At 71.5% G+C, this 230,686-nt stretch carries 197 protein-coding genes and 1 pseudogene (1 of these 198 cut by a window edge); 114 read left to right on the plus strand and 84 right to left on the minus strand.

Going from position 1 to position 230,686, the window contains the following annotated elements:
* From Drose_RS08445 to dapB, 3 genes are all read left to right on the plus strand, one after another.
* Nucleotides 1-33 carry the end of a polyribonucleotide nucleotidyltransferase gene (locus tag Drose_RS08445; RefSeq protein ID WP_260727614.1) on the plus strand. Its footprint begins 2,364 nt before the window's first position, so only the last 33 of its 2,397 coding nucleotides appear in the window; its start codon lies beyond the left edge, outside the window; its stop codon occupies nucleotides 31-33.
* A gap of 3 nt (nucleotides 34-36) precedes the next feature.
* The gene (locus tag Drose_RS08450; protein WP_260727615.1) at nucleotides 37-1,356 is read left to right on the plus strand and encodes a M16 family metallopeptidase; all 1,320 of its coding nucleotides are present in this window, start codon (nucleotides 37-39) and stop codon (nucleotides 1,354-1,356) included.
* 86 nt (nucleotides 1,357-1,442) lie between these two features.
* Nucleotides 1,443-2,147: a 4-hydroxy-tetrahydrodipicolinate reductase gene (gene dapB, locus Drose_RS08455; RefSeq protein ID WP_260729655.1), complete on the plus strand. Its 705-nt coding sequence runs from the start codon at nucleotides 1,443-1,445 to the stop codon at nucleotides 2,145-2,147.
* Between the two features lie 721 nt (nucleotides 2,148-2,868).
* Here the strand turns inward: dapB and Drose_RS08460 are convergent.
* Entirely contained in the window at nucleotides 2,869-3,489 is a 621-nt protein-coding gene (locus Drose_RS08460) for a GNAT family N-acetyltransferase (RefSeq protein WP_260727616.1), read from the minus strand.
* A 150-nt stretch (nucleotides 3,490-3,639) separates the two neighbouring features.
* On the opposite strand from Drose_RS08460, the gene Drose_RS08465 reads away from it, so the two are divergent.
* From Drose_RS08465 to pspM, 18 genes are all read left to right on the plus strand, one after another.
* Nucleotides 3,640-5,004: a glycosyltransferase 87 family protein gene (locus Drose_RS08465; protein WP_260727617.1), complete on the plus strand. Its 1,365-nt coding sequence runs from the start codon at nucleotides 3,640-3,642 to the stop codon at nucleotides 5,002-5,004.
* Nucleotides 5,005-5,164: 160 nt separating this feature from the next.
* Nucleotides 5,165-6,415, plus strand: a complete 1,251-nt coding sequence (locus Drose_RS08470; RefSeq protein ID WP_260727618.1) for a winged helix-turn-helix domain-containing protein — start codon at nucleotides 5,165-5,167, stop codon at nucleotides 6,413-6,415.
* Nucleotides 6,415-6,969 (plus strand): DUF2752 domain-containing protein, encoded by a 555-nt coding sequence (locus Drose_RS08475; RefSeq protein WP_390891342.1) that lies wholly within the window; start codon nucleotides 6,415-6,417, stop codon nucleotides 6,967-6,969. Before Drose_RS08470 ends, Drose_RS08475 begins: the two co-directional genes overlap by 1 nt.
* A gap of 9 nt (nucleotides 6,970-6,978) precedes the next feature.
* On the plus strand, nucleotides 6,979-7,716 hold the full coding sequence (gene thyX, locus Drose_RS08480) for an FAD-dependent thymidylate synthase (RefSeq protein ID WP_260727620.1): 738 nt from the start codon (nucleotides 6,979-6,981) through the stop codon (nucleotides 7,714-7,716).
* 36 nt (nucleotides 7,717-7,752) lie between these two features.
* Nucleotides 7,753-8,706 carry a 4-hydroxy-tetrahydrodipicolinate synthase gene (gene dapA, locus Drose_RS08485; protein ID WP_260727621.1) on the plus strand — a complete coding sequence of 318 codons (954 nt, stop codon included), beginning with the start codon at nucleotides 7,753-7,755 and terminating at the stop codon, nucleotides 8,704-8,706.
* Nucleotides 8,703-10,391, plus strand: a complete 1,689-nt coding sequence (locus Drose_RS08490) for a ribonuclease J (RefSeq protein ID WP_260727622.1) — start codon at nucleotides 8,703-8,705, stop codon at nucleotides 10,389-10,391. The genes dapA and Drose_RS08490 overlap by 4 nt, the downstream gene beginning before the upstream one ends.
* 10 nt (nucleotides 10,392-10,401) lie before the next feature.
* On the plus strand, nucleotides 10,402-10,803 hold the full coding sequence (locus Drose_RS08495; protein ID WP_260727623.1) for a DUF2784 domain-containing protein: 402 nt from the start codon (nucleotides 10,402-10,404) through the stop codon (nucleotides 10,801-10,803).
* Between the two features lie 2 nt (nucleotides 10,804-10,805).
* Complete coding sequence (locus Drose_RS08500) at nucleotides 10,806-13,403, plus strand: FtsK/SpoIIIE family DNA translocase (protein ID WP_260727624.1); 2,598 nt, start codon at nucleotides 10,806-10,808, stop codon at nucleotides 13,401-13,403.
* 7 nt (nucleotides 13,404-13,410) lie between these two features.
* On the plus strand, nucleotides 13,411-14,331 hold the full coding sequence (locus tag Drose_RS08505) for an AEC family transporter (RefSeq protein ID WP_260727625.1): 921 nt from the start codon (nucleotides 13,411-13,413) through the stop codon (nucleotides 14,329-14,331).
* A 160-nt stretch (nucleotides 14,332-14,491) separates the two neighbouring features.
* Nucleotides 14,492-14,749 (plus strand): DUF3291 domain-containing protein, encoded by a 258-nt coding sequence (locus Drose_RS08510; RefSeq protein ID WP_260727626.1) that lies wholly within the window; start codon nucleotides 14,492-14,494, stop codon nucleotides 14,747-14,749.
* Nucleotides 14,722-16,149, plus strand: a complete 1,428-nt coding sequence (gene rimO, locus Drose_RS08515) for a 30S ribosomal protein S12 methylthiotransferase RimO (protein WP_260727627.1) — start codon at nucleotides 14,722-14,724, stop codon at nucleotides 16,147-16,149. Before Drose_RS08510 ends, rimO begins: the two co-directional genes overlap by 28 nt.
* The gene (gene pgsA / locus Drose_RS08520) at nucleotides 16,146-16,763 is read left to right on the plus strand and encodes a CDP-diacylglycerol--glycerol-3-phosphate 3-phosphatidyltransferase (protein ID WP_260727628.1); all 618 of its coding nucleotides are present in this window, start codon (nucleotides 16,146-16,148) and stop codon (nucleotides 16,761-16,763) included. The genes rimO and pgsA overlap by 4 nt, the downstream gene beginning before the upstream one ends.
* Nucleotides 16,760-17,284: a CinA family protein gene (locus Drose_RS08525; protein ID WP_260727629.1), complete on the plus strand. Its 525-nt coding sequence runs from the start codon at nucleotides 16,760-16,762 to the stop codon at nucleotides 17,282-17,284. Before pgsA ends, Drose_RS08525 begins: the two co-directional genes overlap by 4 nt.
* Before the next feature lie 93 nt (nucleotides 17,285-17,377).
* On the plus strand, nucleotides 17,378-17,908 hold the full coding sequence (locus Drose_RS08530) for a helix-turn-helix domain-containing protein (RefSeq protein ID WP_260727630.1): 531 nt from the start codon (nucleotides 17,378-17,380) through the stop codon (nucleotides 17,906-17,908).
* Nucleotides 17,909-18,066: 158 nt separating this feature from the next.
* Nucleotides 18,067-19,890: a substrate-binding and VWA domain-containing protein gene (locus tag Drose_RS08535; protein WP_260727631.1), complete on the plus strand. Its 1,824-nt coding sequence runs from the start codon at nucleotides 18,067-18,069 to the stop codon at nucleotides 19,888-19,890.
* A 21-nt stretch (nucleotides 19,891-19,911) separates the two neighbouring features.
* Nucleotides 19,912-20,712 carry a hypothetical protein gene (locus Drose_RS08540; protein ID WP_260727632.1) on the plus strand — a complete coding sequence of 267 codons (801 nt, stop codon included), beginning with the start codon at nucleotides 19,912-19,914 and terminating at the stop codon, nucleotides 20,710-20,712.
* Nucleotides 20,713-20,870: 158 nt separating this feature from the next.
* On the plus strand, nucleotides 20,871-21,731 hold the full coding sequence (locus tag Drose_RS08545) for a PspA/IM30 family protein (RefSeq protein ID WP_260727633.1): 861 nt from the start codon (nucleotides 20,871-20,873) through the stop codon (nucleotides 21,729-21,731).
* A 19-nt stretch (nucleotides 21,732-21,750) separates the two neighbouring features.
* Entirely contained in the window at nucleotides 21,751-22,509 is a 759-nt protein-coding gene (gene pspM, locus Drose_RS08550; protein WP_260727634.1) for a phage shock envelope stress response protein PspM, read from the plus strand.
* A 1-nt stretch (nucleotide 22,510) separates the two neighbouring features.
* Here the strand turns inward: pspM and Drose_RS08555 are convergent, their stop codons facing one another.
* The 7 genes from Drose_RS08555 to Drose_RS08585 form a co-directional block, all read right to left on the minus strand.
* Nucleotides 22,511-23,206, minus strand: coding sequence for a hypothetical protein (locus Drose_RS08555; protein WP_260727635.1), 696 nt, complete (start codon nucleotides 23,204-23,206; stop codon nucleotides 22,511-22,513).
* Nucleotides 23,207-23,390: 184 nt separating this feature from the next.
* Nucleotides 23,391-23,573, minus strand: a complete 183-nt coding sequence (locus Drose_RS08560) for a hypothetical protein (protein WP_260727636.1) — start codon at nucleotides 23,571-23,573, stop codon at nucleotides 23,391-23,393.
* A gap of 284 nt (nucleotides 23,574-23,857) precedes the next feature.
* Complete coding sequence (locus Drose_RS08565; RefSeq protein WP_260727637.1) at nucleotides 23,858-24,667, minus strand: DNA-formamidopyrimidine glycosylase family protein; 810 nt, start codon at nucleotides 24,665-24,667, stop codon at nucleotides 23,858-23,860.
* Nucleotides 24,668-24,671: 4 nt separating this feature from the next.
* Nucleotides 24,672-26,105: an MFS transporter gene (locus Drose_RS08570; RefSeq protein ID WP_260727638.1), complete on the minus strand. Its 1,434-nt coding sequence runs from the start codon at nucleotides 26,103-26,105 to the stop codon at nucleotides 24,672-24,674.
* Nucleotides 26,098-27,300, minus strand: coding sequence for a glycoside hydrolase family 5 protein (locus Drose_RS08575; protein ID WP_260727639.1), 1,203 nt, complete (start codon nucleotides 27,298-27,300; stop codon nucleotides 26,098-26,100). Before Drose_RS08575 ends, Drose_RS08570 begins: the two co-directional genes overlap by 8 nt.
* A gap of 39 nt (nucleotides 27,301-27,339) precedes the next feature.
* Nucleotides 27,340-28,182: an SAM-dependent methyltransferase gene (locus Drose_RS08580; protein WP_260727640.1), complete on the minus strand. Its 843-nt coding sequence runs from the start codon at nucleotides 28,180-28,182 to the stop codon at nucleotides 27,340-27,342.
* 76 nt (nucleotides 28,183-28,258) lie between these two features.
* Nucleotides 28,259-29,059, minus strand: coding sequence for an SAM hydrolase/SAM-dependent halogenase family protein (locus Drose_RS08585; protein WP_260727641.1), 801 nt, complete (start codon nucleotides 29,057-29,059; stop codon nucleotides 28,259-28,261).
* Between the two features lie 15 nt (nucleotides 29,060-29,074).
* Between Drose_RS08585 and Drose_RS08590 the strand changes: the two genes are divergently transcribed.
* A complete protein-coding gene (locus Drose_RS08590) occupies nucleotides 29,075-30,013 on the plus strand; it encodes an LLM class F420-dependent oxidoreductase (RefSeq protein ID WP_260727642.1) in 939 nt (312 codons plus the stop codon).
* A 60-nt stretch (nucleotides 30,014-30,073) separates the two neighbouring features.
* Here the strand turns inward: Drose_RS08590 and Drose_RS08595 are convergent, their stop codons facing one another.
* Nucleotides 30,074-34,603 (minus strand): ATP-dependent helicase, encoded by a 4,530-nt coding sequence (locus tag Drose_RS08595; protein WP_390891343.1) that lies wholly within the window; start codon nucleotides 34,601-34,603, stop codon nucleotides 30,074-30,076.
* 157 nt (nucleotides 34,604-34,760) lie between these two features.
* Between Drose_RS08595 and Drose_RS08600 the strand changes: the two genes are divergently transcribed.
* Entirely contained in the window at nucleotides 34,761-35,132 is a 372-nt protein-coding gene (locus Drose_RS08600) for a hypothetical protein (RefSeq protein WP_260727644.1), read from the plus strand.
* A gap of 204 nt (nucleotides 35,133-35,336) precedes the next feature.
* Here the strand turns inward: Drose_RS08600 and Drose_RS08605 are convergent, their stop codons facing one another.
* Nucleotides 35,337-36,566 (minus strand): bifunctional pyridoxamine 5'-phosphate oxidase family protein/GNAT family N-acetyltransferase, encoded by a 1,230-nt coding sequence (locus Drose_RS08605; protein ID WP_260727645.1) that lies wholly within the window; start codon nucleotides 36,564-36,566, stop codon nucleotides 35,337-35,339.
* A gap of 35 nt (nucleotides 36,567-36,601) precedes the next feature.
* On the opposite strand from Drose_RS08605, the gene Drose_RS08610 reads away from it, so the two are divergent.
* From Drose_RS08610 to Drose_RS08625, 4 genes are all read left to right on the plus strand, one after another.
* Nucleotides 36,602-37,948 (plus strand): aminotransferase class I/II-fold pyridoxal phosphate-dependent enzyme, encoded by a 1,347-nt coding sequence (locus tag Drose_RS08610; protein WP_260727646.1) that lies wholly within the window; start codon nucleotides 36,602-36,604, stop codon nucleotides 37,946-37,948.
* A gap of 126 nt (nucleotides 37,949-38,074) precedes the next feature.
* Entirely contained in the window at nucleotides 38,075-38,878 is an 804-nt protein-coding gene (locus Drose_RS08615) for a hypothetical protein (RefSeq protein ID WP_260727647.1), read from the plus strand.
* 77 nt (nucleotides 38,879-38,955) lie between these two features.
* Nucleotides 38,956-39,741, plus strand: coding sequence for a cystatin family protein (locus tag Drose_RS08620; protein ID WP_260727648.1), 786 nt, complete (start codon nucleotides 38,956-38,958; stop codon nucleotides 39,739-39,741).
* Nucleotides 39,742-39,985: 244 nt separating this feature from the next.
* Nucleotides 39,986-41,128: an acyl-CoA dehydrogenase family protein gene (locus Drose_RS08625; RefSeq protein ID WP_260727649.1), complete on the plus strand. Its 1,143-nt coding sequence runs from the start codon at nucleotides 39,986-39,988 to the stop codon at nucleotides 41,126-41,128.
* On the opposite strand, the gene dhaL is transcribed toward Drose_RS08625, so the two are convergent.
* Together dhaL and dhaK are read right to left on the minus strand one after the other, a co-directional pair.
* Nucleotides 41,103-41,717, minus strand: coding sequence for a dihydroxyacetone kinase subunit DhaL (gene dhaL / locus Drose_RS08630; protein WP_260727650.1), 615 nt, complete (start codon nucleotides 41,715-41,717; stop codon nucleotides 41,103-41,105). The genes Drose_RS08625 and dhaL overlap by 26 nt on opposite strands.
* 1 nt (nucleotide 41,718) lies before the next feature.
* Nucleotides 41,719-42,717, minus strand: a complete 999-nt coding sequence (gene dhaK / locus Drose_RS08635) for a dihydroxyacetone kinase subunit DhaK (protein ID WP_260727651.1) — start codon at nucleotides 42,715-42,717, stop codon at nucleotides 41,719-41,721.
* A 44-nt stretch (nucleotides 42,718-42,761) separates the two neighbouring features.
* Between dhaK and dhaM the strand changes: the two genes are divergently transcribed.
* The 7 genes from dhaM to rny all read left to right on the plus strand — a co-directional run bounded on the left by dhaM (nucleotide 42,762) and on the right by rny (nucleotide 50,231).
* Nucleotides 42,762-43,154: a dihydroxyacetone kinase phosphoryl donor subunit DhaM gene (dhaM, locus tag Drose_RS08640; RefSeq protein WP_260727652.1), complete on the plus strand. Its 393-nt coding sequence runs from the start codon at nucleotides 42,762-42,764 to the stop codon at nucleotides 43,152-43,154.
* Nucleotides 43,138-43,398: an HPr family phosphocarrier protein gene (locus Drose_RS08645; protein WP_260727653.1), complete on the plus strand. Its 261-nt coding sequence runs from the start codon at nucleotides 43,138-43,140 to the stop codon at nucleotides 43,396-43,398. Before dhaM ends, Drose_RS08645 begins: the two co-directional genes overlap by 17 nt.
* Nucleotides 43,399-43,430: 32 nt before the next feature.
* Nucleotides 43,431-44,717, plus strand: coding sequence for an MFS transporter (locus Drose_RS08650; RefSeq protein WP_260727654.1), 1,287 nt, complete (start codon nucleotides 43,431-43,433; stop codon nucleotides 44,715-44,717).
* A 9-nt stretch (nucleotides 44,718-44,726) separates the two neighbouring features.
* Nucleotides 44,727-44,927 (plus strand): DUF3046 domain-containing protein, encoded by a 201-nt coding sequence (locus tag Drose_RS08655; protein ID WP_260727655.1) that lies wholly within the window; start codon nucleotides 44,727-44,729, stop codon nucleotides 44,925-44,927.
* Nucleotides 44,928-45,083: 156 nt separating this feature from the next.
* Complete coding sequence (gene recA / locus Drose_RS08660) at nucleotides 45,084-46,133, plus strand: recombinase RecA (RefSeq protein WP_260727656.1); 1,050 nt, start codon at nucleotides 45,084-45,086, stop codon at nucleotides 46,131-46,133.
* 143 nt (nucleotides 46,134-46,276) lie between these two features.
* Entirely contained in the window at nucleotides 46,277-46,933 is a 657-nt protein-coding gene (locus Drose_RS08665) for a regulatory protein RecX (protein WP_390891344.1), read from the plus strand.
* A gap of 1,516 nt (nucleotides 46,934-48,449) precedes the next feature.
* Nucleotides 48,450-50,231: a ribonuclease Y gene (gene rny, locus Drose_RS08670; protein WP_260727657.1), complete on the plus strand. Its 1,782-nt coding sequence runs from the start codon at nucleotides 48,450-48,452 to the stop codon at nucleotides 50,229-50,231.
* Between the two features lie 112 nt (nucleotides 50,232-50,343).
* Here rny and Drose_RS08675 read toward each other — a convergent pair whose 3' ends face one another.
* The 5 genes from Drose_RS08675 to Drose_RS08695 all read right to left on the minus strand — a co-directional run bounded on the left by Drose_RS08675 (nucleotide 50,344) and on the right by Drose_RS08695 (nucleotide 56,600).
* Nucleotides 50,344-53,202, minus strand: coding sequence for an ABC transporter substrate-binding protein (locus Drose_RS08675; RefSeq protein ID WP_260727658.1), 2,859 nt, complete (start codon nucleotides 53,200-53,202; stop codon nucleotides 50,344-50,346).
* Between the two features lie 40 nt (nucleotides 53,203-53,242).
* Entirely contained in the window at nucleotides 53,243-54,115 is an 873-nt protein-coding gene (locus Drose_RS08680) for an amino acid ABC transporter permease (RefSeq protein WP_260727659.1), read from the minus strand.
* Nucleotides 54,112-54,768 carry an amino acid ABC transporter permease gene (locus tag Drose_RS08685; RefSeq protein WP_260727660.1) on the minus strand — a complete coding sequence of 219 codons (657 nt, stop codon included), beginning with the start codon at nucleotides 54,766-54,768 and terminating at the stop codon, nucleotides 54,112-54,114. The genes Drose_RS08680 and Drose_RS08685 overlap by 4 nt, the downstream gene beginning before the upstream one ends.
* A 58-nt stretch (nucleotides 54,769-54,826) precedes the next feature.
* Nucleotides 54,827-55,792, minus strand: coding sequence for a glutamate ABC transporter substrate-binding protein (locus tag Drose_RS08690; protein ID WP_260727661.1), 966 nt, complete (start codon nucleotides 55,790-55,792; stop codon nucleotides 54,827-54,829).
* Between the two features lie 64 nt (nucleotides 55,793-55,856).
* Nucleotides 55,857-56,600 (minus strand): amino acid ABC transporter ATP-binding protein, encoded by a 744-nt coding sequence (locus Drose_RS08695; protein ID WP_313900038.1) that lies wholly within the window; start codon nucleotides 56,598-56,600, stop codon nucleotides 55,857-55,859.
* Nucleotides 56,601-56,716: 116 nt separating this feature from the next.
* Between Drose_RS08695 and surE the strand changes: the two genes are divergently transcribed.
* Both surE and miaB read left to right on the plus strand, forming a co-directional pair.
* Nucleotides 56,717-57,502 carry a 5'/3'-nucleotidase SurE gene (gene surE / locus Drose_RS08700; RefSeq protein WP_260727662.1) on the plus strand — a complete coding sequence of 262 codons (786 nt, stop codon included), beginning with the start codon at nucleotides 56,717-56,719 and terminating at the stop codon, nucleotides 57,500-57,502.
* 13 nt (nucleotides 57,503-57,515) lie between these two features.
* Nucleotides 57,516-58,994: a tRNA (N6-isopentenyl adenosine(37)-C2)-methylthiotransferase MiaB gene (miaB, locus tag Drose_RS08705; protein ID WP_260727663.1), complete on the plus strand. Its 1,479-nt coding sequence runs from the start codon at nucleotides 57,516-57,518 to the stop codon at nucleotides 58,992-58,994.
* Between the two features lie 414 nt (nucleotides 58,995-59,408).
* On the opposite strand, the gene Drose_RS08710 is transcribed toward miaB, so the two are convergent.
* A complete protein-coding gene (locus tag Drose_RS08710; protein WP_260727664.1) occupies nucleotides 59,409-60,617 on the minus strand; it encodes a DUF349 domain-containing protein in 1,209 nt (402 codons plus the stop codon).
* Nucleotides 60,618-60,812: 195 nt separating this feature from the next.
* Between Drose_RS08710 and Drose_RS08715 the strand changes: the two genes are divergently transcribed.
* The 3 genes from Drose_RS08715 to dapF are packed head-to-tail and all read left to right on the plus strand — an operon-like array spanning nucleotide 60,813 to nucleotide 63,245.
* Complete coding sequence (locus tag Drose_RS08715; RefSeq protein ID WP_260727665.1) at nucleotides 60,813-61,487, plus strand: class III extradiol dioxygenase subunit B-like domain-containing protein; 675 nt, start codon at nucleotides 60,813-60,815, stop codon at nucleotides 61,485-61,487.
* Nucleotides 61,484-62,386 (plus strand): tRNA (adenosine(37)-N6)-dimethylallyltransferase MiaA, encoded by a 903-nt coding sequence (gene miaA / locus Drose_RS08720; protein WP_260727666.1) that lies wholly within the window; start codon nucleotides 61,484-61,486, stop codon nucleotides 62,384-62,386. The genes Drose_RS08715 and miaA overlap by 4 nt, the downstream gene beginning before the upstream one ends.
* A gap of 4 nt (nucleotides 62,387-62,390) precedes the next feature.
* Nucleotides 62,391-63,245 carry a diaminopimelate epimerase gene (dapF, locus tag Drose_RS08725; RefSeq protein ID WP_260727667.1) on the plus strand — a complete coding sequence of 285 codons (855 nt, stop codon included), beginning with the start codon at nucleotides 62,391-62,393 and terminating at the stop codon, nucleotides 63,243-63,245.
* 113 nt (nucleotides 63,246-63,358) lie between these two features.
* On the opposite strand, the gene Drose_RS08730 is transcribed toward dapF, so the two are convergent.
* On the minus strand, nucleotides 63,359-64,792 hold the full coding sequence (locus Drose_RS08730; RefSeq protein WP_390891345.1) for an NAD-dependent malic enzyme: 1,434 nt from the start codon (nucleotides 64,790-64,792) through the stop codon (nucleotides 63,359-63,361).
* A gap of 159 nt (nucleotides 64,793-64,951) precedes the next feature.
* Between Drose_RS08730 and hflX the strand changes: the two genes are divergently transcribed.
* Nucleotides 64,952-66,370, plus strand: a complete 1,419-nt coding sequence (gene hflX, locus Drose_RS08735) for a GTPase HflX (protein WP_260727668.1) — start codon at nucleotides 64,952-64,954, stop codon at nucleotides 66,368-66,370.
* 75 nt (nucleotides 66,371-66,445) lie between these two features.
* Nucleotides 66,446-68,050, plus strand: a complete 1,605-nt coding sequence (locus Drose_RS08740) for an esterase-like activity of phytase family protein (RefSeq protein WP_260727669.1) — start codon at nucleotides 66,446-66,448, stop codon at nucleotides 68,048-68,050.
* 314 nt (nucleotides 68,051-68,364) lie between these two features.
* Here the strand turns inward: Drose_RS08740 and lexA are convergent, their stop codons facing one another.
* Nucleotides 68,365-69,045 (minus strand): transcriptional repressor LexA, encoded by a 681-nt coding sequence (gene lexA, locus Drose_RS08745; protein WP_260729658.1) that lies wholly within the window; start codon nucleotides 69,043-69,045, stop codon nucleotides 68,365-68,367.
* A 413-nt stretch (nucleotides 69,046-69,458) separates the two neighbouring features.
* Between lexA and Drose_RS08750 the strand changes: the two genes are divergently transcribed.
* The 3 genes and pseudogenes from Drose_RS08750 (at nucleotide 69,459) to Drose_RS08760 (ending at nucleotide 73,575) form a co-directional block, all read left to right on the plus strand.
* Entirely contained in the window at nucleotides 69,459-69,746 is a 288-nt protein-coding gene (locus tag Drose_RS08750; RefSeq protein WP_260727670.1) for a LysM peptidoglycan-binding domain-containing protein, read from the plus strand.
* Nucleotides 69,747-70,024: 278 nt separating this feature from the next.
* A pseudogene (gene nrdR, locus Drose_RS08755) lies at nucleotides 70,025-70,459 on the plus strand (transcriptional regulator NrdR); the annotation flags it as partial.
* 281 nt (nucleotides 70,460-70,740) lie between these two features.
* Nucleotides 70,741-73,575 (plus strand): vitamin B12-dependent ribonucleotide reductase, encoded by a 2,835-nt coding sequence (locus Drose_RS08760; protein WP_260727671.1) that lies wholly within the window; start codon nucleotides 70,741-70,743, stop codon nucleotides 73,573-73,575.
* Nucleotides 73,576-73,648: 73 nt separating this feature from the next.
* Here Drose_RS08760 and Drose_RS08765 read toward each other — a convergent pair whose 3' ends face one another.
* The gene (locus Drose_RS08765) at nucleotides 73,649-75,535 is read right to left on the minus strand and encodes a DUF1616 domain-containing protein (protein ID WP_260727672.1); all 1,887 of its coding nucleotides are present in this window, start codon (nucleotides 75,533-75,535) and stop codon (nucleotides 73,649-73,651) included.
* Nucleotides 75,536-75,651: 116 nt separating this feature from the next.
* Between Drose_RS08765 and Drose_RS08770 the strand changes: the two genes are divergently transcribed.
* Entirely contained in the window at nucleotides 75,652-76,863 is a 1,212-nt protein-coding gene (locus tag Drose_RS08770; RefSeq protein WP_260727673.1) for an acyltransferase family protein, read from the plus strand.
* 175 nt (nucleotides 76,864-77,038) lie between these two features.
* Nucleotides 77,039-78,037 (plus strand): ADP-ribosylglycohydrolase family protein, encoded by a 999-nt coding sequence (locus tag Drose_RS08775; RefSeq protein WP_260727674.1) that lies wholly within the window; start codon nucleotides 77,039-77,041, stop codon nucleotides 78,035-78,037.
* A 116-nt stretch (nucleotides 78,038-78,153) separates the two neighbouring features.
* Here the strand turns inward: Drose_RS08775 and Drose_RS08780 are convergent, their stop codons facing one another.
* Nucleotides 78,154-79,173: a lysylphosphatidylglycerol synthase transmembrane domain-containing protein gene (locus tag Drose_RS08780; RefSeq protein ID WP_260727675.1), complete on the minus strand. Its 1,020-nt coding sequence runs from the start codon at nucleotides 79,171-79,173 to the stop codon at nucleotides 78,154-78,156.
* Nucleotides 79,174-79,227: 54 nt separating this feature from the next.
* Between Drose_RS08780 and lhgO the strand changes: the two genes are divergently transcribed.
* Together lhgO and Drose_RS08790 are read left to right on the plus strand one after the other, a co-directional pair.
* The gene (gene lhgO / locus Drose_RS08785) at nucleotides 79,228-80,412 is read left to right on the plus strand and encodes an L-2-hydroxyglutarate oxidase (protein WP_260727676.1); all 1,185 of its coding nucleotides are present in this window, start codon (nucleotides 79,228-79,230) and stop codon (nucleotides 80,410-80,412) included.
* A gap of 40 nt (nucleotides 80,413-80,452) precedes the next feature.
* Nucleotides 80,453-80,986 carry a hypothetical protein gene (locus Drose_RS08790; RefSeq protein ID WP_260727677.1) on the plus strand — a complete coding sequence of 178 codons (534 nt, stop codon included), beginning with the start codon at nucleotides 80,453-80,455 and terminating at the stop codon, nucleotides 80,984-80,986.
* Between the two features lie 17 nt (nucleotides 80,987-81,003).
* Here Drose_RS08790 and Drose_RS08795 read toward each other — a convergent pair whose 3' ends face one another.
* Genes Drose_RS08795 through Drose_RS08805 form a run of 3 tightly spaced genes read right to left on the minus strand, consistent with a single transcriptional unit; the run spans nucleotide 81,004 to nucleotide 83,034 of the window.
* Nucleotides 81,004-81,948, minus strand: coding sequence for a hypothetical protein (locus tag Drose_RS08795; RefSeq protein WP_260727678.1), 945 nt, complete (start codon nucleotides 81,946-81,948; stop codon nucleotides 81,004-81,006).
* 27 nt (nucleotides 81,949-81,975) lie between these two features.
* Complete coding sequence (locus Drose_RS08800; RefSeq protein ID WP_260727679.1) at nucleotides 81,976-82,374, minus strand: winged helix-turn-helix transcriptional regulator; 399 nt, start codon at nucleotides 82,372-82,374, stop codon at nucleotides 81,976-81,978.
* A 6-nt stretch (nucleotides 82,375-82,380) separates the two neighbouring features.
* Nucleotides 82,381-83,034 (minus strand): metal-dependent transcriptional regulator, encoded by a 654-nt coding sequence (locus Drose_RS08805; protein ID WP_313900039.1) that lies wholly within the window; start codon nucleotides 83,032-83,034, stop codon nucleotides 82,381-82,383.
* Nucleotides 83,035-83,115: 81 nt separating this feature from the next.
* Between Drose_RS08805 and Drose_RS08810 the strand changes: the two genes are divergently transcribed.
* On the plus strand, nucleotides 83,116-83,925 hold the full coding sequence (locus Drose_RS08810; RefSeq protein ID WP_390891346.1) for a sulfurtransferase: 810 nt from the start codon (nucleotides 83,116-83,118) through the stop codon (nucleotides 83,923-83,925).
* 41 nt (nucleotides 83,926-83,966) lie between these two features.
* Nucleotides 83,967-85,097 carry an acetoin utilization protein AcuC gene (locus tag Drose_RS08815; protein WP_390891421.1) on the plus strand — a complete coding sequence of 377 codons (1,131 nt, stop codon included), beginning with the start codon at nucleotides 83,967-83,969 and terminating at the stop codon, nucleotides 85,095-85,097.
* Between the two features lie 127 nt (nucleotides 85,098-85,224).
* Here Drose_RS08815 and Drose_RS38730 read toward each other — a convergent pair whose 3' ends face one another.
* On the minus strand, nucleotides 85,225-85,494 hold the full coding sequence (locus Drose_RS38730) for a DivIVA domain-containing protein (protein WP_313900006.1): 270 nt from the start codon (nucleotides 85,492-85,494) through the stop codon (nucleotides 85,225-85,227).
* 32 nt (nucleotides 85,495-85,526) lie between these two features.
* Here Drose_RS38730 and Drose_RS08825 point away from each other — a divergent pair, with 32 nt between their 5' ends.
* A complete protein-coding gene (locus tag Drose_RS08825; protein ID WP_260727680.1) occupies nucleotides 85,527-88,148 on the plus strand; it encodes a bifunctional acetate--CoA ligase family protein/GNAT family N-acetyltransferase in 2,622 nt (873 codons plus the stop codon).
* 77 nt (nucleotides 88,149-88,225) lie between these two features.
* Here Drose_RS08825 and sigB read toward each other — a convergent pair whose 3' ends face one another.
* The 6 genes from sigB to Drose_RS08855 all read right to left on the minus strand — a co-directional run bounded on the left by sigB (nucleotide 88,226) and on the right by Drose_RS08855 (nucleotide 93,798).
* A complete protein-coding gene (sigB, locus tag Drose_RS08830; RefSeq protein WP_390891422.1) occupies nucleotides 88,226-89,203 on the minus strand; it encodes an RNA polymerase sigma factor SigB in 978 nt (325 codons plus the stop codon).
* Nucleotides 89,204-89,350: 147 nt separating this feature from the next.
* Entirely contained in the window at nucleotides 89,351-89,773 is a 423-nt protein-coding gene (gene dtd / locus Drose_RS08835; RefSeq protein ID WP_260727682.1) for a D-aminoacyl-tRNA deacylase, read from the minus strand.
* A 1-nt stretch (nucleotide 89,774) separates the two neighbouring features.
* Nucleotides 89,775-91,253 carry a DUF7782 domain-containing protein gene (locus Drose_RS08840; protein WP_260727683.1) on the minus strand — a complete coding sequence of 493 codons (1,479 nt, stop codon included), beginning with the start codon at nucleotides 91,251-91,253 and terminating at the stop codon, nucleotides 89,775-89,777.
* A 9-nt stretch (nucleotides 91,254-91,262) separates the two neighbouring features.
* Complete coding sequence (locus Drose_RS08845; RefSeq protein ID WP_260727684.1) at nucleotides 91,263-91,604, minus strand: hypothetical protein; 342 nt, start codon at nucleotides 91,602-91,604, stop codon at nucleotides 91,263-91,265.
* 31 nt (nucleotides 91,605-91,635) lie between these two features.
* Nucleotides 91,636-92,079, minus strand: coding sequence for a hypothetical protein (locus Drose_RS08850; protein ID WP_260727685.1), 444 nt, complete (start codon nucleotides 92,077-92,079; stop codon nucleotides 91,636-91,638).
* A gap of 180 nt (nucleotides 92,080-92,259) precedes the next feature.
* Nucleotides 92,260-93,798, minus strand: coding sequence for a glycosyltransferase 87 family protein (locus Drose_RS08855; protein WP_260727686.1), 1,539 nt, complete (start codon nucleotides 93,796-93,798; stop codon nucleotides 92,260-92,262).
* 113 nt (nucleotides 93,799-93,911) lie between these two features.
* Between Drose_RS08855 and Drose_RS08860 the strand changes: the two genes are divergently transcribed.
* The 3 genes from Drose_RS08860 to Drose_RS08870 are packed head-to-tail and all read left to right on the plus strand — an operon-like array spanning nucleotide 93,912 to nucleotide 95,395.
* The gene (locus Drose_RS08860; RefSeq protein WP_260727687.1) at nucleotides 93,912-94,484 is read left to right on the plus strand and encodes an HhH-GPD-type base excision DNA repair protein; all 573 of its coding nucleotides are present in this window, start codon (nucleotides 93,912-93,914) and stop codon (nucleotides 94,482-94,484) included.
* 51 nt (nucleotides 94,485-94,535) lie between these two features.
* Nucleotides 94,536-94,997, plus strand: coding sequence for a large conductance mechanosensitive channel protein MscL (mscL, locus tag Drose_RS08865; protein ID WP_260727688.1), 462 nt, complete (start codon nucleotides 94,536-94,538; stop codon nucleotides 94,995-94,997).
* A 47-nt stretch (nucleotides 94,998-95,044) separates the two neighbouring features.
* Complete coding sequence (locus tag Drose_RS08870; RefSeq protein ID WP_260727689.1) at nucleotides 95,045-95,395, plus strand: DUF3099 domain-containing protein; 351 nt, start codon at nucleotides 95,045-95,047, stop codon at nucleotides 95,393-95,395.
* 15 nt (nucleotides 95,396-95,410) lie between these two features.
* On the opposite strand, the gene Drose_RS08875 is transcribed toward Drose_RS08870, so the two are convergent.
* Both Drose_RS08875 and Drose_RS08880 read right to left on the minus strand, forming a co-directional pair.
* The gene (locus tag Drose_RS08875; protein ID WP_260727690.1) at nucleotides 95,411-96,286 is read right to left on the minus strand and encodes a carbohydrate kinase family protein; all 876 of its coding nucleotides are present in this window, start codon (nucleotides 96,284-96,286) and stop codon (nucleotides 95,411-95,413) included.
* On the minus strand, nucleotides 96,283-97,191 hold the full coding sequence (locus Drose_RS08880) for a pseudouridine-5'-phosphate glycosidase (protein ID WP_260727691.1): 909 nt from the start codon (nucleotides 97,189-97,191) through the stop codon (nucleotides 96,283-96,285). Before Drose_RS08880 ends, Drose_RS08875 begins: the two co-directional genes overlap by 4 nt.
* Before the next feature lie 61 nt (nucleotides 97,192-97,252).
* Here Drose_RS08880 and Drose_RS08885 point away from each other — a divergent pair, with 61 nt between their 5' ends.
* Together Drose_RS08885 and Drose_RS08890 are read left to right on the plus strand one after the other, a co-directional pair.
* Nucleotides 97,253-97,522, plus strand: a complete 270-nt coding sequence (locus Drose_RS08885) for a DUF3039 domain-containing protein (protein ID WP_260727692.1) — start codon at nucleotides 97,253-97,255, stop codon at nucleotides 97,520-97,522.
* Nucleotides 97,523-97,635: 113 nt separating this feature from the next.
* Nucleotides 97,636-99,351, plus strand: coding sequence for a DEAD/DEAH box helicase (locus tag Drose_RS08890; protein ID WP_260727693.1), 1,716 nt, complete (start codon nucleotides 97,636-97,638; stop codon nucleotides 99,349-99,351).
* Nucleotides 99,352-99,604: 253 nt separating this feature from the next.
* Here Drose_RS08890 and Drose_RS08895 read toward each other — a convergent pair whose 3' ends face one another.
* Together Drose_RS08895 and Drose_RS08900 are read right to left on the minus strand one after the other, a co-directional pair.
* Nucleotides 99,605-99,838 (minus strand): DUF7455 domain-containing protein, encoded by a 234-nt coding sequence (locus tag Drose_RS08895; RefSeq protein WP_260727694.1) that lies wholly within the window; start codon nucleotides 99,836-99,838, stop codon nucleotides 99,605-99,607.
* A gap of 286 nt (nucleotides 99,839-100,124) precedes the next feature.
* Entirely contained in the window at nucleotides 100,125-101,777 is a 1,653-nt protein-coding gene (locus Drose_RS08900) for an RNA polymerase sigma factor (RefSeq protein ID WP_260727695.1), read from the minus strand.
* Nucleotides 101,778-102,039: 262 nt separating this feature from the next.
* On the opposite strand from Drose_RS08900, the gene Drose_RS08905 reads away from it, so the two are divergent.
* Nucleotides 102,040-102,825 (plus strand): inositol monophosphatase family protein, encoded by a 786-nt coding sequence (locus Drose_RS08905; protein WP_260727696.1) that lies wholly within the window; start codon nucleotides 102,040-102,042, stop codon nucleotides 102,823-102,825.
* Between the two features lie 3 nt (nucleotides 102,826-102,828).
* Here Drose_RS08905 and Drose_RS08910 read toward each other — a convergent pair whose 3' ends face one another.
* The gene (locus tag Drose_RS08910; protein ID WP_260727697.1) at nucleotides 102,829-103,371 is read right to left on the minus strand and encodes a LytR C-terminal domain-containing protein; all 543 of its coding nucleotides are present in this window, start codon (nucleotides 103,369-103,371) and stop codon (nucleotides 102,829-102,831) included.
* Nucleotides 103,372-103,727: 356 nt separating this feature from the next.
* On the opposite strand from Drose_RS08910, the gene Drose_RS08915 reads away from it, so the two are divergent.
* Together Drose_RS08915 and Drose_RS08920 are read left to right on the plus strand one after the other, a co-directional pair.
* Nucleotides 103,728-104,024, plus strand: coding sequence for a DUF4193 domain-containing protein (locus tag Drose_RS08915; RefSeq protein ID WP_260727698.1), 297 nt, complete (start codon nucleotides 103,728-103,730; stop codon nucleotides 104,022-104,024).
* Between the two features lie 81 nt (nucleotides 104,025-104,105).
* Nucleotides 104,106-104,894, plus strand: a complete 789-nt coding sequence (locus Drose_RS08920; RefSeq protein WP_260727699.1) for a hypothetical protein — start codon at nucleotides 104,106-104,108, stop codon at nucleotides 104,892-104,894.
* Here the strand turns inward: Drose_RS08920 and Drose_RS08925 are convergent.
* Nucleotides 104,865-105,323 carry a DUF3093 domain-containing protein gene (locus Drose_RS08925; RefSeq protein WP_260727700.1) on the minus strand — a complete coding sequence of 153 codons (459 nt, stop codon included), beginning with the start codon at nucleotides 105,321-105,323 and terminating at the stop codon, nucleotides 104,865-104,867. The genes Drose_RS08920 and Drose_RS08925 overlap by 30 nt on opposite strands.
* A 51-nt stretch (nucleotides 105,324-105,374) precedes the next feature.
* Between Drose_RS08925 and dut the strand changes: the two genes are divergently transcribed.
* The 4 genes from dut (at nucleotide 105,375) to Drose_RS08945 (ending at nucleotide 107,787) form a co-directional block, all read left to right on the plus strand.
* A complete protein-coding gene (dut, locus tag Drose_RS08930; RefSeq protein WP_390891347.1) occupies nucleotides 105,375-105,854 on the plus strand; it encodes a dUTP diphosphatase in 480 nt (159 codons plus the stop codon).
* A complete protein-coding gene (locus tag Drose_RS08935; protein WP_260727701.1) occupies nucleotides 105,851-106,621 on the plus strand; it encodes a DUF3710 domain-containing protein in 771 nt (256 codons plus the stop codon). The genes dut and Drose_RS08935 overlap by 4 nt, the downstream gene beginning before the upstream one ends.
* A 63-nt stretch (nucleotides 106,622-106,684) precedes the next feature.
* A complete protein-coding gene (locus Drose_RS08940) occupies nucleotides 106,685-107,077 on the plus strand; it encodes an OB-fold nucleic acid binding domain-containing protein (RefSeq protein ID WP_260729663.1) in 393 nt (130 codons plus the stop codon).
* Nucleotides 107,078-107,097: 20 nt separating this feature from the next.
* Nucleotides 107,098-107,787: a DUF3159 domain-containing protein gene (locus tag Drose_RS08945; protein ID WP_260727702.1), complete on the plus strand. Its 690-nt coding sequence runs from the start codon at nucleotides 107,098-107,100 to the stop codon at nucleotides 107,785-107,787.
* 30 nt (nucleotides 107,788-107,817) lie between these two features.
* On the opposite strand, the gene Drose_RS08950 is transcribed toward Drose_RS08945, so the two are convergent.
* Complete coding sequence (locus Drose_RS08950) at nucleotides 107,818-108,510, minus strand: potassium channel family protein (RefSeq protein WP_260727703.1); 693 nt, start codon at nucleotides 108,508-108,510, stop codon at nucleotides 107,818-107,820.
* Nucleotides 108,511-108,513: 3 nt separating this feature from the next.
* The gene (locus tag Drose_RS08955; protein WP_260727704.1) at nucleotides 108,514-109,179 is read right to left on the minus strand and encodes a potassium channel family protein; all 666 of its coding nucleotides are present in this window, start codon (nucleotides 109,177-109,179) and stop codon (nucleotides 108,514-108,516) included.
* Between the two features lie 100 nt (nucleotides 109,180-109,279).
* On the opposite strand from Drose_RS08955, the gene Drose_RS08960 reads away from it, so the two are divergent.
* The 11 genes from Drose_RS08960 (at nucleotide 109,280) to Drose_RS09010 (ending at nucleotide 122,901) form a co-directional block, all read left to right on the plus strand.
* A complete protein-coding gene (locus Drose_RS08960) occupies nucleotides 109,280-111,337 on the plus strand; it encodes an APC family permease (RefSeq protein WP_260727705.1) in 2,058 nt (685 codons plus the stop codon).
* Entirely contained in the window at nucleotides 111,327-112,487 is a 1,161-nt protein-coding gene (locus Drose_RS08965; protein WP_260727706.1) for a class I SAM-dependent RNA methyltransferase, read from the plus strand. The genes Drose_RS08960 and Drose_RS08965 overlap by 11 nt, the downstream gene beginning before the upstream one ends.
* Nucleotides 112,488-112,637: 150 nt before the next feature.
* Nucleotides 112,638-113,363 carry a type I 3-dehydroquinate dehydratase gene (aroD, locus tag Drose_RS08970; protein ID WP_260727707.1) on the plus strand — a complete coding sequence of 242 codons (726 nt, stop codon included), beginning with the start codon at nucleotides 112,638-112,640 and terminating at the stop codon, nucleotides 113,361-113,363.
* Nucleotides 113,356-113,691, plus strand: coding sequence for a hypothetical protein (locus Drose_RS08975; RefSeq protein WP_260727708.1), 336 nt, complete (start codon nucleotides 113,356-113,358; stop codon nucleotides 113,689-113,691). Before aroD ends, Drose_RS08975 begins: the two co-directional genes overlap by 8 nt.
* A gap of 116 nt (nucleotides 113,692-113,807) precedes the next feature.
* Entirely contained in the window at nucleotides 113,808-114,983 is a 1,176-nt protein-coding gene (locus Drose_RS08980) for a hypothetical protein (RefSeq protein WP_260727709.1), read from the plus strand.
* A gap of 421 nt (nucleotides 114,984-115,404) precedes the next feature.
* On the plus strand, nucleotides 115,405-117,360 hold the full coding sequence (gene dxs / locus Drose_RS08985) for a 1-deoxy-D-xylulose-5-phosphate synthase (RefSeq protein WP_260727710.1): 1,956 nt from the start codon (nucleotides 115,405-115,407) through the stop codon (nucleotides 117,358-117,360).
* Nucleotides 117,361-117,444: 84 nt separating this feature from the next.
* On the plus strand, nucleotides 117,445-118,839 hold the full coding sequence (locus Drose_RS08990; RefSeq protein ID WP_260727711.1) for an outer membrane protein assembly factor BamB family protein: 1,395 nt from the start codon (nucleotides 117,445-117,447) through the stop codon (nucleotides 118,837-118,839).
* A 202-nt stretch (nucleotides 118,840-119,041) separates the two neighbouring features.
* Entirely contained in the window at nucleotides 119,042-120,346 is a 1,305-nt protein-coding gene (locus Drose_RS08995; RefSeq protein WP_260727712.1) for a PQQ-binding-like beta-propeller repeat protein, read from the plus strand.
* A gap of 195 nt (nucleotides 120,347-120,541) precedes the next feature.
* On the plus strand, nucleotides 120,542-121,207 hold the full coding sequence (locus tag Drose_RS09000) for a response regulator transcription factor (RefSeq protein ID WP_260727713.1): 666 nt from the start codon (nucleotides 120,542-120,544) through the stop codon (nucleotides 121,205-121,207).
* The gene (locus tag Drose_RS09005) at nucleotides 121,204-122,424 is read left to right on the plus strand and encodes a sensor histidine kinase (protein ID WP_260727714.1); all 1,221 of its coding nucleotides are present in this window, start codon (nucleotides 121,204-121,206) and stop codon (nucleotides 122,422-122,424) included. Before Drose_RS09000 ends, Drose_RS09005 begins: the two co-directional genes overlap by 4 nt.
* Nucleotides 122,425-122,601: 177 nt before the next feature.
* Nucleotides 122,602-122,901: a hypothetical protein gene (locus Drose_RS09010; RefSeq protein ID WP_260727715.1), complete on the plus strand. Its 300-nt coding sequence runs from the start codon at nucleotides 122,602-122,604 to the stop codon at nucleotides 122,899-122,901.
* On the opposite strand, the gene Drose_RS09015 is transcribed toward Drose_RS09010, so the two are convergent.
* The 4 genes from Drose_RS09015 to Drose_RS09030 all read right to left on the minus strand — a co-directional run bounded on the left by Drose_RS09015 (nucleotide 122,870) and on the right by Drose_RS09030 (nucleotide 128,771).
* Nucleotides 122,870-123,967 (minus strand): peptidoglycan DD-metalloendopeptidase family protein, encoded by a 1,098-nt coding sequence (locus tag Drose_RS09015; protein WP_260727716.1) that lies wholly within the window; start codon nucleotides 123,965-123,967, stop codon nucleotides 122,870-122,872. The two genes, Drose_RS09010 and Drose_RS09015, sit on opposite strands and share 32 nt — an antisense overlap.
* A gap of 122 nt (nucleotides 123,968-124,089) precedes the next feature.
* On the minus strand, nucleotides 124,090-126,159 hold the full coding sequence (locus Drose_RS09020) for a 3-hydroxyacyl-CoA dehydrogenase NAD-binding domain-containing protein (protein WP_260727717.1): 2,070 nt from the start codon (nucleotides 126,157-126,159) through the stop codon (nucleotides 124,090-124,092).
* Nucleotides 126,156-127,349: a thiolase family protein gene (locus Drose_RS09025; RefSeq protein WP_260727718.1), complete on the minus strand. Its 1,194-nt coding sequence runs from the start codon at nucleotides 127,347-127,349 to the stop codon at nucleotides 126,156-126,158. Before Drose_RS09025 ends, Drose_RS09020 begins: the two co-directional genes overlap by 4 nt.
* A gap of 150 nt (nucleotides 127,350-127,499) precedes the next feature.
* Nucleotides 127,500-128,771 carry an HRDC domain-containing protein gene (locus Drose_RS09030; protein WP_260727719.1) on the minus strand — a complete coding sequence of 424 codons (1,272 nt, stop codon included), beginning with the start codon at nucleotides 128,769-128,771 and terminating at the stop codon, nucleotides 127,500-127,502.
* A 427-nt stretch (nucleotides 128,772-129,198) separates the two neighbouring features.
* On the opposite strand from Drose_RS09030, the gene Drose_RS09035 reads away from it, so the two are divergent.
* On the plus strand, nucleotides 129,199-130,122 hold the full coding sequence (locus Drose_RS09035; protein ID WP_313900007.1) for a S1C family serine protease: 924 nt from the start codon (nucleotides 129,199-129,201) through the stop codon (nucleotides 130,120-130,122).
* Between the two features lie 123 nt (nucleotides 130,123-130,245).
* A complete protein-coding gene (locus tag Drose_RS09040) occupies nucleotides 130,246-131,043 on the plus strand; it encodes a hypothetical protein (protein WP_260727720.1) in 798 nt (265 codons plus the stop codon).
* Nucleotides 131,044-131,104: 61 nt separating this feature from the next.
* Here Drose_RS09040 and Drose_RS09045 read toward each other — a convergent pair whose 3' ends face one another.
* The gene (locus tag Drose_RS09045; RefSeq protein WP_260727721.1) at nucleotides 131,105-131,656 is read right to left on the minus strand and encodes a DUF3000 domain-containing protein; all 552 of its coding nucleotides are present in this window, start codon (nucleotides 131,654-131,656) and stop codon (nucleotides 131,105-131,107) included.
* An 80-nt stretch (nucleotides 131,657-131,736) separates the two neighbouring features.
* On the opposite strand from Drose_RS09045, the gene hemE reads away from it, so the two are divergent.
* A complete protein-coding gene (gene hemE / locus Drose_RS09050) occupies nucleotides 131,737-132,756 on the plus strand; it encodes a uroporphyrinogen decarboxylase (RefSeq protein WP_260727722.1) in 1,020 nt (339 codons plus the stop codon).
* A 4-nt stretch (nucleotides 132,757-132,760) separates the two neighbouring features.
* Here hemE and Drose_RS09055 read toward each other — a convergent pair whose 3' ends face one another.
* Both Drose_RS09055 and Drose_RS09060 read right to left on the minus strand, forming a co-directional pair.
* Nucleotides 132,761-133,762 carry a HEAT repeat domain-containing protein gene (locus tag Drose_RS09055; RefSeq protein WP_260727723.1) on the minus strand — a complete coding sequence of 334 codons (1,002 nt, stop codon included), beginning with the start codon at nucleotides 133,760-133,762 and terminating at the stop codon, nucleotides 132,761-132,763.
* 747 nt (nucleotides 133,763-134,509) lie between these two features.
* Nucleotides 134,510-135,268, minus strand: a complete 759-nt coding sequence (locus Drose_RS09060; protein ID WP_260727724.1) for an SDR family NAD(P)-dependent oxidoreductase — start codon at nucleotides 135,266-135,268, stop codon at nucleotides 134,510-134,512.
* 22 nt (nucleotides 135,269-135,290) lie between these two features.
* Between Drose_RS09060 and hemG the strand changes: the two genes are divergently transcribed.
* Nucleotides 135,291-136,637 (plus strand): protoporphyrinogen oxidase, encoded by a 1,347-nt coding sequence (gene hemG, locus Drose_RS09065; protein WP_260727725.1) that lies wholly within the window; start codon nucleotides 135,291-135,293, stop codon nucleotides 136,635-136,637.
* A 4-nt stretch (nucleotides 136,638-136,641) separates the two neighbouring features.
* Nucleotides 136,642-137,340, plus strand: coding sequence for a hydrogen peroxide-dependent heme synthase (hemQ, locus tag Drose_RS09070; RefSeq protein WP_260727726.1), 699 nt, complete (start codon nucleotides 136,642-136,644; stop codon nucleotides 137,338-137,340).
* A gap of 131 nt (nucleotides 137,341-137,471) precedes the next feature.
* Here the strand turns inward: hemQ and Drose_RS09075 are convergent, their stop codons facing one another.
* The 6 genes from Drose_RS09075 to Drose_RS09100 all read right to left on the minus strand — a co-directional run bounded on the left by Drose_RS09075 (nucleotide 137,472) and on the right by Drose_RS09100 (nucleotide 145,110).
* A complete protein-coding gene (locus tag Drose_RS09075; RefSeq protein WP_260727727.1) occupies nucleotides 137,472-137,906 on the minus strand; it encodes a GNAT family N-acetyltransferase in 435 nt (144 codons plus the stop codon).
* A gap of 103 nt (nucleotides 137,907-138,009) precedes the next feature.
* Nucleotides 138,010-139,371 (minus strand): FAD-dependent oxidoreductase, encoded by a 1,362-nt coding sequence (locus tag Drose_RS09080; RefSeq protein ID WP_260727728.1) that lies wholly within the window; start codon nucleotides 139,369-139,371, stop codon nucleotides 138,010-138,012.
* A gap of 55 nt (nucleotides 139,372-139,426) precedes the next feature.
* Entirely contained in the window at nucleotides 139,427-140,938 is a 1,512-nt protein-coding gene (dgt, locus tag Drose_RS09085; protein WP_260727729.1) for a dGTP triphosphohydrolase, read from the minus strand.
* Between the two features lie 26 nt (nucleotides 140,939-140,964).
* Nucleotides 140,965-141,867: a methyltransferase domain-containing protein gene (locus Drose_RS09090; RefSeq protein WP_260727730.1), complete on the minus strand. Its 903-nt coding sequence runs from the start codon at nucleotides 141,865-141,867 to the stop codon at nucleotides 140,965-140,967.
* Between the two features lie 5 nt (nucleotides 141,868-141,872).
* Nucleotides 141,873-144,236: a hypothetical protein gene (locus tag Drose_RS09095; protein WP_260727731.1), complete on the minus strand. Its 2,364-nt coding sequence runs from the start codon at nucleotides 144,234-144,236 to the stop codon at nucleotides 141,873-141,875.
* 58 nt (nucleotides 144,237-144,294) lie between these two features.
* Entirely contained in the window at nucleotides 144,295-145,110 is an 816-nt protein-coding gene (locus Drose_RS09100; protein WP_260727732.1) for a TetR/AcrR family transcriptional regulator, read from the minus strand.
* A gap of 95 nt (nucleotides 145,111-145,205) precedes the next feature.
* Here Drose_RS09100 and Drose_RS09105 point away from each other — a divergent pair, with 95 nt between their 5' ends.
* Nucleotides 145,206-146,156, plus strand: a complete 951-nt coding sequence (locus Drose_RS09105) for an ATP-binding cassette domain-containing protein (RefSeq protein ID WP_260727733.1) — start codon at nucleotides 145,206-145,208, stop codon at nucleotides 146,154-146,156.
* Nucleotides 146,149-146,913 carry an ABC transporter permease gene (locus Drose_RS09110; RefSeq protein ID WP_260727734.1) on the plus strand — a complete coding sequence of 255 codons (765 nt, stop codon included), beginning with the start codon at nucleotides 146,149-146,151 and terminating at the stop codon, nucleotides 146,911-146,913. Before Drose_RS09105 ends, Drose_RS09110 begins: the two co-directional genes overlap by 8 nt.
* A gap of 49 nt (nucleotides 146,914-146,962) precedes the next feature.
* On the opposite strand, the gene msrB is transcribed toward Drose_RS09110, so the two are convergent.
* Nucleotides 146,963-147,370, minus strand: coding sequence for a peptide-methionine (R)-S-oxide reductase MsrB (msrB, locus tag Drose_RS09115; protein ID WP_260727735.1), 408 nt, complete (start codon nucleotides 147,368-147,370; stop codon nucleotides 146,963-146,965).
* Nucleotides 147,371-147,610: 240 nt separating this feature from the next.
* On the opposite strand from msrB, the gene Drose_RS09120 reads away from it, so the two are divergent.
* Together Drose_RS09120 and ligD are read left to right on the plus strand one after the other, a co-directional pair.
* On the plus strand, nucleotides 147,611-148,429 hold the full coding sequence (locus Drose_RS09120; protein WP_260727736.1) for a hypothetical protein: 819 nt from the start codon (nucleotides 147,611-147,613) through the stop codon (nucleotides 148,427-148,429).
* A gap of 39 nt (nucleotides 148,430-148,468) precedes the next feature.
* On the plus strand, nucleotides 148,469-149,488 hold the full coding sequence (ligD, locus tag Drose_RS09125; protein WP_260727737.1) for a non-homologous end-joining DNA ligase: 1,020 nt from the start codon (nucleotides 148,469-148,471) through the stop codon (nucleotides 149,486-149,488).
* Nucleotides 149,489-150,039: 551 nt separating this feature from the next.
* Here ligD and Drose_RS09130 read toward each other — a convergent pair.
* The 8 genes from Drose_RS09130 to Drose_RS09165 all read right to left on the minus strand — a co-directional run bounded on the left by Drose_RS09130 (nucleotide 150,040) and on the right by Drose_RS09165 (nucleotide 160,898).
* Nucleotides 150,040-151,602 (minus strand): alpha/beta hydrolase, encoded by a 1,563-nt coding sequence (locus Drose_RS09130; RefSeq protein WP_390891349.1) that lies wholly within the window; start codon nucleotides 151,600-151,602, stop codon nucleotides 150,040-150,042.
* Nucleotides 151,599-152,717, minus strand: coding sequence for an ATP-dependent DNA ligase (locus tag Drose_RS09135; RefSeq protein ID WP_260727738.1), 1,119 nt, complete (start codon nucleotides 152,715-152,717; stop codon nucleotides 151,599-151,601). Before Drose_RS09135 ends, Drose_RS09130 begins: the two co-directional genes overlap by 4 nt.
* 33 nt (nucleotides 152,718-152,750) lie before the next feature.
* Entirely contained in the window at nucleotides 152,751-153,647 is an 897-nt protein-coding gene (locus tag Drose_RS09140) for a DNA-3-methyladenine glycosylase family protein (protein ID WP_390891350.1), read from the minus strand.
* Nucleotides 153,644-154,588 carry a hypothetical protein gene (locus tag Drose_RS09145; protein WP_260727739.1) on the minus strand — a complete coding sequence of 315 codons (945 nt, stop codon included), beginning with the start codon at nucleotides 154,586-154,588 and terminating at the stop codon, nucleotides 153,644-153,646. Before Drose_RS09145 ends, Drose_RS09140 begins: the two co-directional genes overlap by 4 nt.
* Complete coding sequence (locus tag Drose_RS09150) at nucleotides 154,585-157,062, minus strand: AAA family ATPase (RefSeq protein ID WP_260727740.1); 2,478 nt, start codon at nucleotides 157,060-157,062, stop codon at nucleotides 154,585-154,587. The genes Drose_RS09145 and Drose_RS09150 overlap by 4 nt, the downstream gene beginning before the upstream one ends.
* Complete coding sequence (locus Drose_RS09155; RefSeq protein ID WP_260727741.1) at nucleotides 157,059-158,207, minus strand: exonuclease SbcCD subunit D; 1,149 nt, start codon at nucleotides 158,205-158,207, stop codon at nucleotides 157,059-157,061. The genes Drose_RS09150 and Drose_RS09155 overlap by 4 nt, the downstream gene beginning before the upstream one ends.
* A gap of 14 nt (nucleotides 158,208-158,221) precedes the next feature.
* The gene (locus Drose_RS09160; protein ID WP_390891351.1) at nucleotides 158,222-160,033 is read right to left on the minus strand and encodes an ATP-binding protein; all 1,812 of its coding nucleotides are present in this window, start codon (nucleotides 160,031-160,033) and stop codon (nucleotides 158,222-158,224) included.
* A gap of 142 nt (nucleotides 160,034-160,175) precedes the next feature.
* Nucleotides 160,176-160,898 (minus strand): pyrimidine reductase family protein, encoded by a 723-nt coding sequence (locus Drose_RS09165; protein WP_390891424.1) that lies wholly within the window; start codon nucleotides 160,896-160,898, stop codon nucleotides 160,176-160,178.
* A 168-nt stretch (nucleotides 160,899-161,066) separates the two neighbouring features.
* On the opposite strand from Drose_RS09165, the gene Drose_RS09170 reads away from it, so the two are divergent.
* The 8 genes from Drose_RS09170 (at nucleotide 161,067) to Drose_RS09205 (ending at nucleotide 169,999) form a co-directional block, all read left to right on the plus strand.
* Nucleotides 161,067-161,612: a plasmid pRiA4b ORF-3 family protein gene (locus tag Drose_RS09170; protein WP_260727742.1), complete on the plus strand. Its 546-nt coding sequence runs from the start codon at nucleotides 161,067-161,069 to the stop codon at nucleotides 161,610-161,612.
* Nucleotides 161,613-162,389: 777 nt separating this feature from the next.
* On the plus strand, nucleotides 162,390-163,697 hold the full coding sequence (locus Drose_RS09175; RefSeq protein ID WP_260727743.1) for an extracellular solute-binding protein: 1,308 nt from the start codon (nucleotides 162,390-162,392) through the stop codon (nucleotides 163,695-163,697).
* Between the two features lie 131 nt (nucleotides 163,698-163,828).
* Nucleotides 163,829-164,809 carry a carbohydrate ABC transporter permease gene (locus Drose_RS09180; protein ID WP_260727744.1) on the plus strand — a complete coding sequence of 327 codons (981 nt, stop codon included), beginning with the start codon at nucleotides 163,829-163,831 and terminating at the stop codon, nucleotides 164,807-164,809.
* Complete coding sequence (locus Drose_RS09185; RefSeq protein ID WP_260727745.1) at nucleotides 164,806-165,729, plus strand: carbohydrate ABC transporter permease; 924 nt, start codon at nucleotides 164,806-164,808, stop codon at nucleotides 165,727-165,729. Before Drose_RS09180 ends, Drose_RS09185 begins: the two co-directional genes overlap by 4 nt.
* A 14-nt stretch (nucleotides 165,730-165,743) precedes the next feature.
* A complete protein-coding gene (locus tag Drose_RS09190) occupies nucleotides 165,744-167,171 on the plus strand; it encodes a GH1 family beta-glucosidase (RefSeq protein ID WP_390891425.1) in 1,428 nt (475 codons plus the stop codon).
* A gap of 1 nt (nucleotide 167,172) precedes the next feature.
* Nucleotides 167,173-168,198: a LacI family DNA-binding transcriptional regulator gene (locus Drose_RS09195; protein WP_260727746.1), complete on the plus strand. Its 1,026-nt coding sequence runs from the start codon at nucleotides 167,173-167,175 to the stop codon at nucleotides 168,196-168,198.
* A 141-nt stretch (nucleotides 168,199-168,339) separates the two neighbouring features.
* Nucleotides 168,340-169,416 carry a LacI family DNA-binding transcriptional regulator gene (locus Drose_RS09200; RefSeq protein ID WP_260729670.1) on the plus strand — a complete coding sequence of 359 codons (1,077 nt, stop codon included), beginning with the start codon at nucleotides 168,340-168,342 and terminating at the stop codon, nucleotides 169,414-169,416.
* Nucleotides 169,417-169,612: 196 nt separating this feature from the next.
* Nucleotides 169,613-169,999 carry a hypothetical protein gene (locus tag Drose_RS09205; RefSeq protein WP_260727747.1) on the plus strand — a complete coding sequence of 129 codons (387 nt, stop codon included), beginning with the start codon at nucleotides 169,613-169,615 and terminating at the stop codon, nucleotides 169,997-169,999.
* Nucleotides 170,000-170,129: 130 nt separating this feature from the next.
* On the opposite strand, the gene Drose_RS09210 is transcribed toward Drose_RS09205, so the two are convergent.
* Nucleotides 170,130-171,341, minus strand: a complete 1,212-nt coding sequence (locus tag Drose_RS09210) for an acyl-CoA dehydrogenase family protein (protein WP_260727748.1) — start codon at nucleotides 171,339-171,341, stop codon at nucleotides 170,130-170,132.
* Nucleotides 171,341-172,363, minus strand: a complete 1,023-nt coding sequence (locus tag Drose_RS09215; RefSeq protein ID WP_260727749.1) for a phosphotransferase family protein — start codon at nucleotides 172,361-172,363, stop codon at nucleotides 171,341-171,343. The genes Drose_RS09210 and Drose_RS09215 overlap by 1 nt, the downstream gene beginning before the upstream one ends.
* 11 nt (nucleotides 172,364-172,374) lie before the next feature.
* Here Drose_RS09215 and Drose_RS09220 point away from each other — a divergent pair, with 11 nt between their 5' ends.
* From Drose_RS09220 to Drose_RS09245, 6 genes are all read left to right on the plus strand, one after another.
* Nucleotides 172,375-173,355, plus strand: coding sequence for an ACT domain-containing protein (locus Drose_RS09220; RefSeq protein WP_313900008.1), 981 nt, complete (start codon nucleotides 172,375-172,377; stop codon nucleotides 173,353-173,355).
* A gap of 187 nt (nucleotides 173,356-173,542) precedes the next feature.
* The gene (locus Drose_RS09225) at nucleotides 173,543-174,796 is read left to right on the plus strand and encodes a cytochrome ubiquinol oxidase subunit I (protein WP_260727750.1); all 1,254 of its coding nucleotides are present in this window, start codon (nucleotides 173,543-173,545) and stop codon (nucleotides 174,794-174,796) included.
* Nucleotides 174,793-175,773 carry a cytochrome d ubiquinol oxidase subunit II gene (locus Drose_RS09230; RefSeq protein WP_260727751.1) on the plus strand — a complete coding sequence of 327 codons (981 nt, stop codon included), beginning with the start codon at nucleotides 174,793-174,795 and terminating at the stop codon, nucleotides 175,771-175,773. The genes Drose_RS09225 and Drose_RS09230 overlap by 4 nt, the downstream gene beginning before the upstream one ends.
* A gap of 5 nt (nucleotides 175,774-175,778) precedes the next feature.
* Nucleotides 175,779-177,434 (plus strand): thiol reductant ABC exporter subunit CydD, encoded by a 1,656-nt coding sequence (gene cydD, locus Drose_RS09235; RefSeq protein ID WP_260727752.1) that lies wholly within the window; start codon nucleotides 175,779-175,781, stop codon nucleotides 177,432-177,434.
* Nucleotides 177,431-179,338: an amino acid ABC transporter ATP-binding/permease protein gene (locus tag Drose_RS09240; RefSeq protein WP_260727753.1), complete on the plus strand. Its 1,908-nt coding sequence runs from the start codon at nucleotides 177,431-177,433 to the stop codon at nucleotides 179,336-179,338. Before cydD ends, Drose_RS09240 begins: the two co-directional genes overlap by 4 nt.
* 34 nt (nucleotides 179,339-179,372) lie before the next feature.
* Nucleotides 179,373-180,113 carry a permease prefix domain 1-containing protein gene (locus Drose_RS09245; RefSeq protein ID WP_260727754.1) on the plus strand — a complete coding sequence of 247 codons (741 nt, stop codon included), beginning with the start codon at nucleotides 179,373-179,375 and terminating at the stop codon, nucleotides 180,111-180,113.
* Here Drose_RS09245 and Drose_RS09250 read toward each other — a convergent pair.
* Nucleotides 180,088-180,420, minus strand: a complete 333-nt coding sequence (locus Drose_RS09250; protein ID WP_238009774.1) for a PadR family transcriptional regulator — start codon at nucleotides 180,418-180,420, stop codon at nucleotides 180,088-180,090. The genes Drose_RS09245 and Drose_RS09250 overlap by 26 nt on opposite strands.
* A gap of 99 nt (nucleotides 180,421-180,519) precedes the next feature.
* On the opposite strand from Drose_RS09250, the gene Drose_RS09255 reads away from it, so the two are divergent.
* Nucleotides 180,520-181,794 carry a hypothetical protein gene (locus Drose_RS09255; protein WP_260727755.1) on the plus strand — a complete coding sequence of 425 codons (1,275 nt, stop codon included), beginning with the start codon at nucleotides 180,520-180,522 and terminating at the stop codon, nucleotides 181,792-181,794.
* Nucleotides 181,795-181,855: 61 nt separating this feature from the next.
* Here Drose_RS09255 and Drose_RS09260 read toward each other — a convergent pair whose 3' ends face one another.
* On the minus strand, nucleotides 181,856-183,091 hold the full coding sequence (locus Drose_RS09260) for a L,D-transpeptidase (protein WP_260727756.1): 1,236 nt from the start codon (nucleotides 183,089-183,091) through the stop codon (nucleotides 181,856-181,858).
* Between the two features lie 446 nt (nucleotides 183,092-183,537).
* Here Drose_RS09260 and gltB point away from each other — a divergent pair, with 446 nt between their 5' ends.
* The 7 genes from gltB to Drose_RS09295 all read left to right on the plus strand — a co-directional run bounded on the left by gltB (nucleotide 183,538) and on the right by Drose_RS09295 (nucleotide 194,395).
* Complete coding sequence (gene gltB / locus Drose_RS09265) at nucleotides 183,538-188,079, plus strand: glutamate synthase large subunit (RefSeq protein WP_390891352.1); 4,542 nt, start codon at nucleotides 183,538-183,540, stop codon at nucleotides 188,077-188,079.
* Nucleotides 188,072-189,547, plus strand: a complete 1,476-nt coding sequence (locus tag Drose_RS09270; RefSeq protein WP_260727758.1) for a glutamate synthase subunit beta — start codon at nucleotides 188,072-188,074, stop codon at nucleotides 189,545-189,547. The genes gltB and Drose_RS09270 overlap by 8 nt, the downstream gene beginning before the upstream one ends.
* A 60-nt stretch (nucleotides 189,548-189,607) precedes the next feature.
* Nucleotides 189,608-190,258 (plus strand): neutral zinc metallopeptidase, encoded by a 651-nt coding sequence (locus Drose_RS09275; protein WP_260727759.1) that lies wholly within the window; start codon nucleotides 189,608-189,610, stop codon nucleotides 190,256-190,258.
* 79 nt (nucleotides 190,259-190,337) lie between these two features.
* Nucleotides 190,338-191,492 (plus strand): mechanosensitive ion channel family protein, encoded by a 1,155-nt coding sequence (locus Drose_RS09280; protein ID WP_260727760.1) that lies wholly within the window; start codon nucleotides 190,338-190,340, stop codon nucleotides 191,490-191,492.
* Nucleotides 191,493-191,598: 106 nt separating this feature from the next.
* Nucleotides 191,599-193,020 carry a pyruvate kinase gene (gene pyk, locus Drose_RS09285; RefSeq protein WP_260727761.1) on the plus strand — a complete coding sequence of 474 codons (1,422 nt, stop codon included), beginning with the start codon at nucleotides 191,599-191,601 and terminating at the stop codon, nucleotides 193,018-193,020.
* 28 nt (nucleotides 193,021-193,048) lie between these two features.
* Nucleotides 193,049-193,927 (plus strand): acyl-CoA thioesterase, encoded by an 879-nt coding sequence (locus Drose_RS09290; RefSeq protein WP_390891354.1) that lies wholly within the window; start codon nucleotides 193,049-193,051, stop codon nucleotides 193,925-193,927.
* A gap of 3 nt (nucleotides 193,928-193,930) precedes the next feature.
* Entirely contained in the window at nucleotides 193,931-194,395 is a 465-nt protein-coding gene (locus tag Drose_RS09295) for an RrF2 family transcriptional regulator (protein ID WP_260727763.1), read from the plus strand.
* A gap of 150 nt (nucleotides 194,396-194,545) precedes the next feature.
* Here the strand turns inward: Drose_RS09295 and Drose_RS09300 are convergent, their stop codons facing one another.
* The 7 genes from Drose_RS09300 to Drose_RS09330 all read right to left on the minus strand — a co-directional run bounded on the left by Drose_RS09300 (nucleotide 194,546) and on the right by Drose_RS09330 (nucleotide 199,140).
* Nucleotides 194,546-194,764, minus strand: coding sequence for a hypothetical protein (locus tag Drose_RS09300; RefSeq protein ID WP_260727764.1), 219 nt, complete (start codon nucleotides 194,762-194,764; stop codon nucleotides 194,546-194,548).
* A gap of 58 nt (nucleotides 194,765-194,822) precedes the next feature.
* Nucleotides 194,823-195,278, minus strand: a complete 456-nt coding sequence (locus Drose_RS09305; RefSeq protein ID WP_260727765.1) for an RrF2 family transcriptional regulator — start codon at nucleotides 195,276-195,278, stop codon at nucleotides 194,823-194,825.
* A gap of 611 nt (nucleotides 195,279-195,889) precedes the next feature.
* On the minus strand, nucleotides 195,890-196,087 hold the full coding sequence (locus tag Drose_RS09310; RefSeq protein ID WP_260727766.1) for a hypothetical protein: 198 nt from the start codon (nucleotides 196,085-196,087) through the stop codon (nucleotides 195,890-195,892).
* A 352-nt stretch (nucleotides 196,088-196,439) separates the two neighbouring features.
* The gene (locus Drose_RS09315) at nucleotides 196,440-196,700 is read right to left on the minus strand and encodes a DUF4235 domain-containing protein (RefSeq protein WP_260727767.1); all 261 of its coding nucleotides are present in this window, start codon (nucleotides 196,698-196,700) and stop codon (nucleotides 196,440-196,442) included.
* On the minus strand, nucleotides 196,697-197,086 hold the full coding sequence (locus Drose_RS09320; protein WP_260727768.1) for a DUF3618 domain-containing protein: 390 nt from the start codon (nucleotides 197,084-197,086) through the stop codon (nucleotides 196,697-196,699). The genes Drose_RS09315 and Drose_RS09320 overlap by 4 nt, the downstream gene beginning before the upstream one ends.
* Nucleotides 197,083-197,574, minus strand: coding sequence for a phage holin family protein (locus Drose_RS09325; RefSeq protein WP_260727769.1), 492 nt, complete (start codon nucleotides 197,572-197,574; stop codon nucleotides 197,083-197,085). Before Drose_RS09325 ends, Drose_RS09320 begins: the two co-directional genes overlap by 4 nt.
* A 60-nt stretch (nucleotides 197,575-197,634) precedes the next feature.
* Entirely contained in the window at nucleotides 197,635-199,140 is a 1,506-nt protein-coding gene (locus tag Drose_RS09330; protein WP_260727770.1) for an MFS transporter, read from the minus strand.
* 49 nt (nucleotides 199,141-199,189) lie between these two features.
* Here Drose_RS09330 and Drose_RS09335 point away from each other — a divergent pair, with 49 nt between their 5' ends.
* The 3 genes from Drose_RS09335 to Drose_RS09345 all read left to right on the plus strand — a co-directional run bounded on the left by Drose_RS09335 (nucleotide 199,190) and on the right by Drose_RS09345 (nucleotide 201,415).
* Complete coding sequence (locus Drose_RS09335) at nucleotides 199,190-199,942, plus strand: TetR/AcrR family transcriptional regulator (protein ID WP_260727771.1); 753 nt, start codon at nucleotides 199,190-199,192, stop codon at nucleotides 199,940-199,942.
* Entirely contained in the window at nucleotides 199,939-200,493 is a 555-nt protein-coding gene (locus Drose_RS09340; protein WP_260727772.1) for a hypothetical protein, read from the plus strand. Before Drose_RS09335 ends, Drose_RS09340 begins: the two co-directional genes overlap by 4 nt.
* 82 nt (nucleotides 200,494-200,575) lie before the next feature.
* Nucleotides 200,576-201,415 carry a DUF1028 domain-containing protein gene (locus tag Drose_RS09345; RefSeq protein ID WP_260727773.1) on the plus strand — a complete coding sequence of 280 codons (840 nt, stop codon included), beginning with the start codon at nucleotides 200,576-200,578 and terminating at the stop codon, nucleotides 201,413-201,415.
* Between the two features lie 25 nt (nucleotides 201,416-201,440).
* On the opposite strand, the gene Drose_RS09350 is transcribed toward Drose_RS09345, so the two are convergent.
* Complete coding sequence (locus Drose_RS09350; RefSeq protein WP_260727774.1) at nucleotides 201,441-202,187, minus strand: class I SAM-dependent methyltransferase; 747 nt, start codon at nucleotides 202,185-202,187, stop codon at nucleotides 201,441-201,443.
* 181 nt (nucleotides 202,188-202,368) lie between these two features.
* Between Drose_RS09350 and Drose_RS09355 the strand changes: the two genes are divergently transcribed.
* Genes Drose_RS09355 through Drose_RS09365 form a run of 3 tightly spaced genes read left to right on the plus strand, consistent with a single transcriptional unit; the run spans nucleotide 202,369 to nucleotide 215,115 of the window.
* Nucleotides 202,369-207,276, plus strand: a complete 4,908-nt coding sequence (locus tag Drose_RS09355; RefSeq protein ID WP_260727775.1) for a LamG-like jellyroll fold domain-containing protein — start codon at nucleotides 202,369-202,371, stop codon at nucleotides 207,274-207,276.
* 59 nt (nucleotides 207,277-207,335) lie between these two features.
* Nucleotides 207,336-214,391 (plus strand): RHS repeat-associated core domain-containing protein, encoded by a 7,056-nt coding sequence (locus Drose_RS09360; protein ID WP_260727776.1) that lies wholly within the window; start codon nucleotides 207,336-207,338, stop codon nucleotides 214,389-214,391.
* 46 nt (nucleotides 214,392-214,437) lie between these two features.
* Complete coding sequence (locus Drose_RS09365; protein WP_260727777.1) at nucleotides 214,438-215,115, plus strand: hypothetical protein; 678 nt, start codon at nucleotides 214,438-214,440, stop codon at nucleotides 215,113-215,115.
* Between the two features lie 420 nt (nucleotides 215,116-215,535).
* On the opposite strand, the gene mug is transcribed toward Drose_RS09365, so the two are convergent.
* Nucleotides 215,536-216,132 (minus strand): G/U mismatch-specific DNA glycosylase, encoded by a 597-nt coding sequence (mug, locus tag Drose_RS09370; protein WP_260727778.1) that lies wholly within the window; start codon nucleotides 216,130-216,132, stop codon nucleotides 215,536-215,538.
* A 176-nt stretch (nucleotides 216,133-216,308) separates the two neighbouring features.
* On the opposite strand from mug, the gene Drose_RS09375 reads away from it, so the two are divergent.
* Nucleotides 216,309-216,728, plus strand: coding sequence for a RidA family protein (locus Drose_RS09375; RefSeq protein ID WP_260727779.1), 420 nt, complete (start codon nucleotides 216,309-216,311; stop codon nucleotides 216,726-216,728).
* Nucleotides 216,729-216,767: 39 nt separating this feature from the next.
* Here the strand turns inward: Drose_RS09375 and Drose_RS09380 are convergent, their stop codons facing one another.
* Nucleotides 216,768-217,151: a histone-like nucleoid-structuring protein Lsr2 gene (locus Drose_RS09380; RefSeq protein WP_260727780.1), complete on the minus strand. Its 384-nt coding sequence runs from the start codon at nucleotides 217,149-217,151 to the stop codon at nucleotides 216,768-216,770.
* A gap of 191 nt (nucleotides 217,152-217,342) precedes the next feature.
* Complete coding sequence (locus Drose_RS09385) at nucleotides 217,343-218,023, minus strand: pentapeptide repeat-containing protein (RefSeq protein WP_260727781.1); 681 nt, start codon at nucleotides 218,021-218,023, stop codon at nucleotides 217,343-217,345.
* A gap of 329 nt (nucleotides 218,024-218,352) precedes the next feature.
* Here Drose_RS09385 and hrpA point away from each other — a divergent pair, with 329 nt between their 5' ends.
* Nucleotides 218,353-222,258, plus strand: coding sequence for an ATP-dependent RNA helicase HrpA (gene hrpA / locus Drose_RS09390; RefSeq protein ID WP_390891426.1), 3,906 nt, complete (start codon nucleotides 218,353-218,355; stop codon nucleotides 222,256-222,258).
* Here the strand turns inward: hrpA and Drose_RS09395 are convergent.
* The 5 genes from Drose_RS09395 to Drose_RS09415 all read right to left on the minus strand — a co-directional run bounded on the left by Drose_RS09395 (nucleotide 222,228) and on the right by Drose_RS09415 (nucleotide 227,476).
* Nucleotides 222,228-223,523, minus strand: a complete 1,296-nt coding sequence (locus Drose_RS09395) for an MFS transporter (RefSeq protein ID WP_260727783.1) — start codon at nucleotides 223,521-223,523, stop codon at nucleotides 222,228-222,230. The two genes, hrpA and Drose_RS09395, sit on opposite strands and share 31 nt — an antisense overlap.
* A 95-nt stretch (nucleotides 223,524-223,618) precedes the next feature.
* The gene (locus Drose_RS09400) at nucleotides 223,619-224,653 is read right to left on the minus strand and encodes a hypothetical protein (protein ID WP_260727784.1); all 1,035 of its coding nucleotides are present in this window, start codon (nucleotides 224,651-224,653) and stop codon (nucleotides 223,619-223,621) included.
* Nucleotides 224,654-224,698: 45 nt separating this feature from the next.
* Complete coding sequence (locus Drose_RS09405; protein WP_260727785.1) at nucleotides 224,699-225,754, minus strand: cytochrome d ubiquinol oxidase subunit II; 1,056 nt, start codon at nucleotides 225,752-225,754, stop codon at nucleotides 224,699-224,701.
* 1 nt (nucleotide 225,755) lies between these two features.
* Complete coding sequence (locus Drose_RS09410) at nucleotides 225,756-227,171, minus strand: cytochrome ubiquinol oxidase subunit I (RefSeq protein WP_260727786.1); 1,416 nt, start codon at nucleotides 227,169-227,171, stop codon at nucleotides 225,756-225,758.
* A gap of 164 nt (nucleotides 227,172-227,335) precedes the next feature.
* Nucleotides 227,336-227,476 carry a hypothetical protein gene (locus Drose_RS09415; RefSeq protein WP_260727787.1) on the minus strand — a complete coding sequence of 47 codons (141 nt, stop codon included), beginning with the start codon at nucleotides 227,474-227,476 and terminating at the stop codon, nucleotides 227,336-227,338.
* A gap of 116 nt (nucleotides 227,477-227,592) precedes the next feature.
* On the opposite strand from Drose_RS09415, the gene Drose_RS09420 reads away from it, so the two are divergent.
* Complete coding sequence (locus Drose_RS09420) at nucleotides 227,593-228,930, plus strand: hypothetical protein (RefSeq protein WP_260727788.1); 1,338 nt, start codon at nucleotides 227,593-227,595, stop codon at nucleotides 228,928-228,930.
* Between the two features lie 12 nt (nucleotides 228,931-228,942).
* On the opposite strand, the gene Drose_RS09425 is transcribed toward Drose_RS09420, so the two are convergent.
* Together Drose_RS09425 and Drose_RS09430 are read right to left on the minus strand one after the other, a co-directional pair.
* Nucleotides 228,943-229,506 carry a GNAT family N-acetyltransferase gene (locus Drose_RS09425; protein ID WP_260727789.1) on the minus strand — a complete coding sequence of 188 codons (564 nt, stop codon included), beginning with the start codon at nucleotides 229,504-229,506 and terminating at the stop codon, nucleotides 228,943-228,945.
* Nucleotides 229,507-229,555: 49 nt separating this feature from the next.
* On the minus strand, nucleotides 229,556-230,581 hold the full coding sequence (locus Drose_RS09430; protein ID WP_390891427.1) for an NADP-dependent oxidoreductase: 1,026 nt from the start codon (nucleotides 230,579-230,581) through the stop codon (nucleotides 229,556-229,558).
* Nucleotides 230,582-230,686 lie beyond the last annotated feature (105 nt).

Consider the following 230,686-nt stretch of genomic DNA (forward strand, 5'->3'; position numbering starts at 1 on the left):
GAGTTCCGTCGTCGGCGGAACCGGCACAGCTAACCCATGGCGAGCCGGGCGCTGACCCAGACGTTGGCTGACGACCCGTTGGGCGGCACGGTACGGCGTACCGTGCTGCCCAACGGGCTGCGCATCCTGACCGAATCCATTCCGGCGATGCGCAGCGTGTCGTTCGGCGTCTGGGTCGGCATCGGTTCGCGGGACGAGACGCCCGCACTGTCGGGCGTCTCGCACTTCCTGGAGCACCTGCTCTTCAAGGGCACCAAACGGCGCTCGGCGCTGGACATCTCCGCGCAGATCGAGGCCGTCGGCGGCGAGACCAACGCGTTCACCGCCAAGGAGTACACGTGCTACTACGCGCGTGTGCTCGACGCCGACCTGCCCCTGGCGATCGACGTGGTGTGCGACCTGGTGACCGAGTCGGTGCTGGCCGAGGCCGACGTCGAGACCGAGCGCGGCGTGATCCTCGAAGAGATCGCCATGCACGACGACGAGCCGGGTGACGAGGTCCACGACGTCTTCACCGAGGCCGTCTACGGCCAACACCCGCTCGGCCGGCAGATCTCCGGCACCGTCGCCAGTATCTCCGCCCTGAGCCGCAAGCAGATCGACGGCTTCTACCACCGGCGATACCTGCCCTCCGCGATGGTCGTGGCCGCGGCCGGCAACCTCGACCACGCCAAGGTCGTCAGGGACGTGCGCGCCGCCTTCGACCGGGCCGGGCTGTCCGACCCGGCGGACCCGATGGCGCGCCGTGCCCGCACGACCCGGGTGCCGTCCCGCTTCGGCCAGGTCGTGGTGCGCACCAAAGACACCGAGCAGGCGCACCTCGTGCTCGGCTGCCTGGGCTATCCGCGCCAGCACGACAACCGCTGGGCCGTCGGCGCGCTCAACAACGTGCTCGGCGGCGGCATGTCCAGCCGGCTGTTCCAGCAGATCCGCGAGCAGCGCGGCCTCGCCTACTCGGTCTACTCCTTCACCTCGCAGTACAGCGACACCGGTCTCTTCGGCGTCTACGCCGGTTGCGCGCCGGGCAAGGTCGAGGAGGTCCTCGACATCACCCGGGAAGAGCTCGCCCGCGTCGCCGCCGCCGGCGTCACCGACGCCGAGGTCGAGCGGGGCAAAGGCATGCTCAAGGGCGCCGTGGTCCTCGGTCTCGAGGACACCGGCTCCCGGATGAGCCGCCTGGGCAAGGGTGAGCTGCTGTACGACGAACTGCTGTCGGTCGACGAGATCCTGCGCCGGGTCGACGAGGTCACCCCAGAGATGGTCCGGCAGGTGGCGGCGGACCTGCTGGCGCGGCCCATGTCACTGGCCGTGATCGGCGAGTTCGACGGTCAGGACCTCGCCGGGGCACTCGGCTAGCGGGTTCGTGGGCGTGGGATAGGTTGTGCCGCGTGAGCGATGAGGTTGAGCCGATCCGGGTCGGCGTGCTGGGCGCACGCGGCCGTATGGGCACCGAGGCGTGCCGTGCCGTCAATGCCAGCGAGGACCTGGAACTGGTCGCGATGGTCGACGACGGCGACTGGCTGTTCAACGTGTCGGACGCCGGCGCCGACGTGGTTGTCGACTTCACCACCCCCGACGCGGTGATGGACAACCTGCACTGGTGCATCGACCAGAACATCAACGTGGTCGTGGGCACCTCGGGCTTCACCGCCGCGCGGCTCGACCGGGTGCGGAGCTGGCTGAGCCACAAGCCCGGCCTCGGGGTCATCATCGTGCCCAATTTCGCCATCGGCGCGGTGCTCATGATGGAATTCGCCGCCCGGGCGGCACGCTTCTTCGAGTCGGCCGAGATCGTCGAGATGCATCACCCGCAGAAGGTCGACGCGCCGAGCGGCACGGCCATGCGCACGGCCCAGATGATCGCGGAGGCCCGCGCGGCCGCCGGCCTGGGCCCGGTCCCCGACGCGACGAAGGACGAGATGGCGGGTGCCCGCGGCGGCGACGTCGACGGCATCAAGGTCCACTCACTGCGCGCCACCGGGCTCGTCGCCCACCAGGAGGTCCTTTTCGGCGCAGTCGGCGAGACGCTGACCATCCGCCACGACTCCTACGACCGCAAGTCCTTCATGCCAGGGGTGCTCCTGGCGGTCCGTGAGGTTGTGAAGCGCCCCGGCCTGACGGTCGGCCTGGGAGCGTTGCTCGGCTGAGTTCGCTGGTTTGTCAGGGCCCGCCCGTGGTTCAGGCGGGTCTTTGCTCACTCCGGTTTGTCAGGGCCCGCGCCCGTGGTTCAGGCGGGCCTTTGCTCACTCCGGCGACCTCCGCGGCCGCCGTCCGGCTCCCGCCTCGTCGCCCGCCACGTCCGCGGCGTGGCGGGCGACGGGCTGCGGCTCACAGGTCAGGGAGCCCCGGCGGCGCGTTCCGTGCCGCTCGATCTCATGATCATGGGAAAGATGTGGCTGTCGGGGTAGCCACATCTTTCCCATGATCATGAGATCGAGCGGTGTGGCGGCGGATTGCGCCGGAATGCGCGCCGATCGGCACGCCTCGGCGGCGAAACCTCCGACCGATTCACCCGAATTGTCGGCCTTGGCCGGGTTGGCTAGGGGCTGTTGGGCTTGGCTCGCGGCCTTGTATCGGGGGTGGCTGGATGTTTCCCACGATCAAGAAGCCCTGCCGGGCCGGTCGCGGAGCGCGGCCCGGCGTTGTGGCCCGGCGTTGTGGCCCGGCGTTGTGGCCCGGCCGGCGCTGCGGTCCCGGCACCGCTTGACCTGTCTTGAGTGCCGTCGATGTCCCGCAGAACCGCCGCGGTCGAGCCGGTATGCGCGGGAGTGGGTTATCCTGTGACGGACACGCTGTGTGACGGCGTTATGTCCGATTGGTGGTGTCCACATACTGGGATCCGAAGGACCCGATTGGGGCGCAACAGGGTTACACCCCGGTAACGACAGGGGGTTCCAAGGGATCCAGGGCGACGTGCCAACGGATCTGCGGAACGAGCAGATCGTCAACGTCGAGTGACCGGCTGACTCCGTCCGGGGCCCATCCGGCACCCTCGAGAAACCGACGCGTAACAGAGTCGTCGGCAAACGTCCAGGCGAGAGCTGTCGTAAACCCGTCAGTACGCCATAAATCGACACTAGCCGCCAACAATCGACTGCCGTGTCCGCGCCGGCCCCACCGCGGCTCGACCAGCAGGTCAGTGATCGCCGCCGTGTCCTCCAACGCCTTGTCAAGGCCTCTGTGATCTTCGTCTGGCGCGAGTGCGGTGTCATCAGCCGGACCTGACGCCACGAAACCGACGACATATGATGACGCAGGTCCGGCGTCGGGCGACTCGCGTTGTTCGCTCGCGACCAGGACCCGGTGTTGCGGTGACGGTGGTTCGGCGATTGCCTCCCGCCACCTTCGGGTAATCCAGTCCTCGTCCAACTGGTCGAGGATGTGTTTGGGCAGCAGTCGTCGATAGGCGACCCGCCAGGTCGTGAGTTGGATGCGCGTGATCTCGACGACGTCGTCGAGTCGCGCCGGTCGGACGAACCCGAGCGTCATGTGTCAGCAGCCTACGGTTTTTGTGTGAAGGGCCACGTGGCGGGGTAGCGCCGGGACGTCACAGTTGAACCCGGGCCACCGTTGAGACAGCAGGTTTAGCCAGCGAGTGAGTGGAGGGCAGCACAAGTGGCGGAGCGAGGACGAGTCGCCGTGTTGACGGCCGTCCGGCCCAAGCTCCGGCCCGCCGTCAAGAAGGTGCTCATCGTCGCGGCCTTCTGGGCCGTGGTCGGGGCCTTCCTGTCGGTGGCAGCCGCGAGAAACGGGTATTTCGACCTCAAGGTCTATTACGGCGCGATGGACTACTGGGTCAACCGCGGTGGCGACATCTACGACTACCTGGTTCCCGGCACGCCGTACGGCTTCACATATCCGCCGTTCGCGGCGGCGCTCATGACGCCGATGGCCTACATCGGCTGGCATACCGCCATCACCGTCAGCGTCGTGATGAATGTGCTCGCCCTGCTGGCGATCCTCACCTGGATCGTCGGCCCGGTCATCAAGCGCCAGGGCTGGCAGTTCTGGTTCGCGATGGCGCTCGCCTTCGGCCTCGTCGCCGCGTTCGAGCCGGTCCGTGAGACCGTCAACTTCGGCCAGGTCAACATCCTGCTGCTCTTCCTGGTCGTCGGCGACGTGCTCCTGCTGGTCCGCGGCGGCAGCCGCCTGGGCGGCATCGGCATCGGCCTGGCGACCGCCATCAAGCTCACCCCCGGCGTCTTCATCATCTACCTGCTGGTCACCCGTCGCTGGCGCGCCGCCGCGGTCTCGGCCGCGACCGCCGCGGCGGCCACCTGGGTCGCCGCGACGTTCGCCCCTGACGCCTCGCGTGTGTTCTGGACCGACGCGATGTGGAACACCGACCGCGTCGGCTCGCCGAGCTTCGTGTCCAACCAGGCGCTCAGCGGCCTGGTGTCCCGACTGTTCAACCCCGACCCGATGAAGCCGCTGTGGCTGCTGCTCGTCCTCATCACGCTCGTGGTGTGGGCGTGGCGGGCGCGTCGCGCGATCAAGGCTCGGGACGAGCTCGCCGGCTTGGCGCTGACCGGTCTGATGGGCTGCATGGTGAGCCCGATTAGCTGGATCCACCACCTGGTCTGGGTGCTGCCTTCGATGGCGGTCCTGTTCGACTACGCGACCGACAAGTCGATCGACCCGCGGCGCCGCCGCAACCTCGCGATCTTCGGCGGCTTCGCGTACCTGCTGCTGTGCAGCCGCACGCCGTGGGCGTTCCACGAGAAGTTCGACGGGCTCGGCCTCATCGGCGGCAACGCGTACATCCTGCTGATGATCGGCCTGCTGATCGGCCTGCCGATCCGGGAGCCCGCCGACGCGAGCACCGGCCCGGCCCGTTCAGCGGACCCCGGCCACTCCACCGGCCCGGCCGTCGAGGACGTGCCGGACCTCGTCGAGATCGACCGGCGGGTCCGTGCGGCGTTCGACGCGAAGGACGCCGGAGCGGCCGTCGGGGGCAAGCCCGGCGACGGCGTAGCACCGTCGCGCCCACTCGTCGGCGCTTAGCGCCTGTTGCCTAGCTGGGGCGGGCCCCAGCTAGGCAACAGCTCACCGGGTCATCGGCGGAGGCCGTGGCCGGCATCCCGGCGGCGCTCGCCGGTCCGGGGGATACGGGCAGCGTCGCTGTCCCATTTTTTGTCGTACCCCCGGGCTAGCCTCCATGTCGATGACCCAGACCATGACCGAGACACTGTCGCTCACCCAGGCCCGGCGAGTCGCCCTCGCCGCGCAAGGCTTCACCGACCGCGTCCCCGCAGGGGTGCCGGAGCGCCGGCACGTGCGGCGCGTGCTGGCCCGCACCGGCCTGCTGCAGATCGACTCGGTCAACGTGGTCCAGCGCGCCCACTACCTGCCGGCCTACAGTCGCCTGGGCCCCTATGCCACCGACCTGCTCGACCGGATGGCCTACCGACGGCCGCGGGAGCTGTTCGAGTACTGGGCGCACGAGGCGTCCCTGGTTCCGGTGCACCTCCACCCGGCGCTGCGCTGGCGTATGCGGTCCGGCGCGGCCTGGGGACGGATGGTCCGCATCTCCCGCGAGCAGCCCGACCTCGTGCGATGGGTGCTCGACGAGATCCGGGCCAAGGGGCCGATGACCGCCGGTGAGGTCGAGGGCGATCTGGTCCAGCCGCGCCGGAAGGACCACTGGGGCTGGAACTGGTCGGACACCAAGACCGCGATCGAGTGGCTGTTCTACTCGGGTGAGGTCAGTGTGGCCCGGCGCAACTCGTCGTTCGCCCGGGTCTACGACGTTCCCGAGCGGATCTTCCCGGCCGAGGTGCTGGCGGCCCCGACGCCGGAGCCGGCCGACGCCTTCCGCGAGCTGGTCCGGGTGGCGGCCCGCGCGCTCGGTGTCGCCGCCGAGGCCGAGCTGCGTGACTACTTCCGGCTCCCGCTCGACGGCGCCCGCACGGCCATCGCGGAGCTGGTCGAGGCGGGGGAGCTGGTGCCGGTCCGGGTCGAGGGCTGGATCCCGCGGGGTTACCTCCACGCCGAGGCGCGGGTGCCGCGGCGGGTGAGCGCGGCGACGCTGGTCAGCCCGTTCGACCCGCTCATGTGGGAGCGGGCACGGGTGCAGCGGCTGTTCGGCTTCAACTACCGCATCGAGATCTACGTCCCGCCGCTCCAGCGCTTGTATGGGTATTACGTGCTTCCGTTCCTGCTCGGTGACCGGCTGGTGGCGCGGGTGGACCTCAAGGCCGACCGGAAGGCGGGCGTGCTCCAGGTGCCGGCCGCGTGGGTCGAGACGCCGGCGGGACGCGGCGCGCCGGGGCCCGGCGCGGTCGCTGAGGCACTCGCCGCCGAGCTGCACCGGTTCGCGGGCTGGCTCGGCCTGGCAGCGGTCGAGGCACCCCAACGGGGCGACTTCGCCGACCAGCTCGCCAAGGCGCTGGCGAGCGCCGGCGGTGTAGCGTGATGAGCGTGACGTCATCCCTGCCGGCTGCCCTCACGGTCGCCCAGCCGGCGGCGCCCGCGGCCGACGAGACGGTCCCGCCGCCGCCCGTCTACCACTATGCCTATCAGCCGCTACCCAAGGGGCGGTTCCAGCGGCTCGTCGACCGGCTGCCGGCCTGGTCCGGACCGGCCGGGGTGGGCGCGCTGATCGGCGGTGGCGTGGCCTACACGCTGCTCATGAACCCCACGCGGGCGGGCGCCACCGACACGCCGACGTGCATCGTCAAGCTGCTGACGGGCTTCGACTGCCCGGGCTGCGGCGGCACGCGCGCCGCGTGGTACATGCTGCACGGCGACATCCCGGCCGCCGCGCACCACCATGCGCCGCTGCTGTTCGCGGCGCCCTTCCTCGCGTATCTCTACGTGAGCTGGACGGTCAACCGGCTCAACCTGCCGTTCAAGCTGCCGGTGCTGCGGATCTCCAACAAGGCGCTGGTCGGCTTCCTCGTGGCGTGGCTCGCATTCTCGGTGTTGCGCAACCTCCCATGGGCGCCCTTCACCTGGTTCTTCGTCTAGGGTCTGGGCATGCTCTCCGTCAAAGCGATCGCGTGGACCCACTTCGAGCCCCCGGCCGACGTGCCGTGGGAGACCGACGCGGAGGGCGGTGAGGCGCTCGCCGAGTTCGCCGGCCGCGCGTGCTACCAGTCGTGGAGCAAGCCCAACCCGGCCACCGCCACCAACGCGGGTTACCTGCGGCACATCCTGGAGGTCGGCCACCTGTCGGTTCTGGAGCACGGCTCGGTCACGTTCTACCTGACCGGCGTGTCGCGCTCGTTCACCCACGAGCTCATCCGGCACCGCCACTTCTCCTATTCGCAGCTCTCCCAGCGCTACGTGCCGGGCCGCGACGCCGCGATGATCGAGCCGGCCGTGATCGCCGAGGACCCAGCCCTGCACAAGACCTTCGTCGAGGCGAGTGAGGCCGCACTGCGGGCCTACAACGAGCTTCTGGAGGGGCTCGAGGCCAAGTTCAGCGACGTGGCCAACGGCACCCTGCGGCGCAAGCAGGCCCGGCAGGCCGCCCGTGCGGTGCTGCCCAACGCCGCCGAGACGCGGATCGTCGTCACCGGCAACTACCGGGCTTGGCGGCACTTCGTGACGATGCGCGCCACCGAAACGGCCGACGTCGAGATCCGCGAGGTCGCCGTCGCCTGCCTGCGTGAACTCCAGCGCATCGCGCCCAGCGTGTTCGGCGACTTCACCATCAGCACGCTCCCGGACGGCACCGAAGTCGCCACCGGTAAGTACAGCCAGGAATCTTGAGAAGAGCGAAGGAAAGGCGTCCGCTAGGTTGTGCGTATGACACGCACCGGTTCCGTCCCAGGCCGGCCCTTTGGCCGACTGCTCAGCGCGATGGTCACGCCGTTTCGGCGTGACGGCTCGCTCGATGTCGACGGTGCGGCACGATTGGCGACCCACCTGGTCGACGAGCAGGAGCACGACGGCCTGGTGATCAACGGCACCACCGGTGAATCGGCGACGACGTCCGACGCGGAGAAGGATCAGGTCCTGCGGGCGGTCGTCGAGGCTGTCGGCGACCGCGCCACGGTCATCGCGGGGGTGGGCACCAACGACACCGCACACACGATCGAACTGGCCCGGGCCGCCGAGAAGGCCGGCGCTGACGCCCTGCTCGTCGTGACGCCGTATTACAACAAGCCGCCCCAGGCGGGCATCCTGCATCACTTCCGCAGCGTGGCGGACTCCTCCGGCCTGCCGGTGATGGTCTACGACATCCCCGGCCGCACCGGGATCCCGATCGAGACCGAGACCATGTGCCGACTCGCCGAGCACGAGCGGATCGTCGCGGTGAAGGACGCGAAGGGTGATCTCGGCGAGAGCGCCTGGGTGATCAAGCGGACCGATCTGGCGTACTACTCCGGCGAGGACAAACTGACGCTCCCGCTGGTGTCCGTCGGGGCGGTCGGCGTTGTCGGCGTTCCGACACATGTGTTCGGCCCGGAGAGCAAGCGCATGATCCTCGCCTACGAGGCCGGTGACATCGCCACGGCCCGTGACCTGCACCTGAAGCTGCTGCCCGCGTTCTGCGGGTTCTTCCGCACGCAGGGTGTCATCCTCACCAAGGCCGCACTGACGCTGCTGAACCTTCCCGCCGGCCCGGTCCGGCCGCCGCTCGTCCCGGCGAATGCGGCAGAGCTCGGCCGTTTGCGGGAAGATTGCGCTGAGGCGGGCCGCACGATCGGGACCGCGGAGCAGATTGCCCACCACAACGAACTCGGAGTGCCCCTATGACCGTGGCGCACGTCGAGCTCGATCCGCCACCACCACCGGGGCCAGCCACCCTGCGGATCACCCCTCTGGGCGGTCTGGGCGCGATCGGCCGCAACATGACGCTGCTCGAGCACGCCGGCAAGCTGCTCATCATCGACTGCGGGGTGCTCTTCCCCGACGTGGAGCAGCCGGGCGTCGACCTGATCCTGCCGGATTTCTCGTCGATCCTGGACCGGCTCGAGCAGGTTCAGGCGATCGTGTTGACGCACGGCCACGAGGACCACATCGGCGCCGTGCCCTACCTGCTGGCCCACAAACCGGACATCCCCCTCGTCGGATCGAAGTTCACGCTTGCCTTGGTCGAGGCGAAGCTGGCCGAGCGGCGCATCGAGCCCTACTCGCTGACCGTCCGCGAGGGCCAGGTGGAGCAGCTCGGGCCGTTCGAGTGCGAGTTCTTCGCGGTCAACCACTCGATTCCGGACGCACTCGCGGTCGCCGTCACCACGTCGGCCGGGCGGCTGCTGCACACCGGCGACTTCAAGATGGACCAGTTGCCGCTCGACGGGCGGATCACCGACCTGGCCGGATTCGCCCGGCTCGGCGCCGAGGGGGTCGACCTGCTGCTGTCCGACTCCACCAACGCGGAGATCCCCGGCTTCGTGACGCCGGAGCGGGAGATCGCGTCGGTGCTGGAGGGCATCTTCGGCCGGGCGAAGGGGCGCATCATCATCGCGTCGTTCGCCTCCCACGTGCACCGGGTGCAGCAGGTGTTCGACGCCGCCCACGCCCACGGGCGCAAGGTGGCGCTGATCGGCCGCTCGATGGTGCGCAACATGGGCATCGCCCGCGACCTCGGGCTGCTGCGCGTGCCGGCCGGCCTGGTGGTGGCGACCGACGAGGCGATGAGCCTGCCGGCGGACCGGATCGTGCTGATGTCGACGGGCTCACAAGGCGAGCCGATGAGCGCCTTGGGCCGTATGGCCAACGGCGACCACCGGCATGTCGTCATCAGCGAGGGCGACACCGTCGTGCTGGCCTCCTCGCTCGTGCCCGGCAACGAGACCGCCGTCTACCGGGTGATCAACCAGCTTTCCCGGGCGGGCGCCATCGTCGTGCACAAGGACGTCGCCAAGGTTCACGTGTCCGGCCACTCGCCGGCCGGGGAGCTGCTCTACCTACTCAACGTCGTCAAGCCGCGAAACTTCATACCGGTCCACGGCGAGTGGCGCCACCTGCGCGCCCACGCCCAGTTGGCCCGCGAGTCCGGTGTGCCCGACGACCGGGTGGTGCTGTGCGAGGACGGCGACGTCGTCGACCTCGTCGACGGGCGGGCCATGCTCGTGGGGCACATCCGCTCGCGGTATGTCTACGTCGACGGTCTCGCCGTCGGTGACGTCGGAGAGTCGCTGCTCACCGAGCGGCGCATCCTCGGCGACGGCGGGTTCATCGCCGCGACCGTGGTCATCGACTCGGTCACCGGCAAGGTCGTGGCCGGTCCGACGGTGTCGGCGAAGGGCTTCTCCGACGATCCCGCGGTGTTCAACGCGGTGCTGCCGCTGGTCACCGAGGCGCTCAACAGGGCGGCGACTGAGGGCATCACCGACCCGCACCAACTGCAGCAGATCGTCCGGCGCACGGTCGGCCGCTGGGTCAACGAGGCATACCGGCGGCGGCCGATGATCGTGCCGACGGTGGTCGAGGTCTAAGGCCGGAGCCGTGTTCGAGGTGCTCGCGACCACGGTGCTCGTGGTGCACTTCGCGTTCCTCGCCTACGTGGTGCTCGGCGGCTTCCTCGCCTGGCGATGGCCGAAGGCCTTCTGGCCCCACCTGGCAGCCGCCGTCTGGGGTCTCACCGTGGTGACGTTCTCGCTGAGGTGCCCGCTCACCGCCGTCGAGCACTGGGCGCGGCGCAGGGCGGGGCAGGGCGGCGTCGAGCGCGGGTTCATCGACCAGTACATCGAAGGCGTCCTCTATCCGGCGCGGTACACCCACTATCTGCAGGTCCTGGTGGGCGTGGTGGTGGTCGGCTCCTACGCCGGGCTCTGGGTGAAGTACAGAAACCGGCGGGACACGACCCGTCGAAGCGAAGAAATGTCGGAGCCCCCCGCTACGGTGTGACCATGGCGGGCCGCACCTCCCAGGCCGGCCGCGGCGGCGGCACGTCCAACGCGCGCGGCGGTTCGAACACGCGTTCGGCCAGCCCGGCGAAGCGGACGGCGCCCCGGGCCCGCGCGACCACTCCTCCGGCCGCCCGCGGTCGCACGACGACGCCCCGGACCACACCCGCCGCTCGGCGGCGGCGTGGCGGCGCCGTGGTCGCCACGCCGCTCGGCCTGTTCGGCAGGGGCATGATCGCCGTCTGGATGGGGCTCGCCCACGGGGTCGGCTGGGCCGCCCGGGCCGTCGGCCGGCAGGCCGCCAACGCGCGCGGGCTCGATCCGGAGCACCGCCGTGACGGCGCGGGGCTGGCGCTCATCGGCTTCGCCGTCCTGCTGACCGCGGCGTTGTGGTTCCAGGCCGCGGGTCCGGTCGGCCGCTGGCTCGCCGACGTCTGCCACACCTTCATCGGTGCCGCCTCCGCGGTGCTGCCGGTGCTGCTGCTCATCGGCGGGATCCGGGTCATGCGCTCCGACCCGGAGGACGACCACCGCGGTCGCGGGCTCGTCGGCTGGACCGCGCTGTCCAGCGGCGCCACCGGCCTCATGCACCTGGCCGCCGACAGCCCCACCCGGCCGGCGCAGATGGACGAGGCGGGCGGCCTGCTCGGCCGGGCCGGGGGCGGGCTGCTGGAGATGGCGGTGACCGCATGGGTCGCGGTGCCGCTGCTGTTGCTGCTGTCCGGCTTCGGCCTGCTCGTCGTCACCTCCACCCCGATCTCCCGCATCCCGCACCGCTGGCGCCAGCTTCGCGACCTCGCGCTCGGCCGGGTCGAGGACCCGACGCTGGCGGACGACGACGAGTTCGACGAGCTCTACGACGAGCCGGAGCCCAAGCCGGGCCGGCGCGGCCTGGCGCGGCGCCGCCAGGCCTCAATGCCGCACCCGACCGATGACCCGGAGGGGCTCGACGGCCCGGGCGGGGGCGTCCTCTTCGACGCCGCGGCGCCCGACCTGGCCCCTGAGCCGGTGCACGACACGGTCGTGCTCGACCGGGTGCCGCCCGCGACGAAGCGGAAGAAGGCCAAGGAGCCGCCGGAGCACTCGCCCCTGCCCACGCGGGCCGAGCAGCTCGCGCTCACCGACGCCGACTACAAGCTGCCCCCGCCGACCCTGCTCGGCACCGGGGACGCCCCGCGCGGCCGCACCCGCGCCAACGACGAGGTCACGGCCGCCCTTCAGGGCGTCTTCGAGCAGTTCGGCGTTGACGCCCTCGTCACGGGCTTCACGCGAGGCCCGACGGTGACCCGCTACGAGGTCGAGATCGGCCACGGGGTCAAGGTGGAGCGGATCACCGCGCTGTCGCGCAACATCGCCTACGCGGTGAAGTCGCCCGACGTGCGCATCCAGAGCCCGATTCCGGGCAAGAGCGCGGTCGGCGTCGAGATCCCCAACTCCGACCGGGAGAACGTGGCGCTCGGCGACGTGCTGCGCTCGCGACCGGCGACCAGCGACCACCACCCGCTCCTGGTGGCGCTGGGCAAGGACATCGAGGGCGGCTACGTGGTGGCCAACCTCGCGAAGATGCCGCACATCCTCATCGCGGGCGCGACCGGCGCGGGCAAGTCGAGCTGCCTCAACAGCCTGCTCGTCTCGCTGCTGACGCGTGCCACGCCCGACGAGGTGCGGCTGCTGCTGGTCGACCCCAAGCGGGTCGAGCTGACCAGCTATGAAGGCATCCCGCACCTGGTCACGCCGATCGTCACCAACCCGAAGAAGGCGGCCGACGCCCTCGAGTGGGTGGTGCGCGAGATGGACATGCGCTATGACGACCTGGCCGCGGCCGGAGTGCGGCACATCGACGACTACAACCGCAAGGTCCGCGCCGGTCAGATCACCGCGCCGCCGGGCAGCGAGCGGGTCATCCGCCCGTATCCGTATCTGCTGGTGGTCGTCGACGAGTTGGCCGACCTGATGATGGTGGCGCCGCGCGACGTCGAGGACTCGGTCGTGCGGATCACGCAGTTGGCCCGGGCCGCCGGCATCCACCTGGTGCTGGCCACCCAGCGGCCGAGCGTCGACGTCGTCACCGGCCTGATCAAGGCCAACGTGCCGTCGCGCCTCGCTTTCGCCACGTCCAGCCTGGCCGACTCGCGGGTCATCCTCGACCAGCCCGGCGCCGAGAAGCTCATCGGCCGCGGCGACGCGCTGTTCCTGCCGATGGGCGCGTCGAAGCCGATCCGCATCCAGGGCGCCTGGGTCAGTGAGACCGAGATCAACGACATCGTCAAGTTCTGCAAGGACCAGCGCGAGCCGGAGTTCCGGCCCGACGTGCTGGTCAAGGCCGAAGACGGCAAGAAGAAGATCGACGAGGAGATCGGCGACGATCTCGAGCTGCTGGTGCAGGCGATCGAACTGGTGGTCACCAGCCAGTTCGGCTCGACGAGCATGCTCCAGCGCAAGTTGCGGGTCGGGTTCGCCAAGGCCGGTCGGCTCATGGACCTCATGGAGACCCGCGGGATCGTCGGCCCCTCCGAGGGGTCGAAGGCCCGCGACGTGCTGATCAAGCCCGACGAGTTGTCAGAGGTGCTGGCCGCGCTCCAGTCCGGCGACGCCGACTGACAGGCGGGTGCTCGCCGCCTTCGTGCCGATCTGGGCGTTGACCGCGATCGGCTTTCTCGTCGGGCGCACCCGCGTGCTCGGAACCGGCGCGGTCGACGTGCTGGGCCGGTTCGTATTCTACGTCGCCATGCCCGCGGCGCTGCTGGACCGGCTGACGCGGGAGCCGATCAGCGGGCCGGCGGGGCGGGGGATCGCGGCCTTCGTCGTCGCGACGATGCTCATGGGCGCGGTGGGGTTCGCCGCCGCCCGCTGGGTCTTCCGCCGGCCGCTCGCCGAGCAGACGGTCGCGGCAATGGCCGCCGGCTACGTCAACGCCGGCAATCTGGGCATTCCGGTCGCGGTGCAGGTGATCGGCAACGCGTCGTTCATCGCCGTGGTCCTGCTGGTCCAGACCACGATCCTCACTCCGGTCATCCTCGGCGCGCTCGACTTCGCCCGGGCCGAGCACCCGTCCGGCCGCTGGCGCCGCCTGCTCACCGTGCCGCTGCGCAGCCCGGTCCTGCTCGCGTGTCTCGGCGGGGTGATCCTCGGCGCGGCGGGCGTGCGCCTGCCGGGGCTGCTCGCCGACGTGGTGTCCCTGCTCGGTGCCGCCGCCGTGCCGTCCGCCCTCGTGGCGTTGGGGCTTTCACTCGTACGGGCTGAGGCCGCCGACGCCGAGCCCCGGCGCCCGGCCGAGGTGGCGCTGGCGGTGCTGCTGAAGTCGTGCGTCCAGCCGGTCGTGTGTTTCCTCGTGGCCCGGTTCGCCTTCGGGCTGACCGGCGTCGATCTGCTGGCCGCCGTGCTGTGCTCGGCGCTGCCGACGGCGCAGAACACGTTTGTGTACGCCCGGACGTACGGGGTGGACGGCACGTTCGCGCGCGACGCCGTCGTGGCGTCGACGGCGGTGTCGATGGCGACGCTGACCGTGGCGGCGACGCTGCTGCGATAGTTGTCCGCGTGACCGGCGAAGGAGTCGAGGCGCTGGCGGCGCTGGGTGAGCCACAGCGCCGGGCGGTCTACGAGCACGTCGTCGCCGCGGGAGCGCCGGTGAGCCGCGACGACGTGCCGGGCGCCCCTCGAAGCTCACTCTCCGTAGCGCGCATCTTGACGTGCTGCGACGCCGGCGGGAGTGGTTCGAGCCGTTCGGTGACGTCTACGCGGTCACCGGGTGGATTCCGGCCGGGCACATCCCGACGCTGACCGAGGCGGGGCAGCGGCTCGACCTGCTGCGACGCGAGGGGCCTTCGCCCGCGGCCGTCACCTTCCGCGACCCGTTCCCCGCGGCCCGAGGCCGGATCCGCCCGGCAAATTGTCAGTCCCGGTCGGTACCCTCGACAGCATGTCCACCAACGCTGACCGCCGCGTAGCCCTGCTCACTCTCGGCTGTGCCCGCAACGAGGTGGACTCCGAGGAACTCGCCGCCCGCCTCGCCGACGGCGGCTGGTCCGTCACGACCGACGGCAACGACGCCGCCGTCGTGCTGGTCAACACCTGCGGTTTCGTCGCCAAGGCCAAGCAGGACTCGATCGACACCCTGCTGGCCGCGGCCGACACCGGTGCCAAGGTGGTGGCAACCGGCTGCCTCGCCGAGCGATACGGGCAGGAGCTGGCCAGCGAGCTGCCCGAGGCGCATGCCGTGCTTGGCTTCGACCACTACCCGGACATGGCCGCCCGCCTCGACGCGATCCTCGCCGGCGAGACGATTTCGTCACACGTGCCGCGCGACCGGCGCACCCTGCTGCCGATCACGCCGGTCGAGCGGCGCACGGCCCAGGTCGTCACGCCCGGGCACCTGCCGGCGCACCTGCGCGGTGTGCTGCGGCAGCGGCTCGACTCGGGCCCCGTCGCGCCCTTGAAGCTGGCCAGCGGCTGCGACCGGCGCTGCTCGTTCTGCGCGATCCCGGCGTTCCGCGGCGCGTTCGTGTCCCGCACGCCGGACGAGGTGCTCGCCGAGGCCGAGTGGCTGGCGGCCAACGGCGTGCGCGAGCTGGTGCTCGTGAGTGAGAATTCGACGTCCTACGGCAAGGACCTCGGCGACCCCCGCCTGCTGGAGAAGTTGCTGCCGCAGCTCGCGGCGGTGCGGGACATCGTGCGGGTCCGCGTCTCCTACCTCCAGCCCGCCGAGACCCGTCCCGGCCTGGTCGAGGCCATCGCCACCACGCCGGGCGTCGCGCCCTACTTCGACCTGTCGTTCCAGCACTCCAGCGAGCCCGTGCTGCGTCGCATGCGCCGATTCGGCTCGACCGGGCGGTTCCTCGACCTCCTCGACAGCGTCCGGCGGCTCGACCCCGCCGCGGGCGCCCGCAGCAACGTCATCGTCGGCTTCCCCGGCGAGACCCGCGAGGACATCGACGAGCTGGCCCGGTTCCTGACCGAGGCACGGCTCGACGCGGTCGGCGTCTTCGACTACAGCGACGAGGACGGCACCGAGGCCGCCACCCTGCCGGACAAGGTCCCCGCCGACACGGTCAAGAAGCGGTACGACTGGATGAGCGCCCTGGCGGAGGAGCTGTGCGCCCAGCGCGCCGGCGACCGCGTCGGCTCGATCGTCGAGGTGCTGGTGGACTACATCGACGAGGAGGTCGTCGAGGGACGCGGCGCCCACCAAGCGCCCGAGGTCGACGGCTCCACGACGCTCGTCGCCGGTGCCGGGCCCGACCCGGCGACCCTGCGTCCGGGCGACTTCGTGCGGGCCAAGGTCACCGAGAGTGTCGGCGTCGACCTGGTCGCTACGCCGATCGAGATGATCAGCCCGGCGGGGCCATGACGGCGATCAAGCCCGTCCCACTGCTCAACGCGGCAAACATCCTCACGGTCGTGCGGATGGTGCTCGTCCCCGTGTTCGTGCTCTTCGTCGTGGCGAGCGGCATGACCCGCGACGGATGGCAGCTCGCGGCGGGCATCACGTTTGTCGTGGCCTCCGCGACCGACTACGTCGACGGCTGGATCGCCCGTGCGCACAACCTGGTCACGTCGTTCGGCAAGGTGGCCGACCCGATCGCCGACAAGGCTCTCACCGGCACGGCGCTCGTGCTGCTGTCGATCTACGACAAGCTGCCCTGGTGGGTGACGCTGGTCATTCTGGTCCGCGAGTGGGGCGTCACCGCGCTGCGCCTCTGGGTCATCCGGCACGGGGTCATCCCGGCCAGCCGGGGCGGCAAAGCGAAGACCGCGCTGCAGATCCTGGCGATCGGGTGGTATCTCTCGCCGCTCCCCGACGGCCTGGCGGCCGTCGGCCCGTGGCTCATGTTCGCCGCCGTGATCGTGACGGTGGTCACAGGCGTCGACTACGTGCTCCGTGCCATCCGCATCCGGCGGACGGCGCTCCCCTTTCCCGGACCGGCGCCGACGGTGGCGCCCGCAGCGGACGAGGCCGCATGAACAGCGCGACGAGCAGCCCGGCCGGCCCTCCGGCGATCCTCGATGAACTGGTGGCCCGCGGTGCGACGCTGGCGGTGGCCGAGTCGCTGACCGGCGGGTTGCTCGCCGCCGCGTTCGTCGAGGTGCCGGGCGCCAGCCGGGTGTTCCGCGGCGGCGTCGTGGCATACGCGACGGACCTCAAGGCCACGCTGCTGGGGGTGCCGACGCCGCTGCTCGACGCGCACGGCCCCGTCGACGCCTCGGTGGCCGCCGCGCTGGCCGCCGGTGCCCGTGAGCGGTGCGGCGCCGACTGGGCCGTGGCCACGACCGGGGTCGCCGGGCCGGACCCGCAGGCGGGTCAGCCGGTCGGCCGGGTCTATGTCGCGGTGGTCGGCCCGTCCCTCGCACACGGCGACCCCGAGCGGGTGGAGGTCCGCGAGTTCACTCTGGCGGGCGACCGCTCGGCGATCCGCCGGGGTGCCGTCGACGCCGCCGTGGCGCTGCTCGCCGAGGCCCTCGCGATCACCCTCACCCCTCGATAACCGCGGGGCGGGGTGTCGATCGGCTCCGCACCAGGTACCGTGACGGGTACCAGTTTTCGCGGGCTTGTCAGTTGCCTCGGAGGGGGTGCCGCCGTGCTGCTTCGTCGAGTGATCGGTGACGCGCTACGAGCGCGACGGCAGGCCCAGCATCGGACGCTGCGTGAGGTGTCGACGGCTGCCAACGTGAGCCTCGGTTACCTGTCGGAGATCGAGCGGGGCCAGAAAGAGGCCTCCAGCGAGTTGCTGGCCGCGATCTGCGAGGCCCTGGGCGCGGCGCTGTCCGAGGTCCTGCGCGACGTGAGCGACACGCTGGCGCTGTCCGAGGACATGCCTCGGGTGCTCGTGCCGGTCGGCGCTCCGGCGCCCTCCCCCGACGAGAGTTCCGGCTCGGCGGCCACTTCCTCGGCCGAGGGAGCGACCGCCCCTCCTCCGTCAGGGTCGGGCTCGTCGGCCTCCACCGGCCCGTCGGCTCCCGAGGCGCGGCTCGCGCGCGGCACTCCCAAGGCCAAGCTCGCCACGGACGTGAAGCTGTCGGTCGCCGTCCACCACGACGGCCCGCTCCGCACGACCCTGCGCGCCCGCCCCGCGGTGGACCGCGAGCGCGACGTCGTCTACGCTGCCTGACCCTCTTCCGGGCGTTCCTTCCTCCCGGCGTCGCACCGTGCCGCTGTGTCGCAGCACGCTGTGCAGCGGACACTTCCGGGCGTTGTCGACCGCACCTGCCACACTGATGCCACGCCGGATGGCGGCGTGCAACAGTGGCTTTCGCGGAGGCGACGACTGTGACCTTCCCGGCACCGACCCGGCGGCGCAACCCTTTACCGATCATCGTCGCGGTGGTGGTCGGCCTCATCGCGATCTGCGGGGTCTACGTCGTGCTGACCGTGACCCGGGGCGGCGGCCAGGGCGACGACAAGACCGCCACCCCGCGCCGTGAGGGCTGCACGCCGCTCCACATCGCCGCCTCAAGCGAGAAGGCCGCGCTGCTGCAACAGATCGCCAGGGCGTACATCGAGCAGGACCGCCGCTTCGACGGCAAGTGCGCCGACCCGGTCGTCACGTCGAAGGCGTCCGGCGCGGCGCTCGACGCCCTCGCCGCCGGCTGGGATCCGGCCAAGGACGGTCCGGCGCCGCAGGTGTGGACACCGGCGTCGTCGTCCTGGGTGGCGCTGCTGCGACAGCGGCTGGCCAGCGGCGACAAGGGCGGCCTGGTTCCCGACGGCAAGCTGCCCACGGTCGCGCAGTCGCCGCTCGTGCTGGCGATGCCCAAGCCGATGGCGGAGGCCCTCGGCTGGCCCGACAGGCCGATCGGCTGGGGCGACGTGCTCGGGCTCACCAACGACCCCAGCGGCTGGGGCGCCAAGGGGCACCCGGAGTGGGGGCGGTTCAAGCTCGGCAAGACCAACCCGCACTTCTCGACGTCGGGCCTCAACGCCACCGTCGGCGCCTACTTCGCCGCGACCGGGCGCTCCACCGACCTGACGGAGAAGGACCTCACCAACCCGGCCGTGCTGCAGTTCGTGAAGTCGGTCGAGTCCGGCGTCGTGCACTACGGCGACACCACGCTGACCTTCCTGTCGAATCTGGCCGCCGCCGACCAGGCGGGGCGTGGGCTCAACTACGTCAGTGCCGTGGCCGTCGAGGAGAAGTCGGTCTACGACTACAACCAGGGCAACCCCACCGGCGACCCGGCGCTGGCCGGCAAGGGCGCGAAACCGCGCGTACCGCTGGTGGCCGTGTACCCGAAGGAAGGCACGCTGCTGTCGGACCACCCGTACGTCGTGCTGACGAACGCGAGTGACGAGCAGAAGGCGGCCGCCGACGACTTCCTCGCCTACGTGCGGGACGCGAAACAACAGCAGCGGTTCACCGACCTGGCCTTCCGCACATTTCAGGGCAAGGGCGGCGCCGGGCTCACCACCGCAAACGGCCTGCTGCCCGACGCCAAGCTCACCGTCATCGACCCGCCGTCGCCGCAGGTGCTGGAAAAGGCGCTGACGACCTGGGACACGCAGCGCAAGCGGGCAAAGATCCTGCTGGTGCTCGACGTCTCCGGCTCGATGGACAATCCCGCCGGCAACGGTCAGTCCCGGATGGAGCTGGCGAAGTCGGCCGCGTTGCAGTCGCTGAAACTGCTGGCGCCGGACGACGAGGTCGGGCTGTGGACGTTCTCGACGGAGGTCGGCGGCGCGCCGACGCCGTACACGGAACAGGTGCCCGTCGGTGCGCTGTCCGCCAACCGGGTGCCGCTCGAACGGATCCTCAAGTCGCTGAGCGCCGAGGGTGGCACGGCGCTCTACGCCACCACGCGCGCGGCGCAGCGCAAACTGGCCGAGACCGCCGACCCGAGCCGCATCAACGCCGTCGTGGTGCTCACCGACGGCAAGAACGAATACCCGAAGGACAGCGACCTCGATGCGCTGGTGCGCGACGTGGACACCTCCGACAAGGAGATCCCGGTGCGCGTCTTCACCATCGCATACGGCGGGCAGGCCGACCTCAAGGTCCTCCAGCGGATCTCGTCGGCGTCGCGGGCGGCGGCCTACGACGCCAGCGATCCGACGACGATCGACAAGGTCCTGATCAACGTCCTCAGCAACTTCTGAGGCAGACTTACGTTCGTGGGCGTGAAGGAGCAGCTTACCGAGCCGTGGGGGCTCGTCGCCGCCGGGATCCTGGGCGGCATGGGCGGGGCGGTCGCGGCCGCTCTCGCCCCGGCGGGCCTGCTGGTCGGCGTGCCGGTCGGGCTGGTCGTCGCGGGTGCCGTCTACGGCATCCGGATCGGACTCGGCACGATCACCGACCGGACCGCCGACCCGCACCCCCGGATCCAGCCGCCGCCCGACCTGCCCACGCCGCCGCGCGGCAGCGATGCCGAGCGGTGGCTGCGGCGGGCCGAGGCGGCGGTCCGCACGCTGCGGCGGCAGTCGGAGAGCCCGGCCGATCCGGTGCTGCGCGGCCAGATCGGCGAGGTCGACGACCAGGCCGCCGGCGCGCTCGCCGACCTGGTGCGCTTCGCCGGCCAGGTGACGCTGATCGAGCAGACCGCGGCCGGCATCAACGTCCAGCGGCTCCGGCAGGATCGTTCCCAGCTCCAGCGCGGCCTCCAGGGCCTGCCGGCCGGCCCGCTGCGCCAGGAGCGGGAGCGGGCGCTGCGGGCGGTGACCGACCAGCTCGACGTCGGCCGGCGACTGCAGGAGGCCCGGGAGATGCTGCTCGCCCGGATGCAGTCCGCCGTGCTGGGCATGGAGGGGCTGGTGGCGCGCATGTCCGAGCTCCTCGCGCTGCACGCCACAACCGCGGGAGGCGCGACGCTCACCGCCTCGAAGGTCGCCGAGCTCACCAACGATCTTGAGGGTATGCGGGCCGGGCTCGCCGAGGCGGAGCGCCTGTCCCGTTCGGCGCTCTCCGGAGGGGAGCACATGTGATGAGTCGCAGCCCTGAGATCACCCTGAGTTGCATAACGTTTGACCTGGTTTGCCCGGTATTTCCGTGGCTTTGCCCACAAGGTAGGCGTGACGCTCTAGCGTGCGCCTGACACGATGGAAGCCGCATGTTCTTGTGCTGGCCGAGAGAGGACCGCGAAATGGCGAATCCGTTCGCTAAGGGCTGGAAGTACCTCATGGCGCTCTTCGGCGCCAAGATCGACGAGTATGCCGATCCCAAGGTACAGATCCAGCAGGCGATCGAGGACGCGCAGCGTCAGCACCAGGCCCTGGTGCAGCAGGCCGCGGCTGTGATCGGCAACCAGCGGCAGCTCGAGATGCGCCTGTCCCGGCAGATGTCCGAGGTGGAGAAGCTCCAGGGTTCGGCCCGCCAAGCACTCGTCCTCGCCGACAAGTCGCGCGCCGAGGGCGACGAGGCCAAGGCCACGCAATACGAGCAGACCGCTCAGGTGTTCGCGACCCAGTTGGTCGCCGCCGAGCAGGGCATGGAGGACCTCAAGACCCTCCACGACCAGTCGCTCAACGCCGCCGCCCAGGCGCGCAAGGCCGTCGAGAACAACGCCATGATGCTCCAGCAGAAGCTCGCCGAGCGCACCAAGCTGCTCAGCCAACTGGAGCAGGCGAAGATGCAGGAGACGGTGGCCAAGTCGCTCGAGTCGATGAGCGGGCTCGCCGCCCCCGGCAACACCCCGTCGCTCGACGAGGTGCGCGAGAAGATCGAGCGGCGCTACGCCAATGCGATGGGCCGTGCCGAGCTCGCCTCCAACTCGGTGGAGGGCCGGATGCTCGAGGTGCAGCGCTCGACGCTCGACATGGCCGGCAGTTCCCGCCTCGACCAGATCCGCGCGAGCATGGCAGGCGAGAAGCTCGCGGCCACCCCGGAGTCGCCGTCCGTCGCGGCGCCCGCCGCGCAGAAGGACGCCAGCGTGGCCCGGCTCGACGAGATCCGGGCGAGCATGAACAAGGACAAGCCGGCGGGAGACTCCGCCAGCGCGAGCTGACCGACCGGGGGGAACAGTAATGGCCACGGCACGGACCAAGCACCTGAAACGACTGCGGAGGCTGCACCGCTCCGCCCGGGGCTGGTCTGTGCGGGCCGGGCTGCTGACCGGCGCCGCCGCGGTCCTGGTGCCCTACAGCGGCCTCGGCCTCCCCGACGCCTTCTGGGCCGCCGGCGCCGGTGGCTCGATCGCGATCGCGATCTGGCGGTGGCTCGACTACCGCGCGTTCCGCCAGCTAGCGGTCCCCGAGGATCCCGACCCGGCCGTCGCTGGCGCCCTGGCCCGCCAGAAGCTCGTGGGCCTCGTCCAGCGGCTCCCGGCCGGCAAGACGGCGCTGGCGGAGTTCGACCGGCAGCGCGAGTCGTTCCGCCTGCGCGGGCTCACGGTCGCGGAGCCGTGGAGGCGTCTCGACCGCGCATCGGTGATGCTCAGCGGGCTCGTCGGCCGCCTCGGCCCGGCCGCCGAGGCCGCTGTCCTCGACGCCGCGGTCGCCGAGCGCTCCCTGCGGGACCTGGCCCAGCGCACCGCCTCGGTGGAGCGGACCATGAGCCTCGGCCCAGCCGGCGAGGCGCTCCGTCCGGCCCACGCGACGCTCGCCGCGCAGCTCGAGCAGGGTGTCACCGCCTACGAGCAGTTCGTCACCGCGGCCGCCGGCTGCGTGGCCGAGGACAGCGCGACACTGGGCAACCTCTCCGACGCCACCGCCTTCCTGCGCGGTGTCGCCGAAGGGCTGGCCGACCTGCGCAACGCCCCCAACCCCCGGCCGCAGCCCGCGTGAGTCACTCGTTGGGGAGCAGATAGCGCCAGCTAGCACGGACCAGGGTGCCGTCCGGGATGCGGTATGCCGGCCAGGCGCCCCGCTGGTCCAGGTCTCGCGTCAACTTCCGCACCGCGCCGCGGGCCGCGTCGCCGTCCAGGTCGGCCTTGCGCAGGTCCCTGTCGCCGGCCGCCGGCAGCGCCACATCCGCCGGCCACGCCGTCGCGCCGGCCACGTCGCCGTCGACCGGAACCGCCACCACCCGGACCCGGGTCGCGAGATACGGCTGCGCCGTCGCCGACACCGTCTTGTGCACGGCGGCGAGGCGGTCCCGCGCGGTGTAGAGCACGTCGGCGTACAGGCGATCCGCCTTGGCCTCGTCGAGTCCTTCGGCGGCGAAGGACAGCGTCCCGGATTCGGACCACACGGACACCTTCGTCACCGGCGCGTCGAGCATCGTCGGGGTCGCCGTCGGCTTCTTCTGCGCCCCGGACGACCGCAGGTCCTCGGTGAGGCCCGCCGCCAGGCTCCGCAACTGGTCGGAGTCCAGTCGGGCTCGGTAGGCGGCGTCGGCGATCGCCTCGCCGTCGCCGAAGACGACCAGCCGCGGTGCGCGCAGCGCGAGCATTCCGGCGCCGTTGCGGCCGCCGGTGAGCTCCCAGGCGGCGAGCGGAGTGTTGGCGGGCGGGCGGACGGTCGGGGCCGCCGTCGGTGTCACCAGGGGAGTGTTGTCGCATCCGCCGAGCGCGGCCGCCACGAGCGAGGCACCCGCTCCGGCGAAAAGCCCGCGCCGGCTCAGCGGGTGATCCACCGGTACGCCATCGCACCCAGCGCCACCCCGCCGAAGATCGCCGCCGCCCGCGACATCGACGAACAGCTCTTGAGCCCCGCAGACGTCCTGCTCATCGCCCCTCCCCAGGAGACGTGCCCAGCAGCCGCTGCTGCGCGGCCGTGTATCCGGCGTCGGTCAGCTCGCCGGCGCCGTGCGGCCGGCTGAGGCGTTCAAGTGCGGATGCGAGCTCGCCCGGGTCGGCGCCGACCGGTCGTGGCGGCTCGGCCGGCGCGCGGGCGTCCAGTACCTCCAAGACCCTACCGTGCTCGCGCTCGGCCGCCGCGCGGGGCGTCGTGCCGGGGGCGGGCCGGCGACGGGCCGCAGGCCCACCGGCTCCGGCGGTTCGTGGTCGGCCCACGGCGTCGAGCGCCCGAACTCCTTGTCCAGCGGGAAGAATGGGCCGGCGCCCGGGGCGAGGAAGATCACCCCGCAGATCAGCCAGCCGACGGCAACGCCGTCACCGTCCGAAATCGCGGCCTGCGGCACATGCTCCGGGCACGTCGGATACGCGACAGCGCCCGGCGGGTCTGCGGGTCCTCACCCGCGCGACGGAGGCTCACCGGGCTGGCAGTGCGGGCACCAGTACGTGATGCGGTCGTGATCACCACCGGTCCAGCGCCGGATCGTCGTCCCGCACCGGCGGCACGGCCGTCCGGCACGCTCGAAGACCCAGTTGGCCTCACCGGGCCGCAGCGAACCCGTCGTCGCCTGGGTCCAGCGCCCGCGGTTCGAGTTCAGCAGGCGGTGCGCGAGGTCGACCGCGGCCGGCAGGTCGGCGACCTCTCCGACCGTGGCCCACGGCGACAACCCGCGCAGGAACAGCGTCTCGGCTTTGTACAGATTGCCGATGCCGGCGAGGTTGCGCTGATCGAGCAGCGCGTCGGCGATCCACCGGTCCGGCTTCGCCCGCAGCCGCGCGACCGCCTCGCCGGCGTCCCAGTCGTCGCCCATGAGGTCCGGGCCGAGGTGTCCGACGAGCTGCCGCTCCTCGGCCGTCGGCACGACGGCGAGCTCGTGGAGGTGGTAGCCGACGGCGGCCACGGTGCCGGTGTGCAGCACCACACGGATCAGGTGGGACGGGCGGCCCGACCAGCGCTCGCCTGCACGATACGTCCGCCAGACGCCGTCCATCCTCAGGTGGGAGTGGAGGGTGAGCGGCTGCTGGCCGTCCTTCGTCAGGCGCAGCAGGAGGTGCTTGCCGCGGCTCGCCGACTCGGCCACCGTCCACCCACCGAGGTCCACGGTGGCGAGCCGGGGCACCCGGAAGTCGCTGCGCTCGACGACCTGCCCCGCCAGGGCGCGACCGATCACACGGGCGGTGTTCCAGACGGTGTCACCTTCGGGCACGCCGTCAATCCTGCCTCGTGGCTCGGGTGGCCGGATCGCGGCCCGCTCGAGCCGCCGCGTGGCGGGTCCGCAGGATGTCGGTTGCCGCGGCCAGCAGGGCGAGCAGCATGAAGCCGATCGACGCGGTCAACGAACCCTGGAGCGCGGCGGTCCAGTCGCCGCCCGTCGCGTTCAGGCGGGCGAAGAACACCGAGCCGATCGTGGCGATGCCGAACGCCGCGCCGACACGTTGTGCGGTCTGGACCACGCCGGCCGCGCTGCCCGAGCGGTCCACCGGTACCTCCGCCAAGGTCAGCGTCTGGTTCGGCGTGATCACCAGCCCGCTGCCGGTCCCGGCCACCAGCAGCGGCAGCGCCATCGTCACCCCGGGAGACACCTGCGGCACCAGGCGGAGCACCACGATCGTCGCGGTCAGCCCGGCGATGACGGTGACCAGGCCGAGCGCCACGAGGGGGCGGCCGAGACGGTTGACGATGCGGCCGCCCACGAACGCCGCCACCGCCGAGCCCAGCGCGAACGGGGTGATCGCGAGGCCGGCCTCCAGCGCGGAGTAGCCGTGCCCGCGCTGGAGGAGCAGCGTGAAGATGAAGAAGTTGGCGGTGAATCCGGCGAAGTACAGCAGGACGAGGGTCGTCCCCAGGCCGTACGACGGCACGCGGAACAGGCCGAGCTCGATCAGCGGCACGCCCCGCCGGGCGAAGCGCCGCTCCCAGGCCATGAACACCGCGAGGGTGGCGAGGCCGGTGGCGACCAGCAGCCACTTCGCGTTGCCCTGCCACTGCCGTTCCTGGACCAGCGGCAGCAGGATCTGGACGACCGCCGCGCCGAGCAGCACCACGCCGACCGGGTCGAGGCTCTCCCGGCGGCGCCGCTCCGCCGGACGGCGCGGGATCAGCCGCCAGCCCAGCACCGCGGCGAGCACACCGACCGGCACGTTGATGTAGAAGACCCAGCGCCAGCCCTCCGCCGAACCGCCGAGCTGGATCAGGACCCCGCCGAGCAGCGGGCCGATCGCGGTGGCGATGCCGATCGTCGCGCCGAGCAGGCCGAACGGGTGGCCCCGCTCGGGCGGCGGGTACAGGCGCTGAATCAGGCCGGTGACCTGCGGGTTGAGCACGCCGGCCGCGGCGCCTTGCACCAGCCGGGCCGTGACCAGCCAGAGTTCGTTGCGCGCCGCTCCGGCCACGGCACTGGCCAGGGTGAAGCCGAGCAGCCCGGCGACGAACACGCCCCGGATGCCGCGGGCGTCGCCGAGCCTGCCGGCCGGCACCAGGAGCAGGCCGAACGTCAGCGCGTAGCCGGAGAGGATCCACTGCAAGCCGCTCGTGCCGACGCCGAGGTCGGCCTGGATGGAGGGGATCGCCACGTTCACGATGCTCACGTCGAGCAGGGTCATGAACGCGGCCACGAGACCGACCGCGAGAGCGCGGTTACGCATCGAGCACCTGGCGGGTCATGGGCGTCAGGCGCTGGCACAGCGTCGGCTGAGGCCAGGTGACGCTGCGCAACTCGTCGGCGTACGACATCCAGTAGTGACCGCTGCCGTCGTGGTCGAAGTACGCGTGCGACTCGTACGCGGTCCGGTTGAGCGGGTCGACGATCCACGCCGTCGGGTGCATCTGCCCCCACGACGGCGGGCCCATCGGGACGTACCCGCTGACGAGGATCGCCCGCCGATCGCCGGTGGATCGGATCGCGTCGACGGCCTGCTGCGCGGCACGCTCCCAGATCAGGGCGCCGTCGCGGCCGTCGGCGGCCAGCCGGGTCGGCTCGTTGAGCAGCCCGAGGCCGATGACGGCCGGGTCGTCGGCGGCGCGGCTCATCCGCACCCAGAAGTCGGCGAGCGCCGTCGTCGGCAGCCGGTCGTCGCCGAGCCGCAGCATGCGCGGCTGGCCCGACGGGCCGCCGCCGGCCGCGTAGTCGCCGTAGTTGTGCAGGTCGAGGATCACCGCGAGGCCGGCCGCCCGCGCGTGGTCGAGCGCGTCACGAACCCGGGCCACCTCGACCTCGTCCAGCGGCCCGAACGGGCGTGGTTGCAGCCGCTCCCAGTTGACCGCCAGCCGCACGAGGTGGACGCCCCGCCCGGCGAGGAACGTGTAGCTGGCGGGTGTCTCATACGTGTAATCCTGCCCGTACCGCCCGGGGTTGCCGGTGCCGAAGCCGCCGTTGACGTCCGACGTCGCGAATGAGCCCGCCGCCAGGTTGACCCCGCGGAGGTAGGTCGGCGTCGTGCCGTGACGCTCGATCACCCTCGCCTGCGGGCCGGCCACGTCCACCGTCTGCCCCTGCGCGACCGGGCGGTACACGGCCATCGGGTAGTTGGCCGGCCACGTTCCGGCGGCCCAGGCGGTGACCGGCAGGCCGACGATGTCGGCGGCGTTGTACCAGGCCTCCGCGACGCCGGTCCACTGCTCGGCGTCGCGGTCCGCCGGCCAGCCGATCTCGCCGATGAACCCGGTCGCGTGGTTGCGGCGCAGCCAGCCGGAGAAGTTCGCCAGCCCGGCGACCGCCCGGGCCTGGACGATGTCCGACACGCACAGCACTCTCGCCGGTCTCGGGAGCTGCAGCGGTACGGCGATCGCCGCCACCAGCAGGAGCACGGCCGCGACCAGCGGCGGGGCCTTGCGCACCACCGCGGGCCACTGCCCGCCCTTGGGTCGGTCATGCCCGGATTACGCCTTTTTTGCCACGCCGCCGTAGACCGCGACCTGGGTGTCGGTGGCGTTCGCGTCGACGGCCGCGTCGGGACGCCACTTCGTGACGACCGGCAGGCCGGGCTCGACCAGCTCCAGGCCGGTGAAGAACCGGGCGATCTCCTCGTGCGAGCGCACCTGCATCGTCACGCCCTGCTTCGCGTAGATCGCCGCGACGCGGTCCCAGGCGGCCTGGTCGAAGTCGCCGGTCAGGTGCGACAGCGCGAGGAAGCTGCCCGACGGCAACGCGTCGACGAGCCGGCTCACCACCTCATACGGCCTGTCGGCGTCGCCGACGAAGTGCATGATCGCGATCAGCATCAGCGCGACCGGCTGGTCGAAGTCGATGACCTGCCGGAGCTGCGGCGCGGTGAGGATCCGGTCGACGTCACGCAGATCGGCGTCGATGTACTCCGTGCGCCCCTCCGGCTTGCTCGTCAGCAGCGCCCGGGCGTGGGCCAGCACGATCGGGTCGTTGTCGACGTAGACGATCCGCGACTCGGGCGCGATGTCCTGTGCGACCTCGTGCACGTTGGGTGAGGTCGGGATGCCCGTGCCGATGTCGAGGAACTGCCGCACGCCCTGCTCGGCGGCGAGGTGCTCGACCACGCGGCGCAGGAAGTTGCGGTTTTCCCGCGGGGGGATGCGGCTGCTGGGGTTGGCCTTGAGGCCCGCCTCGGCGGCGGTGCGGTCGGCCGGGAAGTTGTCCTTGCCGCCGAGCAGGAAGTCGTAGACCCGCGCCGGGTGGGGCCGGTCGGTCTGCAGGTCGACGGGCTCGTATGCCACGTCGGGCTTGGGCTTCATCCAGTCTGCGCCAGACATGTCCGCTCTTTCGCACGTGTGGTCAGCTTCGGCATTCCCGTCCGGCTCGGATCATATGCCCCCGCGTGTCGTGGACCTAGGGCGTTGATCTTGAGTCGTACCGGATGATCGTGATCCGGTCGCCGGGGACCGACCCGAGCCGGTCGGCCGCGCTGCCGCCGTTGACGGCGACCGCGAGGTGCCCGGCGGAGTCCGTCAGCACCACCAGCTCATCCGGGCCGACGTCGCCGAAGGTGGCGCCGGTCCGCGCCGGCTGCCCGTTGACGCTGACCGCCGTCCCGGGGCCGCCCGGTGGCGCGGTCGTGGTGGCGAGCTGGAGGTTGCCGAAGCGGTCGGCCGTCAGTACCTCGGCCCGCACGCCGTCGGGGAGGTGTTCGACGTGCGGGGGCACCGGCCGTACGACATCCGGCACTGTCGCTCCCGCAGTCGTGGGATCCGCGCCGAGTGCCAGGCGGGCGGCGACCGGCGCGAAGACGTCCCGCCCGTGGAACGTGTGCGAGACGTGCGGGGCGAACCACTCCCGGTTGGTGAGGTGCACCGCCCGGCGGATGCCGCCCAGCGCCTCGGCGGCGGGGACGAGCAGTCCGTTGTCCGGGCCGACGAACAGGCTGCCGTCGGCGGCCTCCACGACGATCGCGCGCCGCGCCGTGCCCACGCCCGGATCGACGACCGCCAGGTGCACGGACGGCGGCAGCGACGGCACGGTCTGGGCGAGCACCGCCGCGCCGCGGGTGACGTCGCCGGGTGGTACGAGATGCGTCACGTCGATCACGCGGACCTCGGGCGCCAGCCGGGCGATCACGCCGTGGCACGCCGCGACGAACCCGTCGGTCAGTCCATAGTCGGTGGTGAACGAGATCCAGCGCACGGGCACCACGATAGTGTCGGTGTCATGCGGCTTTGCGTGTTCACCGAACCCCAGCTCGGCGCCACCTACGAGGATCAGCTCGCGATCGCGCAGAGGGCCGAGCGGCTCGGCTTCGAGGCGTTCTTCCGTTCCGACCACTACGTGACGATGAATGGCGACGGGCTGCCCGGCCCGACCGACTCGTGGGTCACCCTCGGCGCGCTTGCCCGCGAGACGTCGACGATCCGGCTCGGCACGCTCGTGTCGTCGGCGACGTTCCGCCACCCGGGCCCGCTGGCCATCACGATCGCGCAGGTCGACGCGATGAGCGGCGGCCGGATCGAGGTCGGGCTCGGCGCGGGCTGGTTCGAGCGGGAGCACACCGCATACGGCATCCCGTTTCCGCCGGTGGGCGAGCGGTTCGACCGGCTGTCGGAGCAGTTGGCAATCTTGACGGGCCTGTGGTCGACTCCGGCGGGGTCGACGTTCTCGTTCGAAGGCCGGCACTACGACCTGGTCGACTCCCCGGCGCTGCCCAAGCCCGTGCAGCAGTCCGGCCCGCCGATCATCGTCGGCGGCAGAGGCCCGCGCCGCACCCCGCGACTGGCGGCCCGCTACGCCGCCGAGTACAACGTGCCGTTCTCGAGCGTGACCGACACCGACGCCGCGTTCAAGCGCGTGGTCGCCGCCATCGAGGAGGAGGGCCGCGACGGCCGTGCCCCGATCGTGTTCTCGGTCGCGCAGACGATCGTCTGCGGCGAGAACGAGGCGGAGGTACGGCGCAGGGCCGCGTCGGCAGGCCTGGATCCGGACGCCAGGCGCAAGGGCGAAGGCCCGCTGTTCGGCACTCCGCCGGAGATCGCCGAGCAGCTCGACGAGTATGTGAAGATCGGCGCGTCGAGGCTCTTCCTCCAGGTGCTCGACCTGCGAGACCTGGACCATTTGGACCTGATCGCCGCCGAGGTGGCCCCGTTGCTCCCGTAGCCGGCGTTGCTTGTGTTGTCACGGCTCGTGCGGGCGCGGACCGGGTCGGGCTGTCGGGGGTCAGCCGCGCAAGCGGAGGCCCCGCGGGGTGGTGCGGAAGCCGGCCGCGGACAGCGCGTCGCGCAGTGGGGAGTCGTGGATCGACTCGCCGTCTGCTCGCTCGACCGACAACGCGCCGAGGGCGCCGCCGTGGACGGCGTCGGCCAAGGCCTTGGCGGCCAACGAGAGCAGCTCGGTGTTGTCCACATAGGACAGCAGGGTGCGGCCGCCGCGCTCGACGTAGAGGACCAGGTCGCCGCCGACCGTCACGACCAGGGCACCCGCCTTGCGGCCGGCTCGGTGGCCGGAGCGCTCGCCGTCGCCCGCGTCGACGACCCGCTCGGGCCAGGGCAGCGCCGCGCCATACGGGTTGGCGGGGTCGGTCGCGGCCAGCACCAGAGCGTCGCGGCTTTCGTCGCCGCCGTTGCCGCCCCGCAAGCGGTCGACCGCGCCGGGCAGGGCGAACTGCGCCGCGCCCAGGCCCTCGACGAAGTAGCCGCGCCGGGCCGCGCCCCGTTCCTCCATCGCGGCGAGGACCGGGTAGACGCCCGCGAAGGCGCCGGGCAGGTCCTCGGCCATGACCGCGCCCCGGGTCACCACGCCGTGCCGGTCGAGGAGCAGCTCGGCGTTGGACGTCGCGCGGCGGGTCGGGTCGAGGTCGCGGTCGGGGAGGCGGTGCCAGCGGCCGGCGGCCACCGGCGGACCGGTGCGGGCCGCAGCCAGCGAGACGCGAGACAGCGCCGCCGAGCCGGGGCGCCGGTATCGCGACCGAGGGGTCGAGGGCCGGGAGCGGTGTGCTCCGCCACCGCCGAGCTTCGCGCGCAGCGGCGCGAACGTGTCGTTGGACAGGTGACCCGCCCAGACGAGGTCCCACACGACCTCGATGAGCTCCGCTTCCGTCGGGGGAGCGGGCAGCGCGGCGGCGGCGCGCTCGGACAGGTTGCGGAAGAACAGTGCCTGGCCGCCGTCGAGTGCGGCCAGGATCGCCTCGTGCAGCGGGCCGCCGACGTCGGTCGGTGCGGGTAGGAGCAGCGGGGCCGTGTCGGCGAAGGCCAGCCTGATCCAGCCGTCGTGCTCGCCGATCGCCCCGCCGCCGGCCCATACGAGATCGCCGGAGGAGCACAGCTCGTCGAGATGGGCCGGGGCGTAGTCGGCGACCCGGGAGGGCAGGATGAGCCGCTCGAGTGCCGACGCGGGCATGGCCACGCCCTGCAACTGCTCGATCGCCGAGGCGACGGCCTCGACGCCGCGGGCACGGGAGGCGCCGATGTGGTGCCACTGCGGCAGGAACCTGGCGAGCGCCCGGGGCGGCACGGGCTCGATCTCCCGGCGCAGCGCGGCGAGCGAGCGGCGGCGCAGCAGGCGCAGCACCTCGGCGTCGCACCACTCGGTGCCGGCACCGCCGGGCGAGAACTCACCCGAGACCACCGCCGGCAGGCGTCGCAGCGCCTGCTCGAGGACGAACACGCCGAGCCCGAACCGGGCCGCGCACGTCGTCACGGCAAACGGTCCGTGCGTGCGCGCATAGCGGGACACCAGGTCGCCGAGCGGGTCGGTGACCGGCTCGAGATAGGCCGTGGGGAGCCCGACCGGCAACGCGACACCGAGCGCGTCGCGGAACCGGCCCGCGTCCTCGACGGAGATCCAGCGCGCCTCGCCCGCCACCCGCACCTGGATCGCCCGGCGCTGAGCCGCCAGCTCCGCGGCCCACGCCGGATCGGCGCCCCGCGCGACCAGCTCGGCGTCGGACAGGTCACCCAGCACGCGCAGCATCTCGGCGACGTCCTCGGCGTCGCGTGGAGTGCGCTGCGCGCCGAGCCACTGCAGGGTCCGCTCGGTCTCGGCGACCACCTCCGGGTCGAGCAGCTCGCGCAGCTCCACCCGGCCGAGCAGCTCCGCGAGCAGCGTCGGGTCGAGCGCCAGCGCGGCGGCTCGCCGCTCGGCCAGCGGCGCGTCGCCCTCGTAGAGGAACGCGCCGACGTAGCCGAACAGCAGCGACCGTGCGAACGGAGACGGGCGCTGTGTCTCGACCTCGACGAGCCGCAGCTTGCGGCCGGCGATCTCCCGCATGACGCCGACGAGGCCGGCGACGTCGAACACGTCCTGGAGGCACTCGCGGGCCGCTTCGAGCGTGATGGGGAAGTCCGCGTAGTCCCGGGCGACGTCGAGCAACTGCGCGGAGCGCTGCCGCTGCTGCCACAACGGCTGGCGGCGGCGCGGATCACGACGCGGCAGCAGCAGCGCCCGGGCGGCGCACTCGCGGAAGCGGGCGGCGAACATCGCCGACGTGCCGACCGTCTCCTCGACGATGCCGGCGATCTCGTCGGGGTCGAACGCCACCAGGTCCGCGCCCGGCGGCTCGTCGACGACGTCGGGCAGCCGGACCACGATGCCGTCGTCGCTCGGCATGACCTGCCCGTCCACGCCGTATCGCTCGTTGAGCCGCCGCGCGATCGCCAGCGCCCACGGCGCGTTGACACGGGCGCCGAGGACACAGTGGACGGTCAGCCGCCAGTCGCCGAGCTCGTCGCGGAACCGCTCGACCAGCACCGTGCGGTCGTCGGGCAGGTGCCGCGTCGCCTCGCGCTGCTCGCGCAGGTAGGCCAGCAGGTTGTCGGCCGCCCAGTCGTCGAGTCCGCCGGCGCGCAGGTGTGCCCGGGCCGCGTCGTCGCCGGACTTCACGAAGCCGCGCAGTCGCGCACCGATCGCGCGGCCCAGCTCGACCGGGCGGCCGGGCGAGTCGCCCTTCCAGAACGGCATCTTCGCCGCGGCGCCGGGCGCGGGGGAGACCAGCACCCGGTCGGGCGTGATGTCCTCGATGCGCCACGAGGTGGAGCCGAGCAGGAAGACGTCGCCGACGCGCGACTCGTAGACCATCTCCTCGTCGAGCTCGCCGACCCGGGCGGCCTTCTCCGCGCCGGCCAGGAACACGCCGAACAGGCCCCGGTCGGGGATCGTGCCGCCACTGGTGACCGCGAGCCGCTGGGCGCCGGGCCGGGCCGTGAGCACGCCTTCGGTGCGGTCCCACACCACGCGGGGGCGCAGCTCGGCGAACGCCGTCGACGGGTAGCGCCCGGCGAGCATGTCGAGCACGGCGAACAGCGCCGAGTCGGGCAGGTCGGCGAAGACCGCGGCCCGCCGGGCCAGCGCCGCCAACTCGTCGACGTGCCAGGGCTCCATGGCGACCATCGCGATGATCTGCTGGGCCAGCACGTCGAGGGGGTTGCGCGGATAGCGCAGCTCCTCGATGCCGCCCTCGACCATCCGCTCGGCGACCACGGCGCACGACACCAGGTCACCCCGGTGCTTGGGGAACACCACACCGCGGGACACCGCGCCGACCTGATGCCCGGCCCGGCCGACCCGCTGGAGCCCGGCCGCGACGCTCGGCGGCGCCTCGATCTGCACCACCAGGTCGACCGAGCCCATGTCGATGCCGAGCTCCAGGCTCGAGGTGGCGACGACGGCGGGCAGTCGGCCCGACTTGAGCGCTTCTTCGATGTGTTTGCGCTCCTCGCGCGACACGCTGCCGTGGTGGGCGCGGGCGACGACCGGCGGCGCGCCGTTGGCGGTGCCGGCCTGCGCCATCATCTCCGCGGGCGCGCGCGCCGGATCGGGCCCCGGCACGCCGGCCCGAGCCCCGGCCAGCTCGTTGACGCGCGCGCAGAGGCGCTCGGCCCCGCGGCGGGAGTTGGTGAACACGATCGTCGACCGGTGCGCCTCGATGAGGTCGAGCACGCGCTCCTCGACCGCGGGCCAGATCGACGCCTGTCGCGGCTCGTCGTCCTCGCCGGGTGTGGTCGCACCGAGCGTGGTCATGTCCTCGACCGGCACCTGCACCTCGACCTGGATGGTCTTGGCGGTCGGCGGCTGGACGATCTCCACCGGGGCGGCCCCGCCCAGGAACCGTGCCGTCTCGTCGATCGGCCGCACCGTCGCGGACAGCCCGACCCGCTGCGCCGGGCGCTCCAGCAGGGCGTCGAGCCGCTCGAGCGACAGCGCGAGGTGGGCGCCGCGCTTCGTCGAGCAGACCGCGTGGACCTCGTCGACGATGACGGTCTCGACGCCCCGCAGTGCGTCACGCGCCTGCGACGTCAGCAGCAGGTAGAGCGACTCGGGAGTGGTGATCAGGATGTCGGGCGGTGTGCGGGCGAACGCGCGCCGCTCGTCGGCCGGGGTGTCACCGGTGCGCATGGCCACCCGGATGTCCGGCGGCTCCTGCCCCAGGCGGGCGGCAGCCTGCCGGATGCCGGCCAGCGGCGCGCGCAGGTTGCGCTCGACGTCGACCGCCAGCGCCTTCAGCGGGCTGACGTAGAGCACCCGGCAGCGCTTCGCCGGGTCGGCCGGTGGCTGCGCGGCGAGCTGGTCGAGCGACCAGAGGAACGCGGCGAGCGTCTTGCCGGAGCCGGTCGGCGCCACCACGAGTGCGTGCCGTCCGGCGCTGATCGCCGTCCACGCACCCACCTGAGCGGCGGTCGGCGCCGCGAACGCGGCGTGGAACCACTCGCGCGTCGCCGCACCGAAACGTCCCAGCTCATCCATGCCAACCATCCTGCCTCGGGGGTACGACACTTTCCGAGGGTCGGCCATTCGGATTATCCGTATTTGCCCGAAATAAGGAGTTTGGCTATGGTGTGCGAAGCCCCGCGGTGTGGTTGAGCGCCGCCGGGGAGCACCGACGATGGCGCGCACAGCACAGGAGTGGCCCGTGGCAGCACAGCGCACGATCGCCGCGCGGGCGGTCCGGCAGGAGTCCGAGGTGCTGTCGCGGCAGTTGGAGGCCTATCTCGGGGCGCTGCGCACCGGCCGGCCCGCGGCGGACGTCGACCGTGCGGAGCGGGTCGCCGCCGCGCTGCGCCGGCTGATCGCCGACACCGCCGACGCCAGCGCCGTCGACCGTGCCCGCGTCCGGGCCGCCGTTCACTACTTCGTCTGTCAGGGCCCGGCCCGCGGTGGCGCACGCCTCGCGCTGCTCACCGGCGGCCGGGTCGTGGCCGACCGCCGGCGCGCCGGCGACGAGTGCGTCGTCAACGACCTGCTGCGTGAGCTCGGCCGCCCCGACCTCGTCGTGACCGAGTAGACCGACAGCGCTCCAGCGAATGACTTGCCTGGCCGGGCAGCGAAGGGGGGTCTCTCACCGCAGGGTGGGAGACCCCCCGTGCGGTTCAGGAGATGCTCGCGGTCGCCAGCTTCACGCCGAGAACGCCACGAACACGCCGCGCACCGAGGTGCTCAGCCCGGCGGCACGGGCGCCGGACGGGCCGGTCGGGCGGCGGCGGCCCAGCTATGCGACAGGCGCTGACGCCGCACCCAGGCGTGCCCGGGCCTCGGGCCAATCGTCGGCGATCATCGCGAACAGGACGGTATCGCGCCAACTGCCGTCAGCTCGCTGCCGGTGAGCCCGCAGCACACCCTCGCGCCGGGCGCCGAGCCGCGCGATGGCCCGCTGCGACCTCTCGTTGCGGACGTCGGTGTGCCACTCGACCCGGATCGCGCCGAGCGTGTCGAAGGCGTGCCCCATGAGCAGCAGCTTCGACTCGGTGTTGACCCCCGAGCGCCACCAGGGGCGGCCGAGCATGGTGTGCCCGATGGCGACCGAGCGCCGGTCCGGGTCGATCGCGTAGAACGAGGTGCTGCCGACGATCGTGCCGGTCGCCGGATCCTTCTGCACCATGGCGGTCCGCGACGGGTCGGCGATCGCGGCCGCGACGATCGACGCCATGTCCGCCGCCGAGGCCGGCCGGGCGACCGTGAGGTGGGTCCACACCTCGGCGTCGTCGAGCGCGGCGAACAGCCCCTCGGCGTGCAGGTGGTCGAGCGGCTCCAGCACGACGTGCGTGCCTCGCAGCGTGGGCGCGGCATGCCACGGTGAGCGCTTCGGCCGCAGATATTCCGGGAGTGGCACCCGCAGATCCCGCGCCGGCACCGGCGCGCCGGCGGTCAGGCGCAGCGGCACCACGCCGGCCCAGTGCGGCAGGGCGAGGTCGGCCTCGTCGTCGGAGACCCCGCCGGTGCGCACCTTCGCCGAGACCTCCTCGAGCCGCAGCGCCAGCACCGCGGTCTGCGCCAGCTCCTTGGCGTCGGCCGGGCGGCTGTCGGCGGCCCGGCCGGGCGCGACCTTGTCGACCAGGGCGGCGAAGGCGTCGGCCCGCTCCCGCTCGTCGGTGACCAGCCGTGCCGTGCCGTGCGCGACGACCGAGCGGTAGTTGACGCTGTGGTGGAACTGGGATCTGGCGAGCACCAGCCCGTCGATGAGCGTCACCGTGACGCAGACCGGCAGGCCCCGCTCCCGTGCGGTGAGCATGGCCCGGCTGCCGGTGGACCCGTGTAGGTAGACCGTGTCGCCGACGCGGACGTGCAGCGTCGGCAGCACGCGGGGCTCGCCGTCGGCGACGAAGCCGACATGGCAGACATGGGCCTCGTCGAGCACGCTGTGCACGAGCGCCGCGTCATAGGAGGCGCGCTCGCCGAGCCGCTTGGGCGTGGTCCGTGCCGTCTTCGGGTAGGTGTCCACCGCGACCTCCTTTGTTCTAGTACAGTCTGTGAACTGTGGCAGTACAATATCAGCCGTCGGCGGAGACGGCAGCCGTGATTTCCGGCGCGACGGCGGCCGGGATCGCCGCCAGTGTCGAGGCCGCCGTGCGCACCGGCGGGCTGGACCCGGGCGCCGTGCTGCCGCCGGTGCGCACGCTGGCCGCGACCCTCGGCGTGAGCCCGGCGACCGTCGCCGCGGCCTATCGGGTGCTGCGCGGGCGGGGCCTGATCGAGACGGCCGGCCGGGCCGGCACCCGGGTGCGCGCACGCCCGCCGCTGGCCCGCCGCACCGGGCACGCGCTCGGGGTGCCCGAGGGGGTCGTCGACCTCGCCTCCGGCGCGCCCGACGCCGACCTCCTGCCCGGCTTCGCGCGGCACCTCATCAAGCTGTCGCGCAACCTGCCGCCGACCAACTACGGCGCGGGCGGCCCGCTGCCCCAGCTCCTGCACCTGGCGGGGGAGCGGTTCGCTGCCGACGGCGTCCCGGACGGCCGGCTCACCGTCACCGGCGGCGCGCTCGACGGCATCGAGCGGGCGCTCGTCGCCCACCTGCGGCCCGGCGACCGGGTCGCCGTCGAGGACCCGGGCTGGGCCAACCTGCTCGACCTCGTCGCGGTGCTCGGGCTCACGCCGGTGCCCGTGCCGGTCGACGACGAGGGCCCGACGGAGGACGGCCTGTCCGCCGCGCTCTCCTCCGGGGTCGCGGCCCTGGTGGTGACCGGTCGCGCGCAGAATCCGACCGGCGCGTTCGTCACCCGCGGGAGAGCGCTCGCGTTGCGCCGGAGACTCATGCGGTACCGATCGATTCTGGTTCTTGAAGACGATCACGCGGCCGAACTGGCCCATGAACGTCCGCATCCGCTGGCCGGTGCGACCGACTCGTGGGCCTACATCCGCTCGTTGTCCAAGCCGTATGGTCCCGATCTGCGGGTGGCGACGGTGGCCGGGGACGAGACCACCGTCGCGCGGATCGAGGGACGCATGCGGTTCGGCACCGGCTGGGTCTCCACCGTCCTGCAGCGCCTCGTCATCGAGCTGTGGCGGGATCCGGAGACGAAGGGGCTGGTAAGACGTGCCCGGGATCACTATGCGGAGCGGCGGCAGGCCCTGCGTGACGCTCTCGGCGGGCTGCCGGCACGCGGTGTGAGCGGCTTCAACGTCTGGGTCCCGGTCGCCGACGAGACCTCCATGGTGGCGGGACTGCGTGAGGACGGGTTCGCGGTGGCCCCCGGCGCGATGTATCGGCTGGTGAGCCCGCCGGCGATCCGCATCACGACGGCCACGCTCGATCCCCGGGACGCGCCGCGCGTCGCCGAGGCGGTGCTGCGCCGTGCCGCCGGGACCGTTCGGCGACAGGTGTGACAAACCGCTCTTGTTGTGCGGTTGTGACACAAGTGAGTCGAGGAATGTCAGAGCCTCCCGCTACTGTCCCTCGGCGTGGCCACCGACACGGGGCGGTGCCACCCTGTTCAGGGAGGAACAATCAGAGTGAAGATCGCGAAGAGCGTCGTCCTCGGCGTGGTCGCCGTGGCCTCGTTCGCCCTCGTCGCCGCCTGTGGTGACAGCGGTGGGTCGGACACGTCGCCCGCCTCGTCATCGTCGGTGGCGGCATCGCCCACCAAGGCGCCGAGCGCGACCGACCAGTTCTCGGCAGCCGTGAAAAAGACCACCGCCTCGACGTATGCGTTCAAGGTGGCGATGATGGCCGACGGCACCTACGAAGGCGCCACCGACCCCGCGGCGGGTGTCGGCACCGGCCGGATCGCGGTTGAGGTCGAGCCGGGCGTGAAAATGACCGTCCAGTCGCAGACCACCAAGACGGCCGTCTACCTCAAGATCAGCGGGCTGCCGCTTCCGGGCTTCGACGGCAAGAAGTGGCTCAAGATCGACCCGTCGAAGGTCACGGCGAAGGACATGCTGGGCGTGGGCAACCCCAAGGATCCGGTGGACCTCAACGACCTTTCGGGTGCCGTCGCGACGGCGGAGACCACCGACGGCAAGTTGATCAAGGGCACCTTCGACTTCACCAAGACGACGTGGGGCACGATCGACGACGAGGCTGTCAAGGCGCTCGGCGACAAGGCGAAGGCTGTGCCGTTCGAGGCCACGGTCGACGACAAGGGCAACCTCGCCGCGCTGAAGGTCAGCGTTCCGGCCCACGGCGACACGAAGGCCGGCGACCTCACGGCCACGTTCAGCAACTTCGGCGCTCCGGTCACGGTGACCGAGCCGGCCGCGTCCGAGGTTCAGGACGCACCCGCATCGGTCTATTCGGTGTTGAACGGGAAGTAGGCCGGCCCCGCGGGGGCCGGCAGCATCGGCGCCGGCCCCCGCGTCACCGGCCGGGCGCATACTCAGGGAGGGGAAGCATGCGCACCAGCAGGATCATCGCGGTCGCCGTCTCGGTGGCGGCCCTGGCACTCGGCACCGCTTGTGGGGGCGGCGACGAGAAGAAGACCAGTGCCGACAACCACACCGCACCGGCCTCCGCGTCGCCGACGCCGACCGCCAAGGAAGTCCTGGACAAGGCGGTCAAGGATCTCAACTCCTCGACCTACACCTACACGATGAAGATCGACGAAGGTACCTTCTCCGGAGCCGTCGACCCGGCCGGCAAGCATCAGGTGAAGGCCGACGGCGTCGTCTCCGGCGTGAAGTACACCATCGACGGCATCGTCATCGGCACCGACTATTACTTCAGGACGAGCATCCCGGCGAGCGGTGTCAATGCCAAGAAGTGGTACAAGCTCGACCGCGCCAAGGTCACCAAGGGGGAGATCGTCGGCCTGATCGAGGCGAAGGACCCGACCAGCAGCCAGCAGTTCGTCGGCCGCGTCGGCACGGCGAAGCAGGAGAGTCCGACGACGATCACCGGGACCTACGACCTGAGCCGGGGCGGAGACCTGGGCATCGACGACAGTGCCGTGCTCGCCGCGCTGGGGGAGAAGGCCAAGGCCGCGCCGTTCACCGCGACGCTCGACGCCCAGCAGAAGCTGACGTCCATCAAGATCACGGTCCCTGCCTACGGGACGGTGTCCGAGCGGATGATGACGCTCGACTACGCCGGCCATGGGCAGCCGGTCACGGTCGCGCCGCCGAAGGCCGCCGACGTCACGCCCGCCACCGCCGCGGTCTACAGCCTGCTGAACGGCTGACGCGCCGGCGGCGCTACGCTGCGCCGGACGAGGGGGTGCGCGGCTCGGCGTACACCCCGCTGACGGGCCTGCCGCTGCCCGGGTTCGACGGCAACGCCTGGTTCCGGGCCGACCCGGCGCACGCGTGACGCGGCCGGGCGCCCTCGGGCTCAGCGCGATCGCGGACCCGACGGGTGTTCGGGCGCTGGTCGCGGCCACGCGTGGCGCTAGGCGAGACTGTGCCTCGCGTCGCACACTTGCCCGCATGGAACACCACGTGTACGAGGCCGAGCACCATGCCTTCCGGGAACTGTGCAAGGAGTTCCTGGCGCGGGAGGCTGTGCCGCACAACGACGAGTGGGAGAAGGCCGGCATCGTCGACCGCGACGTCTGGCGGAAGGCCGGAGCCGTCGGCCTGCTCGGCATGGACGTCGACGAGCGGCACGGCGGCGGCGGGCAACGCGACTTCCGTTTCAACGCCGTGCTGGTCGAGGAGATCGTCGCCGCGGGCGCGTCCGGGCTCGGCTTCGGGCTGCACAACGACGTCGTCGCGCCCTACCTCACCGATCTCACGACCGAGGATCAGCAGAATCGCTGGCTGCCGGGATTCTGCTCGGGCGACATCGTCACCGCCATCGCGATGAGCGAGCCCGCCGCCGGCAGCGACCTGGCCGGCATCCGCACGACCGCGGTCCGTGACGGCGACTCGTGGGTGCTCAACGGCCAGAAGACCTTCATCACCAACGGTGAGCTCGCCGACCTCGTGATCGTCGTGGCCAAGACCGACCCGTCCCGCGGTGCGCACGGCATCAGCCTCTTCGGCGTCGAGCGCGGCACGCCCGGCTTCAGCCGCGGCCGCCGCCTGGAGAAGGTCGGCCTCAAGGCCAACGACACCGCCGAGCTCTTCTTCGACGACTGCCGCATCCCCTCCGACCACCTCATCGGCCAGGAGAACCAGGGCTTCTACCACCTGATGGCCAACCTGCCGCGGGAGCGCCTCGGCATCGCCGTCGCCGCGGTCGCCGCCGCCGAGCACATCCTCTCCGTCACGCTGGACTACGCCAAGAGCCGTGCGGCGTTCGGCCGCCCGATCGGCAAGTTCCAGCACAACCGCTTCCTGCTCGCCGAGCTCGACACCGAGGTCACGATCGCACGGACGTTCCTCAACGCGTGCATCGTCGAGCAGAACGCCGGCCGCCTCTCCGTCACGGACGCCGCCAAGGCCAAGTGGTGGACCACCGAACTGCAGAACAAGGTCGCGGACCGGTGCCTGCAACTCCACGGCGGCTACGGGTTCATGCTGGAGTATCCGGTCGCCAAGGCGTGGCTCAACAGCCGCGTCCAGACGATCTACGGCGGCACCACCGAGATCATGAAGGAGATCATCGGCCGGAGTCTGGGCCTGTGACGGCGGCCAGCGCCGCGAAGATCAACGCGGTCGAGGTCGCGCCCGGATCCTGGTGGCCGACGCTGCGTGCGCCCAGGTAGGAGGCGCGGCCCTTGCGAGCCTGGAGAGGGATGGTCGCCCGCATGCCGTCGGCGGCCGCGGCGGCGGCGGCCCGAGCGGCCCTCGCCGCGTCGTCCGAGGCCGCCGAGTACGCCTCGACCGCCGGGGCCAGGGCGTCGACCATCGTCTTGTCGCCGGGTGCGGCCTTGCCGAGCTTCTGGACGGCCTCCAGCGCCGCCTCCAGCGCCCGCGCCACCGAGGACTCCTGTCGCAGTGCCTTGCCCATCGCGCGGAACGCGGAGCCGTACAGGGGGCCGGATGCGCCGCCGACCTTCGACACGAGCGTCGTCCCGGTCTTCACCAGCACGTCGCCGGCGGCCGGCGTCTCGGCGGCCTCAAGCGCGGCGACGACCGCGTCGAACCCGCGGCGCAGGTTGACGCCGTGGTCGCCGTCACCGATCGCGGCGTCGAGCCGGGTCAGCTCGTCGGCCCGGTCACGCACCGCCGAGGCGATGCCGGCGACCCAGGCCCTGGCCAGCACGGCGTCCATGTCACATCCCCCAGCGCAGGCCCGGCGTGCGGACCGGGGCGTCCCACAGCCGCAGCAGCTCGTCGTCCACCCGGCAGACCGTCAGGGACATGCCCGCCATGTCGAGGCTGGTCACGTAGTCGCCGACGAGCGAGCGGGCGATCCGCACCCCGGCGGCGTCCAGCAGGCGCGCGATCTCGCCGAACATGACGTACAACTCCATGAGCGGGGTCGCACCGAGACCGTTCACCAGGACGATCACGGGCTCGCCGGACGCGATCGGCTCGGCCGTCAGGATCGGCTCGGTGACCAGTGCGGCGATCTCCTTCGCCGGGCGCAGCTTCTGCCGGCTGCGGCCGGGCTCGCCGTGGATGCCGACGCCGACCTCGATCTCGTCGTCGGGCAGCTCGAACCCGGGCCTGCCGGCGGCGGGCGTCGTGCAGGCGGTGAGCGCCACCGCGAACGACGCCGACAGCTCGTTGACACGGCGGCCGACCGCGGCCACGTCGGCCAGCGGCGCGCCCTCCTCGGCCAGCGCACCGGCGATCTTCTCGACCAGCAGCGTCGCGCCGGTGCCGCGGCGGCCCGCGGTCCACGTCGAGTCCTCGACCGCGACGTCGTCGTCGACGAGCACGGTCTCGATCCGGATGCCCTCGTCGGCGGCGAGCTCGGCGGCGAGCTGGAAGTTCATCACGTCACCGGTGTAGTTCTTCACGACGTGGACGACGCCCGCGCCGCCGTCGACGGCCTTGGTGGCGGCCAGGATCTGGTCGGGGACCGGCGACGTGAAGACCTCACCCGGGCAGGCGGCGTCGAGCATCCCGGGCCCGACGAACCCGGCGTGCAGCGGCTCGTGCCCCGAACCGCCGCCGGAGACCAGCCCGACCTTGCCGGTGCGCGGCGCGTCGGCGCGCACGACGAACTGCTCCGCGAGGTCGACCCGCAGATCGGGGTGGGCGGCGGCCACGCCGGCCAACGCCTCCCGCACCACGTCGGCCGGATCGTTGACGAACTTCTTCATGCCTGTCATTTTGGCGGTACCGCGGGCACATAGCATTGCCCGACATGGAGCAACCGGTAGGAATCGTGCTGGTCTCGCACAGCGAGCGGCTGGCGCACGGGCTGCGGGACCTGCTCGTCCAGGTGGCGGGCGAAGAGGTGCCGATCGAGGCGGCCGGCGGGACCGACGACGGCGGCCTCGGTACCAGTTACAACCGCATTCTCGTCGCCGTCGACCGCGCGGACCGGGGCGCCGGCGTCCTCGTGCTGACCGACCTCGGCAGTGCCGTGCTCACCGCGCAGACCGTCCTGGAGGACCGGGTCGCCAACGACGCGGTGCTGGTCGACGCGCCGTTCGTCGAGGGGGCGGTCGCCGCGGCGGTGCTCGCCGGCACCGGCGCCGGTCTGGCCGAGGTGACGCAGGCGGCGGTGGAGGCCCGTGATGTCCGCAAGCTCTGAGCTGTCGGTGGTGCTGCCGGCCGACCTGCACGCCCGGCCGGCCGGGGCGCTGGCACGGGCCGCGGCGGGCTTCACCAGCACCCTCGAGGTGGTGTTCGACGGCAAGCAGGCCAATGCCCGCAGCGTGCTGGCCGTGATGGGGCTCGGCGCGCGGGCCGGCGCGACGGTCGTGGTCCGGGCGGCCGGCGCGGACGCCGCCGAGGCGGCCCGCGCGGCCGTGTCGATTCTGGAGGACGTGAAGTAAGGAGTGGTGCGCACCTCGGTGCGTACGCGACGATGACGGGCGTGACCGCTCTCATCACCCCGCCCGGCATCGACGTCCACCGGCTCCAGCGCCGCACCCTCGGCCTGCTGGTCGGCATGCAGGTCATCGGCGGGCTCGGCGTGGCCAGCGGCGTATCCGTCGGCGCGCTGCTCGCGGCGTCGATGGCGGGGCCGACCGCGGCCGGGCTCGCCGGCAGTAGCGCGGTCATCGGCGCGGCGCTCGTCGCGGTGCCCGCCGCGCGGCTGATGCGGTCCGGCGGGCGGCGGCCCGGCCTGGTGTTCGCGTATGCCGTCGGCGCGCTCGGCGCCCTGCTGGTGGCCGTGGCCGCGGGGCTGGACAACGTGCCGCTGCTGTTCCTCGGCATGTTCCTCTTCGGCGGGTCGAGCGCGGCGAACCTCCAGTCCCGCTACGCGGCGGTGGACCTGGCGGCGGCGGACCGGCGGGCGCGGCACCTGTCGATCGTGGTGTGGGCGACGACGATCGGGGCGGTCGCGGGGCCCAACCTGGCGCCGCTCACGGATCGCCTGACCGCGCGGTGGGGAGTTCCGGAATACGGCGGGCCGTACCTGTTCAGCGCCGTCGTGTTCGGTTCGGCGGCGGTGGCCATGCTGGCGTTCCTACGGCCGGATCCGTTGATGACGGCGCGGTCACTGGCCGCCAAATCGAACATTTCGGATAAGCCGCGTGGTATGTGGCGCGAGGCCGTCCGCACCGTCCTGGCCGGCCCCGATGCGCGGGTGGGTGTCGCCGCCGTCGCCGTCGGTCACGTGGTCATGGTCGGGGTGATGTCGATGACCCCGGTCCACATCGGCGACCACGTCCACGATCACGGTGACCTGCTGCGCGTCGTCGGTCTCGTGATCAGCATCCACATCACCGGCATGTACGCGCTGTCGCCCGTCATCGGCTGGCTCGCCGACCGCTACGGCCGCCGCCCGCTCATCCTCGCCGGCGTCGCACTGCTCCTGCTGGCCTGCGCGCTCAGCGGCACCGCCGGGGGCAGCATGCCGCGGCTCTCCGTCGGGATGGCCCTGCTGGGGGTGGGTTGGGGCTGCATGATGGTGGCCGGTTCGACGTTGCTGTCGGAGTCGGTACCGGTCGAGCAGCGCGCCGGCGTGCAAGGCCTGTCCGACCTGGTGATGGGGGTGTCCGGCGCGTCGGCCGGAGCGCTCGCCGGAGTCGTGGTCGACCTGTTCGGCTATCCGGCGCTCACGATCGTGGCGGCCGTCGCCGTGGTCCCGCTCGTGGCGGTGGTGTCGCGCCGGCGCGACACCACCGCCCACCGGCGGACCCTCTAACGTGGTCACGTGCGTTTGACGGATTTCTGGCAGCGGCTGGAGCAGGTGTTCGGCGCGGGGTACGCCAGGAGCATCGCCCACGATCAGGTGTTGTCGCAGCTAGGCGGCCGCACCATCGACGAGGCCCTCGCCGGCGGCGAGGAAACTGCCGCCGTGTGGCGGGCGGTAGTCGCGGCTTACCCGGAGCGTGTTCCCGCACGTCTTCGTTGACATTTTTGGCGTGTCGGCGTGTCGGTCGAACAGATGTACGGGTAATCTCCTTGCTCGTTGGGCACCACGCGGGCAGTTTTTGTCATACCCGGCGCTTAGCTTGTCTGCGTGACCAAACGAACGCCGACGAAGACCGCGAACCCAGGGGTGACGGACATGGCAGTACAACCGGACCGGGAGAAGGCGCTCGGGCTCGCCCTCTCGCAGATCGACAAGCAGTTCGGCAAGGGCTCCGTGATGCGCCTCGGCGAGCGCGTCCTGGCCCCGCAGGCGGTGATCCCGACCGGATCCATCGCGCTCGACGTGGCACTCGGCATCGGCGGCCTTCCCCGCGGCCGGGTCATCGAGGTCTTCGGGCCGGAGTCGAGCGGCAAGACGACCGTCGCGCTCCACGCGATCGCCAACGCGCAGGCCGCGGGCGGCATCGCGGCGTTCATCGACGCGGAGCACGCGCTCGACCCTGACTATGCCAAGGCGCTCGGCGTCGACACCGACGCGCTGCTCGTCTCTCAGCCGGACACCGGTGAGCAGGCGCTCGAGATCGTGGACATGCTGATCCGCTCCGGCGCGCTCGACATCATCGTCATCGACTCGGTCGCCGCTCTCGTGCCGCGCGCCGAGATCGAGGGCGAGATGGGCGACAGCCACGTGGGTCTGCAGGCCCGGCTCATGAGCCAGGCCCTGCGGAAGATCACCGGTGCCCTCAACTCGTCGGGGACCACGGCGATCTTCATCAACCAGTTGCGCGAGAAGATCGGCGTCATGTTCGGCAGCCCGGAGACCACGACCGGTGGTCGCGCGCTGAAGTTCTACGCGTCGGTCCGTCTCGACGTGCGGCGCATCGAGAGCCTGAAGGATGGCACCGACGTCGTGGGTAACCGCACCCGCGTCAAGGTCGTCAAGAACAAGGTGGCCTCGCCGTTCAAGCAGGCCGAGTTCGACATCATGTACGGCAAGGGCATCTCCCGCGAGGGCTCTCTCATCGACGTGGGCGTCGAGCAGGCGATCATTCGCAAGTCCGGCGCGTGGTACACGTATGACGGCGACCAGCTCGGCCAGGGCAAGGAAAACGCGCGGAAGTTCCTGCGCGACAACCCCGACGTGGCCGCCGAGATCGAGAAGAAGATCAAGGAGAAGCTGGGTGTCGGCGTCGGCCAGTCGACGGACGCCGCGGGCGGTCCGGACGTCGCCACGGTCGACTTCTGACGATCTTCGACGGTCGGCTTCTGACGGTCAACCGAGACCGACCCGATGCCGGCGTCGTGTGGGCCAAGCCGCGCGACGCCGGCACCGGGTCCGCTGCCGCTGGATGAGCGGTCATCCGGCGCGGGTGATACCGGAGGTGATTGATGCCGGGCTGGGGGAACCGGCGGGGCGGCCGGCGCCGGAGTGCCGAGGACGCCGAGTCTTCGCCCTCCACTGACGATCCGGGATCGGGTCGCGGCGCTTCACGGTCGGCTCCGGCCGACCCGAGGGAGGCGGCGCGGGAGATCTGCCTGCGTCAGTTGGCGGTGCGGCCGCGCACCCGGGCGGAGCTCGCCACGGCGATGCGCAAGCACGGCGTGGCGGACGACATCGCCGCCGAGATCCTCGACCGGTATGACGAGGTCGGCATCATCGACGACGCGGCGTTCGCCCGGGCCTGGGTGACCAGCCGCCACCACGGTCGCGGCCTGTCCCGGCGGGCGCTCGCCGGCGAGCTGCGGCGCAAGGGCGTCTCCTCCGACGAGGTCGGCGAGGCGCTCGACCAACTGGCCCCGGACGTCGAGGAGCAGACGGCCCGCGACCTGGTGGCCCGCCGCCTGCGGGTCGAGTCCAACGCGGCTCCCGAGGTGGCGTTCCGCCGGATCGTCGGCATGCTGGCCCGGAAGGGCTACCCACCGGGCCTGGCCATTCGCCTGGTCAAGGAGGCGCTGGCCGACCGCGACGCGGCCGCGGCCGAGTTCGCGGACAGCATCGACCCCGACGCCCTGGCCGACTCCACGCTGGAGCCGGACTCCCGCTGAGCCCCGCTCGTGCCCGGGCCTCACGTGCCGCGCGGCCGGGTCATTCCAGCGTGGCTGCCTGCCGGCCGTGGCTCGTGCAGCCGCTTCTGGCGCACTTTTTGTTGTGCCGTTCGGCCGTCAGCGCCGGCAGGCCCGGGGCGTCCGGGTGACTTCAGGGTGTGGCGGCTCGCGAGCACAAAGTTCTGCGGGGTGCTGGGCCACGGCCGCGAAGTTCGCCCAACAACCCTTGTCAAAACTGAATAAAGTCGACAATTCGGGCACGGTGCGTCGCCGCTGGGGTGTGCCGGCCGCCGCGTTTGGCCGTCATTCGCCGCCGTGCTGCTCGACCCCATGATCATGGGAAAGATCTGGCTATTGGGGCAGCCACATCTTTCCCATGATCATGAGATCGGTGACCGCGATCGGCGGGCACCACCCGCGCGACTGTGCGTCACTGTCTCGTAGCGCGACACGTGGGTGGACGGGCGACCGCGCGGCTTCACTTCGCGGCCCTGGGTTCTGGGCCATGGAAACGTCCGTGATCATGGCTGGCGGCGGGTTGCCGAGTGGCGGTTTTTCGGCGTGTGGGTAATCGGGTGGAAAGGGCGGCTTCTGTGACCGGCGTCGATGATGCGCTTGGTGGTGGCCACGGTGTGTGGTGGAATGATTGCAGCCGTACCCCGGCTTGATCTCAACGCCGAGTCTTCGGGACGCTACCCTGGGTCGAACTCAGCCGGTCCTGAGCGACCGACATGCCGGAAACATCCGGTCAAATGTCGCTGCTACGATGTTTCGGCTGGCGAGCGTACTTGGCCGACTTACGTCCCATATGGTGCCCGATCATGAGTCCTTGACCGAAGCGCCCTTGACGACCTAGCCTCGGCGTTACCAGATGGAGACCGCCCAACCACCGCGGGTTTACCGCACAACATAGATCGCGTCACAGATCAGCAACACTTACGAGATTGCAGCAGATAAGCGCGCCACGCCTTGCGGGAGGTGTCGGTGCTAGCAGCGGCCAAGCAGTGGGGCTCTCCGGGCCCCAATATCGACATATCTTGATGCAGTGGTCGGGCGTCTCCTCCATATCACCCGCGTCGCCATATGTGCGACGCCGAGCGGAGCGAGGTGACGTCGTGACGGAATGCGCCCGTGTCATCCTCTGCGACCCGAATGCCCACGCCAGCCGGGCCGGCGACCGCGCGGCCGTCGATATACCTGGCGCCGACATACCTGACGATCAGACCGGCTACACCCATAGGGCCATCGCCGAAGGTGTTGCCGGCTGGGCGGGCTTGGACAACACCGCCCGGGCCGGCCGAGCGGGCTTGGCGGGCCCGGTGAGCCGGGCGGGCTTGGCGGGCTTGGCGGGCTTGGACAACGCCGCCCGGGCCGGCCGAGCGGGCCTGGGGAGTGCTGGCCGAGCCGGTGTCGAGAACCACGGTCCGTTCATCACGATGTCGACCGATCGCCGCCTGAACGGTCGCGCGGGTGCTGCCGCCGGGCGGAACGGTGTGAAGTGCTTCGAGGTGGCGGCGTGAGCGGGATCGAGATAGTCCTGACCGTTGCGGTCGCCGTCCTTGTCGTGGTGGTCGTCGTGGTGGTCGCCGCGGCCCTCAAGGTGGTCCGGCGGCTCAGTGTCGCGCCCGTGCCCGTGGCACCGGCCGCCGACGATCCGGCGTTCCTCGCCGAGAAGGACCGCCAGGAACATTCTCTCGCATCGTTGCGTACCGCCGCCGAAGACGCGACCGCCGCCGTCGACGAGGCGCGGGCGGCGGCGGCCGCTGCCCGCACCGAGGCCGCGGCGGCCAAGGCCGAAGCGTCCTCCGCACGCTCGGAGGCGCGGCGGATTCTGGACGCCGCCCGGGCCGAGGCCGACTCGCTCCTGGAGCGGGCACACCGGCAGGCGGAGCAGGACGCCGAGCAGGCCAGGGCCGCCGCCCGCCGCGCCGGCGAGCGGGAGGTCAGCCAGCTCACGGCCGTCGCCAAGGAGCAGTCCCAGGACGCCGAGCGCCGGCAGCGCCGGTTGGACGAACGGGAGCGGCTGCTCGCCGAGGAGGCCGAGCGGCTGGCGGAGCGGGACCGGCGCATCAGCGGTACCGAAGCCGATCTCTTGGAACGTGAAGCGACGTTCACGCGCCGTGAGTCGGAGGTCGCCGAGGCGGAGGAGCGGCACCGCGAGGAACTGGAGCGCATCGCCGGGCTCACCGCCGACGCGGCCCGGATCGAGGTCGTCGAGATGATCGAGGGGCAGGCCAAGCGGGAGGCCGCGCTGCTCGTGCGGGACATCGAGAGCGACGCGCGCAGCACCGCCGAGCAGCGGGCCCGGCACATCGTCGTCGACGCCATCCAGCGGGTCGCCAGCGAGCAGACCTCGGAGAGCGTCGTCAGCGTGCTGCACCTGCCCAGCGACGAGATGAAGGGCCGGATCATCGGCCGCGAAGGGCGGAACATCCGCGCGTTCGAGTCGACGACCGGGGTGAACCTGATCATCGACGACACGCCGGAGGCGGTGCTGCTGTCCTGCTTCGATCCGGTACGGCGCGAGATCGGCCGGCTCACCCTGGAGAAGCTGGTGCTCGACGGGCGGATCCACCCGCACCGCATCGAGGAGGTCTTCGAGCAGGCCAAGCACGAGGTCGAGCGGCTGTGCAACCGGGCCGCCGAGGACGCGCTCGTCGAGGTCGGCATCACCGACCTGCACCCGGAGCTCATGACGCTGCTGGGCCGGCTGCGGTACCGCACCAGCTACGGCCAGAACGTGCTCAAACACCTGGTGGAGACCGCGCACATCGCCGGGATCATGGCCTCCGAGCTGCGGCTCGACCCGGCGCTGATCAAGCGGTGCGCGTTTCTGCACGACATCGGCAAGGCGCTCACCCACGAGGTCGAGGGCAGCCACGCGCTGATCGGCGCCGACGTGGCCCGCAAGTTCGGCGAGTCCGACGAGGTCGTCCACGCGATCGAGGCGCACCACAACGAGGTGCCGCCGCAGACGATCGAGGCGGTCCTCACCCAGGCGTCCGACGCCTGCTCCGGCGGCCGGCCGGGTGCGCGTCGGGAGAGTCTGGAGGCGTACGTCAAGCGCCTCGAGCGTATCGAGGAGATCGCCGGCGGCAAGTCGGGCGTCGAGAAGGTCTTCGCGATGCAGGCCGGACGCGAGATCCGGGTCATGGTCCGCCCCGACGACGTCGACGACATCGGGGCGGCCGTGCTGGCCCGGGACGTGGCGAAGCAGATCGAGGAGGAGCTGACCTACCCCGGCCAGATCCGTGTCACAGTGGTCCGCGAATCGCGGGTGACGGAGATCGCGCGCTAGCTGGCCGCTGTTCCTACCTGGGGCCCGCCGCAGCCCGGCCTCAGCTATGAAACAGGCGCTGGGGCTCCCTTGCACTGTTACGTCGAGTGGCGCCGAACGTGGTCACCGCCTGCTAGGGAGCGATCTTCGCGTCCGGCTTCACGTACGGGTTCGCCACCTTGTACGACCAGATCACCGGATCCGGAACGTCGAGGTCGCCGTCCCGGCCGAACTTGATCCGCCGGGACACGCCCTCGCCGTCGTACGACTTCACGAAGGTCTGCATGTCGGCCCGGGTGCCCTTGCCGGCGAGGAAGCCGGCCAGGTAGATGTTCGCGGCGTCGTACGACTCGGGGCCGTAGTAGGTGGCCGACTTGCCGTACTTGGCCTGGTAGCGCGAGCCGAAGTCGCCGCCGGCCTCCTCCGGGGGCAGGCACGGGCAGGTGATGATCACGCCGTCGGCCGCACCGGCGGTGTTGTTGACGAAGCCCTGCGTGAAGATCCGGTCCGCCGCCACGACCGCGATCGCCGGCTTGGCGGTCCGCAGCGCCTTCACGAAGGTCGCCCCGTCGTCGGCCTGACCGGCGAAGTACACCCCGTCGGGGTTGGCGTCCGTGACCTGCTTGACCGCCGACGCGAAGTCCTTGTCCGTCCGCCGGATCGAGACCGTGCTGCTCGCGATCGGGCCCAGCGCGTCCGACGCCGCCTTGCGCCCCACCGTGCCGAAGTCCGTGTCGTCGTACACGATCACGACCTTCTTCGCCTTCAGGACGTTCTTCAGGTAGCGCCCGCCGGCCGCCGCCTGATCCGTGTCCGAGCCGATGATTCGGTGGAACGTCGCCCAGCCCCGCGTGGTCAGGTCGTCGTCGGGCGCGAACGGCGTGATCATCGGGATGCCGGCCTTGTCGAGGATCGGCCCGGCGGCGATGATCTCGTTGCGGTACACCGGCCCGACCACGCCCATGATCTTGGGGTCGTCGACGAGATCCTGGGCCTTGGACTTGCTGAGGTCCTCCTTGCCCTGCGTGTCGAACTCCGCGAACTCCACCGTGCACGACGGGTTCTTGGCGTTGAAGTCCTCGACCGCCATCTTGACGCTGTTGCGCATCATGACGCCGTCCTCGGAACTGGTGCCGCTGGCCATGCCGAGGTAGGCGATCTTGTTCCCGCACACCGGGGACGCGGGCGGCGCCGCCTGCTTCGACGAGCCGTCGCCCGGCTCCCCGCCGCCACCGCGGTTGACCCACCAGACGAGCCCGCCGACCAGGAGCAGCAGCGCCAGCACGCTGCCGCCGATCGCCGCGACAAGGGCACCCGAGCGTTTCTGATTCGGCGGCTGTACGGGCTGCTGCCAGGCCGGCGGCGGCTGCTGCACGGGGATCTGCGGCACGGCGACCGGCTGGACGGGCGGCCGCTGGACCACCGGTGGTTGCTGGACGACCGGCTGCGGGTACACCGGGGGCCGCTGCTGCTGATACCCGACCGGCTGCTGCACGGGCGGCCGCTGGACCACCGGTGGCTGCTGGGCCGGCGGTGTGCTCACCGGCCCCGGCTGGTGCGGCACGGGCGGCGGGCTCGCCGGTGGCGTGCTGACCGGCGGTGTGCTCACCGGCCGACCCGAGGTGGGCTGCGCCGGCACGATCGGCATCGAGCCGGTCTGCAGCAGCGGCGGCAGGTGCGGTGTCAAGGACGGCATGCTGAACGCCGGCTCGCCCGAGACGGGCTGGCCCGACACCGGCTGGCCGGAGGTGGGAACCCCCGACACGGGCGAGGCCGCCACGTCGCCGCTCGGCTCCGTCCCGCCCGGCCCGGCCAGCGCTCCGCCGCCCGAGGTCGGCCGCGGACCGCCGGAGATGGGGGAGGGGACGAGCGGCGACCCGGTCGCGCCCGCGCCGCCGACCGCCGCCCGGCCGGTCGGCGGCGCCAGGTGCAGCGCACCCTCAGCCACCACCAGTTCCGGCTGCTCGATCGCGGTCGGTGCCAGTCCCATGGCCCGGTGCAGCAGGGTCGCCGCGAGCGGGATCCGGCTGGAGCCGCCGACGAGGAACACGGCCGCGACCGGTGACTGCCCCACCCCCGCGGACTGGAGGGCGATCTGCGTCGTGGTCACCGTGCGGTCCAGGATCGGCTTGGCCAACTGCTCCAACTGCTCCCGGCCGATCGGCACGCTCTCGTCGAACAGCGGCACGTGCACGTATGTCGTCGCGGCCCGGCTCAGCATCTCCTTCGCCAGCCGGGCGTCCTCCCAGAGCTGCCAGGCGGCCCGCCGGTCGGTTTCGCTCTCCGGGTTGGTGAGGCGCTGCCACTGGTCGCCCTCGCGGCCGGCGAAGTTGCGTCCGAGGTACGCGACCACGGCCGCGTCGACGTCGAGACCGCCCGCGTCGGGCAGGCCCTCGCTCACGAGCACGTCGAAGCCGCCGCCCGCGTTGCGGCGCACCACACTCGCGTCGAAGGTGCCGGCACCGAAGTCGTAGACGACGGCGACGCCGCCCACCGGGACGTGCGTGCCGACCGTACCGACGAAGTAGGACGCGGCGGCGACCGGCTCGGGGGACAGCAGTGGCGCCGGCAACCCCGCCATCGTCGCGGCCTGCGCGAGCGTCTGGCGGCGCTGTGGCGGCCACGTCGCCGGATGCGTGATCGTCACCTGGCCGGGCTTGGCCCCCGCCACCCGCTCGGCCTCGACGGCGACCCGGCGCAGGACGCTCGAGACGAGCTCCAGCACGGGCACGTCACGCTCACCGAGCCAGACGACGCCCTCTTCGACGCGCCGCTTCGGATACGGCTCGAACCGGTGCGGTTGCAGGCGTGCCGAGTGGACGGCGTCACGCCCGGTGAGGATCGTGCCGTCGGCGTTGACGTAGACGGCCGAGGGCAGCAGCGGTGATCCGTCGAAGAGCAGGGGCTTGGTGCGGCCGTCCGGCCACCGCAGGACCGCGACGGTGTTGGAGGTGCCGAAGTCGATGCCTAGCCGAAAACCGCTGTCCGCCACCCGGGCAGCGTACGCACCGGCCGCAACCTTGCCAATCGCCTCAAACGGCAGCCGTACTTCCGGTTTCCGTCGTCGAAGGGCCCGGTCGCGCCGTCGTCCTGCCCCGTCGGCTGCCACGGTTCATCCGCTTCTGCAGCCAGTAGGCGAAGTAGCTGAGCAGGCCGCAGGTCGCGATGTAGATGGCGGCGACGATCAGGTAACTCGGCACATAGGGGAATCCGAACGTCAGGCGGCCCCCGATCTGCTTGCCGACGGTCAGCAGCTCCGGCACGGTGATGATGAACCCGAGCGCGGTGTCCTTCAGCAGGACCACGAGCTGGCTCACGATCGCCGGGAGCATCGAGCGCACCGCCTGCGGCAGCAGGATGAGCGTCATCACCTGGGTCTTGCGCATGCCCAGGGCGTACGCCGCCTCGGACTGTCCGCGCGAAACCGCCTCGATGCCAGCGCGGAAGATCTCCGCGAGCACCGAGCCGTTGTAGAGCGTGAGACCGATCACGAGCGGCCAGAACGGTTCGATCTTGAAGCCGAGCTGGAGCGGCCCGTAGTACGCGAAGAAGATCAGGATCAGCAGCGGGATCGCCCGGAACAGCTCGACCACCAGGGTCGACGGCGCCCGGAAGAGCGCGTGGTCGCTCAGCCGGCCGGCGGCGAACATCGCACCGAAGACGAGCGCCAGCACCGCCGCGGCGCCCGCCGCCCGCAACGTGGTCAGGTAACCGTCGAGAAGCTGCTCCTGGATCGCCGTGTACTGGAACTGCTGCCACTTGATCGACTCGAACTGGCCGGTCTCGTCGAAGCGGTACACGACGTACCCGAGCAGGGCCAGGATCGCGAGGGCGCTCACCACGCCGATGATTCGGTTACGCAGCCGCGCCTTGGGTCCGGGCAGGTCGTAGAGCACGTTGGTCATCGCGCGACCTTCCAGCGCCGTTCGAGCCGCCGCTGCAGGTAGACCAGCGGGGCGATGATGATCAGGAAGCCGATGGTGACCCAGAGCAGGACCTGGATCTGGTTCTCACCGCGCTCGGCGAGGTATTGGCGGATGGCGCCGGCCTCGGCGACCGAGAAGCCGGCCGCGACGGTGGTGTTCTTCAGCATGGCGATGAGCACGCTCATCATCGGTGGCACGATGCTGCGGAACGCCTGCGGCAGCACGACCGAGCCGAGCACCTGGGTGAACGTCATGCCGAGCGCGCGGGCGGCCTCGGCCTGCCCGACCGGCACCGTGTTGATGCCGGAGCGCAGCACCTCGCAGATGAACGCGCTGGTGTAGGCCGTGAGCGCGATGCACGCGCCGGTGAAGTAGTCGAAGGTCACGTTGAGCTTCGGCACCGCGAAGACGAGCAGCGCGAAGACCAGCGTCAGCGGCGTGTTGCGCAGCAGTTGCACGTATGAGGTGCCGAACGCGCGCAGTGCCGGGACCGGGGACACCCGCATCGCTGTGAGCAGCGTGCCGAGAACCAGGGAACTCACGGCGGCGATCACGAACAGCTCGATCGTCGACAGGAAGTGCGGGCCGATGACGTCCCAGTTGTCGGTCAGTATGTGCCAGAACGAACCCATGAAGACCTCGGGGAAGGGGAAGGGGCGCCGCTCGCGGCGGCGCCCCTCGCGGTGTCGACTAGTACTTCTCGAGCTTCGGCGGGGTGGCCGACGAGCCCGACTTGCCGAGCGTGCCGTCGTAGATCTTCTGCCAGGTACCGTCACCGAAGGCGGCCTCGAGCGAGGCGTTGACGAAGTCGCGCAGCGCCTTGTCGTCGTGGTTCAGGCCGATGCCGTACTTCTCGGGGTACGGCTGGCTCGTCGCCGGGTTGATGAACGGCTTGCCGACGACCTTCAGCAGCGCCGGGTTCTGCGCCGCGTAGCCCTTGAGGATCGCGTCGTCCGTGGTCACCGCGTCGACCTTCCGGTCGATCAACTGCGACACGCACTCGGAGTAGGTGCCGAACTCGACGATCTTGCCGCCGGGCTCGGTCAGCTTCTGGTCGCGGACCCGCTGGATCGGGGTCGAGCCGGTCGCGGAGCAGACCGTCTTGCCCTTGAGCGAGTCGGCGCCGGTGATCGAGCTGTCGTCCTTGCGCACCAGCAGGTCCTGCGCGGCGACGAAGTACGGGCCGGCGAACGACACGTCGGCCTTGCGCTTGTCGGTGATCGAGTAGGTGCCGACGTAGTAGTCGACCTCACCGCTCTTGATCGCCGTCTCGCGGTTGGCGGACGGGATCTCCTTGTACTCGATCTTCGCCGGGTCGATGCCCAGCTTCGAGGCGATCAACCGCGCGATCTCGATGTCGAAACCGCAGCGCTTGCCGGACGCGTCCTTGTAGCCGAGGTTCGGCTGGTCGAACTTGACACCCACGACCACCTTGCTCGCCGACTTGATCTTGTCGTAGGTCGGGCTGCCGGTGATCGCGACGTTACTGGCCGGGGTGAGCGTCACACCCGACGAGCTGCAACTGTCGCTGGCCGGCGCGTTCGACCCCGCGGCGCCGGGGGTCTCCGGGGTCGGCTCGCCATCCTTGCCGCAAGCGGCAAGACCCAGCGCAAGGGTGGCGACTGCGGCTACCGCCGCGATCCGCGTGATTCGCATGCTTGCGTGCTCCTTCCATCACCTCAAGCCGCCCGGGCTCGCCGGACGGCCGGAAACGCACCGGTCAGTGCGTCAAGATCTTCGACAGGAAGTCCTTCGCCCGGTCGCTCTTCGGGCTGGCGAAGAAATCGGCCGGCGCCGCTTCCTCCACCAACTGGCCGTCGGCCATGAAGACGACGCGGTTGGCCGCGTGGCGGGCAAACCCCATCTCGTGGGTGACCACGACCATGGTCATGCCCTCCCGGGCCAGTCCCGTCATCACGTCGAGCACCTCGCCGACCATTTCGGGGTCGAGGGCGCTCGTCGGCTCGTCGAACAGCATGGCCTTCGGCTGCATGGCGAGCGCCCGGGCGATCGCCGCGCGCTGCTGCTGGCCGCCCGAGAGCTGTGCCGGATACTTCTCCGCCTGCGTGCCGATGCCGACCCGGTCGAGCAGCCCCATGGCGCGCTCGCGCACCACGGCCGGCTTCTCCTTGCGGACCTTGACCGGCCCCAGCATCACGTTTTCCAGCACAGTCTTGTGCGCGAACAGGTTGAACGACTGGAACACCATGCCGACTTCACTGCGCAGCCGGGCGAGCGGGCGGCCCTCCTCGGGCAGCCGGGTGCCATCGAAGACGATCTCGCCGTCGTTGATCGGCTCCAGTCGGTTGATGGCGCGGCAGAGCGTCGACTTGCCCGAACCGGAGGGCCCGACGACGACCACGACCTCACCGCGGCCGATCGACAGGTTGATGTCCTTCAGAACGTGCAACTCGCCGAACCACTTGTTCACGCCATTGAGCACGATCAAAGGTTCGTCTGTCATCGGCCGCCTCGCTGCGTGGGAATGCTTTCGGGAAACGTTAGCGGTGGTATTGCCCCCGAACGGCGGCGCGGCGGTCACGGACCGATAACGGCGAGGCGCTTGCCACACTGGCGGCCATGAGAATCCTGGTGACCAACGACGACGGCATCGACAGCCCCGGGCTCCACGCACTCGCCGCGACGGCCGTCCGGGCCGGACACGACGTCGTGGTCGCCGCCCCGGCGAGGGAGGCGAGCGGCGCCAGCGCCTCGCTCGCCGCCGTCGACGTGGGTGGGCGTATCAGCATGGAAGAGCGCATCCTGCCAGCACCCCTGGCCGCGGTACCGGCGTTCGCCGTGGCCGCCTCGCCGGCGTTCATCGTGCTCATCGCGACCCGCGGCGCCTTCGGCGAGGCACCGGTCGTGGTCCTGTCCGGGATCAACCGGGGCCCGAACACGGGTGCCGCGGTCCTGCATTCCGGGACGGTCGGCGCGGCGTTCACCGCTGTCGACAACGGTTGCCGCGCGATGGCCGTCTCCCTCGGCGTGTCCTTCGACCCTCGGGTCGAGGCCGACCCGCACTGGGAGACCGCCGCCGAGGTCGCCGGCACCCTGATGCCGCTGCTCACCGGCCCGTTCGTGCTCAACGTCAACGTCCCGAACGTGGCGGCCGGCGACCTGCGCGGCATCCGGCGGGCGCACCTCGCCGAGTTCGGCACGGTACAGATGACGATGCTGGAGCGGGGCGAAGGCTTCGTGCGCATGTCACTGGAGCAGTTGGACGGTGGCGCGGAGCCCGGCAGCGACGATGCGTGGCTGCACGACGGCTACGTGTCGGTGACGCCGATCCGGCCGCCCCACGAGGCTCTGGACGTACCGCTGCCGGGGTTGGTGGATACGTCCGGGGAGCATGTCGGGGGCTAGACTTCGTGCTGCCATGACTGCTCCCATTTCCGCGCCGCGCACCTTCAAGGTGATCACGTACGGCTGCCAGATGAACGCGCACGACTCCGAGCGCATCTCGGGTCTGCTGGAGGACGCCGGCTATGTCCCGGCGGCGGCCGGCGGCGACCCCGACGTGGTCGTGTTCAACACGTGCGCGGTGCGGGAGAACGCCGACAACCGCCTCTACGGCAACCTCGGCCACCTGCGGCCGACCAAGAGCGCCAATCCCGGCATGCAGATCGCCGTCGGCGGCTGTCTGGCGCAGAAGGACCGCGGCGAGATCGTTAAGAAGGCGCCCTGGGTCGACGTGGTCTTCGGCACCCACAACATCGGCTCGCTGCCGGTGCTGCTCGAGCGCGCCCGGCACAACGCCAGCGCCGAGGTCGAGATCCTCGAGTCGCTGGAGGTCTTCCCCTCCACGCTGCCGACCCGCCGCGAGTCGACCTACGCCGGCTGGGTGTCGATCTCCGTGGGCTGCAACAACACCTGCACCTTCTGCATCGTGCCGGCGCTGCGCGGCAAGGAGAAGGACCGCCGGCCGGGCGACATCCTGGCCGAAGTCCGGGCGCTGGCCGCCGAAGGTGTACTGGAAGTGACGCTGCTGGGGCAGAACGTCAACTCCTACGGTGTCGAGTTCGGCGACCGCCTCGCCTTCGGCAAGCTGCTGCGCGCCTGCGGCTCCGTCGAGGGTCTGGAGCGCGTGCGGTTCACCAGCCCGCACCCGAAGGACTTCACCGACGACGTGATCGCCGCGATGGCCGAGACGCCGAACGTGTGCCACTCCTTGCACATGCCGCTGCAGTCGGGCTCCGACGCGGTGCTGCGGGCGATGCGCCGCTCGTACCGCGCCGAACGCTACCTGGGCATCATCGACAAGGTCCGGGCCGCGATGCCGGACGCCGCGATCACCACGGACATCATCGTCGGCTTCCCCGGCGAGACCGACGACGACTTCGAGCGCACCCTGGACGTCGTCCGGGCGGCGCGCTACTCCAGCGCCTTCACGTTCCAGTACTCCAAGCGCCCCGGCACCCCCGCCGCGACGATGGAGGACCAGGTGCCGAAGGCGGTAGTCCAGGAGCGGTATGACCGGCTGATCGCCACCCTCGAAGAGATCAGTTGGGCGGAGAACAAGCAGCTCGTCGGCCGGACGCTCGAGGTCCTGGTGGCCGTCGGCGAGGGCCGCAAGGACGGCGCGACGGGCCGGCTGTCGGGCCGCGCCCGCGACGGCCGCCTGGTCCACTTCGCAGCCGACCCGACAGCCGCCATCCGCCCCGGCGACGTGGTCCACACGACGGTGACCTACGCGGCCCCGCACCACCTCAACGCCGACGGCCCGCTGATCTCCCACCGCCGCACCCGCGCCGGCGACGCGTGGGAGGCCGGCCGGGTGACCCGCACCCCGGGCGTTTCGCTGGGCATGCCCACGATCGGCGCGCCACCACCCCAGCCGGCGACCAGCTCCTGCTGACAGCCGCGAAGTTCAGTCCAACGGCCTCTTACCAACCCGGATCAGGCCGACAATTCGGACGGGGCCTCGGAGGTGTCGTCGCCGGGTGCGTCGGCGGGCGCGTGTTGCGCCGCAATCCGCCGCCGGAACCCGCCGTCCCAGGTCCAGCGGCGATCATGAGCGACAGCCACCCACCCGCACGACTGTGTGTCACCATCCCATAGCGCAACCAACACCGGGGTGGACAGGCGACCGCACGGCTTCACTTCGCCGCCTGACCCGCGTCGGCAATCAGCGTTGCCACCGGGAATGGCGGGTCGCAGCCGCCGGTCCGACCCCGAAACGACGTTGACCACTACACGCACGTGGCGCGTAGTGGTCAACTTTTCTATGTCGGACGGGCGGTGCCCGTCACTGGAGAGGCTTGTGAACCGGTCAGCCTGAGTGCTCGGCCATGGCCAGGAACTTGCGCTTCGACTCGAGGGCCTTCTCGGCCTCCTTGATCCGGCGCTGGTCGCCGGCGGCCTGGGCGCTCGCGAGCTGCTGCTCCGCCCGGGCCACCTGCTCGCGCATCTGGGCGAGCAGCGGGCTTGCCTCCGGCGGGGTGCGGCGCCAGGCGGCGTCCATCGCGGCCTTGACCTTGTCCTCGACCGCGCGCAGGCGGCGGTCCAGGCCGGCCTGGGACTCGCGCGGCACCCGGCCCACATCGTGCCAGGTGCCCTGGATCTCGCGGAGCTTCGCCTGGGCGGCCTTCGCGTCGCCGTCGATGTCGAGCGCCTCGGCCTGGGCGAGCAGCTCCTGCTTGCGATCCAGGTTGTCCTTGAACTCGGCGTCGCGGGCGCTGAAGACCTCGCTGCGCCGCTTGAAGAACGCGTCCTGCGCGGCCCGGAAGCGTTCCCACAGCCGCTGCTCGGTCTCCTTCGCGGCCCGGGGAGCGGCCTTCCATTCGGTCATGAGCTCCTTGAGGCGGGCCGCCGTCGCGTTCCACTCGGTGGAGTCGGCGATCGACTCGGCCTCCGTGACCAGTTCCTCCTTGCGGCCCTGCGCCTGCTTGCGGGTGGCGTCCAGGGTCGCGAAGTGCGCGCCCCGGCGGCGGGTGAAGGCGTCGCGGGCCGCGGCGTACCGCTTCCACAGCTCACCCTCGGCCTTCTTCTCGACGCCGTGAATGGACTTCCACTCGTCGAGGATCTCCTTGAGCCGGTCGCCGGCGGTCTTCCAGCCGGTGGCCTCGGCGGCGATGTGCTCCGCCTCCTCGACCAGCCTGGTCTTGCGGGCGAGGGCCTCGGCGCGCGCCGCGTCCCGAGCCGCCCGCGCAGCGCCGGCCTTCTCCTCGGCGACCGTGGTCAACTTGTCGAGCCGGGCGGCGAGCCCGTCGATGTCGCCGACGACGTGCGCCTCGTCCAGGCCGCTGCGCAGGCGGCGGATGGTGGACAGCGACTGTCCGGCGTCCGCCGCACCACTGGCGAGCCGTGCCTCGATCAGGTCGACCTCGGTGACCAGGTCGGCGAACCGGCGCGCGAAGTGCGCCAGGCCCTCCTCCGGGGTCCCGGCCTGCCATGAACCGATGGCCCGTTCGCCGGCAGCCGTCTTCACGAACACGTTGCCGTCAGCGTCGATCCGTCCATACGTCGTAGGGTCGCTCATCGCCCATCCTCGCTCCCGGCGCCCGCGGGATCGGGTATCCCACCGTCACGCCGCCATCGCACAGCAAAGTTCCCCAGGGCATTCTCACAGGTGTGCCCCGGGGCCGGTCGAGGGCCTGCGGCCGAACCGTGACCATTCCGGTGCCATTCGCAGGCCGCGCGGCTGCGCAAAGACCGTCCCCGATAACGTTATGCCGTGTCACTCGTCGCCGCCGCGGTCTGCCCACATCCGCCGTTGCTCGTGCCGGAGGTGGCCGCCGGGGCGGCGAGCGAGCTTGACGGCCTGCGGGCTGCCTGCCGCGCCGCCATGGCGCACCTGGCGAATGCCTCGGTCGACTCGCTCATCGTCGTCGGTGCCGATACCACGACGGTACGCCGTCATGCGCCGTTCGGGGGGACCCTGTCCCCGTGGGGGATCGATCTGCCGGTCGGAACACCGGGCGGAGACCCGTTGCCCCTCAGCCTGCTGATCGGCGCGTGGCTGGCGCCGCGGGCCGGCGCCTTCCAGAGCGTGGCATCGACCGCGTCTCCGGACGAATGCGCTGAACTCGGACGTTCACTTGCCGCCGAGGCCGAGCGTGTCGGGCTGCTGGTCCTCGGGGACGCCTCGGCCTGCCGGAGCGAAAAGGCGCCGGCCTACCTCGACCCGCGCGCGGCCGGGTTCGACGCGGCCGTGGCGGACGCCCTGGCCGAGGCCGACACGCGGGCCCTGATGGCGCTCGACCCGGTCCTGGCCGACGAACTGCTGGTCGCCGGCCGCGCCCCCTGGCAGGTGCTGGCCGGAGCGGCGGGCGACGAGCCGCGGCACGCCGAGCTGCTCTACGACGACGCGCCGTACGGGGTCGGCTATCTGGTGGCGAGCTGGCGATGACGAAGGTCGTCGCGATCGTCGGACCGACGGCGGCCGGCAAGTCCGCGCTCAGCCTCCACCTCGCCGAGGCCCTCGGCGGTGAGGTGGTCAACGCCGACTCGATGCAGTTGTACCGCGGGATGGACATCGGCACCGCCAAGCTCACCGTCGCCGAGCGGGCCGGGATCCCGCACCACGTGCTGGACGTCTGGGACGTCCGGGAGCCCGCCAGCGTCGCCGTGTACCAGCGGCTCGCCCGCGCCGCGATCGACGACGTGGCGAGCCGGGGCAGGGTCCCGCTGCTGGTCGGCGGTTCGGGCCTGTACGTCCGGGCCGTCCTCGAGGACTTCGACTTCCCGGGCACGGACCCGCGGCTGCGCGCCGAACTGGAGGAGGAGTTGGAGCGGGCCGGCCCCGCGCCGCTGTACGCGCGGCTGGCCGCCGCCGACCCGGCCGCCGCGGAACGGATCCTCCCCGGCAACGGCCGGCGCATCGTGCGCGCGCTGGAGGTCATCGCGCTCACCGGCGGCGCGTTCACCGCACGGTTGCCGGAGCCGCGCCCCGTGTACGACGCCCTCCAGATCGGCGTCGACGTCGGCACCGAACTGCTCGACGAGCGGATCGAGCGGCGCGTCGAGGCCATGTGGGCCGCCGGGTTCGTCGACGAGGTACGCGCGCTCGAACGGCAGGGCCTGCGGGAAGGGCGGACGGCCGGCCGGGCCCTGGGGTACCAGCAGATCCTCACGTTCCTCGCGGGAGGGTGCGAAGAGGGTGAGGCGCGTGCCGAGACGGTGCGGGCCACCCGGCGGTTCGTGCGCCGGCAACGGTCCTGGTTCCGCCGTGATCGGCGGATCGTGTGGCTCGACGGCGCGGCGGCGGACATCACGGCGGCGGCACTGGGCGTCGTGCGGCAAGATTGACGCCATGCGCTTCGCCAAAGGACACGGCACGGGCAACGACTTCGTCATCCTGCCCGATCCGGACGGCGTGCTGCCGTTGACCCCGGCGTTCGTCGCCGCGCTGTGCGACCGCCGTCGCGGGATCGGCGCCGACGGCGTCCTGCGGGTCGTGCGCAGCGCCGCCCACCCCGACGCCGAGGCGTCCTCGGCCGTCGCCGAGTGGTTCATGGACTACTGGAACGCCGACGGTTCCCAGTCGGAGATGTGCGGCAACGGGGTGCGGGTCTACGCGCGGTATCTCGCCGAGGCCGGTCTCGTCGCCCCCGAGGGGTCGTTCAACCTCGTCACCCGGGCCGGCGTGGTGCCGGTGACGATCGGCGAGGAGATCGCCGCCGGGATGCCGGTCCCGAGGGTGTACGTGCAGAGCGACGCCGGCACGAACGGCGCCACGTTCGCCGGCACCGCCGTCGACGTCGGCAACCCCCATCTCGTGTGCCCGGTCGACGAGCCGACGCTCGAGTGCCTCGACCTGACCGCCGCGCCCGCGGTCGACCCGCTGATCTTCCCCGCCGGCGTCAACGTCGAGTTCGCCGCGGCCGGCTCACCGCCGGTCGGTGCCGATCTCTACCGGCGGATGCGCGTCTACGAGCGCGGCTCCGGTGAGACCCAGTCCTGCGGCTCCGGCGCCTGCGCGGTCGCCGCCGTGGCGCTGCACCACACCGGCCTGGAGGCGGGCGTCGTCGTAGTCGACGTGCCCGGCGGCCGGCTCACGGTGACATCGACCCCGACGGAGTGCGTGCTCCAGGGCCCCGCGGTGATCGTCGCCCACGGCGACGTCGACGAACAGGCCATCCGCCACCTGACCCCGGCCCACTTCTGACCGCCCCCTCGACCCTTCTTTTGCGTTGATCTTGCAGTTGTGGTGCCTGACAAACCCGGGCAAAGAGGGAGTGTCGCGGCACCACAACTGCAAGATCAACGCGCGGGGCGGGGTCAGGACGGCTCGCCGTCCGGGGTGGAGTCCAGGTGTGGGCCCTTCGCCGCCGCTCGCACCGCCGCGGCCACGGCGGGGGCGACCCGGGCGTCGAAGACGCTGGGGACGATGACGGTCGGGTTGAGCTTGTCCTCGCCGACCGTGTCGGCGATCGCCTGAGCGGCCGCCAGGGCCATCGCCTCGGTGAACTCCCGCGCCTGCGCGTCGAGCATGCCCCGGAACACGCCGGGGAAGGCCAGCACGTTGTTGATCTGGTTGGGCTGGTCGGAGCGGCCGGTGGCGACGATCGCGGCGTGCTCGCGGGCCTCCCGCGGGTCGACCTCCGGGTCGGGGTTGGCCAGGGCGAACACGATCGAGCCGGGCGCCATCGCGGCGATGTCGTCGCCGGTGAGCAGGTTGGGGGCGCTCACCCCGATGAACACGTCGGCGCCGACCACCGCGCCGCGCAGGTCGCCCCGGTAGTCGTCCTTGTTGGTGTTGTCGACCAACCACTGCCAGGACCTCGACAGCCCGGTCATGCCCCGGTGCAGCGCGCCCGGCCGGTCGGAGGCGATCACGTCGCCGACGCCCTGGCGCAGCAGGAGCTTGATGATGGCGGTGCCGGCGGCGCCGGCACCGCTGACGACCACCCGGACCTGGTCGATCGGCTTGCCGACCACCCGCAGTGCGTTGGTGAGGGCGGCCAGGACGCAGATCGCCGTGCCGTGCTGGTCGTCGTGGAAGACGGGGATGTCGAGCTGGTCGCGGAGCCGCTCCTCGATCTCGAAGCAGCGCGGCGCGGCGATGTCCTCGAGGTTGATGCCGCCGTAGGCCGGCGCGATCGCCCGCACGATCGAAATGATCTCTTCCGTGTCCTGCGTGTCGAGCACGACGGGCCAGGCGTCGACCCCGCCGAAGCGCTTGAACAGGGCGGCCTTGCCCTCCATGACGGGCATCGCCGCATACGGCCCGATGTTGCCCAGGCCGAGCACGGCCGAGCCGTCCGTGACGACGGCGACCGTGTTGCGCTTGATCGTCAGGCGGCGGGCGTCCTCGGGATGCTCGGCGATGGCGAGGCAGACGCGGGCCACACCGGGCGTATACGCGCGGGAGAGCTCGTCGCGGTTGCGGAGGGCGACCTTGGGTGCGACCTCGATCTTGCCGCCGAGGTGCAGGAGGAACGTGCGGTCGGAGACCTTGCGGACATCGACCCCGTCGAGCTTCTCCAGGCCCGCGACGACCTGCTCGGCATGGGCCGAGTCGGCGGTGTCGCAGGTGAGGTCGACGACGACGTTGGCACTGTCGGAGTCGACGACGTCGACGGCGGTGACGATGCCGCCCGACTCGCCGACCGAGGTCGTGAGGCGGCCGATCGCGGAGGCATCGGCCAGCACGGAGACGCGAATGGTGATGGAGAAACCGGCGCTGGGCAGACGGTGCGTGGCAGGTGTCACGTGCCCATTCTCACCCCATTCTCACCCCGCCCGTCACCCGGCTGCCGCACCGGGACCTTCTGATCGTGACAGGTCGATGGCCGTACGGCCAATATCAAGTGCTTTCGGATGCCTGAGGTGTCACGATTGACGGGTTGTCACCGCACCATCGAGGAGTACATGTTGCGAGCACGAGCGACGTTCGAGGACCTTGCGGACGATGTCGAGTTCGACGCGGGTGATCTCGAGCTCGAGGAGCGCCACGCCCTCCGCCGCGTCGCCGGCCTTTCCACGGAGCTCGCCGACGTCACCGAGGTCGAATACCGGCAACTGCGCCTCGAGCGGGTGATCCTGGTCGGGGTGTGGACGGAGGGCACCGCCACCGACGCCGAAAACTCCCTGACCGAGCTGGCCGCGCTGGCCGAGACCGCCGGATCGCAGGTCCTCGACGGGCTGATCCAGCGGCGCAGCCGGCCGGACTCTTCGACGTACGTCGGCCGGGGCAAGGTCGACGAGCTGCGCGCCGTCGTCCGGAGCACCGGCGCGGACACCGTCATCTGCGACGGCGAGCTGTCGCCGTCCCAGTTGCGCACCCTGGAGTCGCAGGTCAACGTGAAGGTCATCGACCGCACCGCGCTGATCCTCGACATCTTCGCCCAGCACGCCAAGAGCAAGGAGGGCAAGGCCCAGGTCGAGTTGGCCCAGTTGCAGTACTTCCTGCCACGGCTGCGCGGTTGGGGTGAGGCGCTCAGCCGGCAGGCCGGTGGTTCGGCCAGCGGCAACGGCGGCGTCGGCCTGCGCGGTCCCGGTGAGACCAAGCTGGAGACCGATCGGAGGCGCATCCGCCACCGCATCGCACGCCTCAAGCGGGAGATCGCCGCGATGGCGACCATCCGCGACACCAAGCGGTCCACCCGCCGGCGCAACCGGGTGCCGAGCGTGGCCATCGCCGGCTACACCAACGCCGGCAAGTCCAGCCTGCTCAACCGGCTGACCGGCGCGGGGGTGCTGGTCGAGGACGCGCTGTTCGCCACCCTCGACACCACCACCCGGCGGGCACGCGCGGCGGACGGGCGGATCTACACGCTGTCGGACACCGTCGGGTTCGTCCGGCACCTGCCGCACCAGTTGGTCGAGGCGTTCCGGTCGACCCTCGAGGAGGTCGCCGAGGCCGATCTGGTGCTCCACGTGGTCGACGGCGCCCACCCAGACCCGGAAGAGCAGGTTCGAGCAGTACGTGAGGTGCTGGCCGAGGTCGGCGCCGACGCGGTGCCCGAGCTGCTCGTGGTCAACAAGGTCGACGCCGCCGACGAGGAGACCCAGTTGCGGCTCAAGCGCCTGTGGCCCGACGCCGTCTTCGCGTCGGCCCGCACGGGTGCCGGCATCGACGACGTCCGTGCGGCGGTCGAGGACCGGCTGCCGTGGCCGGCGATCGAGCTGACGGCCGTGGTGCCGTATGACCGCGGCGACCTGGTCGCCCGCGTCCACGCCATCGGCGAGGTGCTCGAAACCGCGCACCTGGCCGAGGGCACGCGCATCCGTGCACGGGTCACCGAGGCACTCGCGGCCGAGCTCGCTCCGTTCGCGATGTCCGCATAGAGTTTCTGCAATCACAGGGAGTGACAGCCGGACCGGGCGCACCCAGAACCGGTCCGGCTCTGCCAGACTTGTGCGATGCGACGACGGGTGGGGCTCTGCGCGGCCGCTGTTCTGAGTCTGTCGGCCGGGCTGTCATCTCCGGCCGCGGCAGCGCCGTCCCCGTCGAGCCATCCGTCACCCGCCGCGTCCGGCGCCGGCCAGGCCGTTTGCACCCCGGACGGCCGGCAGGTGAGCGAGATCTCCGGTCTCGTCGCCACCGCCACGGGCTTCTACGCCATCCAGGACAGTCAGTCCGGCGGCAACAAGGCGAAGATCTTCCAGCTCGACAGCGCGTGCAAGGTGGTCGGCACGATCAGCTACCCGTCCACGGCACTCGACCCCGAAGACCTGGCGATCGACAAGACCGGCACGCTGTGGATCGCCGACATCGGCGACAACGACGAGGCCAGCGGCGGTAGCAAGGACCCGCGCCGGACGATCGCGGTGTGGAGCCTGCCGGCCGGCTCCAAGGAGCCGACGATCCACCGGCTCGCATATCCGGACGGCAAGAAGCACGACGCAGAGGCGATGCTCCTGGCCGCCGACGGCAGCCCGATCATCATCACCAAGACGCCGGCCAGCGAGGTCTGGGTCCCCGAGGGGCCGTTGCAGCCGAAGGCCCAGGAGGGTGTGAAGCTCAAGAAGGTCGGCTCTTTCACGGCGCAGGACACGAAGACGCCCAACCCGCTCGGCCTGCTCGGCTGGAAGCTCGTCACCGGGGCGGCGGCGTCGCCCGACGGCTCGAAGGTCGTCATCCGGACGTATTCGGACGCATACGAGTTCGACGTCCCCGGTGGTGACGTGGTCAAGGCGATCACGACCGGCAAGCCGCGCATCACCCCGCTGCCGAACGAGCCCCAGGGCGAGTCGATCACATATTCGGCCGACGGTAAGACCTACATCACCGCCTCGGACGTCGACTCGGCGAAAAAGGTTCCCCTGCTGCGATACACGCCGACCAACATCAGTCCGGGCAAGGGCGCCGGCGCCAACCTGCCCGCGCCGAAGGGCGACGACCAGTCGTTCCTGGAAAGCCTGACGCTCCAGGACATCACGTATGCGGTGGCGGCCATCGGCATCGTGGGCCTCATCCTCGTCGCGGCCGGCATCTTCGGCATCCGCCGTGCCCGCATGGCCCGCCGCAACGCGCCGCCCGCGGCCCCGGTCCGCGCCGCGGCCTCGGTCGGCGGGCCGGGTGGCGGTTTCGGCGGCCGCCCAGGTGGCGGTTTCGGCGGCGACCCGCGCGGCGATCCGTTTGAGGCCGGTCCGCCAGGTGGTTCGGGCGGCCCAGGTGGCCCCGGCGGTGCGGGTGGCACGGTCTACGGCGCCCGTCCGGCCGCTCCGGCCACGGCTCCAGCGCCGGCCAACCGCGGCGGCACGGTCTACGGCGCTGCCCCGTCGAGTCCCGGTCCGGCCGGATACGACCAGGACGGTCCGGACCGGGACGGCCCGGTGTACGGCCGGGGCGGCTCCGGCTCGGCCGGCCACGGGCAGCAACCCTCGGGCACGCGCGGCTTCGGCCAGCAGGGCGGCTTCCCTCCTCCGCCGCCCCCGCCGGGCCAGACCGGCGGCGTGTACGGCCGAAGCCGGCACCCCGGTGACCACGACGGCTACGACCGCGGCTACGCCCCACACCGCTGACACCCCTCGCGGTCCGCAATTGACCTTGGTGGCGATCCGTGGCCCGGCCACTGGCCAGGTCCACGTCCGGCCGGAACGTGCCGTGCCGGGTCCGGCGGCGACCGCGAGCGGCGGACACCGGACCGTGCGACTATGCGCCACCGTCCCGTTGCGCAACGCGGGGTTGACGGGCGGCCGCGCGCCTGCAAGTCGCGGCCTTGGATGGTCCACGACGATCCTGGCCGCGATCCAGCAGTCGCCCGCCACGCCGCACCGATCACCAAACGTGCGAACGTCGAGCCACCGGAATCCGGCAAGGTCGGATCGGGCTGGCGTCAGATGCGGCGGACCACCGTCACGACGCGGCCCAGGATGGTCGCGTTGTCGCCCGGGATGGGATCGAAGGCGGCGTTTTGCGGCATGAGCCAGACGTGGCCGTCGCGGTTGCGGTAGGTCTTGACGGTCGCTTCGCCCTCGAGCATGGCGGCCACGATGTCGCCGTTGTTGGCGTTGGGCTGCTGGCGGACGACGACCCAGTCGCCGTCGCAGATGGCGGCGTCGAGCATCGAGTCGCCCTTGACCTGCAGCATGAAGAGCGTGCCCTCGCCGACCAGCTCGCGGGGGAGCGGGAACACGTCCTCCACCGCCTGCTCGGCCAGGATCGGGCCACCGGCGGCGATGCGGCCGAGCACCGGGACGTAGGCCGGCGACGGGCGGGCCGCGCGGGCCGCCTCCTCGTCGACGGCCACCAGCTCACTGGGCGGGCGGACGTCGACGGCACGCGGGCGGTTGGGGTCGCGGCGCAGGTAGCCCTTCCGCTCGAGCTCCTTGAGCTGATAGGCGACGCTCGACGGGGAGACCAGGCCGACGGCCTCGCCGATCTCGCGGACGCTCGGCGGATAACCGTTGCGCTCGACCGCGCCGCGGATGAATTCCAGGATCCGGCGCTGCCGGACGGTCAGGTCGGCGGCGAACAGGTCGGGGAACGCGCTGACCACCGCGGTCACCGCGCGCATCTCCGGCTCGCCTCCGCGCCGGCGGGTGCCGCGGCGGGAGCCACGGCCAATCGCGGTGACCTCGGCCGGCTCGCTCACGGGTGCGTCGGTGCGGTCGTCGGCTGACACGTCGTCCTCCCTCTGTCGACACGCGCAGCCGCTGCGCGTGCGGACGGGCCGTGGGGTGGCCCGTCGACCTGTTCGGCCCGGCTGGGCGGCCCAGGCTGTCATGTTTCGCCCTGCCACGATCATCAACACACGCAACGCCTTGATCGTGTGTGGATCACCGTATCGCCGAAGTGTGCCAGTTTCAAACATCTGTACTACGTGGCGGGCTGTTTTTCGGCGGGTCCGCTCGACACGTGTCTTCTTGCTCTGATAGGACCATCGTACGTCCGTTCGATAGAACGGCTGTACGGAAATGAGGGGGAGCCGTGCCGATTCGCCTGACCCGGCGGGGTCGCGTCGTGGTGTTCTGTTTCCTGCTCGCCGTCGCCGGGGGTCTGCTGGTGCTGGTGTCCACGCCCGGCCGGGCCGCCGATCCGCCCGGCCCCGCGCCGACCGTGATCGTGCAGCCGGGCGACACGTTGTGGGGAATCGCCGGTCGTCACGCAGGGTCGCGTGGTCGTGACGCCACGGTCGAGGACATTCGCCGTCTCAACGACCTGGACGGCTACGGGATCGATGCCGGGCAGCGATTGATCTTGCCGCGCACCCGCTGAGCAGGGCGAATGTTGATCGAGGGTCGTCCAGTCTGTTGAGACGCGCGACACAAACGTGTCGGGATCCGCGTTTGACTTGCGTAGGCGTAGGCGTCGGCATAGCGTCTACCCCTAGATGTAGTAGTTACAGGGCTGCAAGTCGTCCACAGGTTGTGGATTCGACAATCACCCCTACCTAACGTCATCTTTCCGGCGGAGCCCGCACCAAGGGTGACCGCTGGATGTCCGTGTGCGTTTTATACGGACATATCCGGCGTAGACTGAGAGAAGGTGCATCGATGCGGTGCCCGTACTGCCGGCACGCCGATTCGCGGGTGGTCGACTCCCGTGAGGCAGAGGATGGCCAGATCATCCGGCGGCGCCGGTCCTGCCCGGAATGCGGCCGGCGGTTCACGACGGTCGAGGAGGCCGTGCTCGCGGTGGTCAAGCGCAGCGGGGTGACCGAGCCGTTCAGTCGCTCGAAGATCATCTCCGGCGTGCGGAAGGCCTGCCAGGGACGGCCGGTCGACGAGGACGCGATCGCGTTGCTCGCGCAGAAGGTCGAGGAGACGGTGCGCGCCAAGGGCGCCGCCGAGCTGCCCAGCCACGAGGTCGGCCTGGCCATCCTCGCGCCGCTGCGGGAGCTCGACGAGGTCGCCTACCTGCGGTTCGCGAGCGTGTACCGGTCGTTCGACTCGCTGAGCGACTTCGAGCGGGAGATCGCCGCGCTAAGGGCCGGGCAGAAGCAACAGCCGCCGACGCAACAGCCGCCGGCGCACCACCAGCAGCCGGCGCAGCAGCAACAGCCGGTACAACCGCAGCAGCAACAGGCGCAGCAGCCACCGTCGCGGCCGGAGCAGAAACCGCCGGCGCCGGCGAAGGAACAGCAGGGGGAGGCCGGGGAACCGGCGGACAACACGCTGACGGCGGCCGGAGGCGTGCACACCGCGCGCCCGGTCGCATGACGCGAGCACCACAACTTCGAACCAGGATCATTGACCAGAGGGGGCCGCGGATGGCGGGGGAGACGAAGACCAAAGCATCGGCACGCAAGGGGCTGCGGATCGAGCGCGTGTGGACGACCGAGGGTGTCCACCCCTATGACGAGGTGACGTGGGAGGCCCGTGACGTCGTCATGACCAACTGGCGGGACGGCTCGATCAACTTCGAGCAGCGCGGCGTGGAGTTCCCGCAGAGCTGGAGCATCAACGCGGCGAACATCGTCACGACGAAGTACTTCCGCGGCGCGGTCGGGACCGAGGGCCGTGAGCGGTCGCTGCGCCAGCTCATCGACCGCGTCGTGTCGACGTACCGGAAGGCCGGCCAGGACTACGGCTACTTCGCCACCGACCAGGACGCCGAGATCTTCGGTCTCGAGCTGACCTGGATGCTGCTCCACCAGGTGTTCAGCTTCAACTCGCCGGTCTGGTTCAACGTCGGCACCCCCAGCCCGCAGCAGGTCAGCGCCTGCTTCATCCTCGCCGTCGACGACTCCATGGACTCGATCCTCGACTGGTACAAGGAAGAGGGCCTGATCTTCAAGGGCGGCTCCGGATCCGGCGTCAACCTGTCCAGGATCCGCTCGTCCAAAGAGCTCTTGAGCAGTGGTGGCACGGCCAGCGGCCCGGTCTCCTTCATGCGCGGCGCCGACGCGTCCGCCGGCACCATCAAGTCGGGCGGGGCGACCCGCCGCGCGGCGAAGATGGTCATCCTCGACGTCGACCACCCCGACGTGGAGGAGTTCATCGAGACCAAGGCTCGTGAAGAGGACAAGATCCGCGCCCTGCGGGACGCCGGCTTCGACATGGACCTCGGTGGCAAGGACATCGTCAGCGTCCAGTACCAGAACGCGAACAACTCGGTCCGCGTCTCCGGCGAGTTCATGCGCTCGGTCGAGGACCACACCGAGTTCGCGCTGCGGTCGCGGCTCGACGGCAGCGTCGTGTCGACGGTCAAGGGCAAGGAGCTGTTCCACAAGATCGCACAGGCGGCGTGGGAGTGCGCCGATCCGGGCATCCAGTACGACGACACGATCAACGACTGGCACACCTGCCCGGAGACCGGTCGGATCACCGCGTCGAACCCCTGCAGCGAGTACATGCACCTGGACAACTCGAGCTGCAACCTCGCCTCGCTCAACCTGCTGAAGTTCCTCGACGCCGACGGCACGTTCGCCGTCGAACGGTTCGTGAAGTCGGTCGAGCTCGTCATCACCGCGATGGACGTCTCGATCAGCTTCGCCGACTTCCCGACCGAGAAGATCGGCGCCACCAGCCGCGCGTACCGGCAGCTCGGCATCGGCTACGCCAACCTCGGCGCCCTGCTGATGGCCAGCGGCCTCGCGTACGACTCCGATGGTGGCCGTGCCGTCGCGGCGACGATCAGCAGCCTGATGACCGGCACGGCGTACCGCCGCTCGGCCGAGCTGGCCGGGGTGGTCGGCGCGTACGACGGCTACGCCCGCAACGCCGAGCCGCACCAGCGGGTCATGCGCAAGCACGCCGACGCCAACGACGCGATCCAGACGGTCGGCACCGTCGACACCGCGATCAAGGCGGCGGCCACGGCGGAGTGGCGGCGCGGCAACGAGATCGGTGCGAAGAACGGCTGGCGCAACTCGCAGGCCAGCGTGCTCGCACCCACCGGCACCATCGGCCTGATGATGGACTGCGACACCACCGGCGTCGAGCCCGACCTGGCCCTCGTGAAGTTCAAGAAGCTCGTCGGCGGCGGCTCGATGCAGATCGTCAACCAGACCGTGCCGCGCGCCCTGCGCAACCTGGGCTACCAGGAGGAGCAGGTCGAGGCGATCGTCGAGCACATCTCCGCCCACGGCCACGTCGTCGACGCGCCCGGTCTGCGGCCCGAGCACTACAACGTCTTCGACTGCGCCATGGGTGAGCGTACGATCGCGCCGATGGGGCACGTCCGCATGATGGCGGCGATCCAGCCGTTCATCTCCGGCGCCATCTCCAAGACGGTCAACATGCCGGAGTCGGCGACCGTCGAGGACGTCGAGGAGATCTACCTCCAGGGCTGGAAGCTCGGCCTCAAGGCCCTCGCTATCTACCGGGACAACTGCAAGGTCGGCCAGCCGCTGTCGGCGGTGAACAGCTCCAAGAAGGAGGCGGCCCCCGTCCAGGAGGTCGTGAAGACCGAGAAGGTGATCGAGTACCGGCCGGTGCGCAAGCGGCTGCCGAAGAAGCGGCCCAGCTCGACGGTCTCGTTCTCCGTCGCGGGCGCCGAGGGGTACCTGACCGCGTCGTCGTACCCGGACGACGGCCTCGGCGAGGTCTTCCTGAAGATGTCGAAGCAGGGCTCGACCCTGGCCGGCGTCATGGACGCGTTCTCGGTGGCGATCTCGATCGGCCTCCAGTACGGCGTGCCGCTGGAGACCTACGTCAGCAAGTTCGTCAACATGCGGTTCGAGCCCGCCGGCATGACCGACGACCCGGACATCCGCCTGGCGTCGTCGGTGATGGACTACATCTTCCGCCGGCTGGCGCTGGACTTCCTGGACTTCGACACCCGCTCGGAGTTCGGCATCCTCACGTCGGCGGAGCGCGCGGCCCAGCTCCGTGCCGAGGCCGGCGAGGCCGACGTCGACCTGACCGAGATGCGCAACTCGGCCCCGGTCGAGAAGGTGGAGAAGACCGAGAAGCCGGCCGCGGCGGCGAAGCCCGTCGAGACGCCGGCGACGCGCAAGGCCGGCTCGTCGACGGAACTGCTGGAGCTGGTCCAGGGCAAGGCGGCCGACGCGCCGCTGTGCTTCACGTGCGGCACGAAGATGCGCCCGGCGGGTTCCTGCTACGTCTGCGAGGGCTGCGGCTCCACCAGCGGCTGTAGCTGAGCCGCCGGAGCGACGACCGCCCGGCTCCCCCGAGGGAGCCGGGCGGTCTGCCGTCGGCGGAGCCGGGGGCGGGTCAGAGGCGTACGACCTCGATGTCGAGCTCCGGGTGACGGGCCCGCACCGCCAGCGCCCGGCGCTCCGCGGTCTCCGACAACGCCACCAGCCGCATGCTGCCCGGAATCCGTGCCACGACCGCGTCCAGGCGTTTCGGCGACGACACCGGCTCGTGTTCGTACGTCGCCGCCGCCATCGTGCCCGACGTGCGCTGCAGCGTCTGCAGGAACAGGGTCATGCGGTACGACTCGTAACCCTCGTCGTCGCCGACGATCACCGTCGGGATGACCGGATCGTCGGTGAACCGCGCATGAGTCTCCAGCACCGCCCGCGCCTCCGCCCAGTGCCGCGTCAACTGGTACCGGCGGTCACCGGGCCCGGCCGTGAAGCCGCCCACGACGAGCAGGAACACCAGCACCGCCGCCGACCAGCGGGGAACGGCCGAGCGACCGGGTTCGGGGGGCGGCAGGTGCAGCAGCACCGCGCCGACGCCCGCGATCAGCAGCGCGAACAGCAGGAACAGCGCCTTGCTGGCGTAATAGCCGCCGCTGCCGCTCGCGAACCACTGCGCCGCGGCCATGGCACCGGCGAAGCCGGCGACGGGCACGAACACCATGGCGTAGCCGCGCCAGACGCGGCTGCGGCGGGCCCGCCGCGTCAGCAGTGACACGCCCACCACGACGCCCAGCACGACCATGATCGTGCGGTCGAAGCCCATCGCGCCGGCCGTGAACAGCACGCTCCCCTGCCCGGCGAGGAGGACCCCCGTCGCCATCGGCACGGCCGAGACGACGGCCAGGGCGGCGGCCACCCCGGCGAAGGCGCGGTGCTTGAGGACCCGGTGCCGGTCGCGCCGCAGCCAGACGAGGACGGCGAGCCCGACCGGCGGCAGGTACAGGTAGTAGGTGAAGCCGACCGCGCCGAGCAGCAGCCCGACGAGGACCAACTGCTGACGCGCCCCGGCGAGCGGCCGGACCAGCAGCGCGAGCAGCAGCACCGCCGCGGCCAGGCCGGCGACCTGGCTCGGGTAGCCCATCCGCACCATGTCCAGGAGCGGGCCGAAGCCGCACAGCCCGGCCACGAACGCGGCGACCGGCAACTGCCGGGAGGGGGTCAGGACGGCCGCGCCGATCCACTGGGCGGCCCAGATCAGTGCGAGGGTCAGCAGCAGGTATCCGCCGAGGACGTAGGCCAGGTAGTGCGTCAGCATGCTCGTACCGCTGCCGAGATCGCCCGACGACGAGCGCACGAAGCCGTCGAGCAGCCCGGCCAGGAGGTGCGACCCCTGCGGGTAGGTGACCATGCCGCGGTAGACGAGCCGCTCCGCCGCCTCCGGCTGCTCGAACAGGTAGCCGCCGGTCCGGCGGATCGCGTCGAACACCGAGGTGTGCCGGGCCAGGTCCTCGCCGTCGAGCATGCGCGCGAGCCGGCCGGCGGGGCCGTCTCGCAGCACCGGGCGGATCAGCACCGCGGCCACCCCGCCGACCGCGGCGGCCGCGATCGCGTCGCCGATGCGGGGCCGGGGCAGCGCCGGCCGACGCCCGGTGACGGCCGCCGCGACGATCAGGACGGTGAACGCGGTCCCCGCGACGGCGACCGGGTGCAGGCCCCAGGGCCAGACGGCGAAGACGAGCCCGGCGACGCAGGTGAGGCCGAACAGCAGCCCGATCGCCAGCATCAGCCGGTCGAGGAGTGTCCGGCCGCCGCGGAGCACGGCGGCGACGGCGACCACGAGCAGCGGTGGGAGTATCGCGGCGACACCGGCGGCGTACGCCGCGACGACCACCACCCACGCGGCCGTCACCAGTCCGGCCGTGCGTAGTTGAACCCGGTTGCCCGGACCCGCTGTGACCTGGACGTCCCGGGACTCGCCGGGCGTGGCGTCCGGCTCAGGTGGCGCTACCACTGACACAATCCGTTCAACGAGCAAGTCGGTCATTCGGTATTTACCGCTTTTATCAGCAAATCTCGGTGCTGGTTGCGTCGTTGATCGGGGAGACACCCCACCGGATTGGACCTGGCGTGCGGATCATCGCTTCCTGGTCGCAGCTACCGACGCTGCGTTCGCGGTACTCGCCGAAGGCGAACAGCCTCGGTTTCCTGCGCCTGGGCCTGGCCTTCGCCGTCCTGGTCGCGCACTCCTGGCCGCTCGGCTTCGGCGCGGGCAACCCCGGCCTGCGGCAGACCCACGGCCAGATCGACCTCGGCACCCTGGCCGTGGACGGGTTCTTCGTCCTGTCGGGCTTCCTGGTGACCGCGAGCGCCCAGCGCCTCGGCGCGATGCGTTTCGCCTGGCATCGGTTCCTGCGGATCTTCCCCGGGCTGTGGGTGTGCCTGCTCGTCATCGCGTTCGTCGTGGCGCCGCTGCTCAGCGTGATCACGCGCGGCTCGCTGCGGTCGCTGTTCGACCACCCGGCGGGCCCGATGCGGTACGCGTGGGCCAACTGGTTCGGCAACCCGCACCAGTGGGGGATCGGTGACCTGCTGACGGAGACGCCATACGGGCGCCTCGCCCACGGCAGTGTCTTCAACGGTTCACTGTGGAGTCTGGCGTACGAGCTGAGCTGCTACGCCGGCCTGATCGCGCTGATCGCCGCCGGGGTGCTCCGCCGCTCGCCCGGCCTGGTCCTGGTGCTCGCCGTCGGCACGTACGCGGTCATCGTCACCGACTTCTTCCTGGCGCTGCCGTCGTCGGGCCCGGCGACGCATCCGCTGCAGCGGGGCGTCCTCGGCCCGATCCCGCTGATCGGCTACCTGGACCTGCAGACGATGGTCTACCTGGGCTTCCTCTTCCTGCTCGGCGCGGTGTTCCAGTTGTACCAGCACCGCGTCCCGATCCACCCCGTGCCGGGCCTGGCCGCCGCCGTGGTCCTGGCGTCGTCGATGTTCGTGGGCGGCTTCTACGTGTTCGGTTACCCGGCCTACGCGTACCTGCTGATCTGGGCCGCCTGTGCCCTCCCGCCGGTCCTGCACCGGGTGGGCCGGGACCGCGACTACTCCTACGGCATCTACATCTACGCGTTCCCGGTGCAACAGTCGGTGGCCCTGTTCGGCGGCGCGCAATGGGGCCTGGTGCCGTACATCGTGCTGTCGGCCGCCGGCGCGCTGGCACTCGCCGCGCTGTCCTGGCACGTCGTGGAGAAGCCGGCGCTGTCGCTGAAGCACTGGTCCCTGCGCCGCGAGATCCGCCGGCCCGCCGAGTCCCCGGTCCTGGTGGGCGCCGGCCGCCCCTGACAGCGACACCGCTACGGCCCGTCCCGGTCGCTGGGCGCCTATCGGGAGACCGCCGTGTCGAGCGTCGCCGAGTTGCTGGCCGGAGCCGTTCCCGACGGGCTCTGAGCCGGGCACCGGACGCCGTGCTGGCCCGGTGGGACTACGCTTCCGCCACGCCCCGCGGTTGGAGGAAGCCATGTCGAAGGTGAAAGCGTCCCTATTCGGGCTCGCGTTCGGCGACGCACTCGGCGCGCCCACCGAGTTTCTGAGCTACGAGGAGATTCTGCGCCGATACGGGCAGCGCGGCCCGCACGACTTGCCACCGCGGGCGATGGTCACCGACGACACGCAGATGACCCTCGCCGTCGCCGACGGGCTGCTCAGCGCGATGGAGGAGCCGCCGGTCACGGCCGAGCGGCTGGAGCCGCGGATCCGGGGCCGGTTCCTGCAGTGGTGGAGCAGCGACGAGAACGACCGGGCGCCCGGGCGCACCTGCATGGACGCCTGCGCCGGGATGGCCGCCGGCAAGCCTTGGTGGGAGGCGACCGTCGCCGGCTCGAAGGGCTGCGGCGCCAACATGCGCGTCGCGCCGATGGGTTTCGCACCCGGCCTCACCGACGACGAGCGCGCCGGTGCCGCGCAGTTGCAGGCGGCGCTGACGCACGGCCACCCGACCGGGCTGGCGGCGGCGGAGCTGTCCGCGTTCGCCGTGCGCTGGTTGATCGACGGTCTGGCGGTCGCGGAGCTTCCCGAGGCGCTGCGGGAACGGTGCGCGTCGCAGCGGACCGTGTACCGCGGGGACTGGCTCGGCGACCAGCTCTGGCGGCAGCCGATGGCCGAGTCGCCGGAGCGGTTCATCGCCCGCGGCTGGGACGAGTGCCGCACCGCGCTCGACGGGATCGAGGACGCGGTGCGGTACATCGGGCCGGACGTCGACCCGTGCTCGGCCGCCGGCGCCGGCTGGGTCGCCGAGGAGGCGCTCGCCACGGCGGTCTACTGCCTGCTGCTCTTCCCCGACAGTCCGGTCGACGCGATCGCCCGGGGTGCCGCCTCCTCCGGCGACTCCGACTCCATCGCCTCGCTCGCGGGCGGCTTCGCCGGCGCGGCGCACGGCGAGGACGCCTGGCCGGCCGAGTGGTACGAGCGGATCGAGTACCGCGCGGAGCTCGACCGGCTGGCGAAGGCCTGGAGCTGACGAGCGGGCCGGCCGCCTGGTGTACACGTTCGCCCAGGCGCTGACGAAGGCGCCGCTGGGCCTCCACAGGAGGGCGGCGGCGCCGCGCCGGGCCCAGCCGCCCGCCGGCGGACCCGCTAACCCGCCGAGCGGCGGATCCGGCGTAGGCCGACGGCGGCGGAGACGCCGGCCGCCGCCACGTCGGCGAGGGTGAACAGCAGCCGCGACACGAGCGTGATCGCCCACGCCGACGGCCACGACATGCCGAGGCCGGCCAGGGCGACCGCCATCAGGAACTCGCGGGCGCCGAGGCCCGACGGGGCCACGATGACGAAGGTGCTGATGCTCAGCGCGAGCGCCATGGCGAACACGCTGCCCAGGAAGCCCTCGAAGCCGGGCAGGTCGGACCGGACCAGCAGCCAGACGTGCAGGCCGGCGGCCAGGTAGCCGATCGCGATCCAGGCGACGCTCTCCAGCACCGGCCGCCACCCGATCGGGCGGTCCAGCGGCGCGCGGCGCAGCAGCCGCATCGCCCGGTTGACCAGCCAGGTGAGCAGCGGCGGGTAGCAGCAGACGAGGGCGAAGGGGAAGAGGATCACCGCGGACCAGACCGCGATCGGCCCGAACGTGCCGTGGCCCGACGCATCGGCCCCGTCGGAGGCGAAACCGAAGCCGGGTGCCGACAGGATCAGGCCGCACGCGACACCCAGGCCGGTCACCACGACCGACCCGATGAACACCTTCGCGCGGGAGACCCCGGCCCGGCGGCCGAGCTCCATCTGCACGACGTAGGCCCAGACCGTGCCCGGCAGATACTTGCCCAGTGCGCCGACCAGCATGATCGGCGCGGCGTCCCGGACGCGCAGCCGGTGGTCGAGGTTGCCGACCATCGCGCGCCACGCCATCATCGTCGCCCACAAAGAGACGACGGCGGCGGCGAGCGAAGCGACCAGCGACGGCCACGACAGCTCCCGGAACGTCGTCGCGACATCGCTCCACTGGTCGACCGTGGTCGCGACGATGAAGTAGACGATGCCCAGCACGGCCAGGATGCGGACGGCCTTGACCAACCTGGCACGCCAGGGACGGGCCGGTGGCGTCGGAGCGACCGCCGGGTCCTGCACAGGGTCGCCGGTGATCGTTTCGGACTCACCCACGACCGGTCACGCTAGCATGCAGGCCTGCGACCCTCTCAGGCTGAAGGAGCCCACGTGCGGTACGTGGTCATCGGTGGCGGCATCGTTGGGCTCGCCACCGCCCACCGGCTGACCCTGGAGCACCCGGACGCGCAGGTCACGGTGGTCGAGAAGGAACACACGTGGGGTGCGCACCAAACCGGGCACAACTCGGGCGTGATCCACGCCGGGGTGTACTACAAGCCCGGCAGTCTCAAGGCGACGCTCTGCAAGGCCGGGAGCGCGTCCATGGTCGAGTTCTGCCGGGAGCACGACATCCCGCACCGGGTCACCGGCAAGCTGATCGTGGCGACCGACGAGTCGGAGTTGCCGCGCCTGCGCGCGCTGTACGAGCGGGCGCTCGCCAACGGCCTGCCGGTGCGGATGGTCGGCCAAGGGGAGGCCCGCGAGCACGAGCCCGAGGTCGCCTGCGTCGAGGGCATCCACGTCGCATCGACAGGCATCGCCGACTTCGGCGCGGTCTGCGTCGCCCTGGCCGCGCTCAGCGAGAAGAACGGCGCCACCCTGCGCCCCGGCAGCGCCGTCACCGGCATCCGCGACCGCGGGAACGAGATCGTGGTCGGCACGACGACCGGCGACCTGACCGCCGACGTCCTCGTCAACTGCGCCGGCCTGCACGCCGACCGGGTCGCCCGGATGGCGGGGATCCGCCCGCCCGCCCGGATCATCCCGTTCCGGGGGGAGTACTTCGAGCTGCGCGAGGACCGGCGGCACCTGGTCAACGGCCTGATCTACCCGGTGCCCGACCCGCAGTTCCCGTTCCTCGGCGTGCATCTCACCCGGATGGTGGACGGCAGCGTCCACGCCGGGCCGAACGCGGTTCTCGCCCTGGCCCGGGAGGGCTACACGTGGGGCCGCATCCGGCCCCGTGACGTCGCCGACGCTGTCACCTACCCGGGGCTGTGGGCGCTGGCTCGCCGCCACCTGCGGTACGGGCTGACGGAGGTGCGCCGGTCGCTGTCGAAGCGCCGGTTCGCCGCGAGCCTCGCCCGGCTCGTCCCCGCCGTGACCGCCGACGACCTGGTGCCGGCCGCCGCGGGGGTCCGCGCCCAGGCGATCACCCCCAAGGGGGACCTCGTCGACGACTTCCTCATCGTCGCCGAGGGGCGGCAGGTCCACGTCCTCAACGCACCCTCACCGGCGGCGACCAGCTCGTTGGAGATCGCCAAGTACATCACCGCACGACTACCGGTGGGGTAGGGCTTTCCATCGAACGCGGTCGGTACTACGGTGGGCCGCTGTGCGAATGGTGTTGGTGGCCGCGTGCTGTGCACTGCTGCTCGGCGGCTGCGACGGGGACGCCGGCGCCGCGCCGGCCGCTCAGCGATCGACGGCACCGGCGGCCGCGGCCGGCGGCGCGTGCCAGCTCCTCGACTTCGCGATGGTCAACGCGAAGCTCGGCCTCGACCTGAACGTGGCCGCGGCGGCGACCCAGGAGAACACCTTCACGTGTGTGCTCCAGACGCAGGGCGCCAGCTACCCCGACCTGATCCTGTCGGTGAGCAGCACCACGGTCGGCGCCGACGTCTTCGGCTCGATCGTCCAGCCGAAGGACGCCACCGCCGTCCCGGACCTCGGTCTGGTCGGCTACGAGATGCCCACCCCGCCGGTGGGCGACGCCGGGCCGGGCGTCGAGGTCGGCTGGCTCGCCGGCAACAAGCGCATCATCGAGCTGTCGCTGCGCTTCGCCCCCGGCACGGGCGACGACAAGGCCGCGGAGGCGATGCCGAAGGTGGTCGAGCTGGCCAAGCTGATCGACCTGAGCAGTCTGTGAACCGGCCGGCGTCCAGGTCAGCCCCGCGCACCGACCGCGGCGGCGAACAGCCGCTCGGGGTCGCCGAAGTACCGCCAGGGCCACACCGCGGGCCGGGTGCCGCTCAGCCGTAGGTGCGGACGGGCCCGGTCGGGAACGTTGGCCTGGTGGTACAGCGCGGCGAACGCCTGGTGGGCCGTGATCGTCCACGGGTGGTTGGCGAAGGCCGCGGCTCCGGCGAGCAGCCGGTCGGAGGCCGCGTCGACCTCCAGGCGGATCGCGGTGTCGGCGAAGTACCGCCAGGCGCGCCAGAACCGCGTGAACACGGTGCCCCGCAGGAGGCCGTCGACGTAACCCTCGATGTGGGCCAGGGCGACCAGGGCCAGGAGCGGGTGGCCGTCGGGCCGCTCCGCCGCCCGGGTCCGGGCGAACGCCAGGACCCTCTCCTGGCTGCCGTACCACTTGTTGGTGAGGCCGGCCAGGTAGCGGGTGTGGGCGCGGTACAGGTCCGGCGCCAGGATCATCGCCCGCTTGAACACGTCGGTCGGCTCGCTCGTGTACAGCGGCGCGCCCAGTACCACCCCGACGAGCTCGCTCCACGGCACCGGGTCGCTCAGGTCGAGCGCCGCCGCCCGGCGCAGGGCCCGGCGCGCCTCGCCGACCAGGACCTCCTGGTCGCGTAGCTGCCGATGGCTGGTGTGCTCGCCGTCGGCGGTGCCGCGGGCCGTCCACGCCGCGGCGGCGAGCGACGCCCCGAGCAGGAGCCAGCGCTCCGGCCGGTACGGCTGCCGGTCGGCGAGGTCGCGCAGCGGGTCCAGGTGCCGCTGTCCGGCGCCGCCGAGCACTTCGACCACGTGCTCCTTGCGATGGACGTCGCCGGCGGTCGTGATCAGCTCCAGCGCCGGCTGCGGGTCGGCGTCGTCCGCGAGCATCCGGAGCGCTTTCTCCAGCACCTCGTCGGAGAACGCAAGGTCGAGGGCCACGACGAGAGCCTAAGGCGGCATATGGCGTCAGGAGCGGCGCAATCCGTCACTATCGCCCTCGGGTGGGTTCGCCCGGTCGTCGTAGCGGCGGCGGGCCTCCGCGACGTCGGCGCGGTGGCGCTCGGCCCAGGCGGTCAGGGCGACCAGTGCCGTGTGGAGCTCCGTGGCCATGGGCGTCAACCGGTACTCCACCCGGGGCGGGACGGTCGGGTAGACGGTCCGGACCAGCAGGCCGTCACGTTCGAGGTTGCGCAGCGTCAGGGTCAGCATCCGCCGGCTGATGCCGCTGATGGCCCGCTCCAGCTCGGTGAACCGGATCGGGCCGTCAGCGGCGGCGACGAGAATGCACACGCTCCACTTGCCGGCGACCCGGTCGACGACCTCCTGCACGGAGCAGGCGGGCGCGCAGCCGTCCTCGGACCGCATGACTGGTCAGTGCGCGGCGACGAACACCCGCGAGGCGACCTCGCGGGGAAGGCGGATGCGTTCGCCGGCACGGTCGATGCTGACACCGTCGCGCTCCTGCGCCACGGTGACCGTCGCGCCCGGGTCGATGCCGGCGGTGTGCAACTGGCGCAGCACGTCGGCGTCGGTCTGGACGCTTTCGCAGATGCGGCTCACGACGACCGAACCGGCGAGCCCGGGAAACGCCAGGTTGCGCTCCGCGTCGCCCACCTCGTCGGCGGTGCCGCTGCCCTCGAGGCTCTCCAGGCCCGGGATCGGGTTGCCGTAGGGCGAACGGGTCGGCCGGCCGAGCAACTCGTAGACCCGCTGCTCGACGGCGTCGCTCATGACGTGCTCCCAGCGGCAGGCCTCTTCGTGAGCCTGCTCATACGGCAAGCCGATGACGTTGACCAGCAACAACTCGGCCAGCCGGTGTTTGCGCATGACCGCGACCGCGTGCGCGCGGCCCCCGTCGGTCAGCGCCAGGTGGCGGTCGCCCTCGACGATCAGCAGGCCGTCACGCTCCATGCGGGCGACGGTCTGGCTGACGGTCGGGCCACTCTGACGCAGGCGCTCAGCGATCCTCGCCCGCTTGGGGACGATGCCCTCCTCCTCGAGCTCCAGGATCGTCTTCAGATACATCTCGGTGGTATCGACCAGGTCGTTCACTGCCCTGCCCTCCCGGTACGCGATGCTACCCGCTGCGTACGACAAGATTGGAACGTGACAGCCAACCGGGCGATCTTGGACGTTGCCGTGCTCGCCGAGCTGGTGCGGTCAGCCCAACCGCCGACTCTTCTCGATGTGCGCTGGACCCTTGCGAAGGACGGCCGGGCCGCATACACGGCCGGCCACCTGCCTGGCGCGGTCTTCGCCGACCTCGACGTCGACCTCTGTGGGCAGCCGGGCGCCGGTGGGAGGCATCCGCTGCCCGATCCCGCGGAGCTGGAGACAGCGCTGCGGAGATTGGGGGTCCGCGCCGGACATCCGGTGGTGGTGTACGACGCAGGCGGGTCCAATCCTACCGGCGCCGCGGCCCGGGCCTGGTGGACGCTGCGCTGGGCCGGTGTGGACGACGTCCGGGTGCTCGACGGCGGATACGCGGCGTGGGTGGCGGCAGGACTGCCGGTGACGACCGAAGCGCCGGTGCCGGCAGCGGGGGACGTCGTTGTGACGCCTGGACACATGCCGGTATGGACGGAGGTCGAGGCCGCCGACCCGCGCAACACGCTCATCGACGCCCGTGTCGCCGCCCGGTTCCGCGGCGAGGTCGAGCCGGTCGACCCGGTCGCGGGCCACATCCCCGGCGCGGTCAACGTCCCGGCGGCGCGGACCGTCACGCCGGAAGGGCTGCTCACACCGCTCGGCATCAGCGGCGACCGGATCGGCGCCTACTGCGGGTCGGGGGTCACGGCCGCGCAGATCGTGCTGGCCCTCTACGAGCAGGGGCTGGACCCGGCGCTGTACGTGGGATCGTGGAGTCACTGGATCACCGATCCCACCCGTACCGTCGCAACGGAGGAATCGTCGTGAACACGCTCGTGGTCTGGGACGAGGCGCTCCTGCGGTACGACATGGGCGACCATCCGCTGGATCCGGTGCGGGTGGAGCTGACCATGGCGCTCGCGCGGTCGCTCGGGGTGCTGGACCGGCCAGGTGTCACCGTCCAGCGGCCGGAGCCGGCCACCGACGCGATCCTCGCGACCGTCCACGACCCCGACTACATCGCCGTCGTGAAGGCCGCGTCGACCGGCCGGCGGATCGGCATGATGGGCCTCGGCACGCTCGACAACCCGACGTTCGTGGGCATGCACGAGGCGAGCGCGCTGATCGCCGGCGCCACGCGGCGGGCCGCCGAGGCGGTGTGGCTGGGCGAGACCGACCGCGCGGTCAGCATCTCGGGCGGCCTGCACCACGCCATGCCGGACCGCGCGGCCGGATTCTGCGTCTACAACGACCCCGCGGTCGCGATCAAGCGCGTCCTCGAACTCGGCGCGCAGCGGGTGGCCTACGTCGACATCGACGTGCATCACGGCGACGGGGTGCAGGAGATCTTCTACGACGACCCGCGGGTGCTCACCGTCAGCCTGCACGAGTCGCCGCGCACGCTGTTTCCCGGCACCGGGTTCCCCGACGAGACCGGCGGGCCGGGCGCGGAGGGGTCGGCGGTCAACGTGGCCCTGCCGCCCGGGACGGATGACCAGGGCTGGCTGCGGGCGTTTCACGCGGTGGTACCGGGTGTGCTGCGCGCCTTCCGCCCGCAGTTGCTCTTCACGCAGTGCGGTGCCGACACGTACCGGCACGATCCGCTCGCCAATCTGCGGCTCACCGTCGACGGTCAGCGCGCGGCCTATCTCGCGCTGCGGGACCTCGCCGCCGAGGTCGCCGGCGGGAAGTGGGTCGCCAGCGGCGGCGGCGGATACGCGCTGGTCGAATGCGTTCCCCGGGCCTGGACCCATCTGCTGGCGGTGCTGACCGGCGACGCGCTGGACCCGGCGGTGGAGACACCCGCGGCCTGGCGGGAGCTGGCCGCCGAGCGGCGCCCCTCCCATCGGGTGCCGCCGGCGATGACGGACGGCGGCGACGTCGAGTGGATCCCGTGGGTGCCCGGCGAGTCCCCGGACGCGATCGACCGATCGATCATGGCGACGCGCCGCCTGACGTTCCCGTTCTTCGGCCTGGACCCGCATGACCCGCGTGACTGACCCGCACCCGCCGCCGTCCCGCGCCGATCTTGCAGTCATGGTGCCGCGACACTCCCACTTTGTCCGAGTTTGGCAGGCACCACAACTGCAAGATCAACACAGCGTGGGGGGCTCGGGGTGCGGGACGTCAGGTGCGGACGACGGCCTCGATGCGCGACAGCCGTTGCTTGATCTTGTCCAGCTCGGCCAGCATCGCGCTCTCCGCCGCCTGGGATGTGCCGAACGACGTCTCGGGCGACGCGGCGGACCGCAACGACGACAGCTCGTCGTGCAGCGCGGTCAGTGTCCGGGCCACGACGTCGAGGAACTCGTCCACCTCGTCCTCGTCGTAGCCGCGCTTGCCGAAGGGCGCCTTCGGGAACCTGACGGCCTGCACGTCCGCCGGGGTCAACATCATGCCGGACACGGTACATCCCCCGTGGTGCGACGATGGGGAACGTGAACGACACGTCGAGCCGGGCCGCGGACGTCCTGCTCTCGGACGGCACAACCGTCCACGTGCGGCCGATCCGGCCCGACGACGCCGACCGGATCGTGGCGCTGCACTCGCGGTTCTCCGAGCGCACCCGCTACCTGCGATACTTCTCCGCCTACCCGCGCATCCCGGCACGTGACCTGGAGCGCTTCGTCAACGTCGACCACCACGACCGCGAGGCGTTCGTCGTCGAGCACGCCGGTGGGCTGATCGCGGTCGGGCGGTACGAACGGCTCGGCGCCGGCTCGCACCAGGCCGAGGTCGCCTTCGTCGTCGAGGACGCGCACCAGGGCCGGGGGATCGGTTCGGTGCTCATCGAGCATCTCGTCGCGGCGGCAGATGCCGAGGGCATCACCGAGTTCGAGGCGGACGTGCTGCCGGTGAACCAGGCCATGCTGCGGGTGTTCGTGGCCGCCGGGTTCCGGATCGAGCGCGAGTTCGCCGACGGGGTCGTGCATCTGTGGTTCCCGATCGCCGCCACGCCCGACTCCCTGCGGGTCCAGTGGACCCGCGAGCAGCGGGCCGAGGCCCGCTCGATCGGGTGGCTGCTCAACCCGCGCGGCGTGGCCGTCTACGGCGCCCGCGCCGACGGCACCGGCGTCGGCGCGGCCCTGCTGAACCACCTCAAGGGCGCCGGCTTCGCCGGTGAGCTGATCCCGGTCCACCCGTCCGCCACGGTGGTCGGCGGCCGTCCCGCCGTCGCCTCGTTGCGCGGTATCTCCGGCGTCGACCTCGCCGTCGTCGCGGTCCCGGCCGAGGCCGTCCCGGGTGTCGTCGAGGATTGCGCCGCGGCCGGCGTCCACGGTCTCGTCGTCGTGTCGGCCGGGTTCGCCGAGGCGGGCCGGGCCGGCGCCGAGGCGCAGGCGGCGCTGCTGCGGGCGGTCCGCGGCCAGGGCATGCGTCTCGTCGGGCCCAACTGCCTCGGCATCGCCAACACCGACCCCGGCGTGCGGCTCAACGCCACACTGGCGCCGCTGCTGCCCCGCCGGGGCCGCGTCGGCTTCTTCAGCCAGTCGGCCGCACTCGGCACGGCGCTGCTGGCCGAGGCCGACCGGCGGGGCCTGGGCCTGTCGACGTTCGTCTCGGCCGGCAACCGCGCCGACGTGTCCGGCAACGACGCGTTGCAGTACTGGCGGGAGGACCCGCAGACCGACGCCGTCCTGCTGTACCTCGAGACGTTCGGCAACCCGCGCAAGTTCGCGCGCATCGCCCGCGAGCTGGCCCGCCGCAAGCCGGTCGCCGCCGTCGCCAGCCCGGTCCGGCCGCCGGCGCTCGACGCGGTGACGACCGGCCCCGACGCGCGCGGCGTGGCGGCCCTGTTCGCCAGCTCCGGCGTCATCCGGGTCGACACCGTCGCCGAGCTGTTCGACGTCGGGCTGCTCATCGCCGGGCAGCCGCTGCCGCCCGGCAACCGGGTCGCGGTCGTCACCAACGCCGCCGCCCTGGGCGTGCTCACCGTTGCCAAGGCGCCGGCCGCCGGGCTGCGCGTCGCCGACGGTTACCCGCGGGATCTCGGCCCCGCCGTGTCGGACGTGGACTTCGTGAAGGCCGTCCACGACGCCCTCGACGACGAGACCGTGGACGCGGTGGTCGCCGCGTACGCGCCCGCGCTCGCCGAGGGCGACAATCTGGGCGTCGCCGAGCTCCTGCGCAACTCCACCGCTGGGTCGGCCCGGCCGCTGGCCGTGGTGATGCCGGCGGACCCGTCGTTCACGGTGGCTCCCGCGTACGTCGACGGCGACCCGCCCGCGCTGCCGATGTTCCCCGCGATCGAGGAGGCGGTGCGGGCGTTGGGGCGGGTCGCGCGGTACGCCGCGTGGCGCCGGGAGCCGGTCGGCGCCCTGCCGGCGGGCCTGGCCGGCGTGGACACCGTCGCGGGCGGCGCCGTCGCCGTGCGCCTGGCCGCCTCGGCGCCCCCCGGCGACGACGTCGTGGCTGACGAACTGCTGGCCGCCTACGGCATCCCGGTCGTGCCGTCCCGTCCGGCCGCCGGCGCGGCGGTGGAGGCGGTGGCGGCCGAGTTCGGCTGCCCGGTGGCGTTGAAGGTGGCGACGAAGCCGTGGCGCCACCGGATCGACCTGGGTGCGGTACGGCTGAACCTGACCTCGGCGGCCCTGGTCCAGGAGGCGTACGAGGAGCTGGAGCGCCTCTTCGGCCGCGGCGTCGAGGTGGTCGTCCAGCCGATGGTCGCCCCCGGCGTGGCGTGTGTCGTCGAGGTGGTCGACGACCCGTCGTTCGGCCCGGTCGTCGGCTTCGGCCTGGGCGGCGAGGCGGTCGACCTCCTCGGCGACCGCGCCTGGCGCCCGGTGCCGCTGACCGACCGCGACGCGGCCGCACTGGTCCGCGCGCCGCGGGCGGCCCCGCTGCTCACCGGCTACCGCGGCGCGGCACCGGTCGACCTGGACGCGCTGGCCGACCTCCTGCTGCGGGTCGGCAGGCTGGTGGACGAACAGCCGGCGCTGTCGGCGCTGTCGCTGAACCCGGTGCTGGCCCGCCCGACAGGCCTGGCGGTGCTGCACGCGAGCGCGGTGTTCGCCGGCCTGCCACGTCCCGACCAGGGCCCGAGGCGCCTCTGACCGTGTCGTCGCGTGTTGACCTTGGTGGTTTTCCGTGCCCAGAACCACTGAAAGTCACCAAGGTCAACTCGTTCGGGTCAGGAGGCGTAGGCCTCGAGACGCTTGGCGCGCGAGGGATGGCGGAGCTTCAGCAGCGTCACCTTCTCGATCTGGCGGATCCGCTCGCGGGAGAGGCCGAACTCGCGGCCCACCTCGTCCAGCGTGCGCTGCCGGCCGTCGTCCAGGCCGAACCGCAGGCGGATGACCGCCTGCTCGCGCTGGGACAGCGTCGACAGTACGATCTCGACCTCGGAGCGGAGCATGCCCTGCGAGACGCTGTCGGCCGGCTCCTCGCGGGGGTCGATCCGGGCGACGAAGTCGCCGAGGGCGCTCTCGCCGTCCTCACCGACGGCCTGGTCCAGGCTGACCGGCTCGCGATCGTACGAGATGAGCTCGATGACCTGGTACTCCTCGACGCCCAGCGCCGCGGCGATCTCGGCGACGACGGGCTCGCGGCCCAGGGAGGCGGACAGGTCACGGCGGACCCGGACCATCCGGTTGACCTGCTCGACCATGTGCACCGGGATGCGGATGGTGCGGGCCTGGTCGGCCATGGCGCGGGTGATGGCCTGCCGGATCCACCAGGTGGCGTAGGTGGAGAACTTGTAGCCCTTGGTGTAGTCGAACTTCTCGACGGCGCGGATGAGGCCGAGGTTGCCCTCCTGGATGAGGTCCAGGAACGCCATGCCGCGGCCGGTGTACCGCTTGGCGATGCTCACGACCAGGCGGAGGTTGGCCTCCAGGAGGTGTGCCTTCGCGGCGCGGCCCTCGCGTACGACGACCTCGTAGGTGTTCATCCACGCGGGGTGCACCATGCCGGTGGAGAGCTTCTCCTCGGCGTAGAGGCCCGCCTCGATCCGCTTGGAGAGCTCGACCTCCTGCTCGGCGGTCAGCAACTTGGTGCGGCCGATCGTGTTGAGGTACGCGCGAACCAGGTCCGCTGAGACGCCCGTGTTGTCGATCTGGGGCTCGTGTTGCTCGTCGGTCTCAACGTCGGTCGCGTTGAATTCCGTAATGTCACTCAGCGGCTGGGCCACTTCGCTCGCCTCCCGTGGTTTGACAAGTGGCGCGATCATTCCTACGGGAAGAAGCTTCGCTGAGCGGGCGTGAAGTGGCGGTGAGGCGGACGACCCGTGGCACGAAACCGGTAGTCCGCGCGGCGATTAGACCTCCAACAGCACGGTCCGTGGCCCTACGTTCACGCTTTCCACCAGCATGTGAGTCCGGAATCGGCCGGTTCGCACCGTTGCGCCGCGGGCGCGAAGCTCCGCGCAGAAGTCCTCGATCAGCGGCTCCGCGACCTCCGGCCGGGCCGCCGCGATCCACGTCGGCCGCCGGCCCTTGCGGGCGTCGCCGTAGAGCGTGAACTGCGAGACGACGAGCAGGGGTACGCCGACGTCCGACGCCGACCGCTCGTCGTCCAGGATGCGCAGCTCGTGGACCTTGCGGGCCAGCGCCGCCGCCGTCGTGGCGGTGTCGCTGTGCGTGACGCCCACCAGGACGAGCAGGCCGTTCTCGATCGCACCGGCCACCTCGCCGTCGACCGTCACCGAGGCCCGGCTGACGGTCTGGACCAGGGCGCGCACGCTACGCCGCCGGGCCGGGCAGCAGGATGCCGCGCTCGACCAGGTGCGCGACGAGGGGCACGGCCACGTCGGCGAGCACCTCAGCCGGTACCGCATGCGCCGCCGCCAGCACGTCGACCTGATCCCGCAGGGTCACCGAACCGTCACAGGCGCCGACGAGCGCCAGCGCGACCGGGTCGACCTCCTCGATCCACCGCAGCCCGTCGGGCAGCATGAGGAGCTGCCGGTCGACCTCCCACCCCTCCGGCCCCTGGCTCGCCTCCTGCTGGAGCCGCAGGCCGGGCGCGGCGCGGAAGCGCGTGGCGAGCAGGTCGCCGTCGCGCAGGAAGTCCTGCCGGTCGAACCAGTCGCCGATCAGCGGGCCGAGCGGTCCGTCGACGGTCTGCCGCAGGTCCTCGATGCGCACCGTCGGGTCCTCGTGCCCGCCGGCCCGCAGTGTGACCAGCCCGAACCCGACCGCGTCCACCTTCCGGGCGTCGAACCAGTCCAGCCAGGAGGCGGCCAGCGCCGGTTGTACGCGCGGATCCTCCGACGCGTCCGTGAGCCAGAGGTTGACGTACGCGACCGGATCCGACACCTCGCGCTGGACGACCCACGCGTCCAGCCCGGTGCCGGCCAGCCAGCCGGCGACCCGGTCCTGCCACGACTCGCCGGCGACGTGCAGCCAGTTGGCGAGGAACTGCATGTGCCCGCCGTCGGCCAGCAGCCCCGGCGCCGCCGCCACCAGCTCGGCGCAGACCGCGTCACCCGGACGGCCGGAGTCGCGGTAGGTGTGCGCGGTCGTCCCGGGCCCGGCCACGAACGGCGGGTTGCTCACCACCAGGTCGAACCTGCGCCCTCGCACCGGCCCGGTGAGGTCGCCCCGGAGCAGTTCCCAGTCCAGCCCGTTCAGCGCGGCCGTGGTCGCCGCGAACCGCAGCGCCCGGGGCAGGACGTCGGTCGCGGTCACCCGCCGCGCGTGCGCCGACAGGTGCAGGGCCTGGACCCCGCAGCCCGTGCCGAGGTCGAGGGCGCTGCCCACCGGGTGACGCAGGGTCGCGGCGGCCAGCGTCGTCGAGGCGCCACCGATGCCCAGGACGTGGTCGCCGGGCAGCGGGCGGCCGGGCCGCATGCTCGCGGACAGGTCGGCGACGACCCACCAGTCGCCGTACGGCTCGAGCTCCACGGCGGCCCGCACACCGTCACCGTCGGCCTCCAGCAGCGGTAGCGCGGCCTCCAGCGGCAGCGGTGCCAGCGCGGCGGCGACCCGGGACAGCGGCTCGGTCTGGCCGCACACGAACAGCCGGATGAGCGTCGCGAGCCGGTCGCACTGCTCCTCGGTAATCTTGAGCGCGGCCCGGAAGTCGTTGCGCGCCAGCGCCGCGGTCGCGGCCGCGCCGAGGTGGTCCTTGATGCCCTGGGAGGTGTACTCCGCCGAGGTCAGCGCCTCGCGCAGCCGGGCAAGTCCGGTGGTGTCGAGCAGTGCGTCCACCCGTGACATCCTGCTACGTCAACGTTGGTCGATCCCAATGCAGGCGACGACCCGGTCCGCCTCGGGCGTCAGGAAGATCTGGAAGTGGGTCGGCGGATCCTCGACCTTCGCCTCGCCGGTGCGCAATGGACGGTCGCCCGAGGCCTGCAACTGGCGGATCGCCTCGTCGCCGCCCAGCATCGGGTTGCCGATCTTCGCCATGTGACGCGCTCGCCGCGAGTAACTGCGCGCGAGCTGGTCGGCGGGGAGGGTGTGGTCCCAGACGACATACTCGGCGCCAGCGCGGATGGCCTCGCCGCAGGCCACGAAGGCAGCACCCGGCTCCTCGGCGAGGAGCCGGACCAGTGCTTCACGCTCCATGCTCTATGTGACCATAAGGGTGGTCATTTCACTAGAAGCAGTTCTTCAATTGCGAGCGGATCGCCTGCGGGACGATGGTGTCGCAGACGCCGTCGGTGCCGCCGGTCACCGCGAGCCACATCTTCTTCGTGCCGTCGTAGTGGAACAGCACCGTCGCCGGATCCACGGTATCCGGCCGGGTCCGCGCGGTCGCGTAGTCCTGCGCGCAGCTAATGTCCGTGAGCCCGGCGCCGAGCACGAGGTGTGTCGACAGCTCCTTGTGCTGCCGGAACGCCTTTTCCAGCGTCGCGGCGTCCACCGGGCAGCCGGCCTGCGGGCTGGCGCCCGGCTTCGTCGGCGCCGGCCCTGTCTGCGGGACGGTCGACTCCTCGGCGGTCGGCGCGACGTTCGTCGGCGCGGCGCCGGATGGGCCGCCGCCGGAGCAGCCCGCGAGCGCACCGGCGACGGCAAGGGGGAGGAGGGATATCTTGAGCACGAGCGGCAATTTACGTCACTCTATGCTCCGGGGGCCAGCAGTTCTTGAGATGCGGCTGGATCGCAGCCGGCACGCTCGCCCCGCAGGCGTTGTCGGCCGGCGCACCTCGGCGACGACAACTCCGAACCTCGCGCCCGAATTATCGGCCTTGGTGGGGCTGACCGGCGCGGCGATGATCGGCTAGGACCGCTCGAAGCCTGTGAAGGTCGCCACGACCCGGCCGTCGGGGGCCAGCGCGTCGAGGCGGCCGTGGGCCAGGTTCGCGCTGCGGAACGAGAACGTCCGCACGCCCGGTTCCAGGTCGAGCAGCGGGACGGTGCGCGACAGCCCGCCGGGCGCCGACCGATAGCGCAACCGCGCCACCTCCGCGCCGGCCACGCCGTTGACCCGGACCTTGGTCTTCTCCCGCCGCACGAGAAAGCGCACCGGCTCGCCGGGGAGCGGGTCGGCGCTGAAGTAGAAGTACCGCGGGTTGGCCAGGTCGCTCGCCGAGTACGCCTTGAACGTCGGGTCGGCGCCCGCCGGCAACGGCAGCAGCGCGATCACGGTCAGCGCGACGGCGACCGCGGTCACCGGCCGCAGCCAGGCCCGGGAGCGCCGGACCGTGACGACCGCGGCGCCGCCGAAGCCGGCCAGGCAGACCGCGACGAGCCCGATCGAGCGGGCGTTCTCCAGCAGGAACTGCCAGCCGGGGTAGGTCGAGACGCCGCGGAGCACCGCGCCGAGCGACAGCGTCATGACCACGAGCAGCACCACCCCCGCGGCGCGCCGCCAGACGCCGTCGGTGGCGATGAGCAGCATCGCCGCCAGTACGGTCCAGACCTGGTGGTGCGTCCAGGACACCGGCGAGGCGGCGACCGTCGCGCAGCCGACCAGCACCGCCGCCCGGACGTGCTCGCCGTAGCGGTGCAGCCGGCAGGCCCGCAGCATGGCGGCGCCGCAGACGACGGCGATCAGCCCGGCCCAGACGAAGGGCAGGACGGCGGGGGAGACCCCGGCCCGCATGAGCATGCCGTGCACCGACTGGTTGCCCAGCGACGCGAGGTTGCCGATGCGCGAGGTCTCCAGCATGGTGCCGGACCAGTACGCCCAGCTATCGGCCGGCAGCAGTGCCGCCGCCAGCAGCCCGCACCCCGCGAACGCCCCGGCGGCCCGGGCCGCGTCCTTGTAGCGGCCGGTGATCAGGAAGTAGCCGACGAAGAGCAGCGGGGTCAGCTTGATCGCCGCGGCGACGCCGACGAGGATCCCGCGGTACCGCTCCGGCAGCAGCCCCATCGCGTCGACGAGGGCCAGCAGGACGATGAAGATGCTCACCTGGCCGAAGCGGAGGTTGCTCTGCACGGGCGCCGACACCAGCAGCGCACACGCCATGCCGGCCACCGCGAGCGGCCCGAGGCCCAGCCCGCGCCCGACGGACCGGGCGATGACCACGACGGCGGCGCAGGTCAGGGCGAGCCAGAGCAACTGCACGGCACCCTCGGGCAGCAGCGTGAGCGGCCGGAACAGCAGGACCGCGAACGGCGGGTAGGTGAACGGCCCGCCGTTCTCCGCGACGTAGCCGTAGAGCGGGTCTCCGGTGTTGACGGTCTCCGCGGCACCGTAGTAGATGTGCAGGTCCGACAGGCGCTGCGCGATCGGCCGCCGCATGACCAGCACGGACGACACCGCGGCGACGATCCCGAAGACCGACCAGGTGGCGACAGCTCTGCGCTCCAGCATCGCCTCAGGGTAGTGAGCCTCCGCAGACGAGGCTCGCCGCTGACGCCAAGCCGTCACCGGCGGCGTCGCCGAGCTCGTGGCACAGGGTGACGCCGACCGGCAAAATGTTCGGCATGGCCATCACGCTGCCGATCGACGACGACGCCAACCAGTTGCTGACGCGCAGCCCGCTCGCGCTGCTCATCGGCATGGTTCTCGACCAACAGGTGCCGCTGGAGAAGGCGTTCTCCTCGCCGCACGTGCTCGCGCGGCGAATCGGGCACGAGCCCACCGCCGAGGAACTCGCGGCCTACGATCCCGAGGCGCTGGTCGAGATCTTCGCCCGGACGCCGGCCCTGCATCGGTTCCCGAAGGCGATGGCGGCCCGGGTGCGGGAGGTCTGCCAGGCACTCGTCGACCGGTACGACGGCGACGCCGCGGGGCTCTGGGGCGGCGTCGAGACCGGGCAGGAGTTGCTCCGGCGGGTCGGCGCGCTGCCCGGGTTCGGCAAGCAGAAGGCGCAGATCTTCGTCGCGCTGCTCGGCAAGCAGTACGGCGTGCGGCCCGACGGCTGGCGTGCGGCCGCCGGTGCGTACGGCGAGCAGGGTTCGTACCGCTCGGTCGCCGACATCGTCGACGCCGCGTCCCTGGCCAAGGTCCGCGAGTACAAACAGGCCATGAAGGCCGCCGCGAAGACGAAAGCCTAGAGGCGTACACCCCGGGTGCGGTTGCAACCCGGGGGCCGTAGGGTGCCTACCGTGCTGAAGGGTTTCCGGGATTTCATCACGCGCGGCAACGTGATCGAGCTTGCCGTCGCCGTTGTCATCGGCGCCGCCTTCAACGGCGTCGTCACCACGTTCACCAAGTCGTTCCTCGAACCGCTGATCAAGCTGACCGGTGGCATCGGCCTCTCCGACAAGCGGCAGGGCCTCCCGATCGGCAGCCAGGTCCTCGAGTGGCCGGCGTTCGTCAACTCGGTGATCACCTTCCTGTTCACCGCGGCGACCGTGTACTTCCTGGTCGTACTGCCGATGAACAAGCTCGCGGAGCGCCGCAAGCGCGGGGTTGCGCCGGAGCCGGCGGCGCCGAGCGACGAGGTGCGGCTGCTCACCGAGATCCGAGACCTGCTCCAGACCGGCACCACCGAGCGTGAGCGCAACGCGGGTGGGGTGCCCGCGGGCGGTGCTCACTCGGTGCCGGTGAAACCGACGGACGTCTGAGCTCCTCCCTCACGGTCCGGGCTGCGGGCGTGGCAGACTCGGGGGTAATGGCACGCAGGGAACGACCCCAGTTGATCACCGACGCGGCCCGCAGTCCCGAGCAGGAGCTCCGCGAGCGCGAGGTGCGGTATGTGCTCATGATGCTGCTCCGGGCCGTCTGCGTGGTGGTCGCGGCCATCCTGGTCGCGACCCGCCCACCGCTGCTCTGGCTCTGGCTCACCCTGTGCATCGTCGGCGCGGTGGTCCTGCCGTGGGCCGCGGTTCTCCTCGCCAACGACAAGGCCCCGCGCCCCGAGCACCAGCTCCGCAACAAGCTCCACCGCCAGCCCACGTCCCACCCCGACCCGGCCCACGCGCTCCACGACCGCGAGCACCGGATCATCGACGTCGAGAAGTGACCGCCCTTCGGTGGGTCACGGCCGGCCGCCGAGCCGGCTGACGGCGGCCGCGCCGAGCTCGTTGCCCCGTCGCAGGGCCTCCGCCGGCGGCGCGCCACCGAGCCACGCCGCCAGATAACCGGCGGCGAAGGCGTCGCCCGCACCCGTCGGATCCACCACCTCGCCCACCGCCACCGCGGCGACGTGCACAGGTGCCTCCGCCGTCCGAGCCGCCCAGGTGGCGCCGCCGGCGCCCGACTTCACGACCACCTGGCCGGCGTGCTCCAGCAGGGCCGTGGCCAGCTCGCCGGGAGTGCCGTCCGAGCCGGCGATCACCCGCGCCTCGTCGAGGTTGGCCAGCAGGAGGTCGGCCCAGGGCAGCATCCTCGCGCCCGCGTGTGCCAAGGGAGCGGCCGACGCGGCGTCCAGACTCGTGGTCATGCCACGCCGCCGCGCCTCGTCCAGCGCGTGCCGGCCCGCCGGCGCGCAGTCCGGGTCGAACAGCACGTATGCCGAAACATGCAGGTGCCGCGCGCCCGGATGGTCGAGGGCCCGGTCCGCGTCGGCTGGGGAGAGGAGCCGATTGGCGCCCCGGTCGGTGAACATTGTGCGCTCGTCGTCCGAGGTGAGCACGACCACCGTGCCGGTGCTCGCGCCGGGCACCCGGCGGACCGACGTGCGCACCCCGGCGGCGTGGAGCTCGGCGAGCCGCGCGTCGCCCGGCTCGTCGGCGCCGGCCACACCCGCGAACACGACGGGGTGGCCGGTCGACGCCAGCCAGGCGGCGGTGTTCGCCGCGGAGCCGCCGCCGTTGATCCGCACGGCGGCGATGGTGTCCGAACCGATGGCGAGAGGACCCTCGTGCACGGTCAGGATGTCGGTGACCACGTCACCGATCACGACGACCGTCACAGGGCCGCCGCGATGCGGGCCGCCAGCCGGGCGTTGCGCAGGATGATCCGGACGTTGACGTCGAGGCTCTTGCCCTCGGTGGCCGAGTGGAAGTGCGCGAGGAGGTACGGGGTGACCTCCTTGCCGGTCACGCCGTCCCGTTCGAGTCCGGCCAGACCCTCGGCGAGCACCCGATCGTGCAGCGCCGGATCGAGTTGCTCGTCGGCCGGGAGCGGATTGGCCACGACCAGCGCCCCGTCGTGCACCTCGTGGGTGCGCGCGGCACGGATGAGGTCGGCGACGCTCTCCGGGTCGTCGACGGACCAGTCGAGGTCGAAGCCGGCGTCGGTGAGGTAGAAGCCGGGGAACCGCCGCGTGCCGTAGCCGACGACGCTGACGCCGAGGGTCTCCAGCCGCTCCAGGGTCGCCCCGACGTCGAGGATCGACTTGACGCCCGCGCAGACGATCGTGATCGGCAGGCGGGACAGCGCGGTCAGGTCGGCCGACTCGTCGAACGTGGCCGAGGCGTCGCGGTGGACACCGCCGAGGCCGCCGGTGGCGAACACCGGGATGCCCGCCTTCGTGGCGATCGCCGAGGTGGCGGCGACCGTGGTGGCGCCGTCGGCGCGGGCCGCGGCGGCCGGGGCCAGGTCACGCACGGACAGCTTGACCACGTCGTCACTGCCGGCCAGGTGGTGGATCTCACCCTCGTCGAGGCCGACCACGATCTCGCCGCCGATCATGCCGATCGTGGCGGGGACGGCGCCCTCGGCCCGAACCGTCGCCTCGATCTCTTTCGCGACGGCCAGGTTGGCCGGGCGCGGCAGCCCGTGCGAGATGATCGTGCTCTCGAGCGCGACGATGGGCGCGCCGGCGGCGCGGGCCGCCTCGACTTCGGGGCCGAACCGGATGACATGGTTGATCACCAGCCCACCATAGCCCCGCCTCGGCGGGCCGAACCCGGTCGAGCCTGGCAGACTGGGAGCCGTGACGACCACACCCGAGAGCGATGGCGGGACCCTCCTCGACGAGCAGGTCGAGGAACGGACCGACTACCGGTACGACGAAGGCGACCACGAGAAGTTCGCGCACTACGTGCCGAAGGACAAAATGATGGAGGCCATGGTCAACGGCACTCCGGTCCGCGCGTTGTGCGGAAAGCTCTGGGTTCCCACGCGTGACGCGAGCCGGTTCCCGGTGTGCCCGGTGTGCAAGGACATCTACGAGAACGTCGTCCAGAACGACGATCCGTCGTAGTGACGTTCGGCGCGTGCCGGGGCCTCACCGGCGCGCGCCCGCTAGGCTGACAAACGCCTTCGAGGTCCACGACCCGGAGGCGTTTTCATGCGTGGTCGTCTCGAGGGGGTCGCATGCCGCCGCGTCCGGTGGTGCAGCAAGGTCAGACGCTCCGGGTGTGGCAGCGCAAGGCGCTCATGGAGTACCTGCGCGGCAAGCGTGAGGACTTCCTGGCGGTCGCGACGCCGGGCGCCGGCAAGACCACGTTCGCGCTGCGGGTGGCCCTGGAGCTGTTCGCCGACGGCACGATCGACAACCTGACCGTGGTCACCCCGACCGAGCACCTGAAGACGCAGTGGGCGGAAGCCGCGGCACGGGTCGGCGTCGACCTCGACGCCGGGTTCCGCAACTCCGACGTCCACGCGTCGTCCGACTTCCACGGCACCGTCGTCACCTATGCCCAGGTCGGCATCGCACCGGCGGTACACAAGCGGCGCACGATCACGCGGAAGACTCTCGTGGTCCTCGACGAGATCCATCACGCCGGCGACTCGCGCTCCTGGGGCGACGGGGTGCGGGCCGCGTTCGAGCCGGCCGTGCGGCGGCTGATGCTGACCGGCACACCGTTTCGTTCCGACGAAAATCCGATCCCCTTCGTGCAGTACGAGCGGGGCATGGACGGCCTGCAACGCTCCCGCGCCGACACCGTGTACGGATACGCCGACGCGCTGCAGGACGGCGTCGTCCGGCCGGTGATCTTCCTGGCGTACTCGGGCGAGACCCGCTGGCGCACCTCCGCCGGTGACGAGTTGGCCGCGCGGCTCGGTGAGCCGATGACGCAGGACCTCATCGCGCAGGCGTGGCGGACCGCCCTCGACCCGACCGGCGAATGGATGCAGCAGGTCCTGCGCGCGGCCGACGCACGCCTGCAAAACCTGCGCGCCGGTGGCATACCCGACGCCGGTGGCCTGGTCATCGCGAGCGACCAGCAGTCGGCCCGCTCCTACGCGAAGGTCCTCGGCGAGATCACCGGCGAGAAGGCCGTGGTCGTCCTCTCCGACGACGTCGGCGCCTCGGGCCGGATCGCGGCGTTCGCCGCCTCGCGGGAGCGGTGGATGGTCGCCGTCCGCATGGTGTCCGAGGGCGTCGACATCCCGCGGCTGGCCGTCGGCGTCTACGCGACGAGCGCGTCGACCCCGCTGTTCTTCGCCCAGGCCATCGGCCGGTTCGTCCGCGCACGCCGCCAGGGCGAGACGGCCACGGTGTTCGTGCCCAGCGTGCCGCACCTGCTGGAGCTCGCCAGCGAGATGGAGGCCCAGCGCAACCACGTCCTCGGCGAGCCGAAGACGAAGGACGGCCTCGACGACGACCTGATCGAGCGCGCCCAGCGAGCCGAGGACGCGAGCGGCGAGCTGGAGAAGCGCTTCGAGGCCCTGTCCGCGACGGCCGAGCTCGACCAGATCATCTTCGACGGCGCGACCTTCGGCCTGCCGGCGCAGGCGGGGACCCCTGAGGAGGAGGAGTACCTCGGGCTGCCCGGCCTGCTGACCCCCGACCAGGTGTCGGCGCTGTTGTCGAAGCGCCAGGCGGAGCAGCTCGCGGCCCAGCAACGCAGCGCTCCGGCCGCGACGGTCGCGGAGCCGGCACCGGCACAGCCCCGCACGGCGGGCGAGCGCCGGATCGTCCTGCGCCGCCAGCTCAACACCCTGGTGGCCGCCCACCACCACCGCACGGGCCTGCCGCACGGCAAGATCCACGCCGAGCTGCGCCGCCTGTGCGGCGGCCCGCCCAGCGCCCAGGCGACGATCGAGCAGTTGGAAGAACGGATAGCCACGATCCAGACCCTGTAGCACCCGCCCCGCCCCGATCCCATGATCATGGGGTCGCCCGGACCGGAGCACGCCGCCCCGGCTCCAGCGGCGACCGCGACCGACAGATACCACCAGCACGACTGTGCGTCACCATCCGAGCCTGGCCCGGGAGTGGATCCATCCGGTGCGGACCGGGGCCCGTGGGCTGGAGCTGTGGTCGCTGGCGGGGCGGGCTGAAAAAAGCGCACAGGGCGTCCCCCGGAAGGGGCACCCTGTGCCACGTAGGTATTTGTCAGCTAGCCGAAAGCTCGGTCCCACGCCACGCGAAGTCCGGGGCGACGGCTACCTCTACCGCGATCTTGACCAGTTTGTCGGCGTACTTGTTGGCGTGATGTCCACAGAAGATCAGGTCGCCGCCTTCGGCGAGCCGGACTCGGAGTTTCCCTGCCGCGTTGCAGCGGTCGCACCGTTCATCGGCGGCGGGGGGTGCCGCCGTCTCCGGTGGCGGCGTGAGGGTCGGGGTCATCGCCTTCCTCCTCTGATCGTCACCGACGAACGCTTCCTTGCGTCGTTCACAATTCGTTCAACACCAGGTTGCCCGACATCGTTCCCGGGTGGTGTGCGGGACCGATGTCACATTTCCGTCGAGTCTCGCGGGGATCGGTGCAACCCCCGCTACGCCTTCCTATCGCGCCCCGGCTGCGATCACAAGTGGGTTGGCGCGTCGCCACCGGTCTGGAATGCCCTCAGTGACCCGAAACACACCCGGGCCGCCCCAAAAGGGACAGCCCGGGTTCGCCACAAGCGAAAACTCAGTCGAGATAGTCCCGGAGGACCTGCGAGCGCGACGGGTGGCGCAGCTTGGACATCGTCTTCGATTCGATCTGGCGGATCCGCTCGCGCGTCACGCCGTACACCTGGCCGATCTCGTCGAGCGTGCGAGGCTGGCCGTCGGTGAGCCCGAACCGGAGCCGCACCACGCCGGCCTCGCGCTCCGACAGCGTCTGCAGCACCTGCTGGAGCTGGTCCTGCAGCAGCGAGAAGGACACCGCGTCGACCGCGACGACCGCCTCGGAGTCCTCGATGAAGTCACCGAGCTGGCTGTCGCCCTCGTCGCCGATCGTCTGGTCGAGGGAGATCGGCTCACGCGCATACTGCTGGATCTCCAGCACCTTCTCCGGCGTGATGTCCATCTCCTTGGCCAGCTCCTCCGGGGTGGGCTCACGGCCCAGGTCCTGGAGCAGCTCGCGCTGGATGCGGCCGAGCTTGTTGATCACCTCGACCATGTGCACCGGGATGCGGATGGTGCGGGCCTGGTCGGCCATGGCGCGGGTGATGGCCTGCCGGATCCACCAGGTGGCGTAGGTGGAGAACTTGTAGCCCTTGGTGTAGTCGAACTTCTCGACGGCGCGGATGAGGCCGAGGTTGCCCTCCTGGATGAGGTCCAGGAACGCCATGCCGCGGCCCGTATACCGCTTGGCGAGCGAGACGACCAGCCGGAGGTTGGCCTCCAGCAGGTGGTTCTTGGCGCGCTCGCCGTCGCGGGAGATCCACATGAAGTCCCGCGAGGCCGGCATCTTCATCGGCTCGCCCGACTCCTCGGCCGCCCGCAGGCGCTCCGCGGCGTAGAGCCCGGCCTCGATCCGTTTGGCGAGCTCGACCTCCTGCTCCGCGTTGAGCAGGGGGACCTTGCCGATCTGCTTCAGGTAGGCCCGCACGGAGTCGGCCGACGCGGTGAGCTCGGCGTCGCGCCGGGCCTGCTTCAGCGCCTCGGACTCGTCGTCGTCCCACGCGAAGTCGTCGTCGGTCGCGTTGGCCTCGGCGTCCGCCTCGGCTTTGGCGACTTCGGCCGGCTCCTCGGCGGCGACGTCCTCGATCTCGGCCGCCAACGCCTCGGCGTCGAGCTCCTCGAGATCCGGCTCGTCGCCGCCCGCGGCCGGGGCCGCAGGGTCCGCGGCCTCACCGGGGGACGCCTTCTTCGTGGCGGCGACCTTGGCCGGCGCGGCCTTCTTGGCGGGCGCCGCCTTTGTCGTGGCCTTCTTCGCCGGCGGGGCCTTCTTGGCCGGAGCGGCGGGTGCAGCGGAGGGCGCCTCGGGCGCGGCCTTCTTCACGGGGACCTTCTTCACCGCCGTCTCGTCCTGTGGGGAGTCGACGGCTGTCAGCGGCTTGGGCGGCGCCTTGCGGGCCGGTGCGGCCTTGGCAGTGGCCGCCTTGGATGCCGGCGTGGCCGACCGGGCGGCGGCAACCTTGCGCCGGCCGTGGGCGGAGTCGTCGACCACGACGGTCACACCCGCCTCGGCCAGGCTCCGGAGCAGCTTCTTCGCATGCGCGGGGGTTACGTCTGCGGTGTCGACCGCCTGCGCGACCTCTGCCGACGTGAGGTGGCCTCCGTTGGCGGCGGCACGCGCGATCAGCGTGTCGGCGAGGGAGCGTACGTCGACGCTGGGCTGGTGAGCTGCTGTCACGAACGACCTTCCGGTGCGATGAGCGAGCGACGGCCGGTGCGGCCGGGTTCGCGCACGGCGCGGCCGTGCTGAGTGGCCGGGTTGCTTTGGTGGCACCCGTGCGCTGTGCCTCCGGGGTGGATTCACAAGCGACAGCGGGCAGCGCGTGAATTGTAACGCTCTCTCGCGCCAACATCCCGTCTTGTGGACCCCGAACTCGCCTGTTGTGACCGAACGGATGGGCTCGAATCGGACCCCGGGGGGCTTTGTAAGGATAGTGACCATGGAACTTCTGGCTCTCGCCGTCTCCATCGTCCGCTCCGCGGCAGCGCTCGCCAACCGAATGCGGGCCGAGGGCGTCGCGGCGGTGGCGACCAAGTCCACGGCCACCGATGTGGTCACCGCCGCCGACCGGGCGGTCGAGCGCCACGTCCGCGAGGCGCTGCTCGCCGCCCGGCCCCATGATGTGGTACTGGGTGAGGAGTTCGGTGGCGGGCAGGGCGAGGCCCCGGTGCGCTGGATCCTCGACCCGATCGACGGCACCGTGAACTACCTCTACGACCTGCCGCAATACGCGGTCTCCCTGGCCGCGGAGGTGAACGGCGAGGTGGTCGCCGGGGTGGTCCGCAACGCGGCCACCGGCAAGGAGTGGACCGCCGTCCGCGGCGGCGGGGCCTTCATCGGCGACCGGCGCCTCACCGGCTCGGCCGAGACCGACCTGTCACAGGCGCTGGTCGGCACGGGGTTCGGCTATGCGGCGGAACGACGCCTGCACCAGGCCAAGGTGCTCGCCGGGCTGATCGCCGACGTCCGTGACGTGCGCCGGATGGGCGCCGCGTCGATCGACCTCTGCCTCGTGGCGGAGGGCGGCCTCGACGCCTACTACGAGAAGGGCCTCAACCCGTGGGACCACGCGGCGGGTGGCCTCGTCGCCGCGGAGGCGGGTGTGCTGGTGACCGGCCTCGACGGCGCGCCGCCCGGGCCGGACATGGTGGTCGCGGCGCCGCCGGCGCTGCACGCACCGCTGCACGAGCGCCTGGTGAGGCTGGACGCGGCCGGCGGGCCGTGACCGTCACCCCTCGGCCGCGCAGGTGCCCTCGGGCAGCGTCGGGTTGCCCAGGGCGCCGATCGCCTGGTTGACCTCGGTGGTGGTGGGCAGTTGCTGGAACTGGCCGCCGATGATCACGTCGACCCGGTCGTCCTGCCGCGCCTTGTCGAACTCGTTGCGGGACTGGTTGAGGAAGTATGCCCGCACGAGCCACGCGGCGCCCACGGCCTGCGGCCCGAAGCGGATGACGGCCACCACGTCGGTGGGCTTGGTCACCGCCGGGCTGGGCTGCGCGGTCTGGACCTTCGCCTCCTTGAACTTGCGGGCGAGGAAGTCCTGCGACACGTTGCCGGCCAGACCGGGCTTGTTCGTGGCGTTGTAGATGTTGAGCTTGACCTCTTCGGGGGTCGGCAACTTCGCGTTGGCCACGACGGCGCCCTCGGCGCATTTCTCGGCGGACTGCGGACTGCTCTGACGATCCTTGACCAGGGCGACGACCACGAACACCGCTGCGGCGACGACCAGGATGCCAATCACCACGAGTGCTCTGACTCGCGCAAAACTCATGGTCTGCTCCCGCGCCGCTACGACTCCGTCACCAGAAGGACGCTCTGGCTGCCGGAGAGGTTAGCGCCTGTCGGCCGCCGATGTTGAAGTCCCACCCGACATACCACAAAGTTCCCACTCGTCGTCGCGGTACGACTCCGCACGGACACTGTCGGGTGGCGGTATCGTCGCATCGCCGCTGCGCGGGGACCCGTTCGGCGCCGGGAAGATCGTTGTGTCGCCTCGGTCACATTGGGAACAAGTTTCCGCGCATGGGCGTACAACAAACGGCACAAGGGCGGTAAGGTACGCCGCTCGTTGGACGTTACACCGGGCGCGAAACCTACGGGCGACACGAAATAGGAGTGTGAACACCGATGGCCACCGACTACGACGCGCCACGACGCGACGAGGTCGACCTCGGGGAGGACAGCCTCGAGGAGCTGAAGTCCCGCCGGACGGACGCACAGTCCGCGATCGTCGACGTCGACGACTCCGACATCGCGGAGAACTTCGAACTGCCGGGTGCCGACCTGGCCGACGAGGACATGACGGTGAAGGTCCTGCCGATGCAGGCCGACGAGTTCCGCTGCTCGCGGTGCTTCCTGGTGCACCACCGCAGCCAGTTGGCGGCCGAGCGAAACGGGGAGCTGATCTGCCGCGAATGCGCGTGATCCGGATGTTGATCACGCGGAGGTGGCGCCGGCGTGCTTGAGTCATGAACGGCAACGGTCCGCACCCCCCGGAGGTTGACGATGGTGCAGTCGGTCCCCGCCGACGAGGCGGCCGAGAACGAGCCCGTCAACGAGGCGGAGCTCACCAACGCCGTCGCGGCCCTCACCGAGGAGGACATCGCCCCCAGAGAGCGGCGGCGTCAGTTGGGCCGCCTCGTGCGGCTGGAGGTCCGCGAGCGCGGGATCAAGGACCTGTTCCGGCCGAAGAGGGCGATCAACTGGGTGACCGACTCGGTGACGCGGGTCGCGCCGTACATCCCCGTGCGCGACCTGGAAACCCTGAAGGCGCACCACGGCGGTCTCGAGGGTGACGCGCTCGCCGAGCGGCTGGTCCGCAACGCCTCACGGGTCACCGCGGGCATCGGCGCCGCCGGCGGCGGCGTGGCCGCGGTCGAGTGGGCTGTGACACCCTCGCTGCTCTCGGCCCCTGTCCTGCTGGCGGCCGAGACGGTGGCCGTCGTCGCGGTGGAGATGAAGCTCATCGGCGAGCTGCACGCGGTCTACGGCCGCCCCATCGAGGGCAACGGCACCCAGCGCGCGTTCGCACTGATCCAGGCCTGGGCAGAGCGCCGCGGGGTCAATCCCCTGCGCATCGGCGGCAGCGTCGCCGCCGCGATGGGCACCGCGCTGCGCAAGGAGCTGCGCGATCGGCTGCTGAGACGCTTCGGGCGCAATCTGAGCACCCTGGGGCCCTTCTTGACCGGCGCGGCGGTCGGCGGCTTCCTGAACCGCCGGGCGACGCTCGCGCTCGGCGCGGACATCCGCAAGGACCTGCGGAAGTCAGCGGGCCCGCGCGTCATCGAGGGCTGAGCGCAGCGCCTCCGGGTGGCGGGTGCTGATCAGCCAGTACGGCGTGGGATCGGCCTCGTCGAGCACCTGCACGCGCACAGCGCCGCCGATCCAGGGCCGCTGGACGACGAAGGCCTCCGGATCGGCGTAGGGGCCGAGCAGGTCCCGCTTCTCGGTCGCGGACACCGCCGTCACCTCGCCGACGTACCGCAGGGGGATGTGCGCGTCGTCGACCCGCAGCTCGCCGTTGGACACCTCGACGCGGATGCGGCCCAGCCACCACAGCCCCACGGTGGCCAGGGGCAGCAGGACGAGGTACGGGATCCAGGTCGCCACGCCGGGTGCCCCCAGCCTGACCTCGGCCGCCAGCAGTCCGGCGAACGCCACCGCGGGCAGCCAGAGCCACCAGGCGACGGTGAGACGCTCACGGTACGGGTTCGGCTGTGCCACGAGTGCGAGGGTACGTGTTCGCGTGCCCGGAGGACCCGGCAGGATGGAGGCATGGTGACGGAGGTGCTCATCCAGCGGCTCGTGCCCGACCTGCCGCTCCCGGCGTACGCACACCCCGGCGACGCCGGCGCCGACCTGGTCGCGGCCGAGAGCGTCGAGCTCGCCCCGGGCGAGCGGGCGCTGGTCCGCACGGGCATCGCGATCGCCCTGCCCGAGGGCCACGTGGGCCTTGTGCACCCGAGGTCCGGGCTGGCGGCCCGGCTCGGGGTGACGGTGCTCAACGCGCCGGGGACGGTCGACGCCGGGTACCGGGGCGAGATCCTGGTGAACCTGGTCAATCACGATCGGGTGACCACGGCGAAGATCAGCCGAGGTGACCGGATTGCGCAGCTTGTGATTCAACGCGTGGAGCGGGCACACTTCCACGTCGTCGACGACCTTCCCGATACTGTGCGCGGGGCTGGTGGCCACGGGTCCACCGGCGGGCATGCCGGACTGGCGCCGGCAGCGAACTTGGAGGCAGAGCAGTGATCTTCTCGCGCAATCGCGGGAGCGGACGGCACGCCAAGGCCGACACCCGTCCGGGTGCCCCGCGCCGGGCAGAGCCCGACCTCGACCCCATCGAGGACGACGAGGTCGAGGCCCCGGTGAGCGGCAAGTCCGAGCGGATCGAAGGTCCGTACGACGTCGCCGAGGCGCCCGAAGGGATCGCCCAGCTCGACCTCGGCGCGCTGAAGGTGCCGGCGGTCGACGGTGTCGAGGTCCGGGTCCAGGCCGACAACGACGGCAAGATCCAGCAGATCGTGCTCGTCGCGGGCGACAGCGCGTTGCAGCTCGGCGTGTTCGCCGCGCCGCGCAGCGAGGGCATCTGGGACGAGGTCCGCGGCGAGATCCGCAAGCAGTTGTTCAACGACGGTGTCGCGGCCGAGGAGGTCGACGGCGACTACGGCATCGAGCTTCGTGCCCGGGTCCGCGCCCCGGAGGGGCTGACCGACATCCGGTTCGTGGGCGTCGACGGGCCGCGCTGGTTGGTCCGCGCCGTCTTCCAGGGCCCGGCGGCGGTCGACCCGTCCGTCGCCCCGCCGCTGCTGGAGTGCCTGCGCAACCTGGTCGTCGACCGGGGTCACGAGGCGATGCCGGTGCGCGAGCCGCTGCCGCTGCGCCTGCCCAAGGAGATCACCGATGGCGAGGCCGGGCCGGACTCGGCGGACTCGGCGGATCCGGGGTCGGGCGGGGCACCGGCGGACGGCGAGGAGCCCGGGCGCAGAAAGCCGTCACCCCGGCCTCGTCGCAAATAGCGAAATTGCGCGTACCGTCGTATCGAGGGTGTCATGACAGCCAAGGAGGGTGGCACCGTCATCATGGCCACGGACAGCGACAGCGCGGTGGAGCAGCGGGGGCTGCGGAAGTTTCTGCGTCGCCTGACGGCGAGCGAGGCGGAGCTCGACGCCGAGGAACTGCAGCGCGACGCCAAGGAGTGCGGGAGCATGCCGGCGCTGGCATGCCGCCGGGGTCAGATGGTGAGCCTGAAGGGACGGCTGCGTACCGTCGTCTACACCCCGCGCACCAACCTCCCTACGCTGGAGGCGGAGCTCTTCGACGGCAGCGATCTGGTCACACTGGTGTGGCTGGGCCGGCGGCACATCGCCGGCATCGAGCCGGGTCGGGCGATCACGGCGAAGGGGCGCATTGCGGTCCGCGATGGCCGTAAGGTGCTCTACAACCCGTATTACGAGCTCGATACCCCTCGATAGACCGACGCGGATGAGGCCGGATGCAGCAAGGCGGTAAGACCAGCACCCAGACCGAGGAGGAGCAGCTCCCGTCCTTTTCGGTCCAGATGTCGGAGCAACTGGGCGGGGTGCGCGGGCTCGTCGAGTCCAGCATTCCGATCACGCTCTTCATCGTGGTCAACTTTCTCGGCGACCATTTCAAGTGGTGGTCCCTGCGCACCTCGCTGATCATCGCGGTGGGCGCCGCGCTGTCCATGGCGGCCTATCGGCTGAGCCGGCGTGAGCCCACCCGGCACGCCTTCAACGGCGTGTTCGGCATCGCCGTCGGTGCGTACATCGCCTGGAAGAGCGGCGACGCGAAGGACATCTACCTGCCGGGCATGTTCCTCAGCGCCGGCTACGTCGTGGGCATGCTGGCGTCGGTCGTGTTCGGCCGGCCGCTGGTCGGCTGGCTGTGGTCGGTGATGCTGGACAAGGGCGGCACCCGCTGGTACGACAACCCGCGCCTGCGCCGGGCGTTCGTCTGGCTGACGGTCCTCTGGGCGTTCGTCTACGCCGCGAAGCTGGGCGTGCAGGTGCTGCTCTACCGCGACACCGCCGAAAACGCCGACGATCTGCTCGGTGTGGTCCGGCTGGCGTTGGGCTGGCCACCCTATGCGCTGCTGGCCGCCCTGACGGTCTGGCAGGCCCGCCGGATCCTGCGCAGCGAGGCGGCAGCCGAGTCACGTTGACCTTGGTCGACCCGGCGAGCCGGGCGACGGTCAGTAGTGCTTGTTTCGCGTCTTCTCGACGCTGTCGGCGCCCAGCATCACGACACGGACGGCGTCCTCCATCTCGGACGTCACCACGAAGATCAGCTCGTCGCCGGCCTCCAGCGGGTCGTCCGGGGTCGGGACCAGGACTCGCCGGCCGCGCAGGATCGCGACCAGGGCCGAGTCGTGGGGGAGCGGGACGTCGCGGACCGGGTGGCCGACATACGGGGCCGACTCGGGCAGCGTGATCTCCACCAGGTTGGCCTCGGACTGGCGGAACGTCATCAGGCGGACCAGGTCGCCGACCGACACCGCCTCCTCGACCAGCGCGGCCATGAGCCGCGGCTTCGAGACGGAGACGTCGACACCCCACTGCTCGTTGAACAGCCACTCGTTCTCGGCCCGGTTGATGCGGGCCACCACCCGTGGCACCGCGAACTCGGTCTTCGCCAGCAGTGACACCACCAGGTTGACCTTGTCGTCGCCGGTCGCGGCCACCACGACGTCACAGGAGGAGAGGTCGGCCTCCTGGAGGCTGGACAGCTCGCAGGCGTCGGCGAGGATCCACTCCGCGGCCGGCACCCGCTCCGGGCGCACCATGCTCGGCACCCGCTCGATCAGCATGACCTGGTGGCCGTTGTCGACCAGTTCCCTGGCGATGGAGCGCCCCACGTTGCCGGCCCCGGCGATCGCGATCCGCATGGGTCAGTGTCCCCCTTCGGGCGCCAGGCTGGTGACCTTGCTCACCGGGCCGGCCGTCTCGGCGGTGACGAGCATGAAGGCCAGGTCGCCGTCCTGGATCACGGTCGACTCGGTCGGCAACATCGCGAGACCGAACCGCATGAGGTAGGCGAGGCGGGCGCCGCTGCGCCGCTCGAGCGCGCCGACGGTGTGGCCGATCCAGTCGGGGTGCATCGGCACCTCGACGATCGAGACGGTGCTCGTCGGGTCGCGCCAGACCTCGACGTTGCCCTCGGGGACCAGGTGGCGCAGCATCCGGTCGGCGGTCCAGCGCACCGTCGCCACCGTCGGGATGCCGAGCCGCTCGTAGACCTCGGCGCGCTTCGGGTCGTAGATGCGGGCCACGACCCGCTCGACGCCGAACGTCTCGCGCGCCACGCGGGCCGAGATGATGTTGGAGTTGTCGCCGGAGGAGACCGCGGCGAACCCGTCGGCCCGCTCGATGCCGGCCTGGAGCAGCACCTCGCGGTCGAATCCGACACCGGTGACCGTCGTGCCGGTGAACTCCGAGCCCAGCCGGCGGAATGCGTCCGCGTCGATGTCGATCACCGCGACCGTGTGCCCGCGATTTTCGAGGATCTGGGCCAGCGTGGACCCCACGCGGCCGCATCCCATGATCACGACGTGCACGTCCCCGCCTCCGTGTCGAATGAGCACTCGCCGTTGAGCATGTCATGGTCCGGCCAGACCGGTGCATCGGGAGGCGTGACGGCCCGTACGCTTAGATGTCGTGGCCAGTCCGACCTCCCTGTTGAAGCGGCTGCTCCTGGGTCGACCGTTCCGCTCTGACCGGCTCAAGCACACGCTGCTGCCGAAGCGCATCGCGCTGCCGGTGTTCGCCTCCGACGCCCTGTCGTCGGTGGCCTATGCCCCCGACGAGATCCTGTTGACGCTCTCCATCGCCGGCGCGTCGGCGTTCTTGATCTCGCCGTGGATCGGTGCCGCCGTCGCAGTGGTGATGCTCACAGTCGTGGCGAGCTATCGGCAGAACGTGCACGCCTACCCGTCGGGCGGCGGTGACTACGAGGTGGCGTCGGTCAACCTGGGCCCGCGCTTCGGCGTGGCGGTCGCGAGCGCGCTGCTCGTCGACTACGTGCTGACCGTGGCCGTGTCGACCGCCTCGGGCGTGGCCAACCTCGGCTCCGTCGTCCCGTGGGTCGCCACCCACAAGGTCGCCATCTCGATCATCGCGATCGCGCTGCTGACCGCGGTGAACCTGCGGGGCATCCGGGAGTCGGGCGCGGCGTTCGCCGTCCCGACCTACGGGTTCATGATCGTCATGATCGGCATGCTGGTGACCGGCCTCATCAAGATCTTCGTCCTCGGTGAGGATCTGCGGGCGCCCAGCGCCGGCCTGGTCATCCACGCCGAGGAGGCGCACATGACCGGGCTCGCCATGGCGTTTCTGCTGCTGCGGACGTTCTCCTCCGGCTGTGCCGCGCTGACCGGTGTCGAGGCCATCTCCAACGGCGTCCCGGCGTTCAAGGAACCCAAGAGCAGAAACGCGGCGACCACGCTGCTGCTGCTCGGCTCGATCTCGATCACCATGCTGCTCGGCATCATCCTGCTGGCCCGCAAGACCGGCCTGCAGTTCGTCGAGAGCCCGGACCAGATCGTGAGCGGCCCCGCCAACTACGTGCAGAAGACCGTCACCACCCAGCTCGGCGAGACGGTGTTCGGCGCCGGATCGATCATGCTCTACGTGGTCGCGGTGATCACCGCGCTGATCCTGTTCCTGGCCGCGAACACCGCCTTCAACGGCTTCCCGGTGCTCGGCTCGATCCTCGCGCAGGACCGCTACCTGCCCCGCCAGTTGCACACCCGCGGCGACCGGCTCGCGTTCTCCAACGGCATCGTCCTGCTGGCACTGGCCGCCATGGTGCTGATCATCGGGTTCAAGGGCGAGGTCACGCGCCTGATCCAGCTCTACATCGTCGGCGTCTTCGTCTCGTTCACGCTCTCCCAGGCGGGCATGATCCGGCACTGGAACCGCCTGCTGCGGACCGTCCGCGACCGGCAGACCCGCAACCGGATGATCCGCTCCCGCACGATCAACATGATCGGGCTCTCGATGACCAGCGCCGTCCTCGTGGTCGTGCTGGTCACCAAGTTCCTGCTCGGCGCGTACATCGCCATCATCGCGATGATCGTCATCTACTTCCTGATGGTCGGCATCAAGAGGCACTACGACACCGTCGCGCGGGAGCTGACGCCAGCGCAGGACCGGCCGGTCCTGCCGTCGCGCAACCACGCCGTCGTCCTGGTCAGCAAGGTGCACCGGCCCACGCTGCGCGCCGTCGCCTACGCGCAGGCCACCCGGCCGGACAGCATCACCGCGCTGACCGTCAACGTCGACGACCACGACACCCGGCAACTCCAGCAGGACTGGGAGCGCCGTGGCATCCCGGTCCCGCTGACGGTCGTCGACAGCCCGTACCGGGAGATCAACCGCCCGATCCTCGACTTCGTGCGCAACAAGCGCCGCGACGCGCCACGTGACGTGGTGACCGTCTTCATCCCCGAATACGTCGTCGGGCGCTGGTGGGAACACCTCCTGCACAACCAGAGCGCGCTGCGGCTCAAGGGCCGGTTGCTCTTCGAGCCCGGTGTGATGGTCACGAGCGTGCCGTGGCAGCTCAGCTCGCTGCAGGACGTCGACCTCGACAAGATGGACGCGACGCTGAGCCGAGGCCCGAAGCGCGGCCCGCGCTCGCCCTCCACCACGCCGGCCGCGACCCGGTCGGCGACCGCGATCACCGCCGCGTCACCGGAGCACCGTGATTCTTGAGCTGGAGGTCGGGCCGGTCGCGCACGGCGGCCACTGCGTCGCACGGCACGAGGGGCAGGTTGTCTTCGTCCGGCACGCCCTGCCCGGCGAGCGGGTGCTGGCCCGGGTGACCGAGGAGCGGCGCGGCTTCCTGCGCGCCGACGCGATCGAGATCCTGCTGGCGTCGCCCGACCGCGTCATCCCGCCCTGCCCCTTCGCCGGACCGGGCGCCTGCGGCGGCTGCGACTGGCAGCACGCCGATCCCGGCGCCCAGCGCCGGCTCAAGCAACACGTCATCGAGGAGCAGTTGGCGCGCCTCGCCGGCGTTTCCGCGACGGTACCCGTGGAGCCGCTGCCCGGCGGGCCGCTCGGCTGGCGGACACGGGTCCAGTACGCCGTCGGCCGGGACGGACGGCCCGGGTTCCACCGGCACCGCTCGTCCGGCATCGTCCCGGTCGACCGCTGCCGGATCGCGCATCCGGCCGTGCAGGCGCTGCCCGTACTGCGGGAAAACTGGCCGCCGGGATCGTCGGTCGAGGCCGTGCGCTCCTCGGTGGGTGACACGGCCGTCATCACGCGCGACTCCCGCACCGGCGGGATCGCGTCGCCCGTGCCGAAGGTCCGCGAGACGGTCGGCGACCGCACCTGGAACCTCGACGCGAGCGGCTTCTGGCAGGTCCATCCCCACGCGGTGACGGCCTTCACCGAGACGGTGCTCGACATGCTGCGGCCGGCCGAGGGCGAACGGGCCTGGGACCTGTACGGCGGCGCCGGTGTCTTCGCCGCCGCCCTGGCACCGCACTGCGGCCCGGTGACCGTGGTCGAGGCGGACCGCCGCGCGGTGGCCACCGGGCAGCGCGCACTGCGTGACCTGTCGAATGTCCGCTTCGCCCGCGGTGATGTGGCCGCCGTGCTGGCGAACCCGAACTGGCGCGGCGTCGACGTGGTGGTGCTGGACCCGCCCCGGGCGGGCGCCGGACGCGCGGTGGTCGAGAAGATCGTGGCGCGCTCGCCGCGGGCGGTGGCCTACGTGGCCTGCGACCCGGCGGCCGTCGCCCGCGACGTCCGAACGTTCCGCGACCACGGCTACGACCTCACCGGGGTCCGCGCGTTCGACAGCTTCCCGATGACCCACCACTTCGAGACGATCGGCCTGCTGGAGCGCCGCTGACGCCGAGATCCGCTCTCCGCGGGCCAGGCCAGCGGCTCCTCCCCGGCGGCGAGCTCCAGCCACGCGCCGCCGGAGCCGGGACGGGACGGAACGGGGCCGTTCTGAGCGGCGCCGTAGACTCCCCCTGTCGTTTCACAGGCAGGGGGAGTCATGGCAACGCTGCGTGAGCGGCTCGCCGACGAGGTGCCACTGGTCGCGGTGAGCTTCGGCGACGACGACGCCGAGCGGGACGCGGCCCGGGTCGGTGACCTGCGGGTCGACGTCGCCGAGCTGCGCGTCGACTGGTACTCCTCCGTGGAGCCCGACCACGTGCTCGACCGGGTGCGCCGGTTCCGCGGCCTGCCGACACTCGCCACGATCCGGTCGAAGGCCGAGGGCGGCTCCTGGCCGGGCGGCGAGGCCGAGCGGCTGCGGCTGTTCGAGGCGGTGCTGCCCGAGGTCGACGCCGTCGACGTCGAACTGTCGTCCGAGGAGATCCTGCCCGGAGTCGTCGCCGCCGCGCGCCGGCACGACCGGCTCGTCGTCGTGTCGTATCACGACTTCACCGGCACACCGCCGGCCGGACGGCTCACCGAGATCGTCGAGGGCGCGGCGGACGCCGGGGCCGATCTGGTGAAGATCAGCACGATGGCGCACGGCCCCGGCGATCTGCTGGCGCTGGCGGAGCTGCTCACGCGGCACAGCTCCCGGCGGCTGATCGTCATCGGCATGGGCGCCGAGGGCGCCGCGTCGCGGGTGTTCTTCCCGCTGCTGGGCTCGCGGATCACCTATTCGGCGATCGGCGGACGGTCGGCGCCCGGCCAGCTACCGTTCGACGAGACGGTGCGGCTGCTCGAGACGTTCTCCCCGCGGTTCGCGGAGCGGCGTCGTGACTGAACCGCGCCGCGACCCCTGGCGGGCCGTCCGCAAGTCCGTCGCGCAGGCGGTCGTGCTGTTCACGGTGGTCTACCTCTTCATCTTCGGCCGCGCCGCGCTCGGCCTCGGCCGCTCCCGGGACATCGAGCGCAGCACCGCCGCCTGGACGGTGTGGACGGCGGGGATCGTGCTGATGGTGGCCGGTTCCACGCTTGCGGTGCAGCTCCTGCGCGGCAAGGAGCCCGCAGCGACGGGGCGCCGGACGATCTGGTGGTGCGCCGGCCTGTGGGCGGCCGGGTTCGCGCTGGCATCGGTCTATTCGGCGATGGTGGCTCCGCCGACGCGGTGACCCGTGCCCACCCGCACAGCGAACCATCGACCGCCGTGGGCGGGAGGCCGGGATGTGCGCGGGAGCCCTATCTTCTGTGTCGAGCCGTCTGGCGCGATCCGCGATTCGGAGGAATCATGACCCAACCCCCGCCACCCGGCCCCGAGCAGCCGGCCCAGCCGCCGTTCCCGGGTCAGGGGCCCGCGGGCCCTCCGGTGCCCGTCGACCCGGCCGCGCCCGCCGGTGACCCGGCGCAGGCCTATTGGGCGGCGCAGGGCCAACCGGCGGCGCCGGAGGGATTCGGGCCGCCGAGCGGGTATGACCCCTCGGCGGGCTACCCCGTCTACTACCAGGCCGCGCCCACCGGCGGTTACGGCGTGCCGGTCTTCGGTCAGCAGGCCGGCTACGACCCGCTGATCAGCCCGGATTACGGCGGCTGGTGGAAGCGGGCGATGGCCGTGCTCAAGCCCGGCTGGAAGCTGTTCGCCGGGCTACAAGCCATCGGCGTCGTCATGTCGCTGCTGGTCGCCATCCCGCAGGCGCTCTACCTGCTGTACCTACAGGACCAGCTACCCCGGGCCAACGCGGACGGCACGATCACCACGACCGAGGTGGACCTCACCCCGTTTCTCGCCGTCTTCGGCATCACGGTCGTCGGGATCTTCCTGACCTTTCTGGTCCAGTTCGCCATCACGATCGCGAGCAACCACGTCGGCGTCTCGATCGCCGCCGGGTTGAAGCCGAGCCTCGGCACGTCGCTGTTGACGGCGGCGAAGCGGGTCTTTCCGCTGCTCGGCTGGCAGCTCCTGGCCGGCCTGATCGTCCTGGCCGGCATCTGCGCCTGTGTGTTGCCGGCGATCTACCTCGCCGCGGTGTTCATGGTGCTGCCGGCGGTGGTGACCTTCGAGCGGACCAACGTGATCAGCCGGTGCTTCCAGCTATTCCACCGCGACCTGGGCGCCTCGGTCAGCCGTATCGCGACGATCGCCGGCATCTCGATCGGCGTCGGCATCGTCGGCGCGATCATCGCGCAGGTGGTCCAGCTCGGGTTCGGTGGCACGCAGGCGCTGACCCCGGACTTCGAGACCGGGGGCCCGATGTTCACGACGACGGTTGTGGTCGGCATCGTCGTCAGCTCGGTCATCAGCAGTGTGCTGGCCGCGGCGGCCGCGGCGTTCACCGCGCCGCTCACCCTGACGGCCTACGCCGACCTGCGGTCCCGGGTCGAGACGCTGTCGACGGCGACCCTGGCCGCCGAGATCGGCATCGCCACGCCGTCGACGCCCGAGTGGGGTGCCCCGTCGGCCGTCTGACGCGCCGCGGATGAGCGGGGAGGTCACCTGTCCGGGCGGGTGTCTGTCGATCGCGGTCGCCGCTGGCCCCGGGCGGCGCGTTCCCGCTCGATCCCATGATCATGGGATCGAGCGGCCTGGCGGCGGATCGGGGCGCAGCGCGTGCCGGCCGGCACCCTCGGCGGCGACACCTCCGAGGCCCGCGCCCGAATTATCGGCCTTGTTCGGGTTGGCGGGGGCCGTCGGGCTGAACTTCGCGGCCTTGGTTGATCCCGCGTGAACGGGATATAGCCGCAGAACCTGTTCGTCGCCGGGTGACCACCCGGCTTCAGTTGGGGCAACAGGCGCTGGCCGCGGGGTGACCTGGGGAGTCTGTGTGGAACCTGTCAAGATTCGTCCGGCCGAGATGCGTCCGTGCGGGGCAGCACTAGACTCGGCGGGCATGAGTGCAGAAGAGATCGAGGCCGCGTCCCTGCTGAGCACGGTCCGCGAGCCCGGTGATCTCCGCAATCTGACCGGTGAGCAGCTCGATGTGCTGGCTGCCGAGATCCGCGACTTCCTCGTGGCGAAGGTCTCGCGCACCGGCGGTCACCTGGGGCCGAATCTGGGCGTGGTGGAGCTGACGCTCGCCCTGCACCGCGTGTTCGACTCCCCGAAGGACCGGCTCCTCTTCGACACCGGCCACCAGGCCTACGTTCACAAGATCGTTTCCGGCCGGCAGGACGGCTTCGACCTGCTCCGCCAGCGCGGCGGGCTCACGGGCTACCCGAGCCGCGCCGAGAGTGAGCACGACGTCATCGAGAACTCGCACGCCTCGACCGCCCTGTCCTATGCGGACGGTCTGTCGAAGGCGTTCGCGCTGCGCGGTGAGCCGCGTCACGTGGTCGCGGTCGTCGGCGACGGCGCCCTCACCGGCGGCATGTGCTGGGAGGCGCTCAACAACATCGCCGCGGCGAAGAACCCGGTCGTCATCGTCGTCAACGACAACGGCCGTTCGTACTCGCCGACGATCGGCGGCCTCGCCGACCACCTGTCGAACCTGCGACTCAACCCGAGCTACGAGAAAGTCCTCGACGTCGTCAAGGACTCCCTCGGCCGCACGCCGCTGGTCGGCCCGCCGCTCTACGAGGTGCTGCACGCCGTCAAGAAGGGCATCAAGGACGCCGTCGCGCCGCAGGCGATGTTCGAGGACCTCGGCATCAAATACGTCGGGCCGGTCGACGGCCACGACCGCGAGGCGGTCGAGTCGGCGCTGCGCAAGGCGAAGAACTTCGGCGGGCCGGTCATCGTCCACGCGGTCACCCGCAAGGGCTTCGGTTACCGCCCCGCCGAGGAGGACGAGGCCGACTGCCTGCACGGGCCGGGCGCGTTCGACATCGAGACCGGCAAGCTGCTCGCCCCCGCCTCGCTCAAGTGGACCGGCGTCTTCGCCGACGAGCTCGTCGCGATCGCTGACGAGCGGGCCGACATCGTCGGCATCACGGCCGCCATGGCCGAGCCGACCGGCATCGCCAAGCTGATGCGGAAGTACCCCGAGCGGGCGTACGACGTGGGCATCGCCGAGCAGCACGCGGCGACCTCCGCCGCCGGCCTCGCGATCGGCGGTCTCCACCCGGTCGTCGCCGTCTACGCGACCTTCCTCAACCGCGCCTTCGACCAGGTGCTGCTCGACGTCGCCATGCACAGGCTGCCGGTCACGTTCGTGCTCGACCGGGCCGGCGTCACCGGCCCCGACGGCCCCTCGCACTACGGCATCTGGGACATGTCGGTCTTCGGTGTCGTTCCCGGCCTGCGGCTCGCCGCGCCCCGTGACGCGCAGACCGTGCGCGAGGAGCTGCGCGAGGCCGTCGGCATCGAGGACGGGCCGACGATCCTGCGCTTCCCGACCGGTGCCGTCCCGGCCGACCTGCCGGCGCTGCGCCGCGTCGGCGGCGTCGACGGCTTCGGCGGGGTCGACGTGCTCGCCGAGCACGAGCGCAAGGACGTGCTGCTGGTGAGCGTCGGCGCGTTCGCCCACCTCGCGGTCGACGCGGCGGCCCGGCTCGCCGAGCAGGGCTACGGCGTCACCGTGGTCGACCCGCGCTGGGTCCGGCCGGTGCCCGTCGAGCTGGTCGGCCTGGCCCGGGAACACCGTCTGGTCGTCACCGTCGAGGACGGCGTGCGCACCGGCGGCGTCGGTGACGCGATCGCCAAGGCGCTGCGCGACGCCGACGTCTGGGTGCCGCTGCGCGACCTGGGCGTGCCGTTGGGCTGGCACCCGCACGGCTCCCGCACCGAGATCCTCGCCGACCTGGGCCTCACCGCCCAGGACGTCGCCCGCCAGGTGACCGAGTGGGTCAGCCGCCTCGACGACCAGACCCCGATCGCCGTGCCGTCGGCCACCCGCACCGGGCGATAGCGTCCGTCCTCCCGGTTGCCGGTCCGGCGGGGCGGCAACCGGGACGGCGTCGTGGGACTCTCTTCTCTGCGAGAAGGGGGATCCGTGCCGGACGCGATCATCGAGCTCGACCTCAGCACACCCTGGGAACCACCGGACCCGCCGCCCTCACCGCGGCGCCGCGCCTATCGGCGATGGCTCGCGTTCGCCGTCGTCGGGCTGGTCGCCGCCGGGGTGCTCGGCGCGGCGGCGCCCGGCCGGGACACCGGGCCGGTGCTCAGCGTCGACCAGCCGGTCCTCAGCATCGGACTGTCCGCGCGGCGGATCATCGTCAGCCGGTACGAGCAGGCGGCCCCGGTGGTCGAGGCACTGGACGTGCGTGACGGCGGCCGGCTCTGGTCGCGGCCGGTCTCGCGGGGGCAGCACGTCGGCTTCGTGACCGAGCACGTCGTCGCGCTGCTCACCGAGAGCGGGGACGAGAACGGGACGACCCAGACGCTGACGGCGCTCGACGCGGCCACCGGCGAACGGCTCTGGGAGCGCTCGCGGATCCAGGTGGCCGGGCGGACACCCGGCCGGTTCCTGGTCGAGGACATGACCGGTGTCACGCGCGACGACCGGGTCATGACCATCACCGACGACGCGCAGGACGCGCCGGTCAACGCCCCCGCCGAGCAGTACGAGCAGCGCTACCGGGCGCTCGATGAACGGACCGGTGCCGAGATCTGGTCGTTCGACGTGCCCGAGGGCTCGGTCACCTCCTTCGACTGGGAGAGCGGATACTGGGCAATCAAAGGCATCTCGGAGCTGAGCCCGGCCGGTGTCCTGCGGTTCCGCGACGTCACCACCGGCGCCGTCACCGTCACGCACCGGCTGGACTGGTCGGGCACGATCTCGGGCTTCGCCGTCGGCACGGCGCTGCCGGGCATCGCCGGCACCGCCGGCGGCCAGGTGCTGCTCTATGCGGCCGGCGAGCGCGGTGCCGACGTCCACGACCTGCGCACCGGCCGCCGGCTCTGGCACTGGGAGGCCAAGGACAGCCGCACGTACCACGGCCTCTTCCCGTGCGCCGGGGACCTGTACTGCGTGTGGGACAGCAACGGCACGGACGCGCTCGACGCGCACACCGGGCAGCCGGTCTGGCACGTCGACCGGTACAACATCGTCCTCCAGCGCGGCAACGGCACCCTGTTGCTCGGCAGATGGGACGAGAAGGGGCCGTTCTCCAGCATCGCCGCGACCGTCGACGGGCGCACCGGCCGGGTCCTGCGGCGGTACGAGGGGTGGTACCTCCTCCAGAGCCAGGGCATCGGCCCGCTCGTCGTCTGGAGACAGGCGGACGGGCGCGGCGCCCTGCTCGGTGTCCTGGACGCGCGCTCCGGCCGGGTCACGGTCTTCGGCCGGGCCACCGACTGGTTCGGTTCGCCGGCCTGCGTGGCGGCCGGCGACGATCTGGTCTGCTCGGGCGTCGGCGGCCTCACGGTGTGGAAGCTCCCATGATCATGGGGTCAGGCGGCATGGCGGCGGATCCGAGCCATGCGCCCGGATTATCGGTCTTGGCCAGGTTGACAAGGGGCTGTTGGGCTTTGCTTCGCGGCCCTGCTTGATCATCGAGCTCGATCTCGCGACACCCCGGGAGCCGCCGGCGGCCCTGTCCGTCTGGAGGCTGCCACCGACCCGTCGTCATCAGCACAATGGACGCGTGCCGGTCAGCACGGTCACCATCGACCTGGGTGTGGTCGACGACGGCTGGGCCGCGGAGGTCGACGCCCGCCCCGCCGGGTTGCCCCGCGGGTGGGGACTGCTGGCCGCGGCCGCCCTGGTGCTGTCGCTCGCCTCGGCGGTACCGCTGCCGGAACCACCGCACGAGGTCACCCGGCAGCCGCTGCGAAACGGGCAGTTCCACCTGACCGGCGGGGCGCTGTTCGTGCTCGAGAGCGACCGCACCCCGACCCCGGTCGAGGCGTTCGACGCGGCCGACGGCAGCACCCGGTGGACGTACACGCCGGACGGCCTGTCGACCCTGTCGTTCGTCACCACCGACGGCGACCTCGCCGTGCTGTCGCCCGACCTGTGCCGGTCCGGGGTCACCGGCACCACGTTCGCGGTCGACCTGCGCACCGGGTGGGAACGCTGGCACGCGACCGGCGTCCCGGTCCGCACCCCGCCCGGCGTCGCCGGGACCGTCGTGCTGCGCAGCCTGTGGTCCGACGGGTGCGGCGCACTGGCCGCCAACACCCCGATCGCGGGCACGCTGCGCTGGCAGGCGATCGACGGCGCGGGCCGCACGCTGTGGGAGGTGCCGGTGGAGCCCGGCACCCGCGTCGCGGTCGACACCGCCGAGCAGGGCGCCGCGTGGGCCGCGCTGCTCGACAAGCAGGGCGGGATGAGCATCGTGGACTTCGCGACCGGCGCGCGGTCCTCGCCCGTGCCCGGCGTCTTCGCCGGCGACCTGTTCGCCGTGGCCGGCGACCTGCTGATCGTCGCCGGCTGGGACGCCTCCGGCACGGTCCTCACCGCCTACGGCCGTGACTTCCGGCGGCGCTGGGAGTCACACGTGCCGACCGGCCCGGCGTCCGGCCGGACGGACCGGCTGACCGTCCGGCCGTGCGCGGGTGCGCTGTGTGTCACCGGCCAGCGCACGGCGGTGCTGGACTCGGCGACAGGGGTGCTGTTGTGGACCGCGTCCGGCCGGCCCCCGCTGACCGCGGTGCCCGGCGGCCTGCTGGCGGCGCCGGCGGTGGGCAGGGTCGCGCTGCTGGATCCGGCGACCGGACTCGCGGCGACCGAGCTGCGGGGCTGGGACGTGCTCGGCATCGACGGCGCGCGGATGCTGCTGGGCCTCCAGTCCCCGGACGGCACGCTGCTGGCCTGGTCCGCGGGGCCGGAGGTGACCCCGTTCGCGACGGTGGAGGGCCGGCTCGTGGGGTGCGAGCTCGACGCCGCGCTGGTGGCCTGTCGCACGGCGGCGGACGAGGTGCTGCTGCTGCGCCTCCCGGTGGCCTGACGGCGGCGGCGGAGCGCTCCTGCGGGGAACCTGAACCGGGGGTGACTCGTCGGGGCCGATCCGCGGCGGCCGCCGTCGTGCCCGGCCGGCGGGGGACTCGGTACATCTGGGGCGGTTGCCGGGGTCCTAGGCTTGTTCACGCGGACTTCACGTCCGGTGGACGAGACTGGCCCGATTCCGGGTGGGGGGAACAGCGTGCGTGTGCTGGTGATCGAAGACGAGCAGAGCCTTGCCGACGCGATCGTTCGCGGGCTGCGCAGGCAGGGAATGGCCGTCGACGTCGCCTACGACGGCACCGCGGGGCACGAGATGGCCATGGTGACGCGATACGACGTGGTCGTCCTCGACCGGGACCTGCCCGGCACCCACGGCGACGAGATCTGCGCCGACCTGGTCGCCTCCGGCGCGCTCACCCGGGTCATCATGCTCACCGCGAGCGGCAGCGTGGCCGACCGGGTCGAGGGCCTCCAGATCGGCGCCGACGACTACCTGCCCAAGCCGTTCGACTTCAGCGAGCTCGTCGCCCGGGTGCAGGCGCTCGGCCGCCGGGCCACGCCCGCCGCGCCGCCGGTGCTCACCATCGGCGATCTCGTGCTCGACCAGGCCAAGCGGGTCGCCACCCGCGGTGGCCAGCCGCTCGACCTCACCCGCAAGGAGTTCGGGCTGCTGGAGGAGCTGCTCAAGGCGCGCGGCGCGGTCGTGTCCAGCGAGGAGCTGCTGGAGCGGGTCTGGGACGCCAACGCCGACCCGTTCACCACGACGGTACGGGTGACGATGATGACGCTGCGCAAGAAGCTGGGTGACCCGGCGCTCATCGAGACCGTCGTCGGCGCCGGATACCGCACCAGGGAACCACAATGACGATCTACGACGCGCGCCGCGCGGCCTTCTTCCGGCCCACTCTGCGGCTGCGGCTCACCCTCCTCAACGGCATCCTGCTGGTGGGCGCCGGCCTGGTGCTGGTCGTTCTGGCGTACATCCTGGTGGACGGTGCCATGAAGCCGGCCGACCAGTTGCAACCCGGCACCCGGGTGGTGCTGGAGAACGGCACCGAGGTCGACGCTCGGCAGTGGCAGACCGAGCTGGTCGACGCCGCCGAGTGGGAGCTGCTGACCCGGGGCAGCCTGGCGCTGCTGCTCATCGGCGCGGTCGGGGTGGCCGGCGCCTACGTGGTCGCCGGGCGGGCCCTGCGGCCCCTGCAGAAGGTGACCACGACCGCGCAGCGGCTGTCCGGGGAGACCCTCGACGCGCGGATCAACTACGACGGGGCCGACGACGAGGTCTCCGAGCTGGCCAAGACGTTCGACGCGATGCTCGACCGAATAGCCGAGGCGTTCGAGACCCAGAAACGGTTCGTCGCGAACGCCTCACACGAGCTTCGCACGCCGCTCGCCGTCATGCGCACCGAGGTCGACGTCACGCTCGACGACCCGGAGGCCGACGTCGATGAGTACCGGCGGATGGCGACCGTGGTGCGCGACGCGTCGATGCGGGCCAACGCGCTGGTCGAGTCGCTGCTGCTGCTCGCGCGGACCGAGGCGCAGGCGGGCCGGCGGCTCGGCCGCAAGGTCGGCACCGACCTGGCGACCGGCGTGGCGGTGGCGATGTCCGCGATGGGCAAGGAGATCAAGCGGCTCAACCTGGACGTGCGCACCGATCTCGCGCCGGCCAACGTCGTCGGCGACCCGGGCCTGCTGGACCGCCTCGCCGGCAACCTCATCGAGAACGCGGTCCGCTACAACCACCTCGGCGGCCGGGTGTGGGTGCGCACCGGCACCGACGAGACCCTGGCGTGGCTGGTGGTCGGCAACACCGGGTTCGAGGTCGACGCGGCCGACGTCCCGGTGCTGTTCGAGCCCTTCCGCCGTGGCGGGCGGGAGCGCACCGGCGCGCGTGGATCGGGCCTCGGCCTGTCGATCGTTCGGGCGGTCTGCGACGCGCACGGCGGCGGCGTCAGCGCGGTCGCGCTGGAGGGCGGCGGCCTGGAGGTGACGGTGAGCCTGCCGGCGGCGGCGGTCACGCCGTTGCTCTCCGGAACGGCAACGGTGCCGATCGCGACCGAGCGCCCAGCCGCCTGAGCAACCCCTCTCCACCCCACCCTCTTTCTGCGTCGATCTTGCAGTTATGGTGCCGCGACACTCCCCGAATGCCCGGTTTGTCAGGCACCACAACTGCAAGATCGACGCAGAAAAGCGGGGGTGATCGCGGGCACAACTGCTCAAGGCTGGGGTGGGGGGCCGATCTTCTGCCTATAGGTGGGGATCAGGGGGAGGAGCCACGGATGCGGCTGCGCGGTTGGCTCGTCGTGGGGCGTCAGCGCGGCGCTTCTGCTGGGCATCGGCGCCGTCGGCATCTCCGTGAACCGTTCCGCGCTCCGGGCCGCCGAGACCGTCCACCGGGCCGACACGCTGGCGCTGACCACCAACAACGGCGGCCTCGCGGAGCAGTTGCTGCTGGTGTCCGCGAAGGAGCTCAGCGACTTCGCGATCGGACACCCGCTGTCGCTGACGCGCGGGCTCCGGATCAGCCGATCGGGGCGCCGTGGGTGCGCATGAACGGCAGCGGGTCGATGGCGTTGTGCGGGCCGGTCGGCGGCGCGTTGACGTGCACCTCGTAGTGCAGGTGCGGCGCCGAGGAGTTGCCCGAGCTGCCGACGTAGCCGATGATCTGGCCCGCCGCCACCTTCTGGCCCGGCTCCACCACCGCGCGGCGCACCATGTGGCAGTACAGCGTCGACATGCCGCCCGGGTGCTGGAGCTTCACGTACCAGCCGCAGCCCCGGACCGAGGCGCTGCCGGGCCGGTCGCAGCTCTGGCCGGCCTCGATGTTGCACACCACCTCGACCACCGTCCCCGCCGACGCGGCGCGGATCGGGGTGCCGGTGAACGCCATGATGTCGACGCCGATGTGGTTGGGGTTGCGTGCGGTCCGGAAGCCCGGCCGGGCCGAGAACCCGGGCAGCGGGCTGACCCACTGCTCGCCCGGCGCGGCGGTGACCGGAGCGGCCGGCGGTGCCGCGGCCGGGCACGCCGGTGGCGTGGCGCCGCGCCGCACGTACGCGTCGGAAACGTAGGTCCCGGAGGGCAGCCGGTTCCACATCGGCGTGGTGCGGACCAGGCCGGCGATGTTCTCCCCGCGCACCTGGCACACCAGCGTCAGCGGCGTGCCGTCGGGCAGCGCCGAGATCAGCCGTGCACCGTGCGCGGGGCCGGTGCGGGCCTTCAGCGGGATCGAGCCGCTCGCCACGGTGCCCGTGGTGGTACCGGCCGCGGCACCGGCAGCCGGTGCCGCGGCCGCGGGTGCCGTGTCGCACGGCGGTGGCGCCTGCTGAGGGCGGCCGATCCACGCGTCGGAGACGTACGAACCGTCGCTCAGCCGGTCCCACCGGTCGGTGACGCGGACGCTGCCCTGGTTGATGAGCTGGCCGCGCACCTGGCAGACGATGGTCACCGGCGAGCCGTGCGGCAGCGTGCGCAGCGGTGCGGTCCAGACCGCGGCGCCGGCGCGGACGTTGAGCGGTCGCTTCGGTGAGACGACGGTCGCCGCCTGGGCCGCCTGCGCCTCGACGGCCGGCAGCAACGCGCCGACGAGCACAGCGGCCAGCAGAACGATTTTGCGCATGGTGCACCCCCGTGGCCGGAACGAGCCGTGCGGCCGGGGGGACCGCGCGCGAACCCCGCCAACGCTAAGCGCCGGCGGGGTCCGATGCGGGTGGTTCGGTCGATATTCCCTCGTATGAGGGGTTACGGGGTGTTCGCCACTCCCGGGGGCAGGAACCGGGATCCGGTCACCTTCTCCGAGACGCCCTCCCGGTCCAGGTACGGCGTCACACCGCCCAGGTGGAACGGCCAGCCGGCGCCCAGGATCATGCACAGGTCGATGTCGCGCGCGTCGGCGACGACGCCCTCGTCGAGCATGAGCCGGATCTCCTGCGCCAGGGCTTCGGTGGCCCGCTCCCGCAGTTCCTCCGCGGTGGACGGCCGGTCGCCGACCTCCAGCAGGGCGAGCACCTCCGGGTCGGGGTTGCCGTCGGCGTCGGTGAAGCCGCGCTTGCCCGCGCCGACCACCTTCGCCAGGTTGGGCGACACGCCGAAGCGGGCGGGGAACGCGTGGTGCAGCGTCTCGGCGACGTGGTGCGCGACGGCCGGGCCGACCATGGTGAGCAGCGCCATCGGCCGCATCGGCAGGCCGAGCGGGTCGAGCGCCGAGTCGGCGACGTCGATCGGGGTGCCCTCGTCGACGGACGACGTCACCACGCCGAGGAAGCGGGTCAGCAGGCGGTTGACGACGAACGCCGGCGCGTCCTTCACGAGCACCGCGGACTTCTTCAGCGCCTTGCCGACGGCGAACGCGGTGGCCAGGGTCGCGTCGTCGGTCCGCGCCGCCCGGACGATCTCCAGCAACGGCATCATGGCGACCGGGTTGAAGAAGTGCAGCCCGACCACGCGCTCCGGGTGAGCCAGGTCGGCCGCCTGCTCGGTGACCGACAGCGACGAGGTGTTGGTCGCCAGGACGCAGTCGTCGCGGACGATCTTCTCGATCTCGGCCCAGACCTGCTTCTTGACCTTCAGGTCCTCGAACACGGCCTCCAGCACGAGGTCGGCGTCGGCGAACGCGGCCTTGTCGACCGAGCCGCTGACGAGCCCCCGGTACTTCGCCGCCTTGCCCGGGTCGAGCCGCCGCTTCGACACCAGCTTGTCGATCTCGGCCTGGACGTAGCCGACACCCTTGTCGACGCGCTCCTGGTCGAGGTCGGTCAGCACGACCGGTACCTCCAGGCGGCGCACGAACAGCAGCGCGAGCTGGGAGGCCATGAGGCCGGCGCCGACGATGCCGACCTTGTTGACGTCGCGCGCCAGGCCCTTGTCCGGGGCGCCGGCCGGCCGCTTCGCGCGCCGCTGCACCAGGTCGAAGGCGTAGAGGCTGGCCCGCGCCTGGTCGCCCATGACGAGGTCGGCGAGGGCCTCGTCCTCGGCGGCGGTGCCGTCCTCGAACGACGCCTCCTTGGCCAGCGCCAGCAGCTCCAGGGCACGGTTCGCGCTGTTGACCGCGCCGTGCAGCCGCTCGTCGAGCTGTTGCCTGGCGAAGAACAGCACGCCGTCCCACATCTCCCGGTCGATCTCCGGCCGGGTCACGGTGACCGTGCCGTCGACGACGCCCTCGGCCCACTCCAGCGAGCGTTCGAGGTAGTCCGCCGGCTCGAAGATCGCGTCGGCGATGCCCAGCTCGTGCGCCTGCGCCGGCTTGAGCTGCTGCTGGGTGAGCGGGTTCTGCAGGATGACCTGCGCGGCCGCGGCGATGCCGATGAGGTTGGGCAGCAGTTGCGTGCCGCCCCAGCCGGGCACCAGGCCGATCGCGACCTCGGGCAGGGCGAGCGCCGCGGCGCCGCTGCTCACGGTGCGGTAGTGGCAGTGCAGGGCGACCTCGAGCCCGCCGCCCATCGCCGCGCCGTTGACGAACGCGAAGGTCGGCACGGTGGAGTCGCGGAGTTTCCGGAAGACGCGGTGGCCGTACCGTCCGAGCTCCAGCGCCTGCTCGCGGGAGGTCAGCAGCGGCATGCCGGTGATGTCCGCGCCGACGCAGAAGATGTACGGCTTGCCGGTCAGCGCGATGAACTTGGGCCGCGCCGCGACGGCCTCGTCGATCGCCGCTTCCAGGCTGGCCAGGCCGCCGGGGCCGAACGAGTTCGGCTTGGTGTGGTCGAAGCCGTTGTCGAGCGTGATGAGCGCGGCCCGCTCGCGGCTCGGCAGCGTCACGAAGCGCAGCAGCGCCCTGGTCACGACCTCGTTCGGGTTCTGGATCGCCGTGGTCACTTGTCGCCCTTCCAGTTGGGGTTCTCCCAGATCACGGATGCGCCCATGCCGATGCCGACGCACATGGCGGTCAGGCCGTACCGCACCTCGGGGTGCTCGGCGAACTGCCGCGACAACTGCGTCATCAGCCGCACGCCCGAGGAGGCGAGCGGGTGGCCCACGGCGATCGCGCCGCCCCAAGGATTGACCCGCGGGTCGTCGTCGGCGATGCCGAAGTGGTCGAGGAACGCGAGTACCTGCACCGCGAACGCCTCGTTGAGCTCGAACAGGCCGACGTCCTCGATGGTGAGGCCGGCCCGGCTCAGCGCCTTCTCGGTCGCCGGGACGGGGCCGTAGCCCATGACCTCGGGCTCGACGCCGACGAAGCCGTACGACACCAGGCGCATGCCGACCGGCAGGCCCAGCTCCCGCGCGACGTCCTCGGCGGCGATGATCGCGGCGGTGGCACCGTCGTTGAGGCCGGCCGCGTTGCCCGCGGTCACCTTGCCGTGCGGGCGGAACGGCGTCTTGAGCGTGGCGAGCTTCGCCAGGCTGGTCTCGCGCGGCGCCTCGTCGACGGTCGCCAGGCCCCAGCCGGCCTCCGGGTCGCGGGTGGCGATGCTGACCAGGTCGGGCTGGAGCTTGCCGGCCTGATACGCGGCGGCGGTCTTGACCTGCGACGCATAGCCGAACCGGTCGGCCCGCTCCTTGGTGATGCCGGGCAGGCGGTCGTGCAGATTTTCCGCGGTCGAGCCCATGACCAGCGCGGACGGGTCGACCAGCTTCTCCGCCAGGATGCGCGGGTTGGGGTCGACGCCCTCACCCATCGGGTGACGGCCCATGTGCTCGACACCGCCGGCGATGGCAACGTCGTAGGCGCCGAAGGCGATGCCGCCGGCGACGGTGGTCACCGCGGTCAGGGCACCGGCGCACATGCGGTCGATGGCGTAGCCGGGGACGGTCTTGGGCAGCCCGGCCAGCAGGGCCGCGGTGCGCCCGATGGTCAGGCCCTGGTCGCCGGTCTGCGTCGTGGCGGCGATGGCGACCTCGTCGACCCGCTCGGGCGGCAACTGCGGGTTTCGCCGCAGCAGTTCCCGGATGCAGCGGATGACGAGATCGTCGGCGCGGGTGTTGGCATACATCCCACCGGCCTTGCCGAACGGGGTGCGCACGCCGTCGACGAAGACGACGTCGCGGACGGGACGGGGCACGGGAGTCCTCCTAGCAACGAGTTGCGCCCAATGTTACTCGCCAGTAAGTGTCGGCGGGCAGTGGACCGGACCACATCCCCGGGACGCGAACAACGGCACGCGCCCGCTCGAGAGTGTTCACTCGGAGCGGGCGCGTGCCGTACGGAAGGCTCAGGCCGGGAGGCGCAGTGCCGCGGTCAGGCCCGGCGTCACCAGCGCCACCTGCCACGGCCGTGCGCCGTAGCCGGCCAGCACCGCCGCCACCGCCTCCTCCGTCAACTCCTCCGGAGGGGACCAGGCCAGACGGCGTACCGAATCCGGGGCTATGAGGTTTTCCGGCGGCACCCGATGTGCCGTCGCCAAGCCTGTCACCACCTCGCGGCACCGGGCCAGGCGCGCCGCGGCCGCCGGGTCGCGCTCGGCCCAGCGATGCGGCGGGGGAGGGCCCTCCGACGGCGGGGTCGTGGGCAGTGCCTTGTCCGCCAGGGCACGGGCGTCGGACAGCGCGGTGAGCCAGGTCGGCGCCAGGCGGCGCACCGAGCGGCCGCCGAAGCCGGCCAGAGCCAGCAGGCTGCGCTCGTCCTTCGGATCCGCCTCGGCGGCGGCGATGATGGCGGCGTCGGCCAGGACGCGGCCGGGGGAGGCGTCGCGCCGCTGCGCGATCTCGTCCCGGGCCTGCCAGAGCGCCCGCACCCGGGCCAGGGCGCGCGCACCGCGGACCCGGTGGATGCCCGACGTGCGGCGCCACGGGTCGGCGCGGACCCGCGGCGGGTCGCCGGCCGAGGCCACCAGCGCCGCGAACTCCTGCTTGGCCCATTCGGTCTTGTCCTGCTGGTGTAGTTCCTCGGTCAGGGTGTCGCGTAGCTGGAGCAGCAGCTCGACGTCGAGTGCTGCATACGTCAACCAGGAGGCCGGCAGCGGTCGGGTGGACCAGTCCGCCGCCGAGTGATGCTTCTCCAGCGTGTAGCCCAGCAGCGACTCGGTCAGCGCGGCCAGGCCGACCCGCTCGAACCCGCACAACCTCGCGGCGAGTTCGGTGTCGAACAGTCGGGTGGGGCGCAGCCCAAGCTCGGTGAGACAGGGCAGGTCCTGACTGGCGGCGTGCAGGACCCACTCCGTCGGGGAGATCACCTCGTCGAGCTCGGGCAACTGGCCGAAGGGCAGCGGATCGATGAGCACGGTGCCCGCGCCGGCACGGCGCAGTTGAACAAGGTACGCGCGATGCGTGTACCGGTAGCCGGAGGCGCGCTCGGCGTCGACGGCCACCGGGCCGGTGCCCTGGGCGAAGCGCTCGACGGCGCGCGCCAGCTCGGCCCGGTCGACGATCGGGTCGGGTGTCCCGTCTCGGGGGGCGGTCAGCAGGACGGGCTCGGTCTTGTCGTCCGGTTTGTCCGGACTGTCTGGCTCCTCGTCCCGACGCCGCGCGGGGGGTTCGTCGGTCACGCGACCACGGTACGTTGCGCCGCAGGCGCGCCGGTGCAGCCGGTCCGGCGCGTCGGGTTGTTGGGACCTTCCCGCGACCTTGATATGGGTCAGACAGGCGCCCGCGTCAACCGGTACGGTCGCGTGCGCAGGACAACCGGTCCTGTCGGCAGGTTGCTTCTGTCCAGAGGTTGCCTCGGAGGTCGCGAGGCTTGTGCTGGCCGTCTAGGGTGAGGCCGACCGATGACGTTGCGACATGGCTGCCTGCGGGTGGGCACACGTCCGGCGAAACGGGCGGAACCGTAACAGGAAGGAAACGAGAAGCATGACGGCCGGGTATGACCCCTCCAACCCGGTGGCTTCCGGCACCTCCGATTCGTTCGACCGGCCGCGGCACACAGACCGCCCGGCCGACGAACCGGAGCGACTCGGTCCACTCCCTCCGCGGATGACGTCCACCGGATCGTTGCCGGCGGTGTCCAGCGCCGAGCAGATCCCGGCCAACACGGGCTCCCTCCCTGCCCAGCAGACGAGCACGTGGCCGGTCTCGGCGCCCGTGGGCCCGCCGCCGCACAGCGCGCCGCCCATGACCGCTCCCGCCCGGCGCAACGGCGTCGCCGCCTTCGCCCTGACGCTCGCGGTGATCCTGCTGATCGTGGCCGGTGTCCAGGCGGCGTTCATCGTCAACCTGCAGCAGCGCCTCGGCAAGGCCGAGGACCGCGCCGCCGCCGCGCAGAAGACGGACGAGGAGCGCCTCAAGTCGCTGGAGGGTCGCGCGGACAAGATCGAGGCCAAGACCGGCGGCAGCCTCGACGCCGCCGAGGTCGCCGCGAGCGTGCGGCCGAGCGTGTTCCGGGTCTCCACCAGGTACTCCACCGGCACCGCGTTCGCCATCGGCAAGGCCTCCGCGGGCGGCGGCACCGACTTGATCACGAATTACCACGTGGTCGAGCAGGCGTACGTGAAGAACGAGCGGGCCGTCAGCCTCGAGCGCACCGATCAGCGTTTCCCGGCCCGCATCGTCGAGGTGCACCCGGACAAGGACCTGGCCGTGCTGCACTCCGACGAGCAGTTCGCGCGGCTGGTTCCGGCCGGGGCGGTACCGAAGGTGGGTGAGCCCGTGCTCGTCGTGGGATCCCCGTACGGGCTTGAGGACACCGTCACCACCGGCGTGGTGAGCGCGTTCCGGACGATGCAGGGCGAGCAGCTCATGCAGTTCGACGCGGCCATCAACCCGGGCAACTCGGGCGGGCCCGTGTTCAACGCGAAGAAGGAGGTGGTCGGTGTCGCGACGCTGAAGGCGAGAGAGGCCGAGGGCATCGGTCTGGCGATCCCGATCACCGTGGTCTGCGACACGATCAGCTTCTGCTGATCCGTATCCCGTTTCCTACGTTTCCCGGCCTCGCCGGGGGCACCACCAGTCGTCGCGTCCCGGTCGTGACGGCCGAACGACTCCCCCCGGGCGCTGCCCGGCGGGACCACCAGGAGGAAGAACATGTCATACCCCGGAAACCCCCAGGGGAACCCGAACGAGGGATACGGCTACCCCGATCCGAACGCGCCCGCCGGGGCCTACCCGCCGCCGGCAGCGCCCTACGGTGACCAGCCCGTCTCGCCGTACGGCGGACCGGTGCCCCAGCAGCCGGCCCCGATGCACGACCACAGCACCACGCAGCTACCGACCTACAGCAACGAGGGCTCCTACAGCCTCGACCCGTCGGTCTCCGCGCCGCCGACCGCGCCGATGCAGGCCAACCCGCCGATGTCGGCTCCGCCGATGTCCGGGCCGCCCATGTCGGGCCCGCCCAACACGTACGGCCCGGTTTCCGGCGCGCCGGTGTTCCCGGCCCAGCCGGTCGGCTACCCGCCCGTCGACCAGCCGAAGAAGAAGGGCATCGCGGTCCCGATCCTCGCGAGCCTGCTCGCGCTCGCCGTGATCGCCGCCGGTGTCTTCGTCGGCCTCTACATCGACAAGAGCGGCAAGCTCGACAAGTCGGAGAAGCTCTCGGCACAGCGTCAGCAGACCCTCGACTCGACGCAGAAGGACCTGGACACCACCAAGTCCGACCTGCAGAAGAAGGCCAACGACCTGACCAAGGCCCAGCAGGACCTGCGTGGCACCCAGGCCGACAGCACCGAGGCGAAGCGCCAGCGCGACGTCATCGGCAAGTGCCTCACGCTGCTGCTGCAGTTCATCGAAGCCGCCAACAAGGGCGACCAGACCACGATGCAGAACAAGCTCAACGAGCTGGACAAGCCCTGCGACGAGGCCTCGACCCTGCTCGGCATCTGATCTCGGGCAAGTGATTCCGAAAGGCCGGCGCTCCCGGGCGCCGGCCTTGCTCATGCCCGCTTCACGCCCGCAGGGCGGTGACCCCGGGCGGTGGGAGTCCCGCCGTCGAGGCCAGCAGCGCGCACCAGGCGTGGACGTGGGCCTGCATGTCGTCGTCGGTCGGCGTCCACGACGCACGGATCTCCAGGTCGGCCGCCGTCGGCGGGCCGGCCAGGTCGCCGAACCGGGTCGAGAGGGTCTGCGTGACGGTGCCGCCGATGGCCGTGTACGCCGCGCCGTGGCCGTCGAGGGCGTCGGTGAGCCAGCTCCAGCCCACGCCCGGCAGCAGCGGGTCGGCGGCGAGCTCCGCCTCCAACTCGGCGGTCACGTAGGTCACCAGGCGCATCGTGCCGTCCCACGCGTCGTGCCCGGCCGGGTCGTGGAGCAGGATGAGCCGCCCGGTCGCGACCTCGTCGCCGTGCCGGAGGACCGTGCCGCCCATCGCGTGCGCGAACGGTGCCAGCCGCTGCGGCGCCGGCAACTCCTCCAGCGTGATCTCCGGCCGGGCGGTCACGGCACGCAGCTCCTCCACCGCGCGGGTGAACGTCGGAGGAGTCGCGATTTGTGGCGCCATAACGGAAGACTAAGAGAGAAAGTCGCGTAGAGGGTGCCGCCGCGCCGCCGCCGTGTACTGAGTGCGACGATGGTTGCGCTATGGATGACACGACGAAGGTCCTGTTGCGCGCGATCCGCGGCGAGGCTGTGCCGCACACACCGGTCTGGTTCATGCGTCAGGCGGGCCGCTCACTGCCCGAGTATCGCGCGGTGCGTGCCGGGATCGGCATGCTGGAGTCCTGCCGGCGGCCGGACCTGGTCACCGAGATCACCCTTCAGCCGGTGCGCCGGCACAAGGTCGACGCGGCGATCCTGTTCAGCGACATCGTGGTGCCGCTGCGGGCGGCCGGGATCGACCTGGACATCGTCGCCGGCACCGGTCCGGTCGTCGCCCACCCGGTGTCGACCATGGCCGACGTCGAGGCGATCCGCCCGCTCGAGCCCGAGGCCGTCGGCTTCGTCGCCGAGGCGGTCCGCCAGTTGCGGCGGGAGCTCGGCACGACGGCGCTGATCGGGTTCGCCGGTGCGCCGTTCACCCTGGCGAGCTACCTCGTCGAGGGCGGGCCGTCCAAGCACCACGTGAAGACCAAGGCGCTCATGTACGGCGCGCCCGAGGTCTGGAACGCGCTGTGCGCCCGCCTCGCCGAGATCACCCTGACGTTCCTCCGCGTCCAGGCGGAGGCCGGCGTCGACGTGGTACAACTGTTCGACTCGTGGGCGGGCGCGCTGTCGGAGGCCGACTACCGCAAGTACGTGCTGCCCCATTCGGCGGCGGTGCTGGGCAACCTGCCGGAGGGCCTGCCCCGGATTCACTTCGGCGTCGGTACCGCGGAGCTGCTCACCGCCATGGGCGAGGCGGGCACCGACGTGGTGGGTGTCGACTGGCGCACGCCGCTCGACGTCGCCGCCAGCCGGGTCCCCGGCAAGGCGGTCCAGGGCAACCTCGACCCGTGCGTGCTGCTCGCACCGTGGGAGGTCGTCGAGCGGGAGGCCACGCGCGTGCTCGCCGAGGGCGCCAAGGCACCCGGCCACATCTTCAACCTGGGTCACGGCGTCCTCCCGGAGACGGACCCGGGGGTGCTGACCCGCCTGGTGGAGCTGGTCCACCACGCGCGCTGAAGGTTCAGCGGGACGGGCTCCAGCGCGGCCAGCCGTGGTCGCCGGCCAACTGGGCCAGGCGCGAGGCGAGCATCAGCGTGGTCGACGGCTCGCTGCCGGTGAGGCGGTCGTGCACCTGTTCGGCGATCTCGGGCGCCCGGTACTCGGCGTGTTCCAGCACCTGGAGGGTCACCGTCCACCAGTACCGGTCCTCGTCGGTGGCGTGCGGCGCGCCGGTCCGGAACCACTCGGCGAGCCCGTCGAGCAGGTCGTCCCCGACGCCGTCGGGGTCGGTGAGGCGCAGCGCCGCGCAGACCCGGGCCACCACGTCGTCGTCCCAGCCGGCGAGGTGGCCACGGATCGGCGTGTGCAGCGACGAGTGGCCGAGCGCGCCGGCCGCGTCGATCTCCAGCGAGAAGACGTTGTCGCGGGACAGCCGCTCGCGCAGGACCGGCAGCGCCCGCTCGTCGCGCCGCCGGGCCAGGCCGAGCAGCGCCTCGCAGCGGGTGTCGTCGTGCGGGTCGTCGAGCCGGGCGGCCAGCGCGTCGCGGACCATCGGGGTGTCCACTTCGGATAGCTGCGTGCCCAGCGCGAAGCAGGCCCAGTCGCGCACGTCGTCGTCCTCGTCGGCGCTCAGGGTGAGCAGGGCCCGCACGGTCTCGTCGGGCGGCGCCTCGCCGAGCACGCTGGGCAGCGCCTGCGCCACGGCCCGGCGCACCCTGGGGTCGTCGTGGCGGACCAACGGCAGCAACAGCGGTAACGCGGCGTCGTCATAGCACCACGCGACGGCGTCGGCCAGCTCCGCCGACGAGGTTGTCGGAGCGCCGAGCAGGGCGGCGATGGTGTGCGCGGTCGGCTCCGAATCGTCGAGCGGGGCGGCCTGCTCGACAAGTCCGGCCACCCCGGCGAGGTCCGCCAGGTCGGCGATCACCTCGGCGAGCGGGTCGTGCCCGGACGCGTCGGTGGAACGGCCGCGCGGGTCCGCGGGGTCGTCCGGCGAGGGTACGGAGGACGCGAGGTCGCTCATCCGAGAGAGTGTGCGCGCGTTCGGCGAGATCTTCCAGAGGGGTTCGCCCCACAGGTGGACAACACCCAGGTGACGATCACCCGACCCGTCGACATATCGACGCACATCGGGTGATCGGCCATCTGGCGGATCGGCCACAAGTAGGTCGCGCTCGGCACTCAAGCTGTCGCGCAGCGTGCCCGTCGCGCGTGCGAGGTGTCGCCGCCGAGGCGTGCCAGCCGGCGCCGTCAGTGGCGACGCCTCCGAGGCCAGCGACCGAATTGTCAGCCTGGTCCGGGTTGACAAGAGGCCGTTGGGCTTAACTTCGCGGCCTTGCATGATCATGGGAATGATGTGGCTGTCGGGGCAGCCACATCCTTCCCATGATCTGTGAAGTCGAGCGGTCCGGAACGCGCCGGCCCGGGTTCGGCGGGGATCACGAGCGACAGACGCCACCCGCACGACTGTGCGTCACCGTCCGGTAGCGCAACCGTGCCGGTGATCGCCTCCAGGCGCAGCGGGAACTGCCGTACTACTGTGCGTCACCGTCCGTAGCGCAATGCCGGGTGGGCGGACGACCGCCCGGCTGAACTCGCGGCCTTGAGTCATGGAGGACGAGTCGAGGGAAGTCGGATGCGCCGCGCTGGCTCAGGAGGTCGGCGTTCATGGCGCCCGGACGTGCCGTGATGCCGGCACCGAGGGCGGTGTCCGTCCTGGTCGTCCGGCGTCCGGGCGCTCGCGGGGTGTCACCTGACACCCCGCGGTCGGTCAGCGGGCCCGGCTCTCCAGGCGCAGTGACTGCCACGAGCCGTCGGCCGCCCAGCCGCCGTCGACGGACAGGGCTGCGCCGTTGACGAAGGCGCTGCGCGACGGGTCGGCCAGGAACGCGACGGCCTGGGCGATGTCGTCCGGCTGGGCGAAGCGGGCCATCGGGACGTGGTCGGTGATGTCGTGGTCGCCATAGGCCCCCGCACCCTGTGACTCGTCGTCCATCTCGGTCTTGACCCAGCCGGGACACACCGCGTTGACCCGGACGCCGCGGCCGCCCCACTCGACCGCCAGCGTGCGCGTGAGGCCGATCAGGCCGTGCTTGCTGGCGTTATACGCCACCCGGTCGGCCACGCCCAGCAGACCCGCCACCGAGGCGATGTTGACGATCGAACCGGTGCCGCGCACGAGCATGCGCCGGCCGAACGCCTGACAGAGCAGGAACGGGCCGGTCAGGTTGACGTCGAGCACCCGGCGCCACTGGGTGACGCCGGTGTCCTCGGCCGGGGCGATGGAGGCGATGCCGGCGTTGTTGACCAGCACGTCGGTCCGGCCGAAGCGCGTCTCGACCGCGGCGACGAACTGCGCCACGTCGGCCTCGTCGGACACGTCGCCGACGAACGACAGGCCGTCGAAGCCGGACACCGGTCGCCGGTCGAACACGGCGAGCCGGTAACCCTCCTCGGCCAGCACCTCCGCCGTCCGCCGCCCGATGCCCTGCGCCGCCCCGGTGATGACCGCCACTCGCTCTTCCGTCATGCCGCGACAATAGACTCGGGGTATGACAAAGCGCGTCGTGGTCGTCGGTGGAGGCATTGCCGGATTGGCCGCGGCGCACCGGCTCGCCGGTGCCGGCGTCGACGTGGTCGTCGTGGAGCAGGGCGAGCGTCCGGGCGGCAAGCTGCGCACCGGCTCGCTCGCGGGCGGCCCGGTCGAGCGGGGCGCGGAGTCGTTTCTCGTCGCCGACCCTGCCGGCGGCGCCAGCGCCGCGCTCCGGTTGGCCGACGCGGTCGGGCTCGCCGGCGCCGTGGTCCACCCCACGGCGGCGCGCGCGGCCGTGTCGCTCGACGGCGGCCTGCGCGACCTGCCGTCCGGCACGCTCATGGGCATTCCGCTGCGGGGCGAGGAGGGGGTGCCGGACGTGCCGTCCGCCGCGCCGCTGCTGCCGCCCGGCGGCGACGTCACCGTCGGTGAGCTGGTCCGGCCGCGCCGCGGTGACGCGGTCGTCGACCATTACGTGGAGCCGCTGCTCGGCGGGGTCTACGCCGGACGTGCCGACGCACTGTCGCTGCGGATGGCGCTGCCCGCCCTGGCCGCTGCCGCCGAGCGGTCGCACACCCTGACCGAGGCCCTCCAGGCCGCCGTGGCGGCCCGGTCGGGCACGCCCGGCGGTCCGGTGTTCGGCACGATCGAGGGCGGCATGAGCCGGCTCGTCGAGGCCGTCGCCGCCACCCTGCCCGACGTGCGCCTGGGCCTGCCGGTCCGCGCGCTGCGCCGGCACGGCGCCGGCTGGCGGCTCACCGTCGGCTCGAACCGCGACGCGAGCACGCTGGACGCCGACGGGGTGGTGCTGGCGGTGCCGGCGGCCCCCGCCGCGCGCCTGTTGTCCACAGTGGACGGCATCGCGGGGGTGCCGCTGGACTACGCGAGCGTCGCGCTCGTCGCGCTGGCCCTGCCCGCGACCAAGCTGCCGGACCTGTCGGGCTTCCTGGTGCCGGCCACCGAGGGGCACGCGGTCAAGGCCGTCACGTTCTTCGACCGGAAGTGGGCGCACCTGCGGCGCCCCGGCGTCACCGTGCTGCGCGCCTCCGTCGGCCGGCACGGCGACGAGGAGGTGTTGCGGCGCACCGACGCCAACCTGGTCGAGCTGGTCCGCCACGAGCTCGCCGTGCTGCTCGGCATCGACGCGCTGCCGGACCACGTCGACAGCGGGGTCTACCGCTGGGGCGGGGCGCTCCCGCAGTACCGACCTCATCACCGTGAACGCGTGGAGGACCTCCGCGCGGCTCTGCGCACGCATCCGGCCATCGTGGTCGCCGGTGCCGCCTATGACGGCGTGGGCATCCCCGCCTGCGTCAAGTCCGGGTGGGCCGCCGCCGGCTCGGTGCTCGAGGGATTGGGAGAATAGTCGCATGACCAGCAACGCCGCACGCATCCGCGAGATCAACGACGCCATTCGCTACACGATGTGGTCCGTCTTCCGCGCCGCCGGCCCGCTCGACCCGGCGAAGCGCGACGAGACGGCGGCGGAGGTCGCCGCGTTCTTCACCGACCTGGCCGCGAAGGGCGTCGTGGTGCGCGGGACCTATGACGTGGCCGGCCTGCGCGCCGACGCCGACATCATGGTGTGGTGGCACGCGCCGAGCGCGGAGGCGCTCCAGGAGGCGTATTCCGCGCTGCGCCGCACCGCCCTCGGCCGGCAGCTCGCGCCGGTCTGGTCGCAGATGGCCCTGCACCGCCCGGCGGAGTTCAACAAGAGCCACATCCCGGCGTTCCTGGCCGACGAGCGCGTCAGGGAGTGGGTCTGCGTCTACCCGTTCGTGCGGTCGTACGAGTGGTATCTGCTGCCCGACGACGAGCGCCGCGCGATGCTCGCCGAGCACGGTCAGATGGCGCGCGGCTACCCCGACGTGCGCGCCAACACGGTGGCCAGCTTCGCGCTGGGCGACTACGAGTGGATGCTGGCGTTCGAGGCGGACGAGCTGCACCGGATCGTCGACCTGATGCGCGAGCTGCGCGCGGCGAGTGCCCGCCGGCACGTGCGCGAGGAGGTCCCGTTCTACACGGGCCGCCGCCGCGAGATCGCCGACCTGGTGGCCAACCTCCCGTAGCCGCCCCTTCCCATGCGTTGATCATGCAGTTGTGGTGCCTCGACACTCCCAGGATGTCCGGGTTTGTCAGGCACCACAACTGCATGATCAGCGCGATTGTTTGCGTTGCGCGCCCGGGGTGGCCTCCGTGGTCATGGAGAGGCTGGGCGGCGCATTGGGACGTGCTCGATGCCGTCCTCTACGAAGGTCGGGCCGGCGGGTCGGAAGCCGGCGCGCTCGTAGATGCGGATCGCGTCGGTCTGGGCGTCGAGGACCGTGACACGGCCGGGGCCGATGTGGTCCAGCGCGGCCCGCAGCAGCCGGCCCGCCAGGCCCTGGCCCCGGGCGGACTTGGCGGTCACCACGCGACCGATGCGGGCCGAGCCGTCGGGCTCGGTGAGCACCCGCAGGTAGGCCGACAGGGCGCCGTGCTCGTCGTCGAGCCAGAGGTGGGCGGTGCCGGGCTCGGTGTCCCTGCCGTCCAGTTCGGGGTAGGCGCATTGCTGCTCCACCACGAACACGTCGCAGCGCAGTTTCAGCAGCCGGTAGAGGGTCGGGGCGTCCAGGTTCGCGAAGGTCGCCAGCACGCAGCCATCCTATGGACCCGCTCGCCCATTGCGTTGATCTTGCAGTTGTGGTGCCTGACAAACCCGGACATTCTGCGAGTTTCATGGCACCACAACTGCAAGATCAACGCAATGAGAGGTGCTCGGCGGCCTTACGGGCGGCGATGAGGATCGGGTCCCACACCGGCGCGAACGGCGGGGCGTAGGACAGGTCGAGCGAGGTCATCTCCTCGACCGTCATGCCGTGCCACAGCGCGACCGCGAGGGCGTCGATCCGCTTGGCGGCGCCCTCCTGGCCGACGATCTGGGCGCCGAGGAAGCGTCCGGTCGTACACTCCGCGATGATCTTCGTCGTGATCTTCTTCGCGCCCGGGAAGTAACCGGCCCGGGTCGTCGACTCCGTCACCACGCTGAACGTCCGGAAGCCCGCGGCCTCCGCCTCGGCGGTGCTCAGGCCGGTGCGGGCCACCTCGTCGGCGCAGAGCTTCGACACCGCGGTGCCCACGACGCCGGGAAACGTGGCGTAGCCGCCGCCGATGTTGATGCCGACCGCGCGCCCCTGCTTGTTGGCGTGCGTACCGAGCGCGACGGCCACCGGCCGCTGCGACACCAGGTGCAGGTTCTCCACGCAGTCACCGGCGGCCCAGACCCCGTCGGCCGAGGCGCGCAGGCGCCGGTCCACGCGGATGCCGCCGGTCTCGCCGACCGTGATGCCCGCCGCCTCGGCCAGGTGGCTGTTCGGCCGGGTGCCGAGGCCGAGGATGACGACGTCGGCGGGGATCTCGCCGGCGGACGTGTGCACCGCGCTCACGCGCCCCGCGGTGCTGCCGAAGCCCTGTAGCCGCTCGCCGAGCCGCAGCCGCACGCCTTCCCGCTCCAGGGCCGCTGCGACGAGGGCGCCCATGTCGGGGTCCAGCGTGCGCATCGGCTGCTCGGCCGCGTCTACCAGGGTCACGTCGAGGCCGTGCCGGATCATCGCCTCGGCCATCTCCAGCCCGATGTACCCGCCTCCGACGACCACGGCCCGGCGCGGCGTGTGCCGGTCGAGGTGCTCCAGGATGCGGACGCCGTCGTCGAGCGTCTGCACGCCGTAAATGCCGACGGCCGCGCCACCCGGCACGTCGGGGCGGATCGGCTCCCCGCCGGTGGCGATGACGAGCTGGTCGAACGGTTCATGGTATTCGCGGATGGCGTCCCGGACGGTCACCTCGCGCCGGTCGGTGTCGATCGCCACGACCTCGCTGTCCAGCCGCAGGTCGATGTGCTGCCGCTCGCGGAACTCCTCCGGCCGCCGGGCGACGAGGTCGTCGGCGTCCTCGACGTCTCCCGCCACGAGGTACGGGATGCCGCAGGCGGAGTACGACACGTGCCGGCCCCGCTCGAACGCGACGATGTTCAGGTCGTCGGGGGAGCGCCGCTTGCGGGCCTGGGAGGCGGCGCTCATGCCCGCGGCGTCCCCGCCGATCACTACCAGTCGCTCGGTCACAACGGCCATTCTCCGCAATCGTGCCGGGATCGGCGCGCCGGTGTCACGATACGGATCACAGGACGAAGGCGTCGGTCCACAACTGCCGGGACCGCCCCGAGAGCGCCTCGAGCAGTCCCACCGCCTGCCCGTCGGTGAGCGCCGCGACGAAGTCGACGATCGCCCGGCCGCGGGCCAACGCCGCGGTGTCGAGCCGCGTGCCGGGCGCGAGGCCGTAGTCCTCGCCGGTCAGCTCCGCCACCTCGGACTGCGCCAGCTCGACGAGGTCGTGCAGCCGGCGGGGGAGCCGGGCCTCCTCGTCCGGGTCGACCAGCCAGGCGTGCAGGGCGTCGACGAGTGCCACCAGCAGGCGCGCCTGCCCGCGCTGGTGCAGTGCCAGATCCGGCCGCTCCAGGACGAAGCGGTGGTGGATGAACTTCAGCACCTGTACCTCATGCCACTGCGCGGCGCCGAGGAGCACGTGCCCGGACCGTACCGGCGGATCCGGCCGCACATGGATCGCGTCGATCAGGTGGCGGGTCCACCTGGCGGAGAACCCGGCGATGGTCTCCTCCGCGTCGATCGAGCCGTCGAACGGCACGGCGAGCAGGCCGTCGACCAGCTCCTGCCGGACATGCTCGACGGCGGCCTCGAACGCGTCGTCCCCGCAGATCCAGTCGTCCTTGCGGCGCAGGTCGCGCCGCAGCAACTCGACCGAGTGACCGGGCCGGCGGCTGGTCGCCCGCAGCGCTTCGACGCTCATCCCGCGCAGCGTGGCCGCGTCGCGCCGCCAGGCTTTGAGCTCGGTCGACACCGGCCCCTGCTGGAGCACGCCGACCCGGTGGAAGTCCTCGAGGTCGTGGATCGCGTAGGTGATGTCGTCGGCGGTGTCCATGACCGACGCCTCGGCCGTCTGCTGCCAGTCGGCCAGCCGCCCGGCGAACGGCGCCCGGGCCTGCCGCAGGTCGGCCAGCTCCGTCACATAGGCGCCGAACTTCGCCGAGCCGTCCATCGGGTCGCCGCCGGCGCCGCGGGGCGTCGGGGTGAGGTGCCGCGGGTGCGGGTCGGGATACGTGCGCCGCGTCCACGGGTACTTCAGCAGGGCCGCCCGCACCGCCGCCGTGAGATCGAGCCCGATCGTCTTGCCGTCCATCCGGGTGCCGGTCACGATGCGGTACGACTGTGCGTTGCCCTCGAAGCCGTCGGGCAGCCCGAGGCGCTCCCGGGCGACGCGGTCCAGGACCCGCTCGCCGAGGTGACCGAAGGGCGGGTGCCCGAGATCGTGGGCGAGCGCCGCCGCCTCCACGACGTCGGGGTCGCAGCCGCCCAGCTTGTCGAGCAGGTCACGGTCGCCCGACAGCCGCTCCACGATGCCCCGGGCCACACTCGCGACCTTCAGGCTGTGCGTGAGCCGGTTGTGCACCAGCAGCCCCGAGCCGCCGGGGCTGATCACCTGCGTGACACCGCCCAGGCGGGCGAAGAACGGCGACGCGACGATCCGGTCGCGGTCCACCCGGAAAGGGTTGCCCGCGAGGTCGCCCGGTGCGACCGCCGTCCCGCCGAAAAGCCGTTCCTCACGAAGATCCATACCCGGGAGCCTACGCGGACGGCCGCCTATGCGGGTTTACGCACCTCGACGACAAAGCCGCTGGCGACCTGCGATGCCATCGGATGATGCGCCAGCACCAGGTCGAGCACCTTCAGCGGGGAGAGAATCCAGGTCAGGGGCAGGATCGCGCGATAGAGCCTGGTGCTGCCGAACGACAACAGCATCGCCAGCCACTCCTGGAACACCCAGACCATGCCCGAGGTCGGGCCGGCGCCGACCTTGACGTCGAGCACCTCGAACTGCGGGAACTGCTCCTTGAGCCCCACCTCGGTGTAGCGCTGGAAATCGTGGGGCGAGGCGTGGAACGGCTGCATGAACGGCACGAACACCAGCATCCGGCCGCCCGGCCGCAGCACCCGGTGCATCTCGGCGACGTGGTTGGCCGGGTCCGGCACGTGCTCCAGAACCGCGATGCTCACCCCGCCGGCGAGGCTGTTGTCGGCCAGCGGCAGCCTGCGCAGGTCGGTGACGATGTCGACGTTGCCGTAGGAGCCGCCGTCCATGCAGATGACGCGCTCGTCCCGGCGGTGCGTGCCGCAACCGAAGTCGGCGACCAGGTCGCGGTCGAGGTCGAAGCTCTTCAGGAAGCCGGTGATCGCACCGGGGCGGTCCATGACCGGCGAGAGGACCTTGATGGCCGTCGGGTAGACCTTGTGGAAGCGGGTCTTGACGAACTCCTTGACCCGGTTCAGCGCGTCGGCCTTGAGCTCCTCCGGCTCGAAGCCGCCGAACCTGTACCGGGTGCCGTCGCGCCGGCCGGTGGTGCCGCAGCCGGCGCAGACGACCGTGCCGTGCAGCGGCGCGTGACAGGCGGGGCAGGCCAGCACCTCGGCGAGGCGGGCGTGCCGGGTCGCCGCGGACGGGGCCGACGGGGCGGTCGGGGGTGTGTCGGTGACAGTGTCGTTCATCGTCCTCAGCGCTCGATCTCGTAGACGGCGATCCGGCCCGCCCGGAAGCGGAACTTCGCGACATCGGCCAGGCCGGGGTTGGGCGTCTCGTAGGTCTCGTCCACCATCAGCCACCGGACCCGGTACACGTCGCGCAGCCTGCCGATCGTGACGGCCGACGGATCGTGGAACGCCGCGTCGTTGTCGGCCAGCTTCCGTTCGTCCCAGAACGGCACGTACACGGCGTTGCGTTTCGTCTCCGCCGCCCTCTCGTGCGTGCGGTTGGTGAAGCCCCAGCTCTCGACCAGGAACCGGCGCTCGGTGTAGGCGGACAGGGAGAAGTGCCGGTTGTCGCAGCCCTCCGGGCGGTCCTTGCCGATCAGGCAGTGCGCGTTGGTGGCGACCACGTCGTCCGGGTCGGAGTGGTCGCGCAGCCAGCGCCCGGCCTTCTCGCTGCCCGCGGTGATGTACGGGTCGGCCGGCCTGACACCGTGGAAGCCGGTCGTCGAGGCCTCGCGGCTGGTCAGGTAGAGGTGGACGACGGTGCCGACCAGGCAGACGCCGGTGAGCACCGCCGCGACGAGCGTCTGCTTGGCGGGGAGGCGGCGGGAGCGGTGGATGACGAACACCGCGACGCCCACCAGGACGGTGATCAGCAGGTACGGCCAGACGAGCTGCCAGGCGGTGCCCACGTAGCCGCCGGTGACCGCGATCCCGGGGGCGCGCTGCGAGCCCAGTTCGCGCACGCCGATCATGATGAGCGCCCCGGTGGCCACGGCACCGCAGGCCGCGATCAGCGTGCGGCGCCGCGGCAGGCCGGGCGGCGTGACGAGGGCGAGGCCGACCGCCGCCGCGAGGGAGAGGTACGGGCGGCCGGAGACCATGAACCAGCCCTCGGCGCCGCCCTCGTGTCCGAAGATCATCAGCGCGCCGACGCCGGACAGGCCGATGCCCAGCACGAGGATGACCGGGTCGGCGGCGATCTGCGGATCGGGCCGGCGGCCCTTGACGAGCCGCGCGAGGCCGAGCAGCCCGGGCCAGATGAAGGCCCAGCAGAGCAGCGTGATCAGCGTGACGAGGACGAGCCGCCAGAGCGCGGGGGAGGGATCTGGCCGGGCGAAGCCGGTCGAATACGGCGCGCCGGAGATCTGTGCGAAGTGCAGCGGGTCGATCGCCATGCCCTGCGCGGCGCCGCCGAACAGCACGAACTGCGCGAAGAGCAGCGCGACGAAGGCCAGGCCGGCGGCGAGCAGCGCGCCCCGGTGAACCCGCCGGCGGGTCAGGATCCGGGTCACGACGACGAGCAGCAGGCCGGCGAGCAGCATCGGCAGGAAGGTCGCCTTGGCGCCGGTGACCGCCGCGGTCAGCAGCACGACGAGCGCCCAGCGCAGGCGGGTGCTCTCGGCCAGCGCCTCGACCAGCGCGAGCGCCAGGGCGGCGAAGAGGACGGCGCCGAAGGTCTGGGTGGGGCTCGTCCAAAGCTGGGCCCGCAGCGACGAGCCGTCCTCGTAGGCATTGGTGGCGAAGGTGGAGAACCAGCCGTTCAGCCGCCACTGGTACGGCGCGGGCGTCAGCGCGAAGAACGTGATCACGGCGGCGGCGGCGCCCGCCCAGTATTCGCCGGTGAGCCGCCTGCCGAGGACGCCGACGAGCACCAGGAAGCCGATGATCATCGGCAGCGGCGAGAGCCGGATGAGCAGCGTGTGCGGCTCGATGCCGGTGATCCACGAGGTGGCGGACATCTCGGCGTAGACGAACCAGTGGTACAGCACCGGCTGGTCCGGCAGCCAGGGTGACATCAGCGGCATGTGGTGCTTCGCCTCGCCGAGCAGGGCGAGGTGGAACGGTGAGTCGGCGTCCGGGGCGCGCGAGCCCGGCTCGCTCAGGTCGTGGGTGCGGAAGAACCGGACGCAGCTCCAGTAGAAGAGGATCACGGCCGACGCCGAGAGGATCAGCGACCACCAGAACGGGGTGCGCTCCTCCGGCCGGTCGCTGCCGCGCCAGTGCCGGCGCAGCCTCGGCACCGCCGCGAAGGCGGCGACGGTCGCGACGGCCCACGCCACGGTGAGGAGCGGGAGGCCGAACCAGCGGCACACGATGTAGACGAGAACCTCACACGAATATCCGACCGCGAGACCGGCGGCCACGTCCTCCACGAACCACCCCGACCGGCCGCGGACGCCCCGCCAGATGAGCGTGCCCGGAAGGATGACGCCGAGGGCGAGGTACGCCGCGAAGATCGCGACGGTGAGCAGCGGCACGCCGTAGTACGTGAGACCGGCGGCGATCATCACCGCGACGGCGGCCGGGGGCGCCCAGGCCAGCAGGCGGCGGCCGGCCGGTGCCGCGGCGATGGCCTCCGGCGTGGGCACTTCCACCGTTGCTGTCACGCGATCCGCCCGTTTCTCGAAAATGACCGTCGTACCTTCTCAACGTGTGACGGTGGGGTCAGGCTGCGCCCGCGCCGGCACACTCGCCGCTTTCGTTGCGCCGGCGGATGAGCGCGGCGATGCCGTCCGTCATTCGTTCGAGCCCGAACTCGAAGTCCTCGTCCGGATCCCCCGCCGGCAGGTCGAGGATGCCGGAGGCGATGAGGTCGCCGAGGGCCGGAAAGCGCCGGGGGTCGACGAGTCGCGTGAGCAGCCGCCCGTAGCGGAGGATCGCCTCGTCCGTCGTCTCGCCGGCCGCCTGCGCCGCCGTGGACATGTCGGCGGTGATCTGCGCCCAGTGCCGCACCAGACCCATGAGCGTCATGATCGTGGACAACTTCTCGAATTCGCGGAGTCCCGTGCCGCGAAGGATGCTCAGGCCGCGATCCATCCAGGCGATCTGGTTGGGGGCCAACGGCGGGCCGCTGAGCACCACGCGCATGACCCACGGGTGACGGCGCAGCAGCGCGAGGTGGGCGTACGCGAACCGGTGGAGGCCGCTGCGCCAGTCCTCGCCCGGCTCGGCCGCCGGCGGCTGGCCGGCCGCCGCGTCGACCATCAGGTCGAGCAACTCGCCCTTGGCGGCCACGTAGCGGTACAGCGACATGGTCGCGGCGCCGAGCTCCGTCGCGACCCGTCCCATCGAGACCGCGTCGAGACCCTCGGTCTCCGCGATCTTCACGCCCGCGGCCACGATCCGCTCCAGGGTGAGGCCCGGCTTGGGCCCCTTGCCGGGCCGGGCGCGCAGTCCCCATGCCGCGGCCAGGCTCGCCGGGAGGCGATCGACAACCCGGTCGGAGTCCCGCCCTGTCTCTTGCGAGGTCTCTTCGTGCACGTCCGCTCTTTTCGTCATTGACTTCGGATCCTACTTCTGCGTATAACTTACGCAGAAGCGCGTATGACGTACGCAATTAAGGGCCAGGGAGGGTCATGACAGACGACCTCGCGATCGAGGCCACCGGCCTCGTGAAGTCCTACGGGAAGGTCAAGGTCCTTGCCGGTGTCGACCTGCGGGTCGCCTCCGGCACGGTGTTTTCGCTGCTCGGGCCCAACGGCGCGGGCAAGACCACCACGGTGCGCATCCTGGCGACGCTCCTGCGCCCCGACGCCGGCCGCGCCCGGGTCGCGGGGCACGACGTGGTGGAACAGCGTCGTCTCGTCCGCTCGCGCATCAGCCTCACGGGACAGTACGCCGCGGTCGACGACCTCCAGACCGGCGCCGAGAACCTGCGGATGATGGCCCGGCTGAGCGGCCTGTCCCGGGCCGGCGCCCGCCGCCGCGCGGCTGAGCTGCTCGAACGGTTCGACCTGACCACCGCGGCGAACCGGGCGGCGGGCACCTACTCCGGCGGCATGCGGCGCCGCCTCGACCTCGCCGCCGGCCTGGTCGCGCAGCCCGCGGTGATCTTCCTGGACGAGCCCACGACCGGTCTCGACCTGCCCAGCCGGCAGGCCATGTGGGAGGTCATCACCGGACTCGTGGACTCCGGAGTCACCGTGTTTCTCACCACGCAGTACCTCGAAGAGGCGGACCTGCTGGCCGACCGCATCGCCGTGGTGGACCACGGCCGGGTGGTCGCCGAGGGCAGCCCGGCCGAACTCAAGCGCCGCTTCGGCGACCAGCGGCTCGACCTGGACCTCGACGACCTCACCACCTGGCGGGCCGTGGTCGAGCACCTCGGCGCCCGGGTTGTGCGGAGCGACCCCGACCGGCTCACCGTCGGCGTCACCACCGACGGCAGCGCCGCGCACGTCCGCGCCGTGCTCGATGAGATCGACCCGCACCATTCGGCGGTCCGCCGCTTCTCGCTGCACAGCGCGACGCTCGACGACGTCTTCCTGTCCCTCACCGGCACCACGAAGGAGCCCGCCCGTGCCTAGCTCGACCGCTACCGCGCAGTGGCTGACGATGGGTGGCCGCTCGCTGCGGCTCGGCCGGCGCAACGTCGACGGCCTGATCCTCGCCCTGGTGCTGCCGGTGATGCTGATGGTGGTCTTCGTCTACCTCTTCGGTGGTGCCATCCAGACCGGCACGGAATACGTCACCTACGTCGTGCCCGGCATCATGCTGCTCTGCGTGTCGTTCGGCTCGTCCATGACCGCGGTGTCCGTCGCCAACGACCTGGCCGGCGGCATCGTCGACCGCCTGCGGTCGCTCGACGTCGGCGGCGCGGCCATCCTCGCCGGGCACGTGACCGCGAGCGTGGCGCGCAACGCGCTGTCGAGCGTGCTGGTCTTCGGCGTCGCATACCTGCTCGGGTTTCGCCCGCAGGCCGACGGGTGGCAGTGGCTCGCCGCCGCCGGGATCCTGCTGCTGGTCATCGCCGCGGTCTCGTGGTTCGCCGCGGCGCTCGGCATGCTGGCCCGCTCACCGGAGGCGGCGAGCGGCTACACCTTCTTCATCACCTTCCTGCCGTACGCCAGCAGCGCCTTCGTGCCGATCGACACGATGCCCTCCTGGCTGCGGGGCTTCGCGGGCAGTCAGCCGGTCACGCCCATCACCGAAAGCCTCCGCGGTCTCCTGCTCGACCAGCCGGTGGGTGACGCGCCGTGGCGGGCGGCGGCGTGGTGTGCCGGCATCCTGCTGGTGTCGATCGTCGCGGCGGCGGTGCTGTTCCGCGCGCGGACCCGTGGCTGAGCGAAACGGCACATGGTCGCCCTCGGGGCCGTGTGCCGTTCGGTGCCGCCTACCGCTTCGGGTCGAGCCGGATCGACAGGGAGTTGACGCAGTGGCGGGTGTTCTTGGCGGTCATCCGCTCGCCGCGGAACACGTGCCCGAGGTGCGAGTCGCAGCGGGCGCAGCGGATCTCGGTGCGGACCATGCCGTGCGAGCGGTCCTCGATCTCCTTGACGGTGCCGGGGATGGCGTCGTCGAACGACGGCCAGCCGCAGTGCGAGTCGAACTTGGTCCCACTCTCGAACAGTTGCTCGCCGCACGCCCGGCAGCGGTAGACGCCCTCGGTCCTGGTGTCGACGTACTCGCCGCTCCACGGCGCCTCGGTGCCGGCTCGGCGCAGCACCCGGAACTCGTCCGGGGACAGCCGCGCCCGCCACTCCTCGTCGGTCGTGGGCAGGCTGGCAAGTGGCTCGGTCATGCGTCCTCCGCTGCGCTCCGGACCGGTCATGTCTCAACGGTAGGCCCGGCCCTGGGCGGCGACCATTACGGCTTGCGAACGCCGTTCACCGGTCCGGGCGGGGAAAGTCGGCCGGTCCGCGGCGCGTCGTTCCCGGGCGCCGGCTCGTTGAGCCGCTGGAAAGCCGTGATTCGGACTTTCTTCGCACAACGGTTCTGCTGGTACACACGGGGCGATGATCGGGGTACGACAACGATGAGGATGCTCTACAAGGCTATTGCGGTGGGTGCGGTGGGCGCCGCGGGCGTCACCCCGCTGGCGGCGGCTGCCCATGCGGCGCCGTCGCCGCAGGAGCACCGGGCCGGCGACTGCGGCGGGCTGCTGTCCAGCGCGTTGGAGCTGTGCTCGGAGACGTCGTACCCCGGCACGGCAGGCTACGGCGACGCCGGCCCGGCAGCCCGGACCTGGGGCGACTGGAACCCCGACGACTCCTACGGGAGTGGTTCCGGAACCGGTGGCTCCGGTGACCAGGGCTCCGGTGGTTACGGCTCCGGTGGTTACGGCTCCGGTGGGCATGGCAACGGTGGTTACGGCGGGCCCGGTGGTTCCGGAAGCGGTTTCCCCGGTGGTGGCAGTGGCCCGGGTGGTACCGGCAACGGTGTCCCCGGCGGCGGCACCGGCAACGGCACGCCGGGCGGTGGCGGCAGCGTTCCCGGTGGCGGCGTCCCGGGCGGTGGTACCGGCAACGGTGTCCCCGGCGGGAGTGTCCCCGGCGGCGGGCAGGGCAGCAGCGGCGGGGTGGCCGGCGTGCCGGGCGGCTCCGGCACCGACAGCACCTCCGGCGGAGCGACCGGCGTCGTGGCCGGTGAACTCCCGGTCACCGGGGTGTCGTCCCCGCTCATGACGACGATCGGGTTCGCGTTCATCATCGGGGGCGCCGGCGTCCTGTACCTCACCCGCCTCGGCGACCGGGGCGAGGAGCCCGAGCCGCCGCGGGTACCGTCGCCGCGGGACCGCGGGCCGAAGACCGGTGCCGCCCACCGCCGTCGGCCCGGTCCGCAGCCGATGCGCCGGAGCTGACGGCCTCCCCGGCGGGGTCGCGCGGGTTATGGTCCATGAATGGGCGATGCGCTGGAGATCGAAGTGGCGGGACGGCCGGTCCGGCTGACCAGCCCGGACAAGGTGTACTTCCCTGAGCGTGGCTTCACGAAGCGCGACGTCTTCGAGTACTACCTCGCCGTCGGCGACGGCATCATGCGCGCCCTCGGTAACCGGCCCACGACGCTGCAGCGGTTCCCGGACGGCGTCGGCGGTGAGATGTTTTTCCAGAAGCGGGTGCCGACCCGAGGCGTGCCGGGCTGGATCGAGACGGCACAGATCGCGTTCCCGAGCGGCCGCAAAGCCGACGAACTGTGCCCGGCCGACCTCGCCCACGTGGCGTGGGCCGCGCAGATGGGCACGATCGTCTTCCACCCGTGGCCGGTGCGCGGGACCGCCGTCGACCACCCGGACGAGCTGCGCATCGATCTCGATCCGCAGCCGGGCACCGACTTCGCCGACGCGGCTGTCGTGGCCGGTGAGCTGAAGGCGGTGCTCGACGAGCTGGGGTTCGCCGGCTGGCCGAAGACTTCGGGCGGCCGGGGCATCCACGTGTACCTGCGAATCCGTCCACAATGGACCTTCATCGAGGCGCGGCGCGCGCTCATCGCACTCGCCCGTGAGGTCGAACGCCGCCGTCCGGACCTGGCGACGACGAACTGGTGGAAGGAGGAGCGCGGCGAGCGGGTGTTCATCGACTACAACCAGATGGCGCGGGACAGGACGATCGCCTGCGCCTATTCGCTGCGTGCCAACGCGAGGGCGACGGCCTCGACCCCGCTGCGGTGGGACGAACTCCCCGACGTCGAGCCCGACGACTTCGACCTGCGCACGGTCCCCGAGCGGATCGCCGAACTCGGCGACCCCCATGCCGGCATCGACGACGTGGCGCACGACATCACACCGTTGCTGGAATGGGCCGAGCGTGACGCCGCCAACGGCGAGGGCGACAAGCCCTATCCTCCGGAGTACCCGAAGATGGAGGGCGAGCCGATGCGCGTCCAGCCCAGCCGCGCCAGACCCCAGGCCGACCCCCGTTGAGTTGACCTTGGCGCATCTCCGTGGCTCGACGCTCGCACTTTGGGTGGTTGGACGGCGGCTTCGGTCCAGACCAGGCGGAGGGCGCGGAGTCCTTCGGTGGTGGGGTTGAGCTTGGCATGCGTCAAGAATTCGGGCGACGATCAGGGTCCGGCGGGCTTGGTGATCATGCAAGGCGCGAAGTTGAGCCCAACAACCTCTTGTTAAACCCGGACAAGGCTGACAATTCGGGCGCGTAGCTCGGCGGTGTCGCCGCCGAGGCGCGCCGACCGGCGCGCGTTCCGCCGTAATCCGCCGTCGTGCCGCTCGATCTCATGATCATGGGAAAGATGTGGCTGCCCCGATAGCCACATCTTTCCCATGATCATGGCGCCGCCTGGCCCGGACCGCGCCGCCTGGGCGCGGTGGCGACCACGAGATGATCTCGGCCGCGATCCAGCAGTTGCCCCAAGCCACCCGGGCCTGCTTGGTACGGGTCTTCGCCGTGCCCTCATTGGAGCCAGCCCGGGGCCGCGGCCCGGCGCGGAGTGGCTGCCGAAGGAGTGGCGGCGGAGTTACTTGTCGCAGGTCAGGTTGGCTGGCGGGACGCGGAGGTCGATCAAGTAGCGGTCGACGGCGTCGATGATGCAGCCGGTCTTGGGGTAGGCCGTGTGGCCCTCGCCCTTCCAGGTGACCAGTGTGCCGACGCCGAGCATCTTGGCCAGGGCGGGCGCCTGCTCATACGGCGTGGCGGGGTCGCCCAGCGTGCCGATGACGACGATCGGGGCGGAGCCGGTGGCGGCGCCCGTCGGATACGGGTCGCGCTTGCCCGGCCACTGCGCGCAGATCAGGTTGAGGGCCAGCGAACCGCCGAACAGCGGATACTTCTGCCGCCACTGCGCCTGCAAGGCCCGCGCCTGCTCGACGGTCGGGGTGTCGTCGCTGTCCGTGCAGCCGACCGCCGCGTTGGCGTCGAACATGTTGTTGTACTTCCCGCTGGGGTCCCGCTCCGCATAGGAGTCGGCCAGGACGAACATCTTGTCGGGCTTGCCCGACCGCAGGTCCTGCATCGCCTGCGCGAGCGTGCGCCAGCTCGACTCGCTGTAGAGCGAGGACACGACCGCCGTGAACACCCAGCCGGCCGTCGCCGTGCGCCCGTCCCGGCCCTTCACCGGCGCCGTCCGCGCGTCGGTGATCGCCTTGGTGACCACCGCGCGGGCGTCCGGTCCGATCGGGCACGAGGGCGCGTTGTCCCGGCACCAGTTGGTGAAGTTGGTGAACGCCAGCTCGAAGCCGGCCGCCTGCTTCTCCGCCGAGTCCTGCGTCGACAGCGTCGGGTCGACGGCGCCGTCGAGGACCAGGGCCCGCACGTTCTTCGGGAACAACTGCGCATAGACCGCGCCGAGCAGTGTGCCGTAGCTGTAGCCGAGATAGGTCAGCTTCTCCTCGCCGACGGCCGCGCGCAGCGCGTCCATGTCGCGGGCGGCCTGCTCGGTGGAGAAGTGGCGCAGCGCGTCACCGTATTTGTCGCCACAGCTCTGCGCGAGCCGCCGGGTCAGCGCGACGCTCTGCTGGAACTGGGCGTCGCTGACCGGATCGGGGTCGATGCCGAAGTTGGCGTCGAGGTCGGCGTCGGAGAAGCACTTCACCGGCGACGACCGGCCGATGCCGCGCGGGTCGAAGCCGATGACGTCGAAGCGCCGCACCACCTCGGCCGGCAGGTAGACCGACCGGTAGACGGCGTAGTCGAAGCCGGACGCGCCGGGACCGCCCGGGTTGATGAACAGCGAGCCGACCCGGTCCCGCTGCGTGGTCGAGCGGCCGCGGACCAGCGCGATGTCGAACGTGTCGGAGCCCTTCGGGTTGTCCCAGTCCCGCGGCACCTTCACGGTCGCGCAGGAGAACGACACGTTTTGCGGCGGCTTGGGGAAGACCGCCTTGTAGGCGTCGGGGCACGGCTGCCAGTCGGCCGGCGCGATCGGCACGCCCGAGCTGGACGCCGACGGGCGTGCCGAGGGGCTGCCCAGCGGCCGGCCGGACGTCGGGACGGTCCACCTCGCGTCGGGCGTCATACAGCCGCCCAGCAGGACCACCACGACCAGGAGCGGGACCAGGCGAGCGAACCGCGACGGGATCAAGGACGCCCTGCCAGCACGCTCTCGACGTCGAACCGCACCGGGAGGTCGAGCTGCTCGTAGGTGCAGGAGCGCGGATCCCGGTCGGGCCGCCAGCGCTTGAACTGCGCGGTGTGGCGGAACCGGTCGCCCTCCATCGCGTCGTAACCCACCTCGACCACCAGCTCGGGGCGCAGCGGGACGAACGACAGGTCCTTCTTGCCGGTCCAGCGGCTCACCCCGCCGGGCAGCCGCGTCGCCGCGTCGCCGGCCGGCACCGAGTCGATGCTCGTGGCGGCGCTGCCGGGCTCCTGGCCTGCCCAGTTCCACGGATGGTCGACGATGTTCTCCCGGTATTGCGCCAGCTCCTCGACCAGCTCGGCGCGCCGCTGCCGGGTGAACGAGGCGGAGACGCCGACGTGGTGCAGGCGCCCCTCGTCGTCATAGAGCCCCAGCAGGAGCGAGCCGACGATCGGACCGTCCTTGTGCCAGCGGTACCCGGCGACGACCACGTCGGCGGTGCGGGTGTGCTTGATCTTGAACATGGTGCGCTTGCCCGGCTCGTAGACCCCGTCGGCGGGCTTCGCGATGACGCCGTCGAGCCCGGCACCCTCGAAGCGCTCGAACCAGTCGCGCGCGGTGTCGAGGTCGGTCGTCACCGGCGTGACGTGCACGGGCGGCCGGACCGCGGCCAGCGCCTCGACGAGCGCGACACGCCGCTTCGCGTATCCCTGCTCCATGAGCGACTCGTCGCCGAGCGCGAGCAGGTCGAAGGCCACGAACGACGCCGGCGTGTGCTCCGCGAGTATCCGCACCCGGCTCGCGGCCGGATGGATCCGCTGGCCGAGCAGCTCGAAGTCGAGCCGTGGCGCACCGCTGTCGCGCCGGATCACGATGATCTCGCCGTCGACCACGCAGCGCTCGGGTAGCTGGGCCCGGACCTGGTCGACGACCTCGGGGAAATATCGCGTCAGGGTCTTGCCGCCCCGGCTGGCCAACTCGACCTCGTCGCCGTCGCGGAAGACGATGCAGCGGAAGCCGTCCCACTTCGGCTCATAGCTCGTGCCGGGCGCGCTGGGCAGGCTCGGGATGCTCTTGGCCAGCATGGGCTCGACGGGCGGCAGGACGGGCAGCTCCACGAGGACCAGTCAACCACACACCTACGACAACTTTCAGAATCGCGCGAACGACCGCAGCGGCATCCGCGGGCCGAACCGCGGTGCGCCGATGCCCGCGGCGGCGAAGAGCGTGCAGACCCGGCCGCGGTGCCCGGCGTACGGCGCGAGCAGTTCCAGCATGTGCTCGTCGGTGCCGCGGGCCGCTCCGGTGAGCGCGTACGCGACCACGTTCTTGAGGTGGTAGTCGCCGACCGACACCGCGTCGGGGTCGCCGAACGCCACCCGGGTCACCTCGGCGGCCGTCCACGCCCCGATGCCCCGGATGCTGACCAGCCGCGCGGTCGCGGTGGCCGCGTCGGGGGAGCGCTCCAGCGCGGCGGCGTGCGCCGCGGCCCGGCGCAGGGTCTCGGCCCGCTTCTGCTCGATGCCGAAGGGGTGGAACACCCAGTACGGCGTGGCGGCCACCGCCGCCGGATCGGGTGGCAGCCGCAGCCGGTCGAACGGGCCGGGTGCGGGCTCGGTCGTGAAGTGGCGCAGCACCTTCCGGTACCCCCGCTGCGCCTCGATGCCGGTGACCTTCTGGTAGAGGACCGCCGGGACCAGGTGGTGGAATATCCGGCCGGTCGCGCCCATCCGCAGCCCGGCGTGCTCGTGGGCGAGCCGTGCGACGAGCGGGTGCCGGCGGGCCAGCCCGGGGAAGCCGGTGAGGTCGTCGCGCAGGCCCGCGACGGCGTCGGCGCGCGCCATGAGCCAGTCGGCCCCGGGTCCGAACGCCTCCGCGTGGACGAAGCCGTCGGAGTACGTCAGGTGCAGCGTGCCCGGTCCGTCCGGGGTGCGCGTGGCGAACCAGGCCTCGCGGGAACCGACCGAGAGCGTGGGGTCGCCGTGGATGACCGCCAGGCCGTGCAGGGTGCCCGCGAAGTCGTACCGCGCCGGGGCCGCGAACCTCACGCCGCCGCCCGGGACAGGGCACGGTGCAGCAGCCGGGCATCGCCGAGCATGGTGCGAAGTTTACGCTCCAGACCCGCGATCGGGACGAGGTTCTGCGGCGCCCTCGGGTCCTTGTACGCCGTCGAGGCGAACCGGGGGAGCGTCACCGCCGACAGGTCGGCCAGGGCGACGGCGTCGGCCGGCACCAGGTCCGCCGCGCACTCCGCCCGCACGAGCCCGGTCCACGGCGACCCGGCCGGGCCGGGCAGCCGCAGGTACCACGCGAACCTGTGCCACGACGTGCCCAGCAGGAACACCGGCGAGCGCTGCCCTGCGCGCAGCGCGGTCACGACCGCCGTCAGGTCGGCCGGGAGGTACTCCTTCTGGTGCGTCTTGATGTAGCCCAGCGCCCGCGGCAGGTGCGCGCGCTCCTGGAGGGGCCCGTCGACGATCAGCAGGTCGCCGTCGGTCCGCTCCTCGTTCGACACGCCGACCTCGAGCGCACGCATGTGTCGTTGTACGCCCAGCGCCAGGTCCTTCGGCTCGCCCCGGGACACCCGCCGCGCCGGGTAGCGGATGGTGCCCGCCACGATCGGCGGCAGCGGGTCGAGCGGCGTGAACAGTCCGCGCTCGATCCGCGTGGTGGCGACCTGCGCGACACCCCGGTCGAGGTCGCAGCGGACGACCCCGGCCGCGTACGACGCCGCGACGCCCGGATGCGTGGTGCCCTCGTCGTCGGTGACCCAGACCCGGGCGTCGACACGCTGCACGCCGTCGACGATGAGCACGGTGCCGGGTGGCCGCAGGCCCGGTGCCGGCTCGATCGGGCGCCACGCGGCGGCGGGCAGCTCGACATCGGCCTGGATCTGCGCGCTGCTCTGTGCCTGCGGGCCCCCGGGCCCTTCGGCGGCGTCGAACGCGATGCCGTAGGCGGGGTCCCAGGCGTCGACGTGGAGCTTCACAGGCCGACCCGCTCGATGCGGGCGGTACGGGCGTCCCGCCGGACCTCGAACCGCACCGGGATCCGTTCGGCCAGTGCCCCGACGTGGGTCACCACGCCGACCATCCGGTCACCGCGCGCGGCCAGGTTTTCCAGCGTCGCCGCGACGGTGTCGAGCGTGGTCGTGTCGAGCGTGCCGAAGCCCTCGTCGAGGACGATCGACTCGAGGCTCGCCCCGGACGCCGACATGCCGGCGAGCTGATCGGAGAGCGCCAGCGCGAGCGCGAGCGACGCCTGGAACGTCTCGCCGCCCGACAGTGTCCGCACCGCCCGGCGCAGCCCGGCGTCGTGGTGGTCGACGACGAAGAACTCGCCCTTCTCGTGGCCCAGGTCGTACTGACCGTTGGAGAGCTCCCGCAGGGTCCGCGAGGCGCCGTCGACGAGTGTGTCCAGCGCCTCGGCGAGCAGCCAGCGCTCGAACCGGTCGGCCCGCAGGTGCTGGGCGAGCGCCTTGGCGACCTGGCTCTCCTTGGCGACCTCGTCGCGCTGCCCGCGGATCCGCTCCGCGTCGGCCCGCCGCTCCTCGATCCGCCGCAGCGCCGCGTCGGCCCGCTCCAGTGCGACGGCCGCCTCCCGCGCCGGCTCCCCGCCCGGCGCGGGCAGCCCGGCGTCGGTGAACACGGTCAGCAGCTCCTGCCGGACGTCGCCGACCCGGTGCTCGGCCGACCGCAGCTCGTCGACGGCGGCCTGCCGGCCGGCCCGGCGGCGGCCCGCCTCGCCGGTCGCCCAGGCGGTCAGCGTGGCCCAGGCGTCGGCGAGGTCCTCGCGGTTCGCCGGCGGTGGCGTGTATGCCGCGAGCGCGTCCCGGGCGTCGTCGAACGACCGCCAGGCGGCGCGCAGCCGCTCCTCGGCCCGGTCGGCGGTCGTGGACGCCTTGCGGTGCGCCTCGCGCGCCTTGCGGACCTCCGCGCCGGCCTTCTCCAGCGCCCTGCCGAGCTTCGCGATCGCGTCGAGGTCGCGCCGCAGCGCCTCGGGGGCCGGCGCACCGTGGAGCGCCTTGTCCAGCGCGGCGAGCCGTGCGTCGACCTGCTGGGCGTGGGCCTTGGCGGCCGCGAGCGCCCGGTCGAGGTCGCGGACCGTGCGGTCGTGCTCGGCGACGACCTTGTCGGCGGCCTCGCTGCGCTTGCGGGCCGCCTTCCCGGCGGCCTCGGCCGTGGCGACCGCCGAGTCGTGCGGGACGTCCGGCACCGTGCGCACGGTCTGCGTGCACACCGGGCACTCCTCGCCGACCCGCAGGTGCGGCCGGAGGGCGACCGCCCGGTCGACGGCGACCGCGGTCTGGTACGCCTCCCGTGCCGCCTCCAGCGCCGCCAGCGCGTCGGCCGCCTGCACCTTGACCACGGCGAAGGCGTCGACCGCGGCGGTGTGCTCGCGCTCGGCCCGCTCGACCGTGCCGTGGACCGAGGCGGCCTCGGCGGCGAGCGTCTCGCGCTCGCCGTGGGTGTCGAGCAGCCGGCGTAGCGCCGCGGCGTCCCCGGCCGCCTGCAGTTCGCCGCGCAGCTTCTCCTCCTGCTCCTCGGCGACCCGGGACCCGTCGAGGGCCGCGACGACCGCGGCGCGGGCCGTCGCGGCGGCCGCGGCCAGCGTCGGCGCCTCGGCCGGGACGGCGACCGCGGCGAGGCGGCCGATCTGGGCGTCGAGCGCGGCGAGCGCCTCCGCCGCCTGCGCCGCGAGCCGGCCCGCGTCGGTGAGCTGTGGCGCGATGCGCTCGACTCGCTCGACGAGCGCCCGCAGAGTCTCGACGCGGCCCTGCGCCGCGGCCAGGGCCGCGTCGTCGACGTCGGACAGCGCGGCGAGCTGCTGGTCGAGCACCTTCAGCTTCGCGTCGGCGGTGGCGCCGAGCGCGGCGGCCTTCTCCCGGATGTGCCCGTACACGTCCAGGCCGAGCAGGTTGACCAGGATCTTCTGCCGCTCGGCCGGCTTGGCGTGCAGGAACGCCGCGAACTCGCCCTGCGGCAGCACGACGCACTTGGTGAACTGCTCGTAGGGGAGTCCGACAACGGCCTGGATCGCCTCGTCGACCTCGCTCGGCGTGCCGGCGAGCACCTCCGTGACGTCGTCGGCGGTCAGGCCGTCGGCCAGCTTGCCCAGGTCGAGACCGGGTGCCAGCGCCTCGAGGCCGGCGTGCTTGGTGGCCACCGCGCCCTTGCCGTCCCGGCGGACGACCCGGGCCAGCACGTACCGCACGCCGGCCGACTCGAAGACCAGCCGTACCCTGGCCTCCACGGCCGACGGGGCGAGCGCGTTGGCGATGGCCCGCCGGTCGCCCCAGCGCGGGACGGTGCCGTAGAGCGCGAAGCAGATCGCGTCGAGGACGGTCGACTTGCCCGAGCCGGTCGGCCCGACGAGGGCGAAGAAGTCGGTGTCGGTGAAGTCGACGGTCGTCGGCTCCCGGAAGACGGTGAACCCGTCGAGGTCCAGGCGGATCGGTCTCATGACGACACCACCTCGTCGTGCAGCCGGTGGAACAGGGACACGGTCGCCTCGTCGGCGTGTCCCCGCTGGCCGAGGTAGTCGGCGAACAGTTCCCCGGGCGAGCGGCCGGCACGGGCGCCGGACGAGCGGTCCGCGGCCTTCGGATCGGGCAGCAGTTTGGGATCGATGCGTACCTCGAGTGCCTTCGGCAGCAGCTCCTGGACCTCTTCGCGCAGGCCCGCCCGCGGCGGCTCCTGCACGTACACCCGCAGCCAGGCGTCGCCCGTGTCCAATGTGGACAACTGGGTGAGCGTGCCCCGGACGGTCCGCAGCGGGGTCACGACCGGCAGGGGGATCTCCCGTGCCCGGGCCGCGGTCGTCGCGGTGACGTCGACGACGCAGGCGGTCGAGAGGTTCTCCTCCTCGCCGAAGTCGATCGGCAGGGGACTGCCGCTGTACCGGATCGGGCAGGGGCCGCTGACCGCCTGCGCCCGGTGCAGGTGCCCGAGCGCGACGTAGTGCGCCGACGACGGGAAGACCCCGGCCGGCACGGCGTAGCCCATGATGGTGTGCGCCTCGCGCTCACCACCGCCCATCGTCGCGCCGATGACGGTCAGGTGGCCGGTGACGAGATTCACCGTGCCGTCGCCGAATCCCTTGGCCAGCACCGAGATCAGTTGACCGATGGCGCTCGCGTACGACTGGACGGCCTCGGCGGCGCTCAGGTCGAACATCTCGCTGGCCCGCAGCGCGTACCGCTGGGAGACGAACGGCAGCGCGACGAGCCGCCACTCCTCGCCGCCCTTCGTCGTCCCGGTGACGAGATGCTCCTCGGGCCGGCCGACGGCGCCGCGGACGGTGATCCCGGCCGCGTCCGCCCAGGGCCGCAGCGCGTCGAGGGCCGGGCCGTTGTCGTGGTTGCCGCCGATGACGACGACCTCGGCGCCGGTGCGGCGCAGCGCGGACAGGCCGCGGGTGACGATCCGTGTCGAGTCGGCGGTCGGGCTGGCCGTGTCGTAGAGGTCACCGGCGACGATCACCAGGTCGGGCTGCTCGGCCTTGGCGACCTCGACCAGCGCGTTGAGCGCCGCGATGTGGTCGGCGGCCCGGGACTGTCCCTTGAGGACCTTGCCGACGTGCCAGTCCGAGGTGTGCAGGATCCGCACCCGGTCTCCCCTCTCTAGAACGGGATGTCGTCGTCGGAGATGCCGCCGCCGCCCACCCGGGCGACGACCGCGAACGGGTCGCCGGCCTGCACGATCGAGCGCAGGGTCGAGCTCGGCGCCGCACCCGCCTCGCCGGGGCGCGTCGCCCACGACGGGAACGGGAACTCGACGCACAGCGGCACCGGGATCTCCGGCTGCGAGACGAACATGGTGCCGGGCTTGGCCAGCAGGGCGCGCTGGCGCTGGGCCGGAGGGAGGAAGCCGTACTCCGGGCGGGACGCCTCGGCGGGGTCGAGCCGGCCGACGACCCGGATCGCGGAGTTGGCCACGATCCGCCGCTCGACCTCGCTCGCGGTCTGCTGCGCGCCGATGAGCACGACGCCGAGGGAGCGGCCGCGCTCGGCGATGTCGAGCAGCACCTCCTTGATCGGGCTGGTGCCCTCCCGCGGTGCGTACTTGTTCAGCTCGTCGAGCACCACGAACAGCAGCGGCTTGGCGGTGCCGGCCTTCTCCTTGCGTTCGAACTCGGTCCGCAGGGTCACGCCGACGACGAACCGCTGCGCGCGGTCCGGCAGGTTGTGCAGGTCGACCACGGTCACCTGGGCGCTCTCCGCGGTGTTGATCTGGTGCGGCCTGCGCACCGCGAGGTCGCCGCGGATCAGCCGGGAGAGGTCCTTCTTGCTGCCGATGAGCCGCCGGGCGAAGGCGTTGACCGTGCCGAGGCCGACGGCGCTGCCCGCCCACTGGCCGCGCGTGGCGTCGTCGTTGAGCTGCTCGACGACGAAGTCGACGAGGTCCGCGTACGAGTTCAGGCGGGTGCCGTCGATCGCGATCCCGCCCTCGGCCGGCTGTGCGGTGCGCGCCAGGTGCGCGGTCACCGAGTGGACGACCATCGTGTACTGCTGGCGCTCGTCGTCGGCGTCGGCGAACACGTACGGCAGCAGCCGGTCGGCGCAGAACTCCGCCAGCGTCCAGTAGAACGGGTCCACGCCGGACAGCCGGCTGCTGACGTCGGGCGTGCCGCTGGAGTCGCCGGGCCGTGGCGGCGCGTAGACCCGCACGTCGGGGAAGGGGCCGGCGATCAGGCCGAGCCGGGCGTAGCTGTCCTCGGTCGCCTGGTCGAGGCGGCTGTTCGGGTGGTCGAGGAACAGCAGGTCCTCGCCCTTGACGTTGAAGATGAGCGCGCGGGTGTTGGCGGTCTCGCCGGCGCCGCCGAGCACGCCCGAGCGGAAGACCGAGTAGAGCAGGAACGTCGCGAAGCTGGTCTTCGTCGCCACGCCGGAGATGCCGGAGATCGACACGTGCGCGCCCCGGGTGCCGTCGAGGAAGTCGGCGTTGAGGAACATGGGTGCGCCGTCGCGGCCGAAGCCCATCGGGATGGTGCGGTCCATGCGGTCGAAGTACAGCGCCCCGGCCCGCGCCTCGCCGCGCGCCCGGTGGACCAGTGCGCCCGGCGTCGGCGGCACGTAGACCTCCGGGTCGACCCGGGTGGTGGTGATCTCGGCGGCCTCCTGGATCGTCGCCGGAAGCGTGCCGTCGGCGACGAGGAACACGTCGGAGTCGAACACGACGCCCTCGTGTCGCGCCCGGACGGCGGTCACGACGCCGGCGATCCTCACCGGGGCATGCTCGGGAAGCTCGCGCTCCGTGATCACAACGTCGTCGAGCTGTAGGTAGGCACCGTCCTCGACGGCCACCCAGAACGTCAGTGGGGTCGCGTCGGCGGTACCGAGCACGCGGCCGACGACGGGCCCGTCGTCAAGGTCCAGCGCCGCGGGCGTCGACCGATCCGAATCCAGACCGCCGGTGGCTGTCTCGTCCTGCATCGTCGACCCCCAGTACATGTGTTCGCCTGTGCATCGTGCCTCAAGACCGCCAACGGGTCGACGCCACCACGCCAGCGGTGGACGGTTTCATGGTCCAAAATGCGGACAGAACCGGATGTAATACGCAGGATCGTCGAGTGACCTATCGCGAGTACCGCAGCATGAGCTGCCCGTCCGCAAGCAGGACATGACGCAGCGTGAGGCGCTCGGGGATGGTCAGCGGCGGGCCGGCGATGATCCGGTCGGGACCCGGTCCGGCCAGCAGCGGCGACAGGGTGAGGCACAGCTCGTCGGTCAACCCCGCCGCGGTGAGTGACCCGAAGAGCTGCGGGCCGCCCTCGCTCAGCAGTTGCCGGAACCCGCGCCCGTGCAGGTCGGCGACCGCGGCGGCCAGGTCGACCCGGTCGTCGCCGTGGCGCACGACGTCGGCCACCTCGGCGAGCCCGCTGCCCGGCTCGGTGGCCGTGCGCGTGACGATGATCGGCCGGACCGGCGCGTCGACGAGCGCGGGGTGTGCCGGGTCGAGGTCGGCGCGGCCAGAGACGACGACCAGGGTCGGATACTCCGCCAGGCCGTTGGCCCGCCGCCACGCCCGGCGCTCCTCGTCGAGGCGCAGCGACCGGTAACCCTCCTCGCGCAGAGTGCCGGCGCCGACCACGAGCGCGTCGCACAGCATGCGCAGGATGCCGAAGACCCGTTTGTCCTCCGGGCTCGACAACCCCTCGGACCTGCCCTCGACGGTGCCCGCGCCGTCGAGGCTCGACACGAAGTTGAGCCGCAGCCATGGGCTCTGCCCGACCCGGTAGAGCGCGGTCAGGTCAACGGGATCGGCCGTGGTGGGCCAGAGTTGCTGCACCCGCCGAATCTACTCGCCGGGTGGCCCGGTCACCGGCGGTGTCGGCACGGGCTCGCGGTGCTGGCAGTCGCAGTGGTCGCGACCCGGGCACTCGTCGTGTCGTTTCTCCCGACACGCTCGACAGATCACGCCTTCAGCGTGCGCCGCCCGCCCCGCGCGGTCAACAATGACTGCACCATGGCACGCTTGATCTACCAACTGCGGATCGCCCTCGAAGGCGTCGAATCACCCGTGTGGCGGCGGGTGCTGGTGCCCGGCGGCTTCACGTTGGACCGGGTGCACCGGGTCGTGCAGTTCGCGATGGGCTGGAGCGACCGGCACCTGCACGTGTTCGACATCGGCGGCGTGCAGTTCGGCGTGCCGGACCCCGACGGTCTGCTCGAGGTCCGCGACGAGCTCGACGCGCGCCTGGACGCCGTGGCGCGGAAGGGCACGCGGCTGCGGTACACGTACGATTTCGGCGACTGGTGGGAGCACGAGATCGTGGTCGAGGACGTCGTACCGGCTGATCCGGACACCCGCTACCCGATGTGCGTCGGCGGCGAGCGAGCCTGCCCGCCGGACGACGTCGGCGGCCCGGACGGCTACCGCGATTTCCTCGCCGCCTGGGGCGACCCGGCGCACCCCGACCACGCCTCGATGCGCGAGTGGCTGGGCCGCGACTTCGACGCGACGCTGTTCGACGCGTCCCGCACCACGGCGCTGTTACGCCGGATGACGTGAGACCGAGGTCGACCTTGGTGGGTCTCCGTGGCTCGGCTTTCGCACTTCGGGGTGGATAGGCGGCGGCTTCGGCGCAGGCCGAGCCGAGGGCGCGGAGTCCTTCGGTGGCGGGTTGAGCCCATGATCATGGGAAAGATGTGGCTGCCCCGATAGCCACATCCTTCCCATGATCTGTGAAGCGCCCGGTCCGGAACGCGCCACCCCGGGTCCAACGGCGACCACGGCCGGCAGACACCCGCCCGCGCGACCGTGCGTCACCGTCCCGTTGCAACGCCCGGGGTTGGCAGACGGCCGCACGGCTGAGCTTCGCGGCCTTGGACGATGCGCGATGATCTCCCCGCCGGTTGCGGCGGTAGGGTCTCGTGCCGCCGCGTCTGGACCGATGTCGCCTCGCCACACCGCACCTGATCACCAACAGTGCGAAAGTCGAGCCACGGCTGGCCGTCGGCGATGTGTATCGATGCCGCAGGGCCCGGCGGCGGGTGGCTCGCCCGGTGGGGAGCTGTCGGCGACAAATCCCGCAAAGCCGGACAAGCTGGGATGTCGAAAATCCTGCGATAACAAAATGGGAACGCTCCCATAGCCCCATTGACACGCCGACGTTCGCAGGCCACGCTCGTGGGAGCGCTCCCGAGGCTGTGGCAGGTGCCACACCCCGCAGCGGTAGGGGCATCGATTCGCATGTCCGCCAGACCCGGACAGGGGCTCGCCGTGCCCTGTCGCCCACGCATCACACCCCCATGCCCACACCCGTCACGACCTGAGAGAGGGGTCAGGATGAGCGTCACCTCGCGCCGCCTGCGCTCGATCGCCGCGGCAACGCTCACCGCAGGGCTTGCCCTCGGTATGGGAGCGTGCAGCGCGAAGAACGACGAGCCCAGTGCCGACGGCACCGGGCCGGTGACCATTTCGCTGTCGTACTTCGGCACGCCCGGCTTCACGCAGGCGGTCAAGGACTTCGAGGCGAAGCACCCGAACATCAAGGTCGACGTGAAGAACGAAGGCCAGACCAAGGACTTCGTGCCGAAGCTGGCCCAGCAGATCTCCGCCGGCAGCGGCGCGAGTGACGTGGTCATGCTCGAAGAGGGCATGCTCCTGCAGTACCTCAAGGACAACAAGGGCTTCGCCAACCTGCTCGACCTGGGCGCGTCGTCGCTCGAGAGCGAATACCTGGCGTTCAAGTGGAAGAACGCCTTCACCGCGGACGGTAAGAAGCTCGTCGGTCTCGGCACCGACGTCGGCCCGCTGGCCATGTGCTACCGCACGGACCTGTTCGAGAAGGCCGGCCTGCCCACCAGCCGCGACGAGGTCAGCAAGCTCTGGCCGACGTGGCAGGACTATGTCGAGCAGGGCGAGGCCTTCAAGGCCAAGAACACCGGCGCGGCCTGGATCGACTCGGCGACGTCGATCATGCAGCCGTACATCATGCAGAACAGCGACACCTGGTTCTACGACAAGAGCGACAAGTACGTCGGCGACACCAACAAGGCGGTCAAGGACGGCTACGACATGGGCATGGACATGGCGTCCAAGGGCCTGACCGCCAAGTTGCAGCGCTGGCAGGCGGACTGGGACGCCGCGTTCAAGAATGCCGCGTTCGCGACCGTGCCGTGCCCGCCGTGGTACACCGGTGTGATCAAGGAGCGGGCGGGCGACGCCGGCAAGAACAAGTGGGACATCGCCACCATCCCCGGTAAGGGCGGCAACTGGGGCGGTTCCTACCTGGCGATCCCCGCGCAGAGCAAGAAGAAGCAGCAGGCCTTCGAGCTCGTCAAGTACCTGACCGGCAAGGACGGCGGCCTGGCCGCGTTCAAGGAGGCCGGCCCGCTGCCCTCGTCGGTGTCCGCACTCGCCGACCCGACGCTGACCGGTGCGACCAACGACTACTTCAACAACGCCCCCGTCGGCCAGATCTACGCCGGCGCGGCCAAGGATCTCAAGCCGATCTACCTGGGCCCGAAGCACCAGGCCATGTGGGAGAACGGCCTGGAGCCGGCCATGCAGGCGGCCGAGCAGGGCAAGCTGACCGCCCAGGCCGGCTGGGAGAAGGGCGTCAAGGACAGCAAGGCGCTGGCCGAGGACTGATCGAGTCCGCTGTGCAGAGGGTGGAGGTGGCGTCCACGCAAGTCCGGTGGACGCCGCCTCCACCGCTCGATCGGAGCCGGAGCTGATCGAGCCGAGTCGCTCAAAGAGAAAGCCGGAGGGAAGGACCACCCATGACCACCAACGTCGGCGAGGTCACCGGGCCTCGCCACGGGCGTGCACCGGGCAGGCCGCCGAAGACACGCACCGTGCGTATCGGCCAGCTCGACCTCAAAGTGTCGCCGTACCTGTTCGTCGCGCCGTTCTTCCTGCTCTTCGCGGTGTTCGGGGCCTACCCGCTGATCTACACGGCCGTCCTGTCGCTGCGGAAGAACACGCTCACCGGTGGCGACCAGGGGTTCGTCGGGCTCGAGAACTACGCCAAAGTCCTCACCGACGACCACTTCTGGACGGTCGTCTACAACACGTTCGGCCTGTTCATCGTCGCGACCGTGCCGCAACTGGTGCTCGCGCTGATGGTGGCGAGCTGGCTCAACAAGAAGATGCGGGCCCGCACCCCCATCCGGATGGGCGTGCTCGTGCCGAACATCACGTCGGTGGCCGCGGTCGGCATCCTCTTCGGCCTCATCTTCGCCGACCGTTACGGCCTGGCGAACTGGCTGCTGCAGACCGTCGGGCTCAACCCCGTCGAATGGCGCGGCAGCCGGGCGGCGTCGTGGACCGCGATCGCGTTCATGGTCGACTGGCGCTGGACCGGCTACAACGCGCTGATCTACCTCGCCGCGATGCAGGCGATCCCGAAGGAGTTGTACGAGTCGGCGGCGCTGGACGGCGCGTCGGCCGCGCGGCGGTTCTGGCGGATCACGGTGCCGCTGATCCAGCCGACGATCCTGTTCACCGTCATCATCTCCACCATCGGTGGCATGCAGTTGTTCACCGAGCCGCTGCTGTTCAACTACGGGCGCATCCAGGGCGGCACCCTCAACGAGTTCCAGACCGTCGCGATGTACATCTACGAGACCACGTTCATGAACAACTACAACGTCGGCCGTGGAGCGGCGATCTCCTGGCTGCTGTTCCTGATCATCCTGATCTTCGCGCTGGTGAACTTCCTGCTGGTGCGCAGGTCCGTTCGAGGGACGACCTCATCATGAGCACGCTGACCCCGGTCGCCGCGCCGCCGCAGCAGAAGCAGGCGCCGGCGCCGCCGCCGAAGCCCAAGGGCCGGGTCCGCAGCGCCTCGACGGCACTGTGGCAGGCCAGCCCGCTGACCTACCTGGCGCTGATCCTCACGATCGTGCTGTCGATCTTCCCGATCCTGTGGTCGTTCATCGTGGCGTCCCGGGACAACAGCGCCGTGACCGCCATCCCGCCGCCGCTCCTGCCGGGGCCGAACTTCTTCGACAACGCCAAGCGGGTGCTCGAGAACACCGACGCGAACTTCCTCTACGGCCTCGTCAACTCCGCTGTCGTGGCCGGCTCCGTGACGGTGTCCGTGGTGTTCTTCTCCACGCTCGCCGGCTTCGCGTTCGCCAAGCTGAAGTTCCGCGGCAAGAACGCGCTGCTGCTGGTCATCATCATGACGATGATGATCCCGACCCAGATCAACATCATTCCGCTGTACCTGCTGATGGTGAAGCTGGACTGGACCAACACGCTCCAGGCGGTCATCGTGCCGTTCCTCGTGCAGGGGTTCGGCGTGTTCATGATCCGGCAGTACGCCGAGTCCGCGATCAGCGACGAGTTGATCGAGGCGGCCCGCATCGACGGGGCGTCGACCTGGCGCACGTACTGGAGCGTCGTGCTCCCCGCGCTGCGTCCGGCGGCGGCCGTTCTCGGCCTGCTCACCTTCATGCAGACCTGGAACGACTTCCTCTGGCCCTACGTGGTGCTCAACGGTGACACGCCGACGGTGCAGGTTTCGCTGAACATCCTGGCTACCGGTTACTACAAGACGGACTACGTGCAAGTCTTCACCGGGACAGCGCTGGCGATCGTGCCGCTGCTCATCGTGTTCATCGCATTCGGCCGGCAGATCATCGGCGGCATCATGGAAGGTTCGGTCAAGGCGTGACCAGCATCGACCCGCTGACGAATCCTGCCCCTACCGATCGACGCCTTCGGCGCTTGATCTCGTTCCCACCCGGTTTCCTCTGGGGGGCGGCCACCGCGTCGTACCAGATCGAAGGGGCGGCCGCCGAAGACGGCCGCACCCCGTCGATCTGGGACACGTTCAGCCGCACTCCTGGAAAGACGCTCGGCGGGGACACCGGCGACGTGGCGTGCGACCACTACCACCGCTACCGCGAGGACGTCGCGTTGATGGCGGACCTGGGACTCCAGTCCTACCGCTTCTCCATCGCGTGGCCGCGGGTGCAGCCGGGCGGCAGCGGGCCGACGCGCCAGCAGGGCCTGGACTTCTACCGGCGGCTCGTCGACGAGCTGCTCGAGCGCGACATCCTGCCGTGGGTCACGCTGTACCACTGGGACCTCCCGCAGGAGCTGGAGGACGCCGGCGGCTGGCCGGCCCGCGACACCGCCGCCCGGTTCGCCGAGTACGCCGCGCTGGTGCACGGCGCGCTCGGCGACCGGGTCCGGCACTGGTCGACGTTCAACGAGCCGTGGTGCTCGGCCTTCCTCGGCTACGCGTCGGGCGTGCACGCGCCCGGCCGGAAGCACGCGCCGGACGCGCTCGCCGCCGTGCACCACCTGCTGCTCGGCCACGGCCAGGCGGTGCAGGCGATCCGCGCCGCGGACGCCGGGGCGCAGCTCGGGATCACGCTCAACCTCTACGCGATCTCGCCCGTGGACCCGGCCAGTCCGGCTGACCTCGACGCCGCGCGGCGCATCGACGGCCTGGCGAACCGCATCTTCCTGGACCCGGTACTGCTGGGCCGCTATCCCGAGGACGTCACGCGGGACCTCGCCGGGGTCAGCGACTTCGGGTTCGTCCGCGACGGCGACCTGGAGACCGTGGCCGCGTCGCTCGACTTCCTCGGGATCAACTACTACAGCCGGCACGTCGTCGCCGCGCCCGACCCGGCGGAACCCGCCGAGCCGTACTGGCGTGCGCCTACCTCCTGGCCGGGAAGCGAGGGCGTGCGGTTCCAGAAGCGGCCCGGCGTCCCGGTCACCGACATGGACTGGGAGGTCGACGCGCCCGGCCTCACCGAGACGCTGGTGCGGGTCGCGAAGGACTACCCGGCCATCCCGCTCTACATCACCGAGAACGGCGCGGCCTACCGCGACGCCGTCGAGCCCGACGGCAGCGTCGACGACCAGGACCGGGTGGCGTACTTCGACGCCCACTACCGGGCCTGCCACGACGCGATCGCCGCCGGTGTACCGCTGCGCGGCTACTTCGCCTGGTCGCTGCTCGACAACTTCGAGTGGTCCTGGGGATATACGAAGCGGTTCGGGATGGTGCGCGTCGACTACGAGACGCAAAAGCGCACCGTCAAGGCCAGCGGGCACCGGTACCGCGAGGTCATCAAGCGCAACGGCCTGGCCGGATAGCGTGCGCCGGCCGACCCTCGACGAGGTCGCGGCCCTGGCGGGCGTCGGCCGGGGCACGGTCTCGCGGGTGATCAACGGCTCGCCCCAGGTGAGTCCGGAGGCACGCGCGGCCGTCCGCAAGGCGATCGACGCCCTGGGTTATGTGCCCAACCGCGCGGCCCGGGCACTGGTGACCCGCCGCACCGACTCGGTGGCGCTCGTCGTCTCCGAGTCGGAGGAGCGGGTCTTCGGCGAACCGTTCTTCGCGGGCATCGTGCGCGGCGTGAGCTCCCAGCTCGCCGACACGCAGATGCAGTTGTGGCTCGCCATGGCCCAGTCCGTCGCCGAGCGCACCCTCGTCGAACGGCACCTCAGCGATCAGCACGTCGACGGGGCGCTGCTGCTCTCCCTGCACGACGACGACCCGCTGCCGCTGCTGCTGGCTGGGCGCGGGGTGCCGACCGTCCTCGGTGGGCGGACCGCTTACATGCTGGAGACGGGTGAGACCGGGCACGTGGACGTCGCCTTCGTCGACAACGACAACGAAGGGGGTGCCCGGTCCGCCGTGCGACACCTGCTCGATCTGGGACGCACCTGCGTCGCGGCGATCGCCGGACCGCAGGACATGGGGGTGGGCAAGGCCCGCCTCCGTGGCTACCGGGAGGCGCTGCGGCTCGCGTCCCAGCCGTACGACGACCGGCTCGTCGCATATGGCGACTTCAGTGCGGCGAGCGGCGCCGCCGCGATGCACCGCCTGCTCCATCTCAACCCGGGTCTCGACGCCGTCTTCGCCGCCTCCGACCTGATGGCCGCCGGTGCCGTCCGCGCACTGCGAGAGCGGGGCCGGAAGGTGCCCGCCGAGGTCGCCGTGGTCGGGTTCGAGGACTCCGCCGTGGCCCGGCAGACCCAACCGCCGCTCACCACCGTGCACCAGTCGGTGGAGGGCATGGGCCGCGAGATGGCTCGGCTGCTGCTGGCCCGTATCGCCGGCGGCCCGGCCCGCTCGACCGTGCTCGACACCCATCTCGTGGTACGCGAGTCAGCCTGACCCTCCGCCCCAGGGGCGTTGATCTTGCAGTTGTGGTGCCGCGACGCTCCCTGGATGTCCCGGTTTGTCAGGTACCACAACTGCAAGATCGGCGCTGTGATGGAACGGCTCCGGGCTTTGTGCGCACAATGAGGCGTGACCCTGCAAAAGCCCCCGCCCAACGGACGCCCGCGCTCGGCCGGCCGTCCGACGCTTGACGAGGTCGCGGTCCGTGCCGGCGTCGGTCGCGGCACCGTGTCGCGGGTGGTCAACGGCTCACCACAGGTGAGCCCCGAGGCCCGTGCCGCCGTCCAGAAGGCGATCGACGAGCTCGGCTACGTGCCCAACCGGGCCGCCCGCGCGCTCGTCACCCAGCGCACCGACTCCGTGGCTCTGGTCGTGTCGGAGTCGGAGGAGCGGGTCTTCGGTGAGCCGTTCTTCGCGGGGGTCGTCCGCGGGATCAGCTCGGCACTCGCCGAGACGCAACTGCAGCTCTGGCTCGCGATGGCCCAGTCGCCGGCCGATCGGCTGCGGGTCGAGCACCACCTCACCAACCAGCACGTCGACGGCGTGATGCTGCTGTCGCTGCACGACGCCGACCCGCTGCCCGTCATGCTGGAGCAGCGCGGCCTGCCGGTCGTGCTCGGCGGCCGGCCCGCGCAGATGCTCGCCGACGACGAGCAGCTCAACTTCACCGCCCAGCTCTCCCAACTGTCCTATGTCGACGCCGACAACGAAGGCGGCGCGCGGATCGCCGTCGGGCACCTGCTCGACCGGCAGCGGCGCCGGATCGCGGCGATCGCCGGCCCGCAGGACATGGCGGTCGGTGTCTCCCGGCTCGCCGGCTACCGCGAGGCGATCGAACGGGCCGGCCTGCCCGTCGACGAGGGATTGATCGCGTACGGTGACTTCTCCGAGGCCAGCGGCGAGCGCGCGGTGCGCGAGCTGTTCGAGCGCCGGCCCGACGTCGACGCGGTGTTCGCCGCCTCCGACCTGATGGCGGTCGGCGCCCTGCGCGCGCTGCGTGATCTCGGCAAACGGGTGCCCGAGGACGTGGCCCTCGTCGGCTTCGACGACACCGCGATCGCGCGGCAGACCGACCCGCCGTTGACAACCGTCCACCAGCCGGTCGAGGCGATGGGCCGGGAGATGGCCCGGCTGCTCATCGCGCGGATCGGCGGCGCGGCGTCCTCCTCGGTCATGGTGGAGACCCATCTGGTGCGGCGCGCTTCGGCCTGACAGCGCCGGACCCGAGCAGACGCGGCGGCTGTACCTCGATCATGAGCGGATGCTGGAGCTCCAGCAGCGGGAGGGCATGCGCCGCTGGATCGGCCCCGACACGGTGCTCCAGGCGCTCGGCGAGCTGCACGACACCCTCCGCTGAGTTTGTGGATCCACCACCCCGGGCATTCGGTACCGGAGGAGGTGGCGAACCATGAGTTCACAGTGGAAGCGGGGGCGGCGGCGCGCGGAGAGCGTCGCCGACGACGCGTGGGAATACCTGCGGGCCTCGGTCGGCTCGGCGTCCGACGCTGCCCGCGCGGTCGGCGGCACCGCGAAGGACCGCGCGTCGGACCTCGCGGATGAGGCGTCGAGCCGATACGGCGCGGCGTCCGAGCGCGTCGGATCGGCGGCGGACGAGGCGTGGCGGCGGGCCGGTCTGGCCCTCGACGCGCTGTCGGGCCGCAAGCCTCGCAAGCCGTGGGGCTGGATCGCGCTGGCCGTGCTGGGCGGCGTCGCGGTGGGCTGGGCGGCGGCTGCTTCGGCGCCGAAGGCGATCCGGCTCGACGACGAGGCCCCGATCCCCATACCGCCCGTCTGACCCCACCCCTCTCCCACCCCTCTTCCCGCGTTGATCTTGCAGTTGTGGTGCCTGACAAACCGGGACATCCTGGGAGTGTCGCGGCACCACAACTGCAAGATCAACGCGGGAAGAGGGGTGGGGGGTGGGGTTAGGAGTACTTGCGGAGTTCGCGTCTTGCCAGGGACGCGCGGTGGACCTCGTCCGGGCCGTCGGCCAGCCGGAGCGTGCGCGCATGGGACCACAGGGCCGCCAAGGGGGTGTCCTGGCTGACGCCGGCGGCGCCGTGCGCCTGGATCGCCTTGTCGATCACCCACTCGGCCATCGACGGCACCGCGATCTTGATCGCCTGGATCTCGGTGTGCGCGCCCCTGTTGCCCACCTCGTCCATGAGCCACGCGGTCTTGAGCACCAGGAGTCTGGCCTGCTCGATCCGCACCCGCGACTCGGCGATCCACTCCTGGATGACGCCCTGCTCGGCGAGCGGCCTGCCGAACGCGACCCGCTGGCTGACCCGGCCGCAGAGCAGCTCCAGCGCGCGCTCCGCCATGCCGATGAGCCGCATGCAGTGGTGGACCCGGCCCGGGCCGAGCCGCGCCTGGGCGATCGCGAAGCCCTCGCCCGCACCGGCGATCAGCGCGTCGGCGGGCACCCGGACGTCCTCGAACACGATCTCCGCGTGGCCGCCGTGCGCGCCGTCGGTGTAGCCGAAGACGTGCATGCCACGCTTGACGGTGATGCCGGGAGTGTCGCGCGGTACACACACCATCGTCTGCTGCCGGTGACGCTCCGCCGCCGGGTCCGTCTTGCCCATGACGATGAACAGCGCGCAGTTGGGGTTCATCGCGCCGGAGGACCACCATTTGCGGCCGTTGATGACGTACTCGTCGCCGTCGCGCACGATGCTCGTGCCGATGTTCGTCGCGTCTGAGGAGGCGACGTCGGGCTCGGTCATGCAGAACGCGGAGCGGATCTTCCCCTCCAGCAGCGGCTTGAGCCAGCGGTCCCGCTGCCCGGGCGAGCCGAACTGGGCGAGGACCTCCATGTTGCCGGTGTCGGGAGCGGCGCAGTTGAGCGCCTCCGGCGCCAGGTGCGGGCTGCGGCCGGTGATCTCGGCGAGCGGCGCGTACTGGAGGTTGGTGAGCCCCGCGCCGTGCGCCGGGTCGGGCAGGAAGAGGTTCCAGAGGCCGCGGTCGCGCGCGGAACGCTTCAGGTCCTCGATCACCGGCGGGCGGGCCCACGGGTCCTCGAGCTCACGCGTCTGCCGCTCGAAGACGTGCTCCGCCGGGTACACCTCCTCCTCCATGAAGTCGCCGAGCTTCTCGTGGAGCTCGGCCGTGCGCGGGTCGAAGCGGAAATCCATCAGCTCTCTCCGTTGATCGCTGCGATGCCGTGTTCGAGCAGGGGAGGGACGAGTTCGCCGATCTGGTCGAAGCCGGCGCCGACCGTCTTGCCCTGGATGTAGCGGAAGTGGATGCCCTCCAGCACGATGGCCAGCTTGTAGCAGGCCAGCGCGACGTACCAGTGCAGGTCGTCGCTCAGCGGGGCGCTCTGCGCATACCGCCGCAGCAACTCGTCGCCGCTCGGGAAACCGGTGTCGGCACCGAGCCCGTCCGCGATCGGGTTGACCCCGGTCTTCAGGCGGTTGAGCACGTTCCAGTACGCCAGCAGCAGCCCGAGATCGGTCAGCGGGTCGCCGACGGTCGCCATCTCCCAGTCGAGAACGGCGGCGACCCGCAGGGTGTGTGGATCGACGATCAGGTTGTCCAGCCGGTAGTCGCCGTGGACGATGCCGGTCCGCGGGCTCGCCGGGACGCTCGCGGCCAGCCGCTCGCGCAACGTGTCGGCGGCGGGCAGGTCGCGGCTGCGCGACTTGTCGAGCTGGCCGGTCCAGCGCCGGACCTGCCGCTCGAGGAAGCCCTCCGGCCGGCCGAACTCCGCCAGGCCGACCTCCGCATAGTCGACCAGATGCAACTGGGCGAGGGTGTCCATCATGGCGAAGGCGATCCTGCGCCGGTCGTCCTCGCTCAGCGGATCGGTCTGCGACCGATCCCGCAGCACGACTCCCGGCACCCGCGCCATCAGGTAGAACGGCGCGCCGAGAACGCTGTCGTCCGTGCAGAGCAGGAGCGCCTCCGGCACGGGGACCGCGGTCGCGCCCAGCGCCGAGATCACGCGGTACTCGCGGGCCATGTCGTGTGCCGTGGCGAGGACATGGCCCAGCGGCGGGCGGCGCAGCACGAAGACCTCGTTGAGGACGTAGGTCAGGTTCGAGCGGCCGCCGGCCACGATCTCGGCGCGCAGCGGCGCGTTGACCAGGCCGGGAGCCTTGGCGTCGAGGTACGCCGCGAGGCGGGGCAGATCAAGACCGGGCGGGGTGGTCATCCGATCAGTCCATGGTGGGACGCATGGTCTGTCAAGCGCCAAACGGGCCTTCGCCGGTCAATGTCGGGTCTGGCGGGCTCACCAACGTTCCGGCATCGACACCGGGGCGAAACGGTACGGAAACGGGCAGTAGGCAGGCTGTTCGGATACCGGAGAGCAAGGCGTACACCAACGGCGGCGTACATCCTCAGGCCAAGGACGAACGGGAGGCCGACTCGATGCTGCTACGGCTGAGGGTTGCGTTGCCCGACCGCCCCGGCTCACTCGGGCAGGTCGCCCGGACGCTGGGTGTGGTCGGCGCCGACATCGTTTCGGTGGTAGTGCTGGAACGGGTCGGCGGCCGCGCGGTGGACGATTTCACGGTGGTCTGGCCGGCTTCGGCTCCTGCCGACCGGGTCCTCGCCGGTCTCGCGGCGATCCCAGGCGTCCGCGTCGACGGTGTGTGGCGCGGCACGGAGTTGTGGGAGCCGAACAGCGGCCGCGAGGTCGCGCTCATCGGACAGGTGGCGGCGAATCCGCGAAACGGCCTGGCAACGGTCGTGGATGCGGCTCCCGCGCTGTTCGGTGCGGACTGGGCGGTCGCGATCCAGGTGGGAGCCGACTGGGCGGGCGGCGGCGTGCGCGCCCAGGCATGGTCCGAAACCGCGGTGGTCTGTGCCAGTTGGCGCGCTCCGGTTGTTCCCCCACAGGCGGACATCACACCGCTCCGACCCCGCGCGATGAGCGCAGCGGACGGCGTTCATCTTGCTGTCGCGCCTATGCGGCGCGGAGGGTTGGTCCTTGTCGTCGCTCGCGGCGGGGCGGACGGCGACGCTGGAGCGCCACCCTTCCACGGCTCTGAAGTGGAACGGCTGGCGCAGTTGGTCGGTGCGACCGCGTCTGTGCTGGGGGAACGGCTGGCGGGGCCCGGCTTGGCGGAGCTGGGTAAGGCGGGCGACGCTGTTGCCGGAACGCCCGCTCCCGCCGGCACAGGCCCGTGGTGGTCTGCCTAGCGCGGTGCCCCTGGCCTTCCCCCGGCGTGTTACGCATCGATCTTGCAGTTGTGGTGCCTGACAAACCGGTCGTTCAGGGAGTGTCCCGGCACCATGACTGCAAGATCGACCCACATGGGGCTGCATAGTCGTGCGGCTACATGTAGGGTGACGATATGTTGATCGGGTACATGTTGCGGGCCCACGCATGAGCGGTCTCGAGTACGCGCGGCTCCAGTTCGCGCTCACCGCCTCGATGCACTTCCTCTTCGTGATGCTCACGCTCGGGCTCGTGGTGCTCGTCGCGATCATGCAGACGCGTTACGTGCGGTCGGGCAATCCGGTGTACGGCAGGATGGCCCGCTTCTGGGGGCTGCTGTATGCGATCAACTATGCCGTCGGCATCGCGACCGGCCTGGTCATGGAGTTTCAGATCGGGATGAACTGGAGCGGCCTGTCACGGCTGACCGGCGATGTGTTCGGCGCGCCGCTGGCCTTGGAGACGCTCATCGCGTTTGTGCTGGAGTCCACGCTGCTCGGCATGTGGATCTTCGGTTGGGGACGGCTGAACAAGAGGCTGCACCTGGCGCTGATCTGGGGCGTCGCGGCGACCGCGATGCTGTCGGCGTTCTGGGTGATGGTCGCCAACGCGTTCCTCCAGCACCCCGTCGGCTACGAGCTCGACGCCGCCGGCACCGCGCGGCTCACCAGCTTCGGCGCGCTGCTCGGCAACGGCGCGCTGTGGTTCGCGCTGCTGCACGCCGTCTGCGCGGCGATGGTCACCGGCGGCATGTTCCTCGCCGGGATCAGCGCCTGGCACCTGCGCAAGCGCCGCAGCGACGACGAGCTGTTCCGCCGCTCGCTGCGGCTGGGCCTGCCGGTCGCGCTGGTCGGCCTGTTCTTCACGGTGGGCTTCGGCTACGCGCAGTTCGGCCCGATCGGCGCTTACCAGCCGACCAAACTCGCGGGCGGCGACGAGGCGGTGGCGCAGCAGGCGGCGATGGTCGCGAAGTTCGGGCCGGGGGACTACCTGCCGAGCAGCGCGGTCGGCACCTCGCTCGGCCTGATGATCCAGGTCGCCAACCTGCTCTTCCTGGTGCTGCTCGTCGCGCAGGTGCTGACCGTCCGCGACGTCATCGTCAGGCGGCGCTGGGCCCGGCCGATGCTGTGGGTACTCACCGCGATCATCCCCGTGCCCTTCCTCACCGCGATCGCCGGCTGGATCGTCCGCGAGGAAGGCCGCCAGCCATGGGCCGTCTACGGGCTGCTCAAGACCACCGACGCGGTGTCACCGATGAGCGCGGGCGCGTTGCGCTGGTCGACGATCGGCTTCACCGTGCTGCTCGCCGGGCTGGTGCTCGTCGACTGGTGGCTGATCGCCAGGCAGGCCAGACGCGGGCCGGGCGACGAGTTCCTGCCCCAGCCGGAGGCCGAGCCGCAGTTGGCGGGTGCGGCGGCATGAGCACCTTCTGGTACGGCATCCTCGGCCTGCTCTTCGTCCTCTACTTCGCGCTCGGCGGGCTGGACCAGGGCGTCGCGATGCTCCTGCCCACCATCCGCGGCGACGCGGACCGCCGCCGCGCGCTCAACGCGATCGGGCCGATGTTCCTCGGCAACGAGGTCTGGATCGTCGGCGCGATCGGTGTGCTCGTCGCCGCGTTCCCGCGACTGGAGGGCGAGCTGTTCGGTGCCGCCTATCCGGTGATCGTCGTGACCCTCATGGCGCTCCTCGCGCTCAACGCCGCCGTCCAACTGCGCAGCCGGGGCCGGCGCCGGGGTGCGTTCGACCCGCTGATCGCGGTCAGCGGCCTGGCCCTCGCGCTCGGCTGGGGCCTGCTCCTCGGCACGTTGCTGCACGGGGTGCCGCTGACCGCGGACGGCCACGTCCACGGCTTCCCGGCGCTGCGCGACCCGCTCGTCTGGGGCACCGCGCTCGCGAACGTGCTGCTGGTCCTCACGCACGGTGCCGCGTTCCTCACCTGGCGACTCGACGACGGCCCGCTGCGCGAGCGGATGCGCCGCCGCACCGCACGGTTCGCGCCGGCCGCGGCCGCCGTCGTGCTCCTTGTCGCCGGGGGATGGTACGTGCAGAGCCCGGCCTCGATCCGCAACCCGTTGATCGCCACCCTGCTCGCCCTGGCCGTCGCGGTCGCCGTGGCAGTGGCCGAGCTGCGGCCCCGGTGGGTGTTCGGCGCGACCCTTGTGGCCTGCGCCCTACCCGTGGTCGTGGTCGCATCAGCGCTGTATCCGGGCGTGCTAGCGTCCACGGTGGACCCGGGCGCGACGGTGACCGTCGAGGACGCGGCGGCCGGCGGCGACACGCTGCGACTGCTCGCCTTCGGCGCGGCGCCACTGCTGCCGGTGCTCGTCGCCGTGCAGGTTTCCTGCTGGTGGCTGTTCCGGCGGCGGGAGAGAGTGCCCACCCCCCTCTACTGGTAGGGCACGTGGACAAACGACTGCTGCGGCTCGGGCCGCCCGTCGGCGGGTATGTCCGGCGATACGCGATCGTCCTGGCCGGCTCGGCGCTGCTGGCCGCGATCCTCGTGGTCGCGCAGGCCGTGAGCCTCGCGGCCGTGCTGGTCGCGGCGGTCGACGGACGGCTCGACCGGGCCGCGCTGCTGGTCTGCCTGACCGCCGTCGTGCTGCGCGGTGTCCAGCGGGCCGGCGCCGACGCCGTGGCCGGGTGGGCCGCCGCCGGGGTGAAGGCACACCTGCGCGAGGAACTGCTGCGGAAGGCGACCGGGCGGGGACCGGGCTGGCTGGCCGGCAAGCGCGCCGGCGAGCTCGCGACCCTCGCCGGGCGGGGCGTCGACGGGCTCGACGGTTATCTGGCCGGCTACCTGCCGCAGGTCTTCCTCGCCGCCGTCGTCCCGCTCGCGGTGCTCGGCTGGCTGGCGACCACCGACGTCGCGTCCGCCGTCGTGGTCGGGCTGACGCTGCCGCTCATCCCCGTCTTCGGCGCGCTCGTCGGGTGGCAGACCGGTGCCCGTACCAAACGCCAGTGGCACCTGCTGAGCCACCTCGGCGGCCACTTCCTCGACACCGTGCAGGGCCTGCCGACACTACGGTCGTTCGGTCGCGAACGGGCCCAGGTGCGCCGCGTCCACGAGATGGCCGACGCCTACCGCGTGGCCACGATGCGCACGCTCCGCCTGGCGTTCCTCTCGGCGCTGGTACTGGAGCTGGTCGCCACCGTCTCCGTCGCGCTGGTCGCCGTGCCGGTCGGCCTGCGGCTGCTCGACGGCAGGCTGACGCTGGGCGCCGCGCTGGTCGTGCTGCTCCTCGCCCCCGAGGCGTATCTCCCGCTGCGGGCCCTCGGCACCAAGTTCCACGCCAGCCAGGAAGGGCTCGCGGCGGCCGCGGAGGTCTTCGCGGTGCTCGACGGGCCTCCACCGGCCACCACCGAGGCCCGCCTGCCGGACTTCAGCGGCCTGGTGTTCGACCGGGTCGGCGTGGAGTACGGCGACGTGGTCGCGCTCCGCGAGGCGTCGCTGGAGGTGGCGCCCGGCGACCGGGTCGCGCTGGTCGGCCCGAGCGGCGGCGGCAAGTCCACCCTCCTCGCGCTCGTCCTGGGCTTCGCCGCGCCGACCACCGGGCGTGTCCTCGTCGGCGGCGTCGACCTGAGCCACCTCGACCTGGCGGCGTGGCGGGCGCGGCTCGCCTGGATGCCGCAGCGCCCGCACCTCTTCGCCGGCACGGTGGCCGACAACATCCGCCTCGGCGCACCGGACGCGCCGTTCGACGACGTGGTGGCGGCGACCGTCGCCGCCGAGGCGGACGGGTTCGTGCGCGCGCTGCCGGACGGCTACGACACGGACCTGGGTGTGCGCGGGCTCTCCAGCGGCCAGCGCCAGCGGCTCGCTATGGCCCGCGCCTGGCTGCGCCGCGACGCCGGCCTGCTGCTGCTCGACGAGCCGACCGCGCGGCTCGACCCGGCGAGCGAGGCGGCGGTGATCGCCTCGGCCGCCCGGCTGGCCGCCGGCCGCACGGCGTTGCTGGTGGCCCACCGCCCGGCCCTGCTGCCGATCGCCACTCGGATCGTCGACGTCCGCGCCGGCCGGCTGACGGAGCGCTCGACGGCGTCGGCGGTGCCGGCATGACGACCTACGCCGGTGTCTCGCGCCTGGTGGGCGCCGGCGCGGTGGTGCGGCTGGTGTTCGCCGGGCTGCTCGGGGTCGCGACCGAGCTGGCCGGCATTGGCCTCGTCGGCACCGCCACCTGGATGATCGTCCGCGCGGCCGAACAGCCGCCGCTGGCTGCCCTCGCGGTGGCCATCGCCGCGGTGCGCGCGTTCGCCTTGTTCAAGGGCGGCCTCCGCTACGCCGAGCGCCTCGCCGGCCACGACGCCGTCCTGCGGGTCCTGGCCGACCTCCGAACCCGGGTCTTCGCCGCCCTCGCGGCGCGGGCTCCGGGTGACCGCTCGGTCAACGTGGGGGATAAATCCGATATATCCGGACATGGCAATGAGCGGTCGGGCCGGGTTGACCTCGGCGGCGCGGCCGGGCGCAGCGGGGACGCGCCGGGTCGGGTGGATGACGACGGTGCGGCCGGCCCGGGTCGGGGCGACGGTGGCGCGGCCGGGAGCGGCGGGGACGCGCCGGGCCGGCTGGACGGCGACGGTGCGGCCGGGCCAGGTCGGGGCGACGGTGGTGCGGCCGGGAGGGGGCGTGCCGGTGGGGACGTGCTCAGCCGGGTCGTCTCCGACGTCGACGCCGTCCAGGACGTGCTCCTGCGCGGGGTGCTGCCCGCTTGTGTCGCGGCGGTGGTCGGGATCGGGGCCGTCGCCGGGGTCGGGGCCGTCGAGCCGCTCGCCGGGGCCGTGCTCGCGGCCGGGCTCCTCGTCGCCGGGATCATCCTGCCTTGGCTCGGGCACGTGCTGAGCCGCCGGGGATCGGCGGCGATCGCGGCGGCCCGCGGTGACGTCACCGCCTCGGCCGTGGACGTGGTGCACGGAGTGGCGGAGCTGTCCGCGTACGGTGCGCTGCCGCGCGCCCTCGACCGGGCCGCCGAGCGAGGAGGGCGGCTCGCCCGGCTGGAGGCCCGCGCGGCGGTCGTCGGCGCGGTCGTCGGCGGGGTCGCCGCGCTGGTGCCACCGCTACTCGCGGTCGGCATCGCGCTCGCCGTCGGCGGCTCGGCCGCGCCGGTGCTGGCGTTGATCGCGCTCGCTGTCGGCGAGGTGGTCGTACCGCTCGCGTCCGCGGCGGTCCGCCAGTCCGAGCTCCGGGGCGCCCTGGCCCGCGTCCGCGCCCTGCTGGCCCTCCACGCCGGCTCTCCCTCCCGCGTTGATCATGCAGTTGTGGTGCCCGACAAACCCGGACAGAAAGGGAGTGTCGCGGCACCACAACTGCATGATCAACGCGGGAGGTGGGGGCGGGTGAGGGTGCGGGTTGTTGGGGTTAGCGTGCGGTATCCGGGGAGTGCTGAATGCGTGCTGGAAGGGGTTGATCTTGACATTCCGGCTGGGCGGCGGGTCGCCGTCGTCGGGAGCAGCGGCGCCGGCAAGTCGACGCTGCTCGACGTCATCGCCGGTCGGGTCGAGGTCGAGCGGGGCGCGGTCGAAGGGTTCCCCGACGGGGTCGAGCGCTGGCGGGTCGCCGGCGGGGTGTTCGCCGACGCACACGTGTTCCACGCGACGGTATGGGAGAACGTCGCCCTCTGGCGGGACGGCTTCGACGACGACGCCGTACGGCGCGCGCTGAGCGACGCCGGCCTGCCGGAGTACGGCGACCGGCTCGACGATCTCGTGGGGGAGGACGGCGCCAAGCTCTCCGGCGGGCAGCGCCAGCGACTGCTGCTCGCTCGGGCGTTGCTGGACGCGCCGCCCGTACTGCTGCTCGACGAGCCCACCGAAGGGCTCGATCCCGCGGCGGCGGACGCGGTGCTCGCCACGGCGTTGCGGGCCGCCGGGGACCGGACGGTGGTCGTGGTGACCCACCGGCAGGCGGACCTCGCGCGGTTCGACGACGTGGTCAGGGTCGAGGCGGGCAGGCTCGGCCGCGGTTGACGCCGGGCTCGCCGGGTGTGGGATTCTTGTCTCCGTGGAGGTGGTCCCGCAGCGCAAGGCCGACGGCCCGATCGACCACTATGTCGACGGCCTCGCCGCCGCCCTGCGCGGACCCCGCAAGCATCGCGCCGAGATGGTCACGGAGGCGCGGCACAGCCTGCGCGACGCCGCGGACGCGTTCGAGGACGCCGGGCTCGACCGGGTCGACGCGGAGCGCCGTGCCGTCGGCGAGTTCGGCACCTACCGGCAGGTGGTGCCGGCCTACCAGGCGGAGTTGGCCAACCTTCAGGGCCGTCGCACGGCGGCCTGGATCGCGCTGGCCCTGCCCGTCGTCAACCTGCTCGAGCCGTTGATGTGGTGGGACACCCCGTGGAGCGCCGACAACGCCAGCCACTTCTACTGGGTGCTCGTCGACCATTTTCAGTACACGTCGTTCCTCGCGGCCGCGATCGCGGCGCTGGTGATCGTGGGCTTCTCGTGGGGGAGCCGATTCCTGGGCGACGGCGTGCGGTATGCGCGCCTGGTCGGGCTCGGCACGATGACGTTCCTCGGCCTGCACGGGCTGGTCGGGGCGACGGTGTTCGTGCTGAGCATCTACCAGTGGCCGGCCGCGGCGACCTGGCCGCCGATGCTGATCGGCATGGTGGTCAACCTGGCCGCGTTCGGCTACGCGGGCCTGCTCGCGGTGCGGTGCGTGAGCTTCGCGAACACGACCCCGCGGCCCGGGAAGGCCGGACCGGGGCCGCTGACTACGCGGTGGCCGGCGGGGGCATGAGCACCGCGCCGATCGTCGCGGTGAACTCCTGCCAGGCCGAGCGCTCCTCGGCGAGGACCTTGCGGCCGGCGTTGGTCAGGCGATAGGTGCGCCGCTCCCGGCCGCCGACGGTCGACCAGGCGCTCTCGACGTAACCGGCACGCTCCAGCCGGCGCAGGGCCGGATAGACGGTGCCGGTGGGCAGCGCGAGCGATCCGCCGCTGCGCTCCTGCAGGGCCTCGATGATCGCATAGCCGTGGCGGGGCTCGCCGTCGAGAACCGCGAGCAACAGTGCGTCGAGATGCCCGCGTAGCGCGTCCGCCTTCATGTGTAGCGAGTCTACGGGTTCCTTCGCCGCCACGCCACGAGGGGGTTTAGCGCCCCGGCTCCTGGGCAGACCGGCTGCACCATCGGCGACGGGAGAAGTATGAGGCGTCGGGTCGAGTCCGCGCGCGACATCGAGCTGTTGTGGCCCAACGGCCTGGGGACGACCCTTGCGATCGCATCGGGCCGGGCGCTGGCGTTCCGGCGCGGGGTGCCCAGACCGGCGGTGTCGACCCCGCAGTGGAGCCCTCCGCGAGGCCGGCACGCGAAGCGGGAACTGAACGCGGCTTTCGTCGCGGAGTGGCTGGTCGGGCACCTGCCGGAGGGCCGCTACCACGGCCTGGTCGTCGGGTCGCCGCACGGCGCGGCTGTGCACCTCGCGCTGGCGCTCGGCGTGCCCTGGCTGCCGGTCTCGTTCGAGGTGCCGACGCCGGACGCCGCGACGAGTGAACACCCGGCCGTCGAGGGGGAGCGCCTCGCCCGCGACGTCCTGGGCGCCAACGCCGACGTGACCGTCCGCCAGGTGTTCGACCCGGTCTGGCGCGGCTGGTCCGGGGCGGCGGCCGCCTACGCCGTGGTCCGCTGGCGGCGATTCCCCACGGCGTACCGCGAGTTCGTCGCCGAGCGGCTCACGCCGGACGCCCCGATCCTGGTCGTCCGCGACGTGAGCCGCTGGCTGACGATGCGCGGCGACGGCGGGTACACCTTCCAGCTCGGCAGCCGGGCCAGCGGCCTGATGCCCAGCGACTACTACGACCGCAGGGACGGCGGTACGAACCAGCCGGAGGACAGCGACGGCGAGCGCAGCGTCGACCGGGGCCTCGTCGAGGACCTCCGCCGGTTCGCGACGGCGCACGGGCACCCGGTCCGGCAGGTCCTCTACCGGCACCCCGACGTGCTCAGCGGCGCGGTCGCCGACCTGTACCGCGAGTGGCTGCGCGGCGGCGACCGCACCGGTAACCGGCTGGTCGTGGAGTGTGGCCGCCTCATCGACCCGTGGCACGTGATCCGGGCCGGGCTCGTGCCCTACTGGTGCGAGCACCCGTTGCGCTCGGCCGTCCGCGCGTTGTCGTGGTGGCTCGCGGGCAGCGAGCCGTACACGTCGGTCGAGGTGCTGCCCGAGCCGCCCGGGATGCCGCTGCCGACGGTGGCGCACCTGTCGGAGTGGGAGGCGATCGCGGCGTTCGCCTCCCGGCACAGCCTTGTCGACCGGCGGTGCGCCCGGGCGTACCCGTCGGGCATGGTGCCCGCGCACCATGCGACGCAGGTGCTGCGCACCCACCCGTACGACCTGCCCTACCTGCCGTTCGTCGACGCCGACTCGGCACTCTCGGCGCTCGCGCGGAGCGCGCAGACCGACGGGCTTCTGGTGCTGTGACGGCGCCGCCAGCTTGAGCTTGGTGACACTCCGCGGTCCTGGACCCGGAATGCCACCAGGGTCAGCTCACGGCTGCGGCGGACGCGCTCGGGTCGGCCGTGGCCGTCTCGGCCGGCGGGGGCAGCGCGCTGCCCTTGAGGTATTCGCTCCACGGCTTGTCCCAGTCGGTCCAGCCGTTGCCCCAGGCGAGCTTGCGCGGCGTGCCCTTGACGATGTGGACGTCGCCGATCTTCGTCAGGTTGAACAGGAACTTCGCGTTGGCCTCGGAGACGTTGGTGCAGCCGTGCGAGACGTTGCGCTTGCCCTGGTCGCCGACCGACCACGGGGCCGAGTGGATGTACTCGCCGCCGCTGGTCGTGCGCTGCGTCCAGTACACCGTCTCGCGGTAGGGGTCGGACGGGTCGGTCGACACGAACAGCTCGGACTGCTGCTTGTCCATGACCACCATGTGCCCGCTCGACGACGGCGTCTTGGGCTTGCCGAGGCTCACCGGGATCGTCTTGATGACCTCGCCGTTCTTCTCGACCGTCATCTGCTTGGTCTTGTCGTCGGTGGTCATGACGATCTTGTCACCGATGGTGAAGTTGCTGGTGACGTCCCGCGTGCCGTAGCCGGTCTTGGTGAGCTGGAGGCCGCCCGTGGCCAGCCGCACGCTGACCTTGGTGCCGGCCTGCCAGTATTCCTTCGGGCGGTAGTGGACCTCGCCGCCGTTGAACCAGTGCCAGGTGCCGACCTGCGGCGGGTCGCTGTCGACGAGCAGCCGCTTCTCGACGCTCGCCCGCAGCTCCTGCGGGACGTTCGAGCCGAACCGGACGACGATCGGCATGGCGACGCCATACACCTTGTTGTCCGAGAGGGTGGTCGAGACGTTGACCGTCTTGCCGGGTTTGGCCATGGTGGTAAAGGTGACCTTGGTGCCGGCGGCGTCGCCGGCGGAGGTCACGGTTGCCGTGTACCGCGTGCCGTATTTGAGCTGCGTCGCGGGGACCCAGGTCGCTCCGTCGGGGCGGAACGAGCCTGCCACCGTGCCGCCGGCGGTGTCCGTCAGCGTGACCGCGGCGTTGGCGCCGGGGCTTGCCTGTAGGGACAACTCGGCGGCGGTGGAGACGTTGTTCGCGCCGTCGGCGGGCGCGGCGAAGGTCGCCTTGGGCAACCCGGCGGACGCGGAAGCCGAGGGGCCGCCGGCACTGCCGCCGGTCCCGCTCCACTTGGGCTTCGCGTCGGAACTGCAAGCGGAGAGGGCGACCAGGCTCGTCAGAGCGGTGATCGTGGCCAGTGCGCGTGCGGAGACTCCCATGTCCACACCTCCTTCATCGGGCTAGAGCATGCATCGGTTCCGAGGCCGGCGAATCCCTGGTTTGTGCCACCCGGTGCGATGGGCGAAGCGCGACCGGTCGAACCGTACGGTGGCTGGCGATCTTGCCATGTGTCATCGTAGGAAGTAACGGAGGGGGCGAGCCATCCGCTCCTTGGACGTGTCCCGGCCATCTCCGGGTTGCGTACCGATTCGATAACACGCTGCGACAGGGTTTCCGGCCTGCTGCTCGTGGGATTTTTCACGAGCTCGCGCAGTAGGTTCGGCCGGACGACAGGCTGTACGTTGTTCGACGGCGTACGAAGCGGGCGCTCGGACATGCCACCCATGACCGTGCGAACAGCGCCCGCTCTTCGCGTACACTGGCAAGACCTCTCCTCAGGGCCGACGTTGTCCCGATCTCGCACTCGATGACGTCAGGAGGCTCGATGGGGTATCCCAGACCGCAGCCGCAGGGCCTGTATGACCCTGCCTTCGAGCACGACGCTTGCGGGGTGGCTTTCGTGGCCGACATCCACGGCCGCAAATCGCACGATGTCGTGTTCAAGGGCTTGTCGGCGCTGCGGCGCATGGACCACCGGGGCGCCCGCGGTGCCGAGCCCAACACCGGCGACGGCGCCGGCATCATGATCCAGATTCCGGACGCCTTCCTGCGTGCGGTCGCCGGGTTCGAGCTGCCGGCCGTGGGCTCCTACGCCACCGGTCTGGCGTTTCTGCCGACCGACGACGCGGCGGCCGAGCGGGCGATGCGGGTCCTGGAGAAGTACGCGCTGGTCGAGGGCGCCCAGGTGCTCGGCTGGCGGGACGTGCCGACCGACCCCACCGACCTCGGCGCCACCGCCTTGGCCGCCATGCCGCGGATCCGCCAGGTGTTTCTGAGCGCGGAGAAGCTCGGCGCGCCCGGTCGGGTGCTCTCCGGCCTCGACCTCGAGCGGGTCGTCTACTGCGTGCGCAAGCAGGCCGAGCGGGAGACCCGCGAGCGGGGCATCCAGATGTACCTGCCGTCGCTGTCGTCGCGGACGATCACGTACAAGGGCATGCTCACCCCGGACCAGGTCGTGACGTTCTTCCCGGACCTGTCCGACGAGCGCGTGACGTCGGCGATCGCGCTGGTGCACTCGCGCTTCTCGACGAACACCTTCCCGTCGTGGGAGCTTTCGCACCCTTACCGCATCATCGCCCACAACGGCGAGATCAACACGATCCGTGGCAACCGGAACTGGATGGCCGCCCGCGAGGCGCTGCTGGCGACCGAGAACCTGCCCGGCAGCATCCGCCGGCTGTTCCCCGTCTGCACACCCGAGGCGTCCGACTCCGCCAACTTCGACGAAGTGCTGGAGCTGCTGCACCTGGCCGGCCGGAGCCTGCCGCACGCCGTGCTGATGATGATCCCGGAGGCATGGGAGAACGACCCGCGGATGGACCCGCGGCGCCGGGCCTTCTACCGCTTCCACGCGTGCCTCATGGAGCCGTGGGACGGCCCCGCGAGCGTCGCGTTCACCGACGGCACGGTCGTCGGCGCGGTCCTCGACCGCAACGGCCTGCGCCCGGGCCGCTGGTGGCAGACGGCCGACGGGCTCGTGGTCCTCGCCAGCGAGGCGGGCGTGCTCGACCTCGACCCGGCCACGATCGTCGCGAAGGGCCGCTCGGCGCCCGGCAAGATGCTGCTCGTCGACACCGCCGCCGGCCGCATCCGCACCGACGACGAGATCAAGGCCGAGCTGGCGCGGGCCGAGCCGTACGACGAGTGGCTGCACGCCGGGCTGATGGACCTGGAGCAACTGCCCGAGCGCGAGCACGTCGTCTACACGCACGACTCGGTCCAGCGCCGCCAGCAGACCTTCGGGTACACCGAGGAGGAGCTCAAGATCCTCATCGGCCCGATGGCCCGGACCGGTGCCGAGCCGCTCGGCTCGATGGGCACCGACACCCCGGTCGCGGTGCTCTCCACCCGGCCGCGGCTGATGTACGACTACTTCACCCAACTGTTCGCGCAGGTCACCAACCCGCCGCTGGACGCGATCCGGGAGGAGCTGGTCACCAGCGTCGGCGCGACGATCGGCCCCGAGGGCAACCTGCTCAAGCCGGGCCCGGCCTCCTGCCGGCAGATCGCGCTGCCGTACCCGGTCATCGACAACGACGACCTGGCCAAGATCGTGCACATCGACGACGACGGCGACCTGCCCGGCTTCAAGGCCGTGCGGGTCTCGGGCCTCTACCCGGTCCGTGACGGCGCGGACGGCCTCAAGCGCCGCCTGGTCGAGATCATGCGCGGCGTGTCGGAGGCGATCGAGGACGGCGTTCGCATCCTGGTGCTGTCCGACCGCGACTCGACGGCCGACCTGGCGCCGATCCCGTCGCTGCTGCTCACCGCGGCCGTCCACCAGCACCTCGTGCGCGAGCAGACCCGCACGCAGGTGTCGCTGGTCGTCGAGTCCGGCGACTGCCGCGAGGTGCACCACGTCGCCCTGCTGTCCGGGTTCGGCGCGTCGGCCGTCAACCCGTACCTCGCCTTCGAGAGCGTCGAGGACCTCATCGCCACCGGTGCACTGCCCGGCCTCGACCCCGACAAGGCGATCCACAACTACGTCAAGGCGCTCGGCAAGGGCGTCCTGAAGATCATGTCCAAGATGGGCATCTCCACCGTCTCGTCGTACTGCGGCGCCCAGGTCTTCGAGGCCGTCGGGCTCGACCCGCGGCTCGTGGAACGGTACTTCACCGGCACGCCCAGCAAGATCGGCGGCATCGGCCTGGCCGAGGTCCACGCCGAGATCGCCGCCCGGCACGAGCGGGCGTACCCGGCCAACGAGGCCGAGCGGGCGCACCGGCGGCTCGAGGTCGGCGGCGAGTACCAGTGGCGCCGCGAGGGCGAGCTGCACCTGTTCAACCCCGAGACGGTCTTCCTGCTCCAGCACGCGACGCGGTCCCGCCAGTTCGACGTCTTCCAGCGGTACACCGCGAAGGTCGACGAGCTCGCGGGACAGGCGGGGTCGTTGCGGGGGCTGTTCGAGCTGCGCACCGGGGTGCGCCCGCCGGTGCCGCTCGACGAGGTGGAGCCGGCGACCGAGATCGTGAAGCGGTTCGCGACGGGCGCGATGTCGTACGGCTCGATCTCGGCCGAGGCCCATGAGACGCTCGCCATCGCCATGAACAGGATCGGTGGCAAGTCGAACACCGGCGAAGGCGGCGAGGACGTGGACCGCCTCCACGACCCGCGCCGCCGCTCCGCGATCAAGCAGATCGCCAGCGGCCGGTTCGGCGTCACGACCGAATATCTGGTCAACGCCGACGACCTGCAGATCAAGATGGCCCAGGGCGCGAAGCCCGGGGAGGGCGGCCAGCTTCCCGGCAACAAGGTCTGGCCGTGGATCGCGAAGACCCGCCACGCCACGCCGGGCGTCGGGCTCATCTCGCCGCCGCCGCACCACGACATCTACTCGATCGAGGACCTCGCGCAGCTCGTCTTCGACCTCAAGAACGTCAACCCGGCCGCCCGCGTGCACGTCAAGCTGGTGTCCGAGGTCGGCGTCGGCACGGTCGCGGCGGGCGTGGCGAAGACGAAGGCCGACGTCATCCTGATCTCGGGCCACGACGGCGGCACGGGCGCCTCGCCGCTCAACTCGCTCAAGCACGCCGGCACGCCGTGGGAGCTGGGCCTCGCCGAGACCCAGCAGACGCTGCTGCTGTCGGGGCTGCGCGACCGCGTGAGCGTCCAGGTCGACGGGCAGCTCAAGACCGGCCGCGACGTGATCGTGGCGGCGCTGCTCGGCGCGGAGGAGTACGGCTTCGCGACCTCGCCGCTCATCGTCTCCGGCTGCATCATGATGCGGGTCTGCCACCTCGACACCTGTCCGGTCGGCATCGCCACGCAGAACCCGGCCCTGCGCAAGAAGTTCACCGGCTCGCCGGAGTTCGTCGAGAACTTCTTCTGGTTCATGGCCGAGGAGGTCCGCACCTACCTGGCCGAGTTGGGCTTCCGCACCCTGGACGAGGCGATCGGCCACACCGAGCTGCTCGACGTCCGTCCGGCTGTCGACCACTGGAAGGCCGGCGGGCTCGACCTCACCCCGCTGCTGCACGTTCCCCCTCTCGCCGACGACGCGGTGCGCCGGCAGACCACCAAGCAGGACCACCGGCTGGAGCGGGCGCTGGACAACCAGCTCATCGCGGCGATCTCCCCGGCCCTCGACGCCGGCGAGTCGGTCAAGCTGGAGATCGCGGTGCGCAACGAGCACCGGTCGGTCGGCGCGATGCTCGGCGGCGAGATCGTCCGCCGGTTCGGCGGCGCCGGCCTGCCCGACGACGCGGTGGACGTTACGCTGCGCGGCACGGCGGGGCAGTCGTTCGGGGCGTGGGTCCCCCGCGGCGTCACCCTGCGGCTGTTCGGCGACGCCAACGACTACGTCGGCAAGGGCCTGTCCGGCGGCCGGCTCGTCGTCCGGCCCGACGACGCCGCGCCGTTCGTCGCCGAGGACCAGATCATCGGCGGCAACACGGTGCTCTACGGCGCGACCGCCGGCCAGCTCTTCATGCGCGGGCGGGCCGGTGAGCGGTTCGCGGTGCGCAACTCCGGCGCCGCGGCGGTCGTCGAGGGCGTCGGCGACCACGGCTGCGAGTACATGACCGGCGGCACCGTCGTGGTGCTGGGGCCGACGGGCCGCAACTTCGCGGCCGGCATGTCGGGTGGCGTGGCCTACGTGTGGCGCCTCGACAGGTCCTTGGTCAACGCCGAGCTGGTCGACCTGCGGCCGGTGACCGACGCGGCGGGGCTCCGCTCGCTGGTCGCACAGCACCTGGACGAGACCGGCTCCGCGGTGGCCGCGCGCATTCTGGCCGACTGGGACGCGTCTCTGGGCGAGTTCACCGAGGTCATGCCGCGCGACTACGAGCGCGTGACGGAGGCGCTGCGGGCCGCCGAGGCTGCCGGCCGTGACGTCGACGCGGCGGTCATGGCGGTGGCACGTGCCTGACCCGAACGGTTTCCTGCGGTACGGCCGGCGGCTCCCGTCCCGCCGGCCCGTGCCGGTGCGGCTGCGGGACTGGCGCGAGGTCTACCCGCCGGCGTCCGAGGAGCTCATCACCGAGCAGGCGGCGCGGTGCATGGACTGCGGCATCCCGTTCTGCCACGACGGCTGCCCGCTGGGCAACCGCATCCCGGATTGGAACGACCTGGTCCGCACCGGCAACTGGGACTTCGCGATCGAGACCCTGCACGCGACGAACAACTTCCCGGAGTTCACCGGGCGGCTGTGCCCCGCGCCGTGCGAGGCGGCGTGCGTGCTGTCGATCGCGGGCGGCCAGGCGGTCACGATCAAGCAGGTCGAGGTCGAGATCATCAACCGGGCCGTCGAGGCGGGCCGGGTCACCCCGCGCCCCGCGCCGGAGCGCACCGGCAAGAGCGTCGGCGTCGTCGGCTCCGGCCCGGCCGGGCTCGCGGCGGCGCAGCAGCTCGCCCGCGCCGGCCACGACGTGACCGTGTACGAGCGTGACGACGCGTTGGGCGGCCTGCTCCGGTACGGCATCCCGGACTTCAAGCTGGAGAAGGAGCACATCGATCGCCGTCTGGAGCAGTTGCTCGCCGAGGGCGTCAAGTTCCGGACCGGCGTCGACGTCGGCGTGACCGTGTCCGTGGACGAGCTGCGGGCGTCGCACGACGCGCTGCTGCTCGCCTGCGGCGCGCTCGCCGGCCGGGACACCCCGGATACGCCGGGGCGGGACCTGCCCGGCGTCCACCTCGCGATGGAGCACCTCGTCGAGGCCAACCGGGTCGTCGCCGGCAAGGTGCCGTCGGCGTCGGTGACCGCCGCGGGCAAGAACGTCGTCATCATCGGCGGCGGCGACACGGCCGCCGACTGCCTCGGTGTCGCGCACCGGCAGGGCGCCAGGTCGGTCCTGCAGCTCGACCAGTACCCGATGCCGCCGCAGGAGCGGGACGAGTCGCGCGACCCGTGGCCGACCTGGCCGTGGATCCTGCGCAACTACCCGGCGCACGAGGAGGGCGGCGACCGCGCCTTCGCCGTCGCGGTCACCTCGTTCGAGGGCGACGAGGACGGCAACCTGCGGGCCGTGCGTATCGCCGAGGTTCAGGTGTCCAGAGTGGACGGTGTCCGGCGGGTCACCGTCGTCGAGGGCACCGAGCGCGAGTACCCGGCGGAGCTGGTGCTGCTGGCGATCGGCTTCGAGGGCACCGAAGAGGGCACGCTGCTGAACTCGCTGGGCCTCACCCGCAACCGGCGCGGCGGCATCGACGCCGGCGGCGACTGGCAGACCAGCGCGCCGGGTGTGTTCGTCGCCGGTGACATGCACCGCGGCGCGTCGCTCATCGTGTGGGCGATCGCCGAGGGCCGGGCCGCGGCCGCCTCGATCCACGCGTACCTGGGTGGTGACGGCACCCTGCCGTCACCTGTCGACCCGGCCGCGGCGGCGCTGTCGGCCTGACTCGGTTGCAAGTCGGGAGCGGTCCTCATGGGAGCGCCGCTCCCCGGGTACTCCCCGGCCATGAAAGGCCCTCGTCTGCTCCTCGCGGCGCTCACCGGCGTCGTGCTGCTGCTCGCCCCGGCCCGGCCCGCGTCCGCGGATCCGGACAGCTTCTCCGCTGATCTCGACGTCGCCGTTCGGGTCGCCGAACGGTACTGGAGCGGCAAGATCGTCGGTTTCCGGCCGATCTCCCGGATCGTCCCCTACCGCTTCGACGGCGAGCTGTCCTGCGGGTTTCAGCCGATCCCCGTGCGCAACGCCGCCTACTGCCCGATCGGCGACTTCATCGCCTACGACGTGAACTGGTCGGAGCAGGTGTACGAACAGGTCGGCGACGCCTTCGTGTTCTACCTGCTCGGTCACGAATACGGTCACGGCATCCAGCAGCGGCTCGGCATCCAGTACCAGTTCACGATCCATCAGGAGTTGCAGGCGGACTGCTTCGCCGGTGCGTACATCGGGGAGTCGGTGAAGGTCGGCGACTTCTCAATCGAGACCGGCGACCTGGACGAACTGCGTGACGGCCTGTTCTCGGTCGGCGACCCGCCGGACGAGCCGTGGTTCCAGGAGGGTGCACACGGCTCGGCGGCCCAGCGTACGGCGTCGTTCTTCGACGGCTACGACCGCGGCCTGGAGGCGTGCGACCTGCCCGCGACCCTCCGCAACGGGTGATGACACAGGCGGTCCCCACGCGACGTTCGTCACCATGACGAACGGTGTTGACCTCACCCAAGCGGGTAAGTCGCGTCAAATGCGGGACACGCTCATCGAGACGCTCATGCCACTCGGCATCGCCCTCGGAGCCGCGCTCATCGCGTTGCTGGCGGTGCAGTTGGCGCACTGGATACTGCTGCGGCTCGGCCGCCGCTCGCCGTTGTCCACCGAACTCGCCAACCGGTCGCACCGGCCCATCCAGTGGGTGGTCGTCCTCTGCACCGTGTACTTCTCGGTGCAGGACACCGCCGACGGGGCGACCTGGCGGCCGGCCTTCCTGCACGTCGACAAGCTGGTCATCATCGGGGCCGTCGCATGGCTCGTCGCGTCGCTGCTCGTCGTCGCGGAGGACGCCGCGCTCGCGCGGTTCCGCACCGACGTGCCCGACAACCGGACGGCCCGGCGCGTGCACACCCAGATCGTCATGATCCGGCGGGTCACCGTCGCCATCGTCGCGGTGCTGGCCGTCGCGGTCATGCTGACGACGTTCCCGCAGGCCCGTCTCCTCGGCACGAGCGTGCTGGCCTCCGCCGGGTTCGTCGGCATCGTCGCCGGTCTGGCGGCGCAGAGTGTTCTGCGGAACATGTTCGCCGGCCTCCAGTTGGCGTTCAGCGACGCCGTCCGGCTCGGCGACGTGGTGATCGTCGAGAAGGAGTGGGGCCGCGTGGAGGAGATCACGCTGTCGTACGTCGTCGTGCACGTCTGGGACGACCGGCGGCTGATCCTGCCGAGCTCGTACTTCACCGAGAAGCCGTTCGAGAACTGGACGCGCACGGAGGCGGCCCTGCTCGGCTCCGTGCTGTTCGAGGTCGACTGGTGGCTGCCGGTGTCGGAGATGCGCGAGGAACTCCGCCGCGCGCTCGAGTCGACGGACCTGTGGGACGGGCGGGTCTCGGTGCTGCAGGTGGTCGAGGCCACCGGCAGCGCGATGCAGTTGCGCGCCCTGGTCAGCGCCGTCGACGCCCCGAGGCTGTGGGACCTGCGGTGCTTCGTCCGCGAGCACATGGTCTGCTGGTTGCGCGACACGCACCCGACGGCACTGCCGCGCCTGCGGGCCGAGATGACCTCGGCGCTGCCGGCGCACTCGACGCTGACCGGCCAGACGCAGACCCCGGACGGCGACTCCCGCCTCTTCAGCCACAGCGTCGACGGGCGGGCGCGCGCGGAGGCGTTCACCGGGCCGGAGCCGTAGCCGGCGGGCGGACAACAGGAAGATCACCGGTGGACGGCATCTCAACTGATGACGTGACTCCGGGGCAAGCGGACGATTGCCGCTCGGAGGGGCTAGCCTTCGTGGTGTGACTCGACGCGCCAAAATCGTCTGTACGCTCGGCCCGGCGACTTCGTCAGCCGAGCGGATCCGTGGCCTTGTCGACGCCGGGATGGACGTCGCGCGGCTCAACTTCAGCCATGGCAGCCATGAGGACCACGCCTCGGTGTACGACCTGGTTCGGGAGGCCGCCGTCGCCGCCGGCCGCTCCGTCGGCGTCCTCGCCGACCTCCAGGGTCCGAAGATCCGCCTCGGCCGCTTCGCCGACGGCCCGCACGAGTGGCGCACCGGTGACACCGCGGTGATCACCAGTGACGACATCCTCGGCACCCGCGACCGCGTCTCCTGCACGTACAAGAAACTTCCACAAGAGGTGAAGCCGGGCGACCGGCTGCTCATCGACGACGGCAAGGTGGCCGTCGAGGTGACCGGCGTCACCGGTAACGACATCACCGTCCTCGTCACCGAGGGCGGTCCCGTCTCCAACAACAAGGGCGTCTCGCTGCCCAACGTCGCCGTCAGCGTCCCGGCGCTTTCCGAGAAGGACGCCGAGGACCTGCGGTTCGCGCTGCGGCTCGGCGCCGACTGGATCGCCCTGTCGTTCGTGCGCTCGCCCGACGACATCAAGCTCGTCCACGAGATCATGGACGAGGAGGGCATCCGCCGTCCGGTCCTGGCGAAGGTCGAGAAGCCGGAAGCGGTGGTGGCGCTGGAGCCGATCGTCAACGCGTTCGACGGCGTCATGGTGGCCCGCGGTGATCTCGGCGTCGAGATGCCGCTGGAGCAGGTGCCGCTGGTCCAGAAGCGCGCGGTGCAGTTGTGCCGCGAGCAGGCCAAGCCGGTCATCGTCGCCACCCAGATGCTCGACTCGATGATCGAGAACGCGCGACCGACCCGCGCCGAGGCGTCCGACGTCGCCAACGCGGTTCTCGACGGCGCCGACGCGGTCATGCTGTCCGGCGAGACCAGCGTCGGGCGGTATCCGATCCTCACCGTCTCCACGATGGCCCGCATCATCGCGACCACCGAGAGCGGCTCACTGTCGGTGCCGCGCCTCCAGCACGACCCTCGCACGAAGGGCGGTGCCCTCACGTCGGCCGCCTCGAACATCGCCCGGAACATCGGCGCCAAGGCGCTGGTGGCGTTCTCGCAGACCGGTGACACGGTCCGCCGGCTCGCCCGGTTGCACTGCGAGCTGCCGCTGCTGGCCTTCACGCCGGAGCCGACGGTCCGCAACCAGCTCATGCTGAGCTGGGGCGTGCAGACCTTCGACGTGCCGTTCGTCGAGCACACCGACGAGATGTTCGAGCAGGTCGACATGGCCCTCGTCGGGCTGCCGTGGCTGAGCCCCGGCGACGACGTGGTGATCGTGGCGGGCTCCCCGCCCGGCACCCCCGGCTCGACCAACACCCTGCGCGTTCACCGGCTGGGAGCACTCTCACAGCACTGACGCCGCGGGTGTTCCGTAGATTGTGCTGGTGACTGACCTCGCAAGCGGACAGGCGGCGGTGGATGCCCTCGTCCGCCTCCTGGATCTCGAACCGCTGGGGGACGACCGGTTCCTGGGCACGAGCCCACCGGTCGGCCCTCAGCGGGTCTTCGGCGGCCAGGTGGCCGGACAGGCCCTCGTCGCGGCCGGGCGCACCGTCGACCCGGTGCGGCACGTCCACTCCCTGCACGGCTACTTCGTGCGCGGCGGCGACCCCTCCGTGCCGATCACGTACGCGGTGGAGAGCATCCGGGACGGGCACTCGTTCTCGGTGCGCCGCTCCGTCGCGTACCAGCACGACAAGGTCATCTTCTTCATGTCCGCGTCGTTCCACGCGCCGGCGGAGGGCCTCGACCACCAGGAGGCCGCCCCGCCGGACGTGCCGCCGCCGGACGAGGTGCCGACGATGGGGGAGCGGCTCGCGAAGTACCCGGAGCGGGCCGACATCTGGGGGATGGTCCCGCAGCCGATCGACGTGCGGTACGTCGGCGAGCCCGGCTGGGTTCGCCCCGGCGACCGCCCCGCCGAGGAGCGGCAACGGGTCTGGATGCGCATCGACGGCAAGCTTCCCGACGACCCGCTGCTGCACGCGTGCGCGCTGACGTTCGCGTCCGACCTGACCCTGCTCGACGCCGTCCTGTCGACGCACGGCGCGGTGTGGGGTCCCGGCGGTTTCGTCGGGGCGAGCCTCGACCACGCCATGTGGTTCCACCGCTCGTTCCGCGCCGACGAGTGGTTCCTCTACGACTCCTCCAGCCCGTCGGCGTCCGACGCCCGCGGCCTCGCCACCGGCCGGATGTTCACCCGCAACGGCCGGCACATCGCGACGGCCGTGCAGGAGGGCCTGTTGCGGCGCGTGGGAGGATAGGTCATGCGCCTTTCAGCACGGGTGGACTACGCGCTGCGCGCCGTGGCGGAGCTCGCGGCCTCCGCCGGCACCGGCGGCGAGACCCGCCTCGTGACCGCGGACCGTCTCGCGGCCGCCCAGGAGATCCCGCCGAAGTTCCTGGAGAGCATCCTCCTCCAGTTGCGCCGCGGCGGCGTGGTCGTCGCGCAGCGCGGCCCGGAGGGTGGCTATCGCCTGGCTCGCCCGGCCGGCGACATCTCCCTGGCCGAGATCATCCGCGTCATCGACGGCCCCTTGGCCAACGTCCGCGGCCAGCGCCCGGAGGAGCTGGGTTACATCGGCGCCGCGGCCGCCCTCCAGGACGTCTGGATCGCCCTGCGCGCCAACGAGCGCCTCATCCTGGAGACCGTCACGATCGAGGACGTGGTCACGGGCGAACTGCCCGAGCGGGTCCGTGACCTCGTGGCCGACCCGCGGGCATGGGTCTAGCGATCCGTTGTCGAGGGGCTCGGGTGGCTGCGGCGGGCCAGCCTGCTCGTCACCGAGCCTGACCGAGCCTGACCGGTCGGCCGAGCTGGGCCGGATCGAACTGGGCCGGGCCGGATCGAACTGGGCCGGTGCCGGCCGGGAACGGTCGGGTCAGTGGGCGGCCGTCGCGGCGAGGAGCGGGGAGCCCTCGGTCGGCTCGACGAAATCGCTGAGCACGTTGAGCGAGCGCGCGATGCTCAGCAACGCGAACGTCTGCGCGACCTGCAGCGTCCGATCCGTCTTCAGGTCGTCGGCCATGTCGAGCTCGTCGCGGATGGCGTGCAGGAAGCCCTCGGCCGCCTGTAGGTAAGGGTCGTGCGCTTTCGACATTATCTGAGCGTAGGTCGCGTCCGGGCCGCTCAGGTCGCGTTCGCCGGGATCGGGTCGCTCAGCGGGGCTGCCAGGCGTGCGGCGGTGTGGTCAGGCGCCGGACGTGGGACGGCATCCGGCCCCGCACCACGTCGGCGAGGCTGACCTCGTCGAGGACGTTGCGCACCGCTGCTCGTACCGCCACCCAGAGTTGCTGCAGGTGTTCGGCGGTCCCGGAGTACATCGCCTCCTCCGGGCGGACGCCGCGCACCTCCGCGAGCGGGCCGTCGACCGCGCGCAGCACGTCACCGACCATGATCTCCGACGGTTGACGGGTCAGGACGTAGCCGCCGTCGACGCCGCGCTGGCCGCGCACGAGGCCCGCCCGGCGAAGATCGCCGAGCACCGCTTCGAGGAATTTTCGCGGCATCTCCTGCTCTTCGGCGAGACCGGCGGCCGAGACCACCGCGGGGTAGGCGGCGGCCAGGCCCAGCGCGGCGCGTACCGCGTAGTCCCCGCGTGCCGAGATGTGCATCGGAAGCCTGCCTTTCCGGCCGGGGATTCAGGCTTGGAGTGTCCGCTACCAATGTAGGGTGCCCGCTGAACGGTGATCGCCGGGGTAGCGTGGTCGGATTGTGCGACCCGAGGAGCCGCGGCGCGGTGCCGACCACAACGTCATGCGGGAGGTGAACCGCTCGCTGGTCCTGGCGCTCGTCAAGGAGGGCGGTCCGGTGTCGCGGGCGAGTATCGCCCGGTCGACCACGCTGGCCAAGCCGACTCATCGGCGAGCTGCCCGGCGGCGCCGCGGCCTGGGCCCGGGCCACCGGCCTCGTGCCGGTCGCCAGTTTCACGGTGACCAAACTGCGCTGGGTCGCAGCACGAGCCCGGCAACGCCGCCCGCGCGGCGAGCGTGCTCTGCGGTCCCGCCGACGGCCTCGACGCGGTCCGCGCGCTGGGGGTGCCGATCGAACGGATCCTGCTCATCAGCGGTGCGGCGGCGGCGCGGGCGGTGCGGGAGATCGCGCCCGCGCTGTTCGGTCTGCCGGTGAGCGTGCCGGACCCGGGGGAGGACGTCGCTGCGGTAGGTCGGCGGCCGTGGCGGACGCGGATCGTCAGCCGGGGCCGGGAAACCGGTCCCGTAGCGCGTCAGGCGCTGCCCAGGCGCAGTGCCTCGATCACCTCGTCCTCGGCGTACTCGCCCTCGGGCAGCGCGTCGACCCGCGTCAGGGCATCGGCGGGCAGATCGGCGGCGATCGCCTTGCGGCGGATCTCCTCACGGGACAGCCGCTCCTGGCCGGTGAACGCGGTCTCCAGCACACTGCGCAGATCTGGTTCGCTCGTCACGGCCGCTCCCGTACCCGCCCTGCTGCGGGCGAAACCGGGTCGGGCCGGTGCCAGGCCGTCCGCCCAACGGCCTGGCACCGGACTCCGCGGTGCCGGGCCGCTCCCTCGTGCGGCCCGACACCTGTATGACGTCTCCGGTCGCGCCGGCCCGCAACCGGCACAGCAACGACTCTGCGGCGGAGCCGTTGCGCGAAAGGGTTCCGGCCGGGGAGTGCGAACGTTGCCGGGGCCGCGGAAGTGTAGCCCTGTCCACCGGCCGGTGGACGCCGTACGGGCAGATCACGCGCGTGCCCGCACACGCGGAAGGGTCTCCCGCCGGAGGGAGACCCTGCTCACGTTCTGTGTTCCGGGGTCAGTCGGGCCAGTCGCCGGTCAACCGGCGCACACCCTCGGCGCCGCCCCGGTCGATGGCGGCCTTCACGACCGCGAAGATCGCGCCCTGCAACGCCGCCGCGGCCAGGACCTCGGCCCAGCCGTACTCGCGTGACGTCGCGGCGGGCGCCTCCTCCTCACCGGACAGCCGCCTCCACACCTGCTTGAACACGAAGCCGGCCGCGACACCGCCGGCCACGCTGAAGGCGATGCTGAACGGCTTGTACAGGAACTTGTTCACCACTGTCCCTTCCGATACCCGACGAAGGCGGCGAGCACGAGCAGCCCCGACGCGACGAGCCACGGCGCCGGCCGCTCCCGCACGGAACGGCGCATCCGCCGCAGCGTGTGCTCCAGCGACTGCCGCGGGTGGGTGCGCAGCTCGCGGCCGACGTACGCGGCGTTGACCGCCATCTGCTCGACGCCCTCACGCATCCGCAGTTTCGCCGTCGCCACCGAGTTGTGCATCGCCTCCTGGGCGCGGGCCTTCACGTCGGCCCTGGCGGCGAGCGCCTCGACCGTCTCACCCAGGTTCGCGCGGGTCCGCGCGATCTCCTGGCGGAGCATCTCGGGGTCGGTGGGGGTGGCGTGACCGTTGTGACTGTACTTCGGCTCCGTCGCCGTCATCGCTGTCCCCGATCCTTGACCGAGTGGGTGATGGTGTTGATGTCGGCCTTGACGCCGGCCACCGCGTCCCGCGGCACCGGCGGTGTGGCCTTGCGCATCTGGGTCCTGCCGGACAGTGCGATCAGCCCGGCCACGATCAGGAGCACCACGCCGATGATCAGTGCCGACAGCCAGGCCGGTATGACCGTCGCCAGGCCGATGATGGCGGCCGCGAGCAGGGCACCGACGCCGTAGAGCGCGACGACGCCGGCACCGCCGAACATGCCGACCCCCACCCCGGCCCGCTTGCCCTTCTGGGTGAGCTCGACCTGCGCCAGTTTCAGCTCGTCGCGCACGAGGACGGAGACCTGCTCGGCGGCCAGCTTCACCAGTTCCGCCGTGGATCGGTGGTCCGCCGCACCGGTCACCTGACCGGTCACCGGACCTGGGCCTGCGGGGCTCTGCACGCGCGGCGCGGTGGCCGGCCGGTCGTTCACGGTGTACGTCATGGCTTCTCCTCTCGCCCGCACACACCTGATTCCCCACGAACGGCCGGGTTAACCCGGCGCTCACGCGCCGGTGCCCACAGTGGAGTCAGCCCGGGAGCCGGCCGGTGCCGAGTCCGGCGGTACCGCGTCCGGCGCCTCCTCGCGGGCACGGCGAGGCAGCAGGAAGGAGAGCGCCCCGGCGAGGGCGAGCAGGGCGAGCTCCAGCCAGAGGACCTTGGTCAGCGCGCCGCCGAAGCCGGCCTCGGAGCGGTCCGTCCAGGCGAAGTAGGCGGTGCCGAGGAGCGCCACGCCCAGCGCGCCGCCGAGCTGCTGCGCGGCCGTGAGCGTGCCGGAGGCCGAGCCGACCTCGTGCTCGTCGACGGCGGCGAGGACGAGGTCGAAGTACGGGGCCATGGACGAGCCCATGCCGACACCGAGGACCAGCAGGGCGGGAACGAGCCGCCACGACGTCACCGGGCCGTCGCCGAGCGTCAAGGTCGCGAGGAGGGCGAGCACGCCCGCGCCGAGCACCACCGTGCCGCCGACGAGCAGCCGCCGGCCGCCGAACCGGGCGCTCAGCACATGGCCGGCGACGGCGCCGAGCGCGGTGCCGAACGCCCACGGCGACTGGGCGAGGCCGGCCCGCAGCGGGGAGAACCCGAGGCCCAGTTGCAGGTGAACGCTCAGGATCAGGGTGAGGCCCATGAGTCCGGCGAAGAAGATCAGGCCGACCAGCAGCCCGGCGTTGAACCGCCGCTTGGCCAGCAGGCTGGGCTCGACCAGAGGGCTGCGGCCCGACCGGTGACGGCGCAACTCGTACCGCTGGAACACCCACAGCGCGGGGAGCGAGGCGGCCATGGACGCCCACGCCCACCGGGGCCAGCCGAGTTCGCGGCCCTGGACAAGGGGGAAGAGCAGCAGGAGGAGCCCGACGCTGAGCAGCGCGGTGCCGGGCAGGTCGAGCCGCAGGCCGCGGTCCCGCTCGGTGCCGCGCGGCAGGACCATGGCGGCGCCGGCGACCGCGGCCAGGCCGACCGGAAGGTTGATCAGGAAGATCATCCGCCAGCCGGTACCGAAGAGGTCGGCGTCGACGAGGAAGCCGGCGAGGATCGGGCCGCAGACCGCGGAGAGGCCCATGACGGGACCGAAGGCGCCGAACGCGGCGCCGAGCCTCTCGGGCGGGAATGCGGCCTTGATGAGGCCGAGGCCCTGCGGGATGAGAACGGCGCCGGCGAGGCCTTGCAGGACGCGGAAGGCGACCAGCGTGCCCGGGCCAGGCGCGATCGCGCAGAGCAGGGACATGAGGGTGAAGCCGACGGCGCCGGCGAGGAACATGCGGCGGCGGCCGAAGATGTCGCCGAGCCGGCCGCCGGTCACGAGCCCGACGGCGAACGCGAGGGTGTAGCCGGCGGCGAGCCACTGCAGGAACGCGGTGCCGCCGCCGAGCTCGGCCCGGATCGAGGGACCGGCGATGGCGATGATCGTGGCGTCGAGAAGGTCCATGACCTCGGCCGCGAGGACGACGGCGAGGACGGCCCAGCGCCATCGGTAGGAGCCGGCAGGGTGCGAACGCTGTTCGTAAGTCACGAACGTTGTTCTAGTTTGGAACACTGTTCGTGTCAAGTACGATTGCGCGGTGCAAGCCGCCGGACCGCCCGCCGACATCCCCCCGCCCCCGTGGCGGGCTTCGAAGAAGAGGCCCGCGGCCCGCCAGCCGCTGAGCGCCGAGGCCGTTCTCGACACCGCGCTGCGGATCGTCGACCGCGACGGGCTCGACGGCATCAGCATGCGGCGCGTCGCGCAGGAGCTCGGCACGGGCGCCGCCTCGCTCTACGCGTACTTCGCGAACAAGGACGAACTGCTCGAGCAGCTCCTGGATCGGGTCATCGGCGACATCCCGCTGCCGTCCGCCGAGGCCGCCGACTGGGCCGCCGAGGTCAAGGAGAGCTGCTGGGAGAGCCGGGCCGTGTTCCTCGCCCACCGTGACCTGGTGAAGGTCGCCCGCGCCAACCTGCCCGTCGGCCCCAACTCGTTGCGCTACACCGAGGCGATGCTCGCCGTGCTCCGTGGCGCCGGCATCCCCGACCGGGTCGCGGCCTGGGGCATGGACCAGTTGTCCCTGGTCATCGTCGCCGACGCGATCGAGGCGTCGATCCACGCCAGCCGCGGCCGGCAGACCGAGGCCGACGCCGCGCCGTGGCTCGCCGAGGTGAGCGGGTACTACGCGAACCTGCCCCGGGACCGGTTCCCTAACCTGGTCGCCATGGCACCGGTGATGATCGAGGGCAGTGGGGACGAGCGGTTCGCATTCGCGATCGACCTGATGGTCGACGGGCTCGCGCGGTACATCGGCGGCGACGGGCCGGTCAACGGGCGGGTGGCGGCGTGACCGCCATCGTGGGCCTCGTCCACGCCGGCACCGTCTACGTCGGCGGCGACAGCGCCGGAGCCTCCGGCTGGAGCCTCACCGTCCGCGCCGACAGCAAGGTCTTCCACAACAACGGCTACCTGTTCGGGTTCACCACCTCGTTCCGGATGGGGCAGCTCATCCGGTATTCGCTGAAGCCCCCGAAGCCGGTCGGCGACATCGAACGGTTCATGGCCACCCGCTTCATCGACGCCGTCCGCGACTGCCTGAAGACCGGCGGCTGGGCCCGCCGCGACAGCGAGCGCGAGGAGGGCGGCACGTTCCTCGTCGGCGTCAAGGGGCGGCTGTTCACCGTCCACGACGACTACCAGGTCGCCGAGGCCGCCGACGGGTATGCGGCGGTCGGCGTCGGCGACGAGATCGCACTCGGCGCGCTCTTCGCCACCGCCCAGTCGCGGATGGCGCCGCAGCGGCGGGTCGAGGTCGCGTTGCGCGCCGCCGAGCGGTTCAGCGCCGGCGTTCGTGGGCCGTTCGTCTGCCTCTCCGAGCCGCCGGGAGCGTCCGCCGAGTAGCCGGGTTCTCGTGACCGGGTCAGTCCGGGCCAGGGTGACCGCAGATGGTTGCATCCGGAAACAATGCATTACGGTGTCCGGCATGACGTTTTCGATCGTGGGGCGTTCCGCCGGCGGTGAGTCCTTCGGGGTGGCCGTGGCCAGCAAGTTCCTCGCCGTCGGCGCCGCCGTGCCGGCTGTCGAGGTCGAGGTCGGCGCGGTCGCCACGCAGTCGTTCGCGAACCTCGCGTACCGCGTGCAGGGCCTCGCCATGCTCCGCACCGGCACGGCCGCCGCCGGCACGGTCGCCGGGCTCACCGCCGCCGACCCCGGGCGGGCCACCCGGCAGCTCGGGGTCGTCGGGCGGACCGGGCCCGGCGCCACGTTCACCGGCGACGAGTGCTTCTCCTGGGCGGGCGGGGTCGCCGGGGACGGCTACGCGATCCAGGGCAACATCCTCACCGGACCCGAGGTCGTCACGGCCATGGAGGCCGCGTGGCTCGCGACCGAAGGGTCACTGGCCCGCCGCCTGTACGCCGCTCTCGCCGCCGGGGACGCGGCCGGCGGGGACAGCCGGGGCCGGCAGAGCGCCGCCCTGATCGTCGTCCGGCGCGGCGCCGGTTACGGCGGGCGGAGCGACGTCGAGGTCGACCTGCGCGTCGACGACGACCCCGACCCCGTCACCCGGCTCGGCGGGCTCATCGATCTCTGGGAGTTGTACTTCGGCAAGCCCGACCCGGCGACCCTGCTGCCGCTGACCGGCGCGCTCGCGGAGGAGGTCGCCGCCCGGCTGGCGGCCCTCGGCCACGCCGACCTCGCGGGCTGGGCCGGCGTCGAGAACCTCGAGGAGCGGCTCGTCGACGGGCTCATCGACCCGCTCGTCCTGGAACACCTGCGGGCGCGGGACGGTCACCCGCAGGTGCCGTCACCGGGCGCCGCCTGAGCGCCTCCGCGCCGCCGGACGCGATCTATCCCTCCCGGCGTCGATACACGGACGCATGGTCGGTCGGGTTGGGTCCGAGCGCGGCGCCGGCGAGGTTCGCGAACCGGTCCACGAGTGTGAGGCCGGCATGCTCGGCCAAGAGATCCAGCTCAGCCGGCAGCACGTATCGCAGCCGGTTGGGTAGCTCGTCCAGGGAGTCGGCCTGCCGGTTCACCCGGACGGTCTCGATCACCTGGGCGGCCGGGTCGATCCTGCCGATGCTGTACGACCTCGCGGCCTCCTCCCACCGGGTCACCGACAGCGAGTATCCGTCGTGCCATCGGGTGGGGTCCGGGATGAAGCCCTCCACGATGAGCGCCCCGGTGGGCTCCAGCAGGCGGGCGGCGGCCTCGACGCACCGGCGTTGCAAGCGTTGGTCGGTCAGCAGGTACAGCGTGCTGAACGCGATGAGGACGCAACCGAACCGGCCGGTCACCGGCGGATCGGTGATGTCGCCGAGTGCCGCGTGGATACGCTCGGCGCCCGGCTTGGCACGGAGCCGATCGAGCATCGCCGCAGAGTTGTCGATGCCGTGGACCTCGAATCCGGCGGCCGCCAGCGGCAGCGCTACCCGCCCGGTGCCGATGCCGAACTCGCACACTGTCGCGGGGTCGGCGTAGCGGCTGACGAACCGCACGACCAGGTCAGGATCGTCGCGGCCGGCGTACAAATCGTCGTAGACGGCTGCCCACGCGTCGCCGTAGCCGCCTCGCGTCTGCTGTGACGCCGTCATTTGCGGAGCCGATGAGCTCAACGTTCCCCCAAAACTTGCACAACGATGCGGGTGGCAGCGCGATGCTAATCGACACTGGGGATTGGACACCATGAGCCGTCGTGCCTAAAGCCCGTGGTCCTCCAGCATCGCCGCACTGGCCGTGGGGTCGAAGTGATGTTCGTCACATTGATGAGCCATTGTGGGTGCGGGGCTCCGCCGCAGGGCGAACGTGTTGACCTGCTTGAATATAGAAGCAAGCCGAAATGTCGATGCTGGTGATCCCCGCTCGCTACGTAGCGTCTTGCGGCCAATGCTTGACGTGTTTCTGATTGTGCTCCTACGGTGCGTTTCCGCCAGTGTCGCGGATCACAGGGGAGCGGCGGTCATGAATGTTGGGTTGCCCGGATCTGTTGTGCGGACCCGTTCGTGGTGGCGGCGTTTCCCGTGGTGCGCCGCGCTGGTCATGCTCTCGACCCTGCTGGTTGTGCCGACTGCCGAGTCGGTCGCGCAGGCGGCCCCGGCGCCGGTGACGTGTCCGGCGAGCGCGGACGACGCCCCTGCGGCGTTGCGGGCGGCGGCATCATGCAAGGGGCAGGTGGAGGTCGCCTCGGCACGGTCGGAGCGCTCCCAGGTGTTCGCGAACCCGATGGGCACGTTCACCGGGATGGAATCGGCCGTCGTCCAACGGGTTCGTGACGGACACGGTGGCTGGGCGAGGCCGGACGCGACGCTGCGGCGCACCGCCGACGGCGGGTACGAGCCGGTCGCGAGCTGGCTCGGCACGTCGTTCTCAGCAGGCGGCACGGGTCCGCTGGTGACACTGCGCCGCGGCGGCGCGGCGCTGGACGTGCGGTGGCCCACCGCGTTGCCGGCACCGTCGGTGTCGGGTGCCACGGCCACCTATGCCGACGTGCTTCCCGGTGTGGATCTGCGGCTGACGGCCGAGGTCGAGGGCTTCTCCGAGGTGCTGGTGGTGAGGAGTGCCGCGGCGGCGGCGAATCCGGCGCTGAAGGCGCTACGGTTCGCCACAACCGCCACCAACCTGAAACTCAAGCCTGGCCCGGGCGGATCGTTGACGGCGGTGGACGCCAGCGGCGCGGTGTTGTTCGGCTCGGGGACGCCGGCGATGTGGGACTCATCCGGCGGAGCGATGACCGTTGCGCAACCGGCCGCCGCCCGGACGGCGGCGATGCCGTTGGTGCTGGACGGCGACACGATCGTCGTGCGGCCGGACCTGGCCGTGCTGCGCGGCGCGTCGGCAAAGTTTCCGGTCTACATCGATCCGTCGTTCGGTGCGAGCGCCTGGACGATGATCAACAGCCGGTTCCCGAACCAGTCGTACTGGAGTTACGACCGCAACGACTGCCCCAGCCCGTACGCGTCGGTGCCGTGTGCCAAGGTGGGCTACACCGACTCCGGTACGACGATGATCTACCGGTCGATCTTCCGGTTCCCGACGTCGAGCTACACCGGCAAGCATGTCCTCGACGCGAAGTTCTCCATCGACCTGTTGCACTCCTGGACGTGCGGCAAGACCACCACGGATCTGACCTACACCCAGGCGATCAGCTCCGGCACCACGTGGAACAACAGCGTCGGCGGCTGGGGCCCCGCGATCGCGGCGCTGAACAACAACACCTGCAACCGGGCACGGGTCCGCTCCGAGTGGGGCATCACCAGCCTGATCCAGACCGCGGCGGGCAACTGGTGGCAGGACATCAACCTCGGCCTCAAGGCGCGCAACGAGAGCAACCATGACGCGTGGAAGAAGTTCGACGCGGGCACGGCGCTGCTGACGGTGACGTACAACTCGTTCCCGAACGCACCAGACCAGATCACCGTTTCCGGTTACGCGTGCGCGACCGGGACCGGTCGTCCGGTGGTGAAGACCGCGACGCCGGAGTTGCGGGCGCGGACGTCGGACGCGGACGGTACGGCGCAGGTGCACAGTGTGACGTTCTGGTGGTGGCCGGTCGGTGGTAGCCGCAGCGACACCAACAAGGTGACGCAGAGTTCGGTGACGCCGGGCCAGACCGCGATCGTGAGCATCCCGCCGGGGAGGCTGTCCAACGATGTCAGTTACGTGGTCCAGGTGCAGTCCTCCGACGGGGTCGATACCGGCCAGTTCTCGCAGACGTGTGAGTTCAAGGTGGACACCGCGCCGCCGGACGCGCCGTCGCAGGTGACCTCGACGGACTATCCGGCGGACGGTCAGTTCCACGGCGGTGCGGGGATCGCGGGCTCGTTCACGTTCTACCCGCCGGCGACGATCCCGTCGGACTTCGCCGGGTACTCCTACACCCTGGTCGCCAGCACGTCGGCGGTGAACGCGACGCGGGTGGCGGCGAACCCGACCGACAAGCGGGCGACGGTGACCATCACGCCGCCGACTGATGGGCAGTTCACGCTGCGGGTCTGGAGCCGGGACACGGGCGGCAGCTTCTCGGCCTCGCCGTTGTCGTACACGTTCAGTGTTCGAGCGGGTGCCGGCCCGGATGCGCGGTGGACCCTCGACGAGGGCACCGGTACGGCGGCGGCTGATGTGACGAACCACGGCAACACGTTGACGGTGACGAACCCGGCGTGGGTGGCCAGCCGCGGTGGTACCGGCAAGGCGCTGTCGTTCAACGGAACCAACGCCACGGCCGCGACGAGTGGCCCGATCGCCACCAAATCGCCGACGACCGGCGCACCGACGACGGTGCGGACGGACGCGAACTTCACCGTCTCCGCATGGGTGAAGATCGATTCGACGCTCGACCCGGCGAAGAACTACGTCGCGGTGAGCCAGCAGGGGACGCGGACGTCGGCCTGGGCGTTGGCGTACCACGGCTCGACGAGCCGGTGGCGGTTCTCGATGCACGGCGCCGACGTGGACGCTCCGGGCATCTACGCGGTGGTGTCCGACGCCGCACCCACGATCGGTAGATGGACGTATCTCGTCGCGACCTACGACGTGGCGACGCATCAGATGCGGCTCTACGTCGACGGCGTCGCGCAGACCGGTGTGGCGACGGTGTCGGGTGGGTTCAACGCGACCGGGCCGGTGGTCCTGGGCCGTCGGTTGTGGGCGGGTAATCCCGACAGCTTCTTCAACGGCGGTGTCGACGACGTGCGCGTCTACGGCCGGCTGGTGGGGTCCAGCGAGGCTGAGTTCACCGATCAATTGAACCCGGAAGCGCCGATCATCACGATCCCGAACGGCAACAGCGCGCAGGCGGGTCAGACGGTCCAGGTGACGTTCAGCGCGGGCGGCGATCCGGCGGTGACCACGATCAAGTACAGCTTCGGCACGCGCAGCTTCGACCGCACGGCCACGCTGTCGGTGCCTGGCGGGCAGTTGACGATCACGACGCCGCCGCTGGACGAGGGGGAGACCAGGGTATACGCGCGGGCGGTGACGGGCTCCGGCCGGCAGGGCGGGGACGCCAGCGCCACGATCGACGCCGTCGCGCCGGCGTCGTTGTCCGGCAGGGTGTTCGACAGCCGGTCCGGTAGCCCGGTCGCCGGGGCCACGGTGGTGTTGCAGCCGGGTGGAGCCACGCTGACGACGGGGGTGTCCGGGGCCTACCAGTTCACCGGGTTGACCGCCGGGTGGTACACGGTGACGGGCACGCTGCCCGACAGTTGCGGGATGTTCGCCAGCACCGGGCTGGAGATCACCACGGCAACCCCGCAGGACCTGTGGCTGTACCCGCCGTCGGACGTGTTCGGTTACACGTGCTCGGCGACGGCGGATCCGTTCGTCAACGCGGACACGACGGTGCTGCCGCTGACCGGCGACGACGGTGTGACGCAGATCAGTCTGCCGTTCGCGATGCCGTTCTACGGACAGAGTCTGTCCACGGCGTGGGTGTCGATCAACGGCCTGCTGACGTTCGCCAACCCGGGGGCTGACGATCTCCATGCGAACGCGAGCATCCCGACCCCGGGCGTGCCGGACGCCCTCGTGGCGCCGTTGTGGGCCGACCTGTACGTGGACAGTGTCGCGAGTGTGCGTACCACGGTGGTCGGTACGGCACCGGAGCGGAAGTTCGTGGTCGAGTGGCGCAACGTCGCGTTCATGAACGACTTCCCGCGCCGGGTCACGTTCGAGGCGGTGCTGGCCGAGAGCGGTGACATCACGTTCAACTACGCCGGTCTCGACGATGCGAAGGAGCGCGGGGAGACCGCGACGGTCGGTATCGAGAGCAACGGCGGGTCGTACGGCCTGCAGTACTCGTTCAACCAGCCGCAGTTGGCGTCCGGCAAGTCGATCTTCATCGACTATCCGGACTACGCGATGCCGATCAGCACGTGGACGCTGTCGGGCACGGTCACCCAGGGCGGGTCGCCGGTGGCCGGTGTCACGGTGACGTTGCTGCCGCAGGGCTTCACCGCGACCACCGCGGCCAACGGCACGTACGCGTTCGGCAACTTGGAACAGGACGGTTACACCGTGGCGGCCAGCTCCGGCTGTGCCACGGTGTCGCAGCCGCTCTACCTCGGCGGTGACACCACGGTCGATCTGCCGTTGACGGCGGTCGCGGACGAGTTCGGCTATGTGTGCTCGACGAGTACCCAGCCGTTTGTCGCCGCGGACACGGCGGTGCTGGCGTTGACGGGTGACGAGGGTGTCGGGCAGGTGACGCTGCCCTTCCCGGTCACCTTCTACGGCCAGACCTACAGCAGCGTGTGGGTGTCGACGAATGGATTCGTCAGCTTCACCGACCCCGGCGGTGCTCATCCGGACAACCGTGCCGCGGTGCCGGACGGTGTCGCGCCCGCCGCCACCCTCTACCCGTTCTGGGACGACCTGGTCGTCGATGGCTCGGCGAGCGTGCGCACGGCGACGGTCGGGTCGGCACCGAACCGGCGGTTCGTCATCGAATGGCGCAACGTCCACATCTTCGGCAACCTGTCGCAGCGCGTCACGTTCGAGGCCCTGATCAGTGAGAACGGGACGGTCACGTTCAACTACACCGGCCTGGACAACGCCGGTGAGCGCGGGGCCACCGCGGTCGTCGGGATCGAGGACCACACCGGTCTGGTCGGGCAGACGTATTCGTCGTTCGCACCGTCGCTGCTGGACGGCCGTGCCGTCACTTACACCCCGCCGGCCCCATGACCGGCGTATCCATCCGAAGCCGTCGCCATCACGCCACCGTCGATTCCTGGAGGTTGTCGGTGCAGGACTCTTCACTGCTCCCGGACGTGCCGGCGTTGCTGACCGCGCGCCGGGCGTGGTCCGTCGCGCGTGGCCGGGGACGGTTGGGGCTGCTGCTGGCGTTGCCGCTGGCGCTGGTGGTGTCGATCGGCGGCCAGGCCCCGGCGTTCGCGGCGCCGCCGAAGCCGTTCTCACCGGCGCGGGCGGCCAAGGTGCCCAGCGTGCGGACGAAGCCGATCACGGCCGGCAAGCCGATCGCCGACACCAGCAAACCGGCGTCGGCGAACCCGCCCGCGGTCTGGCCGTCGGCGTCCACCGTGGACCTCGACGTCGTGGCCCAGCCGGCGGCGAAGACCGTGACGTCGGCGAGCGTCGGCAGTCCGGTCAGCGTCGGCGTCCCGGCCTCGACGAAGCAGGCCCGGACGGTCGGCGCGGCGAGCGTGGCGGTGCCGGCCCGGGTCCGCGTCGACGTGCTCGACCAGCAGGCCTCGGCCAAGGCCGATGTGCGCGGCCTGCTGCTCAAGGTCGACCGCGCCGACAACAACAGCGGTGTCGGCATGGTGAACGTGACCGTCGACTACAGCCGGTTCGCCACCGCCTACGGCGCGGACTGGTCGACCCGGTTGCGGCTGGTCGAACTGCCGGCGTGCGCGATGAGCACACCGGACCAGCCGCAGTGCCGCGGCACCGTGCTGGCCGGCCGCAACGACACCAAGGCCGGCAAGGTCTCGGCCGACGTCACCGTCGGCACCGCCACCGGCGCACCGGCGCAGACCACCGGAGCCGGTGGCACGGGCGGGGCGCGGCTGCTCGCGCTGACGGCCGGCACGTCGGGTTCCGCGGGCAGCTACAGCGCCACCAGCCTGTCGTCGTCGAGCACCTGGTCCGCCGGCGGCTCGTCGGGCGACTTCACCTGGTCGTACCCGATGCGGACCCCGCCGTCGCCGGGCGGCCCGTCGCCGACGCTGCAGGTCACCTACTCGGCGCAGTCCGTCGACGGGCGCATGGTCACCTCGAACAACCAGCCGTCGATCATCGGTGAGGGTTTCGAGCTGACCACGACCGGCTACATCGAACGCCGCTACAAAAGCTGCGGCGACGACCAGGCGGGCGGCGGCAACAACACCACCAAGACCGGCGACCAGTGCTGGGCCACCGACAACGCCACGATGAACCTCAACGGCAACGGCTCCGAGCTCATCCGGGACAACACCAACCCGAACCTGTGGCACCCGCGCAACGACGACGGTTCCCGCGTCGAACGCAAGACGGGGGCACCGAACGGTGACAACGACGGTGAGTGGTGGGTGGTCACCACCGTCAACGGCACCCAGTACTGGTTCGGCCGTAACCAGCTTCCGGGTGCGCCCGCCGGCACGACGACGAACTCGACGTGGACGTCGCCGGTGTTCGGTAACCACACCGGGGAGCCGTGCCACGCGGCGACGTTCGCCGCGTCGTCGTGCACCCAGGCGTACCGGTGGAACCTCGACTACGTCGTCGACCCGCACCAGAACACGATGTCGTACTGGTACGGCACCGAGACGAACTACTACAGCAAGAACCAGGGCGCGCAGGCGCAGTACATCCGCGGCGGCTACCTCGACCACGTCGACTACGGCACCCGGGTCGAGAACGTCCAGGTCCCGCTGGACTACACCACCGGCGCCGACACCGCGTTCACCGGTCACGCGGCCGCCCGGATCAGCTACGCCTACGCGGATCGGTGCCTGTCCGGTTGTACGACCAAGGACAAGGCGCACTGGCCCGACACGCCGTGGGACCTCAACTGCAACAGCGGCGCCACCTGCGAGCAGACCTCGCCGTCGTTCTGGACGACCCGCCGGCTCGCCTCGATCACCACGAAGGTGTGGAACACCGCCACGTCGGCGTTCCGTGACGTCGAGCGGTGGACCCTCACCCACTCGTACCCGGACCCGGGGGACGGCACCCGGGCCGGTCTGTGGTTGCAGAAGGTCTCCCACGAGGGCCTCGTCAGCACACCGGCGACGGCGATCCCGGACGTGACGTTCGTTCCGACCCAGATGCACAACCGGGTCGACGCCGTCGACGTATCGCCGTCGATGAACTGGAGCCGGCTCACCGCGATCAACACCGAGACCGGCGCCCAGATTCAGATCGTCTACTCCGGGCGGGACTGCGTCAGGGGTTCGCGGATGCCGTCGGCGCCGGAGAACAACACGCTGCGCTGTTACCCGGTGCGCTGGACCCCGGACCCGATCACCGGCGAGATCACCGACTACTTCCACAAGTACGTCGTGGACAAGGTCATCGAGAACGACCTCACCGGCGGCTCCAAGCGGGTGCTGCACCAGTACACCTACATCGGCGACCCGGCCTGGCACTACGCCGACGACGACGGGCTGATCACCGCCGACCAGAAGACCTGGAACGTCTGGCGCGGCTACGCCAAGGTCGGCACCTCGGCCGGTGAGGCACCGACCGCGCCCGGCAACCCGGACGAGCGCACCTACAGCGAGACGCTGTACTTCCGCGGCATGCACGGCGACAAACTCCCGTCGGGCACTCGAACCGTCAACGTGGTCGACTCGCAGGGCGGCAGCGTCCCGGACGAGGACGCCTACGCCGGCATGATCCGAGAGTCCCGCACGTTCAACGGCGTCGGCGGCGCCGAGGTGTCCGGCGCGATCAACGACCCGTGGCAGTCCGCGGCCACCGCCACCCGCACCGTCAACGGCATCACCACCACCGCGAAGTTCGTCAACACCCAGGCGGTGCACAGCCGTACCGCCCTGGACGGCGGCCGCGGCTCCCGGGTCTCGTCGACGAAGAACACCTTCGACAACTACGGCATGATCACCAGCGCCACCGACTACGGCGACGACGCGGTCACCGGCGACGAGCAGTGCGTCACCACCACCTACGAGCCGCGCAACACCACGGTGTGGCTCATGAGCGCACAACACCGCACCCAGAGCTACGCGGTCGACTGCGACAAGGTCCTCACCGGCCCGATCACCCAGGCCGACGTCATCGGCGACAGCCGCACCTACTACGACGGCGCCACCGTCTTCGGCACCGCACCCGGCAAAGGCGACGTCACCAAGACCGAGGCGCTGAGCACGTGGAGCGCGACCAGCCCGACGTACTACCAATTGACGAGGTCGAACTACGACGCGCTGGGACGGGTCGTCGAGTCGTGGGACGCGATGAACTTCCGCTCGGCCACCGAGTACGTTCCCGCCACCACCGGCCCGGTCACCCAGACCAAGGACACCAACCCCCTCGGGTGGACCACGACCACCAACGTGGAACCGGCGTGGGGCCTGGCGACGTCCACGGTGGACCCCAACGGGCGGCGCACCGACCTGGTCTACGACGGTCTCGGCCGGCTCACCGACGTGTGGCTGCCCGGCCGCGCCATGGCGACCTACCCGAACGCCGCCAACCTCCACTACGACTACCTGATCCGCACCGACGGCGCCAACGCCGTCACCACCAAGCAACTCAACCCCGCCGGCGGCTACACCGTCTCGTACAGCCTCTTCGACGGCCTCGTGCGGCAGCGGCAGACCCAGACCGCGTCCCCGGCCGGCGGGCGGATCCTCACCGACGTCTTCTACGACACCGCCGGCCGGGCGGTGCGCAGCTTCGCCCCCTACCACGACGCCTCCGGCGCGCCGGGCACCACGATCGTCGCCCCGGTCGACGAGGGCCGCACCGTGCCCACCCAGACCCGCCTCGAGTTCGACGGCGCGGGCCGGCAGACCGCGCAGATCTTCCAGCCGTACAACACCGAACGGTGGCGCACCAGCACCTACTACGGCGGCGACCATACCGCGGTCACCCCGCCCGAGGGCGGCACCGGGACCCTGACCATCGTCGACGAGAACGGCCGCACCACCGAGTTCCGCCAGTTCGCGACCCGGGTGCCGGGCGGGCTCAACGCCGCCCCGTCCACCTACGACAAGACCACCTACGACTACAACCGGCGCGGCCTGCTGGAGAAGGTCACCGACCCGGCCGGGTTCGAGTGGACCTACGGCTACGACCTGCGCGGCCGCAACACCACCACCACCGACCCGGACACGGGCACCACCACCAAGAACTACGACAACAACGGCCGGGTCATCTCGGCCAAGGACAGCCGCAACAGGGTCGTCGTCTACACCTACGACAACCTCAACCGGAAGACCGGCCTCTACCAGACGTCCGTCACCGCGGCGAACCGGCTGGCCACCTGGACCTACGACGCCAGCACCTTCGCGGACAACGTCACCGTCGCCCTGGGCTACCCCACGACGTCGACCCGCTACGACAGCGGACGCGAATACGCCACGACCGTCATGCACTACAACGACCAGTACCAGCCGACCAAGACCAAGATCAGCATTCCCGCGGGTGAGACCGGGCTCGCCGGCGACTACGTCTACGAGACCGGCTACGCCGTCGACGGCACCGTCAACAGCACCACCTCGCCCGCCGTGGGCGACCTCACCGGCGAATCGCTGGAGTTCGCCTACGACGCCCTCGGCATGCCCACCACGCTGAACAGCAACTACGGCGGGGTCGCGCGCTGGCTGGTGCAGAACACCTCCTACAGCGCCATCGCGCAGCCGACCCAGTTCAAGCTGGCCACCGGCACCGTCGCCACCGGCGACGGCGACGACAACGGCCCCTTCACCTACCTCGTCCGCGACTACGAGCTCGAGACCGGGCGCCTGACCCGCCTCACGACCCAGCGCGACACGGTCTCCCCGAACACCGTCGCCGATCTGCACTACACCTACAACGACTACGGCACGATCACCAAGATCGCCGACACCCCGGCCGGTGGCACCGCCGACGTGCAGTGCTTCACCCACGACCGCTACGAACGGCTGACCGAGGCCTGGACACCCCTGTCAGGGGACTGCGCCGGAGCGAAGACGCTCGGCGGGCCCGCCCCGTACCGGGTGGCCTACGAGTACGACACCGTCGGCCGGCGCACCAAGCAGACCCAGTACGCCACCGCCGCCGGCGACGCGGTCACCACCTACACCTACCCGACGGGCACCACCCCGGCGGCCACGGTCCGCCCGCACACCCTCACCGGCACCTCCACCACCGACACCAACGGCACCCGGACCGCCTCCTACACCTACGACAACGCCGGCAACACCGTCATGAGGCCCGGCGCCAACGGCGGCCAGTCCCTGCAGTGGGATCACGAGGGCCGGCTGTCCAGCGTCACCGACACCAGCGGCACCGTCAGCTTCCTCTACGACGCCGACGGCAACAGGCTCATCCGCCGTGACGCCACCGGCAAGACGCTGTACCTGCCCGACACCGAGGTCCGGTACAACTCCCAGACCACCGCCAGGACCTGCACCAGGTTCTACAGCTTCGGCGGCACCACCGTCGCCCAGCGCACCGCGTCCGGGATCACCTGGCTGTCCAGCGACCACCAGGGCACCGCCGACGTCTCCATCGTCGCCACCACCCAGGCCGCGACGGTCCGGCGGCAGCAGCCGTTCGGCGAGAACCGCGGCAACAGCGTCGCCTGGCCCAACGAGAAGGGCTTCGTCGGCGGCACCAACGACCCCACCGGCCTGGTGCAGGTCGGCGCCCGCTACTACGACCCGGCCATCGGACGGTTCATCTCCGCCGACCCCGTCGTCGACCACAGCGACCCGCAGCAGTTGCAGGGCTACGCCTACGCCGAGAACAGCCCGATCTCGCACAGCGACGCGACCGGACTGCGCACCGACGAGCAGTACTACGGCAAGTCCGGCGCGGCCACCATGAACGCCTACATGGACCCGCAAGAGAAGAAGCGGCTGTGGGACCAGGAGGCGAAACGCGTCAAGGAACAGCAGCACCGGGCCTGGTGCAAGAAGAACCCCATCAGATGCGGGTTGAAGAAGGCCGGGACCGCGACGGTGAACTGGGTCGACGAGCACAAGGCCGAAATCATCGGCACCGTCGCCAGCATCGCCGTCGGCGTCGGATGCGGCCTCGCGATCGGCTGGACCGGCGTCGGCACCGTCGCCTGCGGCGCCCTCGCCGGAGCCGTCGGCAGCATGGTCACCTACGCCATCCAGACCAAAGTCGAAGGCAAAAGCAACTTCTCCTGGGGCGGCATGCTCGCCGCGGGAGCTGTCGGCGCCATCGTCGGCGGCGTCATGGGCGGCCTCGGCTCCATCGCCGGCCAAGCCCTCAAAGCCGGCGTCTCCAGCCTCATTTCCGGCGCGGGCGCCAAGGCTGCCGCCGAAGCCGGCAAGAAAGCCGCTGCCGCCGAGTCCCGCGCCATTACAGAAGGCGTGAAGAACGCCTTCAAACCCCGCGCAGGAGGAGGTAAGCCCGCTGTAAGCGGATGCGGCCATAGTTTCACTCCGGACACCAAGCTCCTCATGGCGGACGGTGGTCAAAAGCCGATCAAAGACGTCCAGGTCGGCGACACTGTGCTAGCGACCGATCCGATCAGCGGCGAGACGGCACCGCAGAAGGTGCTCGCGGTCCATATCAACCGCGATACGGCGTTCACCGACCTTGTCGTGAAGAGCTCCAGTGGTGTGCCGGCCGCGGTCAAGACCTCACAGAACCATCCCTTCTGGGACGAGGAACGCGAGATCTGGGTCAATGCGGGTGACCTGCAGCCTGGCATTGACCTCTATTCGGAGGGTGCTGGTGGACCCGAGGTCGTAGAGGTTCGCAACTACCTCGGTGCCGGCTTCATGTACGACCTCACCGTTGCGGAATTTCACACGTTCTACGTGATCGCCGGTCAATCTCCGGTACTTGTGCACAACTCAAATCGCACCTGCGGAGTGAACTTCCCTGAATCTGTGAAGCAGGAAGCTGTTGATCTGAATCTTATAAGGAACGATCTCGTGCTCCGTTGCGAGTACTGCAATCAGCCGATCCAATTTGCGAACAAGAGTGCTCGTGGTGTTACCCCACCAGGAAACGATCTCGCATACGACCACTTCAACCCAGTGAAGCTAGGGGGTAAGGGTACCCCTGACAACATCGTGATATCCTGCCGCCAGTGTAATCGCGAAAAGAGCGACATGCCGGGACCTGATTGGCTCAAGAAGCTGACCGGGAAATGACGCTTCATGTGGCTCCTTCCCCGACTGGTGCTGCGGAGGTATTACTGTGTCAGTAAATGATCTCGCGGAGCGACTTCCCGACGTCGAAAATTTACGGAACATCAGTCGTAGCCTTGCGGCCCTGGACGCGATCGTTATGCTCGACTGGGAATCAAGGTACTACTCGTACGATTCCACTTGGGGGGCGGACGAGCAGCTCGCGTCCATGAAAAATGATAGTGGAGACGAATACTCTATCGTCTTTGGCCCGACGGGCGTATTTATACGTGGGTTCGATCATGAGTCATCCATGAGTCCCTACCGCCGCTCGCCGCACCAACCCTGGCCCGGCGTAATCGATAGTGTGCCTGAGGAATTTCGGCAATACGTATTCGAGCCAGCCTTTTCCAGTGGCGAGTTTCCGCTGATCACTGTCTGTCTTTGGAGGCTCAGCGGAAGCGACTCCCGATGGCGTTTTGGTGAAATTGAATATCCGGAAGGCGAAGCGGACCCGGACGGTTCGGGATGGATGTTCGACCTGGTGGTGAATCGTAGCCCACTTCTGTACGTTGGCTTCGCTGAGGATGCCTACGAAGTTGAACTCGACGAGAGTGCTGTCGCTGCGGTGTACGACCTGGAGCCGATGACGCAGGAGTTGATCGGCCGCTTGAATCCGGAATTGCTGCTGGATGAAGCTCGCGAATCACTCGAGGCAATTGGCTATCCCGTCCTTGGTGACTCGTGAGGCCAGTAACTGAATTAACGTCGCGGATCGCATCAGGGTGGACGATCCGTAGTTCAGCCGTGCGGTCGTCCGTCAACCCCGGTGTTGTGCGCGGGGACGGTGACGCACGGTCGTGCGGGTGGGTGTCTGTCGCTCGCGGTCGCGGCTGGACCGGGCGGCGCGTTCCGGGCCGGGCGACTGCTTGATCATGGGAAAGATGTGGCTGTCGGGGTAGCCACATCTTTCCCATGATCATGGGGTCGAGGGGCATGGCGGCCGATTGCGCCGGAACCCGCGCTTCCTCCACATCCGGCGCTCGTTCATGCCGGCTTCACGGGCGCCGGCGATGGTCCAGACGGTGCCCTCATCGCGGATCACACGATGATGCGTCGGGCCGTCACGAAGGTCACCAGGACCTTCTGCGGGCCACCGGTGGGCGTACTACGCCGGGACCTCGATCGCCTCGCGGAGTCGGGCGAATTCTTCGGCGAGCTGGTCGAGCTGGTAGTGGGCGTTGAGGCCGCTCGGGTTGGGCAGAATCCACAGCCGGGTGCCGGCGAGCTCCCGCTCCTGCGGCCCGACCCGCACGTGCCGCGCGGTGAACGCGGTCCGGAACGCGGTCACGCCCAGTACCGCCAGCCAGCGCGGGGTGAACCGGGCGACCTTGTCGCGGAGGATCCGGCCGCCCGCGGTCAGCTCCTCGCGGGTCAGCTCGTCGGCGCGGGCGGTCGCGCGGGCCGCCAGGTTGGTGATGCCCAGCCCGTACCCGAGGAGTAGCTCCTGCTCGTCCGGGCGGAGCTGCCGGGGTGTGAAGCCGCCGAGCCGCAGGGCGGCCCAGAACCGGTTGCCGGGGCGGGCGAAGTGGTGGCCCGTGGCCGCGGACCACAGGCCGGGGTTGATGCCGCACAGCAGTACGTCGAGGTTGGGGGCGATGACGTCGGGGAGCAGCTTGTCGGCGGCCGTGAGCAGCTCCTCCCGGCTGAACCGCACGCGGGGCCGCTCGTTCCGGCTCCCGCTCCCCCACACCGTCGACCCCACGCCGACCAGGATGCCAGGCTCGCCTACACCACTGTCCACCCCCCTTTGCGCGTCGATCTTGCAGTCGTGGTGCCGAGACGCTCCCTGAATGCCCGGTTTGTCAGGCACCACAACTGCAAGATCGACGCGCGACAAGCCGGCGAACGTTGGTCGGCGGAAGCACTAGCCTCTGAGGCATGGATAAGCGGCGGTTGATCTCGAGCGGATCGACGTTCGAGAAGGAGATCGGGTACTCGCGGGCGGTCGTCGACGACGACTGGGTGCACGTCTCGGGTACGACCGGCTTCGACTACGGCGCGATGACGATCGCGGATGACGTGGTGGAGCAGGCCGAACAGTGCTGGCGGAACATCGACGCGGCCCTGCGGGAGGCGGGGGCGAGCGTCGATGACGTCGTCCGGGTGCGATACCTCCTGCCCGACGCCGCCGACTTCGAGCCCTGCTGGCCGGTGCTGCGCCGCTGGCTCGGCGACGTGCGGCCGGCGGCGACGATGCAGGTCTGCGGCCTGTCGGACCCGCGGATGCGGATCGAGATCGAGGTGACGGCGCGTCGTACCGGCAGCCGGGTGGCGCAGGGCCTCGGCTGGCCCCGGTAGTGGTCGCGCCGCGGCGGTTGTTCGGGCCGCGCGGGGCGGTCACGAGTCGTCGCGATCGGCCTGCTGTTCGCGGCGCTCGGCTTCGAATTGGCTGACCAGCTCGCGGCTCATCCGGCCGCGGTCGGCGACGTCGAGGCCGCGGCGCTGCCCCCATTCGCGGATCGCGCGGTTGCGTTCCCGGCTGACGCGCCTGGAATCGCGCTCCGGCAGGTATGAGCGGCCCCGGCTGGTTCCCACGACGCCGCCGCGGCCTACCTTGCGGGCGACGGTGACGTACGGTTCCAGCGACTCGCGGAGCAGGTGTGCGTTCGTCGTCGACAGGTCGATCTCGTACCGGATGCCGTCGAGTTCGAAGGTCAGGCTCTCGTCCGCCGGTCCGCCGTCCAGGTCGTCGACGAGGGTGTGGATTACGCGCCGAGCCATGGTTCTTCCCTCTCCAGCCGGTTCACCGGCGATCACGCTGCTTGCTTCGGTTCAGGGAAGGAGCGATCTTCATCGCCGGGCTGTTACTCACCGGTCGCGGAAGACCGCAGAGGGCAGCGCTACGGCGGGCAGGCGTCACCGGTCGCCATGCCGCAAGGTGCCTCAGGGCAGCGGGTGGTCCAGGGCTGGGGTCAGGCGTCTTCGACGGTGATGTCCAGCGCCGTGGCGAGGGTGCGGGACAGCGCGATCAGATCGCCGGTCGAGATGCTCGCGCCGGCGAAGCTGGTCACGCCGCCGATGCCGGCGAGCGTGCAGCCGACGAGCCGGGTGCCGGTCATCTTCGCGCCGGAGAACTGGGCGCCGCTGAGGTCGCAGCGGCTGAAGCTCGCGCCGGTCAGGTCCGCGCCGGAGAAGTCCGCCCCGGCCAGGTTGCAGTCGTCGAACTGTACGGCCCGGAACCGGGCGGACCGGAAGACGGCCAGGTCGGCGCGGGAGTCGAGCAGCGTCACGTCCCGGAGATGGCCGTCGATCCACTGCAGCCCGGTGAGCCGCGATCCGCGCACCGCGACCCGGACGAGGGACGACTGGTCGCCGCGGAGGTTGGCAAGGTTGGTGTTCTCGATGAGACAGTCGGTGAGCGAGACCTTGACGAGGGAGGTGCCGCTGAGATCGGCGCGGTTGAACCGGCACTGGTCGAACTCGGCGCCCTTGGCGCAGCGGCCGCTCAGGTCGATGTCGTAGTAGCCGAGTGCGACGTAGGTCGCCTCGTCCCGCAGGTCGTCCTCGTCGGCGGTGGCCAGCTCGAGCGCCTTCGGCGGCCGTGGCCGGGCCGGCGGGGGTCCAGCCGGACGGGCCGTTGACGGAGAGGGCATGGGTGTGACGTTAGTGGCAGGAGTGCCGCCGCGACGAGCCGCCCCGACGGGCGGCTGGCAAAATCACCGGGCAATCGTGGCGATACGTGCCTATCCTTGCGAGCGTTATGTCTGAGGTGCCCCGACACACCGGCCCGAGCCGCCCCGGTAGGCCGAACAAGGCCGCCGCGCGGAGCCAGTCCGGCACGGCGGACAAGCCCGGTGCGCACGGTCGCGCCGGCGGTTCCGGCCATTCCAGCGGCCACTCCACCACATCCGGTCACCCGGGCGCGCGCGGCCAGGCCGGCCGCGGACGGGGTCAGACCGGCGCACCGGGTCAACCGGGCGCTCTGAGCCAGGCCGACGCGGCCGCCCACTCCCGCACGTTGAGCGAGCTGCGGGCCCGGCTGGCCGGCCTGATGCCGCTGGACCAGCACCGGCTGCGCCGGCGGATCGACGGGGCGAAGAAGTCGCACCACGTGCAGGCCATCGCCGAGGCGATCCGTGCCGACGTGGAGCGGGCCGAGCAGCGGGTCGCCGCCCGCCGGGCCGCCGTGCCCGAGGTGAGCTATCCCGAGCCGCTGCCGGTCAGCCAGCGCAAGGACGAGATCCTGGCGGCGATCCGGGACCACCAGGTCGTGATCGTCGCGGGCGAGACCGGCTCGGGCAAGACGACGCAGCTTCCGAAGATCTGCCTGGAGCTGGGGCGGGGCGTGACGGGGCAGATCGGCCACACGCAGCCGCGCCGGATCGCCGCCCGTACCGTCGCGGAGCGGGTCGCCGAGGAACTGGGCACCCAACTGGGTGAGACCGTCGGGTTCAAGGTGCGGTTCTCGGACCAGTCCGGCGACCAGACGATGATCAAGGTGATGACGGACGGCATCCTGCTCGCCGAGATGCAGCAGGATCGGCTGCTCCGCCAGTACGACACCCTGATCATCGACGAGGCGCACGAGCGCAGCCTCAACATCGACTTCATCCTCGGGTACCTCAAGCAGTTGCTGCCGCGCCGCCCCGATCTCAAGATCATTATCACCTCGGCGACGATCGACCCCGAGCGGTTCTCCCGCCACTTCGGCGACGCCCCGATCGTGGAGGTGTCCGGCCGCACGTATCCGGTGGAGGTCCGGTACCGGCCGATCGAGGCGCCCGACAAAGGCATCGGGGACGGCGAGGACGACGTCGACCAGTTCGACGCCATCTGCGACGCCGTCCAGGAGTTGCAGGCCGAGGGGCCGGGCGACGTTCTGGTGTTCCTCAGCGGTGAGCGGGAGATCCGCGACACCGCCGACGCCCTGGCCCGCCTCGACCTGCCCAACACCGAGATCCTGCCGCTGTTCGCGCGGCTGTCGTTCGCCGAGCAGCACCGGGTCTTCCAGCCGCACGCCGGGCGCCGGATCGTGCTGGCCACGAACGTGGCGGAGACGTCGCTGACGGTTCCGGGCATCAAGTACGTGGTCGATCCCGGCACGGCGCGGATCTCGCGGTACAGCCACCGCCTGAAGGTGCAGCGGCTGCCGATCGAGCCGATCTCGCAGGCGTCGGCGAACCAGCGGAAGGGCCGCTGCGGGCGCACCTCCGACGGCATCTGCATCCGCCTCTACAGCGAAGAGGACTTCGAGGCCCGCCCGGAGTTCACCGACCCGGAGATTCTCCGCACGAACCTGGCCTCGGTCATCCTGCAGATGATCTCGTTGGGCCTCGGCGACCTGGCCGCGTTCCCGTTCATCGACCCGCCGGACCGCCGCAACGTCACCGCCGGCGTGCAACTGCTCGAAGAGCTGGGCGCGCTGGAGGGCGGCGGCGGTGCGGACGGCCGGCGCCTGACCCCGCTGGGCCGGCGGCTGTCGCAACTGCCGGTCGACCCGCGGCTGGCCCGCATGGTGCTGGAGGCGGAGCGCAACGGCTGTGTCCGCGAGGTCATGGTCATCACGGCGGCGCTGTCGATCCAGGATCCGCGGGAGCGCCCGGCGGACAAGCAGGCCCAGGCGCAGCAGTCGCACGCCCGCTTCGCCGACAAGGACTCCGACTTCGTCGGCTACCTGAACCTGTGGAACTACCTGCGGGAGAAACAGCAGGAGCTGTCCAGCAACCAGTTCCGCAAGCTGTGCCGGGCCGAGTTCCTCAACTACCTGCGGGTCCGCGAGTGGCAGGACATCTTCGGCCAGCTTCGCTCGGTGTTGCGGACCATGGACGTGGCGGTGAACGAGGAGCCGGCTTCGCCGTACCAGATCCACGTCTCGCTGCTGTCGGGCCTGTTGTCGCACGTCGGGCTCAAGGACGCCGAGAAGAACGAGTACCTCGGCGCGCGCGGGGCGCGGTTCGCGGTGTTCCCCGGCTCGGCGCTGTTCCGCAAGACGCCCCGCTGGGTGATGGCCGCGGAGCTGGTGGAGACGACCCGGCTGTGGGCGCGGGTCGCGGCCCGGATCGAGCCGGAGTGGATCGAGCCGCTGGCCGAGCACCTGGTGAAGCGCAACTACAGCGAGCCGCACTGGGAGAAGAAGGCCGCCGCGGTCATGGCGATGGAGAAGGTGACGCTGTACGGCGTGCCGATCGTCTCCTCGCGGAAGGTCAACTACGGCCGGATCGACCCGGTGCTGTCCCGGGAGCTGTTCATCCGGCACGCGCTCGTCGAGGGCGACTGGGAGACCCAGCACGCGTTCTTCGCCGAGAACCGGCGACTCCTCGACGAGGTCGAGGAGCTGGAGAACCGGGCCCGCCGCCGGGACATCCTGGTCGATGACGAGACGCTGTTCGAGTTCTACGACCAGCGGATCGCGCCGGAGGTCGTCTCCGGCCGGCACTTCGACAGTTGGTGGAAGCAGACCCGCCGCGACCAGCCGGACCTGCTGACCTTCGACCCGGCGATGCTCGTGAACGCGGGCGCCGACGCGGTACGGCAGGAGCAGTACCCGGACGCCTGGGAGCAGGACGGGCAGCGGTTCCGGTTGACGTACCAGTTCGAGCCGGGCACCGACGCGGACGGCGTCACCGTCCACATCGGGCTGCCGGTGCTGGCCCGGGTGCGGGACGCCGACCTGAGCTGGCAGGTCCCGGGCCTGCGCGAGGAGCTGGTGACGTCGCTCATCAAGTCGCTGCCGAAGGCGCTGCGCCGCAACTTCGTCCCCGCCCCGGACACCGCTCGTGACGTGCTGGCCGGCATGCCGGTCCGCGAGGGGCACCTGCTGGAGGCGCTGGAGCGGGAGCTGCGCCGCCTGACCGGTGTCACGGTGCCGCGTGCGGCGTGGGACTGGAGCCGCGTCCCGGAACACCTGAAGATGACGTTCCGGATCGTCGACGACGCCGGTGCCGTGCTCGCGGAGGGCAAGAACCTCGAGGACCTGCGGGCCCGGCTGGCCCCGAAGGTCGAGGAGACCGTCGCCGAGGCGGCCGTCGACGTGACCCGCAGCGGCCTGACCTCCTGGGACTTCGGCGAGTTGCCGCGGACCCTGTCCCGGAAGGTGGCCGGGCACACGCTGACGGTGTATCCGGCACTCGTCGACGAGGGCACCTCGGTCGCGATCAAGGCGTTCGACCTGCCCGCCCGCCAGCAGCTCGAGATGTGGGCCGGGACCCGCCGCCTGCTGTTGCTGACCCTGCCCCCGGCGGCGAAGTTCGTCCAGGGCCGGCTCTCCAACGAGGCGAAGCTGGCGCTGAGCCGCAACCCGCACCGCAATGCCGTCGACCTGCTCGATGACTGCGCCGCGTGCGCCGTCGACCAGCTCATGAGCGACGCCGGCGGACCGGCGTGGGACGCGGCGGGGTTCACGGCGCTGCGTGACCGCGTCCGGGCCGACCTGGTCGATCTGACGCTCGACGTCGTCGGCAGCGTGCGGAAGATCCTGGCCGCCGCGTACGACGTGGAGCAGCGCCTCGCCCGCACCAAGAACCCGCTGCTGCTACCGGCGCTGACCGACATGCGCCAGCAGTTGGCGAAGCTGGTGTACCGCGGGTTCGTCACCGACACCGGCTGGCAGCGCCTGCCGGACCTGGAGCGCTACCTGCGCGGCATCGAACGGCGCCTCGACAAGGTGCCGACCGACCCGGCCCGCGACCGGGACCGGATGCTCACCGTGCAGGAGGTGCGGCGGGAGTACGACGAGCTGGCGGCCGGCATGACGATGTCGCCGAAGCTGCGCGAGATCCGCTGGATGATCGAGGAACTGCGGGTGGGCCTGTTCGCCCAGGCGCTCGGCACCGCATACCCGGTCTCCGACGTGCGCATCTACCGGGCGATGGACGCGCTCTCCGACTGACCGCCGTCAAACGTCCCGCCGGCGCAGGCCGCCGGGCGCTGCCGGACCGCGGGGGCCAGGATCGCGACGACCGCCGCCAGCCCGGCGAGCGTGAGCAGCGCGTTGCCCATCCCGACCACGTCGGCGAGCGCACCGATCAGCGGCGGCCCGACCAGGATCGAGCCGTAGCCGATGCTCGTCACCAGCGCGATCGACTCGGCCGGCCGGTCCGTCTCGCCGGCCGCGCTCACCGCCGCCGGGAACACCAGGCACACGCCGGCGCCCCACAGCAGCGCCCCGGCGTACGTGAGCGGCACCCACGGCGACAGCACCGTCATCAGCACCCCGGCAACGCCGAGAAACCCTCCGATCCGCACCGCGGACGCCCTCCCCAGCCAGCCGGCCAGCGGGGTGCCGAGGAACCGCCCGACGGTCATCGCCGTGGCGAACACGGTGAAGCCCAGCGCCGCCGACGCCTCCGACAGGCCGCGGCCGGTGTCGAGGTACAGCGCGAGCCAGTCGGCGGCGGCCCCTTCGATGGCGGTCGCGCACAGCGTGAGCGCCCCGATGAGCAGCAGCGCCGGATTCCTGGTCACCCGCTTCCGGCGCCGCTGGCCGGCCTGTTCACCAGCCTGTTCATCGGCCCGGGGCCGGCCGGGGCCGCCCTGGTCACGGTGGTCGGCCCGCTCGTCGACGTACCCCAGCAGCCCGATGTACGTGACCACGGCCGCCCCGACGGCGGCGATCGTGAAGTGCACCCCGATCGGCACGTCGTTGCGGGCGGCGAGCGAGCCCAGCGCGGCACCGGCGATCGAGCCGAGGCTCCAGCACGCGTGGTACCGCGGCATCCACTCCCGCCCGGCCCGCCGGTCGACGGCGCTGCCCTGCACGTTCATGGAGACGTCCCACGACCCGTAGACGAGTCCCAGCCCGAAGAGCACCACTCCGAGCTGCACCAGGCTGTCCACCAGCCCGACACAGCCGAGCACCACGGCGGCGACGAACGCGGTGACCGCGACCCAGGTCCGGCTCCCGACCCGCCGGCAGATGTGCCCGGTGACCGGCATCGACAGCAGCGACCCGATCCCGAGCGCGAGCAGTGCCCGCCCGAGCTCACCGGCGGTGACGTCGAGCTGTTTGACGAGGGCCGGGATGCGGGACACCCAGGTCCCGAGCAGCGTTCCGCTCGCGGTGAACACCAGCGCCGTGCCCAGTCCGGCGGTGCTGAGCGGTCGGTGCCGCCGTGCCGGGTCCTGCCGGGCGGGTTGCTGATCGGGCGGTGCCATCGCCCCATCCTGCCCGTCGCCTGCCCGAGCGGCCACCCCGGTTGGCGATCCGCGGCCACCGCGCCGCGGCGGCATGCGGGCGGCGCCGACGCCGCTCAGAGGTCGCCGGGCCGCCGGAAGATGACCGTCTGGTCGCTGCCGCCCGGGCCTGCCGGCGGCGGCACCGGCGGCCGGTGCGGTGCGGCCGGCGGCACACCCGGAACCGGTGGCTGCGGGGCCGGGCTGCCGTAGGTCGACCCGCCGGCGGGCGGGCTCGGGAAGACGGTGGTGGCACCGGACTGCGCGCCGAAGCCGGGGTCGTCCTGCGCGTGCTGGCCCCTGCCGTACGTCGAGCCGTACGTGGTCGGCGTCGGCGTCCCGTAGGCCTGCCCCGCGGCAGGTCCCGGCATCGCCGGATGCATGCCGGTGTCCGGCTCCTCGCGGTCCTTGCGGCGGAAGTAGAAGAGGCTCCCGACGAGGCCCAGGGCCGCCAGGATCGCCACGATGCCGACCCAGAATCCGAAGGACAGGCCGCCGCTGTCGCCGGTCTTGGCGGCCGGCGGATCCTCGGCCTGCGGGATCGCGCCGTTGCCCGCCTCCGGCGGTGCGATCACGACGTCCGAGGCCGCGTCCGTCGGCTCGGCGGTAGCGGAGGACGACGCCTTGCTCGCCGACTTCGTCGGCGACGGGCCGCCCGCAACCCTCACGGCGAAGGTCTCGGCGTTGCCGCCCCGCACACCGATCCGGCCGGAGCCGTTGCCGCCCGACTTGAGCGCGATCTTGAAGGAGCCCCGGACCGACTTGCCCTTGGCGATCTCATTCGGCAGGCGGCAGTTGACCGCGCGTCCGTTGCTGATCGCGCCGCACTCCATGTCCTCGAAGTCCGCCGGGTCGAGCTGGGCGTTCGCCGGCACCGCGAGGGCGACGACGACCGTGTTCTCGGGGATGTCCTCCTTGGTGCGGTTGGTGATCTCGTAGCCGATCGAGGCCTTGTCGCCGGGCTTGCCCTGCACCTCGCGGCTGGCCTTGATCTCCAGGCCGGCGGGTGCCGCGAGCGCGGGGGAGGGGCCGGTGATCAACACGAGCCCGCCGCTGGCGGCGGCCATGCCGAAGGCCGCGACGGCAGTCACCGCCACGCGCCATCGCCGCACGTTCCGAACGTTACCCATAGCTCTGGCGGAGACTAGCAGCATTCGTCAACCCTCGCCCCCGAGCTGTGGTCCGGATCCGGACTGAGCAGCGGATTCGGGTGATGGCCGCGCTGGAGTCTGGGACAGCCGGAATAGCCACCACATCGAGGGTGCGAGGATGGCGGCGCCGACGAGCACCGACCACAGCGTGGCGCGCATCACCGTCGGTGCGGCGGCGACGGATCTCACAGCGGTCGACGGCGGGAGCAGGTACGGGTACTGCGCCGCCGCCCATCCCCACAACACGGCGGCGACGGCGAGCCCGCCGGTGACGCGCACGGCGATGTAGCGGCCGCGCGCGAGCAGCGCGATCGACGCGAGCCCGGCCACGGCGGACACGACGACGAGCGCGGCCGGCAGGGGTCGCAAGAGCCGCCCGGCGAGCCAGCCGGCGTCCAGGGCGACCACGATCAGCCCGACCGCGGCGAGGACCCCGGCGGCGGCTCCGGCCCGGAGCGCCCGGTGCCGCATCGCCGGTACCAGATCGGGGTCCACCCGTTGCGCGTCGAAGGTGAGGAACACGGCGGCGAGGTAGGCGCACACCCCGACGGCGAGGACGCCGGTGGCGACCGAGGTCGGGTTCCACCACGAGGTGAGGAGGGGGCCGCGGCCCTCGCTGAAGGGCGGCACCCGGCCGGACGCGATGCCGCCCACGACGGCGCCGAAGAAGAACGGCGTCGCCACCGACGAGAACGCGAACAGCGCGCCGAACACCTCCTGCCGGCGCGGTGTGACGCTCGTCTTGCGGAACGCGAACCCGGCGCCGCGCCCGATGATGCCGAGTGCGGCGCCGGTGAGCGGGATGTACATGGTCGAGGCGATCGCGGCGAACACGGCCGGGAACCCGGTCCACAGCAGCACGATCGTGAAGATGAGCCAGACGTGGTTGGCCTCCCACACCGGCCCGATCGCGTGCTCGATGAGCTTGCGCTGCCGGTAGCCGGAGCGGGCACCGCCGGCGAACAGGTCCCAGAACCCGGCACCGAAGTCGGCGCCGCCGAAGAGCGCATAGGCGGTGAGGGCGGCGAACAACACCGCGAGCAGGGTGTCGGCGGCGATCATGTCACGGCACCGGGAAGGTCTCGACGTCGGACTCCTGCGGTGCGACCGGCACGGGCTTGTCGCGGGCCAGGCGCCGCAGCACGAAGACGGTGGCGGCGGTCAGCAGCGCGTAGACGATGAGGATGACGGCGAGCCCGACGCGCAGCCCGGGTGCGGTGTTGACGGCGTCGTGGGTGCGCAGGATGCCGTAGACGACCCAGGGCTGGCGGCCGACCTCGGTGGTGATCCAGCCGGCCTCGAGGGCGAGGACGGCGGCCGGGCCGCAGAGTCCGGCGGCGCGCAGGAACCAGCGGTTGGTGAGCCAGTCGCGGCGCCACCTCCAGATGAACCCGAACAGGACGGCGACGGCGAGCATCGCGAACCCGGCGGCGACCATGAGCTGGAACGACCAGTGGACGATGTTGACCGGCGGGCGCTGGTCGGGCGGGACGGTGTTGAGGCCGATGATCTCGGCGTCGGGGTTCCAGTGCGCCAGCAGCGACAGGGCGTTGGGGATCTCGATCGCGTAGCGCAGCTCGCCGTCGACGGCCACGCCGCCGAGGTGCAGTGGCACACCGCGCCGGGTCTCGAAGACGCCTTCCATCGCGGCGAGCTTGATCGGCTGGAATTCGGCGACGAAGTGGGCGGCCCAGTCGCCGACCACGACCTGGACCGGCGTCAGGACGGCGGCGACGGTGAACGGGACGAGGAAGCCCAGGCGGTGGTACCGGTCGGTGCGTCCGCGCAGCATGCCGACCGCGTAGACGGAGGCGATGCAGAAGCCGGTGACCATGAACGCGGCGACCATCATGTGCACCGACTGCGGCCCGGTGGCCGGGTTGAACATGGCGGCCCACGGGTCGACCCCGACGACCCTGCCGTCGACCAGGTCGAAGCCCCGCGGCTGGTTCATCCAGGCGTTGGCGCTGACGACGAAGAAGGTGCCGGCGATGCCGGCGATGAGGATGGGCACGCCCGACCAGATGTGTACGCGCGGGGGGAGCCGGTCCCAGCCGTAGAGGTAGATGCCGAGGAAGATCGCCTCGACGAAGAACGCGAACCCTTCGAGGGTGAACGGCAGGCCGATGACCTGGCCGTACGTCCCCATGAGCCCGGGCCAGAGCAGGCCCATCTCGAAGCTGAGAATGGTGCCGGAGACGGCGCCCACGGCGAACAGCACGCCCATGGCGCGCGCCCACCGGCGGGCGAGGAGCCGGTAGTTGAGGTCGCCGGTGCGGTGGCCGCGCCACTCCATGAACAGGGTGATGGCGGGCATGGCGACGCCGAAGCTGGCGAGGATGATGTGCCACCCGAGCGAGAACCCCATCTGGGTCCGGGCGGCGGCGAAGTCCCCCGGCGTCGCGGCCTCGGCGAGGACGCCGGGCCCCGCCAGGAACGACAGCGGCGGCAGGGCTCCGACAAGGCTTCGGAGCGGCAACCCGGAAAGGGACTCGGAAAGGGACTCGGAAAGCGATCCGGTCAGGGATGCGGACAGGTGTTCCACGAGGCGCCCCCCATTGACGGCGTGGTGTGCCTGGCTCCGCTTCTATCCCCGGCCGTGGGGAACATGCCTGAGGGCGCGGCGATTCCGGCGGTCCGGAGCTACCCCTCCGTGGGTGGCGCCGCGAAGTCGGCCAGCGCCAGCAGCAGCGTGACGACCACGAACCCGACGTAGACCAGCCGCCGCCGGAGCTTCCCGTACGCGTGCCACCAGGCGTATCCGGCCGGCGGCTCGGCCGTCATCCGCATACCCTTGTCGTCGCGCCCAGGGCCGGCGTCGCGGCCAGACCGCCGGTGCGCTCCGCGGCCACATCCACACGCACCGTCGACCGTTGCGGTCGGATGGCATGATCGGCCCCGTGGGCTCCGCGTTACCCGTGGGCCGGGAGATCCTCATCCCCGGTGAGCTGTCGGTCGCCATCGACGAGGGTGGGATCCGCACGGCGTCGGGCATGCTGCCCGCTCTGGTCTACACGACCGAGGGCCTGGAGCGGTACGGCCAGCGCGAGATGGTCTTCGCCGTAGCGCGGACCGGCGCGCCCGCGCCCGGGTATCCGCTGGCGATGGCTCGCACCGTGCACGGCTTCGCCGCCGAGGGGCGGCTCGTCGACGCCGGCGACGTCAGTGTCTTCGGCCGGCCCGGCCTCGACATCGACCACCGCGTGACCGGCTTCGTCTACGCGCAGGCACCCGCCGACCTCCAGTCCACTGTGGATCTGGCCCGTCCGCCGCTGATCGCGCTGCCGCTCCTCGACGGCGAGACGGCGGTGGTGCGGCGGTTCGGGCACGCGAGGGTCCTGTCGCTGCTCGGCGCGCAGGAGCGCTACTACCCGCACCCGTGGTGGTTCCGTCCCGGCCGCGAGCCGGTCGTCGACGACGCCGGGTTCCGCGCCGCGACCCTGCTGTCCCAGGCGCCCGCCTACAACCTGCCGTTCCTGCGGGTCGTCCACGACGGCGACCGGCTGGAGCTGTCCGTCCCCGCCGCCGAGCTGCCGTCGCTGGCGGAGGCGATGCGGGAGGCGCCGGACACCTGCGCGTACCTCCCCGGCCTGGCCGGCACCCCGAAGACGTACGTGTGGGCGCCCGGCCAGCAGGGCCCGGCCGCGATCGTCGCGCCCGGCGGCGAGCCCGCGGCGCGCCTCGGCTGCAACTTCCTGCTCGTCGTCCGCGGCAGCGTCGAGCCGACCGCCCGGCAGGTCGAGGACGGCTTCGCGGTCCTGCTCACCGGCGCGATGCACGCCCGGCTCCTCCAGGCCGTCGAGGCCGGCCGCCCGGTCGAGATCGGCCTGCCCGACGGTGCCGTCGGCGTGCTCGCGTTCCGGCTCGAGGACGCCACCCCGGCGATCGCGCCCCGCGTGGCCGCGCCGGACCCGCACGACCGCGGCCGGATCGTCCTGCTGACGAGCGAGGAGCAGCTACGCCGCTCGACGACCCCGGCCGAGCTGGGCGACTTCGTCGACCGTGCCCGGCTCGTCGTGCACCGGCTCTTCACCGGGGTCCGGCACGCGACGGAGGAGCTGATGCTCGAGTTCCGCCTGGTGCCGTCCCGCCCGGTCTCGGTCCGCATCATGGCCCGCCCCGAGGCTCCGCCCCGTGAACTACAGGTCGTGCTGGAGCGGCAACTGGAGGCGCTGGCACCCCCGACGATCCGCTACACCGAGGTAGCCTTCCAGCTCCACCTGGAGATCCGGCGGTAGGCGACCCGTGTGCTACGAGGCCGGGCTGCGCAGGCGGTAGAGCACGTGCGGTGCCAGCGGGTGGCCGGCGTCGAGGCTCGGGTGGACGAAGTCGTCGGCGGGGTCGTACGTCATGCCGATCCGGCGCATCACCGCCTGTGACGGCGTGTTGGTGACGGTGGTCATCGACACGATCTCGTCCATCCCGGCGCCGCCCGGCCCGCCGTCCACACCGCTGCCGGCGGGCCGGAAGGCGAAGTCGCGGGCCGCGACCGCCGCCTCGGTCGCGTATCCCTTGCCCCAGGCCCGCCGGGCCAGCCGCCAGCCGATCTCCAGCGCCGGAGCCCACGGTGTGTCGATCCGCTGCCAGCTCAGCCCGACGAACCCGATGAACGGGTCGTCGGCCGTGGAGACGGCCCACAGCCCGTAGCCGTACTCGTCGAACTGCCGCTCGATCCGGTCCACGAGCGCATCGCTCTCAGCGCGGGTCAGGGTCCGCGGGAAGTACCGCATCACCCCGGGATCCGCGTTCATCGCCGCGAACGGCGTGCGGTCCTCGTCGGTCCACCGGCGGAGCAGGAGCCTCTCGGTACGCATCCCGCCAGCCTGCCAAACGGGCGCCGGACCGTCACCTCGGTCCGTCACCTCAGACCGGTTCGCCCGGGTCGGCCAGGCGGACGATCATCTTGCCGACGTTCTCGCCGCGCAGCATGCCCAGGAACGCGTCGACGGCGTGGCCGATGCCGTCGACGAACGTCTCGGACACCTTGACCTTGCCCTCCCGCAGCCAGCCGCTCATCTCCTCGACGAACGCCTGCCGCCGGTCCCAGTGGTCCATGACGAGGAACCCGAGCAGGCTCACCCGCTTGCTGATCAGCAGGCTGAGGTTGCGGATGCCGTACGGCTCGGGGCTGTTGTACTGCGAGATCGCGCCGCAGACCGCAACCCGCCCGTGCAGGTTCATCCGGAACAGTGCCGCCTCCAGTTGCTCGCCGCCGACGTTGTCGAAGTAGACGTCGATGCCGTCCGGGGTGAGCTGCTTGAGCTGGGTGCGGATCGGGCCCTCCTTGTAGTTGAAGGCGCCGTCGAAGCCGAGATCGTCGACGAGGTACCGCACCTTCTCCGGCGATCCGGCGCTGCCGATGACCGTCCGGGCGCCGCGCAGCCGGGCGATCTGCCCCGCGAGTGAGCCGACTGCCCCCGCCGCGCCGGAGACGAACACGTTCTCGTCGGGTCGCATGTGCGCCACGTCGAGCAGCCCCGCGTAGGCGGTGAGGCCCGGCATGCCGAGCACGCCGAGGTACGCGGAGGCGGGCGCGATCGTCGTGTCCACGACCCGGGTGTGCCCGGCGTCGAGCACCGCGTACTCCCGCCAGCCGAGCCCGTGCAGAACGCTCGCGCCGACCGGCACGTCCGGGCTCTCCGACGCGACGACGGTCCCGACCGCGCCGCCGTCGAGCGGCCGGTCGAGCTGGAAGGGCGCCACGTACGACGGCACGTCGTTCATCCGGCCGCGCATCGCCGGGTCGACCGACATGACCTCGTTGCGGACCACGACCTGCCCGGGGCCGGGCGCCGGGACGGCCTCCTCGACGAGCCGGAAGTCCTCGGGCGACGGGAAGCCGGTCGGCCGGGCCGCGAGCTGCCAGACCCGGTTGACCCCGCTGCTCACACCGCCGGCACTCATACCACGTCCGGGGTGACCGCACGCATGGCCGAACACAGGGCGAAGCAGACCTGCCGGTCCAGCGGGAGCGCACTCACCCGGCAACGGTAG

Source organism: Dactylosporangium roseum (assembly GCF_025264685.1).
Taxonomy (GTDB): Bacteria; Actinomycetota; Actinomycetes; order Mycobacteriales; family Micromonosporaceae; genus Dactylosporangium; species Dactylosporangium roseum.

Excerpts from the sequence above, each read along its gene's own strand:
- Drose_RS08490 (WP_260727622.1), top strand. The coding sequence starts at position 8,703 with ATGACCGTGGCGCACGTCGAGCTCGATCCGCCACCACCACCGGGGCCA.
- Drose_RS09220 (WP_313900008.1), top strand. The coding sequence starts at position 172,375 with ATGGTGGGACGCATGGTCTGTCAAGCGCCAAACGGGCCTTCGCCGGTC.
- dapF (WP_260727667.1), top strand. The coding sequence starts at position 62,391 with ATGCGCTTCGCCAAAGGACACGGCACGGGCAACGACTTCGTCATCCTG.
- Drose_RS09185 (WP_260727745.1), top strand. The coding sequence starts at position 164,806 with ATGAGCACGCTGACCCCGGTCGCCGCGCCGCCGCAGCAGAAGCAGGCG.
- Drose_RS08590 (WP_260727642.1), top strand. The coding sequence starts at position 29,075 with ATGCGGCTTTGCGTGTTCACCGAACCCCAGCTCGGCGCCACCTACGAG.
- hemE (WP_260727722.1), top strand. The coding sequence starts at position 131,737 with ATGGATGACACGACGAAGGTCCTGTTGCGCGCGATCCGCGGCGAGGCT.
- rimO (WP_260727627.1), top strand. The coding sequence starts at position 14,722 with ATGTCCACCAACGCTGACCGCCGCGTAGCCCTGCTCACTCTCGGCTGT.
- Drose_RS08950 (WP_260727703.1), bottom strand. The coding sequence starts at position 108,510 with ATGCGGATCGCGATCGCCGGGGCCGGCAACGTGGGGCGCTCCATCGCC.
- Drose_RS09405 (WP_260727785.1), bottom strand. The coding sequence starts at position 225,754 with ATGATCGCCGCCGACACCCTGCTCGCGGTGTTGTTCGCCGCCCTCACC.
- Drose_RS08690 (WP_260727661.1), bottom strand. The coding sequence starts at position 55,792 with ATGCGAATCACGCGGATCGCGGCGGTAGCCGCAGTCGCCACCCTTGCG.
- recA (WP_260727656.1), top strand. The coding sequence starts at position 45,084 with ATGGCAGTACAACCGGACCGGGAGAAGGCGCTCGGGCTCGCCCTCTCG.
- lexA (WP_260729658.1), bottom strand. The coding sequence starts at position 69,045 with ATGCGCGCGGTGACCGCGGTGGTCAGCGCGTTCCCCGACCTGTTCGCC.
- Drose_RS09325 (WP_260727769.1), bottom strand. The coding sequence starts at position 197,574 with ATGACGTACACCGTGAACGACCGGCCGGCCACCGCGCCGCGCGTGCAG.
- Drose_RS09300 (WP_260727764.1), bottom strand. The coding sequence starts at position 194,764 with ATGTCGAAAGCGCACGACCCTTACCTACAGGCGGCCGAGGGCTTCCTG.
- miaA (WP_260727666.1), top strand. The coding sequence starts at position 61,484 with ATGACGAAGGTCGTCGCGATCGTCGGACCGACGGCGGCCGGCAAGTCC.
- Drose_RS08825 (WP_260727680.1), top strand. The coding sequence starts at position 85,527 with ATGGGGAACGTGAACGACACGTCGAGCCGGGCCGCGGACGTCCTGCTC.
- aroD (WP_260727707.1), top strand. The coding sequence starts at position 112,638 with ATGGCAACGCTGCGTGAGCGGCTCGCCGACGAGGTGCCACTGGTCGCG.
- Drose_RS09210 (WP_260727748.1), bottom strand. The coding sequence starts at position 171,341 with ATGGATTTCCGCTTCGACCCGCGCACGGCCGAGCTCCACGAGAAGCTC.
- gltB (WP_390891352.1), top strand. The coding sequence starts at position 183,538 with ATGGGGTATCCCAGACCGCAGCCGCAGGGCCTGTATGACCCTGCCTTC.
- Drose_RS09320 (WP_260727768.1), bottom strand. The coding sequence starts at position 197,086 with ATGACGGCGACGGAGCCGAAGTACAGTCACAACGGTCACGCCACCCCC.
- Drose_RS08470 (WP_260727618.1), top strand. The coding sequence starts at position 5,165 with ATGACCCAGACCATGACCGAGACACTGTCGCTCACCCAGGCCCGGCGA.
- Drose_RS09005 (WP_260727714.1), top strand. The coding sequence starts at position 121,204 with ATGACGATCTACGACGCGCGCCGCGCGGCCTTCTTCCGGCCCACTCTG.
- Drose_RS08695 (WP_313900038.1), bottom strand. The coding sequence starts at position 56,600 with ATGACAGACGAACCTTTGATCGTGCTCAATGGCGTGAACAAGTGGTTC.
- dxs (WP_260727710.1), top strand. The coding sequence starts at position 115,405 with ATGAGTGCAGAAGAGATCGAGGCCGCGTCCCTGCTGAGCACGGTCCGC.
- Drose_RS09305 (WP_260727765.1), bottom strand. The coding sequence starts at position 195,278 with ATGCACATCTCGGCACGCGGGGACTACGCGGTACGCGCCGCGCTGGGC.
- Drose_RS08890 (WP_260727693.1), top strand. The coding sequence starts at position 97,636 with ATGCCGCCGCGTCCGGTGGTGCAGCAAGGTCAGACGCTCCGGGTGTGG.
- miaB (WP_260727663.1), top strand. The coding sequence starts at position 57,516 with ATGACTGCTCCCATTTCCGCGCCGCGCACCTTCAAGGTGATCACGTAC.
- Drose_RS08525 (WP_260727629.1), top strand. The coding sequence starts at position 16,760 with ATGAACAGCGCGACGAGCAGCCCGGCCGGCCCTCCGGCGATCCTCGAT.
- Drose_RS08855 (WP_260727686.1), bottom strand. The coding sequence starts at position 93,798 with ATGCTGGAGCGCAGAGCTGTCGCCACCTGGTCGGTCTTCGGGATCGTC.
- Drose_RS09350 (WP_260727774.1), bottom strand. The coding sequence starts at position 202,187 with ATGACGGCGTCACAGCAGACGCGAGGCGGCTACGGCGACGCGTGGGCA.
- Drose_RS09180 (WP_260727744.1), top strand. The coding sequence starts at position 163,829 with ATGACCACCAACGTCGGCGAGGTCACCGGGCCTCGCCACGGGCGTGCA.
- Drose_RS09055 (WP_260727723.1), bottom strand. The coding sequence starts at position 133,762 with ATGAGCGACCTCGCGTCCTCCGTACCCTCGCCGGACGACCCCGCGGAC.
- Drose_RS09395 (WP_260727783.1), bottom strand. The coding sequence starts at position 223,523 with ATGGCACCGCCCGATCAGCAACCCGCCCGGCAGGACCCGGCACGGCGG.
- Drose_RS09295 (WP_260727763.1), top strand. The coding sequence starts at position 193,931 with ATGCGCCTTTCAGCACGGGTGGACTACGCGCTGCGCGCCGTGGCGGAG.
- Drose_RS08460 (WP_260727616.1), bottom strand. The coding sequence starts at position 3,489 with ATGACGCTCGGGTTCGTCCGACCGGCGCGACTCGACGACGTCGTCGAG.
- Drose_RS09120 (WP_260727736.1), top strand. The coding sequence starts at position 147,611 with ATGCTCTACAAGGCTATTGCGGTGGGTGCGGTGGGCGCCGCGGGCGTC.
- Drose_RS08475 (WP_390891342.1), top strand. The coding sequence starts at position 6,415 with ATGAGCGTGACGTCATCCCTGCCGGCTGCCCTCACGGTCGCCCAGCCG.
- Drose_RS08500 (WP_260727624.1), top strand. The coding sequence starts at position 10,806 with ATGGCGGGCCGCACCTCCCAGGCCGGCCGCGGCGGCGGCACGTCCAAC.
- Drose_RS08895 (WP_260727694.1), bottom strand. The coding sequence starts at position 99,838 with ATGACCCCGACCCTCACGCCGCCACCGGAGACGGCGGCACCCCCCGCC.
- Drose_RS08760 (WP_260727671.1), top strand. The coding sequence starts at position 70,741 with ATGGCGGGGGAGACGAAGACCAAAGCATCGGCACGCAAGGGGCTGCGG.
- hflX (WP_260727668.1), top strand. The coding sequence starts at position 64,952 with ATGTTGCGAGCACGAGCGACGTTCGAGGACCTTGCGGACGATGTCGAG.
- Drose_RS09250 (WP_238009774.1), bottom strand. The coding sequence starts at position 180,420 with ATGAAGGCGGACGCGCTACGCGGGCATCTCGACGCACTGTTGCTCGCG.
- Drose_RS09385 (WP_260727781.1), bottom strand. The coding sequence starts at position 218,023 with ATGCCCTCTCCGTCAACGGCCCGTCCGGCTGGACCCCCGCCGGCCCGG.
- Drose_RS09375 (WP_260727779.1), top strand. The coding sequence starts at position 216,309 with ATGGATAAGCGGCGGTTGATCTCGAGCGGATCGACGTTCGAGAAGGAG.
- Drose_RS08945 (WP_260727702.1), top strand. The coding sequence starts at position 107,098 with ATGCAGCAAGGCGGTAAGACCAGCACCCAGACCGAGGAGGAGCAGCTC.
- Drose_RS09015 (WP_260727716.1), bottom strand. The coding sequence starts at position 123,967 with ATGCGCAAAATCGTTCTGCTGGCCGCTGTGCTCGTCGGCGCGTTGCTG.
- Drose_RS08650 (WP_260727654.1), top strand. The coding sequence starts at position 43,431 with ATGACGGGCGTGACCGCTCTCATCACCCCGCCCGGCATCGACGTCCAC.
- Drose_RS08620 (WP_260727648.1), top strand. The coding sequence starts at position 38,956 with ATGCGCACCAGCAGGATCATCGCGGTCGCCGTCTCGGTGGCGGCCCTG.
- Drose_RS08980 (WP_260727709.1), top strand. The coding sequence starts at position 113,808 with ATGACCCAACCCCCGCCACCCGGCCCCGAGCAGCCGGCCCAGCCGCCG.
- Drose_RS08775 (WP_260727674.1), top strand. The coding sequence starts at position 77,039 with ATGTCGAAGGTGAAAGCGTCCCTATTCGGGCTCGCGTTCGGCGACGCA.
- Drose_RS08870 (WP_260727689.1), top strand. The coding sequence starts at position 95,045 with ATGGCACGCAGGGAACGACCCCAGTTGATCACCGACGCGGCCCGCAGT.
- Drose_RS08915 (WP_260727698.1), top strand. The coding sequence starts at position 103,728 with ATGGCCACCGACTACGACGCGCCACGACGCGACGAGGTCGACCTCGGG.
- dgt (WP_260727729.1), bottom strand. The coding sequence starts at position 140,938 with ATGGATCTTCGTGAGGAACGGCTTTTCGGCGGGACGGCGGTCGCACCG.
- Drose_RS08625 (WP_260727649.1), top strand. The coding sequence starts at position 39,986 with ATGGAACACCACGTGTACGAGGCCGAGCACCATGCCTTCCGGGAACTG.
- Drose_RS08570 (WP_260727638.1), bottom strand. The coding sequence starts at position 26,105 with ATGCGTAACCGCGCTCTCGCGGTCGGTCTCGTGGCCGCGTTCATGACC.
- Drose_RS09380 (WP_260727780.1), bottom strand. The coding sequence starts at position 217,151 with ATGGCTCGGCGCGTAATCCACACCCTCGTCGACGACCTGGACGGCGGA.
- msrB (WP_260727735.1), bottom strand. The coding sequence starts at position 147,370 with ATGACCGAGCCACTTGCCAGCCTGCCCACGACCGACGAGGAGTGGCGG.
- Drose_RS09415 (WP_260727787.1), bottom strand. The coding sequence starts at position 227,476 with ATGACGGCCGAGCCGCCGGCCGGATACGCCTGGTGGCACGCGTACGGG.
- Drose_RS08940 (WP_260729663.1), top strand. The coding sequence starts at position 106,685 with ATGGCCACGGACAGCGACAGCGCGGTGGAGCAGCGGGGGCTGCGGAAG.
- Drose_RS09160 (WP_390891351.1), bottom strand. The coding sequence starts at position 160,033 with ATGCAGGACGAGACAGCCACCGGCGGTCTGGATTCGGATCGGTCGACG.
- Drose_RS09090 (WP_260727730.1), bottom strand. The coding sequence starts at position 141,867 with ATGAACGACACTGTCACCGACACACCCCCGACCGCCCCGTCGGCCCCG.
- Drose_RS09175 (WP_260727743.1), top strand. The coding sequence starts at position 162,390 with ATGAGCGTCACCTCGCGCCGCCTGCGCTCGATCGCCGCGGCAACGCTC.
- Drose_RS09150 (WP_260727740.1), bottom strand. The coding sequence starts at position 157,062 with ATGAGACCGATCCGCCTGGACCTCGACGGGTTCACCGTCTTCCGGGAG.
- Drose_RS09060 (WP_260727724.1), bottom strand. The coding sequence starts at position 135,268 with ATGACGGAAGAGCGAGTGGCGGTCATCACCGGGGCGGCGCAGGGCATC.
- dhaL (WP_260727650.1), bottom strand. The coding sequence starts at position 41,717 with ATGGACGCCGTGCTGGCCAGGGCCTGGGTCGCCGGCATCGCCTCGGCG.
- Drose_RS09230 (WP_260727751.1), top strand. The coding sequence starts at position 174,793 with ATGAGCACCTTCTGGTACGGCATCCTCGGCCTGCTCTTCGTCCTCTAC.
- Drose_RS09275 (WP_260727759.1), top strand. The coding sequence starts at position 189,608 with ATGAAAGGCCCTCGTCTGCTCCTCGCGGCGCTCACCGGCGTCGTGCTG.
- Drose_RS08805 (WP_313900039.1), bottom strand. The coding sequence starts at position 83,034 with ATGTATCTGAAGACGATCCTGGAGCTCGAGGAGGAGGGCATCGTCCCC.
- Drose_RS38730 (WP_313900006.1), bottom strand. The coding sequence starts at position 85,494 with ATGATGTTGACCCCGGCGGACGTGCAGGCCGTCAGGTTCCCGAAGGCG.
- Drose_RS08740 (WP_260727669.1), top strand. The coding sequence starts at position 66,446 with ATGCGACGACGGGTGGGGCTCTGCGCGGCCGCTGTTCTGAGTCTGTCG.
- Drose_RS09045 (WP_260727721.1), bottom strand. The coding sequence starts at position 131,656 with ATGGCGCCACAAATCGCGACTCCTCCGACGTTCACCCGCGCGGTGGAG.
- dhaM (WP_260727652.1), top strand. The coding sequence starts at position 42,762 with ATGGAGCAACCGGTAGGAATCGTGCTGGTCTCGCACAGCGAGCGGCTG.
- Drose_RS08710 (WP_260727664.1), bottom strand. The coding sequence starts at position 60,617 with ATGAGCGACCCTACGACGTATGGACGGATCGACGCTGACGGCAACGTG.
- Drose_RS08910 (WP_260727697.1), bottom strand. The coding sequence starts at position 103,371 with ATGAGTTTTGCGCGAGTCAGAGCACTCGTGGTGATTGGCATCCTGGTC.
- Drose_RS08680 (WP_260727659.1), bottom strand. The coding sequence starts at position 54,115 with ATGACCAACGTGCTCTACGACCTGCCCGGACCCAAGGCGCGGCTGCGT.
- Drose_RS09280 (WP_260727760.1), top strand. The coding sequence starts at position 190,338 with ATGCGGGACACGCTCATCGAGACGCTCATGCCACTCGGCATCGCCCTC.
- Drose_RS08905 (WP_260727696.1), top strand. The coding sequence starts at position 102,040 with ATGGAACTTCTGGCTCTCGCCGTCTCCATCGTCCGCTCCGCGGCAGCG.
- Drose_RS09040 (WP_260727720.1), top strand. The coding sequence starts at position 130,246 with ATGTCATACCCCGGAAACCCCCAGGGGAACCCGAACGAGGGATACGGC.
- dapB (WP_260729655.1), top strand. The coding sequence starts at position 1,443 with ATGGGCACCGAGGCGTGCCGTGCCGTCAATGCCAGCGAGGACCTGGAA.
- Drose_RS08920 (WP_260727699.1), top strand. The coding sequence starts at position 104,106 with ATGGTGCAGTCGGTCCCCGCCGACGAGGCGGCCGAGAACGAGCCCGTC.
- thyX (WP_260727620.1), top strand. The coding sequence starts at position 6,979 with ATGCTCTCCGTCAAAGCGATCGCGTGGACCCACTTCGAGCCCCCGGCC.
- Drose_RS08665 (WP_390891344.1), top strand. The coding sequence starts at position 46,277 with ATGCCGGGCTGGGGGAACCGGCGGGGCGGCCGGCGCCGGAGTGCCGAG.
- Drose_RS08800 (WP_260727679.1), bottom strand. The coding sequence starts at position 82,374 with ATGCGGTCCGAGGACGGCTGCGCGCCCGCCTGCTCCGTGCAGGAGGTC.
- Drose_RS09170 (WP_260727742.1), top strand. The coding sequence starts at position 161,067 with ATGGCACGCTTGATCTACCAACTGCGGATCGCCCTCGAAGGCGTCGAA.
- Drose_RS09225 (WP_260727750.1), top strand. The coding sequence starts at position 173,543 with ATGAGCGGTCTCGAGTACGCGCGGCTCCAGTTCGCGCTCACCGCCTCG.
- Drose_RS08545 (WP_260727633.1), top strand. The coding sequence starts at position 20,871 with ATGGCGAATCCGTTCGCTAAGGGCTGGAAGTACCTCATGGCGCTCTTC.
- Drose_RS09240 (WP_260727753.1), top strand. The coding sequence starts at position 177,431 with ATGACGACCTACGCCGGTGTCTCGCGCCTGGTGGGCGCCGGCGCGGTG.
- dut (WP_390891347.1), top strand. The coding sequence starts at position 105,375 with ATGGTGACGGAGGTGCTCATCCAGCGGCTCGTGCCCGACCTGCCGCTC.
- surE (WP_260727662.1), top strand. The coding sequence starts at position 56,717 with ATGAGAATCCTGGTGACCAACGACGACGGCATCGACAGCCCCGGGCTC.
- Drose_RS08685 (WP_260727660.1), bottom strand. The coding sequence starts at position 54,768 with ATGGGTTCGTTCTGGCACATACTGACCGACAACTGGGACGTCATCGGC.
- Drose_RS08860 (WP_260727687.1), top strand. The coding sequence starts at position 93,912 with ATGGCCATCACGCTGCCGATCGACGACGACGCCAACCAGTTGCTGACG.
- dapA (WP_260727621.1), top strand. The coding sequence starts at position 7,753 with ATGACACGCACCGGTTCCGTCCCAGGCCGGCCCTTTGGCCGACTGCTC.
- Drose_RS09260 (WP_260727756.1), bottom strand. The coding sequence starts at position 183,091 with ATGGGAGTCTCCGCACGCGCACTGGCCACGATCACCGCTCTGACGAGC.
- Drose_RS09205 (WP_260727747.1), top strand. The coding sequence starts at position 169,613 with ATGAGTTCACAGTGGAAGCGGGGGCGGCGGCGCGCGGAGAGCGTCGCC.
- Drose_RS08840 (WP_260727683.1), bottom strand. The coding sequence starts at position 91,253 with ATGTCACGGGTGGACGCACTGCTCGACACCACCGGACTTGCCCGGCTG.
- Drose_RS09425 (WP_260727789.1), bottom strand. The coding sequence starts at position 229,506 with ATGCGTACCGAGAGGCTCCTGCTCCGCCGGTGGACCGACGAGGACCGC.
- pgsA (WP_260727628.1), top strand. The coding sequence starts at position 16,146 with ATGACGGCGATCAAGCCCGTCCCACTGCTCAACGCGGCAAACATCCTC.
- Drose_RS09255 (WP_260727755.1), top strand. The coding sequence starts at position 180,520 with ATGAGGCGTCGGGTCGAGTCCGCGCGCGACATCGAGCTGTTGTGGCCC.
- Drose_RS08845 (WP_260727684.1), bottom strand. The coding sequence starts at position 91,604 with ATGGAGCGTGAAGCACTGGTCCGGCTCCTCGCCGAGGAGCCGGGTGCT.
- Drose_RS09345 (WP_260727773.1), top strand. The coding sequence starts at position 200,576 with ATGACGTTTTCGATCGTGGGGCGTTCCGCCGGCGGTGAGTCCTTCGGG.
- Drose_RS08645 (WP_260727653.1), top strand. The coding sequence starts at position 43,138 with ATGTCCGCAAGCTCTGAGCTGTCGGTGGTGCTGCCGGCCGACCTGCAC.
- dhaK (WP_260727651.1), bottom strand. The coding sequence starts at position 42,717 with ATGAAGAAGTTCGTCAACGATCCGGCCGACGTGGTGCGGGAGGCGTTG.
- Drose_RS09215 (WP_260727749.1), bottom strand. The coding sequence starts at position 172,363 with ATGACCACCCCGCCCGGTCTTGATCTGCCCCGCCTCGCGGCGTACCTC.
- hemG (WP_260727725.1), top strand. The coding sequence starts at position 135,291 with ATGACAAAGCGCGTCGTGGTCGTCGGTGGAGGCATTGCCGGATTGGCC.
- Drose_RS08815 (WP_390891421.1), top strand. The coding sequence starts at position 83,967 with ATGGGCGACCATCCGCTGGATCCGGTGCGGGTGGAGCTGACCATGGCG.
- Drose_RS09035 (WP_313900007.1), top strand. The coding sequence starts at position 129,199 with ATGACGTCCACCGGATCGTTGCCGGCGGTGTCCAGCGCCGAGCAGATC.
- Drose_RS08580 (WP_260727640.1), bottom strand. The coding sequence starts at position 28,182 with ATGTCTGGCGCAGACTGGATGAAGCCCAAGCCCGACGTGGCATACGAG.
- Drose_RS09105 (WP_260727733.1), top strand. The coding sequence starts at position 145,206 with ATGACAGACGACCTCGCGATCGAGGCCACCGGCCTCGTGAAGTCCTAC.
- ligD (WP_260727737.1), top strand. The coding sequence starts at position 148,469 with ATGGGCGATGCGCTGGAGATCGAAGTGGCGGGACGGCCGGTCCGGCTG.
- hemQ (WP_260727726.1), top strand. The coding sequence starts at position 136,642 with ATGACCAGCAACGCCGCACGCATCCGCGAGATCAACGACGCCATTCGC.
- pspM (WP_260727634.1), top strand. The coding sequence starts at position 21,751 with ATGGCCACGGCACGGACCAAGCACCTGAAACGACTGCGGAGGCTGCAC.
- Drose_RS08595 (WP_390891343.1), bottom strand. The coding sequence starts at position 34,603 with ATGGTTGGCATGGATGAGCTGGGACGTTTCGGTGCGGCGACGCGCGAG.
- Drose_RS08450 (WP_260727615.1), top strand. The coding sequence starts at position 37 with ATGGCGAGCCGGGCGCTGACCCAGACGTTGGCTGACGACCCGTTGGGC.